At 40.2% G+C, this 230,686-nt stretch carries 219 protein-coding genes, 4 tRNA genes and 2 rRNA genes (2 of these 225 running past the window's edge); 129 read left to right on the top strand and 96 right to left on the bottom strand.

Features of this window, described 5'->3' with window-relative positions; translation table 11 throughout:
• The 3 genes in view from AC6JAD_RS01300 to AC6JAD_RS01290 are tightly spaced (at most 3 nt apart) and all read right to left on the bottom strand, a layout consistent with a single transcriptional unit that may run on beyond the window.
• A protein-coding gene (locus tag AC6JAD_RS01300) for an MlaD family protein (protein ID WP_461304228.1) crosses the window boundary here: on the bottom strand, nucleotides 1-334 show its start. Its footprint begins 650 nt before the window's first position; the window shows 334 of its 984 coding nt (coding positions 1-334); the start codon lies at nucleotides 332-334; the stop codon falls past the left edge of the window.
• Between the two features lie 3 nt (nucleotides 335-337).
• Entirely contained in the window at nucleotides 338-1,090 is a 753-nt protein-coding gene (locus AC6JAD_RS01295; protein ID WP_461304227.1) for an ABC transporter ATP-binding protein, read from the bottom strand.
• Between the two features lies 1 nt (nucleotide 1,091).
• The gene (locus tag AC6JAD_RS01290) at nucleotides 1,092-1,874 is read right to left on the bottom strand and encodes an MlaE family ABC transporter permease (RefSeq protein ID WP_461304226.1); all 783 of its coding nucleotides are present in this window, start codon (nucleotides 1,872-1,874) and stop codon (nucleotides 1,092-1,094) included.
• A 172-nt stretch (nucleotides 1,875-2,046) separates the two neighbouring features.
• Between AC6JAD_RS01290 and AC6JAD_RS01285 the strand changes: the two genes are divergently transcribed.
• Complete coding sequence (locus AC6JAD_RS01285; protein WP_461304225.1) at nucleotides 2,047-2,709, top strand: SGNH/GDSL hydrolase family protein; 663 nt, start codon at nucleotides 2,047-2,049, stop codon at nucleotides 2,707-2,709.
• Here AC6JAD_RS01285 and AC6JAD_RS01280 read toward each other — a convergent pair.
• From AC6JAD_RS01280 to AC6JAD_RS01235, 10 genes are read right to left on the bottom strand one after another with little or no spacing between them, the layout of a single operon-like run.
• Entirely contained in the window at nucleotides 2,699-3,382 is a 684-nt protein-coding gene (locus AC6JAD_RS01280; protein WP_461304224.1) for an SDR family NAD(P)-dependent oxidoreductase, read from the bottom strand. The genes AC6JAD_RS01285 and AC6JAD_RS01280 overlap by 11 nt on opposite strands.
• A 5-nt stretch (nucleotides 3,383-3,387) precedes the next feature.
• A complete protein-coding gene (locus tag AC6JAD_RS01275; protein ID WP_461304223.1) occupies nucleotides 3,388-3,663 on the bottom strand; it encodes a TIGR03643 family protein in 276 nt (91 codons plus the stop codon).
• A 5-nt stretch (nucleotides 3,664-3,668) separates the two neighbouring features.
• A complete protein-coding gene (locus AC6JAD_RS01270; protein WP_461304222.1) occupies nucleotides 3,669-4,079 on the bottom strand; it encodes a hypothetical protein in 411 nt (136 codons plus the stop codon).
• A complete protein-coding gene (locus AC6JAD_RS01265; RefSeq protein WP_461304221.1) occupies nucleotides 4,076-5,566 on the bottom strand; it encodes a cryptochrome/deoxyribodipyrimidine photo-lyase family protein in 1,491 nt (496 codons plus the stop codon). Before AC6JAD_RS01265 ends, AC6JAD_RS01270 begins: the two co-directional genes overlap by 4 nt.
• Entirely contained in the window at nucleotides 5,559-7,046 is a 1,488-nt protein-coding gene (locus tag AC6JAD_RS01260; RefSeq protein ID WP_461304220.1) for a cryptochrome/photolyase family protein, read from the bottom strand. The genes AC6JAD_RS01265 and AC6JAD_RS01260 overlap by 8 nt, the downstream gene beginning before the upstream one ends.
• A 2-nt stretch (nucleotides 7,047-7,048) precedes the next feature.
• Complete coding sequence (locus AC6JAD_RS01255; protein WP_461304219.1) at nucleotides 7,049-8,359, bottom strand: DASH family cryptochrome; 1,311 nt, start codon at nucleotides 8,357-8,359, stop codon at nucleotides 7,049-7,051.
• Nucleotides 8,329-8,469, bottom strand: a complete 141-nt coding sequence (locus tag AC6JAD_RS01250) for a DUF2256 domain-containing protein (protein WP_461304218.1) — start codon at nucleotides 8,467-8,469, stop codon at nucleotides 8,329-8,331. Before AC6JAD_RS01250 ends, AC6JAD_RS01255 begins: the two co-directional genes overlap by 31 nt.
• Before the next feature lie 2 nt (nucleotides 8,470-8,471).
• The gene (locus tag AC6JAD_RS01245; RefSeq protein ID WP_461304217.1) at nucleotides 8,472-9,893 is read right to left on the bottom strand and encodes an SDR family oxidoreductase; all 1,422 of its coding nucleotides are present in this window, start codon (nucleotides 9,891-9,893) and stop codon (nucleotides 8,472-8,474) included.
• Between the two features lie 13 nt (nucleotides 9,894-9,906).
• Nucleotides 9,907-11,226, bottom strand: coding sequence for an ABC1 kinase family protein (locus AC6JAD_RS01240; RefSeq protein WP_461304216.1), 1,320 nt, complete (start codon nucleotides 11,224-11,226; stop codon nucleotides 9,907-9,909).
• Complete coding sequence (locus tag AC6JAD_RS01235) at nucleotides 11,223-11,882, bottom strand: TetR/AcrR family transcriptional regulator (RefSeq protein WP_461304215.1); 660 nt, start codon at nucleotides 11,880-11,882, stop codon at nucleotides 11,223-11,225. The genes AC6JAD_RS01240 and AC6JAD_RS01235 overlap by 4 nt, the downstream gene beginning before the upstream one ends.
• 302 nt (nucleotides 11,883-12,184) lie before the next feature.
• On the opposite strand from AC6JAD_RS01235, the gene AC6JAD_RS01230 reads away from it, so the two are divergent.
• On the top strand, nucleotides 12,185-12,697 hold the full coding sequence (locus AC6JAD_RS01230; RefSeq protein WP_461304345.1) for an adenine phosphoribosyltransferase: 513 nt from the start codon (nucleotides 12,185-12,187) through the stop codon (nucleotides 12,695-12,697).
• On the opposite strand, the gene AC6JAD_RS01225 is transcribed toward AC6JAD_RS01230, so the two are convergent.
• The 5 genes from AC6JAD_RS01225 to AC6JAD_RS01205 form a co-directional block, all read right to left on the bottom strand.
• Nucleotides 12,694-12,846: an SsrA-binding protein gene (locus AC6JAD_RS01225; protein ID WP_461304214.1), complete on the bottom strand. Its 153-nt coding sequence runs from the start codon at nucleotides 12,844-12,846 to the stop codon at nucleotides 12,694-12,696. The two genes, AC6JAD_RS01230 and AC6JAD_RS01225, sit on opposite strands and share 4 nt — an antisense overlap.
• A gap of 61 nt (nucleotides 12,847-12,907) precedes the next feature.
• Nucleotides 12,908-15,007: a M56 family metallopeptidase gene (locus tag AC6JAD_RS01220; RefSeq protein WP_461304213.1), complete on the bottom strand. Its 2,100-nt coding sequence runs from the start codon at nucleotides 15,005-15,007 to the stop codon at nucleotides 12,908-12,910.
• 1 nt (nucleotide 15,008) lies between these two features.
• Nucleotides 15,009-15,365, bottom strand: a complete 357-nt coding sequence (locus AC6JAD_RS01215) for a BlaI/MecI/CopY family transcriptional regulator (RefSeq protein ID WP_461304212.1) — start codon at nucleotides 15,363-15,365, stop codon at nucleotides 15,009-15,011.
• A gap of 10 nt (nucleotides 15,366-15,375) precedes the next feature.
• Complete coding sequence (locus AC6JAD_RS01210; protein WP_461304211.1) at nucleotides 15,376-16,371, bottom strand: hypothetical protein; 996 nt, start codon at nucleotides 16,369-16,371, stop codon at nucleotides 15,376-15,378.
• 1 nt (nucleotide 16,372) lies between these two features.
• Entirely contained in the window at nucleotides 16,373-17,815 is a 1,443-nt protein-coding gene (locus AC6JAD_RS01205) for a serine hydrolase domain-containing protein (protein WP_461304210.1), read from the bottom strand.
• Between the two features lie 183 nt (nucleotides 17,816-17,998).
• On the opposite strand from AC6JAD_RS01205, the gene AC6JAD_RS01200 reads away from it, so the two are divergent.
• The 17 genes from AC6JAD_RS01200 (at nucleotide 17,999) to AC6JAD_RS01120 (ending at nucleotide 36,290) form a co-directional block, all read left to right on the top strand.
• Nucleotides 17,999-18,976, top strand: coding sequence for a calcium/sodium antiporter (locus AC6JAD_RS01200; RefSeq protein WP_461304209.1), 978 nt, complete (start codon nucleotides 17,999-18,001; stop codon nucleotides 18,974-18,976).
• A gap of 200 nt (nucleotides 18,977-19,176) precedes the next feature.
• Entirely contained in the window at nucleotides 19,177-21,363 is a 2,187-nt protein-coding gene (locus AC6JAD_RS01195) for a glutamine synthetase III family protein (protein WP_497865876.1), read from the top strand.
• A gap of 578 nt (nucleotides 21,364-21,941) precedes the next feature.
• A complete protein-coding gene (locus tag AC6JAD_RS01190) occupies nucleotides 21,942-22,922 on the top strand; it encodes a hypothetical protein (protein WP_461304207.1) in 981 nt (326 codons plus the stop codon).
• Between the two features lie 43 nt (nucleotides 22,923-22,965).
• Nucleotides 22,966-24,021 (top strand): hypothetical protein, encoded by a 1,056-nt coding sequence (locus AC6JAD_RS01185; RefSeq protein ID WP_461304206.1) that lies wholly within the window; start codon nucleotides 22,966-22,968, stop codon nucleotides 24,019-24,021.
• A gap of 55 nt (nucleotides 24,022-24,076) precedes the next feature.
• Complete coding sequence (locus AC6JAD_RS01180; RefSeq protein ID WP_461304205.1) at nucleotides 24,077-25,129, top strand: hypothetical protein; 1,053 nt, start codon at nucleotides 24,077-24,079, stop codon at nucleotides 25,127-25,129.
• Between the two features lie 104 nt (nucleotides 25,130-25,233).
• On the top strand, nucleotides 25,234-25,737 hold the full coding sequence (locus AC6JAD_RS01175) for a hypothetical protein (protein ID WP_461304204.1): 504 nt from the start codon (nucleotides 25,234-25,236) through the stop codon (nucleotides 25,735-25,737).
• A 6-nt stretch (nucleotides 25,738-25,743) separates the two neighbouring features.
• Nucleotides 25,744-26,520 (top strand): CsgE family curli-type amyloid fiber assembly protein, encoded by a 777-nt coding sequence (locus AC6JAD_RS01170; RefSeq protein WP_461304203.1) that lies wholly within the window; start codon nucleotides 25,744-25,746, stop codon nucleotides 26,518-26,520.
• Nucleotides 26,521-26,530: 10 nt separating this feature from the next.
• Nucleotides 26,531-26,923, top strand: a complete 393-nt coding sequence (locus AC6JAD_RS01165) for a curli production assembly/transport component CsgF (protein WP_461304202.1) — start codon at nucleotides 26,531-26,533, stop codon at nucleotides 26,921-26,923.
• A 17-nt stretch (nucleotides 26,924-26,940) separates the two neighbouring features.
• On the top strand, nucleotides 26,941-28,365 hold the full coding sequence (locus tag AC6JAD_RS01160; RefSeq protein ID WP_461304201.1) for a CsgG/HfaB family protein: 1,425 nt from the start codon (nucleotides 26,941-26,943) through the stop codon (nucleotides 28,363-28,365).
• A gap of 2 nt (nucleotides 28,366-28,367) precedes the next feature.
• Complete coding sequence (locus AC6JAD_RS01155; RefSeq protein WP_461304200.1) at nucleotides 28,368-29,888, top strand: carboxypeptidase regulatory-like domain-containing protein; 1,521 nt, start codon at nucleotides 28,368-28,370, stop codon at nucleotides 29,886-29,888.
• Nucleotides 29,889-29,971: 83 nt separating this feature from the next.
• Entirely contained in the window at nucleotides 29,972-31,153 is a 1,182-nt protein-coding gene (locus AC6JAD_RS01150) for an AIR synthase related protein (RefSeq protein ID WP_461304199.1), read from the top strand.
• A gap of 47 nt (nucleotides 31,154-31,200) precedes the next feature.
• Nucleotides 31,201-31,902, top strand: coding sequence for a hypothetical protein (locus AC6JAD_RS01145; protein WP_461304198.1), 702 nt, complete (start codon nucleotides 31,201-31,203; stop codon nucleotides 31,900-31,902).
• Nucleotides 31,903-32,017: 115 nt separating this feature from the next.
• Complete coding sequence (locus tag AC6JAD_RS01140; RefSeq protein ID WP_461304197.1) at nucleotides 32,018-32,743, top strand: hypothetical protein; 726 nt, start codon at nucleotides 32,018-32,020, stop codon at nucleotides 32,741-32,743.
• Nucleotides 32,744-32,904: 161 nt separating this feature from the next.
• A complete protein-coding gene (locus AC6JAD_RS01135; RefSeq protein WP_461304196.1) occupies nucleotides 32,905-33,501 on the top strand; it encodes a hypothetical protein in 597 nt (198 codons plus the stop codon).
• Nucleotides 33,502-33,601: 100 nt separating this feature from the next.
• Nucleotides 33,602-34,678 carry a peptide chain release factor 1 gene (gene prfA, locus AC6JAD_RS01130; RefSeq protein WP_461304195.1) on the top strand — a complete coding sequence of 359 codons (1,077 nt, stop codon included), beginning with the start codon at nucleotides 33,602-33,604 and terminating at the stop codon, nucleotides 34,676-34,678.
• Between the two features lie 33 nt (nucleotides 34,679-34,711).
• Entirely contained in the window at nucleotides 34,712-35,530 is an 819-nt protein-coding gene (gene pyrF, locus AC6JAD_RS01125) for an orotidine-5'-phosphate decarboxylase (protein WP_461304194.1), read from the top strand.
• A complete protein-coding gene (locus AC6JAD_RS01120) occupies nucleotides 35,520-36,290 on the top strand; it encodes an ABC transporter substrate-binding protein (RefSeq protein ID WP_461304193.1) in 771 nt (256 codons plus the stop codon). The genes pyrF and AC6JAD_RS01120 overlap by 11 nt, the downstream gene beginning before the upstream one ends.
• Here AC6JAD_RS01120 and AC6JAD_RS01115 read toward each other — a convergent pair.
• The 5 genes from AC6JAD_RS01115 to AC6JAD_RS01095 form a co-directional block, all read right to left on the bottom strand.
• The gene (locus AC6JAD_RS01115; RefSeq protein WP_461304192.1) at nucleotides 36,287-36,994 is read right to left on the bottom strand and encodes a DUF4197 domain-containing protein; all 708 of its coding nucleotides are present in this window, start codon (nucleotides 36,992-36,994) and stop codon (nucleotides 36,287-36,289) included. The two genes, AC6JAD_RS01120 and AC6JAD_RS01115, sit on opposite strands and share 4 nt — an antisense overlap.
• 152 nt (nucleotides 36,995-37,146) lie before the next feature.
• On the bottom strand, nucleotides 37,147-37,707 hold the full coding sequence (locus AC6JAD_RS01110) for a type 1 periplasmic binding fold superfamily protein (RefSeq protein ID WP_461304191.1): 561 nt from the start codon (nucleotides 37,705-37,707) through the stop codon (nucleotides 37,147-37,149).
• A gap of 16 nt (nucleotides 37,708-37,723) precedes the next feature.
• Entirely contained in the window at nucleotides 37,724-40,123 is a 2,400-nt protein-coding gene (locus AC6JAD_RS01105; RefSeq protein WP_461304190.1) for a TonB-dependent receptor, read from the bottom strand.
• 102 nt (nucleotides 40,124-40,225) lie between these two features.
• Entirely contained in the window at nucleotides 40,226-40,558 is a 333-nt protein-coding gene (locus AC6JAD_RS01100; RefSeq protein ID WP_461304189.1) for a hypothetical protein, read from the bottom strand.
• A gap of 131 nt (nucleotides 40,559-40,689) precedes the next feature.
• On the bottom strand, nucleotides 40,690-41,736 hold the full coding sequence (locus AC6JAD_RS01095; RefSeq protein ID WP_461304188.1) for a cadherin repeat domain-containing protein: 1,047 nt from the start codon (nucleotides 41,734-41,736) through the stop codon (nucleotides 40,690-40,692).
• Between the two features lie 115 nt (nucleotides 41,737-41,851).
• On the opposite strand from AC6JAD_RS01095, the gene AC6JAD_RS01090 reads away from it, so the two are divergent.
• Both AC6JAD_RS01090 and AC6JAD_RS01085 read left to right on the top strand, forming a co-directional pair.
• Nucleotides 41,852-45,277, top strand: coding sequence for a methylmalonyl-CoA mutase family protein (locus AC6JAD_RS01090; RefSeq protein WP_461304187.1), 3,426 nt, complete (start codon nucleotides 41,852-41,854; stop codon nucleotides 45,275-45,277).
• A gap of 66 nt (nucleotides 45,278-45,343) precedes the next feature.
• Entirely contained in the window at nucleotides 45,344-46,729 is a 1,386-nt protein-coding gene (locus AC6JAD_RS01085) for a hypothetical protein (RefSeq protein WP_461304186.1), read from the top strand.
• Nucleotides 46,730-46,731: 2 nt separating this feature from the next.
• Here the strand turns inward: AC6JAD_RS01085 and AC6JAD_RS01080 are convergent, their stop codons facing one another.
• Entirely contained in the window at nucleotides 46,732-47,127 is a 396-nt protein-coding gene (locus tag AC6JAD_RS01080; RefSeq protein ID WP_461304185.1) for a hypothetical protein, read from the bottom strand.
• Nucleotides 47,128-47,257: 130 nt separating this feature from the next.
• Here AC6JAD_RS01080 and AC6JAD_RS01075 point away from each other — a divergent pair, with 130 nt between their 5' ends.
• Entirely contained in the window at nucleotides 47,258-47,698 is a 441-nt protein-coding gene (locus tag AC6JAD_RS01075) for an Lrp/AsnC family transcriptional regulator (protein ID WP_461304184.1), read from the top strand.
• On the opposite strand, the gene AC6JAD_RS01070 is transcribed toward AC6JAD_RS01075, so the two are convergent.
• Entirely contained in the window at nucleotides 47,695-48,444 is a 750-nt protein-coding gene (locus tag AC6JAD_RS01070) for a DJ-1/PfpI family protein (RefSeq protein WP_461304183.1), read from the bottom strand. The two genes, AC6JAD_RS01075 and AC6JAD_RS01070, sit on opposite strands and share 4 nt — an antisense overlap.
• A 3-nt stretch (nucleotides 48,445-48,447) precedes the next feature.
• Complete coding sequence (locus AC6JAD_RS01065) at nucleotides 48,448-49,656, bottom strand: MDR family MFS transporter (protein ID WP_461304182.1); 1,209 nt, start codon at nucleotides 49,654-49,656, stop codon at nucleotides 48,448-48,450.
• Nucleotides 49,657-49,882: 226 nt separating this feature from the next.
• Here AC6JAD_RS01065 and AC6JAD_RS01060 point away from each other — a divergent pair, with 226 nt between their 5' ends.
• Entirely contained in the window at nucleotides 49,883-50,494 is a 612-nt protein-coding gene (locus tag AC6JAD_RS01060) for a DUF1684 domain-containing protein (protein WP_461304181.1), read from the top strand.
• On the opposite strand, the gene crcB is transcribed toward AC6JAD_RS01060, so the two are convergent.
• Complete coding sequence (crcB, locus tag AC6JAD_RS01055) at nucleotides 50,491-50,862, bottom strand: fluoride efflux transporter CrcB (protein ID WP_461304180.1); 372 nt, start codon at nucleotides 50,860-50,862, stop codon at nucleotides 50,491-50,493. The genes AC6JAD_RS01060 and crcB overlap by 4 nt on opposite strands.
• Nucleotides 50,863-50,870: 8 nt before the next feature.
• Complete coding sequence (locus tag AC6JAD_RS01050) at nucleotides 50,871-51,935, bottom strand: SRPBCC family protein (RefSeq protein WP_461304179.1); 1,065 nt, start codon at nucleotides 51,933-51,935, stop codon at nucleotides 50,871-50,873.
• A gap of 118 nt (nucleotides 51,936-52,053) precedes the next feature.
• On the opposite strand from AC6JAD_RS01050, the gene AC6JAD_RS01045 reads away from it, so the two are divergent.
• The gene (locus AC6JAD_RS01045) at nucleotides 52,054-54,096 is read left to right on the top strand and encodes a dipeptidyl-peptidase 3 family protein (protein ID WP_461304178.1); all 2,043 of its coding nucleotides are present in this window, start codon (nucleotides 52,054-52,056) and stop codon (nucleotides 54,094-54,096) included.
• Between the two features lie 59 nt (nucleotides 54,097-54,155).
• Here the strand turns inward: AC6JAD_RS01045 and AC6JAD_RS01040 are convergent, their stop codons facing one another.
• From AC6JAD_RS01040 to AC6JAD_RS01005, 8 genes are all read right to left on the bottom strand, one after another.
• A complete protein-coding gene (locus AC6JAD_RS01040) occupies nucleotides 54,156-54,926 on the bottom strand; it encodes a hypothetical protein (RefSeq protein ID WP_461304177.1) in 771 nt (256 codons plus the stop codon).
• Nucleotides 54,927-54,987: 61 nt separating this feature from the next.
• Nucleotides 54,988-55,374, bottom strand: coding sequence for a helix-turn-helix transcriptional regulator (locus tag AC6JAD_RS01035; protein WP_461304176.1), 387 nt, complete (start codon nucleotides 55,372-55,374; stop codon nucleotides 54,988-54,990).
• A 60-nt stretch (nucleotides 55,375-55,434) separates the two neighbouring features.
• Nucleotides 55,435-56,061 (bottom strand): response regulator, encoded by a 627-nt coding sequence (locus AC6JAD_RS01030; protein WP_461304175.1) that lies wholly within the window; start codon nucleotides 56,059-56,061, stop codon nucleotides 55,435-55,437.
• Nucleotides 56,058-57,818 (bottom strand): sensor histidine kinase, encoded by a 1,761-nt coding sequence (locus AC6JAD_RS01025; RefSeq protein ID WP_461304174.1) that lies wholly within the window; start codon nucleotides 57,816-57,818, stop codon nucleotides 56,058-56,060. Before AC6JAD_RS01025 ends, AC6JAD_RS01030 begins: the two co-directional genes overlap by 4 nt.
• A gap of 29 nt (nucleotides 57,819-57,847) precedes the next feature.
• Nucleotides 57,848-58,318 carry a hypothetical protein gene (locus AC6JAD_RS01020; protein WP_461304173.1) on the bottom strand — a complete coding sequence of 157 codons (471 nt, stop codon included), beginning with the start codon at nucleotides 58,316-58,318 and terminating at the stop codon, nucleotides 57,848-57,850.
• 18 nt (nucleotides 58,319-58,336) lie between these two features.
• A complete protein-coding gene (locus AC6JAD_RS01015) occupies nucleotides 58,337-59,455 on the bottom strand; it encodes a hypothetical protein (protein WP_461304172.1) in 1,119 nt (372 codons plus the stop codon).
• Nucleotides 59,456-59,665: 210 nt separating this feature from the next.
• Nucleotides 59,666-59,956: a hypothetical protein gene (locus AC6JAD_RS01010; RefSeq protein WP_461304171.1), complete on the bottom strand. Its 291-nt coding sequence runs from the start codon at nucleotides 59,954-59,956 to the stop codon at nucleotides 59,666-59,668.
• Nucleotides 59,957-60,137: 181 nt separating this feature from the next.
• Nucleotides 60,138-60,326: a hypothetical protein gene (locus tag AC6JAD_RS01005; RefSeq protein WP_461304170.1), complete on the bottom strand. Its 189-nt coding sequence runs from the start codon at nucleotides 60,324-60,326 to the stop codon at nucleotides 60,138-60,140.
• A 137-nt stretch (nucleotides 60,327-60,463) separates the two neighbouring features.
• On the opposite strand from AC6JAD_RS01005, the gene AC6JAD_RS01000 reads away from it, so the two are divergent.
• Nucleotides 60,464-60,850: a pyrophosphohydrolase domain-containing protein gene (locus tag AC6JAD_RS01000; protein WP_461304169.1), complete on the top strand. Its 387-nt coding sequence runs from the start codon at nucleotides 60,464-60,466 to the stop codon at nucleotides 60,848-60,850.
• On the opposite strand, the gene AC6JAD_RS00995 is transcribed toward AC6JAD_RS01000, so the two are convergent.
• Entirely contained in the window at nucleotides 60,847-61,917 is a 1,071-nt protein-coding gene (locus tag AC6JAD_RS00995; RefSeq protein WP_461304168.1) for a branched-chain amino acid aminotransferase, read from the bottom strand. The two genes, AC6JAD_RS01000 and AC6JAD_RS00995, sit on opposite strands and share 4 nt — an antisense overlap.
• Nucleotides 61,918-62,021: 104 nt before the next feature.
• Here AC6JAD_RS00995 and AC6JAD_RS00990 point away from each other — a divergent pair, with 104 nt between their 5' ends.
• From AC6JAD_RS00990 to AC6JAD_RS00945, 10 genes are all read left to right on the top strand, one after another.
• Nucleotides 62,022-62,546: a DUF4920 domain-containing protein gene (locus tag AC6JAD_RS00990; RefSeq protein ID WP_461304167.1), complete on the top strand. Its 525-nt coding sequence runs from the start codon at nucleotides 62,022-62,024 to the stop codon at nucleotides 62,544-62,546.
• Between the two features lie 4 nt (nucleotides 62,547-62,550).
• Nucleotides 62,551-63,219: a tRNA (5-methylaminomethyl-2-thiouridine)(34)-methyltransferase MnmC2 gene (mnmC2, locus tag AC6JAD_RS00985; protein ID WP_461304166.1), complete on the top strand. Its 669-nt coding sequence runs from the start codon at nucleotides 62,551-62,553 to the stop codon at nucleotides 63,217-63,219.
• Nucleotides 63,220-63,385: 166 nt separating this feature from the next.
• Nucleotides 63,386-64,291, top strand: coding sequence for a TIGR01777 family oxidoreductase (locus AC6JAD_RS00980; protein WP_461304165.1), 906 nt, complete (start codon nucleotides 63,386-63,388; stop codon nucleotides 64,289-64,291).
• Between the two features lie 77 nt (nucleotides 64,292-64,368).
• Nucleotides 64,369-64,962 (top strand): nucleotide exchange factor GrpE, encoded by a 594-nt coding sequence (locus tag AC6JAD_RS00975; RefSeq protein WP_461304164.1) that lies wholly within the window; start codon nucleotides 64,369-64,371, stop codon nucleotides 64,960-64,962.
• Between the two features lies 1 nt (nucleotide 64,963).
• Entirely contained in the window at nucleotides 64,964-66,082 is a 1,119-nt protein-coding gene (dnaJ, locus tag AC6JAD_RS00970) for a molecular chaperone DnaJ (protein WP_461304163.1), read from the top strand.
• Between the two features lie 274 nt (nucleotides 66,083-66,356).
• On the top strand, nucleotides 66,357-67,280 hold the full coding sequence (locus AC6JAD_RS00965) for an ABC transporter ATP-binding protein (RefSeq protein ID WP_461304162.1): 924 nt from the start codon (nucleotides 66,357-66,359) through the stop codon (nucleotides 67,278-67,280).
• 10 nt (nucleotides 67,281-67,290) lie between these two features.
• Complete coding sequence (locus AC6JAD_RS00960; protein WP_461304161.1) at nucleotides 67,291-68,595, top strand: ABC transporter permease; 1,305 nt, start codon at nucleotides 67,291-67,293, stop codon at nucleotides 68,593-68,595.
• Between the two features lie 3 nt (nucleotides 68,596-68,598).
• On the top strand, nucleotides 68,599-69,507 hold the full coding sequence (locus AC6JAD_RS00955; protein WP_461304160.1) for a mechanosensitive ion channel family protein: 909 nt from the start codon (nucleotides 68,599-68,601) through the stop codon (nucleotides 69,505-69,507).
• Between the two features lie 163 nt (nucleotides 69,508-69,670).
• Entirely contained in the window at nucleotides 69,671-70,534 is an 864-nt protein-coding gene (locus AC6JAD_RS00950) for a DUF6268 family outer membrane beta-barrel protein (protein WP_461304159.1), read from the top strand.
• Nucleotides 70,535-70,536: 2 nt separating this feature from the next.
• Nucleotides 70,537-71,700, top strand: a complete 1,164-nt coding sequence (locus tag AC6JAD_RS00945; RefSeq protein WP_461304158.1) for a sigma-54-dependent transcriptional regulator — start codon at nucleotides 70,537-70,539, stop codon at nucleotides 71,698-71,700.
• A gap of 33 nt (nucleotides 71,701-71,733) precedes the next feature.
• Here AC6JAD_RS00945 and AC6JAD_RS00940 read toward each other — a convergent pair whose 3' ends face one another.
• On the bottom strand, nucleotides 71,734-72,507 hold the full coding sequence (locus tag AC6JAD_RS00940; protein WP_461304157.1) for a hypothetical protein: 774 nt from the start codon (nucleotides 72,505-72,507) through the stop codon (nucleotides 71,734-71,736).
• A 208-nt stretch (nucleotides 72,508-72,715) separates the two neighbouring features.
• Here AC6JAD_RS00940 and AC6JAD_RS00935 point away from each other — a divergent pair, with 208 nt between their 5' ends.
• From AC6JAD_RS00935 to AC6JAD_RS00905, 7 genes are all read left to right on the top strand, one after another.
• Entirely contained in the window at nucleotides 72,716-73,594 is an 879-nt protein-coding gene (locus AC6JAD_RS00935; RefSeq protein ID WP_461304156.1) for a PPK2 family polyphosphate kinase, read from the top strand.
• Between the two features lie 4 nt (nucleotides 73,595-73,598).
• Nucleotides 73,599-75,017: a M20/M25/M40 family metallo-hydrolase gene (locus AC6JAD_RS00930; RefSeq protein ID WP_461304155.1), complete on the top strand. Its 1,419-nt coding sequence runs from the start codon at nucleotides 73,599-73,601 to the stop codon at nucleotides 75,015-75,017.
• 186 nt (nucleotides 75,018-75,203) lie between these two features.
• Nucleotides 75,204-76,679 (top strand): helix-turn-helix domain-containing protein, encoded by a 1,476-nt coding sequence (locus AC6JAD_RS00925; protein WP_461304154.1) that lies wholly within the window; start codon nucleotides 75,204-75,206, stop codon nucleotides 76,677-76,679.
• Between the two features lie 335 nt (nucleotides 76,680-77,014).
• Nucleotides 77,015-78,388, top strand: a complete 1,374-nt coding sequence (locus AC6JAD_RS00920) for an MATE family efflux transporter (protein ID WP_461304153.1) — start codon at nucleotides 77,015-77,017, stop codon at nucleotides 78,386-78,388.
• A 154-nt stretch (nucleotides 78,389-78,542) separates the two neighbouring features.
• Entirely contained in the window at nucleotides 78,543-79,745 is a 1,203-nt protein-coding gene (locus AC6JAD_RS00915; RefSeq protein ID WP_461304152.1) for a Periplasmic ligand-binding sensor domain-containing protein, read from the top strand.
• Nucleotides 79,746-79,868: 123 nt separating this feature from the next.
• Complete coding sequence (locus AC6JAD_RS00910; protein ID WP_461304151.1) at nucleotides 79,869-80,099, top strand: DUF8828 family protein; 231 nt, start codon at nucleotides 79,869-79,871, stop codon at nucleotides 80,097-80,099.
• A 151-nt stretch (nucleotides 80,100-80,250) separates the two neighbouring features.
• Complete coding sequence (locus tag AC6JAD_RS00905; RefSeq protein WP_461304150.1) at nucleotides 80,251-80,670, top strand: phosphatase PAP2 family protein; 420 nt, start codon at nucleotides 80,251-80,253, stop codon at nucleotides 80,668-80,670.
• Between the two features lie 8 nt (nucleotides 80,671-80,678).
• Here AC6JAD_RS00905 and AC6JAD_RS00900 read toward each other — a convergent pair whose 3' ends face one another.
• From AC6JAD_RS00900 to AC6JAD_RS00890, 3 genes are all read right to left on the bottom strand, one after another.
• A complete protein-coding gene (locus AC6JAD_RS00900; RefSeq protein WP_461304149.1) occupies nucleotides 80,679-82,217 on the bottom strand; it encodes an ArnT family glycosyltransferase in 1,539 nt (512 codons plus the stop codon).
• A 73-nt stretch (nucleotides 82,218-82,290) separates the two neighbouring features.
• Nucleotides 82,291-82,929 carry a lipid-A-disaccharide synthase N-terminal domain-containing protein gene (locus AC6JAD_RS00895; RefSeq protein WP_461304148.1) on the bottom strand — a complete coding sequence of 213 codons (639 nt, stop codon included), beginning with the start codon at nucleotides 82,927-82,929 and terminating at the stop codon, nucleotides 82,291-82,293.
• Entirely contained in the window at nucleotides 82,926-83,636 is a 711-nt protein-coding gene (locus AC6JAD_RS00890) for a glycosyltransferase family 2 protein (protein WP_461304147.1), read from the bottom strand. The genes AC6JAD_RS00895 and AC6JAD_RS00890 overlap by 4 nt, the downstream gene beginning before the upstream one ends.
• A 97-nt stretch (nucleotides 83,637-83,733) precedes the next feature.
• Between AC6JAD_RS00890 and AC6JAD_RS00885 the strand changes: the two genes are divergently transcribed.
• Together AC6JAD_RS00885 and AC6JAD_RS00880 are read left to right on the top strand one after the other, a co-directional pair.
• A complete protein-coding gene (locus tag AC6JAD_RS00885) occupies nucleotides 83,734-84,678 on the top strand; it encodes an NAD-dependent epimerase/dehydratase family protein (RefSeq protein WP_461304146.1) in 945 nt (314 codons plus the stop codon).
• Between the two features lie 10 nt (nucleotides 84,679-84,688).
• The gene (locus AC6JAD_RS00880; RefSeq protein ID WP_461304145.1) at nucleotides 84,689-85,312 is read left to right on the top strand and encodes a tetratricopeptide repeat protein; all 624 of its coding nucleotides are present in this window, start codon (nucleotides 84,689-84,691) and stop codon (nucleotides 85,310-85,312) included.
• Here the strand turns inward: AC6JAD_RS00880 and meaB are convergent.
• Together meaB and AC6JAD_RS00870 are read right to left on the bottom strand one after the other, a co-directional pair.
• Nucleotides 85,309-86,373, bottom strand: a complete 1,065-nt coding sequence (meaB, locus tag AC6JAD_RS00875) for a methylmalonyl Co-A mutase-associated GTPase MeaB (RefSeq protein ID WP_461304144.1) — start codon at nucleotides 86,371-86,373, stop codon at nucleotides 85,309-85,311. The two genes, AC6JAD_RS00880 and meaB, sit on opposite strands and share 4 nt — an antisense overlap.
• Nucleotides 86,374-86,405: 32 nt before the next feature.
• Nucleotides 86,406-86,981: a DUF2911 domain-containing protein gene (locus tag AC6JAD_RS00870; protein ID WP_461304143.1), complete on the bottom strand. Its 576-nt coding sequence runs from the start codon at nucleotides 86,979-86,981 to the stop codon at nucleotides 86,406-86,408.
• A gap of 111 nt (nucleotides 86,982-87,092) precedes the next feature.
• Between AC6JAD_RS00870 and AC6JAD_RS00865 the strand changes: the two genes are divergently transcribed.
• Genes AC6JAD_RS00865 through AC6JAD_RS00855 form a run of 3 tightly spaced genes read left to right on the top strand, consistent with a single transcriptional unit; the run spans nucleotide 87,093 to nucleotide 89,818 of the window.
• A complete protein-coding gene (locus AC6JAD_RS00865; RefSeq protein WP_461304142.1) occupies nucleotides 87,093-87,635 on the top strand; it encodes an RNA polymerase sigma factor in 543 nt (180 codons plus the stop codon).
• Nucleotides 87,619-88,209, top strand: a complete 591-nt coding sequence (locus AC6JAD_RS00860; RefSeq protein ID WP_461304141.1) for a hypothetical protein — start codon at nucleotides 87,619-87,621, stop codon at nucleotides 88,207-88,209. Before AC6JAD_RS00865 ends, AC6JAD_RS00860 begins: the two co-directional genes overlap by 17 nt.
• Nucleotides 88,193-89,818 carry a YggN family protein gene (locus AC6JAD_RS00855; protein ID WP_461304140.1) on the top strand — a complete coding sequence of 542 codons (1,626 nt, stop codon included), beginning with the start codon at nucleotides 88,193-88,195 and terminating at the stop codon, nucleotides 89,816-89,818. The genes AC6JAD_RS00860 and AC6JAD_RS00855 overlap by 17 nt, the downstream gene beginning before the upstream one ends.
• A gap of 193 nt (nucleotides 89,819-90,011) precedes the next feature.
• On the opposite strand, the gene AC6JAD_RS00850 is transcribed toward AC6JAD_RS00855, so the two are convergent.
• Complete coding sequence (locus AC6JAD_RS00850) at nucleotides 90,012-90,365, bottom strand: DUF6249 domain-containing protein (RefSeq protein WP_461304139.1); 354 nt, start codon at nucleotides 90,363-90,365, stop codon at nucleotides 90,012-90,014.
• A gap of 135 nt (nucleotides 90,366-90,500) precedes the next feature.
• Here AC6JAD_RS00850 and AC6JAD_RS00845 point away from each other — a divergent pair, with 135 nt between their 5' ends.
• The 3 genes from AC6JAD_RS00845 to AC6JAD_RS00835 all read left to right on the top strand — a co-directional run bounded on the left by AC6JAD_RS00845 (nucleotide 90,501) and on the right by AC6JAD_RS00835 (nucleotide 93,465).
• Nucleotides 90,501-91,067: an RNA polymerase sigma factor gene (locus tag AC6JAD_RS00845; protein WP_461304138.1), complete on the top strand. Its 567-nt coding sequence runs from the start codon at nucleotides 90,501-90,503 to the stop codon at nucleotides 91,065-91,067.
• 4 nt (nucleotides 91,068-91,071) lie between these two features.
• Nucleotides 91,072-91,461, top strand: a complete 390-nt coding sequence (locus AC6JAD_RS00840; protein ID WP_461304137.1) for a hypothetical protein — start codon at nucleotides 91,072-91,074, stop codon at nucleotides 91,459-91,461.
• A gap of 207 nt (nucleotides 91,462-91,668) precedes the next feature.
• Nucleotides 91,669-93,465: a leucine-rich repeat domain-containing protein gene (locus tag AC6JAD_RS00835; protein WP_461304136.1), complete on the top strand. Its 1,797-nt coding sequence runs from the start codon at nucleotides 91,669-91,671 to the stop codon at nucleotides 93,463-93,465.
• A 57-nt stretch (nucleotides 93,466-93,522) separates the two neighbouring features.
• On the opposite strand, the gene secA is transcribed toward AC6JAD_RS00835, so the two are convergent.
• The 7 genes from secA to AC6JAD_RS00800 form a co-directional block, all read right to left on the bottom strand.
• Nucleotides 93,523-96,882: a preprotein translocase subunit SecA gene (secA, locus tag AC6JAD_RS00830; RefSeq protein WP_461304135.1), complete on the bottom strand. Its 3,360-nt coding sequence runs from the start codon at nucleotides 96,880-96,882 to the stop codon at nucleotides 93,523-93,525.
• Nucleotides 96,883-97,082: 200 nt separating this feature from the next.
• On the bottom strand, nucleotides 97,083-97,304 hold the full coding sequence (locus AC6JAD_RS00825) for a DUF2795 domain-containing protein (RefSeq protein ID WP_008272287.1): 222 nt from the start codon (nucleotides 97,302-97,304) through the stop codon (nucleotides 97,083-97,085).
• Between the two features lie 144 nt (nucleotides 97,305-97,448).
• A complete protein-coding gene (locus AC6JAD_RS00820; protein WP_461304134.1) occupies nucleotides 97,449-98,021 on the bottom strand; it encodes a cob(I)yrinic acid a,c-diamide adenosyltransferase in 573 nt (190 codons plus the stop codon).
• Between the two features lie 122 nt (nucleotides 98,022-98,143).
• Nucleotides 98,144-99,805, bottom strand: coding sequence for a SusD/RagB family nutrient-binding outer membrane lipoprotein (locus AC6JAD_RS00815; protein WP_461304133.1), 1,662 nt, complete (start codon nucleotides 99,803-99,805; stop codon nucleotides 98,144-98,146).
• A gap of 633 nt (nucleotides 99,806-100,438) precedes the next feature.
• On the bottom strand, nucleotides 100,439-101,125 hold the full coding sequence (locus AC6JAD_RS00810) for an ABC transporter ATP-binding protein (protein WP_461304132.1): 687 nt from the start codon (nucleotides 101,123-101,125) through the stop codon (nucleotides 100,439-100,441).
• 53 nt (nucleotides 101,126-101,178) lie between these two features.
• Nucleotides 101,179-101,949 (bottom strand): O-methyltransferase, encoded by a 771-nt coding sequence (locus AC6JAD_RS00805; RefSeq protein ID WP_461304131.1) that lies wholly within the window; start codon nucleotides 101,947-101,949, stop codon nucleotides 101,179-101,181.
• Between the two features lie 7 nt (nucleotides 101,950-101,956).
• Nucleotides 101,957-103,816, bottom strand: a complete 1,860-nt coding sequence (locus AC6JAD_RS00800; protein WP_461304130.1) for an ABC-F family ATP-binding cassette domain-containing protein — start codon at nucleotides 103,814-103,816, stop codon at nucleotides 101,957-101,959.
• 107 nt (nucleotides 103,817-103,923) lie between these two features.
• Between AC6JAD_RS00800 and AC6JAD_RS00795 the strand changes: the two genes are divergently transcribed.
• The 14 genes from AC6JAD_RS00795 to AC6JAD_RS00730 are packed head-to-tail and all read left to right on the top strand — an operon-like array spanning nucleotide 103,924 to nucleotide 118,578.
• Nucleotides 103,924-104,718, top strand: a complete 795-nt coding sequence (locus tag AC6JAD_RS00795; RefSeq protein ID WP_461304129.1) for a polysaccharide biosynthesis/export family protein — start codon at nucleotides 103,924-103,926, stop codon at nucleotides 104,716-104,718.
• 10 nt (nucleotides 104,719-104,728) lie between these two features.
• Nucleotides 104,729-107,191 carry a polysaccharide biosynthesis tyrosine autokinase gene (locus tag AC6JAD_RS00790; protein ID WP_461304128.1) on the top strand — a complete coding sequence of 821 codons (2,463 nt, stop codon included), beginning with the start codon at nucleotides 104,729-104,731 and terminating at the stop codon, nucleotides 107,189-107,191.
• A gap of 35 nt (nucleotides 107,192-107,226) precedes the next feature.
• Nucleotides 107,227-107,820, top strand: coding sequence for a sugar transferase (locus tag AC6JAD_RS00785; protein WP_461304127.1), 594 nt, complete (start codon nucleotides 107,227-107,229; stop codon nucleotides 107,818-107,820).
• A 1-nt stretch (nucleotide 107,821) separates the two neighbouring features.
• Nucleotides 107,822-109,108 carry a nucleotide sugar dehydrogenase gene (locus AC6JAD_RS00780; protein ID WP_461304126.1) on the top strand — a complete coding sequence of 429 codons (1,287 nt, stop codon included), beginning with the start codon at nucleotides 107,822-107,824 and terminating at the stop codon, nucleotides 109,106-109,108.
• Nucleotides 109,108-110,088, top strand: a complete 981-nt coding sequence (locus AC6JAD_RS00775) for an SDR family oxidoreductase (RefSeq protein ID WP_461304125.1) — start codon at nucleotides 109,108-109,110, stop codon at nucleotides 110,086-110,088. The genes AC6JAD_RS00780 and AC6JAD_RS00775 overlap by 1 nt, the downstream gene beginning before the upstream one ends.
• The gene (locus tag AC6JAD_RS00770) at nucleotides 110,088-110,957 is read left to right on the top strand and encodes an ABC transporter permease (protein ID WP_461304124.1); all 870 of its coding nucleotides are present in this window, start codon (nucleotides 110,088-110,090) and stop codon (nucleotides 110,955-110,957) included. The genes AC6JAD_RS00775 and AC6JAD_RS00770 overlap by 1 nt, the downstream gene beginning before the upstream one ends.
• Entirely contained in the window at nucleotides 110,957-112,231 is a 1,275-nt protein-coding gene (locus AC6JAD_RS00765) for an ABC transporter ATP-binding protein (protein WP_461304123.1), read from the top strand. The genes AC6JAD_RS00770 and AC6JAD_RS00765 overlap by 1 nt, the downstream gene beginning before the upstream one ends.
• Nucleotides 112,232-112,240: 9 nt before the next feature.
• The gene (locus tag AC6JAD_RS00760; protein WP_461304122.1) at nucleotides 112,241-112,933 is read left to right on the top strand and encodes a sulfotransferase family 2 domain-containing protein; all 693 of its coding nucleotides are present in this window, start codon (nucleotides 112,241-112,243) and stop codon (nucleotides 112,931-112,933) included.
• The gene (locus AC6JAD_RS00755; protein WP_461304121.1) at nucleotides 112,930-113,691 is read left to right on the top strand and encodes a sulfotransferase domain-containing protein; all 762 of its coding nucleotides are present in this window, start codon (nucleotides 112,930-112,932) and stop codon (nucleotides 113,689-113,691) included. Before AC6JAD_RS00760 ends, AC6JAD_RS00755 begins: the two co-directional genes overlap by 4 nt.
• The gene (locus AC6JAD_RS00750; protein WP_461304120.1) at nucleotides 113,684-114,361 is read left to right on the top strand and encodes an alpha/beta fold hydrolase; all 678 of its coding nucleotides are present in this window, start codon (nucleotides 113,684-113,686) and stop codon (nucleotides 114,359-114,361) included. The genes AC6JAD_RS00755 and AC6JAD_RS00750 overlap by 8 nt, the downstream gene beginning before the upstream one ends.
• A 35-nt stretch (nucleotides 114,362-114,396) precedes the next feature.
• Nucleotides 114,397-115,641, top strand: a complete 1,245-nt coding sequence (locus AC6JAD_RS00745; RefSeq protein ID WP_461304119.1) for a glycosyltransferase — start codon at nucleotides 114,397-114,399, stop codon at nucleotides 115,639-115,641.
• A gap of 7 nt (nucleotides 115,642-115,648) precedes the next feature.
• Nucleotides 115,649-116,650 carry a glycosyltransferase family 2 protein gene (locus AC6JAD_RS00740; RefSeq protein ID WP_461304118.1) on the top strand — a complete coding sequence of 334 codons (1,002 nt, stop codon included), beginning with the start codon at nucleotides 115,649-115,651 and terminating at the stop codon, nucleotides 116,648-116,650.
• 2 nt (nucleotides 116,651-116,652) lie between these two features.
• Entirely contained in the window at nucleotides 116,653-117,879 is a 1,227-nt protein-coding gene (locus AC6JAD_RS00735; RefSeq protein WP_461304117.1) for a glycosyltransferase family 4 protein, read from the top strand.
• Nucleotides 117,880-117,885: 6 nt separating this feature from the next.
• Nucleotides 117,886-118,578 carry a glycosyltransferase gene (locus AC6JAD_RS00730; RefSeq protein ID WP_461304116.1) on the top strand — a complete coding sequence of 231 codons (693 nt, stop codon included), beginning with the start codon at nucleotides 117,886-117,888 and terminating at the stop codon, nucleotides 118,576-118,578.
• Nucleotide 118,579: 1 nt separating this feature from the next.
• On the opposite strand, the gene AC6JAD_RS00725 is transcribed toward AC6JAD_RS00730, so the two are convergent.
• Both AC6JAD_RS00725 and AC6JAD_RS00720 read right to left on the bottom strand, forming a co-directional pair.
• On the bottom strand, nucleotides 118,580-119,428 hold the full coding sequence (locus AC6JAD_RS00725) for a sulfotransferase family protein (protein ID WP_461304115.1): 849 nt from the start codon (nucleotides 119,426-119,428) through the stop codon (nucleotides 118,580-118,582).
• Between the two features lie 68 nt (nucleotides 119,429-119,496).
• Nucleotides 119,497-120,168 (bottom strand): sulfotransferase family 2 domain-containing protein, encoded by a 672-nt coding sequence (locus AC6JAD_RS00720; RefSeq protein ID WP_461304114.1) that lies wholly within the window; start codon nucleotides 120,166-120,168, stop codon nucleotides 119,497-119,499.
• A 121-nt stretch (nucleotides 120,169-120,289) separates the two neighbouring features.
• Between AC6JAD_RS00720 and AC6JAD_RS00715 the strand changes: the two genes are divergently transcribed.
• The 24 genes from AC6JAD_RS00715 to AC6JAD_RS00600 are packed head-to-tail and all read left to right on the top strand — an operon-like array spanning nucleotide 120,290 to nucleotide 145,069.
• Nucleotides 120,290-121,213 (top strand): glycosyltransferase family 2 protein, encoded by a 924-nt coding sequence (locus AC6JAD_RS00715; protein ID WP_461304113.1) that lies wholly within the window; start codon nucleotides 120,290-120,292, stop codon nucleotides 121,211-121,213.
• A 4-nt stretch (nucleotides 121,214-121,217) separates the two neighbouring features.
• A complete protein-coding gene (locus tag AC6JAD_RS00710; RefSeq protein WP_461304112.1) occupies nucleotides 121,218-121,970 on the top strand; it encodes a glycosyltransferase family 32 protein in 753 nt (250 codons plus the stop codon).
• Entirely contained in the window at nucleotides 121,967-123,220 is a 1,254-nt protein-coding gene (locus AC6JAD_RS00705) for a glycosyltransferase (RefSeq protein WP_461304111.1), read from the top strand. The genes AC6JAD_RS00710 and AC6JAD_RS00705 overlap by 4 nt, the downstream gene beginning before the upstream one ends.
• 14 nt (nucleotides 123,221-123,234) lie before the next feature.
• On the top strand, nucleotides 123,235-124,215 hold the full coding sequence (locus AC6JAD_RS00700) for an NAD-dependent epimerase/dehydratase family protein (RefSeq protein WP_461304110.1): 981 nt from the start codon (nucleotides 123,235-123,237) through the stop codon (nucleotides 124,213-124,215).
• Nucleotides 124,216-124,239: 24 nt separating this feature from the next.
• Nucleotides 124,240-125,013: a glycosyltransferase family 2 protein gene (locus AC6JAD_RS00695; protein ID WP_461304109.1), complete on the top strand. Its 774-nt coding sequence runs from the start codon at nucleotides 124,240-124,242 to the stop codon at nucleotides 125,011-125,013.
• Nucleotides 125,014-125,022: 9 nt separating this feature from the next.
• The gene (locus AC6JAD_RS00690) at nucleotides 125,023-125,889 is read left to right on the top strand and encodes a glycosyltransferase family 2 protein (RefSeq protein ID WP_461304108.1); all 867 of its coding nucleotides are present in this window, start codon (nucleotides 125,023-125,025) and stop codon (nucleotides 125,887-125,889) included.
• A 9-nt stretch (nucleotides 125,890-125,898) separates the two neighbouring features.
• Nucleotides 125,899-126,912 (top strand): glycosyltransferase family A protein, encoded by a 1,014-nt coding sequence (locus AC6JAD_RS00685; protein ID WP_461304107.1) that lies wholly within the window; start codon nucleotides 125,899-125,901, stop codon nucleotides 126,910-126,912.
• Between the two features lie 41 nt (nucleotides 126,913-126,953).
• Nucleotides 126,954-127,586: a CatB-related O-acetyltransferase gene (locus AC6JAD_RS00680; RefSeq protein WP_461304106.1), complete on the top strand. Its 633-nt coding sequence runs from the start codon at nucleotides 126,954-126,956 to the stop codon at nucleotides 127,584-127,586.
• 31 nt (nucleotides 127,587-127,617) lie between these two features.
• Nucleotides 127,618-128,508, top strand: a complete 891-nt coding sequence (locus AC6JAD_RS00675) for a sulfotransferase (RefSeq protein WP_461304105.1) — start codon at nucleotides 127,618-127,620, stop codon at nucleotides 128,506-128,508.
• Between the two features lie 53 nt (nucleotides 128,509-128,561).
• A complete protein-coding gene (locus AC6JAD_RS00670; RefSeq protein WP_461304344.1) occupies nucleotides 128,562-129,560 on the top strand; it encodes an N-acetylneuraminate synthase family protein in 999 nt (332 codons plus the stop codon).
• Entirely contained in the window at nucleotides 129,557-130,717 is a 1,161-nt protein-coding gene (gene neuC / locus AC6JAD_RS00665) for a UDP-N-acetylglucosamine 2-epimerase (RefSeq protein ID WP_461304104.1), read from the top strand. Before AC6JAD_RS00670 ends, neuC begins: the two co-directional genes overlap by 4 nt.
• Nucleotides 130,717-131,403: an acylneuraminate cytidylyltransferase family protein gene (locus AC6JAD_RS00660; RefSeq protein ID WP_461304103.1), complete on the top strand. Its 687-nt coding sequence runs from the start codon at nucleotides 130,717-130,719 to the stop codon at nucleotides 131,401-131,403. The genes neuC and AC6JAD_RS00660 overlap by 1 nt, the downstream gene beginning before the upstream one ends.
• A gap of 3 nt (nucleotides 131,404-131,406) precedes the next feature.
• Nucleotides 131,407-132,333, top strand: coding sequence for a glycosyltransferase family 2 protein (locus AC6JAD_RS00655; RefSeq protein WP_461304102.1), 927 nt, complete (start codon nucleotides 131,407-131,409; stop codon nucleotides 132,331-132,333).
• On the top strand, nucleotides 132,330-133,199 hold the full coding sequence (locus AC6JAD_RS00650) for a methionyl-tRNA formyltransferase (RefSeq protein ID WP_461304101.1): 870 nt from the start codon (nucleotides 132,330-132,332) through the stop codon (nucleotides 133,197-133,199). Before AC6JAD_RS00655 ends, AC6JAD_RS00650 begins: the two co-directional genes overlap by 4 nt.
• 1 nt (nucleotide 133,200) lies before the next feature.
• A complete protein-coding gene (gene rffA, locus AC6JAD_RS00645; RefSeq protein WP_461304100.1) occupies nucleotides 133,201-134,319 on the top strand; it encodes a dTDP-4-amino-4,6-dideoxygalactose transaminase in 1,119 nt (372 codons plus the stop codon).
• The gene (locus AC6JAD_RS00640; protein WP_461304099.1) at nucleotides 134,309-135,520 is read left to right on the top strand and encodes a hypothetical protein; all 1,212 of its coding nucleotides are present in this window, start codon (nucleotides 134,309-134,311) and stop codon (nucleotides 135,518-135,520) included. Before rffA ends, AC6JAD_RS00640 begins: the two co-directional genes overlap by 11 nt.
• Nucleotides 135,517-136,890, top strand: coding sequence for a hypothetical protein (locus tag AC6JAD_RS00635; protein WP_461304098.1), 1,374 nt, complete (start codon nucleotides 135,517-135,519; stop codon nucleotides 136,888-136,890). The genes AC6JAD_RS00640 and AC6JAD_RS00635 overlap by 4 nt, the downstream gene beginning before the upstream one ends.
• Entirely contained in the window at nucleotides 136,890-138,020 is a 1,131-nt protein-coding gene (locus AC6JAD_RS00630; protein WP_461304097.1) for a glycosyltransferase family 4 protein, read from the top strand. The genes AC6JAD_RS00635 and AC6JAD_RS00630 overlap by 1 nt, the downstream gene beginning before the upstream one ends.
• Nucleotides 138,017-139,096, top strand: a complete 1,080-nt coding sequence (locus tag AC6JAD_RS00625; RefSeq protein ID WP_461304096.1) for a glycosyltransferase family 4 protein — start codon at nucleotides 138,017-138,019, stop codon at nucleotides 139,094-139,096. Before AC6JAD_RS00630 ends, AC6JAD_RS00625 begins: the two co-directional genes overlap by 4 nt.
• Before the next feature lie 40 nt (nucleotides 139,097-139,136).
• Nucleotides 139,137-140,252 (top strand): glycosyltransferase family 4 protein, encoded by a 1,116-nt coding sequence (locus AC6JAD_RS00620; protein ID WP_461304095.1) that lies wholly within the window; start codon nucleotides 139,137-139,139, stop codon nucleotides 140,250-140,252.
• On the top strand, nucleotides 140,249-141,298 hold the full coding sequence (locus tag AC6JAD_RS00615; protein WP_461304094.1) for a glycosyltransferase: 1,050 nt from the start codon (nucleotides 140,249-140,251) through the stop codon (nucleotides 141,296-141,298). Before AC6JAD_RS00620 ends, AC6JAD_RS00615 begins: the two co-directional genes overlap by 4 nt.
• A 3-nt stretch (nucleotides 141,299-141,301) precedes the next feature.
• Nucleotides 141,302-142,666 (top strand): O-antigen ligase family protein, encoded by a 1,365-nt coding sequence (locus AC6JAD_RS00610; protein WP_461304093.1) that lies wholly within the window; start codon nucleotides 141,302-141,304, stop codon nucleotides 142,664-142,666.
• Nucleotides 142,620-143,639, top strand: coding sequence for a glycosyltransferase family 4 protein (locus tag AC6JAD_RS00605; protein WP_461304092.1), 1,020 nt, complete (start codon nucleotides 142,620-142,622; stop codon nucleotides 143,637-143,639). The genes AC6JAD_RS00610 and AC6JAD_RS00605 overlap by 47 nt, the downstream gene beginning before the upstream one ends.
• A gap of 35 nt (nucleotides 143,640-143,674) precedes the next feature.
• A complete protein-coding gene (locus AC6JAD_RS00600; protein ID WP_461304091.1) occupies nucleotides 143,675-145,069 on the top strand; it encodes a sugar transferase in 1,395 nt (464 codons plus the stop codon).
• 4 nt (nucleotides 145,070-145,073) lie between these two features.
• Here AC6JAD_RS00600 and AC6JAD_RS00595 read toward each other — a convergent pair whose 3' ends face one another.
• Nucleotides 145,074-146,261 (bottom strand): lipoprotein N-acyltransferase Lnb domain-containing protein, encoded by a 1,188-nt coding sequence (locus tag AC6JAD_RS00595; protein ID WP_461304090.1) that lies wholly within the window; start codon nucleotides 146,259-146,261, stop codon nucleotides 145,074-145,076.
• A 69-nt stretch (nucleotides 146,262-146,330) separates the two neighbouring features.
• The gene (locus tag AC6JAD_RS00590; RefSeq protein WP_461304089.1) at nucleotides 146,331-147,401 is read right to left on the bottom strand and encodes a putative type IX sorting system protein PorV2; all 1,071 of its coding nucleotides are present in this window, start codon (nucleotides 147,399-147,401) and stop codon (nucleotides 146,331-146,333) included.
• Between the two features lie 131 nt (nucleotides 147,402-147,532).
• Between AC6JAD_RS00590 and AC6JAD_RS00585 the strand changes: the two genes are divergently transcribed.
• The gene (locus AC6JAD_RS00585) at nucleotides 147,533-148,276 is read left to right on the top strand and encodes a CDP-alcohol phosphatidyltransferase family protein (RefSeq protein ID WP_461304088.1); all 744 of its coding nucleotides are present in this window, start codon (nucleotides 147,533-147,535) and stop codon (nucleotides 148,274-148,276) included.
• 19 nt (nucleotides 148,277-148,295) lie between these two features.
• On the opposite strand, the gene AC6JAD_RS00580 is transcribed toward AC6JAD_RS00585, so the two are convergent.
• From AC6JAD_RS00580 to AC6JAD_RS00560, 5 genes are read right to left on the bottom strand one after another with little or no spacing between them, the layout of a single operon-like run.
• Nucleotides 148,296-149,057: a hypothetical protein gene (locus AC6JAD_RS00580; RefSeq protein WP_461304087.1), complete on the bottom strand. Its 762-nt coding sequence runs from the start codon at nucleotides 149,055-149,057 to the stop codon at nucleotides 148,296-148,298.
• A 46-nt stretch (nucleotides 149,058-149,103) separates the two neighbouring features.
• Entirely contained in the window at nucleotides 149,104-149,844 is a 741-nt protein-coding gene (lptB, locus tag AC6JAD_RS00575; protein ID WP_461304086.1) for an LPS export ABC transporter ATP-binding protein, read from the bottom strand.
• Nucleotides 149,845-149,892: 48 nt separating this feature from the next.
• Nucleotides 149,893-150,240: a carboxymuconolactone decarboxylase family protein gene (locus tag AC6JAD_RS00570; RefSeq protein ID WP_461304085.1), complete on the bottom strand. Its 348-nt coding sequence runs from the start codon at nucleotides 150,238-150,240 to the stop codon at nucleotides 149,893-149,895.
• A gap of 5 nt (nucleotides 150,241-150,245) precedes the next feature.
• Nucleotides 150,246-151,076 carry a twin-arginine translocase subunit TatC gene (tatC, locus tag AC6JAD_RS00565; RefSeq protein ID WP_461304084.1) on the bottom strand — a complete coding sequence of 277 codons (831 nt, stop codon included), beginning with the start codon at nucleotides 151,074-151,076 and terminating at the stop codon, nucleotides 150,246-150,248.
• Nucleotides 151,076-152,041: a KpsF/GutQ family sugar-phosphate isomerase gene (locus AC6JAD_RS00560; protein WP_461304083.1), complete on the bottom strand. Its 966-nt coding sequence runs from the start codon at nucleotides 152,039-152,041 to the stop codon at nucleotides 151,076-151,078. The genes tatC and AC6JAD_RS00560 overlap by 1 nt, the downstream gene beginning before the upstream one ends.
• Before the next feature lie 169 nt (nucleotides 152,042-152,210).
• Between AC6JAD_RS00560 and recQ the strand changes: the two genes are divergently transcribed.
• From recQ to AC6JAD_RS00540, 4 genes are all read left to right on the top strand, one after another.
• Entirely contained in the window at nucleotides 152,211-154,430 is a 2,220-nt protein-coding gene (recQ, locus tag AC6JAD_RS00555) for a DNA helicase RecQ (RefSeq protein WP_461304082.1), read from the top strand.
• 12 nt (nucleotides 154,431-154,442) lie between these two features.
• Nucleotides 154,443-155,516, top strand: coding sequence for a transporter substrate-binding domain-containing protein (locus AC6JAD_RS00550; RefSeq protein ID WP_461304081.1), 1,074 nt, complete (start codon nucleotides 154,443-154,445; stop codon nucleotides 155,514-155,516).
• A 144-nt stretch (nucleotides 155,517-155,660) separates the two neighbouring features.
• Nucleotides 155,661-157,280: a glutamate synthase-related protein gene (locus AC6JAD_RS00545; RefSeq protein WP_461304080.1), complete on the top strand. Its 1,620-nt coding sequence runs from the start codon at nucleotides 155,661-155,663 to the stop codon at nucleotides 157,278-157,280.
• A 2-nt stretch (nucleotides 157,281-157,282) separates the two neighbouring features.
• Nucleotides 157,283-158,026, top strand: a complete 744-nt coding sequence (locus AC6JAD_RS00540; protein ID WP_461304079.1) for a hypothetical protein — start codon at nucleotides 157,283-157,285, stop codon at nucleotides 158,024-158,026.
• Here AC6JAD_RS00540 and AC6JAD_RS00535 read toward each other — a convergent pair.
• Nucleotides 158,023-158,346 (bottom strand): hypothetical protein, encoded by a 324-nt coding sequence (locus AC6JAD_RS00535; protein WP_461304078.1) that lies wholly within the window; start codon nucleotides 158,344-158,346, stop codon nucleotides 158,023-158,025. The two genes, AC6JAD_RS00540 and AC6JAD_RS00535, sit on opposite strands and share 4 nt — an antisense overlap.
• 97 nt (nucleotides 158,347-158,443) lie before the next feature.
• On the opposite strand from AC6JAD_RS00535, the gene AC6JAD_RS00530 reads away from it, so the two are divergent.
• Both AC6JAD_RS00530 and AC6JAD_RS00525 read left to right on the top strand, forming a co-directional pair.
• Nucleotides 158,444-159,376, top strand: coding sequence for a peptidylprolyl isomerase (locus tag AC6JAD_RS00530; protein WP_461304077.1), 933 nt, complete (start codon nucleotides 158,444-158,446; stop codon nucleotides 159,374-159,376).
• Nucleotides 159,377-159,459: 83 nt separating this feature from the next.
• Nucleotides 159,460-159,996: a YfiT family bacillithiol transferase gene (locus tag AC6JAD_RS00525; RefSeq protein WP_461304076.1), complete on the top strand. Its 537-nt coding sequence runs from the start codon at nucleotides 159,460-159,462 to the stop codon at nucleotides 159,994-159,996.
• 32 nt (nucleotides 159,997-160,028) lie between these two features.
• On the opposite strand, the gene AC6JAD_RS00520 is transcribed toward AC6JAD_RS00525, so the two are convergent.
• Together AC6JAD_RS00520 and AC6JAD_RS00515 are read right to left on the bottom strand one after the other, a co-directional pair.
• Entirely contained in the window at nucleotides 160,029-161,009 is a 981-nt protein-coding gene (locus AC6JAD_RS00520; RefSeq protein WP_461304075.1) for a DUF1028 domain-containing protein, read from the bottom strand.
• Nucleotides 161,010-161,098: 89 nt separating this feature from the next.
• Nucleotides 161,099-161,656, bottom strand: a complete 558-nt coding sequence (locus tag AC6JAD_RS00515; protein ID WP_461304074.1) for a thioredoxin family protein — start codon at nucleotides 161,654-161,656, stop codon at nucleotides 161,099-161,101.
• 186 nt (nucleotides 161,657-161,842) lie between these two features.
• Here AC6JAD_RS00515 and AC6JAD_RS00510 point away from each other — a divergent pair, with 186 nt between their 5' ends.
• Nucleotides 161,843-163,069: a choice-of-anchor B family protein gene (locus AC6JAD_RS00510; RefSeq protein ID WP_461304073.1), complete on the top strand. Its 1,227-nt coding sequence runs from the start codon at nucleotides 161,843-161,845 to the stop codon at nucleotides 163,067-163,069.
• A gap of 78 nt (nucleotides 163,070-163,147) precedes the next feature.
• Here AC6JAD_RS00510 and AC6JAD_RS00505 read toward each other — a convergent pair whose 3' ends face one another.
• The 6 genes from AC6JAD_RS00505 to AC6JAD_RS00480 all read right to left on the bottom strand — a co-directional run bounded on the left by AC6JAD_RS00505 (nucleotide 163,148) and on the right by AC6JAD_RS00480 (nucleotide 172,797).
• Complete coding sequence (locus AC6JAD_RS00505; RefSeq protein ID WP_461304072.1) at nucleotides 163,148-164,764, bottom strand: SulP family inorganic anion transporter; 1,617 nt, start codon at nucleotides 164,762-164,764, stop codon at nucleotides 163,148-163,150.
• A gap of 63 nt (nucleotides 164,765-164,827) precedes the next feature.
• A complete protein-coding gene (locus tag AC6JAD_RS00500) occupies nucleotides 164,828-166,033 on the bottom strand; it encodes a succinylglutamate desuccinylase/aspartoacylase family protein (RefSeq protein WP_461304071.1) in 1,206 nt (401 codons plus the stop codon).
• A complete protein-coding gene (locus AC6JAD_RS00495) occupies nucleotides 166,017-167,894 on the bottom strand; it encodes a glutamate-cysteine ligase family protein (protein ID WP_461304070.1) in 1,878 nt (625 codons plus the stop codon). The genes AC6JAD_RS00500 and AC6JAD_RS00495 overlap by 17 nt, the downstream gene beginning before the upstream one ends.
• A gap of 106 nt (nucleotides 167,895-168,000) precedes the next feature.
• Nucleotides 168,001-170,517 carry a M14 family metallopeptidase gene (locus AC6JAD_RS00490; RefSeq protein ID WP_461304069.1) on the bottom strand — a complete coding sequence of 839 codons (2,517 nt, stop codon included), beginning with the start codon at nucleotides 170,515-170,517 and terminating at the stop codon, nucleotides 168,001-168,003.
• Between the two features lie 80 nt (nucleotides 170,518-170,597).
• Complete coding sequence (locus AC6JAD_RS00485) at nucleotides 170,598-170,966, bottom strand: PUR family DNA/RNA-binding protein (RefSeq protein ID WP_461304068.1); 369 nt, start codon at nucleotides 170,964-170,966, stop codon at nucleotides 170,598-170,600.
• Between the two features lie 79 nt (nucleotides 170,967-171,045).
• The gene (locus AC6JAD_RS00480) at nucleotides 171,046-172,797 is read right to left on the bottom strand and encodes an ABC transporter ATP-binding protein (protein ID WP_461304067.1); all 1,752 of its coding nucleotides are present in this window, start codon (nucleotides 172,795-172,797) and stop codon (nucleotides 171,046-171,048) included.
• A 135-nt stretch (nucleotides 172,798-172,932) separates the two neighbouring features.
• Between AC6JAD_RS00480 and AC6JAD_RS00475 the strand changes: the two genes are divergently transcribed.
• The 4 genes from AC6JAD_RS00475 to yajC all read left to right on the top strand — a co-directional run bounded on the left by AC6JAD_RS00475 (nucleotide 172,933) and on the right by yajC (nucleotide 175,886).
• On the top strand, nucleotides 172,933-174,030 hold the full coding sequence (locus AC6JAD_RS00475) for a Glu/Leu/Phe/Val family dehydrogenase (protein ID WP_461304066.1): 1,098 nt from the start codon (nucleotides 172,933-172,935) through the stop codon (nucleotides 174,028-174,030).
• A gap of 76 nt (nucleotides 174,031-174,106) precedes the next feature.
• A complete protein-coding gene (gene nusB, locus AC6JAD_RS00470) occupies nucleotides 174,107-175,054 on the top strand; it encodes a transcription antitermination factor NusB (RefSeq protein ID WP_461304065.1) in 948 nt (315 codons plus the stop codon).
• Between the two features lie 50 nt (nucleotides 175,055-175,104).
• Nucleotides 175,105-175,584, top strand: coding sequence for a DUF1573 domain-containing protein (locus tag AC6JAD_RS00465; RefSeq protein ID WP_461304064.1), 480 nt, complete (start codon nucleotides 175,105-175,107; stop codon nucleotides 175,582-175,584).
• 23 nt (nucleotides 175,585-175,607) lie between these two features.
• The gene (yajC, locus tag AC6JAD_RS00460; RefSeq protein ID WP_461304063.1) at nucleotides 175,608-175,886 is read left to right on the top strand and encodes a preprotein translocase subunit YajC; all 279 of its coding nucleotides are present in this window, start codon (nucleotides 175,608-175,610) and stop codon (nucleotides 175,884-175,886) included.
• Between the two features lie 71 nt (nucleotides 175,887-175,957).
• Here the strand turns inward: yajC and AC6JAD_RS00455 are convergent, their stop codons facing one another.
• Nucleotides 175,958-176,506 (bottom strand): hypothetical protein, encoded by a 549-nt coding sequence (locus AC6JAD_RS00455; protein ID WP_461304062.1) that lies wholly within the window; start codon nucleotides 176,504-176,506, stop codon nucleotides 175,958-175,960.
• 51 nt (nucleotides 176,507-176,557) lie between these two features.
• Complete coding sequence (pepT, locus tag AC6JAD_RS00450; protein WP_461304061.1) at nucleotides 176,558-177,790, bottom strand: peptidase T; 1,233 nt, start codon at nucleotides 177,788-177,790, stop codon at nucleotides 176,558-176,560.
• Between the two features lie 89 nt (nucleotides 177,791-177,879).
• On the opposite strand from pepT, the gene AC6JAD_RS00445 reads away from it, so the two are divergent.
• The gene (locus tag AC6JAD_RS00445; RefSeq protein ID WP_497865835.1) at nucleotides 177,880-178,902 is read left to right on the top strand and encodes a quinone-dependent dihydroorotate dehydrogenase; all 1,023 of its coding nucleotides are present in this window, start codon (nucleotides 177,880-177,882) and stop codon (nucleotides 178,900-178,902) included.
• Here AC6JAD_RS00445 and AC6JAD_RS00440 read toward each other — a convergent pair.
• Entirely contained in the window at nucleotides 178,882-179,793 is a 912-nt protein-coding gene (locus AC6JAD_RS00440; RefSeq protein ID WP_461304059.1) for a T9SS type A sorting domain-containing protein, read from the bottom strand. The two genes, AC6JAD_RS00445 and AC6JAD_RS00440, sit on opposite strands and share 21 nt — an antisense overlap.
• A 72-nt stretch (nucleotides 179,794-179,865) precedes the next feature.
• Here AC6JAD_RS00440 and AC6JAD_RS00435 point away from each other — a divergent pair, with 72 nt between their 5' ends.
• The 4 genes from AC6JAD_RS00435 to AC6JAD_RS00420 are packed head-to-tail and all read left to right on the top strand — an operon-like array spanning nucleotide 179,866 to nucleotide 183,419.
• A complete protein-coding gene (locus AC6JAD_RS00435; protein WP_461304058.1) occupies nucleotides 179,866-180,483 on the top strand; it encodes a LysE family translocator in 618 nt (205 codons plus the stop codon).
• Between the two features lie 54 nt (nucleotides 180,484-180,537).
• Nucleotides 180,538-181,401: a hydroxymethylglutaryl-CoA lyase gene (locus AC6JAD_RS00430; protein ID WP_461304057.1), complete on the top strand. Its 864-nt coding sequence runs from the start codon at nucleotides 180,538-180,540 to the stop codon at nucleotides 181,399-181,401.
• A 1-nt stretch (nucleotide 181,402) separates the two neighbouring features.
• Nucleotides 181,403-182,941 carry a bifunctional metallophosphatase/5'-nucleotidase gene (locus tag AC6JAD_RS00425; protein ID WP_461304056.1) on the top strand — a complete coding sequence of 513 codons (1,539 nt, stop codon included), beginning with the start codon at nucleotides 181,403-181,405 and terminating at the stop codon, nucleotides 182,939-182,941.
• A gap of 1 nt (nucleotide 182,942) precedes the next feature.
• Complete coding sequence (locus tag AC6JAD_RS00420) at nucleotides 182,943-183,419, top strand: heme-binding domain-containing protein (RefSeq protein ID WP_461304055.1); 477 nt, start codon at nucleotides 182,943-182,945, stop codon at nucleotides 183,417-183,419.
• Nucleotides 183,420-183,489: 70 nt separating this feature from the next.
• On the opposite strand, the gene AC6JAD_RS00415 is transcribed toward AC6JAD_RS00420, so the two are convergent.
• Nucleotides 183,490-185,712 (bottom strand): TonB-dependent receptor family protein, encoded by a 2,223-nt coding sequence (locus AC6JAD_RS00415; protein WP_461304054.1) that lies wholly within the window; start codon nucleotides 185,710-185,712, stop codon nucleotides 183,490-183,492.
• 246 nt (nucleotides 185,713-185,958) lie between these two features.
• Here AC6JAD_RS00415 and guaB point away from each other — a divergent pair, with 246 nt between their 5' ends.
• Both guaB and AC6JAD_RS00405 read left to right on the top strand, forming a co-directional pair.
• Nucleotides 185,959-187,431, top strand: coding sequence for an IMP dehydrogenase (gene guaB / locus AC6JAD_RS00410; protein ID WP_461304053.1), 1,473 nt, complete (start codon nucleotides 185,959-185,961; stop codon nucleotides 187,429-187,431).
• Between the two features lie 56 nt (nucleotides 187,432-187,487).
• Nucleotides 187,488-189,038, top strand: coding sequence for a T9SS type A sorting domain-containing protein (locus tag AC6JAD_RS00405; RefSeq protein WP_461304052.1), 1,551 nt, complete (start codon nucleotides 187,488-187,490; stop codon nucleotides 189,036-189,038).
• 54 nt (nucleotides 189,039-189,092) lie between these two features.
• Here the strand turns inward: AC6JAD_RS00405 and AC6JAD_RS00400 are convergent, their stop codons facing one another.
• From AC6JAD_RS00400 to AC6JAD_RS00390, 3 genes are all read right to left on the bottom strand, one after another.
• Entirely contained in the window at nucleotides 189,093-189,599 is a 507-nt protein-coding gene (locus tag AC6JAD_RS00400; RefSeq protein ID WP_461304051.1) for an OmpH/Skp family outer membrane protein, read from the bottom strand.
• A gap of 142 nt (nucleotides 189,600-189,741) precedes the next feature.
• Complete coding sequence (locus AC6JAD_RS00395; protein WP_461304050.1) at nucleotides 189,742-189,981, bottom strand: hypothetical protein; 240 nt, start codon at nucleotides 189,979-189,981, stop codon at nucleotides 189,742-189,744.
• Nucleotides 189,981-190,439, bottom strand: coding sequence for an SRPBCC family protein (locus AC6JAD_RS00390; protein ID WP_461304049.1), 459 nt, complete (start codon nucleotides 190,437-190,439; stop codon nucleotides 189,981-189,983). The genes AC6JAD_RS00395 and AC6JAD_RS00390 overlap by 1 nt, the downstream gene beginning before the upstream one ends.
• A 153-nt stretch (nucleotides 190,440-190,592) precedes the next feature.
• Between AC6JAD_RS00390 and AC6JAD_RS00385 the strand changes: the two genes are divergently transcribed.
• The 6 genes from AC6JAD_RS00385 (at nucleotide 190,593) to AC6JAD_RS00360 (ending at nucleotide 199,417) form a co-directional block, all read left to right on the top strand.
• Nucleotides 190,593-192,545, top strand: coding sequence for a peptidylprolyl isomerase (locus tag AC6JAD_RS00385; protein WP_461304048.1), 1,953 nt, complete (start codon nucleotides 190,593-190,595; stop codon nucleotides 192,543-192,545).
• Nucleotides 192,546-193,403 (top strand): peptidyl-prolyl cis-trans isomerase, encoded by an 858-nt coding sequence (locus tag AC6JAD_RS00380; protein WP_461304047.1) that lies wholly within the window; start codon nucleotides 192,546-192,548, stop codon nucleotides 193,401-193,403.
• Nucleotides 193,381-194,826 (top strand): peptidylprolyl isomerase, encoded by a 1,446-nt coding sequence (locus AC6JAD_RS00375; RefSeq protein ID WP_461304046.1) that lies wholly within the window; start codon nucleotides 193,381-193,383, stop codon nucleotides 194,824-194,826. The genes AC6JAD_RS00380 and AC6JAD_RS00375 overlap by 23 nt, the downstream gene beginning before the upstream one ends.
• Nucleotides 194,827-194,838: 12 nt before the next feature.
• Nucleotides 194,839-195,792 (top strand): AAA family ATPase, encoded by a 954-nt coding sequence (locus AC6JAD_RS00370; RefSeq protein WP_461304045.1) that lies wholly within the window; start codon nucleotides 194,839-194,841, stop codon nucleotides 195,790-195,792.
• A 42-nt stretch (nucleotides 195,793-195,834) separates the two neighbouring features.
• Nucleotides 195,835-196,983: an acyltransferase family protein gene (locus AC6JAD_RS00365; RefSeq protein ID WP_461304044.1), complete on the top strand. Its 1,149-nt coding sequence runs from the start codon at nucleotides 195,835-195,837 to the stop codon at nucleotides 196,981-196,983.
• Between the two features lie 169 nt (nucleotides 196,984-197,152).
• A complete protein-coding gene (locus AC6JAD_RS00360) occupies nucleotides 197,153-199,417 on the top strand; it encodes an aconitate hydratase (RefSeq protein WP_461304043.1) in 2,265 nt (754 codons plus the stop codon).
• 180 nt (nucleotides 199,418-199,597) lie between these two features.
• Here the strand turns inward: AC6JAD_RS00360 and AC6JAD_RS00355 are convergent, their stop codons facing one another.
• From AC6JAD_RS00355 to AC6JAD_RS00345, 3 genes are read right to left on the bottom strand one after another with little or no spacing between them, the layout of a single operon-like run.
• The gene (locus AC6JAD_RS00355; RefSeq protein WP_461304042.1) at nucleotides 199,598-200,449 is read right to left on the bottom strand and encodes a sugar phosphate nucleotidyltransferase; all 852 of its coding nucleotides are present in this window, start codon (nucleotides 200,447-200,449) and stop codon (nucleotides 199,598-199,600) included.
• Nucleotides 200,450-201,529, bottom strand: coding sequence for a mevalonate kinase family protein (locus AC6JAD_RS00350; RefSeq protein ID WP_461304041.1), 1,080 nt, complete (start codon nucleotides 201,527-201,529; stop codon nucleotides 200,450-200,452). It lies immediately after the preceding gene.
• Nucleotides 201,530-201,533: 4 nt separating this feature from the next.
• On the bottom strand, nucleotides 201,534-202,895 hold the full coding sequence (locus AC6JAD_RS00345; protein WP_461304040.1) for a Gfo/Idh/MocA family protein: 1,362 nt from the start codon (nucleotides 202,893-202,895) through the stop codon (nucleotides 201,534-201,536).
• A gap of 135 nt (nucleotides 202,896-203,030) precedes the next feature.
• On the opposite strand from AC6JAD_RS00345, the gene AC6JAD_RS00340 reads away from it, so the two are divergent.
• Nucleotides 203,031-203,699 (top strand): Crp/Fnr family transcriptional regulator, encoded by a 669-nt coding sequence (locus AC6JAD_RS00340; RefSeq protein ID WP_461304039.1) that lies wholly within the window; start codon nucleotides 203,031-203,033, stop codon nucleotides 203,697-203,699.
• Between the two features lie 12 nt (nucleotides 203,700-203,711).
• Nucleotides 203,712-204,275 carry a TlpA family protein disulfide reductase gene (locus AC6JAD_RS00335; protein WP_461304038.1) on the top strand — a complete coding sequence of 188 codons (564 nt, stop codon included), beginning with the start codon at nucleotides 203,712-203,714 and terminating at the stop codon, nucleotides 204,273-204,275.
• On the opposite strand, the gene AC6JAD_RS00330 is transcribed toward AC6JAD_RS00335, so the two are convergent.
• The 5 genes from AC6JAD_RS00330 to AC6JAD_RS00310 are packed head-to-tail and all read right to left on the bottom strand — an operon-like array spanning nucleotide 204,261 to nucleotide 208,700.
• Complete coding sequence (locus AC6JAD_RS00330; RefSeq protein ID WP_461304037.1) at nucleotides 204,261-204,962, bottom strand: lycopene cyclase domain-containing protein; 702 nt, start codon at nucleotides 204,960-204,962, stop codon at nucleotides 204,261-204,263. The genes AC6JAD_RS00335 and AC6JAD_RS00330 overlap by 15 nt on opposite strands.
• On the bottom strand, nucleotides 204,959-205,408 hold the full coding sequence (locus AC6JAD_RS00325; protein WP_461304036.1) for a sterol desaturase family protein: 450 nt from the start codon (nucleotides 205,406-205,408) through the stop codon (nucleotides 204,959-204,961). The genes AC6JAD_RS00330 and AC6JAD_RS00325 overlap by 4 nt, the downstream gene beginning before the upstream one ends.
• Before the next feature lies 1 nt (nucleotide 205,409).
• Nucleotides 205,410-206,252 (bottom strand): phytoene/squalene synthase family protein, encoded by an 843-nt coding sequence (locus AC6JAD_RS00320; protein ID WP_461304035.1) that lies wholly within the window; start codon nucleotides 206,250-206,252, stop codon nucleotides 205,410-205,412.
• Nucleotides 206,249-207,715 carry a bifunctional phytoene desaturase/3,4-desaturase gene (crtID, locus tag AC6JAD_RS00315; protein ID WP_461304034.1) on the bottom strand — a complete coding sequence of 489 codons (1,467 nt, stop codon included), beginning with the start codon at nucleotides 207,713-207,715 and terminating at the stop codon, nucleotides 206,249-206,251. Before crtID ends, AC6JAD_RS00320 begins: the two co-directional genes overlap by 4 nt.
• A gap of 55 nt (nucleotides 207,716-207,770) precedes the next feature.
• Nucleotides 207,771-208,700 carry a MerR family transcriptional regulator gene (locus AC6JAD_RS00310; protein ID WP_461304033.1) on the bottom strand — a complete coding sequence of 310 codons (930 nt, stop codon included), beginning with the start codon at nucleotides 208,698-208,700 and terminating at the stop codon, nucleotides 207,771-207,773.
• 300 nt (nucleotides 208,701-209,000) lie between these two features.
• Here AC6JAD_RS00310 and AC6JAD_RS00305 point away from each other — a divergent pair, with 300 nt between their 5' ends.
• Nucleotides 209,001-209,456, top strand: a complete 456-nt coding sequence (locus AC6JAD_RS00305; RefSeq protein WP_461304032.1) for a YybH family protein — start codon at nucleotides 209,001-209,003, stop codon at nucleotides 209,454-209,456.
• An 88-nt stretch (nucleotides 209,457-209,544) separates the two neighbouring features.
• Here AC6JAD_RS00305 and AC6JAD_RS00300 read toward each other — a convergent pair.
• Together AC6JAD_RS00300 and AC6JAD_RS00295 are read right to left on the bottom strand one after the other, a co-directional pair.
• Nucleotides 209,545-209,628, bottom strand: a tRNA-Leu gene (locus AC6JAD_RS00300).
• 52 nt (nucleotides 209,629-209,680) lie between these two features.
• Nucleotides 209,681-209,756: transfer RNA gene (locus AC6JAD_RS00295), tRNA-Lys, on the bottom strand.
• A 162-nt stretch (nucleotides 209,757-209,918) separates the two neighbouring features.
• Between AC6JAD_RS00295 and AC6JAD_RS00290 the strand changes: the two genes are divergently transcribed.
• Nucleotides 209,919-210,440, top strand: a complete 522-nt coding sequence (locus tag AC6JAD_RS00290; protein WP_461304031.1) for a shikimate kinase — start codon at nucleotides 209,919-209,921, stop codon at nucleotides 210,438-210,440.
• Here AC6JAD_RS00290 and AC6JAD_RS00285 read toward each other — a convergent pair.
• Both AC6JAD_RS00285 and AC6JAD_RS00280 read right to left on the bottom strand, forming a co-directional pair.
• Nucleotides 210,432-210,932 (bottom strand): phosphoribosyltransferase family protein, encoded by a 501-nt coding sequence (locus AC6JAD_RS00285; protein ID WP_461304343.1) that lies wholly within the window; start codon nucleotides 210,930-210,932, stop codon nucleotides 210,432-210,434. The genes AC6JAD_RS00290 and AC6JAD_RS00285 overlap by 9 nt on opposite strands.
• Before the next feature lie 39 nt (nucleotides 210,933-210,971).
• A complete protein-coding gene (locus AC6JAD_RS00280; RefSeq protein WP_461304030.1) occupies nucleotides 210,972-211,346 on the bottom strand; it encodes an RNA-binding S4 domain-containing protein in 375 nt (124 codons plus the stop codon).
• Between the two features lie 78 nt (nucleotides 211,347-211,424).
• Between AC6JAD_RS00280 and AC6JAD_RS00275 the strand changes: the two genes are divergently transcribed.
• The gene (locus AC6JAD_RS00275) at nucleotides 211,425-212,444 is read left to right on the top strand and encodes an FKBP-type peptidyl-prolyl cis-trans isomerase (protein ID WP_461304029.1); all 1,020 of its coding nucleotides are present in this window, start codon (nucleotides 211,425-211,427) and stop codon (nucleotides 212,442-212,444) included.
• Nucleotides 212,445-212,515: 71 nt separating this feature from the next.
• On the opposite strand, the gene AC6JAD_RS00270 is transcribed toward AC6JAD_RS00275, so the two are convergent.
• Both AC6JAD_RS00270 and AC6JAD_RS00265 read right to left on the bottom strand, forming a co-directional pair.
• Complete coding sequence (locus AC6JAD_RS00270) at nucleotides 212,516-213,469, bottom strand: transketolase family protein (protein WP_461304028.1); 954 nt, start codon at nucleotides 213,467-213,469, stop codon at nucleotides 212,516-212,518.
• 15 nt (nucleotides 213,470-213,484) lie between these two features.
• On the bottom strand, nucleotides 213,485-214,330 hold the full coding sequence (locus AC6JAD_RS00265) for a transketolase (protein WP_461304027.1): 846 nt from the start codon (nucleotides 214,328-214,330) through the stop codon (nucleotides 213,485-213,487).
• 218 nt (nucleotides 214,331-214,548) lie between these two features.
• Here AC6JAD_RS00265 and tgt point away from each other — a divergent pair, with 218 nt between their 5' ends.
• From tgt to AC6JAD_RS00230, 7 genes are all read left to right on the top strand, one after another.
• Complete coding sequence (gene tgt / locus AC6JAD_RS00260) at nucleotides 214,549-215,679, top strand: tRNA guanosine(34) transglycosylase Tgt (RefSeq protein ID WP_461304026.1); 1,131 nt, start codon at nucleotides 214,549-214,551, stop codon at nucleotides 215,677-215,679.
• Nucleotides 215,679-216,755, top strand: coding sequence for an LptF/LptG family permease (locus tag AC6JAD_RS00255; protein ID WP_461304025.1), 1,077 nt, complete (start codon nucleotides 215,679-215,681; stop codon nucleotides 216,753-216,755). Before tgt ends, AC6JAD_RS00255 begins: the two co-directional genes overlap by 1 nt.
• Entirely contained in the window at nucleotides 216,742-217,644 is a 903-nt protein-coding gene (locus AC6JAD_RS00250; protein WP_461304024.1) for a DMT family transporter, read from the top strand. Before AC6JAD_RS00255 ends, AC6JAD_RS00250 begins: the two co-directional genes overlap by 14 nt.
• 54 nt (nucleotides 217,645-217,698) lie before the next feature.
• Nucleotides 217,699-218,652 (top strand): acetyl-CoA carboxylase carboxyltransferase subunit alpha, encoded by a 954-nt coding sequence (locus tag AC6JAD_RS00245; RefSeq protein ID WP_461304023.1) that lies wholly within the window; start codon nucleotides 217,699-217,701, stop codon nucleotides 218,650-218,652.
• 166 nt (nucleotides 218,653-218,818) lie between these two features.
• Nucleotides 218,819-220,363, top strand: a complete 1,545-nt coding sequence (gene dnaB, locus AC6JAD_RS00240; protein WP_461304022.1) for a replicative DNA helicase — start codon at nucleotides 218,819-218,821, stop codon at nucleotides 220,361-220,363.
• Between the two features lie 95 nt (nucleotides 220,364-220,458).
• Complete coding sequence (locus AC6JAD_RS00235; RefSeq protein ID WP_461304021.1) at nucleotides 220,459-220,884, top strand: nuclear transport factor 2 family protein; 426 nt, start codon at nucleotides 220,459-220,461, stop codon at nucleotides 220,882-220,884.
• Nucleotides 220,885-220,945: 61 nt separating this feature from the next.
• Nucleotides 220,946-222,202, top strand: a complete 1,257-nt coding sequence (locus AC6JAD_RS00230) for an asparagine synthetase B (RefSeq protein WP_461304020.1) — start codon at nucleotides 220,946-220,948, stop codon at nucleotides 222,200-222,202.
• Here AC6JAD_RS00230 and AC6JAD_RS00225 read toward each other — a convergent pair.
• The 6 genes from AC6JAD_RS00225 to thrS all read right to left on the bottom strand — a co-directional run bounded on the left by AC6JAD_RS00225 (nucleotide 222,199) and on the right by thrS (nucleotide 227,152).
• On the bottom strand, nucleotides 222,199-223,350 hold the full coding sequence (locus tag AC6JAD_RS00225) for a PAS domain-containing protein (protein ID WP_461304019.1): 1,152 nt from the start codon (nucleotides 223,348-223,350) through the stop codon (nucleotides 222,199-222,201). The two genes, AC6JAD_RS00230 and AC6JAD_RS00225, sit on opposite strands and share 4 nt — an antisense overlap.
• A 5-nt stretch (nucleotides 223,351-223,355) precedes the next feature.
• Nucleotides 223,356-223,754 carry a hypothetical protein gene (locus tag AC6JAD_RS00220; RefSeq protein WP_461304018.1) on the bottom strand — a complete coding sequence of 133 codons (399 nt, stop codon included), beginning with the start codon at nucleotides 223,752-223,754 and terminating at the stop codon, nucleotides 223,356-223,358.
• A gap of 183 nt (nucleotides 223,755-223,937) precedes the next feature.
• The gene (rplT, locus tag AC6JAD_RS00215) at nucleotides 223,938-224,282 is read right to left on the bottom strand and encodes a 50S ribosomal protein L20 (RefSeq protein ID WP_461304017.1); all 345 of its coding nucleotides are present in this window, start codon (nucleotides 224,280-224,282) and stop codon (nucleotides 223,938-223,940) included.
• 99 nt (nucleotides 224,283-224,381) lie between these two features.
• Nucleotides 224,382-224,579, bottom strand: a complete 198-nt coding sequence (gene rpmI, locus AC6JAD_RS00210) for a 50S ribosomal protein L35 (RefSeq protein ID WP_105216754.1) — start codon at nucleotides 224,577-224,579, stop codon at nucleotides 224,382-224,384.
• Between the two features lie 58 nt (nucleotides 224,580-224,637).
• Nucleotides 224,638-225,153 carry a translation initiation factor IF-3 gene (infC, locus tag AC6JAD_RS00205; protein ID WP_461304342.1) on the bottom strand — a complete coding sequence of 172 codons (516 nt, stop codon included), beginning with the start codon at nucleotides 225,151-225,153 and terminating at the stop codon, nucleotides 224,638-224,640.
• 55 nt (nucleotides 225,154-225,208) lie between these two features.
• Nucleotides 225,209-227,152, bottom strand: a complete 1,944-nt coding sequence (thrS, locus tag AC6JAD_RS00200; protein WP_461304016.1) for a threonine--tRNA ligase — start codon at nucleotides 227,150-227,152, stop codon at nucleotides 225,209-225,211.
• Between the two features lie 613 nt (nucleotides 227,153-227,765).
• Here thrS and AC6JAD_RS00195 point away from each other — a divergent pair.
• From AC6JAD_RS00195 to AC6JAD_RS00180, 4 genes are all read left to right on the top strand, one after another.
• Nucleotides 227,766-229,285, top strand: a 16S ribosomal RNA gene (locus tag AC6JAD_RS00195).
• Nucleotides 229,286-229,392: 107 nt separating this feature from the next.
• Nucleotides 229,393-229,466: transfer RNA gene (locus tag AC6JAD_RS00190), tRNA-Ile, on the top strand.
• 94 nt (nucleotides 229,467-229,560) lie between these two features.
• A tRNA-Ala gene (locus AC6JAD_RS00185) sits at nucleotides 229,561-229,637 on the top strand.
• A 170-nt stretch (nucleotides 229,638-229,807) separates the two neighbouring features.
• Nucleotides 229,808-230,686: ribosomal RNA gene (locus AC6JAD_RS00180) — 23S ribosomal RNA — on the top strand; it runs 1,930 nt beyond the window's last position.
• Together the 16S and 23S rRNA genes with 2 tRNA genes alongside form the textbook arrangement of a ribosomal RNA operon.

Genomic DNA, 230,686 nt, shown 5'->3' with positions numbered 1-230,686 from the left:
TAATCATGTTACCCACCAATCCGTCAGAACCAATAGTTGCCACGGCGTTCTTCTTTATGTATTTCGTCTGTTCTTCCCTCAATAGCATTTTGACCATAATGAGGGTATCCGACTTGATTTGAATGGCGTTGACCGTTCCCATGTCAATTCCAGAATACCTTACATTATTACCCACTTGCAGCCCATTTACATTGCTGAACATGGCGTATATATCAATATTCTTAGTAAACAAGTGTTGTCGGTTCCCGATGAAATACAAGGCAGAAATTAACAACAGGGTGCCTAGCACAACAAAGACTCCTAATTTTACTATTTGCGATCTTTTTTTCTTCATGACTTACTGTTTAAAAAAGGCTTTCACCTTAGGGTCTTTTGAGGTTATGAGCTCAGCGTAGGATCCTTCTATATAATTGATGCCATCTATGAGCAATATGATTCTATTAGAGATAACCCGGGCACAATCCACATCATGTGTAATAATCAATGAGGAGGTATTGTATTTGGATTGAATGGTTCTCATGAGTTGGATTATTTCCTTTGCAGTTATAGGATCCAACCCAGTTGTGGGTTCATCGTATAAAATAATTTTAGGTTTTAAAATGAGGGCCCTTGCCAAAGCGACACGTCTCTTCATGCCCCCAGAAAGTTCTGCGGGCATAAGGTCTATTGCATGGGCTAGCCCAACATTTTCTAGGGCTTCTATAATAAGTTCTTCGGTGCTTTGAACAAACTTCAATTTCTTTTTGTGCCTTCGTAATGGAAATTCTAGATTTTCCCGTACGGTCATGGAGTCATAAAGGGCACTCCCCTGAAATAAAAAGCCTATTTCTGTTCTTAGTAGGTCAAGTTCTACCTGTCCAAGGGAGGTAATACTTTTGTTTTTAATATGAATAGAACCAGAATCCGCTTGCATGAGCCCTACCAGGCATTTGATCATAACGGATTTTCCGGACCCAGATTTACCCATTACCACCAAATTTTCACCTTCGTTCAAAACAAGGTCGAAACCCTTGAGCACATGATTGTCATTAAAGCTTTTTTTCAAGTTTTTGATTTGGAGAACGGGCGCTATGTAGTCCATATGTTCCATATTAAATCTCAAAAAAGATATCCGAAATGAATACTGCGATGAAGTCTACTACGAATAATAGCATGGAAGCATAAACGACCGCAGAATTGGAGGCTTCCCCCACGCCAAGTGTCCCTTTTTTGCAATGATACCCTTTGTAGCAACCTACCAATCCAATAACAAAACCAAAGAAAAAGGATTTTATGGTTGCTGGAACAATGTCGCTAAAAGAAAGCGCATCAAATACTTTGTTGAAGTAAAGGAGATAAGACACACCACCTTTCAAATTTTCCACAAGGGCTGAGCCCAAAAGGGCAATGGCATCGCCAAAGATAATGAGCAAGGGAATCATAAGGGTGGTGGCTGTAATTCTGGTGATGACCAAATATTTAAATGGATTGGTTCCCGAAACTTCCATGGCGTCAATTTGTTCGGTTACCTTCATGGAACCAAGTTCGGCTCCTATTCCAGAGCCTATTTTTCCGGCACAAATTAAGGCTGTAATTACGGGACCTATTTCCCGAACAATGGAAATACTAACCATGGAGGGCATCCAAGACTCGGCACCAAACTCCATAAGGGTTGGCCTGGATTGCAAAGTAAAGACCAGTCCTAGAATAAAACCTGTTACCCCCACAAGTAAGAGTGATCTATAGCCAATAATATAGCATTGATTTAAAAGTTCACGAAACTCATAAGGACGGATAAAAACTTCCCGGAAGTACCTTCCAGCAAATAGGGACATGTCCCCCAATTCGAAGAAGAAGTCCGATACTTTTTTGGAAATAGTTGCTTTTTGCCCCATGTAGTTCAATTACTTAGTCAAATGTAACGGGAAGGACCTAGATGGGAAATGACGGAAATCAGTTAGTGTAGCATCAGGGAATCTTTACAGCTTATATCATAAATCATAGCGCTCCTATCATTTTGTCCTGAAGTGTACCCCATTTTACTATTTTTCAGAAATTGATCCCAAGATGATGAACCTTTTAAAAGTTGTATGCGTGTTATTCGCTTTGGCTTCATGCAATAGCGACGAATCCCAAGATCGTTCCACTGGCAGCACTATGGGAGGGGGAACTGGTAATACCTCGCAGGTGTATGATTTCTCGGTATTGTTTATTGGAAATAGCTTAACCTATTCCAATTCCTTGCCATTATTGGTAGCAGAGGAGGCCAGGGACCTTGGTGTGAATATACAGACACGTACCGTTGCCTTGCCTAATTACGCTTTAATAGATCATTGGAATGATGGGATGATTCAGTCCTTGATAGCAACGGGGGATTATGATTTTGTAGTCATTCAACAGGGACCTTCCTCTCAATCGTATGGTCGCTCCGTACTCATAGATTATGGAGCACGGATAAAGGAACTGTGTGATACCAGCGGAGCACAACTGGCCTTTTTTATGGTGTGGCCCTCTTTAACTTATTACGATACATTTCCTGGCGTGATTCAAAATTACTCCGATGCGGCCAACCTTTCAGGATCACTATTATGTCCTGTGGGAACCCAATGGAAGGCTTACCAAGACAATTCGGGTGATTTCAGTTACTATGGCCCCGACGGTTTTCACCCCTCTCAAGAAGGCAGTCGTTTCGCTGCCTATGTCATTGCTGACACCTTATTTAGATTTTAAAGGAAACAATCCCGCAGTCCAATTCAAAGATTTGCCCCGACATAGAGCTACTCTTTTCTGAGAGTAGGAAGCTTGTCATATGAGCGACCTCTTCCGGATTCAAATACTTCTTTAAAGGATGGCGTTCGACCATTTTTTCTTTCATAGAATCGTTTCGTAGGATCTTTTCTGCCAAAGTAGTATCGGTAACAGTAGGTGCAATGGCATTGATCCGGACAGTAGGTGCTAGTTCCGCTCCCAAGGATTTCACCAATCCTTCCACACCAGATTTTGCCGTTGCGATGCTTGCATGAAATGGCATTCCCAACTTCGAAGCTACCGTGCTGAAAAGCACAATAGAAGAGTTGTTGCCACTTTTAAGTGCTTTTAAATAAAACTGAATGCACTTTACAGCACCTAACACATTAACCTGAAAATCGGAAGTGAAATCTTCGATGCTAAGTCGAGAAATGGGTTTTAAATTGATGCTTCCCGGACAGTATACGAGTCCATCTAATTTCTCTATTACGGGTAAATCGTCATTCAAAACATCCAATCCATGATGCTCTAGGTTGGGATGGGATATTTCCGGCTCGGTTCTACTTATGTTTATAATTTGATGATCATCTAGAAGCTGGTGGAGCAATGCATTGCCAATTCCTTTACTTCCGCCGACGATGAGTACTTTTTTCATAGTGTTTATTTTCTTTTTGAAATTTTATTGTGGGTAATCTGTTTTTGTCGTGAGCATTTGAAACGGCCTTTTTCGAAATCCCTTTTCTTCGTATGTTTGGTTTTTCTGCCTTGAACCCGCGCACGCCATAATCTGAAACTACTGGGTTTCATTTCCCTTCTCATCAATTTGATAACCTCTTCTTCCTTAAGTCCGAACTGAAGGGTAATGGCATCGAACGGGGTTCTATCTTCCCAGGCCATTTCAATAATTCGATCAATATTTCTTTCTGTAAGTTCCATAGGTATTACCCCTGATTGAATTCAAGTTTTAGAGTCATTAGTTTATCAATGAATCGTTTGTTTTCCTTGTAGGTTACATTGCCCTTGAAACGGATGAAATCCCCGTTAGCATGAAAGCTTATTCCATTGGTTTTGAATACTACTAATTTGTAATAAGGAATGGCCCAAGTGAAGTTTTTAAGACCCTTGGCAATGTGTATTAAAATGCCGTTAGGTCTCAGTTCAATATTTCCATAATTAATGTCGGCCACAGTATTCAAATAGGGTGTAAAGCTGGAGCTCACTTCCTCAATGATCATTCGTTTGGACCCTGTGCCGCCAATTTTTATCGATTGCCACAGGGTGTAGGCTTTTCCCATTAGCTGGTCGATGATTTCTTTGTCCTCATCATTTCTATGTGTGGTGTTAAAGATCATTCTTCGTTTTTTAGCATTCTATTCCTATCGGCAATCGTATGTTTTTTCAATATTCTTTTGCTTTCTATACGAACGTCTGGATGTTTCTTCATCTCCCAAAGGATATCGCTCGCACGCTTACGGGTATCTTTAATATCCACAATGGGAAGGGGATAATCCCTCCCGAGATGGAAATCATAAAACTGTTGTTCTAATTGGGTCATGGCGAAGGGCTCATGTACAAACTGTAAATCTAAATGGGCTAGTTCGGGCACCCATTTCTTTATGAACAAACCGTCTGGGTCATGATCCTTGGCATTTTTTATGGGGTTGTAGATCCGCAAATTATTAATACCGGTTTCCCCAGCCTGCATTTGTATTTGCGGAAAGTGAATCCCAGGTTCAAAATCAAGAAACTGCTGTGAGAGATGCCGCGTCGCATCCTGCCAGGGTTGCCAAAGAATATGGGTGAAAAATGAAACTAAAAGTGCCCGCATTCTAAAGTTGAGGTAGCCCGTTGTATTCAGGCATCTCATGCTGGCATCGACCAAAGGAAACCCAGTTTGCCCTTCCCGCCAAGCTTTTTGATATTGGACCGAAATTTGTTTCTTCAACTTGTGATATCCTTTGTTAACACTTGCCTTTTCCATGGTATGCTCCATCTCAAACTTTTGGATGAAATGAGCCTGCCAGCGCAATCTAGATAGGAATGCACCTAAATGACGTTTTTGAGAAGACTTCCGCTTTAATAATAGCCCTTGTTGAAATACCTCACGAACCGATAAATTACCCCAAGCCAAGTAGGGCGATAGACGGCTACAGCTTCGCCTTGAGGCTTCGGGTCGTGAAATATGATACATGTATTCATTGTGCCTTTCCCTAAAAAAGGAACGGGCATATTTTAAACCTTGGGTGGTGCCTCCTTTTTGAAATGGCGAATTATGGGGTGTTTCCATAGGAGGAATAGAGAAATGAGACGCTATGGCTTTTATTTCATCATTGTTTATGAGTTGATCGGCTGTTGGATTGAAATTAATTACAGGCTGAGCCATGAATTCATTCCACCGCTCAAACCATAAATGTCGATCCTTTAATCCGCGGACTACCCCGTTGTTCTTATTTTCATGCCATTCTATGCCATTATTCCTACAATATCTGGAGAACTTCTTATCTCGTTGGTAGGTCACTAATAATCCGGTTTCAATATGAGAGTATACCTGAGATACCTTGAAAAGATCTTGTAAACGATTGAAAAAACTAATAACATCACCCCTCACTACCAACACTTTTGAGTTATAGGTGCTTAAGGCAGTATTTATGTCTGCTAAGGACTCTTTAATGAAATTCCAATGACGCGCACTGTAGTGCGGATCCCTCAATAGCCAATTTTCGAAAATGTAAAGAAGCAAAACTCGATTTCCAGATTTTAGGGCATTGGCAAGGGCTTCGTTATCCTGCAATCGAAGATCTCTTTTTAGCCAGACTACAGATATCGTCTCCTTACTCATGCATATTTAGTTTTTGCAAGAAAGATTCTGCGGTTACGAAATGCTGTTCCCGTTTGGTAACATCCATCTTGTCTAAGGTTCTAATAAGCATTCCGAGTCGCGGATTGCTTTGAAAGAATTCCCGATGTTTATCCATAAAATTCCAAAAGAGCCCATCCCAAATAATCTGCCATTCCCCTTTCGGGTAATCGCTCATTTTCATGATATAATTACTACTGCTTATATATGGCTTGGTCGACATGAGTCCGCCATCAGCATAAAGGCTCATTCCATATACATTGGGAACCATCACCCAGTCATAGGCATCTATGAATAGTTCCATAAACCATTGGTATACCTCATTGGGGTCGAATTCGCACAGTACCATGAAATTTCCTAATACCATAAGGCGCTCTATATGATGAGCGTAACCAGTTCTCATTATTTTTTTAATGGTATTATCAATAGGTGTTATACCGGTATCTCCCGAGTAAAAGGATGCGGGTATTTTTCTCGAAAACCCCCAGAAGTTTCGGTTCCGTTCTTCGGTTCCCTTTACCTCATAGACGCCTCGTATAAACTCTCTCCAACCCAATATTTGCCGTACAAAGCCTTCTGTGGAATTTATGGGTATATCATGATCTTTTGCAAACTGGGTTGCTTCATTAATTACGGTCATTGGGGGTAATAAACCTACATTAATAAGTGGTGACAACAAACTGTGATTTAGTATGCTTTCTGAGGCCACTATGGCATCTTCGTAGAGGCCAAAGTTGAGAAACCGCTTTTCCAAAAATTGTTGGAGCCAAGCTTTGGCTTCTTGAAAAGTCACAGGATAGTTTATTGTAGAATCCAAGGAGCCATAGTGATTTTGAAAGTACTTCTGGACATATTCTTCGGCCTCATCACGGTAGGCATTTTTATCTGGTAATTGAACTGGGGGAGGAACCTTATCCTTAGGGTATTTTTTACGGTTTTCAATGTCGTAGCTCCATCTATCGCCTTCAGGTATTCCATTAGACATCAAGATATTGCGTGTTTTTCGTTGCTCTTTGTAAAATGAAGTTTGAAAGAACTTCTTCTTGTTGAGTTTGAAAAAAGTGGACAGCTCTTCCTTTGTGTTTATAAAAAGTGGATTTTCAAACCATCGAACATCAATCTTGTCTTCAAAAAGGCGTATTCGTTTTTCTAGCCAGTTATCTGTTGGATCGATAATATTGAGTTTTTTGGCACCCAACGAGATAAGGTGCGGAATTAAGTTCCGAATATCCGAGGTATCCTCAATGGAAGAAATATAATTAACCTTATGGCCTATCCTGTCCAAATAATCTGCATAGGCCTTCATTGTGGCCCTATGAAATAAAATCTTTTGTTTATGAAATTTATATTGCCTGAAAAACAGGGATTCCTCTACCAGAAAAACCGGTACTCCTTGTTCGACCGATGGGTGGTTTTCAAACAATTGATGAGGAAAAAGTATGGTAATAACGTTATACTTCATGCTTAGAAAAGAACTGGTTGTAACCATAATCTTTGATATGTCCCTTTAGCATCATAGCGTTCCGCTTGCAGTGCAACATTAAATACCCGATCCCTGGGGTCGTTCCCTACACCAGCCGTGTACATCCAGTTTCCGTAGTTGCTGTGTACATCATAATCTATGAGAAGGCTTTCAAAATAGGCCGCTCCAATTCGCCAATCGAGATTTAATGTTTTTGAGAAGTAGGAAGCAACATTCTGCCTGCCTCGGTTGCTCATCCACCCTGTTTCCTTTAGTTCGATCATGTTTGCATTTACAAAAGGTTCTGGTGTTGTTCCATGGATCCAATTCTCAATTTTTGTGGGATCAACATCCCAGGGATATGTTCTGCCCAGAATACCCTGTAGACAGAAAATGGATGCGCCGTGCTTTAAGGATATGTATTTGAAAAAGTCACGCCAGATGAGCTCGAAAATTAGCCAGTAGGTAGATTGATTGGCAAAGAATCCCTTTTCGAATTCCTTTACTTTCCAGTAAATGGTTCGGGCCGAAATACATCCATTGGCTAACCATGGGGAGAATTTGGAACTGTAATCCGGCCCTATTAAACCATTTCTTGTTTTTTTATACACCCCAAGACGCTTGGTCTCAAAGAAGTAGTTTTCCAACCTTTTAAGTGCTTGGTGTTCTCCTCCTTCAAAAGGAAATGCAGCATGGGGGTGCGATTCAAAGTTTTTATACCCCAATGCTTGCAATGTGGGTATTTTCGATTGAAAAGGGATTCGGTTGGTGATTGGTTTCTTTGTAATGAAAACCTCAGGTCTAATCTCAGCTTCATTTTCCAATTTTTTCCGAAAGGCGGTAAAAACCCTTGGGATTTCATTTATACCTAATGGAATATCCTCTGGATGAAATAAAAACTGGTTATAGATTTCATGAACACTAATATTTTCAGGAAGCATTTCCCGCACCCCTTGCAGTTCTTCAACTTCTTCGGATGTCCATTCTTTTTGAAGGTAAATGGCATTTACCTGATGTTTTTCACATAGTTCTGGGAGTATTGTCTCTGGTACACCCTTATCAACAACTAAGTCGATGTTTAAGGCTTCCAATTGTTGTTTCAAGCGGGCAACGGATTGTAAAATGAACCTTGCCCTGAATTTCCCGATTTTACGAAATCCAAATTGGGTTCCATTGTATAGTAAATCGGAGAAACAATATACGCCTATTACATTTTCATGTGTCTCACAAGCCTGTTGCAGGACGTCGTTGTCATGAACCCGTAGATCATTCCTGAACCAAACTAAAGCCGTACTTTTTTTTCTTTGCTGCATCGTTTACTACAATACTTTACTTGTTCCCAATCCCGCTCCCATTTTTTACGCCAAGCAAAAGGACGTTTGCATACAGGACAGGTTTTGGTAGGGAGTTGCTGTTTTTTCAATTTCAGTTTTTAGCAACCAGCGCATTGATCATCCCCTTAAAAACAAAGGCGTGGAATGGAAGTACTAGATACCAGTACAACCTTCCCCACACCCCTTTGGGACGAAAAATAGCTCGTTGATATAATCGATCTTTTGCAATTTTGAATTCTAACCAAGCCTCGCCCGGTAATTTCATTTCTGCAAAAAGTAATAGTCGTTTCTCATCTTTGTCGGCAAGTAAAACCCTCCAGAAATCCAGTGGATCGCCTGGCTCCAAATAGGACTCATGGGTTCGCCCCCTTCGCAGTCCAACGCCACCAAATAATTTATCTATATATCCACGGATTTTCCATAGTCCATTAAAACTATACCATCCATTTTTTCCTCCAATTTGCCAGATTTTATTCAAGGTGTAGGATTCATCCAATATTTTTCTGGATCGTACATCTTTGAAACAACCATAACTGGGTACTTCTATGTATTTAGAAAGTTGATCTTGGAATACACCGCTGCTAACTGCATCCTTCCAACTGGAAACGACGGCATTCTGGCCTATTTTCTGGAAAGCCAATGTCACTGCTTCCTTGTATTTCATAGGTTTTATACCGATGATATCGTTTATGTTGCTTGGGGTTCCTATTACTTCTACTTTCATGCTATCTACTAAGGCAGAAGCCAATGGAAATGAGGTGGAAGTCACGAAGTATAGCCAATAGGAAGATAGTTTTGGGGTCAAAACCGGTAAGGTGAGGATATAGCGCTTTAAACCACGAACTTCCGCAAATTGTAAAAGCATTTCTTTGTAGGATAGAATTTCAGGACCCGAAATATCAAAAGATTTATCATATAACTCTTTTTTGCCAATCGCAGCAGATAAATAGGTGAGGACATCCCTAATGGCAATAGGCTGGGTTCGGGTATGCAACCATTTTGGGGTTACCATCACCGGAAGTTTTTCTACGATGTCCCTTATAATTTCAAATGAGGCACTGCCACTCCCTACAATGATACCAGCCCTAAACGTTGTGAGGGCATAGGTGGTTCCTTTTAGTATCTGCTCTACTTGAAGACGGGATCTAAGGTGTTTTGAAAGTGAATGGTCGTTTACAATTCCGCTTAAATAAATGACTTGTTGGCATTGGGTGTTTTCGATAAGGTTTTTAAAGTTCTTTGCACAGGTGCCCTCTAAGCTTTCAAAATCCTTGCGCGAAGTAGACATAGAATGAATGAGATAGTAGGCGGCATCAATTTCTTTTGGAAAGCGGACATCGCCCGGGGACAAAAAATCCACTTTTAGAAAGGTAACCGACGGGTGATTTTCTATCTCATCGGGAATCCGATTTAAGTCCCTGACGCAACATACGATCTCATGTCCTGCATCCAATAGTTTTAGCGCCAATCTTTTTGCGATATAACCTGTGGTGCCTGTGATAAGAATTCTCATGTCGCTGTTTCGTTTATGCCAATACCAACTCTTTAAAATTGTTAATTTTAGTATCCTTGGCCTTCAGATCGAACATTAGGTTATAAAGTCCGAAGAAGGTTCTGTTTATGTAAATGAAATGCTTGGAGCCTCGATTGCCATTCATTTTACGCAATTCGGTGCTCTTACTGTACTTTTCCCCTAATTCTGCGATTCGTCCGAAAAAATGTGCGTCCGAAAAATCGAAAATTTCTGTATGAAAAGGCTGTGTGAATAGACTTAACATTTCGTGAAACATGTCTGAGAAAAAGGAAATCTCTTCTGGAGAATCTTCTGGTTTCAATATCTCAAGTTCATAGAGTTTTTCTCGGAATAGTACTGGATTGGTAATACTTTCTTTTTTGGCCAATTCGAAGTAGGGTACGTAAAAATCTTCTGGGACTTCTTTCATACATCCAAAATCCAGCACAATCAGTTCTCCATCTTCAGAGATCAAGAAATTACCCGGATGTGGGTCTGCATGCACTTTCTTTAAATGATGCATTTGATACATGTAGAAATCCCAAAGTGCCTGCCCGAGTTTTTGCGAGATGTCTGCATCGGTATTGTGCGCCACAAATTCGGAAAGGTGTTCTCCTTTCATGTAGTCCATGGTAATGATGCGTTCTGAAGACAGCCCTTCATAATACGAAGGGAATTTAAGGTTTGGAATATGCCGACAGGCCTCTGCAATGGCTTTACTTTGTTCGATTTCCAATATGTAGTTGGTTTCCTCAATGAGCTTATTTTCCACTTCCTTGAAATACTTGTCCGAGTCCTTGCCCTTTATATTGAACATTTTAATGGCTATGGGTTTTACCATGGCTAAATCGGAAGCAATGCTTTGCGCCACCCCTGGATACTGAATCTTAACTGCTAAGGTTTTACCATCTTTTTCGGCTTTATGGACTTGCCCAATACTTGCGGCATTTACCGATTGGGAATTGAAGGAGTCGAAAATTTCGTTAGGATGTTTTCCAAAGTATTTCCTGAAGGTTTTAATAACGAGGGCAGGGGAGAGTGGAGGCACCGAGAATTGTGCCAACGAGAATTTTTCTACATAAGCTTGCGGCAATATACTTTTCTCCATGCTCAGCATTTGCGCGACCTTAAGTGCACTTCCCTTCAATTGTTTCAACCCGTCGTAAATATCTTCAGCATTGTTTTGGTTAAGACGCTCTTTGGCTTCTTCAGGGGAATTCACAAGCTTGTCGCCGTAGTACTTCAGGTAGTTTACACCGACCTTTGCGCCCGTTTGCACAAGTTTACCCGCTCTCTGAATTTTGGATGTAGGAATAGAATCTAGTGTTTTCATGAGGCGAAGGGAGTTTTTTCCTTGAGTAAGAACTTACCAAAGTCCAGCACACTTTTTAATGGTGTGGTATCTAAAATGTCTAAGCCTGCATTGATGGATTTTTCAATGAAAATATCTGTTTTTTCGAAGGATGGAGAGGTGTCGTCCAGCCAAAATTTTACAGTGAGCAATAGCTGTGTCCATGCCGATTCCTTGACGGATCGGGATTGAATTCTGTGTAATGTTTCCTGTTTAATGGAAGGAAGTCCGAAGTCAAGCTCGCTCACATATTCCATGTAGGATTTCCGGAGGCTGGATAGGGTTTCCATTGACTTTAATGCTTTGTTGTTTCCTTGTAATGCAAATACCACGTAACTTCTATTGGCTGTCAATAATTCGAAAAACGTAAAATGAAAGCTCAATAGTTTATTCCTTGTGTCGTAGTCTGCATACTCCTTGCTTTTCTGTAGGGTCTTCACGGTATTATCGAAAAATGCTTGGAAGATACCCTTTTCCAGAGCCTTGAAGCTTCCGAAGTGTTTGTAGAATTCTGCTTCGTCAAATCCCCCTTCTTTTGCAAAGGAAAATACCGATGTTGAGGCTGTTCCATGTTCAAGGACATGTTCCATATACATTGAGATGAGGGTTTCTGATGTGATTTTTTTCTTTTGTGCCATAACGCTGATTTCTGATGTAAAGATACAAAATGTTTAACCTTTATAAGTAAACATTAAACAAATATTAGCATTTGGAATTTGCTACCCCCAATAAGGTGGTATTGAAATTATTTCCTACCTTAGGACTATGGGAGTAGGAGCTTTAGTTTTTTGGAGTTTATTATTATGTTTCGCCATTGGCTTTTTTGCCATTGTAATGGAGCGGGATTAATCATATAACTCAGAGTATCCTTTATTAGTGGGCAATCTGTATAGCGAACTATATATTGCCGACTGTTTTTTATTGCCTAAATTGAACTATGATAGACCTAGAAGATTATATCAGGATTATACCCGATTTCCCAAAGCCCGGAGTTGTTTTTAAGGATATAACCCCATTATTGGGAAATGTGGAAGCCAGTACAGCATGTCTTGAACAGTTGGTGGCCTTAACCAATGGAAGGACCATAGATAAAGTGGTTGGGGTAGAGTCCAGGGGTTTCTTTTTTGGAATGCTATTGGCCCAACGATTGGGAGCAGGATTTGTGCCAGTGCGAAAGCCCGGTAAGCTTCCCGGGGCAACCCTTAAAGAACCCTATGAATTGGAATACGGTTGGGACGTGCTCGAAATTCATGAGGATGCCATAAGCAAGGGTGACAAGATCCTAATTCATGACGATGTATTGGCTACTGGCGGCACTGCAAAAGCAACCTGCAAGTTAGTAGAAAAACTAGGTGGGGATATCGTGCAATGTAATTTTGTAATGGAGCTGAATTTTCTGGACGGAAAAGACCGGCTAAAAAAATATGAAGTGGCCTCTGTACTTCAGTACTAATCCAACGAATTTTTAGTAACCCACAATCGATAGCCAAACAGCGCCAATTGAAGTTTACTGGCCTTGGCCAAATCTACACCGCGTTTGGTAAAACTGGGTAATACTGCTTTGTTGATTCTTGCCAAAAGTTTGAAGAAGTGTTGTTTCATATTCAAAAATACAAAATAAAAACCCCCGCATTTGCGAGGGTCCTATTTTTGAGAATTGAGTTTAGTACTCTATGATGACGTCTTCTATGGCTTTTTCGGTATCCGATCGTATAGAAGTCTGTGAACGCCCTTTACTGTCCTTTACATTGATTTTTATAGAGGTGATTTCTCCCCGGGAATTCCTCTTTACTTTTTTATAGGATAAACTCACACCCTTGGCTTTCAAATTACTCTTCATTTCTTCTAATTGGGCATCGGAGGTATTTTTTGTGATGATGACGAAATTGTCATGATCTCCATTTACATATGCATACTCCCTTTCGGCCACCCTAGCGAGACTCTCTGATTTTTCCATCATCTCCGCACGTCGTTCTTCTACTTCCCTGGATCGTTCCCTCATATGTTCCCTTAACTCAATTTCCCTTTCTTCCATTTCTTCCCTGCGCTCTTGCATTTCCTCATTTCGAACACGCATTTCGACATTGCGATCTGCTAACCTTTGCTCCCTTTCCTTCATTCGGTTCTTTAGCTGTGATTCCCTCTCTGCCAAACGCTCTAATTTACGCTCCTCAACTTCGGCTAAACGAGCTTTCATTCGTTCTTCCCTGCGCAATCTGTGAGCTTCCGAATAAAACCCGGTTTCACCATCATCGAGCATGTAGAATTCAAATTCTTCAATAGCCGTGTCATCGTCTTCTGTAATGCTGTAAGATCCATTCCTTTTGTTTCCGGAATAACTCATGTTAATAGAGGTGATCTCACCCCTGCCATTTCGAACTGTCGTATAGCTGAGGTCGATTCCATGCTCTTTTCTAAGCTCGTCTTTCATGCGTCTAAGTTCCTCATCGGTGCTGTTTTTGTGTATCCTGTATCGGAACTGGGCAACTTTAGAAGCGGTTGCTGCTGAATTGTGCGTTGGCCCATGGCTTAGATTTCCTTCTAATACAACGACACCTTGATTTCCTTTGGCACCATATATCTCTACCGCTTCCTTGGGGTAAAAGACTTGCAGTTTTCCTTCTATGGCGATTTCATTGTCCTCCGGGAATTCCTTTTTTCTTATTTCCTTACCATTAAGGATGTAAAGTGGGTTGTCGCCCAATTCGGTACTGCTTAATGGAGTCCTTTTTTCGGAAATGATTTCAGTTTCCTGATTTGTTGAGGATTCCGAAGCAAGGACAGGTTCCGTTTCCGGACTTGCCAAAACCATTGTTTCAGGCTCTTCCGAAGTAGTTTCGCGTTCCTCTAAGGTTTCCGTTTCTTGAATTTCAGGCTCTTGGTATTCTATTACTTCTTTTACCTGAAAACTCCAGAGAAATAGTGCCAATAATGGCAAAATGATGATTGCCTTTAGTGCATTTCGCTTTTTTGAATGCTGCTTGTTTAACATAACGATTCGTTTTTTGATGAATGATTGATAAAATTGAATGGTTAGCGAAGGTGCCGCCCATGCAGACGATGCCTTCACCATTGTTAGTTGGTATTGTGTTTTGGATGATACGCGATTCACGGTTTTACCATCGGCAATGAATTCTAGGTTTTCCTCCATGCTTCTTCGGTAAAACCAGGAAAAAGGATTGGCCCATTGTAATACTTGAATCAGATTTCCCAATAATATATCTAGCGAATGCCATTGGGACACATGTACTTTTTCGTGCTGTAAGATCATTTCCAATTCTTCTTGGGTGTGTAAAGAAGGATTGTAAACAATGTATCTAAAGAAAGAGAAAGGAGAAACAGTGTCTTCTACCATTACAAAACGATATTTCCCTTTCTTTTCGATAGGATAGGACCGAATGAGTTTAAATAGACTTGCGCATTGAATAATAAGTCGAGTAAGGAGTACAACAATACCCAATAGATAAATGCTAGTTAGGATCAAGGTCCAATCAATGCCTTGCTCTAAAGGTACGACAGCCGTAGTATTGGATGTCATGGGAATGATGTCACTGGGTAAGGAGGTCCTTTCAAACACGGGAGCTTCCAAATATACGGTTTGGGTAATTTCTATGAAGGGGAAGAATAGGGCTACCAGTATACCGATGAGGAAGAAATGCCTTTTCGCTTCAAAGAGAGTATCTTTTCTTAAAAGCAACACATATACCAAGTAAAACATGGATAGTATGGTTGCCGATTGCCATAAATGATTTAAAAACTCCATGTTATTTCTTTTTTTCGATGATTTCTAAAATTTCACGTAACTCGTCTGCGCTAATTTTTTCTTCCTTAGCGAAGAAGGACACCATGCTTTTGTAGCTATTGTTGAAGTAGCGCTGAGAAGCAATATTCATAAACTTCTTGGCGTAGGACTCCTTACTTACGATGGGGTAGTACTGATGGGTTTTTCCAAAGGCATTGTAAGAAACAAACCCTTTTTCTTCCAAGTTTCTAACAATGGTAGAAATGGTGTTGTAATGGTTTTCACCTTCCAGGCGTTCAATAATTTCCTTTACGAATGCTTTATCCAGTGCCCAAAGCGCTTGCATTACTTCTTCCTCTTTGTTTGTAAGTCGTTCCATGTGTCTCGTTTTATTCAAAATATGATAAGTTCATTCCATTTTGTGTATAGGTTTCCTTCCAATTGGAGTTGAAATGGTCCAGTACCACACCTTCCACCATTCCAAGGGAATATACAACGGTTCGCTTCTGGTCTGATAGCTCCCAATCTATAACCCGCTGTAATTGATTAGTAAGGAAAGTTACTCTAAGTTCATTGAATGGAACATAATCTTTAAGCTTTTTTAACTCATTGCTAGGTGAATAGTTCACCAATGCATTGAGATATTGCAATTCTGTATACCTAGCAATTCCTTCTTTCCAAAGCTGAAAGGACCAATACTTGCGATCATTTTTAGAAATGTAATTCATGAAGCGTTTCTTTTCCCTTATATATTGATCATAATGGGTGTTGCCCTGTGCTTGGTCAAGGTTTTGGTAGCAGGTCAAAAGTGCTTGTCTATATGCTTGGTAGTTTTTGTTTGCTTTTGGATCGTCATAGGGGAAAGGGAAATTTAATTGCCACATCCCAGTTTCATCACCATTGGAAAGGTTCAAGCCGTTTACTGCGTCATAATGCTGAGGGGTTTTTGCCTGAAATTGATGAAAGTTTTCATGAAGCAATGTAAGAATCCACCGGCTCGTGGATGCACTCTGCGTATTTTCTGGAATTCCAATGACCACACAATTAAGACCGTTTACGGCAGGAAAAGTGGCTTCAAAATTCAAAGGGAAGGTAGTCTCCCTATACAATATGTCAGATCCGGTGATTGGATCATGTTCCAATAATGTAAAATCATTGCTAGGGTAGGGGTGATTAAAAAGGTACTCATAGGTTTCGGTTACCAGGATAATCGCAAAAGGCACCTCGCTAATTCCTTTCCAAATCGATTCCCCGATGGAATTGCGGATTTCAATAGCTTCCCGAATCCTTATTTTATCTTCCATACGCACCTTAGGGGTCGCTAAGAGTTGCGTAGCAAATAGAATAGCGATGAGAATGGTTATGTGGGTTGCGTACTTTTTCATTTTACCTATTTTCTTCCACTTTAATACCATCTAGCTTAATGTCACCCTCGTCTGTTTCCAAAAAGGTAAGGATGAATAGCAAAGATTCTTGGGGCGTTGTTACTTCAGAAATGATTTGATCGTCTTCAACGGCAATCGATACAAGCTTTCCATTATCCATTCTCTTTTTGAATTTTTCGAAGTATTTAATGTGTGTGTCCATGGGAGCGGCATTCAAAAATTCTTCGGAGGCATTCCCCTCCAGTAGTGTTTCCCAAATTTCTGGTTTGCCATCCCGAATGGCCAAAAAGGTATCCATGACAAAATCATCTATCTGCGAGTCTTCCAATTCCTCTTTCATTTCGGAAGGTAATAGCGGATTGAAATCCTCTACCAATAGCAATCCGGCTATTTGCATAGCAACCCGTTCGGTGTGCGCCGAACTCCTATTGGACATGAGGATAATGGTTATGTCTTCAGAAAGATATCTCAGGAAGTCTGCAAAAAAGACCCCGTTACCTCCGTTATGGGTAATGAGCTGGGTGTTTCTTGGGGTGGGGAAAATGGCCCAGCCGTAGCCGTAATGTGATCTACCCTCGTCATCTTCCTTAATGTGGGGGTAGTAGTATTTTTCCTTGGCAGATGAGTCCAGTACTTCATCTGTTAATAAGATAGTATGCCATTTATAAAGATCTTCAACGGTAGATAGGATGCCTCCATTTCCTTTAAGATGAAGATAGGGAACGTTGCCATCCCAATTTTGTTCGTTGGGTTTTCCCAAGGCATGTTCGCCGTGATAACCTGTCGCAATATTCTGGGAATTCCAATCCGGTTTAGAATATCCAGTGTGTCCCATACCTGCCGGTCGAAATAATTGCGCAGAGAGATACTCCTCGTAGCTTTGACCAGAAACTTTCTCAATAATCAAGGATAAAAGGCTGTACCCTGCGTTGGAGTAGTAATATTTGGTCCCGGGTTTATGGAGCAGGTCACTTTCAAAAACCTGATTCTTAAATTCTGATTCCGAAATGGCATCGTAATCATTACCTATGCCATCTATTAGGCCCGAGGAATGTGTAAGTAACTGATGTACCGTAATGTCCTTTTTGTCATCCGGAACATTGTCAAAATAGGAAGACAGGGTATTTTTCACACTTAATTTGCCCTGCATTTCCAATTTAAGAATACCTGCGGCTGTAAACTGTTTGGTGATGGAACCCATGTCATAAACGGTTTCCGCTGTGTTTGCTATGCCTGCTTCAGAATTGTTCATTCCATATCCGTTTGAGAAGACGTCTCCTTTATAATTAACTAAGATGGAACCAGAAAAGCCCTCTAATGTTATTTCTTGCATATATGCCGATACCTTGTCCATATGGGTTGGGGAAACTTGAGAAAGTTCTTTGTTTGTTTCCTTGCAGGAGAAGGTGATTGTCGCTATCAATAGGAGTAATGGCTTGTACATATAACTAATGATTTGATTGATGATAGACAAACTTAAAACTATTTTTATAGTTATACAACTAATTTTGTAGTTAAATAACTAATAATGTAGTTTGTTATTGTGTGCTTGTTGAAAAAATATTGAAAATCTCAGGGTAGTTGCTTTATGGTATACCTATATATAATAGTATATTCGTGCCAGTTTATGAGTGTACTGTATATACTATTGGGACTTACCTTATTGGTGGTAGGAGGGGAATTTCTGGTAAGGGCATCTGTGGCCCTTTCTTTTAAATTGAATCTTTCCAGAATGGTTATTGGCCTTACTGTGGTATCCTTCGCCACATCGGCTCCGGAATTATTGGTAAGTGTTCAGGCTGCTATGGATGGATATTCATCCATTTCGCTGGGTAATGTCATTGGCAGCAATATTGCAAATATTGGTCTGGTACTTGGTATAACAGCGGTTATTACGCCTTTGGCTATCGATAAGGATTTCTACAAGTTTAATTGGCCGGTCATGATGCTGCTTTCTGTAGCGCTTTATATTTTATTGAACAACGACAAGCAGATTGATGCAATTGAGGGGTTTGGGCTACTGGTGGCACTTTTTATCTATTTATGGATACTGATCACCCGTGCAAGACGATCTAAAAATGAGGAAAGTTCTGAAGAGGTAGATGGTGCATTGGCCAAAGTGTCTGGTGTAAAGATCTTCTTGTGGCTGGTTATTGGTGGCTTGGCATTATGGGGTGGAAGCGAGTTGCTGGTGAAGGGGGCAGTAGATTTAGCAAAGACGATGGGAGTGAGTGAAGGGGTTATTGCTGTAACCATGATTGCAGTGGGAACTAGTGTGCCCGAATTGGCTGCTTCGGTAATTGCTGCACTTAAAAAGGAAAAGGCCCTTTCTTTGGGGAACCTTATTGGGTCCAATATTTTCAACATTGCCTCTGTATTGGGAATTACGGCCATTATTCAACCCATTTCCATGTTAAACGATGCTGGTGTGCTCTCCGAAGATGGTGCCAAGGTACTCTCTCATGATATCTTTTGGATGCTGGGTTTTGCCGCTGTACTTATTCCTTTAGCATTCCTCCCCAAAAGTTTCAGTATAGGTAAATATAAAGGACTGGTTATTGTCGTTGCCTATGCCATCTTTATCAGTTTGGCATTTATAAATTAATTGTTTCTTCTACAGTATCAATTTTCAATTAATTTTTCATTATTCTCAAAAAACAGGGGGTTGTCAACATAAAAATTACATTTTTTGATAACTTAACTATAAAAAAATAGGGGGTGTGTACTCAAAAATCATATTTTTGCCCCATAAAATTGATAATTCTGAAATATTTCAGGATTCAACCCTTAAAAAGTACATAGAAAATGTCCACATTAAGATTTCAAGCAATCAAGGAGAGTCAAAACAGACCTTTGGTTGAGGTAAAGGAAGCCGAAAGAAGATCGGCAATTTTTGGTCAAAATGTATTCAATGAAGCAGCAATGCGACAATACATAACCAAAGAATCCTTTAACAGTGTTATGGACGCTGTTGAAAACGGATCTAAAATTAGTAGAACGGTAGCAGATCAGATTTCTACCGGAATGAAAGAATGGGCCATAGCCAAAGGGGCTACCCATTATACGCACTGGTTTCAACCCTTAACAGGTTCTACTGCAGAAAAGCATGATGCGTTCTTTGAAACCACAAGTGGAGGTGGAGCCCTAGAAAAATTTGGAGGGGGACAGTTGGTGCAACAGGAACCGGATGCTTCCTCGTTTCCTAATGGTGGAATTCGGAATACCTTCGAGGCTCGTGGTTATACAGCTTGGGACCCGACATCTCCGGCATTCATTTATGGAACCACACTATGTATTCCTACCGTATTTGTGGCATACACAGGTGAAGCATTAGATAATAAGACACCTTTATTACGCGCATTACAAGAAGTTGACCAGGCCGCCACAGCTGTTGCGAAGTATTTCGATAAGAATGTGACCAAAGTGAATCCAACACTAGGCTGGGAACAGGAATATTTCCTTATAGATAGTGCATTGGCAAACTCGAGACCTGATATTGCATTAGCAGGAAGAACACTTTTAGGGCATTCTTCGGCCAAGGGGCAACAATTAGACGACCATTATTTTGGATCTATCCCTACACGTGTCCTTAACTATATGAGGGATTTGGAAAATGAGTGCATGCTTTTGGGTATTCCGGTGAAGACTAGGCACAATGAGGTAGCACCAAATCAGTTTGAGCTGGCGCCCATTTTTGAAGAAGCAAACCTTGCTGTTGACCACAACTCCTTATTAATGGATGTGATGAGCAAAGTAGGGGATCGTCACAGCTTTAAAGTATTGTTGCACGAAAAACCATTTGCTGGTATTAATGGTAGTGGAAAGCACAATAACTGGTCACTAGCTACCAATACCGGGGTAAACCTTTTGAGCCCAGGTAGTACCCCAATGAAGAATTTACAATTTCTTACGTTCTTCATTAATACCATAAAGGCAGTAAATGAATATGAAGAGTTACTGCGCTCGGCCATTGCCAGTGCGAGCAACGATCACCGTTTGGGGGCCAATGAAGCACCTCCGGCAATCATTTCAGTTTTTATAGGATCGCAGCTTACAGCCGTATTGGATGAGCTGGAAAAATTGAAAAACGGAAAGTTGTCACCAGAAGATAAAACGGACCTAAAGCTTAATGTGGTAGGAAAGATTCCTGAAATCCTATTGGACAATACAGATCGTAACAGAACGTCACCTTTTGCATTTACCGGAAACAAATTTGAGTTTAGGGCAGTGGGATCTACAGCCAACTGCGCAAAACCAATGACCGTTCTTAATGCGATCATGGCCAAACAACTTATTGAGTTCAAAGCTGAAGTAGATTCCTTGATCAAGGACAAGGGTATGAAAAAGGATGATGCGATCTTCAATATACTTAAGGTATATATTAAGGACTCTAAACGTATCCGTTTCGAAGGGGATGGATATGGTGAAGCCTGGGAGAAGGAAGCTGCGAAGAGAAAATTGAGCAATAACAAAACAACCCCACAGGCGTTGAAGGCTCAGGTTTCTAAAAAAACCATCGCTTTATACGAAGGACTAGGAATTATGAGCAAGGTCGAAATCGAGGCTCGCCATGAGATCGAGGTCGAAGAGTATGCTATGCGTATTCAGATTGAAGGTCGCATATTGGGTGATATTGCCAGAAACCATGTAATCCCAACCGGAATTCATTATCAGAACATCCTTATTGAAAACGTACAAGGGTTAAAGGATATTTATGGTAAGGACTTTAGGAAGTATGCCAATGAACAAATGGAACTTATCGAAGGCATAAGCGGACATATCGCTAAAATAAACAAGGGAATTACCGATATGATCAGTGAACGAAAGAAGGCCAACAAATTAGATGATGCCGAAAAACGTGCATTTGCCTATTGCGACAAAGTGAAACCCTATTTTGATGAAATAAGATACCACTGTGATAAATTGGAACTATTGGTAGATGATGAGATCTGGCCATTGACCAAATACAGGGAACTATTGTTCACACATTAATAATTGCAAACCAGTCATTGATGAAACCCCGCAAGTATTTGCGGGGTTTTTATTTTAAATACACCTGTAGGAAATTACATCGAAAGGTATCCACGTTTAATGGGCTAAATGGGGTATGATCCTTTTATATGCTTCATTTTCAAGTGAAAACAGTTGATTTGGTCAATTGTAAGAAAACTACATTAATTTTAACAAAAAATTAACATTTGGTCAATTTGATGCTTTTTATACCATTGGCCGATTTTTTAATGTTCGTTGTCTAACAACCAAATTTTCATTAACAAGTAAATTCCTACAAACCAATTTGAACCTCAAGGGTGTACGTATAAGTACGTATATAATTTACGGTTTTTTTTCACATCTTTGAAATGCAATTGAACGTTGAGAACCAAAATTACAACTAGTCATAACCCTTCAACGGATTGCATTCTCCTCGACATATATTTCCCAAATAACCTCGTGTTATTCGTAATTTTTTATGGATAACCCTACGTTCTACCGCTCAATTTAAGCGGCTTATGAAATGTGTAATCAATTGTTTAACAGTTAATTATTAACCTTATTACTAAATTTTAATTATGAAAAAACTAATGTTAAGTGTGGCTTTCATCATGTGCGCGGCAGCAATGTTCGGACAGATGAACACAAGCACTGTAACCCAAACAGGTAACGGTAACGGTTCATCTGTAAGTCAGACTGGTTATATGAACCTTTCTGATGTTGACCAAACAGGTGATGGAAATGCCTCTGAGGTTACTCAATCCGGTGTTACTAACGATTCTGATGTAGATCAGATAGGGAATGACAACGACTTTGATGTAGATCAGGTAGGTACAGACAACGAAGCCGATGTGTACCAAGAAGGTGATCGTAACTTAGGTGGTGGTCCATCTTTAATTTGGGGAACCAACCAGAATGGTGAGCGTAACTACTCTACCACTTCTTCTGTAGGAGATGACAACAATGCTGGTACGGCACAGTGGGGTAACGACAACACAGCTGCTATTGACCAGGTGGGTGATCGTAACACAGCCAATGGAGGAAACTTCGGAATTTTCCAGATTGGTAACGAAAACGATTACACTACTACACAAAGAGGAGACGACAACTTTGCGACTACTACTCAATTTGGTGACCGTAACAACGGAAACTTCCTTTGGGGAACAAGACAAGAAGGAAATGGAAACTCTGCTACAAGTGACCAAGACGGAGACGACAACGACTCTGGAACAGGTCAATTTGGAGACGGAAACACCTCTACTATTGTACAGGTAGGAGATCGTAACGACGCCAACGGTAGTTTCTACGGTAACTTCCAATTCGGAAATGGAAACACTGCTGCTATCTCTCAGTTTGGAGATGACAACGATGCCCAGAACACTCAAACTGGTGATGATAACGACGCTACAGCTACTCAGGACGGTACGTTCAACTTTAGCCGTATCACACAGGATGGAAACATGAACTTCGCAGATACTAGCCAAACAGGCGCATCTCACAGTAGTATCGTAGATCAAATAGGAAACAATAACTCATCTGTGGTAACACAGAGCAACTAGAAATAGTAATTAATTAACCTTTATTTAAATCAAAACAAGAATTATGAAAAATCTAATTTTAACTGTAGCGGCTCTTTTTTGTGTAGCTGTTGCTTTTGGACAAATGAACACGAGTACTGTTACTCAAACAGGTAGTGGCAACGGATCTTCTGTAAGCCAGACTGGGTACATGAACCTTTCTGATGTTGACCAAACTGGAGACGGAAACGCCTCTGAGGTTACTCAAAATGGAGTAATGAACGATTCTGATGTAGATCAGATTGGAGATGACAACGATTTCGACGTTGATCAAGTAGGTGCTAACAATGACGCCGATGTATACCAAGAAGGTAACCGTAACTTAGGTGGTGGACCTTCTTTAATCTGGGGTACTCGTCAGTTAGGTAACGACAACTACTCTTCTACTTCTTCTGTTGGAGACGATAACAACGCTGGTACTTCTCAAGAAGGGAACAACAACTGGTCTGTTATTGATCAAGTAGGAAACAGCAACATGGCAAACGGAGGAAACTTTGGTGTTCGTCAGATTGGAGATGATAACGACAACCTTACTCAGCAGTACGGAAACGGAAACTTCTCTAACTCTTTCCAAACAGGAACTTTAAACCACTTCATCACTACTCAAACAGGTGACGATAACACGGCTACTTCTGATCAGGATGGTAACCGTAACCAAGGTGGTGGACCAGGTCTTGTATGGGGTATCCGTCAGGATGGTAACATGAACACGGCTTCTAACGACCAGGACGGAGACGATAACGACTCTGGAACAGGACAGTACGGAGACGGAAACACTGCTTCTATTTCTCAGGATGGTAACCGTAACCTTGCAAACGGAGGTTTCTTCGGTAACTACCAAGTAGGAGACGGAAACACTGCTGACATTTCTCAAACAGGAGATGACAACGACGCTCAGAACAGACAAGAAGGTGATTTGAACCAGGCTTACACAACTCAAGATGGTGTATTCAACTTTAGCCGTACGCTACAAGTTGGTAACTCTAACTTCAGTACTGTAGGTCAGTCTGGTGCTTCTCACAACAGTGACGTTCAGCAGTACGGAAACAGTAACAGCAGTTCTGTATCTCAAAGTAACTAACCAATTTTTAATGGTCCTGCGGGCCTAAGAATCCGCAGGGCATTATTATCTAAGTATGAAAAAAGTTTTAGCATGTGCAATAGCCCTTCTAGTTGGAGTGGTATCTTATGCACAAATGAACAATAGCTCTGTGTATCAGCTAGGAAGCGGAAACGATTCCGATGTTACGCAAGTGGGCTATATGAATGACTCCGATGTGGACCAATTAGGGGACGATAACGAAAGTGACGTTCTTCAGGTTGGTGTAACCAATGGGTCTACCGTATTACAGGATGGTGATGATAACGACAGTGACACTCAGCAATTGGGTGACGGAAATACCTCTACTGTAACTCAAACAGGAAACGACAATGATGCGCATGCGCACCAAGGTTTTTCTGGACTGAGTACTGGTAACGATGGTAACACTGGAACCATTACTCAAACTGGAAACGGTAACTACGCTCATGTGGACCAGTATACTACTGGTGGAGATTCAGACAATAACATCAGTTCTGTACTTCAAATGGGCGACGACAACTTCGCTTTTACAGATCAGCAAGGTGACTTTAATGGAAGTGGCGTGTCTCAAGTTGGAAACGACAACGACTCATGGGTACTTCAAATTGGAGCTGCTAACGGATCTTTAGTAATTCAGTCCGGTGATGACAACTATTCTGATGTAGATCAGGATGGAAACAATAACACTTCTGGTGTTGCTCAATCTGGTAACGATAACGAAAGTTATGTAGACCAAGTAGGGACACTTAATAACAGTAGTGTATTGCAGAGCGGAGACAGAAACTATAGTGAGGTTAATCAAGATGGATTTGGAAACTTCAGTGATGTGAAGCAATTTGGTGATGATAACGAAAGTTATGTAGACCAAATGGGTACAAACAACATCAGTGGTGTAATCCAAACTGGAAATGACAACTATAGCAAAGTGTATCAGGATGGTTTCATTAATACAAGTACTGTATTACAAACTGGAGATGATCACACAAGCTGTGTTTGGCAAGATGGAGACTTTAACTCTAGTACCGTTACCCAGACTGGTAATGGTCATATGAGTGATGTGACGCAAATCGGAAACTCAAACAGTTCCGTTGTGACACAAAGTAACTAAGAAAAAGATAGTCGCTTTTAACTCCTAACTAAGGTGTAAGGGTAGTACGTCTACCCTTACCCTTTTTAATTATTTTGTATCTTTATAGAAAGCAATTTGCAACTATGTTGAAAAAACTGAACATATTATTAATCGTTGTGTGCATAATGGCGTGTGGAACTGTGTTGGGACAGACGTATCGCAGCGATAATTCGGAAGCACTTCTTAACAGTGTGAAGAGAGATAATGTTTCTTCAGCTGTAGTGTCCCAAGCAAGTGCGCAACAAAGTGCATCCAGTGCTATTTTTATAGAACAAATTGGGGACAATAATAAAATTTCAGCCAACGCTGATGCCAATGAGGTATCTTTCAATTTTCTTCAGAACGGAGATGCCAATAATATTTATGTAAATGTAGAAGCACAAGCCGTTAGTGAAACCGTTATCCAAAACGGGAACAGGCATAGCTTCGTAGATTTTAGTAGTGGAAGTAGTGTTCGCAGTCTACAATTGATCCAGAATGGAAATGGACAAAACCTCACACTTTACGGGAAGAATTCCATTTCTGAAGAGATGAAGGTTAACATGACCGGAGACTCCCAATCCATTATTATTAGAAACTTCAACTAGTAGATCATGGATCGTGCTACGATTCTAGTCACTTTCCTTTGTATATCCCTTTTTTCGATTGGGTGCACAGCCCAAATATATAATGCCGAAATTGAGGCTTCAATTGATATTGAATCCAATGGGGAATTTTTTGATGTTACTGGTTTTGCCGCCAACAAATCGGATGGAGATAAATCCCTTCGTTACGTGTTGAGCATATTTAAAAACGACTCCATAGGAAATAATCTTTCAAAAGACGAAAAGACAGACCGAATCGTTTTGCGATCGGGAGAGAAAAAACGCCTTCCTACCCTAAATGTAAATGCAGAATTAAAAACTCGAACTATCGCTTTACTACTTATATATGATAAGGAAGATAAAATTGTAGGAAAGGATAGGGTTATAATGAATGAATTAGGAGCCATACAAGAAGAACAACAAGTGGTTGCCAAAAACAACTCCGTGTCCGACGATAAGGTATATAGTGGCGCAGATGGGGTAGTTCTAAAAGGAATAGTGGTAGAAAATACCAAGACCAAACCCGGACAGGACTTCTACCGTTCGTATGCCCAAAAGTACCTGTTAGATCAAATAGAGGGAGAAGAAGTAGTTGTGGTAAACGAAGTTTTTGCTTTGGGAACCAGTACGAAAATACAAGTACTGGCTGGCGACATCATTATTTTTCAGTTTTTTTTGAATCCAAGAGCCGATTACCTTGATCAAATGGTAGAAGCGGCTATTAGAAGAACAAATATCTACTTTAACCAAATGAGGAAAAGTAGAAGTTTGGTTAAAAAGTATTAGTTTTATCGATATGAAAACAATCCTGACCCTTACCATAATGTTTGTATCCGTTGCTGCCTTTGGCCAACAATTGGTGTACAAGCCTGTGAACCCCGCATTTGGGGGGGATACATTCAACCATCAATGGCTTCTTAATGCTGCCAATGCGCAGAACTCTTTTACAGATCCTAGTGATGATGGTGACCGAACCGACTTACAAGAGTTTACAGATGACCTAAACCGGCAATTGCTAAACCAATTAGAGCGAAGTATTTTTTCTAGTCAATTAGGTGATGGATTGGAAGAAGGAACCTTTACTTTTGGAAGCCTGGAATTGGAAATTTTCGACTCGGGCGAAGGTCTGGTCATTAATATCCTAGATACTTCAACAGGGGAACAGACACAAATTATAGTTCCTAATTAACAACCTATACTTTCTTAATGAAGAAGCTATTCTATTTATTGGTTGCATGTCAACTTCTTACAGCTTGCGGCACCTATTTTAACCAACCCTACAAACCGGAAGACGCCCGGATAGGGGAGCGTACGCCTAGGAGCAAGATTCTCGAGGAATTACCAATGCCTCAAGAGCCGGTTGTTGTTGGGGTATACAATTTCAAGGATCAGACGGGACAATATAAAAGTGTTGAAAACGGAAGTACCTTTAGTACTGCTGTGAGCCAGGGGGCAACTACCATGCTCATTAAGGCCTTGGAAGACTCCAAGTGGTTTACTCCTATTGAGAGGGAAAACCTGAATAACTTATTGAATGAAAGAAATATCATTCGGACCACAAGGGATGAATTTAGAAAAACCACAAATCCTAATGAACCCAAATTGCCACCGCTCCTCTTTGCAGGTATTCTGTTAGAAGGTGGAATTGTTTCCTACGATTCCAATATTATTACAGGTGGAATTGGGGCAAGGTACTTCGGTGTGGGAGGTTCTACACAATACCGTCAGGATCGTATTACGATCTATTTGAGAGCCGTGTCCACGGCCAACGGGAAAATTTTGAAAACAGTGTATGTTTCAAAAACCATTCTCTCACAAGCTGTGGATGCCAGTTTGTTCCGTTATGTAAATTTCCAGCGATTGTTGGAAGCTGAAACCGGGATGACCAAAAATGAACCCGTGCAATTGGCAATGAAAGATGCCATAGAAAGAGCTGTTGAATCCCTTATCATAGAAGGAATCAATGACGAACTGTGGTCTACACAAGAAGGTCCTGAGATGAATCAACAATTGGTAGATGCCTATATGGAAGAAAAAGCCTTGGAAGAGTCTACCTTACTGTATAGCAGACGTCAGCGGGAGCGGGATTTTTATGGATCGGTTAATGCTTCTGGATTTGCTACGATTATGAACGGGGATTACGAAAAGAAACCCCTTTCCTATGGGGCATCCCTAGGATATTCCCATAAGATTACCAATCACTTAAACTTGGGAGCTAACCTTACCTATCAAAATTTTGAAAGTAGTTTCAGTTTTGATAAAGAATTCCTTACTACAGACATAAATTTAGAATATATCGTGCTTCCATACGATAACTTTACTCCATTTGTTTATGGTGGCGGTGGTGTGTTGTTCGATCCATCGAGTACACAATCTGCATTCGGAAAGGTAGATCCAGCACCAAAAATTCAAGGTGGTGTCGGCATCATTGCCCAATTAACGGATCGATGGGCTGTTCGCGGATTTTTTGAATCGGACCTCCTTTTTACAGATCTGTTGGATGGACTCGAAAGTGGTAAAAGGGATGATTATTATTACAACTTTGGTTTGGGTGTAAGTTTTTCCCTTGGGAAAAAGAAGAGTACAGCACCTATTCAAATTGAAGGAATTGGTAATTCTAATACAAATTAGAAATGAAAAAGATAATATATATACTTAGTCTAGTCGCAGGGATAAGCATCGCTTTTAATTCCTGTTCAGAGGATGGACTTGCGGAAACAGGATCTGGAATCTTAGAGGGTAAAGTGGTACAGGAAGGGTCTAATACACCTATAGCAAACGCAAAAGTTACCACCAACCCTGTAACCAATACGGTTTTTACCGACGAGAATGGAAACTTTACCATGGGTCAGGTACAAGTGGGTGACTATTCTGTCCAAGCTGAAGTCGATGAATTTATAACAGGATTCGAACCCGCCAATGTGCAGGATGGAAGAACCATTAATGTCGTTTTCGAATTGCTGGAGTCTTCGACGAATAATGCTGAACCCTTGGCGCCAGTTTTGGTATTCCCAGCAGACAACGCTACCGAAGTTGACACTCAATTGGAATTTGTTTGGAATTCATCCGATAGTGATACCGATCCTATAACGTATACGTTCGAACTGAGAAATGGTACCACCAGCGAAGTTATGTTGGTCGAGAATTTAGTCGATACGACATATGCCATGTCGGGATTGAACATTGGAACGAACTACTTCTGGCAAGTAACCGCATCAGACGATATAAATCCACCCGTTGAAAGTGCGCTTAGTAGCTTTTCTACGGTTAGTCTTATCGACAAACGCTTCTTTTTTGTGAAAAAGGACGGTAATAATAATGTAATATATTCTGGTGATGATTTGGCCGAAGAAAATGGAGATCCTGATCAAGGAGTGTTTCAATTAACGCCTTCTTCAGAAAATAGCTTTAGGCCGAGAAAGAACGTTCAAACTGGAAAGCTAGCTTTTCTTAGAACTGTTGGGTCTGAAACGCACTTGTTTACTATGAACCTGGATGGAACCGAGGTTGACCAAGTAACCAATGTGGTGCCCGTGGCAGGTTTTAGACAGGATGAAGTAGATTTCTCATGGTTGGATAATGGACAAAGGCTATTGTATCCTAACCTTAATAAATTATATGCAATCAATGTTACTGGAACGGGAAGGGACTTTATTTATCAGGCCGCTCCCGATAGGTTTATCACCGAAATTGATACCAATGAAGCTAATAATTTAATAGCAATAAAAACCAATGACGCCAGTGGGTATAACGCTAGGATAGTGATTATAGATCCAGACTTGGATGTTGAGGTTGCAGTCGTTATAGAAAATGTACTGGGTGCACTCGGCGGAATAGATTTTTCTATCGATGGAACTAAATTATTATACACAAGGGATGTTTCCGGTTTCGAAAATGCGACCTATAGACAATTGGATAGTAGAATATTTGAATATGATTTTGCAACAATGAATTCTACGGAAATTGCCACAGATAAACCCTCTGGAACGAATGATTTAGATGCAAAGTACTCACCCGATGAAGGAGCTGTGATTTTCATGAATACTTCAAACGATGGGGTTTCTCAACGAAATATCTACAAATTTGTCTTCGATGATATCATAGATCTAAGGGAACTATTGTTCACTAATTCCTTTATGCCCGATTGGGAATAATAAAATAGCAAACGCATAAAAAAACGTCCCTTATTTTCGGGACGTTTTTTCATTACGTATTTTTGCGAAACTAATTTAACGCCATGAGCCAAGAAATTTCAAAGCGCTATGCCCAAAGAGGGGTTTCGGCGGGGAAGGAAGACGTGCACAATGCTATTAAAAATGTGGACAAGGGATTGTTCCCAAAGGCATTTTGTAAAATTGTGCCAGATTACCTAACAGGTAGTAAGGACCACTGCCTTATCATGCATGCCGATGGTGCAGGAACCAAGTCTTCCTTGGCTTATATGTATTGGAAGGAAACGGGAGACCTTTCGGTTTGGAAAGGTATTGCCCAGGATGCCCTTATCATGAATATAGACGACTTACTTTGCGTGGGGGCTGTAGATGATATTTTGCTTTCCTCTACTATTGGTAGGAATAAAAACCTGATCCCAGGAGAAGTCATTTCAGCTATCATTAATGGAACGGAAGAACTCATTGCAGATCTCAAGGATTTTGGGGTCACCATTCATTCTACAGGTGGGGAAACTGCAGATGTAGGAGATTTGGTACGAACGATCATTGTAGACTCTACGGTAACAGCACGAATGAAAAGGGACGATGTTATTGATAATGCCAATATTCAGGAAGGAGATGTGATTGTGGGGCTAGCTTCATTCGGTCAGGCAACCTATGAGTCTGAATACAATGGAGGCATGGGCAGTAATGGATTAACATCTGCTAGGCATGATGTGTTTCACAAGATACTTTCGAAAAACTATCCTGAAAGCTATGATGCCGCAGTACCCGATGAGTTGGTGTATTCTGGATCCAAAAAATTAACTGATGCAATAGCCGATAGTCCTTTAGATGCAGGAAAATTGGTGCTTTCTCCAACCAGAACATACGCCCCAATAATAAAAAAGATACTTTCAGAAATCGATAAAAGTCATATTCACGGAATGGTACATTGTAGCGGGGGAGCGCAAACCAAGGTACTTCATTTCGTAGATAATGTCCACGTTATTAAGGATCATCTTTTCGAAGTACCACCTTTATTCAAACTAATTCAGGAAGAAAGTGGCACTGATTGGAAAGAGATGTACCAAGTCTTCAATATGGGACATCGCATGGAATTGTATGTGAATGATAGTAGCGCATCTGGGATTATTGAGATTGCAAAATCGTATGGGGTAGAAGCCCAAATTGTCGGTAGGGTAGAAGCTGCAAATTCCAAGAAATTAACCATTAAATCAAAATATGGTACATTTGAGTATAACTAGTTAATCCTTTTTTTTACATGCTCCCCAGTATAACGAAAGCGAATTACATGCCAGTTTTAAAAATTCTTTCCGTGATTTTTCTGGCTCTATGTATCTATGCGGAAGCCTTTTATGAAGACCCCACCTTTTATAGAATTACGCGAGTAGTTATCTGTTTTGTGTTTTTGGGACTCATGATTTTTTACGGCAAGAAGCAAGTGAACCCATTGCTCGCGCTTTTCCTTTTTTTCTACGGATTGTCGGGCTTGGCCATTATTTGGTACGAGGATCACATATTTGCAACAGTATCCATGTTCCTTAATTTTGTGGCCTACGCAATGTTCGTGAAGGCTTTATTGCCAAAGGTGAGTTTCAAAAAAATGAACTTCTATTTTGCAGGAGTATCCATAATACTCATCTTGGTTAATGTGTATATACTGTATAAATTCGTAGAACTCATTGGCGAATTTACACTTAGTGATTCGCATTATATTTTTATGCTACTCTTTGCAATGAGTTTCATAGCGACCGGTTTTCTCACCCTGCTGTACAATCACACCTATAGCACTAAAAATTCTTTTGTGTTCACAGTAGCTATTTATTGCATCATTTTTTCCGAAGTTCTTAGTGCTATGGCTTACTATTTTAATATGGGAAGCCCCGTGATCTATATTTCCCGGGCATTATTAATTGTGGGAGCAGCCTCATTGGTGCATTATGTGCTTCTTAAGAAAAATGAAAAAGAAGCCCTTGATCGGAAGCTGTTTTAACCCTTAGTAAAAATGGGTGTTTACACGTACCTTTTTTAGTAAGAAATTTCCTATTTTTCGTGCCGAACACATGGTTGTTTACCAGCAATGGTAGGACAATCATTTTACTTGGAACATGCGAGTGGGGATTACACATAAGAATTACAAGGCAATAATCACAGTCCTTGGAATTATATTCTTGATAGTTAGTATTTATATTCATACCACGGGCGATTTCTATACCTATAGAATGAGTCGGGGTATTATTATTTTCGCATTTTTAGCTTTGCTTATTTACTACAAAACCAAGGGCGTGAGTCGAGTAATGGTGGCTTTCCTCATGGTTTATGGGCTATCTAGTATATTAACAATATGGTACGAAAATAATACTTCGGCCACTTGGGCCATGTTACTCAGCTTTGTTTCCTATATCATTCTTATTGTTTCGCTCATTCCGAAAGTAAACCTAAAGAAAATGAATGCTGCGCTACTCATACTGTTTATTATTCTTATTGGAATAAACGGATTTCTATTGTTTGAATTAGTAGCTATTATAAAAGCTTTTACATTAAGTGGGTTGCACTATATCTTCATTCTTTTGGGGGCAATGAGCTTAACCTTGCTAGGGTTTTTAGCCTTGTTGTTTAATCATAACTATAGCAACAAAGCTACCTTAATGTTTACCTTCTTTGTTTTTTTGCTCATTTTTTCTGAAGTATTCCGATCCCTTGGGTATTACGATATTGCCTATGGGGATATTGCCGTTTACATTGCCAGGGCATTACTCATAGCGGCATTGTCTATGCTGCTTAACTATGCCATTTCTGATAAAAAAACGTCTGGACAATTAGGAATGAAGTAAGTGTAATGATTATCTTGGATTCATAATTTGAATACGTTTAATATCTGAAACCAGCTTATCTAACCCCAAATCGTTGGATAATCTATGTCATTATCCCAGCCATACTAATGGTGTGTAGTCTTCTATTACACCCCAATGAACAGCACTATTATTTTAGGGGTATGAGAGCAATGGTTAGCTTGGTGGCATTTGTCATAATTGCTTTTTCTGGTTTCCGGGAAAACAAAATGGTACTCTGGTATTCACTCTTTTATACCCTTTCAAGTGTTTTGACACTGTGGTATGAAAATAATGCCATCGCAACTTGGTCCATGATATTAAATGGTTCCTCTTTTCTATTTCTTATTGTCTTGGTAGTTGGGAAGCTTGAGTTTAAAAAGCCGGAAAATTTATTTCTATTTTCATGGATCGCCGTAGCACTCATAAATGCATGGCTAATGTTCATGTTCCTTGAGATACTGTATGAGTACATAAGTAGTTTGGAACTTTTTATTGCTATTTGTTTTAGCTGTGCTACTTTCTTTATTCTCTCGGTAACTACATTTCTTTATAATAATGAGCACAATACCAGAAACTCTATAGTCTTTATCTTTTTCCTTGTATTCTTAATTTTTGCGGAAATGTTCAGGGGAGTAGGGTATTACGAATTTGTAGATTCCATAAATGGACAATACTTCGCACGTTTTTTATTAATTATTTCCTTTACACTTTTACCGCGATTTACACTGTTAGAGGTAGAGGGTGAAAAAATCCTGTAATTGAGTAATTAGATAGCAATGAAATCTTTCCTTAGGCATTGCTTTCAAGGGTCATATGTTACCTGAAATTATTGTAAATTTGACCGATTACTAAGCATCTATGTTAGAAAAACTCGAAATCATAAAACAGCGCTTCGATGAAGTAAGCGATTTAATCATTCAGCCCGACATCATTACCGATCAGAAACGCTATATCCAGTTAAATAAGGAGTATAAGGACCTTAGAATCCTTATGGATAAGCGCAATGAGTACGTAACCTTATCGGATAATTTGAAAGAGGCCGAAGAGATCATTAGCGATGGTAGCGATGCTGAAATGGTTGAAATGGCCAAAATGCAATTCGATGAGGCTAAAGGGCGCATTCCAGAATTGGAAGAAGAAATTAAGTTTTTACTCATTCCCAAAGACCCGGAAGATGCCAAAAATGCCGTGATGGAAATTCGAGCGGGAACCGGTGGTGATGAGGCCAGTATTTTTGCTGGAGACCTCCATAGAATGTATACCAAGTACTGCGAGGGCAAAGGTTGGAAGGTAAGTGTAGTGGATTTTAGTGAAGGAACCAGTGGTGGCTTTAAGGAAATCCAGTTTGAGGTAGAAGGCGATGACGTCTATGGAACGTTAAAGTTCGAAGCTGGGGTACACCGTGTTCAACGTGTTCCGCAAACAGAAACCCAAGGACGGGTACATACCAGCGCAGCAACGGTAATGGTATTCCCCGAAGCCGAGGAATTTGATGTGGAGATAGACCCAAAAGATGTTAGGATCGACTATTTCTGTTCCTCTGGTCCTGGTGGGCAGTCTGTGAACACTACCTATTCTGCGGTTCGTCTAACTCACGAACCTACTGGTCTGGTGGCACAATGCCAAGATCAGAAATCACAGCATAAAAACAAGGAAAAAGCATTTAAAGTATTGCGTTCACGCCTATATGATCTCGAATTGGCAAAGAAACAAGCCGAGGATGCGGCAAAACGTGGATCTATGGTGACCAGTGGTGATAGAAGCGCAAAGATAAGAACGTACAATTACCCACAAGGAAGGGTCACCGATCATCGAATAAACCTAACATTGTACGATCTTGGAAATATAATCGATGGTGATATTCAAAAGATTATAGATGAGCTTCAATTGGTGAGCAATACAGAAAAGCTTAAAGAAGCAGGAGAAACCTTTTAAGTGCTAAACCCATAACCCAGAAGTTACAGCTTCATGACTACCGAAAAGCTCGTTTCAGAAATAAAGAAAAAGAAATCCTTTCTATGTGTAGGACTCGATGTGGATCTTGCAAAAATTCCTGAACATGTACTGGAAAATGAAGATCCTATTTTTGCTTTCAACAAAGCGATCATTGATGCCACACATGATCTTGCGGTGGCTTACAAACCGAACATTGCGTTCTATGAAGCGTACGGGTTAAAAGGATGGAAATCCCTAGAGAAAACAATTACGTACCTCAATTCGCAATACCCGGACATCTTTACGATTGCAGACGCCAAACGTGGGGACATAGGAAATACCTCAAAGATGTACGCCAAGGCATTTTTCGATGATTTGGCTTTCGATTCCATTACGGTCGCACCTTATATGGGGAAGGATAGTGTGGAACCCTTTTTAGGTTTTACGAATAAGCACACCATACTTCTGGCACTCACATCTAATGCGGGCGCCTTCGATTTTCAGACGAAGACAATTCAAGGAAAAGAACTTTATAAAGAAGTTTTGGAGACTTCAAAAAACTGGGAGAATTCAGAAAACCTTATGTACGTAGTGGGAGCTACCAAAGCGGAGTTTTTAGCGGACATTCGCAACATAGTTCCGAATTCCTTTTTACTGGTTCCAGGTGTTGGAGCCCAGGGAGGTAGTTTGACAGAAGTATGTAAGTATGGTATGAATGATAGAGTAGGGTTGCTTATCAATTCTTCTAGAGGGATCATTTACAAGTCAAACGGGACTGATTTCGCTGAAGCTGCACGGGCAAGTGCCCTAGAGCTGCAATCTCAAATGGAAGAAATCCTGAATGCAGGTTAAGGATCAACTAAATAGAGCACTTTATTTTCCTGAGACACCCAAACGAATCGTTTCATTGGTTCCTTCCCAAACTGAGTTATTGGTCGATTTAGGACTTCGAAATCGTATAGTAGGAGTTACCAAATTTTGTGTGCATCCACAAGAACTTAGGAAAGAGGCTACCGTGGTTGGAGGCACCAAGAATGTGCATTATGACCGAATAGTATCCTTGAATCCAGACATTATCATCTGTAACAAGGAAGAGAATACCCAGGAAATTGTTGAAACATGCGAAACCATCGCACCCGTTTGGGTGAGCGATATGGTACGTTTTGAGGATAGTTTAGATATGATAAGTGGTTTAGGATCCCTATTGGGGGCTACGGAAAGATCTATTCAATTGATTAACGATATAAGAAAGGCCAAGGAAGATTTTGAACTATTTATGGCACATAAGCCCTATAGAAAAGTAATGTATCTTATATGGAAACGACCTTATATGGCGGCCGGTAGCGATACTTTCATAAACACATTGCTGAAATTGAATCGATTTGAAAACGTTTCGAATGAAAAGCGCTATCCTGAAGTTTCTTTGGAAGACCTGAACCGTGCCGATCTTATTTTATTGTCTTCCGAACCATATCCATTTAAAGAAAATGATGTAACCGAGCTTCAACAAAAAACAAACGCCACCGTACAATGCGTCGATGGCGAATATTTTAGTTGGTATGGCTCGCGATTATTGGGAGCCTTTTCTTATTTCAAAACATTACATTCCTAATCCTGTAACGCAAATACTTTACGTAACAAATCTGTGGTACGTGAGGAAATTTTTGTCCTGATCTGTTTTTCTTCCACCGAAATCATAGTGTATACACCTTTCAAGGCTTCATTGGTCACATAATCGGTCAAGTCTGGGTTTACCTTATTTACAAATGGAATGGTATTGTATTTATTAATAATGTTCGTCCATATCTGATCGGCACCAACCCTTCCGAAGGAATTCTGAATTACGGGGCTAAATTTATTGTATAGTGCACTGTTGGTGCGGCCCTGCAAATAGTTCGTGGCAGCATTGTCGGGTCCCAATAAGATGTTCTTTGCATCATTAAAAGTAATCCCTTTCACGGCATTTACGAAAATTGGCGTTGCTTCCTTCACTGCATCCTCTGCTGCTCTGTTCAGTGCTTTAATCCCTTCATCGGCCAAACTACTAAGTCCAATATCGCGCAATGCTCTATCAACTTTTTGTAATTCCTCTGGCAATAGGATTTTTACCAACTCATTTTTATAAAAACCATCGGTCTGAGTAAGTTTTTGAACTTGCTTGTCTATCCCAAAATCCAATGCTTCACGTAATCCGTTTCCAATCATGGCATCAGTTATGCCACCATCTCCTTGGGGTAACGTACTAACTACATTTTGAAGTTCGTCGCATGAGGTTGTCATAAAAACAAGCGCGACAAGAAATAATTTTTTTATCATATTATTCGTCTAAGAGGATTTTTCCAAAGATAGTAAGTTAATACCAAACAGGCGCTTGTTTTAAGTATACGTCACAATGCTTTTCGATGCCATGCAAAGAAAAAACGGCCACTTCAACAGTGGCCGTTTTTCAAAGCTTCAATACTATGTTCTTAATTAATGGTTACATCAAAAGTGGCCGAAATATCCGTTTCTCCACCCGCATCCGATAATGTGCCATCATTAGGCTTGGTAGGCTCATGACGCAATGTAACTGTCATCGTTCCAGTACCGGCAGTATTTGCTGTAAGCGTAAATGACAATCCAAGGGGATTTCCATTTGCATCTTGATCAGAATACGTCGTGGTTACATCCAATCCGCCTCCAGCAACGTAGAAAATTTGGTGCTCGTCATCTTCTTCTTCGATTTCCTCGTTAATGTTTTCTGGAGGAGTTTCGGTTTCGTTCAAGAAAGATGCAGCTCCATTATAGGTAGTACCCGCAACTAATTCTCCTACTACCGTAATTACGGGAGGGTTGGGTCCATCACCATCTACATCACGGGTTTGCATAATAACTTCCGTTCCACCACCACCTTGAGGTGTTAAGGCAATCGTCATGGTGGTGATCACTTCCTCTTCGTTTACAGGGTCTGGGGTACTGTCATCATCATTGTTACATGCCATAAAAAGGGTTGCAACTAATAATAGGGTTAAATATCTATAGGTTTTCATATGTATAATTTTTGTTTTAATAATTGATTTTAAGGTTCAATAAAATATTTCTCCCAAGATCATCTGCATAAAACCTGAATCGGTTCAAATAGTTTCTGTATGATTCGTTAAGTAGGTTTTCTACGGACAACCCAAGGACAATTTGACTTTTATTTTTAATCGTAAAAGGATATTCTGCGCTAAAATTGAGCAATAAATATCCATCTGGTGGTGTACTTATATCCAGTAACTCAAAACTGTCTGTTTCGGGAATAAATACGTCAAAATTGTTATCCGGGAATTCGTTTTGCCGGAATACATAAGTGCTTCCCAAAGTCAATTTTAGGTTGTTTAGGCTCGAATTTTCATACGACAACCTATTGCTAAATTGGGTGGCGGGTATATTGATAAGGGGACGATCATTGTCACTTTCGTAGGCCTTTAGGAAAGAAAATTGACTTTCCCAATTCAGATTATCTGTAAAGGGTACAGAGGCATCCAGGTCGAAACCTAAAAAATAAGCGTCGGTTTGCCTGTATTCCCAAACTTGGAAATTACCCCGTATCGTTTGCTGGATTTCCGTGGGCTCGATTACCACAAAATCCGAAATGAAATTTGCATACGGATTAATGGCAAATTGCAACCCTTTTAGTTTCCCTTCTACCGTTACAGACAATTTGTTAGAGGTTTCCGATTGAAAACGCAAATCCCCCAATTCAATGCGGGAAGCGGAATGGTGCAATCCTTCACTGAATAATTCAGACGGATTGGGTGCCCGGGAAGCCAAAGCATAATTAAGGTATCCAGTGAACTGATCTGAGAATTCGTAGGAAGTTCCCACGGTAGCCGATAGGTTGGTGAAATCCAACTCTGGATTGGTAAGCACTTGATTCCCGAATTCTTCTACAACCAATTCTGGGAACAACTCATCGTAATTTCTGGACTCCCAAAAAGAAGTACGGTAGAATTTCAATGCGTCCATATAGGTATAATCCAATCGAAGTCCTGCTTCCAATTGCCAAGTATCATTTACCTCATAATCTGCAATGGCATAGATTCCAAGATGGTACCTTTCGTAATCCGGTATGAGCCGGCGAACGCCAGTTGCAGGATTGGCAAAGTTTTCCTGATAGTCGGCCATTATACCGGATTTAAAATTTAATCCATCGGAAAGCCTCGATTTGAAATCGATGGCAGCGGTGTGCGTTTTTAGATTAAGGTCTACAGATGCATTTTCCGCATCATCACCCCGACGAATATCAAATTCAAACCGATCATTTTGCTGATAGGTATAATGGAAGGCTATATTGGAGTGTTCCCCGAAATTCCGATCTCCTTTCAATTTAAAGACCTGATGGGTTACTTCTTGCCTGGGTACATCAATATCATAGGTAAAATCCCTAATAATTAAGGGTTCAGAGCTGTTTATGGCGATAAATTGATCCTGGGGTCCACCCAAATGAGAGGCTCTAAGAATCCCCAACGTATTTTTAAACAAGGAATAGCTTCCTTCCAAGCGATAGGAGAATCTGTTTACCCCAAAACGTGCAAAAAGGCTCTTTTCATCGATTCCTGTATTGCTCAGCACATAATTAGGGGCTTCAAAATCACCAAACCTTCTTAGGGTTCCTTGTAATTGTCCGTAGAATCCACTTTCAAAGCTTTTGGTAATCTGGGAGGAAACCACACCACCTCTTCCGTTGGAAGCGGCAGTTAGCATCGTTTTACCGTAGAGCGTATCCTTCACCACAATGCGACTGGGTTCCAGAATAATGGCGCCTCCAATAGCATCACCACTATACTGCAAGGCAGCTGCATTTTTAATAACCGCCACTTTTTCTGAAGCATTTATATCGATGTTAGGAGCATGCTCCGCCCCCCATTCCTGATCTTCCATACGGGTACCATTGTTTATTATGGTTACCCGGCTGCTGTGCAACCCATTTATGATGGGCTTTACCACGGAATTACCTGTATTGAGTGAGGATACCCCACTAATCTCATTTAAGGCATCTCCCAATGACTTCCCACTATTGCGGTCCAGGGCATCTTTGGATAGTTGCACTTCCTTCACGGAAACAAGTTTATCAAATTGCGACTTCCCTTCGACGATAACCTCATTAAGTTCTTCTAAATGATGTTCCATCTTAAAGTTTCGCTCGGTGTTGGACCTTACGACTATTTCACGGGTTATGGTGGTGCACTCTGGATGCGATATGATAATGGTATAACTACCACTGCACAAACCATTGAATTCGTAAAACCCTTCTTCATTGGCAATGGCTGTCTGACTCAACTGATTAATGTAGAGCATGGCACCTTGGTGGGGTACATTGTTATGAAGATCGACCACCTTACCGGATAGGGTAAAATCACAATCCTGAGCCTGAACCGTTACGTGCAGGGCAAATGCAATAAAAAGAATACGTAAATGCATTAATCTCTTATACTATTCACTGTTTGGAATACGTGTACTACTTGGCACAGAACAAATACTGAGGTGTGTCAACATTGTCAAGCCAAGATTTGAATGGATTATTTAAGAGATTACTGGAGGCCCTCTTAGAAACTTAAAGCCTAAATCGTATGAAGTGTAATTAAATTCAAATTGTTTTTCCGGACGCTCCGAAATGGTGATATCCGTAATGACGGTTATCTCCTGCTCTGGGGCATACAAGGTTGGCGTGATAAGGACAAAGCACAGGGAACATTCAAAATGGCCTTCGTGAATATGAGTTGTGGTTTCCTTACAGCTTAAATGCTCTTCGTCTTCACTATGGTGGTGAATGGTATTGGCAATGGTCGGAAGCAACACCAATAATGCCATTAGTGGCACTACCAGAAAATGTATTATGTTTTTGCTCCGAATCATATGAACAGTTATAGAGAACTGAACGAACCACAAATGTAAGGTATTTTGCCTTAAATACAGGTGTACAAAAATCTTAAGGAATCCTTAAAGAAACGTAGGGGTATTAAAAAGAAGTATTTGCAAAAGCTGTATTAGAAGTTACAGTTACCCTCTATTATATCCTCCGCGCTAGGGTTAAAAGGGTTGTTGAAAATAGATAACCCACCAAACTCACCTGCAACCACGAGTCCCTCCAAAGCACAGAAATCGGTTAGGCTATTGTTGGAATTGATACTTAAGTTGTGGACAATGGTGTTTAAGTTGTTGAGTCCTTCCAAAGACTCGAGAACATTATTGGCTCGTGCCTCCATCCCTCCGGGTATTAAGGTGATCTGACTTAGACCCTCGATGCTCCTTAGAGCACCGTTGTTATTTATTTTTATATGCTCCCCCAGGCTAGATATGTTGGAAACTCCATCTATTTCTACTAGCATTTGATTGGCGATTATAAAAAGATTTTCACCGACTGAGGTAACACCCCTAAATCCGTCGACATTTTGTATACTACTATTTCCGCTTACTTGAAGTCTGCCTCCCACGGTTACCACATTGTGTAGCCCTTCCAAACTTGCTAAGGCGGTGTTACTACCAATAATAATTCCTCCTTCAACACTTAATAAAGAGCTTAAGGAACTAATATCAACTATAGAATTATTGGGAGTGCCAATGGTTCCTATGAGTAGATCACCATTAATGCGTGTATAATTGTTACTGGCAAAAATGTCAACTTCTTCCTGAGTCATTAAAAGAACATCTCCATCAAAAATAGATTCTTCGAATACATCATTTAGGGTAACGGTGATGTTAGCATTTTCGAATATATCTCCATTGTGCACTTCGATAATACCTTGGAGGGTTGGATTCGTTTCAAAATCGAATAACGAATTATCCGCTACCGTCAATTCACCCGTTTCAGGATTTATGGAAAAAGCCCCTGCTTGAGTTTCGTTGGAAATTGAAAAATGGACAGAGCCTTCATTGGTTTGACCATTTATTATTCCCAGCACCTCGCCGTTAAGGGGATTTTCATCAATGGTGATATTGAAATCTGAAGTAGTCACGGTTATGGTAGTGGTATCGTCCTCACCACTACAGGCAACCAATAGAAGAATCAGAAAAGTAAGAAATGGAGTTTTCATAAAGCTAATTTTCGGCTTTAGTCGAAAATGGTGTTCGTAACTAACTTGATTGAAAAACCCTCTTTTTATTGCGAATTTCGTAAATTTGCACTTCAAAATTCAACCTATTTTATCAATGCAGCAACAAGCTCCTTATACCCCAAAAAATAAAGTACGAATCGTAACTGCGGCTTCTTTATTCGATGGGCACGACGCGGCCATCAATATTATGCGGCGTATTATTCAGGCCACTGGGGTGGAGGTAATTCACTTAGGCCATGATAGGAGTGTAGAGGAAGTAGTGAATACAGCCATTCAGGAAGATGCGAATGCCATAGCCATGACTTCATATCAAGGAGGTCATAACGAGTACTTCAAATATATGTATGACTTGCTACAGGAAAAAGGGGCCAACCACATTAAGATATTCGGTGGCGGCGGCGGGGTAATTCTTCCGTCTGAAATAAAAGAACTGATGGATTACGGGATCACCCGAATTTATTCTCCAGACGATGGTCGTGAAATGGGACTACAGGGGATGATCAATGATTTGGTGCAACAATCCGATTTTCCGATTGGTGATAACTTGAATGGAGAGGTGGACCGTCTTTCGGAAAAAATACCAGGTGCTATTGCCCGGGTCATTTCTTCGGCAGAAAATTTTCCGGACGTGGCAAAGGACACACTAGATGCCATTCATGAAAAGAATAAGACCATTTCAACTCCTGTCCTGGGTATTACTGGTACAGGAGGAGCAGGAAAATCGTCCCTTGTTGACGAATTGGTGCGTCGATTTCTGATCGATTTCCCTAAAAAAACCATCGGGCTTATTTCCGTAGACCCTTCCAAAAGAAAAACGGGAGGTGCATTGCTTGGTGATCGTATTCGAATGAATGCGATTAATTCGCCACGTGTTTATATGCGCAGTTTGGCAACGAGACAAAGTAATCTTGCCCTTTCCAAATATGTAGCCGAGGCAATCGAAGTGCTAAAAGCAGCCGAATATGACCTGATTATTCTGGAAACCTCCGGAATTGGGCAAAGCGATACTGAAATATTGGATCATAGCGATGTGTCCTTATATGTTATGACTCCGGAATTTGGAGCGGCGACACAATTGGAGAAAATTGATATGTTGGATTTTGCCGATTTGGTGGCTATCAATAAATTCGATAAAAGAGGGTCCTTGGATGCATTGCGCGATGTAAAAAAACAATACATGCGCAATCACCAATTATGGGATACTCCACAAGAGGAATTACCTGTATATGGTACGATTGCTTCCCAGTTTAATGATCCTGGGATGAATCAGTTGTACAAGGCGATCATGGACGAATTGGTAGAGAAGACAGAGGCAGATCTTGCAAGTACTTTTGAGATCACAGATGAGATGAGCGAAAAGATCTTTGTGATTCCACCAGCTAGGACCCGTTACCTTTCCGAAATTTCTGAAAACAACAGGGGTTATGATGTTCGGGTGAACGAACAAGTCGATGTTGCCCAAAAACTATACGGTATCCACAAAACTATGGAATCGGTCACTGAGACCAAACTTGGTTTGACCCAGCATGGAATGGATGAAGAAGCGATAAGCGAGGCTCAGACCGAAGAGAATCAGACATTGTTAGGATTGCTGAAGAAGGAATTCGATCGTGTAAAGATGAATCTCGATCCTTATAATTGGGAAGTAATTTTGGGCTGGGACGAAAAAGTTAATCGTTATAAGAACCCTGTGTATTCTTTCAAGGTTAGGGATAAAGAAATTAAGATAGACACGCATACAGAGTCCCTTTCCCATACCCAAATCCCTAAAGTGGCTTTGCCAAAGTACCAAGCTTGGGGTGATCTACTAAGATGGACGTTACAGGAAAATGTACCAGGGGAATTTCCCTATACCTCAGGATTGTACCCGTTTAAGAGAACGGGGGAAGATCCAACAAGAATGTTTGCAGGTGAAGGTGGGCCAGAGCGTACCAATCGTCGTTTCCATTATGTGAGTTTAGGTATGCCAGCAAAGCGACTTTCTACTGCTTTCGACAGTGTGACCCTTTACGGAAATGATCCAGGTCACCGTCCAGATATTTATGGAAAGATTGGAAATGCAGGAGTGTCTATTTGCTGTTTGGATGATGCTAAGAAATTGTATTCGGGTTTTGATCTTAGTCATGCCATGACTTCTGTGAGTATGACCATTAATGGTCCAGCTCCAATGCTGCTAGGATTCTTCATGAATGCGGCTATTGATCAGAATTGCGAAAAATACATTAAAGAACAAGGTCTGGAATCTGAAATAGAAGCCAAAATTGCAAAATTGTATAAGGGTAAGACTCGACCACAATACCAAGGGGATCTTCCTGAAGGAAATGATGGTTTGGGCCTAATGCTATTAGGTGTAACTGGGGATCAGGTATTACCTAAAGAGGTTTACGACAGGATAAAGGCAGATACTTTAACACAGGTGCGTGGTACCGTACAGGCGGATATCCTCAAGGAAGACCAAGCGCAGAATACCTGTATTTTCTCAACAGAGTTCGCACTGCGACTTATGGGCGATGTACAGGATTATTTCATTCAAAAACAAGTAAGAAACTTCTATTCGGTCTCAATTAGTGGGTACCATATTGCCGAAGCTGGAGCCAATCCTATTACCCAACTTGCATTTACATTGGCCAATGGGTTTACCTATGTCGAGTACTATTTAAGTCGGGGAATGGATATCAATAAATTTGGACCCAACCTTTCATTCTTCTTTAGCAATGGTATAGATCCAGAATATTCAGTAATAGGTCGTGTGGCGCGTAGAATATGGGCCAAGGCCCTAAAACATAAATACGGGGCAAACCCTCGGGCGCAGATGCTGAAATATCACATTCAGACCTCTGGACGTTCCTTGCATGCGCAGGAGATCGATTTCAACGATATAAGAACTACACTGCAGGCATTGTATGCCATTTACGATAATTGTAATTCGTTGCATACCAATGCATACGACGAGGCCATTACTACGCCAACCGAGGAGAGTGTACGCCGAGCTATGGCAATTCAATTAATTATTAATAAAGAATTGGGACTGGCTAAAAACGAAAATCCAATCCAAGGATCTTTTATTATTGAAGAATTGACCGACCTGGTAGAATCGGCAGTATTGGAGGAGTTTGATCGTATTACGGAACGGGGAGGTGTTTTAGGTGCAATGGAGACTATGTATCAGCGAAGTAAAATCCAGGAAGAGAGTCTGTATTACGAAACTTTGAAGCATACAGGTGAATTCCCAATCATAGGAGTTAATACCTTCTTAAGTAGCAAAGGGTCACCTACGGTTTTACCTGCGGAAGTTATTCGAGCTACCGAAGAGGAGAAGCAGTACCAGATTGAGGTGGTTGAAAACTTGAATTCACACCATGAAGAGAAAGTTTCTAATCTGCTCAAAGACCTTCAAAGAAGATCCATTAACAATGAGAATATTTTTGAAGCGTTGATGGAAGTCTGCAAGTATGCATCCTTAGGACAGATTACCTATGCTTTATTCGAAGTAGGAGGGCAGTACCGAAGAAACATGTAATGTTTTTAAGCTTTAAGACCTACTTGGTTTTAGGATTGGTGTAGTTATTGTAACTTACCCGTTGCAATGAAACCACAGTATTATTTACTTTGTGTATTCTTCTTCTTGGGACCCTATGTGCAATCCCAAACCACGACATTCGAATATGGAAAAGTAATAGATTCCGTAAATGTAAAGGGTGCCAACGAAACGTTTGCGCTTTACCTTCCCAAGAGGTACGATCCGAATGTACGAGCATCGGTCATTTATATTTTTGATCCCATGGCAAGGGGAAGGCTAGGGGTAGAATTGTTTGTCCCTTCGGCCGAAAAGTACAATTATATCTTAATTTGCTCGAACCATACTCGAAATTTTAGGGAGGATAATTTCGATATTATCAACAGGCTGTTCGATACCGTCTTTAATATGTTTCCTATAGATGAAAGACTGGTCTATACAGCTGGCTTTTCGGGTGGATCCCGATTGGCTGCCTCAGTAGCTGTGCTCACCAATCAAATTGAAGGGGTCATTGGTTGTGGAGCTGGTTTTTCACCCATTCCCGCCCAAACACCCAATCCATCAAACAATTTTTCATATGTAGGTTTTGTAGGCGCCCTCGATATGAATTATCATGAAATGTATAATGCCCAAACCTATTTGAATAAAATCAATTTGCAAAACGAACTATTCACTAATGGGGATAGGCATAGATGGCCATCTCCGGATCAACTTGTCAAAGGAATTGGGTTTTTGGAATTGCAAGCCTATAAAAAAGGAAGGAAACCTGTGGATAACAATATAGTTTCAGAGTTATATGAGTTATGGTACAAGGATGGACACGTATTGGAAAAAAATGGAAATTTGGTCAAAGCGGTGGAAGTATACTCTAAACTAAAACGGAACTTCGCCAGGTACTACAAATTGGATTCCATTGCCGAAAAAATTCAATGGTTGAGAAGTAGGAAGGAATTCAAAAAAGAAGAAAAATTAATTGCAGGTATTCAGGAGGAAGAGGATAGGGTAAAGAAGAAGTTTTTTGATCGTTTGAAAAGGGAACTCAATATGAGCCCTCCTCCAATTAAATTTAAATGGTGGGAGAAGGAGTTTCCCAAGTTCCGCGAAAAATATGCTGAGTCCGAAGAATTAGTGCTTCAGGAGTTAGGAGCACGGGTTGAAAATATGGTGTTTGCGGCTGCGGTTGAGACTGCTCAAATTGAATTGGGTGGCAGAAACATGAAGAAGGTCTTCTACTGCCATCGCTTATTGGCGACCATACAGCCCGATGCAGCATATCCTCAATTTCTGCTCGCGAAAGATTATTCCTTTATGAACAACAAGGAGAAAATGCTTGAACACCTTTATTTGGCCAAGGAAAAGGGGTGGAAAGAAAGAAAGTATATTGAAAATGATGAAGCCTTCCTTCCTTGGAAGAATGATGCAGATTTTAATGAGTTTTTAAATGGTCTACAATAATGCTACAGACTAAGCATCCAGCTGCGTTGTAGTTTTCTGAACTTCTTTAGCTCAGCTCTTAAAATAGGTAAGAAATCCCTACCATTACTATGGGTTCGTTCTAAGCGCTCGCAGTTCTTGTACAAACGATTGGTTAGGCGTGTAATAGAAGCCGCATATTTGTGCCTATCTTTGGAATGCAGATTATTCTCTGCTTTCAAAATTTCCGGAGCTAAGGAAACGGATTGTTGAACAATATCGCCCGTAAAATATATATGAGGGTTCTCATCCCCATTGTGCTGGAGCTGGTTAAGATCGTCCACATAATAGTGCGAAATCCTTCTGGATAGGGTAAAAATATCCACAGCCTTTTGATACAAAGGTGATTGATGTAGGTGATTTGGAACGTTGGGTAACATAATAATTAAAGTCTTCTTCTAGCAATTGTATCAAATTTAGTGACAAAATAGAACATTAAACTTTAAATTTTAAAGATAATTTGTTGTTTAGGTTTAAGAATGTGTTAATTTGCGTTAAATAATTTCAGAAATGAAGATTGACTCACTCAACTGGCAAATCCTGAGTTGTTTACAGGAAAATGCAAGACAATCGAATACGGAAATTGGACGTAAGGTTGGTATCAGTTCGCCTGCGGTTTCCGAGCGTATCAGGAAGATGGAGGATGCTGGTTTAATTCAGGGTTACCATGCCGATGTTTCGCCATTCGAAAGTGGTTTCCAGTTAAAGGCCATTGTTACGTTACGGGCATTCATGGGAAAATTAAAGCCTTTTTTGGAAAAGGTAAAAACCTACAATGAGGTGATCAACTGCTATAGGGTAACCGGCAATGAAAATATTGTGATGGAGGTTATTCTGAAGAACCAAAAGCATCTCGAATTGTTCATCGATCAGTTAATCAGTTACGGGGAGACCAAGACCCAAATAGTACTTTCCCAGGTTGTTTCAAAGAACCAAGTAAAATCCATTTAGTCATCCTGAATCACTAAATGAGGCACTTCATTTAAATTCCAATCAATTACCAATCCGCCCGCCAAGGATTCCGCTATTTCCTTTCCATACAAATACTCACACAAGTACAATGCTGCTTCGAAGCTTTTGGCTCCACCTGCTGAAGTGATGTATTTACCATCATGAACAAATAATACATCTTTTCTTATATCCAATTCGGGAAACATGGTACGCATGGCATCAATATCGCTTGGGAAGGTAGTTGAAACCGTTCCCTCTAATAATCCAGCCTTTGCCAATACAAATGCGCCATCGCAATGGGAGGTTACAAACTGAGCTTCTTTAGCTGCCTTTTGAACAAAAGCGATCATGGCTTCATTTTCTAGATCAGTATCCAAATGATGCTCAGCACTGGGCACGACCAAAATATCGATTTTGGGAATGCTGTCCGTTTTGTAATTGAAATCGGGAAGTATCCTCATGCCTTCAAAAGAGGTAATCGGATCGTCGGTATCTGCCACTGTGAACACATTCATGGGTTTTATGTTTTCACGGAAAATGGTATGTTGAAAAATGTCATAAGGAGCGGTCAATTCGGTATTGTAAACACCTTCCATAATGAGGAACCCAACATTATATCGGTTGGGTTCCAAGGTTGGGACTGTTTTCCCTTTCTTTTTGGGTATTTCGGAAGTAGGTCCCTTTTCAATGGAACTTTGACATGCAACTATGCATAATATGACACAAAGTGTTAGAATCTTTCTCATTTTTCAAATGTACCTATTTCGGAGTAATTTGTGTAACCATAGTGTCATGAGCCCAACGATTAGTAATGCAACGAACATGATATACCAAGTAAATTCATATCCAAAGGAATCGGCTAGGTTCATTCCGCCATTATGGCCAAATATATGGGATAGCGAAAAACTCATGCTATACAACGCCATGTATCCCCCTTTTCGTCCTTTAGGGGACATTTCCAAAGCAAGGGAGTTGGAAAATGGAGACCCTATCATTTCACCTAAGGTCATGAGAACCATCCCTATTATCAACACTCCGAACCATGAGCTCATGTTCAATACTATAAAGCTCGCAGCTAAGAAAATCATACTCCAAAAGGTAGCCATGGTTTTAGAGATGTTTATTCGCTCAAGCCATCCTACCAGCGGCATTTCGAAAATTACTATGATCGCTCCATTTAGGAAGAGTATGAGTCCAATTACTTCCTCTGATAATAGGTGCACTTCCTGATAATACAAGGGGACTACCGAAAAGTACTGAACGAACATAATACTGCTCAATATCATGATGGCGATAAGCAACATATATAATTTGTTCTGGAAAGGGGAAACCCCTTCTTTTTCCATACTTTCTTGTTCTTTTTCCTTAGCCTTTTTAGGTTTCAGCAATACAAATAGCATAATGGCAGCTGCAACGCAGGTTACACCATCAATCCAAAAAAGGGAATTATAATTAATTCTTGCTATAATGAGTCCGCCGATCATTGGTCCTATGGAAAACCCAAGGTTAATGGCCAATCGAATCAGTGCGATACTCCTCGTCATGTTTTCGGGTTTGCTATAGGCGTCGCATGCGACAAAAACTGCTGGCCTATAGGAATCTGCTACAAAAATGAGGACGAAAATACCGATGCAAAGCCCTACTAAGGAATCTAAAAATTGCAGCCCAATAAAACCAAGACCCCCAAGAAAAAGACTTATGGTGATTACTTTGTAAAAACCAATGCTATCGGTAAGTTTTCCACCTACGAAGGTTCCAAAAAATGAACCCAATCCGAAGCAGGTCATAATAATGCCAACTTCAGGTTTGGTAAATCCTTTATCGCTAACCAGGTATAAGGACAGGAATGGAATGACCATGGCCCCGGCACGGTTCACAAAGGTTACCAATGAAAGTAGCCAGATTTCCCTAGAGAGTCCCTTATAGTTGTTTATGTAGTGATTAAATAAAGTTTTCATTTGGTTAGGTATATAAAAATAAAACGTCCGGTAGGTTTACCGGACGTTTTTATATTGAATTAGTTTATAGTGTGATTGTCAATACATACATATCCGGACTTGGTGAGGATTCACCGAGGTCTTTTGGGTTTGGATATATGTATTAATTCGCATGTTTTGCTTCTTAGGGAATTCAAATGTAGTAAAATTTATGAATCGTTTATCTTTACGGTCAGAAATAATTTTTATGAGACAAATCGTACTGTTCATTTCCATTGTATTGATACTTCCCACTTTAAGGGCACAAACAGATTCGGAAATTGTAAAAGGGATAGAATCATATCAGAAGGAGGAAAATGAAAAATTCGGTAATCCAGAAACGACTATTCTGGAACCGAGGGATTTTAAGGAATTTGAAGAATTGGAGTTCTATCCAATTGACTTGAACTATAGGGTCAATGCAAAATTTGTGAGAACCCCCGATGAGAAGCCTTTTTTAATGTTTACTACCACGATGCGTCTTCCTGAATATGTAAAATATGGGGAAATTCACTTTATGATAGATGGTAAGGAACTAAAATTAAATCTATACCAAAGTACCGATCATGAAACCCAAGAAGGATATGAGAATTACTTGTTTTTACCATTTACAGACCTAACCAGCGGTGATGGTTCTTATGGCGGAGGCCGTTTTTTGGATGCATGGATTCCGGAAGGGGATACCATGATCATAGATTTCAACAAAGCGTATAATCCATATTGTGCCTATAGTGAAAATTATTCATGTCCTATTCCTCCAAAAGAAAACGATTTATTGGTACGGGTCGAAGCAGGCGTAAAGGACTTTGGAAATCATTAAAAGAAGCGGACAGCCCACATACCTATAAATACTGCGGCAAATCCTAGTATAAAGCTTCCCACGGTGTAGAGGGCAAAGTTAAGAAGGTCGCCATTTTTTAAAAACACATGGTTTTCATAGGCAAAGGTCGAAAAGGTGGTAAAACCTCCACAAAACCCAGTTGCCAATAATAATGTGGTGTTTTCAGAAAGATATTCATTTTTTGCAGCCATCCCTAATATAATTCCTATCAATAAGCTTCCAAGTATGTTTGCGGCAAATGTGCCATAAGGAATACCGGTAACAGCACTATTGAAATGTTTCCCAAGACCATAACGCAAGGTGCTACCAATTCCGCCTCCTAAAAAAACCAATAAGAGTTGTTTCATAAATGGAGCTATTGTGGGGTAATAATTTCGTGATTACTTCGCAAGTCTTTAAAAACAGGTATGTACACCTCTGTAATCCAATCGGCGGGATTAGGGAATTCTCCTGGGTCATTAGCATATACTTCGAACATTTTTTTTGCCGGATCCATTATAAGGTGGTTCTCGCTAATGTAGGCCTGGGCCTTTTCATACGTTTCAGGTAGGTTTTCGTAGTTGCCCGTTAAAATGGTCTTTACAGCAGAGGTGGGTTGCATATATCCGCACAGGACCTCGCTTCCTGCTGGGGTAATGATTCGTTCTTTCACTGGAATGGCTGCAGATAGGATGAAGTTACCCGTCATCATATCTGTTTCATGATAAATGGTAAATGGCATTCCTGCCGTAGAAATATTGTTCTGGGTCATAAAGTTCATAATCTGGCCGTACATTCCACCCATTTTATTCTTCAATTCCTCCGCTGGAGATGCTGTGGTAACATACATATAATATCCTCCACCATGCTCCGCAATACCCGTAACATCAATTGAATATTTTTTCATGTCCTCTTCTATGGAGGATGCTATACCCATTAAACCATTAACATGCATTTTCTTCATATCACCATTAAAATCGTTTCCACTAAAAGCATAATACACTTTATCCATAAAGGTATGTTCCCCTTTCATTCCCCATGTGACTTTGGTGCCGCCGTCTACTTCTTCGAAATTCCAATACACCTTGGGGTTTCGCTCACCGCCAGGGGTTATAAGGGTAAGGTCTTGCAAAATCTCCTTGTTAGGTGTAATGTTGGTTGTTGTCATGCTACCATCCATTTCTCCCGTCCATGAATAGGAAGCACCTTCGCCCGAAGTGCTTTCTCCATAAGAGAATGCCATCGAAGGATCCTCTTCCTTCCACGGACCCCAATCTTCCCATGTGGTAAGGTCATTTACTTTATTGAAAACCAATGCAGAGGGAGCACTGATAATTTTGGATTCACTTAGGTCATAACTGCCATCTTGGGTGCCAAAGTATACAGCACCTCCTATGAGGACAATTAGTATAAGGTATAATACATATTTTAAGAGTTTCATGGTCGAGTTGTTTTAGGCTTGCGCTAAGATAAATAATTTTGTCAACCCCTTCTTTTTCAATGGCCAATGTCCGCACCCATTATTTTGTTACATTTGTGGAAAATCAATAACAACTACCATGAAACATAACATTTTATTCGCTGTAGTATTGGGAAGCATGCTCATGTTCTCCTGTGCAGACGAGAAAAAAGAACCCGCCCAACCCCAAGAAGAGGTAGGAGCGAAGCAGGCATCCAACTTCGATTATATGGTGGATCAGTTTGCCGATCTTAAAATATTAAGGTATCAAATTCCCGGTTTTGAAGATCTTACCCTAAAAGAGCAAAAATTGGTCTACTATCTTACCCAAGCTGGTTTAGCGGGTCGGGATATTATGTGGGATCAGAATTACAGGCATAACCTAAAAATCCGTAAAGCTTTAGAAAACATCTATACGTCTTATGAGGGTGACAAGGCTTCTGAAGATTGGAAGAACTTCGAAGTTTACCTTAAAAGGGTATGGTTCTCTAATGGAATTCACCATCATTACAGCAATGCTAAGATTAAGCCTGATTTCAGCAAGGAGTATTTCAATCAATTGTTGAAACTAACAAACACACCTTTAACTCAAGAAGCAGTAGAGGTAATGTTCAATGATTCCGATTCTAAAAAAGTAAACCTTAGTAAGGATGCGGATATCGTTTTGGAAAGTGCAATTAATTTTTACGGACCGGACGTAACCACGGCCGATGTTGAAAATTATTATGGTGCAATTGAAGTTGATCCCAAGGAACCTATTGAAAAAGGGCTGAACACAAGATTGGTGAAGGAAAATGGCCAGTTGGTCGAAAAAGTGTACAAAAGTGGAGGTCTTTATGGTCCAGCTATCGATAAGATCATCGAGTGGTTGGAAAAAGCCCAAGGTGTTGCCGAAAGTGAGGCACAAGCGAAAGCATTGGGTCTATTGATCGAGTACTACAAAACGGGAGACCTTAACACTTGGGACGATTACTGTATCGCTTGGGTAGAATCTACCGAAGGAAACATCGACTGGATCAACGGATTTATTGAAGTGTACAATGACCCTAAAGGATATAAGGGATCGTACGAAACCATTGTGGAAATTAAGGATTTCGACATGTCAAAGAAAATGGCTGTACTTTCTAAAGAAGCGCAGTGGTTCGAGGACAATTCTCCTTTAATGCCAGAGCACAAGAAGAAAGAAGTAAAAGGGGTTTCTTATAAAACGGTTATCGTGGCCGGTGAAGCGGGTGACGCCTCTCCAAGTACTCCTATTGGGGTGAACCTTCCGAACAACAACTGGATTCGTCAGGCACATGGAAGTAAGTCTGTTTCCTTAGGGAACATTATCAACGCATACAACAATGCGGGAGGAAGTGGAAGACTTCAGGAATTTGCGCACGACGAAGAGGAAGTTCGTTTGGAGAAAAAATACGGACAGTTGGCCGATAAATTGCATACTGCGCTTCACGAAGTTGTAGGGCATGCTTCTGGACAGATAAACGAAGGAGTGGGAACTCCAAAAGAGACTTTAAAGAGTTATAAGTCGACCATCGAAGAAGGTCGTGCGGATCTATTCGGATTGTATTACCTAATGGACCCTAAGCTTCAGGAATTAGGCTTGGTAGAAAACTGGGAAGAAACAGGAACAGCAGCCTATGATGGGTATATCAGAAATGGAATGATCACGCAATTGGTTCGTTTAGAATTGGGTGATGATGTAGAGGAAGCCCATATGAGAAACAGACAGTGGGTAAGTGCATGGGTGATTGAAAAAGGAGCGGCCGATAATGTGGTTGAAAAAATCACCAAGGACGGAAAGACCTATTATAATATTAACGATTACGCCAAGCTAAGGGAATTGTTTGGAGAATTGTTGAAGGAAACCCAGAGAATTACTTCCGAAGGTGACTATGAAGCGGCAAAAGCTTTGGTAGAGGATTATGGGGTAAAAGTAGATCAGGATATTCATGCTGAGGTGCTAGACCGAAACAGTCAGTTTAAGTCGGCTCCATACAGTGGATTTGTAAACCCGGTGATTGTTCCGACTACAGACGATGCTGGAGAGATTACTGGATTCACTATAGAGCAGCCTGAGAGCTTTGAGTCGCAGATGTTGGAGTACAGTAAGAACTTCAATTACTTGCCAGAAGAGAACTAAGAAGAACTCTATAGCATACAAGAAACCTCCTTGCCGAATGGGTAAGGAGGTTTTTTAGTTTATTGATCAGAATTAATTTTAGTAAGATACCACTCTTTGAATTTTCCACTGTTTACGAATTTGTAGAGGGATAATTCTTTCATTTCATCACTTGTCTTAGGGGCTATATTATAATTTGAATAATCATTAGCATTCCTATTTGGAAACTTGTCATTCTCTTCAACTTGAAAAGACCAGGAAGGAGTTAGTCCGCCATAAGAACCATTACTTCCAAAATAAAAATTATTATCATATTCATGTTCTTGGACATTTCTAGGCGCATTAGCATTAAAATCTACCGAGTAATTTCCTGGTGTCACTAATTGAAAGGCCGTAGCTGTCAGTTGTCTATTGCCAATAGGAATTGGAGGTGTCGGCATTCCTTCAAGTGGTAGAACTCCATTAAAAAAAGGTCCGGTAATAAATAATTCTGGTGCGGTTGTGGAGGCAGCTGCATTACCACCCACTTCACATTCATTGCTCGAGAAAGTATTGAAAATATTAGTTCCCATTTCAATAATATCCCCAACGATCACCCCTTGAGTAGGGGGGATATCGCTATTGAAATATTCACCAGTACGTCTGTTAAAATATAGTTCATTCACAGCACTTAAAATTTGACCTGTTTGTGGATCGATTAATGGTACCCCATTTTGATCTAAAAGATCGACTACGGGTGGAATTAGTAAATCTGCTAAGGCAAGTACGTCACAGGCAATAGGATCGTCATCACAACAAGACAGATTAAAACTCAATAGAATTAGTAGAGAAAGTTTGGTTAAATGTTTCATTACAATGGCATTAATAGTTTTGTGCTAATGTATTGAAGAAGAATAGGTCCAAACATTCCCACTAACGGGTATTATGAAACAGATATTTACTCTCAATGGCGAACTTTAGCAATTCTCCCTGTCCCGATAGCTTCAACTTTTTGATTATTTTTTTTCGATGCGTACTTACCGTAGACTCGGTGATGTCCATGAGCTTGCCAATTTCCCGTGAGGAACAGCCCAACCCGATCCACTGGAACACTTCGTTTTCGCGTGTGCTCAAAGTGTCGATTTGGGAGGACATGATTTCTGTTTGTAGAAGGAGACGGGTTATTTTTCTAAGGAAATCTGGATGTTCGGAAATACGCTCTAAGGTCTCTATGGCAGCTATGGTATCATGAAGGTTCAGTGATTTACCTTGATTTTCTGCCTGGTCAATGAGGTGTTGTAGCTTAAGTAGGGTTTGCATACCCTAAAGTTACGTTGGCCCGAGGTTGAAGGATATACCCGTTGTAGGGAATATGGTACCCTAAAAATCATATTTTTTCTCCAGGGCATACCGCAATAACTCCCCTTTTCCGGAGAGCCCAAGTTTATGGATCATGTTTTTGCGGTGCTTTTCAACCGTAGAGACAGCTGTAAATCGGATATCGGCAATTTCACTGGTGGTTTTTCCCTGTCCTATAAGCCGAAGGATTTCCCGTTCGCTTTTGGAAAGTCCTCCCTTTTTTCTTTTGGCAGCATTGTTTTTCATGAGTTCCCCTAAATCGATAGAAGCATCGAAATAATTATCCCCCTTACTCACTGTTTCAATGGCCTTAAGAACTTCCTCCAAAGGAGAGTTTTTCAGGAGATAGCCCGAGGCACCGGCTTCAATCATTTGACTCACGGCATCCTCTTGGTCGAACATACTAAAGGCAATCACTTTTATATGTGGAAACTCCTGTTTTATAGTTTTGGTAGCTGTAATACCATCCATTTTGGGCATTTTTATGTCTGTTAAGACTACTTTGGGCTGTTTCAAACGTACTACATCCAACAAGGCTTCCCCATCGTTCGCGGTGCCTATAATGGAGATATCTTCCTCGTATTTGAGGAGTAAATTAATACCATCTACCAGCGATTGATGGTCTTCAGCTATAGCTACAGTGATCATAACGGAATATCAATTAATATGTTCGTACCTCGGCCAATAGCGGCGTCAACCTCTAGGGATCCTTCAAGATGTTCCACTCTTTTCTCAATACCATGAAGCCCCATTCCTTCTGCCTTCTTCATTTTTCGGGGATTGAATCCTCTTCCGTTGTCCTCAACAATGATATTGAGCATATCTTCGTGTTGTGTAATTGAGATATGCGCTTCGGTGGCCTCTGCGTGTTTAATAATGTTAGTGACCAACTCTTGAATGATCCTAAAAATGGCAATTTCCAGGGAGGCTTCCAGTTTTTCGTGCAACCCAAAATCCTGTACCTCTATTTGGAGGCCGGTACTGTTGGAAGCATTTTTGGCCAGTTTCTCCACGGCGGGTAATAGTCCTTTAGAGGCAATGACTCCACTATTTTTGAGATGCGCCATGGAACGGACTTCGGTATAGGCCTCTTCCAAAAGAGAACCTGTTTTTTCAAACAATTCTTCCAGTTCCTCCAATTTGTCTCGGTTTTTGGCAATATGGTCAAACTGTAATTTGGCAGCCGATAGGGTAGCGCCCACACTATCGTGAAGATCGCTCGCCAAACGTTGTCGTTCCTTTTCCTGACCTTCGATCATGGCATCGATGGCATTGAGCTCCTGATCTTTAAGAATTTTTTCCTTTTTCTGGATTTCCAGTTCCTTTTCCTGTTCGGCAATGCGTTGTTTCCTGCGGGTATTTTTGTAGACGAGAAAGGCAAAGATAGACACGGTGGCCAGCCCTCCACCAAGGCCTAAGGCTATGTTGCGGTTTTGGGTTTTTTGCTGTTCAGAGATCAAAAGTTGTTTTTCCTTTTCAGCGGTTTGGTATTTGGCCTCCGCTTCTGTTATCGCATTATTTTGAGATTCATCCTCAATAATACTATCTAACCTGAATTTCTCTTCAGCAAAATACAAGGCTTTTTCAAAGTCTCTTCTACTTTTCGCGGTTCTAAGCCCATTATTCATAAAGATTAGTTTTGCCTTATTCCCTTTTCCAGCTAATTTTACATTGTTTCTAAGCTCAGAATAAATTTCAGCTTCTTTATAACGTTCCAATTTATTCAGGACAACAATTTGGTTGCTGTAGTTGTAAGCTATATAGTCCTTATGGTCATATCGTTCAAAAACGGTCAAGATATGACGCAAGTATGTCAAGGAGGAATCTAATTGTGGTTTAGGATGGGTATATTGAAACGCTGTTGCCATATTAAACATAATTTTGGCACGAGATAATTTGTTAGGTGCTTTACCCAAATATGTAATGGATTTTCGATATTCTACTAAGGCTTGATTTCCGTTTTTAACTTTTAAAAATTTGTTCCCTAATCTTAGATGTTTTTTGGACAATAGTTCAGGGTGTTGAGTATTATTGGCAACTTTAATAAATTCATTAAGATAGAATTCCTTATCAATTTTTAATTCGTGCTGATGAGAAAGTACTTCATAAACTTGGTTGTAAGCTAATCCCAACCAATATTGTTCTTCATTTTCAAGAAAAAACTGTACCGATCGACGTGCATCTTCAAATGCTTTATCATGCTTATCTTCATAAACCATTAGTTGACTAGAATAATAATGAAAGCGCCCTCTGTCCGAACTCTTTAATTGAGTAGAATCTATACCATTTAGAATTAATTCTGCCTTTTCATACTTGGCAGTTTTTAATGCTAAATCTAACTCTTTCCACGGTTTCTTCTGAGCATAAAGAGACCCTGTGCTTAAAATTAGCACAAGGTGTATCATTAAAATGTAATAATATGAAATCAATTCATTTAGGTGCCAATGATTATATTACCGTCTTTATCAACATCAGGGACAATCACTCCTCCTACTGCAATAGGATTGCCTGAATTATACTTCGCACAATTATAAGGGCCGGAAGGATTTTCTTTCGTTCCGTATGTAACAACCACGCATCTTATATGCTTATTTAGTTCGTCGTAGTCCCTATTTTCTATTCTTACTGGAAAAGTTTCTGATGTATGTCCGTTAGAACCTACAACTTTACAAAATAATACTAAATGGTGCTTTACTCTATGATCAGGGTCATTAGAAATGGGACATAAAACGGCTCCTAGTAATTCAACGTGATTTATGCTGTCAACTGGAGTTATTTTTACATGTGTAACAGGAAACTTTAAGCTGCTCCAAATAAATTCGAAATAGTACTTGTTTCCAGCCCCATCAGCTGTAAATATATGCTGTGCTAGATTTCCTTCTCCAACGGGAATTTGTGATGCCATAATTAAATAATTTTCAAGTTATAAAAATGTTTTAAAGTTTAGGTTGCCAAAAAGGTTTGGACTTTGTAATATGTTGTCTATTTTATTGTGAAATGTGCGCCCTCTAAGATTGTTGCTTAGTATATTTTGATTAAGGAGTATGTCTATGTCAATTTTTTTGAAATCGATTTTTGCAAAAGTAAGTCCCGCTATTTTCCATTCGGCAGGCTTACCCTGATCTCCATGATATATGAATAGCGATGATCCTGAATCTCCCCCAGTAGCCATTTTACCTGTCATAATTTGATCGGTAAAAACCTGATAAGGTAATTCATTCTGATTTCCAGAATAGTTATTGTTTTTAATTCTTATTGCCGACTGAACACTTAGTATTTTCCCTCCCGTTAAAAGAGAGGACCTCCCTTGCTTTCTTACTGAATCTCCAATATTTTGGTATTCCACTGAATGAGTCCGTGGGATTTTAGATAGAAAATTATGAATTCCAGGGGAAATGTCTTTTGTAGAAACTTCACCTATTATTGCATCTATTGTTCCATCGAATGCTGCCATATCAGAGGTGCAGTTTCCAATGGGCCCTCCATTATAGGTTTGATAAATGTCATGATAATCTTTATTGGAGGGATGAACCAAAGTATATTTTTTGGCTGGGTTAGGTGGGTTTGTGTAAAAAATATTATCTGTCAGATTGTGATAGCATGTTAAGAAATATGTTTTATTGTTATCTTTTACAGTGAATAGACCACCAAGGGTTCCTGACTTATACTTTTTTCCATAATTACCAATTGAAAGCCCCCCTTTAATAGGTGAGATGATTTCTTTTCTTGGGATTCTATGAATATGATTATTTATTGATAAAAGTTCTCCTTCGCCAGTGGTGGGCATGTCTCCAGAGAAAGTTGTATTACCTCCATTGTCGGTAAAGAATGGCGAAAACTTTTCGATTTCGCTGCGAGTATTTTTTTCACTCGTTCTAAACGCCTCAAAGCTACTTCCTGGACGAGGAGGCTTGTATCCAAATTCAATATCCCATTCATTATCACTATTTAAGACAATAGCGGCGTATACATAAATGCTATTTGGCTCTTTCATGTCACGAACCAATTCATCATATTGCTTTTGTACTTTTATAGGAATCATGTAACTTAATTTATAATGTTATTTTTCGGGTTAATTGAACACATAAGAATAACTCCATTTTGCTGTAAAAGAAAACTGACTATAATTGAAGTTTATTGATACAATGTTACCGCAAATCTCAGTTTCCAAACATACCCACTAAAGGGTATATTCCAGATATTACTTTAAAAAGGGGATAAAAAAGGTGGTTAGGTTGGTTGCAGGCTCGCTTTATCCAATAGGATTGAACAAATACACAATTACAAACACCGCCAAAGCACCTCCAGCACTAATTAATGGAGCCGTGCCCGATTGCTCGGAAGTTTTCAATTGCACAAAACCGGGAAGGGCAATGCTAATAGAGGCTGCGGCCAAGGCAATAATGACTCGGATAAGCCCAGTTAAGTTGTCAAATATTTTTCCTTCACTGTCTAGATGAAAAAAACACAAGACCATAACGATCACTCCAAGGATAACCATAATTAGGTTAGGGACGATCTCTTTTGCGGGTTTAAGATTCATATCATAAAAATTGATTGGTTACAGCATAACGTACCCATCGCTGGGTATATCAATTTCTATACACAAAAGGGGAAAAAGAGCCGAAACGGCCCAATAGGGTATAGTTGGGTTAGCGAGCCATGAAATTAATTGCTTTTCGACAAAATTCCTAATCCTTTAGTAGGATTTTATGAGGAAGGTGTTAGTCCACGAAGTATAACTTGGCAGCCAATAATAGGCCCACAAAGACTAAGAAGCCGATCAATATCCAAATACTCCCTTTATATTGTTTTGTATGCAACTTTTTGTCCTTTCGGTAGCTAATCACCATAATAACCACAAAAGCAACGACAAAACAGATGGCAAATATCAATTGACCGGTAGAGAGCATAGAAAATCAATTTAAGAATACAAAAATACGGCAATTATGTGCAAATCTGGTTGAAAAGTTTCTGAAGTCCTCCGTATTTTCAGTATCCATTGTTCCTATTTTTAAAACATCAATGAAAGACCATTAAAGTACAAACTATGAAAGATAAAATCTCTTGTGTTCACGAATTTCATTCTGCCTTTGGATTGGGCATAAAGAATGCACCTACGGCCAATTTGGGCGAGTCTAAAAATAAGCTACGCTTCAATCTCATGAAAGAAGAAAATGAAGAATACCTGGAGGCAGCAAACGAAGGTGATTTGGTAGAGGTAGCGGACGCGTTAGGGGATATGCTTTATATCTTATGTGGAACCATTATTGAACATGGGATGCAGCATAAGATTGAAGAGGTATTTAATGAAATACAACGGAGTAATATGAGCAAATTGGGTGCTGATGGAAAACCCATCTATCGGGAGGATGGTAAAGTGCTGAAAGGTCCGAATTACTTCAAACCCAATATTCAGGCAATTTTAGAAAATTAGCAAACTCGGTATCTCCAGTTAAAAGGGTCCTCAGCCGCATTGTACTGAATATTCATCAACCGGTTTTTAAATTGGGTGGCAAAGGCGTCTTCCTGTTCGTTCAGTTGGTAGGTTTCACCTTTGTAATTAAAAGCGCTTACAGGACTAATGACGGCTGCAGTTCCTGCACCAAAAATTTCCTTTAGGCTACCGTTTTTTGCAGCGGCAACAATTTCGGCTACTTCCACAGGTCGTACCTCAGTGGGAATACCCATTTTTTCAGCCAAGGCAATCACACTTTTACGGGTTATTCCGTCCAAAATACGGTCATTGGTAGGAGCTGTAAGCAAGGTGTCATTCACACGAAAGAACACATTCATGGTTCCGGCTTCTTCTAGGTACTTATGCTCATTGGCATCGGTCCAAATAACTTGTTGGAATCCTTGTTCTTTAGCCAAATTGGTAGGATAGAACTGCGCTCCATAATTCCCTGCCGCCTTTGCATAACCCACTCCGCCGTCCGCGGCTCGGCTATAGTTTTCTGCAATGATCACTTTCACTTCACCCTTATAGTATGCTTGAGCGGGAGAAAGAATGATCATAAATTTATAAGCATTCGAAGGGGAAGCGGATACCCCATTTTGCGTAGCAATTACAAAGGGGCGGATATAGAGGGAGTTCCCAATACCTGGTTTCACCCAGTCTTTGTCCATTTCCAAGAGCTGATGCATGGCATCAAAGAAAAGTGATTCTGGAAATTCGGGAATTGCCATTCTATGGGCGGACTTGTTAATTCGCTTTAGGTTTTCCAACGGGCGAAACAAAAATACCGACCCTTCCTCATCTTTATAAGCTTTCATCCCTTCAAATACAGCTTGCCCATAATGAAATACCTTGGCCGAAGGATAGATTTCCAGAGGACCGTAGGGTTTTATCGTAGGGTTTTGCCACGCACCATCTACATAATCACATTCGAACATGTGATCCGTAAACTCATTCCCGAACACTAGGTTGCTAAAATCCACTTCATGGATTCGGGATGCAGTCGTTTTTTTTACTTGAATGGCGGGGATGGTAGTTAGACTCATAAAATTTACTTAATGTGCCAAAATTAGGCAAAATATATGCCATATAAAATGTAAAAAAATCATAAAATTGTGGTATATTAATAGCTATTCAAACTTTTATAAAAATGAAAAGAAACCTTCTATTCCTATTTGTGTTAACCATCGTATTGGCCTCTTGTAATTCGGCCAAGGAGAAAGAAGCTGAAACCCCAAAAAGCATGGGATTGGAGCAGGCTACCAAATACGATCTTAAAGGATATCGATTTGAAGATAATGATTTGACCTCCTCTTCAGAATTATTGGCGGCCTACAAAGAAATGAAAGTAGGTGATACCATCGAGATGAAGGTGAAGGCCAAGGTAAATAGCGTATGCCAGAAGAAGGGATGCTGGATGCGTCTTGATTTGGGTGAAGAAGAATCGTTTGTTCGATTTAAGGACTATGGCTTTTTTATGCCTAAGGATTTGGCAGGAAATGAAGTATTGGTAAATGGACTTGCGTATGTAGAGGAAACCAGTGTGGAAGACCTGAAACACTATGCAGAGGACGCAGGAAAACCGCAAGAAGAGATCGACGCCATTACCGAGCCCGAACTATCCTATAATTTCTTGTCTACAGGAGTACTTATCCCGAAGGAGGAGACAAACTAAGGGCGTGAAACGCGAATTTATGACTACGGGAGATGGATCGGTGACGATCCATTTACCCGATTGGAATGAACAATATCATTCCAAACATGGCGCCATTAATGAGGCGCTTCATGTTTTTATAGCCATGGGGCTGGAATTTGTATTGGAGCAACAATCCTTGCAAAAAGTCCAACTTATGGAGATTGGTTTCGGTACCGGTCTTAATGCCTATCTCACTTTATTGCGTTCGCGGGAAATAGAAACCACCATTCATTATGTGGGTGTCGAAGGGTATCCTGTCGAGGTATCCGAAGTGACACAACTCAATTACCCCAGTATGATTGGAGGGGATACCGAGGCCTTCCAAAAGTTGCATGCGATCCCATGGGAGCAATCTGTCAACATTTCAGAATCTTTTTCACTTCATAAACAAAAAAAGTTCTTTTCAGAAATTGAAGATAGGGAAACGTACCATCTTATTTATTTTGATGCCTTCGGGGCACGTGTGCAACCTGAGTTATGGACAGAGACTATTTTTCAAAAAATGTACGATGCCCTCTTGCCCAAAGGCGTATTGGTTACGTATGCAGCCAAGGGAAGCGTGCGACGAGCCATGCAAGCTGTTGGGTTTACCGTAGAAAGATTGCCAGGACCACCCGGAAAACGGGAAATGTTACGAGCGTGTAAGCCTTGAGTGACATTCAGCGTTGCTAGATGTTACGAGCGTGTAAGCCTTGAGTGACATTCAGCGTTGCTAGATGTTAAGGGTGCGTGAAAGTGGACTGTGGTACACTTAATTTTCAGTTAATGAATATGGTGACGCACATACCAAGCCGTATCTTTACATAAATTTAATGTTGATGAAAATTCTTATTGCAGGGGCTACGGGATTAATTGGTAGAGAACTGGTGCGACAATGCGAAGATGAAGGTATTGAGGTGCATTATCTAACAACGAGTAGGGGAAAATTGAATTCGTTGCACTACGGAGAAGGTTTTTATTGGGATCCTAGAAATGGCGAAATAGATATAGATGCTTTTCATGAAGTAACTGCCGTAGTAAATTTGGCAGGGGCTTCCGTATCAAAGAAATGGACCAAGTCTTACAAGGATGTCATACTATCCAGTCGGGTCGAAACCGCACGGCTAATCCATAAAACCCTTTCTTCTATAAATCACAAGGTTTCCCAGTATATATCTGCCAGTGGTATTAGTGTCTATCCTAGTTCTACAGAAAAGATGTATACCGAAGATGAGCCCACTATTTCTACTTCCTTTCTTGGTCATGTGGTAAAAGAATGGGAAAAGGAAGCCGATGCATTTAAAGATCTTGACATTGGGGTTGCGAAAGTACGTACTGGAATTGTGCTTTCGGAAGAGGAAGGGGCCCTCCCAAAATTGGTACAACCCATAAAAATGGGGTTTGGTGCGGCCCTCGGAAGTGGGCGCCAATGGCAATCTTGGATTCATATATCGGATATGGCCGGTATTTATCTTTTTTTACTGAAAAATAATCTCACAGGTGTTTTTAATGGGGTCTCTCCAAGCCCCAATACCCAACTAAAGGTGACACAGCTCATTGCTTCTCAATTAAATAAGTCGCTTTGGTTACCCAAGGTGCCTGCTTTCATGCTAAAATTATTATTGGGCGAAATGAGTGATCTCGTCCTTGAAAGTCAGTTGGTAAGCGCCGAAAAACTAGAAGAAGCAGGCTATCCCTTTCAATTTGTAAATCTTGAAAACGCGCTGTCAGACCTTTCGGATTAACTAAACCATTCCTGTTTTATACATTACCCTTTCTTTTTGGGGAAATTAGATGGTGACATTTTGACATTTTTGGGGAAATGGCAGTACTTTTGCTCCCTCAGTTTCAAAATAAAAAGGGAGACTCATCTATGAGCAAAAAGAATAAAGATCAGGAAACGGCACAAGAAGAAGTGGCTGTTAAAGAAGAAAAGACTTCGAAAGGAAAGTCCAAGAAAGAAAAGAAAGATCCCCTGAAGGAAGTTCAGGCAGAATTGAATCAGGAAAAAGAACGTTACTTGCGTTTGTTCGCCGAGTTCGAGAACTATAAAAAAAGAACCGGAAGGGAACGATTGGAATTGTTTAAGACAGCCAGTAGCGATGTAATGGTTTCTTTACTTCCTGTATTGGATGACTTTGACCGTGCATTAAAGGAGATTGAAAAAGCAGATGACGAGCACCTCAAGGGAATTGGCCTCATCAGCAATAAATTGAAGGAAGCCTTAAAACAGAAAGGGTTGGAAGTAATCGATACCAAAATGGGAGAAACCTTCAATGCAGATGTGCATGAAGCCATCACCCAAATCCCTGCGCCGAGTGATGATATGAAAGGAAAAATCATCGATGTAATTGAAAAGGGATATACCCTTGGAGAAAAGATAATCCGCTATCCCAAGGTAGTGATAGGACAATAATATGAAAGAAGATTTTTACGATATACTGGGTATTTCCAAGAATGCTTCTGCATCCGAAATAAAGAAGGCATACCGAAAAAAGGCAATCGAATACCATCCGGATAAGAATCCTGGCGATTCCAAGGCCGAAGAAATGTTCAAAAAAGCAGCAGAGGCCTATGAGGTATTGAGCGATCCCGATAAGAAGGCACGATACGATCAGTATGGACACCAAGCCTTCGAAGGCGGTGGCTTTGGTGGCGGCGGAATGAATATGGATGATATCTTCAGTCAGTTTGGGGATATTTTTGGAAGTGCATTCGGCGGTGGAGGATTCGGCGGATTTGGCGGATTTGGTGGCGGTGGCCAACGACGGGTGAAAGGAAGCAATCTGCGTATTCGCGTAAAACTTACCTTAGAAGAGATTGCAAACGGTGTTGAGAAGAAGATTAAAGTTAAGCGAAAGAAAGTAGCGCCGGGAACTACGTATAAAACCTGTACTACCTGTAATGGTCATGGACAGGTAACCAAAATACAAAACACCATCTTAGGCCGTATGCAGACTTCCGCCACTTGTGGAACCTGTAGAGGGGCAGGGCAGATGTTAGACAATGCGCCATCTGGAACAGATTCCAGCGGGATGCTTTCACAAGAAGAAACAGTTTCCATCAAAATACCTGCTGGTGTGGTGGATGGAATGCAATTAAAAGTGTCCGGAAAAGGTAACGAAGCACCGGGAAATGGTATCGCAGGTGATTTATTGGTGGCCATCGAGGAATTGCCTCATGCTAACCTTCAAAGGGAAGGGGATAATCTCCATTATGACTTATATGTGAGTTTTTCCGAAGCGGCCTTAGGGACTTCGAAAGAGATAGAAACGGTAACTGGAAAAGTGCGAATTAAAATTGAAGCTGGGGCTCAAAGCGGAAAGATATTGCGATTGAGAAATAAAGGAATCCCCAGTATAAATGGATATGGTTCTGGAGATTTATTGGTGCACGTAAACGTTTGGACGCCAAAGACTCTCACCAAGGAACAACGCGAGTTTTTCGAGAAAATGAAAAATGATGACCATTTCGAACCCAAACCAGAAAAAGAGGATAAATCCTTTTTTGAGAAGGTAAAAGATATGTTTTCATAATCAGGCACTTTTAATTTATTTTACCTATATTTGAAAATCGCTAGTCTTAAAAGCGATAATTTTTCTTTTTCATAGCAATTTTTTTCCCACCCTTTGAGCAATCTGAGGGTGGGTTTTGTTTTTTGTGTGAGTCCCTATTAAATCTAAGGTTTGGGGTTAATTTTAATCGGGAAGCGTAACATTTTTGCTAGGATACCTACAAACATAATTATAAGAAGGAAACTCCTTTTTTCTAAAGAAGGTTTAAATATCTTTACCCTTTACAAATTTATCTATGGACAATCTACTTGTAGCCAATCAAGTTTCAAAATCGTTTGGTGCCTACCAAGCTCTTAACAATATTTCTATTGAAGTACCCAAAGGAAGTATTTTCGGCCTTTTAGGCCCAAATGGAGCCGGTAAAACCACGTTTATCAGAATCATTAATCAAATTACCATGCCCGATACGGGATCGGTAACCCTAGATGGTGAACCACTTCAGCCCCATCATATCCAGCATATTGGATATTTACCCGAGGAACGCGGACTGTATAAGTCTATGAAAGTCGGGGAACAGGCATTGTATTTGGCGCAATTAAAAGGGCTTTCAAAAGCGGAAGCCAAGAAACGCCTAAAGCATTGGTTCGAACGTTTAGAGATCGGGGATTGGTGGAACAAGAAGATACAAGAACTGTCTAAGGGTATGGCTCAGAAAATACAATTTGTGGTAACGGTACTTCATGAGCCTAAACTGCTTATTTTCGATGAACCCTTTAGTGGCTTCGATCCTATCAATGCTAATCTCATTAAAGATGAGATATTGAAACTTCGTGACGACGGGGCGACCGTAATTTTTTCAACACACCGTATGGAGTCTGTGGAAGAAATGTGCGATCATATTGCTTTAATTCATGAATCTAACAAAATACTGGATGGGAAGCTCATTGACATTAAACGGGAGTTTAAATCGAACACCTATGAAGTTGGCTTAGTGACCGATGCAAAAGATATTGTGTCCAGTGAATTGAAGGCAAATTTCGAAGTGATGCCTGCCAATTTTAAAACCATAAACGACGAACTTCAATACACGATCAAGGTCCCTAATGATAATGCCAATGACTTATTGGGCTATTTGACCCAAAAAGGACGCGTAACCCATTTTGTAGAGGTTATCCCCTCAGCGAACGACATTTTTATCCAAGCCGTACAGAACCACTAAAAAGCCCTCCATGAATCATCTTTCCCTCATAATAAAAAGAGAATACCTCACCAAAGTCAAGAACAAAGCGTTCATTATCATGACGTTTTTAAGTCCACTGATTATGGTTGCCCTTATCAGCTTGGTAGCTTATTTGTCGCAGTTAAACAATGATAAGGTGCGCACCATTTCGGTATTGGATGAAAGCGGATTATTTATCAATCAGTTTGAGAATGACGATGACTTGAAATTTGAGACATTGGCAACGGTTTCCTTGGATGAGGCCAAGAAAAATGCCCAAGAAAGTGAAGTATATGGTTTATTGCATATCCCTAACACCAAGGACATAGATTCCTTGGCCAAATCCATAACATTTTTCTCAGAGTCTTCCCCATCATTAGGGGTTTTAATGGATATTGAAAGGGCAGTACGCAAGAAAGCGAATACCTTGAAATTAGAAGCCAACAATATTGATGCAGCTCAGATAGATGCCCTTAGGGTAAATGTAGAAACACAATTAGAGACTTTTGATGGGCAGGAAACTTCCGAATTGGGATCGTTGCTAAAACTCATATTTGGAGGGATTTCTGGTTACTTGCTTTTTATGTTTATCATCATTTATGGCAATATGATCATGAGGAGCGTGATCGAGGAGAAAACCAGCCGAATTATCGAGGTCATTATTAGCTCGGTAAAGCCGATAAAATTGTTGTTGGGAAAAATAATAGGAACTTCATTGGCTGGGGTTACCCAGTTCGCGGTTTGGGTAATCTTGCTTAGCGTTCTTAGTTTTGTAGTAACACTCATATTTGGAATCGATCCAGCAGCAATGCAAGCCGATCAGATGCAAACAGTGGTCGAAGCCGGTGGATCTGATGCCAAAATCTATGAAGCAATTAGCGAGTTTCGAAAGCTACCCATCCTCAATTTGGTCATTATGTTCCTGTTGTTTTTTATTGGGGGATATTTGTTGTATGCTTCCTTGTATGCGGCTATAGGAGCTGCTGTAGATAGCGAGACCGACACCCAGCAATTTATGCTTCCTATTTTGTTGCCGCTCATACTTGCGGTATATGTGGGTGCATTTACAGTAATTGAAGATCCACATGGCACTGTATCCCAAGTGTTCTCATACATCCCACTTACCTCACCTGTAGTGATGCTTATGCGAATTCCATTTGGCGTTCCACTTTGGCAACAGATTCTTTCTGTAGTCATATTATTTGCTACCTTTATGGGTACCGTTTGGTTTGCCTCCAAGATTTATAGGGTTGGTATTTTAATGTACGGGAAAAAGGCAAGCTACAAAGAGATTATTAAGTGGCTTAAATACTAATTTGTGCAGGACGAAAACATCACCGACAAACTCTCGGATGTCGTAAAAGAGGATATTTGGGGAAATATTAAGGAAGTACTCAATTATGGTTTTCACTTCGGTAAAGAGGAGAATCAAATTCATATTACAATTGGTCTGCTCCTTCTTGTTGCCGTAGCCTACTTTGTTACACGATTCGTTTTAAAATGGATACGCAGGTTGTTCACCCGTAAGATGGATGAAACTGATAAACTGAAATTTTTCAGTTTTTTCAAATTCGTTCAATATGTGGTCTATATAATTGTGTTCTTTGCCATACTAAGCTTTGCTGGGGTAAACGTTACCCCTGTGCTTGCGGCATCGGCGGCCTTGTTGGTAGGTGTGGGGCTAGCCCTTCAGGAGATATTTCAGGATATTATAGGTGGCATATTAATCATGATAGATAAATCGCTTTTGGTGGGCGATATCATTGAGGTAGAAGGTCGTGTAGGACGTGTGTTCGATATAAAGCTTCGCACCACCCGTGCACTCACCAGGGATGATAAAGTAATTGTGATCCCCAATCACAAGTTTATTAGCGATTCTATTTTAAACTTTACCCAAAACCATAAGACGACCCGTGAATTCGTTGCTGTGGGTGTAGCTTATGGCAGTGATACAAAAAAAGTGAAAGAATTGCTGTTGCAAAGTGTGGCAGAGGATAGCCGAATATTAAAGGTGCCAAAGCCTTTTGTCTCTTTCGAAAACTTTGGAGATTCTTCCTTGGATTTCAGGATCAATTTCTTTGTGTCGGATAGCTTTATAGATCCGTATATAAAAAGTGATATTCGATTTAAGATCGATGCACTTTTCAGGGAGAACGATGTAACCATTCCGTTTCCACAGAGGGATATTCATATTATGTCCGGCAATATTTCAGCTACCGAAAAATAAAGTAATTCACATGCACACAATTTTATGCGCCTAAAGGAGTTTTAGTTTGTTCAACTACAAATTAATTGTACATTGCCGTCCTGCACCAGCGTTTTAAAATGATCTGCTTTTGATTTTTCCGAATTCTGTATTGAAAAGAATTTTTGCAATTCTTTGCCTTGTTATGATTTGTGCTTGTTCAGAAGCGTTTGGGCAAAACACAGATTTAGCTAGGGTTGAATACACCTATATACCCCAAGGGAAGTCCGAAAATTCGGTAAGTCGCTTCAGAACCTTTGTAAATGTGCCTTTCCGTTTAAATTGGGAAGGTAGTTACCTTATTGCTGGTTTTGAGTACCGAAATTTGGACTTAGATTTTGAAGATGCGGTACCATTCGAAACCACTCAATTGGATAGGTTTCAATTATTCAGGACTTCAGTATCCTATACCTTCAAAATGAAGAACAATTGGCGTTTTGCTGCCAAAGTGGGCGCCGAGCTCAACTCTAATTTTGAAACCGATAAAATAACCAATAGGGATATTAATTTCACCGGAGCGGCCTATTTGATTAGGGATCGATCCGGGGATTCCATAGCAAAGCCCGATCGCCTCATAATAGGTCTTAATTATGCTACCACCGCAGGAAGGCCTTTTCCGATTCCCGTTATAAACTACTATAAGAAGTTTAAGCCTAATTGGTCGTACTCCGTGGGAACGCCCAAAACAAATATCAAGTACTTTGCGGGAAAGAAACATGCCCTACAGGGATTCATTACCTTGGACGGATTCTTTTCAAACATTCAGAATAATTTGGTGATTCCCAAAACCGATGGATCTTCCGTTACAGGAGAAAATATTTCCATGACCTTGGTTTTTGGTGGATTGGGCTATGAATATTATTTCACGAAACACCTATTGTTCTATGCGTATGGAGGGTATACTGTGTTCAATGAAATACGTGTAAGGGATGGAAAAAGAAACAATTTGTACACGATAAATGATGCAAATACTTACTATCTTAGATCAGGAATAAAACTTAAAATTTAACTATGCCAAGAATACTTATTATAGAAGATGAAGCCGCCATTAGAAGGGTGCTTGTTAAGATTTTATCTGAAGAGAGCGATACCTATGAAGTATCTGAAGCTGAGGATGGTCTTGCAGGAATTGAAATCATTAAGAAAGAAGATTTCGATCTAATCCTTTGCGATATAAAAATGCCGAAAATGGATGGTGTGGAAGTATTGGAAGCAGTTAAGAAAATAAAACCCGAGGTTCCTGTCGTTATGATTTCCGGACATGGGGATCTGGACACAGCGGTAAATACAATGCGCTTGGGGGCGTTTGATTATATCTCGAAACCACCAGATTTAAACCGTTTACTGAATACGGTAAGAAATGCCCTGGATAGAAAGGAATTGGTTGTGGAAAATACCCGCCTAAAGAAAAAAGTGGGTAAGAAGTATGAAATGATTGGGGATTCCGATGCCATTACCCATATAAAGGAAATGATCGAAAAAGTGGCTCCGACCGAAGCAAGGGTTCTTATTACTGGACCCAATGGTACAGGAAAGGAGCTGGTAGCCCATTGGTTACATCAAAAGAGCGATCGATCTAAAGGACCCATGATCGAAGTAAATTGCGCTGCTATTCCCAGTGAACTTATAGAAAGTGAATTGTTTGGTCATGTAAAAGGCGCTTTTACCAGTGCCAACAAGGATAGGGCCGGTAAGTTTGAAGCAGCGAATGGTGGAACCATATTTTTAGATGAGGTAGGCGATATGAGCCTTTCCGCACAAGCTAAGGTGTTGAGGGCCCTTCAGGAAAACCGTGTACAGCGAGTGGGTAGCGACAAGGATATTAAGGTAGATGTTCGTGTGGTTGCTGCTACCAATAAGGACCTTAAAAAGGAAATAGAAGAGGGTAATTTTAGGGAAGACCTATACCATAGACTGGCAGTTATTCTGGTAAAGGTACCCGCCCTAAATGATCGCCGTGAAGACATTCCCTTATTAATAAAGTACTTCTGCAAGAAAATTGCGGATGAACACGGTACTGCCCAAAAGGATTTTTCAGACAAAGCCATAAAGCTATTGCAAGAATACGATTGGACAGGTAATATCCGTGAGTTGAGAAATGTGGTAGAGCGTCTCATCATTTTGGGTAACAGTGAAGTGACCGAAAGTGATGTGAAACTTTTTGCTACCAAATAGAACCAGGTTTATTCAAGAATACAATACGTTGAGTTATTCGCATTTCTCCATCGTATTCAATAACATCTGAACCATTTCTTCGGTTTTTTGTGCGTAAAAGAGCCGAGTAGCCTGAATCGTTTCTGTTTCTAGGATTTCTTCAGATCTATAAAAAGAACTTAATTTAGAATAATCCTCGGTAGGGCAATTCAGGGATTGTGTCACTTTTATAAGGGCCGACTTCAATTCGCTCAAGCTTGCTTCCGCCTCACTTTTTATGGTTAATTGTTGGGCCAATTTCTCCTTTTTTTCATTTTCAAGGCGCTGTTGCAATTCCTTTTGCTTCTTTATTTGTTCTTCGATTTTCTTCTGTTCCTCCATAAGACGCTTTTGCTGTGCAAGTAGCTGCTCTTCTTGGCTTAGTAGTGTTTCTTCTTCCTCGTTAATCGTAGACAATAATCCGTTCTCTCCACATTCATCCAATAAATTAAGGACGAGTTGAGAACTAACCTTTGCTTTACTTGCGTGATATCGGCTTCTTTCAAAAGTTTCCTTTTCCAATGCTTTCTCCAAATGTTCGAGTGCAATGTAAGATTCGTTTTCGGCTTCATTGCAACCACAATTTTTGAGCATGGCTTGCGAATTTTCCAAAGAGATTCTAGCCCTATCCGCATATTGTTTAATGTGGTCCAGGTTATTGGCTTCCATGGATTTTTTAACATGTTGGTAGCTTAAGGTTACTCCTTGATAGGCAACCTCACAATCATTAGTGTCTTTTGAAATAAACAACGAAAATATAGCTACAATTAGGGTAGTTGTAGTATTCATAGGCATTTTGGGGTTAAGTAGGTTATAACAATTTTACAACAAAAAATTGAAAAAGCCGAAATTTGTGAATAACTATATTGTTAAAAATCCGGAAAAAATAGTGGTGGCCCTCCGTTGTTTTTAACTTCAATTTATGCCGCTTAAGTGATGGGCGGCAATGATGGTTCAGATAATGTTTTCTATATTTAGCCTTCTTGAAAAATTACATATGCAAGCAATAAAAATATCTGACTACAAAGTGACTGCACCATTCCATACCAAGGGAAGCACTACCTATGTAGATTATGAAGCGTCCAAAAAGGAATTGGAAACGGCTTTGGAAGAAACCAGGGAGGAACTGGGCGAATTACAGGATACCTTGTATGCCCACGGTAAATATTCTGTTTTGGTCTGCCTTCAGGGCATGGATACTGCCGGAAAGGACAGTTTGGTTAGGGAAGTATTCAAGGACTTTAATGCACGGGGTGTGGTAGTCCATAGTTTCAAGGTGCCAACAGAACTGGAGCTTAAGCACGATTATTTGTGGCGACATTATATTGCATTGCCAGCTCGTGGAAAATTTGGGGTTTTCAATCGGACCCACTATGAAAATGTGTTGGTTACCCGAGTACACCCTGAATATATTTTAGGTGAAAATTTACCTGACGTGCATACGCTTTCAGACATAAATGATGAGTTTTGGAACAAGCGCTTTGAGCAGATCAATAATTTCGAAAAAACAATTGCCCAAAATGGAACACTCATATTCAAGTTTTTTCTGAACGTTTCAAAAGAGGAACAAAAGAATCGTCTAATTCGAAGATTGGAGAAAGCCAAAAAGCATTGGAAGTTTTCCCCTGGGGATATTGAAGAACGGAAATTGTGGGATTCCTATATGGATTGTTATGATGATCTTCTTAATAGGACATCGAAACCGCATGCCCCTTGGTACGCTATTCCTGCGGATAATAAACCAGCGGCACGTTTATTGGTTGCTACTATTTTGCTAGAAGAACTAAAACGGTACTCAGATATAAAAAATCCTGAGCTTGATCCTAAGATTAAAGCACGCCTAGAAGAATTTAAAAAACAATTGGAAAAAGAATAAAAGTATGCATAAGAGACTCCTTTTTTTAGGGTTACTATGTGTGGCATTCACATTAGACGGATACGCACAAAAGGTAAATGAACAAGACTCGTTAACCATTAGGAATATCTACGATATGGCTCTTCTTAATGGGAAAAGTTATGATTGGTTAGATCATCTATCAAATGAAATTGGCGGCAGGCTTTCGGGTTCTTTGGAAGCCGAGAAAGCTGTGCAGTATACAAAGGATGAATTGGAGAAATTAGGTTTGGACAAGGTATGGTTGCAGCCGGTGATGGTACCCAAATGGACGAGGGGATTTCCGGAGCACGCCTATATAGAAACGGCACCTGGGCTTAGTAAACAAGTAAATATTTGTGCCTTGGGAGGATCGGTAGCGACTTCCGCTTTGGGGCTTAAAGCAGAGGTGATTGAAGTGCAGGGAATTGATGATTTGAAGAATTATGGAAAGGAGCGAATAGAAGGGAAAATAGTTTTTTATAATAGGCCCATGCAGGCTAACTTAATCAGTACATTTCAATCCTACGGTGGCTGTGTAGATCAAAGATATGCGGGGGCAATGGAAGCCGCCAAATATGGTGCTGTAGGGGTCGTGGTAAGATCCATGAACCTACGTCAGGATGACTATCCGCATACGGGTTCTATGAGCTATGGCGATACCCCGGTTAATAAGCGTATCCCAGCATGTGCCATTAGTACCAACGATGCCGACTACTTGAGCAGGGCTTTGGGTTTAAAAGCGGATCTTCAATTTTATTTTAAACAGAATTGTAGGGTATACCCAGATGTGCAATCCTATAATGTAATCGGTGAAATTAAAGGGAGTGTCTATCCAGATAAATATATGATAGTTGGAGGGCATTTGGACTCCTGGGATCTAGGGGATGGATCTCATGATGACGGTGCTGGTTGTGTACAATCTATGGAGGTGCTTCGATTATTCAAGAAGATAAATTATAAACCCCGCCATACCATTCGGGTGGTGCTGTTTATGAATGAGGAAAATGGTTTGCGTGGTGGAAGAAAGTATGCAGAGGAAGCAAAGCTGAAACAGGAAGAGCATCTTTTCGCATTAGAAAGCGATGCGGGTGGTTTTACACCTAGGGGCTTCTCTTTCGATACCGATGAAGCTAATTTTGCACAGGTAAAAAGTTGGGAGCCGTTATTTAAACCGTACTTGATTCATTATTTTGAATTGGGTGGAAGTGGAGCCGATATTGGACCACTAAAAGACAGTAACATTGTATTATCAGGGCTACGTCCAGATTCACAGCGATATTTTGATCACCATCATGCAGCCAATGATACTTTTGATGCCGTAAACCGAAGGGAATTGGAACTTGGAGGGGCAACCATGGCTAGTTTGGTGTATTTGTTTGATAAATACGGAACAAAGTCGCCTATACAATCGGTTAAAAATTAAAGAATTAAGACTACCTCTCTATTATTTTAAATAAAGTTCCTGTAACCGTTGATTTCATTGGATTTTGTTAAAATTTGAGTAAACTTTTGTCGGCATACAATGGTAAACTATTATCGGGAATTACCTGCGGACTTTTATTTACTAAAACAATTCGTATATTTAGGTAAGCGAATTTACCACTAACCTATGTTATCATTTTCTTACATAAAAAGGTATGTTGCGGTCATAGTTTTACTATTAAGTTTAGTATCCGATGATCGTTTACTGGCTATGGAATTGAATTTGGAGGATGATGTTGCCTTAGAAATGGTCCAAGAGAAGGTAACCCCGTTTGTATTTCACCAAGAAATCGATCAGCGTTATTTTAGTAAAGATTCGCTTCAAGCATTCCGAGAAAAAGCCATTTATGCAGCAAAAAATAATGATGTTGAAAATGCACATCATTATGCCAAAATGTATGTAAAGTATTCCGGTGATACTTCCTTTTTGGAGTATAGTTATTTCAAACCATTTGAAACTACAAAGGAGTTTTCAGAGTTGCGCGGCTCTTATGCTATGGACTTGAATAGGACAAGTTTTTTCTACTTATTTGCGTCCATCATTGGGTTCTTTATCGGTATAGTTCTATTGCTAAAAAAGAATCAGGATCGGTGGTCATCCGTCTTGATAAGCCTTTTCATGCTTATTAATTCGGTATTTCTCTTCCATAACTTTTTGTATGAGACGAACCTGGTATTCAGTACCCCGCACATGCTGTATGTGTCCGCTTCCTATGCCTTTATTTATGGTCCGTTAATGTACCTTTATTTTAAAAGGATTACTTCTAACTATCGTTTTACTAAAAAGGACCTTTTGCATTTACTGCCTACGGTTGCTATTCTTGTGTTGCTTATGCCAATACTAATGTTATCCGGAGAGGAGAAATCAAGGATAATGTTTGGTGTGGGTATTATAGATAGGGAACCTTATCGTTTATATATTGTTTCTACTAAGTTTTTGTCATTACTTATTTATGGAGGATTGGTACTATATGGTTATCTAAAGACCAGAAAGAGAATGACAATTACGGTTCAAGCAAAGAAATGGATCCGAAACCTGGTTATTTTGACCAGTATTTATGTGGTTTCATATCTAATTCATGGTCTGAATATTACTGGATTGGTACCGCAAATGGATGTTTTCCTGAATTTACAGGTAATTTCAATGGCTCTAACGGTACTATATATAGGTTATGCCTCTTACGCTAGACCTAACTTGATTACAAGGGGATATGTCGAGCAGAAACAAAAGTATACCAAATCAGGTCTTACGCCAAGCTATTCCCTGGAGCTAAAAATTGAGTTGCTAAAATTAATGGAAGAAGAAAAAATTTATCGCCAAAACAATATGAGCCTTGCTATTATTGCAGATAGGCTTGGTACCACAAGGCATAATGCTTCACAGGTTATCAATGAGCATTTTGGTCTTAATTTCTTTGAACTAATAAATAAATATAGGATAGATGAGGCCAAGGAAATCCTGAAGAACGACAGGAACAAAAATCTTAATATTATTGACGTAGCCTATGAGGTTGGTTTCAACAACAAAGTAACCTTCAATAAATCCTTCAGAAAACAATTATCCGTTACGCCTTCGCAATACCTGAGCTCTTTACAGGTGTAAATTGAAGGTTAATTTTCTTCGGAAACGGTAAAGTAGGTGGGGATTGCCCTTCATCCTTTTAAAAATAGGTTGATTAGCTATAGAATAATTAAGCAACGAATAATTATTCTGGTAGATTAGTTCTTTTCATATAAGTTTAGTTGGTGTATGATTTGTTTGGCTAATTCATTCAGTTTGGTTGGTTTTTCGTTTTTACCAAACAAATCACCTAGCCCGTTCCGTTACTTCTTCGGAACGGGTTTCTTTTTGGTTGTGAATTACTAGCTAATAAATTGGTCAAAAACATCATGGTAGTTTCCTAAGGGCTTCATTACCTTTGTCAAAAACTAACCCCTTTGTTACAACAGTATACTAAGGAATTCTCGTATAACTTCAGATTGGCCAGCCCTGTCATCTTGGGAATGCTGGGTCATACACTTGTAGCATTTGTAGATAATATCATGGTAGGGCAATTGGGCACGGCAGAACTTGCGGCTGTGTCGCTGGGGAATAGTTTTATGTTTATCGCAATGTCATTGGGAATAGGCTTTTCTACTGCCATTACCCCATTGGTGGCCGAGGCGGATGGGGAAGGCAATGTGGTGTCTGGAAAATCCGCATTTAAACATGGTCTCTTTTTGTGTACCGTTCTTGGGATCGCACTTTTTCTATTGGTATTTTTTGCAAGGCCTTTGTTGTATTTCATGAGGCAGCCGGAAGAAGTAGTCGATTTGGCAATGCCTTATTTGACGTTGGTAGCGGCATCCTTGGTTCCCCTTATTGTTTTTCAAGCATTCAAACAGTGCAGCGATGGTTTGTCACTAACCAAGTATCCCATGTATGCTACCATTGCGGCCAATGTGGTAAACATTGTTTTGAACTATCTGTTCATTTTTGGAAAATTTGGGTTTCCACAACTGGGAATTGTAGGTGCTGCCATAGGCACATTGGCCTCTAGGCTTATTATGGTGGGTTACCTTTGGTATTTAATGTCCCAGCATTATAAAGCAAGGGAGTATGTGTTAAGAATAAAACTTTTTAGGCTAACCAAAAGAATGATCAACAAGCTGTTAAGTCTAGGGTTTCCATCAGCACTGCAAATGTTTTTTGAAGTGGCTATTTTTACAGCAGCTATTTGGCTTTCTGGAATTCTAGGTAAGAACCCACAGGCAGCCAATCAAATTGCTCTGAACCTTTCATCCATGACCTTTATGGTAGCTATGGGCTTCAGTGTAGCAGCGATGGTTAGGGTCGGCAATCAGAAAGGACTGAAAAGGTTTCGTGAGCTGAGACGCATCGCATTTTCCATTTTCTTGCTCACAACATTAAGTGCAGCAGTCTTTGCCACTATTTTCCTTTTGTTCAATAGCCAACTTCCTAAAATGTACCTAGATGAAACCGATCCGAAGAATTTGACGGATAATCTGCAGGTGCTTACTATTGCTTCCAAGTTATTATTGATTGCCGCCATATTTCAAATTAGTGACGCCATACAAGTGGTGGTATTGGGGGCATTAAGGGGTATGCAGGATGTTAAAATTCCAACACTATTTACCTTTATTGCCTATTGGGTAGTAGGATTTCCTATTTCTTACTATTTGAGTATGTATACCGAATATAAAAGTTCGGGAATTTGGATCGGACTTCTGGCTGGCCTTACCACTTCTGCTATTTTATTGTTTTTTAGGTTTCAACACCTTTCCAAAAGACTTATTACTTCCAACCAATAGTAGTACTGCTGTAATTATTGTTGGTATATGGCACGAATTCATCTTAAAAGATAAACGGTAACCCTTGCTTTATGAAGTGGGGCATAAGATGTTTTAATTTGATTCAGGATAGGGCTAATTTTAGGTTCACCAATACGCAAAAAAAAACAAGACCATGAAAAAAACAATTACATTAATAGCCGTACTCGCCCTAATTTCTGTGCACGGGCAAACATGGACAAATTACACGACTGCAGATGGATTGATAGAAGGAATCCCTTCCTCATTAATACAAGATACCAATGGTAATATCTGGACCACGGATTGGACGGTAAATACATCGCCGGGAATCGGTTATTTTGATGGTGTGGATTGGATAAGGGTTGGAACCGATGATGGGGCTCCTACGAATGCCATAGCAGATAGTTTTCAGGATTCCGATGGGAATTACTGGTTCACCACGTTCGATGAGATGGGGGTGAGCAAATTCGACGGTACGGATTGGACAAGCTATACGACTGCGGAGGGACTCGTGTCCAATACTATATGGGAAACATTTCAGGATAGTCAGGGGGATGTATGGTTCACCGGTCTAGGGATTAGCCAGTTCGATGGCACTACGTTTACCAATTATGATCTCATAAATGGAGAGGTGTTTTTTTCGGAAACCATGGTAGAGGATACCGTTGGAAACTATTGGTTTGCTAGTAGCTTGGGGCTTTTGAAGTTTGATGGGACCGATTGGGAAATTTTCACAAGCGCCGACGGCTTCTCAACAGATCGTCCGGGAGCATTGTTCTTAGATAGTAATGGCGACCTATGGGTAGCGAGTTATTTAAATGGTTCCGGAATCGACCGATTCGATGGAACCACTGTGACCAATTACACCTTTTCGGATGGAATAAACAATATTGATGTTCGATACTCCAATGCGATTGCCGAGGATAGTAACGGAATACTTTATTTCGGAACCAACTTCGGGATAGCGGTTTTTGATGGTACCGATTGGACTTCAATTGCCTTGTCGGACGGATTACCCTCGGAACAAGTACGCTCTATTATCGAGGATACCGAAGGTAATTTATGGATTACGACCTTTGCGGGTGTAAGCAAATATGATCCTACTTTGGGCATATTCGAGACGTTGAAAGAATCCTTTACGGTATATCCAAACCCTGCAAATGATGCACTGCACATAGGGTCTGGAGCTCAGATTGCTCAAGTTGAGGTATACTCAATTTTAGGGACAAAAGTGCTCGATAAAAAATATGTTGAGAATACCCCAATCGATGTCTCGAGTTTGGCAGCCGGCACCTATATAGTTAAAGTAAGCGATATAAACGATTTAGTAGGTTTCAAGAAAATCATTGTTCAATAGATAGATTGTATTTTTAAGTTTGTTATTGAAATCCCGAGCATTCCGCTCGGGATTTTGTATGAAATAAAAGCGTGTAATCATAAAAGCCAAAAAACGTAACTTGCAGCCATAAACAAGATGCACATGAAACTTCCAAAATTTATTCTCGGGGACAATACAGATTTTCCGAATGCTGTTTTTGTGATACATACCGAATTTCCGCGCTTTATCATTAACCTGGAGAATGATGAAATTGAATGGTTTGAAGAATTCGATCAACATGATCAGAAGGAATTAGAGACCGAAATGGAGAATTATGTTAATGAAGCCAGTGCATTTTATGATAGGGAAGTAGCACGATACGAAGATGCTTGAGGAATTGTTGAAATATGATTCTGAACTTTTTCTTTTTCTAAATCTTTTAGGGAATGAGTCTTGGGATGGTTTCTGGTTATTTATTACCGAAAAGTATTCTTCCATACCACTCTATTTGTTGTTACTTTATTTAATATATCGCAAGTGGGGATTGAAGACAACCCTAATCATTTTGGTAAGTATTGCATTGATGATTACTGCTACCGACCAATTGGCCAATTTGTTTAAATATGTCCTTTTTAAACGACCCAGACCTTGTCGTGTAGAAGATTTGAGGGAGGCAATGCGCTTCGTGGCTGATGGCTGTGGCCGATATGGCTATTTTTCTGCACACGCCGCCAGTTCTATGGCTGCTGCGGTGTTTTTAGGGCTTCTCTTAAAGAAGCAATGGAAGTACTGGCCATTTGTTTTGTTGTTTTGGGCTGTCGTAGTTGCCTATAGCAGGATATATATAGGCGTGCATTATCCATTAGATATTATTACAGGGATGTTCTTTGGGGGTTGCTTGGGTTGGGTGTTTTTCAAACTACAAGGATGGGCAAGAAATAAATGGATTCCCGTTCCTTCGTAGAATTAGTATTATTTTCTCGTAATTAAATATAAATCACGCCATAACCTGGGACGATGGGAGCGCTCTCCCGGTCCTTTCGGATTCATATCATACCGAGTTACTTTTTCAAATGAATGATTGGGAAACGACTGTTTAAACTCCTCTAAGTGCTCTTGTGCTACCAATAGTCCGAAGGAGTCTTCAGAAGGGATCTCAACAGTTCCATCTTGCTTCAACACTTTTATAGGTTTGCCATAGTCCCAGATAAGTTCTGGGGTAAAACCGGCATATTCGTAGACTGTATGATTGGTTTCTAGTTGCCAGGATTTCATTTGGGATAACCCCTTAAATTCTGGGTTTACGGTTAATGCCCTTGCCATGGGCATTCCAAAACACATAATAGACGCAATAAAAGCGATGGTTAGGAAAAAAACCGGGGCTATACGCTTTTTAAACAAATGTTTGAAAATGAAAATACCAATTACGAAAAGCAAAATCGAAAGCGATAGGAACCAAAACCATTTTCCATCGAGATTGTCCTTCAAAAAGAAATAACCGCCTATAGGAAAAATGACACCGATGGTAGCAATGAGTCCGAAGTTGAAATACACTGGAATGGTCTGCCGCTTGTCTTTAATTTCAGTAAAAGTTCTTATTAGGTACTCTACATAAAATGCAGTATTAATGGCCATAGGAATGAGGACGGGAAGAAGGTAGCGTGACTTCTTCTCTGGAATTATGGAAAGGAGAACCACCGATCCCATGGTCCAGAGGAAAGAGAACAAATAGGCTTTCTTGTCGAATACACGATTTCTCAAATATGGATATATTAATCCGATAAATGCAGGTAACGTCCACACGCCACTCTGTGTAAAGAAGCTCCAATAATAATAGAATGGGCGAACGTTGTAGCCTGTCCAATTACTGGTTTCTTTTTTGGTGATAGCGGCAACGGTTTCCGGATCGAAGGTATAGGTATACCAATGCCACCATCCGGACAACAACAATGAAACGATAAGAAATAGCACTAATGGCAGGATACGTTTTTTAAACCCTTTGTATTTATAAACAATACCAAAGGAAATAAGAAAAGGTAACAATAGGGCATAAAACGAAACTGGGCCTTTGCTCATAAACGAACACCCAAAAAAGACGGCTGCCCAGAGGACTCGTTGGTATTTTTTTTCTTCAGAAGTAAAGAATAGGTATAGTTGATAAATACATACCATCATAAACCCATGGGTATAAATATCCCAATTGGCATCCCGTCCAGCTGAGACGATATAAAATGAGGTTGCCATAATAAGGCCGGAAATAAATCCAAAGTATTTGTTTAGGGTAAGGCGCGTTACAAAACGGTAAGAGGTAACTATTAATAAGATTGCCATTAAGGCTGCAGGAAGTCTTAGTGCGATTATGTTTTTAAGCCCGAAGATGATCCCGAACAGGGCCGTAATCCAAGTAGGTAAAGGAGGTTTCTGATAACGCGGGTATCCATTTAGGGTTGTCAAGAGCCAATTACCATCTTGAATCATTTCCCTTGCCGTAATGAAGTTTCTTGCTTCCATTATATTAACATGGAGTACAGCTAGATTTGTTAGAAAAATAGCTGAGCAGGCCACCAAAAGCCAAATAAGGTATTTATTGCTGCTCCAATTCACGACGTTCCTTTTTACCGATAAAGATATTGCGAATATAAATGATCATCCCAGCTCCATGGCCTACAAAGAGTACAGGATCTTCCCTGAAAATGGCATAGGTTAGAATTAGGGAAGCTCCAAGCACACTTAATCGCCAGAATCCTATGGGCAATTGTGAAGTTTTGGTTTTTTCCGAATAAATCCACTGGTAGATAAACCGAAGTGTGAATAAAACCTGTCCAACAATCCCTAAAATAAGTAACCAATTCGGAATATCTGCGTTGTTGAATAATTGATAAATATCGTATTCCCCATTATTATATCCATAGGCTATAATCGCAACGGGAAATAACAATAGGAACCAACGAAACCAAAAGGGGGATTTCTGCCATTGTCCTTGTAATTGCAGGTTTCTTATATAGATGAAGTAGGTTAGGGATTGCCCCAGCATAATGGCGAAATCATCTCTTAGATAACCATAAACGAATAATAAAAATGAAGCTAGTAGGCTTAGTTTCCAGAATAGGGAAGGGGTAATGATTCTCTTGTTCTTTTCGGAGAGAATCCATTGCACCAACAAACGACCAGAAAAAAGGATTTGTGCCAAAAAGCCGATGCTATACACCATCCAATCGCTCATCCCTTATTCTTTACCCTATAATTGATGTACTTCTTTTTCATCCATAGGTAGGCAAAACAATCCATTAATGGACCCAATAGACGGTTCCAGAGCCCAAATTTGGCGGTTCCGGCAATTCTGGGAAAATGTTGTACGGGTACTTGTAGTACCTTTCCATTTTGCAGCAATATCATGGCTGGAAGAAACCTATGCAACCCTTTGAACATGGGGATCCTTTTAGCAAAGTCGGTCTTAATTACCTTTAATGGACAACCAGTGTCATCCATGCCATCATGCGTAAAGGCCCGTCGAATACCATTTGCGATTTTGGATGACATATTTTTTACGAAGGAATCTTTTCGGTTGGATCGTACACCCGTAACTAGGTCGTACTCCCCAATATGCTCCAATAATAAATTAAAATCGGAAGGAGCTGTTTGTAAGTCACTATCTATATAGCCCAATAATTCAGAGTCCACATGGTCGAAACCAGCTTTAATAGCAGCACTAAGCCCTCTATTTTCTTCAAACTGAATAAAATTAAATTCGGGATGACGTTGACAAATGCTTTCGATTAATACTTGGCTGTTATCCTTGGAGCCATCATTCACGAAGAGAATTCCTGTCTTTTTTGCGGCAATTTTAGTGTAGGCCAGCAATTCTTTTTCCACCCGCTCCAAATTGTCTTCTTCATTATAGACAGGGACAATGATGGTAAATTCGTACATGAGGGTATCCTTTTCGTTTCCTGCAAAAGTATTTCTTTTTTCAAGAATAAAACAGAAACCTAAAAAAGCCGTTATTTTGCATTGATAAATTTCGAATATGAAAGTATTGGTTACCGGTGCTGCCGGGTTTATAGGTTCCCATACATGTGAACGATTGCAAAGTCTAGGTCATTCGGTAATGGCCATAGATAATTTTTCCGATTACTATGATCGTTCCTTAAAGGAGTTGAATGCGAAAGAACTTTCAGCAAAAGAAATTAAAATTCAAAAAATAGATCTTCGAGAAGACGACCTAACGGATGTGGTTACTGAGGATTTGGATTTTATTTTTCACTTTGCAGCTCAACCGGGAATTTCGGTAAGTAGCACCTTTCCAGATTATTTCACAAATAATATTCTGGGAACACAACGTATTTTAGATGTAATCGAGGGTTTTGAAAAGAAACCATTCTTCGTGAATATCGCTACATCTTCCATTTACGGTTTGCATGCGACCATGGCCGAAGACGAAGCACCATTACCGGCCTCTTGGTATGGCGTAACCAAATTGGCGGCAGAGCAATTGGTGTTGGCATATGCCAGGAGAGGATTACTTTCATCTACTTCGTTGCGTTTGTACTCAGTTTATGGCCCAAGGGAACGCCCCGACAAATTATATACCCGACTTATTGATTGTGGCCTGAACGATAAACCCTTTCCCTTATATGAAGGAAGCGAGAAGCACCTAAGAAGCTTTACTTATGTGCAGGATATTGTAGATGGGATTGTGAGTGTGATGCACCATACGGATTCGTGCAATGGGGAAATTTTCAATTTGGGTACCGAAGAAGAGAATTCTACAGCAACGGGGATTGCAACTGTGGAGGCCATCTTAGGGAAGAAAATAACCATTGAGGCCAAACCACCAAGACCTGGTGACCAATCACGTACCAAGGCCGATATTAATAAAGCTCGGAAGGTGTTAAACTATAACCCGCAAACGGGACTTAGGGAAGGTTTAGAGGCTCAGGTAGCTTGGTTTAGGGATAACTTTACAAATTAAAATTAACGATATGCGGTTTACTTTACTTTTCGCTTTTGTTTCGTTGCTATGCATAAGTTGTGGTGACTTTGGGAAAATGGCAGAACTTGGGGAGATTTCGGAAAAATTTGAATCTGGAGATTTTTATGGCGCCAAGATAGATATGGAGGCGTACGTAGAGACAAACGATGACAATGAATATGCCTGGACCATTTTAGGGCATATTTATGAAAAACTGGATCAGGATTCATTGGCTTCAAAGTCTTATAAGAAAGCACTTCAATTAAAGCCGGAAATGGAGGAGGCCCTGACAGGAATGGGCATTGTTTCAAGGAAAAGCGGAGATTTCGAAAAAGCGACAAGCTATTACGAACGCGCCATTGAAATAAACCCAGAATACGCGCAAGCATATTCTAGCCTTGTTGCGATATACTTACAAAGTAAGGAATTTAATAAGGCCATAGAAGTAGGGGAAAAAAGCTATAGGTTAGACAAGAGTGATCCAGTCATTGCTGCCAATCTCTCCGTTGCATATCACTTTGCCGGAGACACCATAAACCGGGAAAAGTACTTTGATATTGCGCGTAAAATGAGGTATGCGAATATGGAAGCGCTTCGGGAACTTTTTGATGGTGAACTTACGCTTTTCGATTAATTCATTACCGAAAAAATTTGTTCAGCCGCCTCGAAAGGTGTGGTCTTGTTTTCACTAAGTAATTGAAGCTGCCTTTTAAGTTCTTCTTTCACTTTAGGATGACTGTAAAAATCACTTTTTAATTGAGATTCAATAGTCTGTAGCAGCCAAAATTTGTTTTGTTGGTTTCGTTTTTCCAAAAAATATCCGTTTTCCTTGGTAAGCTTGCAGTAGTCATCAATTACCTCTTTAACCGCATCAATTCCTTTGTGCTTAATAGCCGAACACGTAAGGGTTTTAGGTCTCCATAAACTGTCCTTGGTCGGATAGAGATGCAGGGCTCTGTTAAATTCCAATTTGGCTTGTTTGGCGGCTTTTTCGTTTTCACCATCTGCTTTATTAATCACAATGGTATCGGCCATTTCCATAATACCCCTTTTTATGCCTTGAAGTTCGTCACCTGCCCCTGCCAATTTTAATAGTAAAAAGAAGTCGGTCATGGAGTGAACCGCTGTCTCACTTTGTCCCACCCCTACAGTTTCAATAATGATATAATCATATCCTGCAGCCTCGCAAAGGATTACCGTTTCCCTTGTTTTTCTCGCCACACCACCCAGGGAATCCCCGCTTGCAGATGGACGAATAAAGGCATTAGGATTCTTGACGAGATCTTCCATTCGTGTTTTGTCCCCGAGGATACTTCCCCCACTAAGACTACTACTGGGATCTACAGCCAACACCGCTACTTTATGACCTGCCTTAGTCAATACAGAGCCAAACGCTTCGATAAAGGTGCTTTTGCCAACACCAGGCACGCCTGTTATTCCGATCCGAAAAGAGGCATTTGCATACGGTAGGCATGCCTCAATAATTTCCTTGGCTTCTTTCTGATGCTTTCGAGCCCTACTTTCTATACGGGTAATTGCTTGGCTTAGGGCAGTCTTATCTCCCGAGAGAATACCATCCACCAATTTTGCCACGGAAGGAATATTTTTGCGGTGGGATTTTAACTTTTCGGCAGCACTTTTGCTCAGGGATTCTGGAGGTGTTATACCTCCTTTTTCACTTAGTGCTCCCTTCATGGGTTTCTTGCCTGCCAAAATTGAGGTTGGTTTTAATTTATTGATATAGGTAATGGTACAGTCACATTATCCCAGGCTAACATCATGACTAAATCACCCGTTGGGGTTTCTAAAAGGTTAATGGCAAAGTTTTCCTGTACGGTAATACTTTGTGAAACGGTTGCCGTAGCAACCAACGCATCGTGTTCCGCTTCGCGCATGGCCTTGCCGTCCTGAAAGCGCACTCCCCAGCTATACATTTTATTGTTGAAAATAATTTGCCAGCTATCTTCATTGGGTATGGTCCATAAGCTATATTTTCCCGCAGGAAGGGTTTTTCCTTCTATGGTAAGGTCCTTATTGGTGGTAAAGGTGCTGGCTTCATTAGCTCCGGTACGCCATACTTCGCCATAGGGGACTAATTCACCGAAAATGGTACGTCCTTTTTTAGCTGGGCTACAGTAAAACACTTCAATGTTTGCCGTATCGTTTTCATAGGTTTCAACTACTTCTGGACTATGTTTTTTGGTACTGCTTTTCATGATGGGCCCCACCACAAAATAAAATAGGAGTGCAAGTACAATAAGGGCTCCGAGTATTTTAAGGGAAATCTTTACAAGTTTATTCATGACCGATGGGTTTTCAAAAGGAAAGGTAGTAAATTTAAATATTCTAAATTTTGTAACGCTGAAAATTTTCCATCGTCTTTAACCCGAACAGCAACCAAAAAACCATCAGTTTTGTCCACAACGTTATTAGTTGAGCAATGCAAAGAGCATAATCCAAAGGCACAATTGGCGCTTTATAAGCAGTATTGTGATGGGATGTTTATTGTGGCCCAGCGTTACATTAAGGACATTGCACAGGCTGAGGATGCGATGCAGGATGCTTTTATTAAGGCTTTTTCCAAATTGCATCAGTTCAAGGGGGACGTCACCTTTGGAGCTTGGCTTAAACGGATCGTGATCAATACCTGTCTCGATGCTATCAAAGCGCGAAAGATGGAATCACTTTCCATAAATGAAGAGGTTTTAACCATTACGGAGGATGAGGATTGGAGTGTTGCAGATGAGGTGACCGTAGCAGAGGTACACCGTGCCATCGAAAATCTAAAAGATCCGTATAGGTTGGTCGTACAGCTGTTTTTATTAGAGGGATACGACCATCAGGAGATTTCTGAAATCTTGGGGATTTCGGAAAGTGCCTCAAGAACAAATTTGTTCAGGGGCAAAAAACAGTTACAAGAACAATTAAAACACTTGCACTATGGCACAGGATATTAGAAAAATGATGCGGCAGGACCCGCCTGAGGGAGCTCGCCTTCCCAAGGGACATGAGACGCGCTTCGAAAGGAAAATGCAGGAGAACTTTTCAGGTAAAAAGGAGAAGAAATCGCTATTCCTTTGGATGAAGGTAGCCGCAGCCATTGTAGTGTTTCTTGGTGCAGGATATTGGTTCATGAATTCCGGGGACAACGGAGGCGAAGATCCTGGTTTAACGAAGACCAATCCTATAGAAACTCAGGTTGAAACGGGTATCACACTGGGAGATATTTCACCAGAGTTAAAAAAAGTACAGGATTTTTATCAGAACGGAATCCAATTACAACTGGCATCGCTGGGTGAGGATAACGACAATAAGGAATTAATCGACGGTTATAAAAAACGATTGGCCGAACTGGATAAGGAGTATGAGCGCCTTAACAAGGAACTCAACGAAGTTGGGCCTACAGAAGCAACCATCAACGCTCTTATCGATAATTTGAAATTACGTTTGGAATTGCTGTTCAAACTTAAAAACAAATTAAAAGAACTTAAACAATTGGAAAATGAACAGTTTAATGAAATTAGTGCGTAAGACGGTATTTGCCGTGCTCTTAATGAGCTTTGCGGTAATGACCGCGCAGACTAAGTCTGTGGAGCAGTTTAATGTTGGGAATGATGTCTTGGTGTCTGTAAACACCTCCCATACCAACATTGTTTTCGAGACTTGGAATAAAGATGTCGTAGAAGTAGAAGCTTTTATAGACGACGAAAGCCTTTCCGAAGAAGAGAAGAGAATAGTATTCGAAAAATGGAATTTGAAGGTGCTAGGCAATAGTAAAGAAGTTGTAATCACTTCTAACGAAGGAAGCCTTTGGGGCGGAATTGAATCTATGGGTAGCTTGAAAGTACTCGACCGAATGAAAAGCCTAGAGTCTTTGAAACACTTGGAAGGCCTTAAGGAAATTAAAATGAGCCCCCTATTTGATGCCTTGGGTGATATGGAATTTAATATAGCCATACCCGATGTGCCTGAATTGGAAAAAATGCCTAGATGGCCTTTTAATGGAGAACGTCCAAACTTTAAGGACGGCAATGAGTACAGTTATTATTCTGACCATAATAAAAGATCCCAGGTGTTCGATCGTGGTGAGTATAGAAAAAACAAGCAGCGATATGTGAGCAAACTCAATGATAAGTTTAATAGTAATGTTACTGTTGGAGAAGTAGATGATTGGTTGGACGAAGTAGAAGATTGGAAGAAAAACATCGAAGATGTAATGGAAGACTGGGGCGAAGAGTTTGGCAACAGTATCGAGCTGAAATTTGGTGAAGACTTCGAAAAGGACATGGAGAAATGGGGTGAGGAGTTTGGAAAAAGCATGGAAGAATGGGGCGAGGAGTTCGGAAAGGATATGGAAAAATGGGGCGAGGAGTTTGGAAAAGATATGGAGAAGTGGGCTGAGCAATTCGAAAAGGATGCCGAAAAGTGGGCCGAACAGTTTGATGGTTATGATAATCAAGTGATTACATCTCCAACTGGCGATAAAACCATTATCATTAACGGAAATAGAAATGGACTTTTCGATGAGCCTGTAAAGGCAAAGAAAACCATTATCATACGCATGCCCAAGAACACCCGTACCGATATTAACGTACGTCATGGTGAAGTGAAAATGACAGATGTTTATAACGTAAAGGCCAATTTGGATTATAGTACATTAACAGCAAATAGCATTGATGGGGGTAACACCCTCATTAATGCTTCCTATGCTCCCGTATATGTAAATAACTGGATAGATGGTATGCTTGACCTTAAATACGTGGATGATTGTAAATTGAACGAAGTGCATTCCATTAACCTTCAGGCCAATTCCAGTAATGTGAACGTGAATTCCATTGTGGACAAGGCTTTTTTATCGGGTTCTTTTGGTAATTTGTACGTGAAGGAGATCAATCCCAGCTTTAGTAATGTCGATATTGTACTTGAGAATACCGATGCCTATCTGGATTTGCCCAGCAGCTCCTTTACGTTTCAATATTCAGGTAAGAAATCTAGGTTCGAAAGCCCTGCTTCCATCGAAATAACTTCCAAGAATAAAAATACAAGCCATACCATGCTGAAAGGCTACAAAGGCTCTAACGGAAGTTCTCGCTCGGTTACGATTAATGCATCGTATAGCAACGTTCGTTTTAATAATTAATTAGAAGCACAATTCAATAGGCCTATCAGAAAAAATAGTACTCCCTAAAGTACAGCAAATACCCACTTTATTGATATCATTGATTGAATCGCTGTATTCCTTCCTATTCTTTCTCTCACTTTGTTCTTTCTGAAATAAAAAAACTGCTTCAGAAAGCCCTTCCAAAGCAGTTTAACATTTCACAATATATAGATTAAGCGTCCTTGTTTAGTTTTTTAGTGGCATAGAATCCCGTGAACAATCCCAGTCCTGCCATGAAGAAGATAACACCTGGACGGGCCACATCTTCATCCATACCGAAGCCTTGTACAAATCCTTCGGCTATTAATGTCCCCAGTCCAATACCCATAAGGAGGAATGCCAGGTTAATAACGATAACCTTCCAAATAGGAGTGATTCTTTTATTCTTTCCGTAGAAAATGGAGGCCTCCGCACCTTTTTCGATAAGGGCCAATCGCTCTTTGTTACGGGCAGAAATGTATAAATAAAATATTCCGAAGATGACCCCAAACATGATTGGGATAATAATGATTTCTGGATTTTCCATATAAATTGTTTTTTAATTGATTATTATTTGTTCGCCCTTATGACGATACTCAAAAAAGATTGGTTACACTTTCCGTTAATTTTTTTTAAGTTGAAGGATGTAACCAAATAACCAAAGTAAACGTCTTAGGATAAAATGACGGCTAACACTGACCAATACCTGATCGAGCAAATCAAGCTAGGGGATACCCGAGCATTTGCTACCTTGGTAGAACGATACAAAGAGTATGTGTTCACCATTGTCATTCGCGTGGTAAAGGTTCGTGAAGAGGCCGAAGAAGTAGCTCAGGATACTTTTATTAAGGCATATGAGTCATTGGAGAGCTTTCGAGGCGAGTCCAAGTTTTCAAGCTGGCTTTATAGTATAGCCTACAGAAAGGCGTTGGATAGGGTACGAAAGAATAAGCGACAGCAAACCACAAATTTGTTGGAGGAAATCACCGAGGGCGATGCCGGAGCTATAGACAATGCCCTGCAATTGATGGAATCGAAGGAAAGAAAGGAAAAAATAAGACAATGTATCATGCAATTGCCAGAAATAGACGCCACGTTGATTACCCTATATTATTTTGAAGACCAAAGTGTCAAGGAAATAGCAGGGGTGATCGATTTAAGCGAAGATAATATTAAAATAAGGCTCTATAGGAGTCGTAAAAAATTATTTACCTTGTTGCAAGGTTATATTCAACCCAAAATTGCATAGTAGTATGGACAAGCTATCTAGAAAGGAAGAAGAAATTATTAAGAAATGGATGGGCGAAGTGGGAGTAGAGACACCGTCCCCAGGGTTTACCGATCGTATCATGCAATCGATCGAGAAGGAAAAAACAGTTCTTAAACCGTATGTGCCTCTCATTAGTAAAAAGGGATGGCTCATAGTAGCTTTGCTATTTGTATTGAGCATGGTATTGCTTTATTTCTTTCCCATCGGAGGAGCGGGTTATTTAAATGAAATTTCCGTTGAAAGGCCGAAATTTGAAAATCTCTTCAGCAGTATAGAACTTTCTAAGACCGCTATGTATGCTATTGGGATGCTTGCATTATTCTTGGTACAATTACCATTTTTAAAATCGTTAATCAACAAGCAGTACTCATAGCGTAAAAAGATAACAACAAGAACCGGAGTTTCTTAGTTACTGTACTTGCCCTTATAGCATGTGTCACCCCTTTTTTGAAATTCAATAGTTTGCTCACAGGAAAGGGGATACTACCTAATTCATATCAAATAATTGGTAATTCACTGAATATTAGTTTAAAAAAGCTGTTTTTGTCCCTATATTTGGTAGGAAACATTATTTTCAGCTATGAAAAATCTTTACTTCACCTTCTTTGTCATGATGTGCACTTGGGCGGTTCATGGTCAGATTGTAAACATACCCGATGCTAATTTTAAGAGTGCCTTGGTCACGACCAATTGTGCAGATCTGGACGGAGATGGTTCGTTGGATGGCGATGTGGATACCAATGATGATGGCGAAATTCAACTCGCTGAAGCACTGGCCGTCATAAGGTTGAGTATAAGTGATCGAGGTATCACTTCCTTGGAAGGAATTCAAAGCTTTTCCAATATGATACGCTTGACATGTAATGAAAACCCATTGGGTACGCTCAATTTAGGGCAAAACCCCAATTTACAGGAGTTATACTGTCACGGATGCCAATTGACCAGTATAGACGTAAGTCAAAACCCGAACCTTACCTCGCTATCCTGCTCTTTAAATCAATTGACCAGTTTGGACGTCACCCAGAATCCCAATCTCGAATCATTAATCTGCAGTATCAACGAAATAGCGATTTTAGACGTTACCCAAAACCCCAACCTTCGATATTTATTTTGTTCTGAAAACCAATTAAATGGTTTAAATGTTACCCAAAACCCACTTATTGAAGATCTACGATGCCAAGAGAATTCTTTAAGCAGTTTGAACGTTACCCAACTTCCGGGTTTAAGAAACTTGGTGGTTTTTGAAAATGAATTGACACATTTAAACGTTACGCAAAACCCATTACTTTCTTGGTTGTCCTGTGGTTCAAATTTGATACCAGAATTGAATGTATCACAAAACCCTAATCTAAACGGGCTTTATTGTAGCAATAATCTGCTTACGAATATGGATATAACACAGAATGTTAATCTAACGACACTGGTTTGCAATGATAACCAATTGACCAGTTTGGATGTCACCCAGAATACTATATTGGAAAACTTATTTTTTAGCGGTAATTCGTTAACCCAAATCGATGTCGTCCAAAATGGTCTTTTGGAATACCTAGAGTTCGAAGGAAACCAAATCTCCAGTTTAGATGTAACAAATAATACCTTTTTAAAGGGCTTAAATTGTAGGGATAATCAGTTAAGCGTTTTGGATGTAACACAAAACACCATCCTCCGTAACTTAGATTGCTCTTTCAATCAACTCACGGAATTGGACGTGAGCCAAAACACAGTCCTTCTTGATTTTTACTGTGAAAACAACGCAATAACCGCATTGGACCTAACACAAAACACGGGTCTTCGTAGAATGCATTGCCAATCGAACCAGATAACCGCATTCGATTTATTTACCACTACTAGCCTTATATTTGGGGATTTGGATTGTTCTTCAAATCAAATCACCAGTTTAGATGTATCCAAATTGCCATTTCTCACGAGATTGAGTTGTTATGACAACGAACTGGTCGAATTGAACATTCAGAACGATCATAATACAGATTTCATTGAGATGCTTGCTTACGATAATCCTAACCTAAGCTGCATTCTTGTGGATAATGCCAATTATGCCGACGCTCAGACTTGCGACAACCAGACCTCTGGGTGGTGTAAGGATGAAACAACGTCTTACAATCATGTTACTTGCTCTTTGGGTACGGAGGAATTCTTGGCTTCACAACTAAACTTAGCCCCAAATCCAGCTGGAAACAGCTTGAGGATTACTTCCGAAATTCCTTTCGATACGATTCAGCTATATTCCTTGCAAGGTCAACTTTTAAAAGAAACCACGCGCTCGGAAATAGATGTTTCCAGTTTGCTTCCGGGTATGTATTTTGCTTCCATATCTTATGATAAGCAGGTAATCACAAAGAAATTTTTGAAATATTAAATGAACAAAAAAAGGCACCTAACTAGTTGAGGTGCCTTTTTTCTATTTGTTCTTCTCTTAGTCTTCCACCAAGACCCATTCTCCTTTGTCAATAAGTGGAATGGCTTGTTTATACTTTAGGGTCTTGTTTTCGCCACTCATTACATGTTTAATGGTCACTCGATCGTTTCGTCCTATTTTGGGACGATCACGTGTGATCGTTTCTGTAATCTGTGGTCGTTGTTGTTGTGTGTTTCCAGCAGCATGGTTTTGTGCGGAGCGTTCATCCAAATTAGGGATTTCGTCTTTCTGCTCATTCAGCTTTTGCTTGGAACGAACTTCACGGGCTTCCTGAATTTGCTGCTGATTCTCTTGTGGTAATTCTCCTTTGAACAGGAAGGAAATCACATCCTTGTTCACCTTTTCGATCATTGCTTTAAAGAGTTCGAATGCCTCAAATTTATAGATCAATAATGGATCCTTTTGCTCATGAACCGCTAGCTGCACGGATTGCTTAAGCTCATCCATTTTACGTAAATGGGTTTTCCAAGCATCGTCAATAATGGCAAGCGTGATGTTTTTCTCAAAGTCCTGAACCAGTTGTTTTCCTTCGCTTTCATAAGCTGCCTGCAGATCGGTAGCCACATTTAGTGTTTTAACACCATCGGTAAAGGGAACCAATATTCTTTTGAATTTATCCCCTTGGGTTTCGAACACATTTTTAATTACAGGAAATGCCATCGCCGCATTACGCTCCATTTTATCTTGGTAATGCTCATAGGCTGCTTTATATATTTTACCCGCTACTTCCTGAACGGTTTCGTTTTTGAATGCACTTTCCGTTACCGGCGAACTCATCGAGAAATAACGAATCAATTCGAATTCGAAGTTTTTGAAATCGTCTGCCCCTTTATTAGTCTCGGTAATTACTTCGGCGGTATCATAGATCATGTTCGCAATGTCTACACGTAAACGCTCACCAAACAAGGCATGGAAACGTCTTTTGTATACCACTTCCCTCTGGGAGTTCATAACATCATCATATTCTAATAATCGCTTACGAATACCGAAGTTGTTTTCTTCTACTTTTTTCTGGGCGCGTTCTATGGATTTGGAAATCATGGAGTGCTGGATAACCTCTCCTTCCTTCAATCCCATGCGGTCCATCATTTTGGCAATTCGTTCACTACCGAACAAACGCATTAAATTATCTTCTAGCGACACATAAAATTGGGAACTACCAGGGTCCCCTTGACGACCACTACGCCCTCGTAACTGTCTGTCTACTCGACGTGAATCGTGACGTTCCGTACCAATTATCGCCAATCCTCCGGCTTCCTTTACTTGGTCCGAAAGTTTAATATCCGTTCCACGACCTGCCATGTTCGTTGCTATGGTCACTACTCCTGCATCACCCGCTTCGGCAACAATATCTGCTTCTTTTTTGTGCAGTTTTGCATTCAGTACGTTATGAGGAATGTTACGTATACTCAACGTGCGGCTCAATAGCTCACTAATCTCTACCGAAGTGGTACCAATTAATACCGGTCTTCCTGCTTTGGATAGTTCGGATACTTCTTCAATAACCGCATTGTATTTTTCCCTTTTGGTCTTGTAAATTTTGTCATCACGGTCATGCCTTGCGATTGGACGATTTGTAGGAATTTCTACCACATCCAATTCATAGATTTCCCAAAGCTCTCCAGCCTCAGTAACTGCCGTACCGGTCATACCTGAGAGTTTTCGGTACATCCTAAAGTAATTCTGAAGGGTGATAGTGGCAAAAGTTTGTGTCATTGCCTCAATCTTCACATTTTCCTTAGCTTCTATGGCCTGGTGTAATCCGTCACTATAGCGACGTCCATCCATGATACGTCCCGTTTGTTCGTCTACGATCATCACCTTGTTATCCATGACAACATACTGATCATCCTTTTCAAAAAGAGTATATGCTTTCAGTAATTGGTTCATGGTGTGAATACGTTCACTCTTTATCCCAAAATCACGGAATAGTTCTTCCTTAAGTTCTGCTTCTTCTTCTGGGGTAAGACCTTGGTCTTCGATTTTGGCAATTTCGGTACCCATATCTGGCATCACGAAGAAATCGGGATCATCTGCACCAGAGAGGTAGTTTACACCTTTGTCGGTTAATTCTATCTGATTGGTTTTCTCTTCAATTACAAAGTACAATTCGGCATCTACCTTTGGCATTTCCCGATTGTTGTCCTGCATATAAAAGTTTTCGGTTTTCTGAAGGATCTGTTTTACCCCTTCTTCCGATAAAAACTTAATAAGTGCTTTATTTTTTGGAAGACCTCTAAAAACACGTAACAATTGGAAACCACCTTCTTTGGTATCGCCTTCCTTTATAAGATTTTTCGCTTCAGAAAGCACCCCTGTTAGGTACTTTCGTTGTACAGCTACGATATCGGCAATCTTGGGCTTTAACTCGTTAAATTCATGACGATCCCCCTGTGGCACGGGACCAGAAATAATAAGTGGCGTACGGGCGTCATCGATCAAGACACTATCTACCTCATCCACGATGGCGTAATGATGTGGGCGCTGAACCAAATCCTTAGTGGCATTGGCCATATTATCCCTTAGATAATCGAAACCAAATTCGTTATTGGTACCGTAGGTAATATCTGCATTATAGGCATTACGACGATCTTCACTGTTTGGGCGGTGATTGTCTATACAATCTATGGTCATGCCATGAAATTGGAAAATAGGAGCCATCCATGCACTATCCCTACGTGCTAGGTAGTCGTTTACGGTCACTACATGAACTCCATTACCAGCCAAGGCATTAAGGTAAACAGGAAGGGTTGCTACCAACGTTTTTCCTTCTCCAGTTTGCATCTCGGCCACTTTTCCTTGATGAAGGGCAACCCCACCAATAAGCTGTACATCATAATGTACCATATCCCAGGTAACTTCTTTTCCAGCAGCATCCCATGAATTGCTCCAGATGGCTTTGTCACCATCTAGGGTCACATAATCAAATTCTCCAGACAGTTCACGATCGAAGGGAGAAGCATTTACGGTAATGCTTTCATTGTCCTTAAAACGCTGCGCTGTTTCTTTAATCACAGCAAACGCTTCTGGAAGTATCTCATCCAACGTTTTCTTTTCAACTTCATACCGATCGTCCTTTAATCGGTCAATTTGATTGTAGATGTCTTCTTTTTTGTCGATGTCCTCTTCACTTTCTGCTTGTAGCATGAGGGAATCGATTTCTGCTTGGACCTCTTTTTGGTCCTCTTTTATCTTGTTGCGGAAGTAATCGCTTTTGGCCCTTAGTTCATCAATGGATAAACTGGACATTTCACTTTCGTGCTTCTTTACTTTGTCTACATAGGGTTGTATTTCCCCAATATCCTTCTTCGATTTATCCCCTACAAATACTTTTAATACATTGTCTAAAAGTCCCATTTCTTACTATAATATTTTGGTTTGAAGCGTTCTTGGTAACGCTGGGCACTATGCCACACAAAAAAACTGTAAAAATTCAAGATAGACAAGGCTTTTACGGTTTTTAATATGTTGTTATTATATAAAAAAAAGTCCCAATTACTTGAGACTTTTTCGTTGTTTTATGTTGGGATCATTGCAGTAAGAGGATCCTAAATTGTTTAATACTCATCTTCGTTCCACAGATAATCTTCGTCTGTGGGATAATCTGGCCAGATTTCTTCAATAGAATCGTAGGAATCACCTTCGTCTTCAATTGCTTGAAGGTTTTCAACTACCTCTAGAGGGGCTCCGGTTCTAATAGCGTAATCTATTAGTTCATCTTTTGTGGCCGGCCAGGGCGCATCACTTAAATAGGATGCTAATTCTAATGTCCAGTACATAACAGAATCAAGGTTTAATTTTTTGCAAAAATAATTTTTTAACTGAAAAAGTCAAGAAAAAACATAATTATTTCCACTTAATTTTAAAGAACGTTTGCAACACTTTGTTTATCAGTGTCTTGCATTTGAGAAATTATTAGGAGATTATAACTTCTTCGGCTCCCATTTTATCTCATTTGCTTGCAAGTCATGTGACAATTTCCGTGCCAGCACAAATAGGTAGTCAGAAAGTCGGTTTAGGTACTTCAAAACAAAAGGATCTGTGGGTTCTTCGTTATGAAGTAATGTGGCCAATCGCTCTGCACGGCGGCACACACAACGGGCAATGTGACAATATGACACCGTTGTATGCCCTCCTGGCAATACGAAGTGAGTCATTGGGGGCAGATCGTCATTCATAGTATCCATTTCGGTTTCAAGGAGGACAATATCTTCTTCGTCAATTTTCGGTATATTCAATCGTTCCTTTCCGCTTTTTAGAATAGCTTTCTCGGGATCGGTGGCAAGAATGGCACCCAGGGTAAACAACCTGTCTTGGATATGGACCAATATTTCCTTGGAACGTGGATCGATTTTCTGATCACGGATCAATCCAATATGAGAATTGAGCTCATCTACCGTACCATAGCTTTCAATACGGATGTGATACTTAGGGACACGAGTTCCGCCAAATAATGCGGTAGTCCCTTTATCTCCTGTTTTGGTGTATATTTTCATGTAGGCAAAGGTACGCAACACAATTAAATTGCTATAATGTATATGCAAAAGCAAGTCCCATTCCGAAAGTGTATAACCCTAATGAAACGGGACTTTTTACTAAACAAATAATTGCGATCTAATTAATTTGCTGGAGGAAATGAAGGTGATGGCGGATTATTGTCCCAGAACACCTGTAAGCTCACATTGGGTTTCTGTGTGATATTACTGTTTACGTTGGCTTCAATCGCAGGATACAGGAATGATCTAATGAATGTCCCTGGATTCGCTTCAACATTAAATTGCAAGGCATGTGTTGGATTTACACCGCGATACGGAAAGCCCGTTCTTCTGTAGAAATTGTATCCTAAATGCCCATTTCCGTAATTTGTTATCATGGTTTGGTTACCCAGAATCTCCCATTTTCCATTTGTGTCTACCGAAGAGAATTCACCAACAACATTAGCAATGAAATTATTGATTGTTGCCGCATCTGGAATCAGTTCGGTATTGGCGTCTGGATCCAAGCTAGCGAACCCAACTACTTTTTGTGTTGATTTCTGCAATGCGGAACGCAATGCATTCCCTGCCGCTCCCGCATTATTTTGTGATAAGGAAGCTTCGGCACGCATTAAATCTACGTAGGAAGAAAGCATTATCGGCATAATACCAGCACCGCCTCCTCCGATTCCCAAGGAAACAGATTCAAATTCATCACCGTCAAAACGCCCTCCAAAAGGATAAATCCCCCCAGCGGTTTTTTGAAGTCCGTCCTGTGGTAGACCTTCCGCATTGCCGTGATCACGTCCCCAGTATCCTTCACTTACGGAACAAAACACCATGCCCGCTGTGAAATGAGGAGGCACTTGTGTCACCGAGCAAGGAAGCCTTCCTTGATCTGGCGGACATCCAGCACCGGGAGTGCAATCTACTTGACGGTAAAAATAGAATCGACGTCTGGGATCATCATTTTCTAGCATGGTATGCATTAACCAATTAGAGCGGTAACGGCTTACACCATTTCCAGTGTAATCGGCACTGTAGCCAGGATGTCGTGTATCTGGATTGCTTTCATTAACACCGTATTGAAATGCAAAATCATCTGCTTCGGTAGAAATATAGCTGCTAGGATTGTTTGCTATTGCATTGAACTTAATTATGATGCTTTCATCTAAAAGGCGTCTTGCCAAATAGGTTTGCATTTTAATGGTGTTGGCCAATTTTATCCACTTATCAAAATCGTTGTTGTAATAAAAATCATTTTCAAGACTGTTGCCCTCAGCACGGAGGTGTTCCTTTGCCTCATCCAACAATAAAATCGCTCCTCCATATACTACACCACCAGGATCTGCAACGGGGGAGGTGTGCTGTACAATGTTGGTTATTTGAGAAAAGGGAACATCCCCAAAATGATCGACTAGGGTTATTAACGCGTATGCCTTGAGAATCTTCATAACTCCCAAGTGTTTGTTTTCTTCAGCTTCCAAAGCGATACTTTCGGCTGCTGCGATATCCGAAAACATATTTTGGTAGGCCAAAGTCCATTCCCCATCCAAACTGGCAGGTTGAAAAACGTTGTTGTAACTCCTACCAAACATATATTCAACACGCGTAGCCTGAGCTGCGTTTCGCCCCATTTGTCTCATAAAACTTGCAAAGTCCAGTTGAATTCGGTTTGTGTAACGGTTTAGATCAGCTTTTTCAAGGGTAATGTTGTTGGGGTCATCCAGAAGCTCTAAATCTGAATTTTCGCAGGAAGTGAAGGTGATGAATGCTAAGATGGCAATCAAGATCGGTTTTTTCATGGTGTTATCTTTTTTAAGGTTAGCAAGCCAATGTTTTGTGCGCATAGAAGAGTCTTTCAAAACAAAGCATTGACCACATTATTTTTTACGTGATAACAAATTGATCTGAAATAGTTTTGATTTGGTGAATTCCGACAGGATTTAACCGGGGCAATAGTCTTGCTTTATGAAAAATGAGAGTACTTGAACAGAAGCAATAAAGGGATTATTGATCTTTTTTTTCCTTTTTCCTTTCGTAATAATTTTCCCGAAAACTTCTTCTTCTTCGATCCCTATTTTTCTGGCTGTTCTTTTTGTTCCAAAAATAGAGTATCCCAACCAAGACCATAAGCCCGAGCACTACAAAAAAAGGATTAGAGAGTAGCTTATCTACCATACTGCTAAGATAGTTGCGAGAAATTCAAAATCCAAATGATTCCGTTTAGGCTGAAGTTAAGATCTACTGACAAGTGCTTATTAAAAGTGACTTAATAGATTAATCTAAATGCTCTTCCTTGTTTCGTTCTTCTTTTCTTTTACGATAACTTGAGCTAAACCTGCCACGGTTACCCAGCCTACTGCTATTGCGATGTCTACTGCGTGCCTGTTGCATACCTAACAACAAAAAGGCAAGAATAGCAATCCAAAGCATACCTATTTAATTTTAACATCACTTTCAACCATACCATCCATAAGGCGAATAACCCGGTGCGCATGGGCAGCGATATCCTCTTCGTGGGTTACCAGGATGACGGTATTTCCAGAAGCATGAATTTCATCGAATAGCTTCATGATTTCAACAGAGGTTTTCGAATCCAAATTCCCCGTAGGTTCATCAGCTAGGATTATGGAAGGCTTGTTCACCAATGCCCTGCCTACGGCTACCCTTTGTCGTTGACCACCGGAAAGCTGATTTGGTTTATGATCCATACGATCTGCCAAACCCACATCGGTTAGCACTTCCTCTGCGCGGGCAGTGCGCACGCTTTTGGATGCACCTGCATAAATCATCGGTAAGGCTACGTTATCTAATGCTGTGGTTCTGGGAAGCAGGTTAAAGGTTTGAAATACAAAGCCGATTTCCTTATTTCTAATTTCTGCTAATTCGTCATCACTCATAACGCTAACATCCTGTCCGTTCAATTCATAGGAACCAGAAGTAGGCGTGTCCAAACAACCAAGTAGGTTCATTAAGGTAGATTTTCCAGAACCCGATGGCCCCATAAGGGCGACATATTCCCCTCTTTCAATATCCAAATCAATTCCTTTTAGCACCTTTACAACTTCTTGTCCCAAAGGGAAATCGCGCTTTATGTTTCGGATTTTAATGACAAGGCTCATACCTTTTCTATGGTTTGGGTGAACTTCAGTAAGACGTAAATATAAGATAGTTGTTACAAACGTAGGGTAAAATGTTGTTTGGGTTGTTCCGTTCTAAAAAACACCATTCCCCATTGAAATGTATCTATGCTCACGGTTACCTTTTCGTGCCCTTTTATTTCGTTCCATGCTTCTGTCATTTCGGGACTCCAATAGATGTCGTCGAAAATTAAAATGGAATCCTTGTGCACTCGCTCCAAGAGTTTATAAAAGTAGGACAAGGTATGCTCCTTGTCATGATTACCATCAATGTACACCAGATCGAAAATCGACTTGTTATGTTGGAAGAAAGCATCGAAAGTTTCATTGTGCATCACGATGTTTTCCATTCCATGATTTCTGAAATGCTCCACCGCCACGTTAGCTGTATTTGGGCAGCCCTCTATAGTCTGTATATGTACGTTGTAATTTCCATATCCCAAAGCATAGGTTCCCAATCCTACCGAAGTGCCTAATTCGAGCACTTCCTTAATCTGAAAATAATTCACCAACCGATGAAGTAGACGTTGCCTTTTAAAGGAAACACCCGCATTTTTAGCAATCTTTGAAACGGCTCTGGTAGTTCCCTTAAAAACCCTGGAGCCAGCTCCAAAATCCTGGACTTCTATTTGCCGGTCATCCTTTAGTAGTGCAGTTCTATGCTTTTTGATCTTGGCATAGGCTGGATAGTTTGCGCTGTCATTAAAGCATTTTGTGACCAATTGAAACACAAAAGGGGAGTGCACCCCATGTTTATTGGTGGAATGGAGTAGGTAATTTAAATATGACCTAAGAAGGTGCCACATAGCTGCATTATTCCATTTTTGCCGATAGTTCAAACCAACGTTCCGTTTTTTCGTCGATTTGGTCAATCATCCCTTGAAGTTTGATGGACTGCTTGTTAATTTCTTCTGCATCCCAATCCTGGCTCGCAAACAGGTTTTGAAGTTCTTCCCTTTGCTTTTCCAATTTCGCAATATCCTTTTCTAATCTATTGTATTCTTTTTGTTCGTTGTAGCTTAGCTTGGTTTGACTTTGGTCCTGTTTCCAATCTTTCTTTGGTTTCGAATTTGAAACCTCTTTTTCCTTTGGAGTACTGTCTTCGTAAATTCTGAAATCACTGTAGTTTCCCGGAAAGTCTTCTATAGTCCCTTCCCCTCGAAAAACAAAAAGATGATCCACGATTTTATCCATAAAATAGCGATCGTGCGATACTACAATGAGACAACCGGGGAAATCCAATAAGAAATTCTCCAAGACATTCAAGGTGACGATATCTAGGTCATTGGTTGGCTCATCCAATATTAGGAAATTGGGGTTTTTTATAAGAACAGTACACAAATAAAGGCGCTTTCGTTCTCCACCACTGAGTTTTTCAACAAAATCATATTGTTTTTTACGATCGAAAAGGAATCGTTCCAATAATTGTTGCGCGGATATTTGCTTTCCCTTTTTTAGGGGAATATAGTCCCCGAATTCCCTCACGACATCAATAACTTTCTGCCCGTCTTTTAAAGTGATTCCTTGCTGTGTATAGTAACCGAATTTTACTGTCTCACCAATGACAACCTTGCCAGAATCGGGTTGCAAATCACCAGTGATGATATTAAGGAAGGTTGATTTTCCGGTTCCATTCTTGCCAATGATGCCAATTCGTTCACCACGAAGGAAGTTATAGTCGAACTTATTGAAAATCACTTTTTGGTCAAAAGATTTAGATATGGAATGCAATTCGACCACTTTTGTTCCCAATCGTTCCATGTTTAGTTCCAGTTGGATCTCATGGTCTTTGCGTCTTTGGTGGGCCTTGGATTTTATTTCATGAAAATCATCAATTCTGGATTTGCTTTTGGTCGTTCGGGCTTTGGGTTGCCTGCGCATCCAATCCAATTCCTTTTTATAGAGCTGTTTTGCCTTTGTGGTCTCTGTTTCAAAGTTTTCAATCCGAGCGTTTCGCTTGTCAAGGTAATAACTGTAGTTTCCTTTGTAACTGTATAAATTCCCTTCATCCAATTCCACAATTTCATTGCAAACCCGTTCAAGGAAATAACGATCATGGGTTACCATGAATAGGGTGATGTTTTCTTTTTCAAAAAAACTTTCCAGCCATTCTATCATCTCAAGATCAAGGTGGTTGGTAGGTTCATCCATGATGAGTAAGTCGGGTTGGGCAAGAAGGGCATTGGCAAGCGCCAAACGCTTTTTTTGACCCCCGCTTAGATTGGCGACTTTTTGGGAGAGGTCTTCGAGCTTTAGCTTAAACAAGATCTGTTTGTAGGTAGTCTCGAAATCCCAAGCCTGAGAAGCATCCATGGCATCAAAGGCTTTTTGGTATTGTTCTGAGTCTTCCGGGTTTTTAAGGGCTTTTTCGTAATTCGCTATTACTGTTAGAATAGGTTTCTCTGAAGAAAAAATGGTCTCTTCAATACTTAAATTGGGGTTTAAATTGGGTTCTTGGGAAATAAAGGAAACATTCAGGTTTTTTCGATACACGACATTACCTTCATCCGGGGCTTCTTTACCCGATAAAATATCCAACAATGAAGTTTTACCCGTTCCGTTTTTGGCTACAAAACCAATCTTCTGTCCTTCATTTATTCCGAAAGAAATATTTCTGAAAAGGACACGTTCTCCATATGATTTTGCAATTTGCTCTACGGACAGGTAATTCATTTTTCGGCTTTGCTGCAAATTAAAGGCATTTTGGAGAGGAAAAATAAAATATATTTCATTATTACTCAGGTTACGCTATATTTGTCGATTAACAACCCAATCTTGTGATGAAGTTCCAGTACATAGTTTATTTCCTATTGGTGGTGGTTTGTCTTTCTTCTTGTGTTCCCTTAAAGCGTATTACTTATCTTCAGGAAAATGAGCAGGAGAAGGATAGTCTTTTACCCGTAAGAAAGGCGCAAGAACCCTATCGTTTACAGATTAATGATCTTATAAGTGTTCGTGTAAAAGCCTTGGATGACGAACTGGCCAGTATTTTTAATCCTATAGGGGAATCTAACCCAAATTCTTCAAGTGAAGAGAGTTTGTATTATGAAGGTTTTAAGGTAGATACCCGAGGAAATATTCGTGTGCCCCTTTTAGGGGAAATCCCCGTGATTGGTTTAACATTGGATGAGGTTAGAAACTCCATCGAACAGCGTTTATTGAAAGATTATTTCAAGAAAGAGGCCAATTTATTCGTAACAGTCAAGCTAGTCGGGATTCGATACACTATAAATGGTGAAATACGAAGGCCTGGATCTAATATTATTTACCGGGATCAGGCTACCATAATGGAGGCTTTGGGAAATAGTGGGGATGTGCCTGTTACTGGCGATAAAACGGATGTGATTATCATTAGGCAATACCCTTTGGGGCAAAAAGTACATCATATAGATTTAACTACTATTGATGCGATGAATTCCCCGTATTATTATATTCAGCCGAACGACCAAATTATAATTAACCCATTGCCTCAAAAGACTTTGGGTACGGGAACCACTGGATTGCAATCATTTACGACTATTTTGAGTGTGTTAACAGCATTAACAACCACCATACTATTGTTCATTAGGTTATAGCTAGACGAGCGTGGAAGACTTTGAGATTAAAGAAGCAGAAACAACATTCGACTTTAAGGGGTTCCTCATAAAGCTGTTAAGTTATTGGCCTTTGTTTTTAATATCACTTGCCATTGCACTTGGGATAGCCTATTACATAAACGTTAGAAAACTTCCTGTGTATTCCATCGGGAATGTAATTTCCATTAAGGACGATCAGAATCCTTTCTTTACTACCAATACAAGCTTAACTTTTAATTGGGGAGGAACTACGGATAAGGTGAACACAGCACTTATTTCGTTAAAATCCAGGACGCATAATGAGAAAGTAGTAGAGCGTCTCCAGTATTACTTAACCTATTGGATGGATGGTGAATATAAGAAGATTGACGCCTATAAACGAGTTCCATTTTATATTAAAGTAGATACGGCACAGCCACAGGTATTGAATAACCTTTTTGTTATAAAATTTAAGGATACGACTACGTTTAGCCTAGAAGTATCATTTGAGCAAGAAGGTAAAAAGAGGATGCAGATCTATAATGCTGAAAAGCAGTTTAAAAGACGATTTGTACCAGCGCAACAGTTTAAACAGGAATTCAGAATAGGAGAAGAGATTAAGCTGCCCTTTTTTAGCGGAACAGTGATCCGTAATCCAGAAATGCCGATGGCTATGGATTACCCTTATTATTTTAATTTCTTGAGCTTTGACGTTGCTGTAGCTAGAAACTCGAGGGTTTTTGTAATTCCTGAATCGAATGGATCTTCCATCCTTAAAATGCGCAAATCGGGAACCAATAAGGCTAAATTAGTAGACTATTTAAACATGTCGGTTCGCACCCTTAGTGACGATATGTTAGCACGAAAGAATTTATTTGCCACTAAGACCATCCGATTTATTGATAGTAGTCTCAGCGCAAAGTCCAAAGAGCTTTTGGATGTTGAAAATGAATTGAATGATTATAAGGATCGCAATGCTATTTTCAATTTAGATGATGAGGGTAAAGAGATAAATTCGAAGCTCAATGGCTTGGATGTTAGTAAGGAAGCAGTAAACAGGGAGCTCAATTACTACGATGTGCTCGAGAATTACCTAATTACCCGGAATGATTATAAGGAAGTGCCAGCCCCATCGGTTGCCGGAATTCGGGAAAGTAGTATAAGTTCTGGTGTAGCTCAAATTGTAAGTAAGGCTCAGGAAAGAAGCACCCTCGAATACTCATACAAGGAAGGGGCCCCGATTTTTGATGATATCGATCGGCAAATTGACGCCATTAAAAGGGTTCTCCTAGAAAATATCAGAAGCAGTAAAGGTCTTAAGAATCAGGAGCTTGTTAGAATCAATCGTGAGATTGCCAAATACGAGGCTGAAATTCGAAGACTTCCAAAAGAGCAACAAGAACTAATAAAGATTGAGCGACGTTACCAATTAAGCCAGAATACTTATAACCTTTTCCTGTCTAAAAGGAGTGAGGCCAATTTGGTGAAGGCCGCTAACGTTAGTGATGTGCTCATTATTGACTCTGCGAAGGACACTGGTGGAGGAAGGGTAGGCCCGAATACACAGTTGAATTATATATTAGCGGCGGTATTTGGATTTTTTGTTCCCTTCTTATTTGTTTTTGTTAGGGTGTTTTTTGATACGAAAATCCATACGGTTAAGGACATTGAAAAGCTCTCAAAGATCCCTATTTTAGGGATTATTGGAAAAAGTAGGTTGGAGAACAATTTGGCGGTAATTAGTAAGCCAAAGTCTGCAATAGCGGAAGCTTTTAGGGCGTTGCGTTCCAGTTTACAGTTTATCTATAAGAAGCAAGGTATTGAAGGCGCCAAGACCGTACTTGTAACTTCGTCCATTAGTGGCGAGGGAAAAACATTCTGCTCCATTAATATAGCCTCGGTATTTGCCCTTAGTGAAAAGAAAACGGTCCTTGTTGGATTGGATTTAAGAAAACCTAAGATTTTTGGTGATTTCAATATCAATAATGATGTTGGGGTCGTGAATTACCTTATAGGAAATGCTGGAATCGATGAGATCATTCAAAGTACCAATGTTCCTTCCCTAGATGTAATTACGGCTGGTCCTATACCGCCAAATCCATCTGAGCTATTAATGGGTGATCAAATGGAAGAATTGATAAACAGTCTTAAGGAGAATTATGATTATATCGTCTTAGATTCACCTCCGTTGGGCTTGGTATCCGATTCCTTGGAGTTATTGAAATTTGCAGACGCTACCATTTATATGGTACGCCAAAATTATACGAAACGGGGTATGTTCGGTCTTATTAACGAGAAATATAAGAATAAGGAAATCTCCAATATTAGTTTCGTACTTAACTTCTTTGAAGGTCGTGCGAAGTATGGCTATGGGTACGGTTATGGCTATGGTTACGGATACGGCTATGGTTATGGTTATGGACATGGCTATCATGAGGAAGATAAGCAGCCCACAAGATGGCAACGCTTTTTAAGGATATTCCGCAAGAAATAGGGAAGAATTCAATTAAGAATAAATAGCATGTTTATATGCTCACTTCAAGGCAAAAAACCACAAAGCGAATTTTTGATTTATCTATTTCTATCATTGTACTTCCGTTTGTGATATTTCCATTAATTTTGCTGCTCCTTATTGCATGGTTATCCACTGGACAAAATGGTCTTTTTGTTCAGGAACGAATAGGATATAATGGAGTCCCATTTAAACTATTCAAAATAAGGTCGTTAAAAGGAGCGGATCATGTGAGTGTTGTTGAGATGAAAAATCACGAAACGGGATTCGGGAGATGGTTAAGGAACACGAAATTAGACGAACTGCCTCAACTATTTAATATCTTAAAAGGTGAAATGAGTTGGGTAGGGCCTAGACCAGATATACCGGGCTATGCCGATACACTAAAAGGTGACGATAGGATTATTCTCACCGTGCGGCCAGGCCTTACGGGCCCTGCGACATTAAAATATAAAAATGAAGATGCCCTTTTAATCTTGCAGGATGATCCAAATTCGTATAACGATAAAGTGATTTGGCCCGATAAGGTAAACATCAATAAAGAATACGTAAAAAACTGGAGTTTACGGAAAGACATAAAGTATATTTTGGAGTCCGTAACAAAAAAATAGAATGAAAGAACAACCCACCATAGCAATTATTGGATTAGGATATGTAGGCTTACCCCTCGCGGTGGCTTTTGCAGAGAAATATAGGATTATCGGCTTCGATATTAATTCGGAACGTGTATCCGAGTTAAAACAAGGTCAGGATCATACGTTAGAAATAGCTACCCCACAATTGGAGCAGGTATTGAAGATGGAAAATGATAAAGGACTCTTGGTAACTGAAGACGCCAAAGACTTAGAAGATGCATCAGTATTTATTATTACCGTTCCAACTCCTACGAATAAGCATAACCAACCGGTATTAATACCCTTGGAGAAGGCGAGTGCCACGGTCGGTAAGGTGCTGAAAAAAGAGGATATCGTTGTATATGAATCTACGGTATATCCAGGGGTTACAGAAGATGTATGCGTCCCCATTCTGGAAAAGGTTTCTGGATTGAAATTCAACAAAGATTTTTATGCGGGCTACTCACCAGAAAGAATTAACCCAGGAGATAAGGAACATACGGTTACCAAAATTCTAAAAGTAACCTCAGGCTCCACTCCTGAAGTGGCACAGTATGTAGATAAATTATATGCTTCGGTTATTACTGCGGGAACACATTTGGCACCTTCCATAAAAGTGGCTGAAGCGGCCAAAGTAATTGAGAATTCACAACGCGATATCAATATTGCCTTTGTAAATGAGTTGTCCAAGATTTTCAGGTTGCTTGATATAGACACCCAGGATGTGTTGGCTGCTGCTGGTACCAAATGGAACTTTTTGAAATTTACGCCAGGATTGGTAGGAGGTCATTGTATAGGGGTAGATCCCTATTACCTTGCCCAAAAGGCGATGGAAGAAGGATATAATCCAGAGATCATATTGGCCGGAAGACGAATGAATGATGGCATGGGCAATTATGTGGCGCATGAGGTGGTGAAATTAATGATCCAGAAAGACTGCAAGGTTAAAAATGGAAAAGTTTTGATGTTGGGAATTACCTTCAAGGAGAATTGTCCCGATATCCGAAATAGCAAGGTTATAGATGTAATTTCCGAATTGGAGAAGTACAATTTGCAAGTAGATATTTACGACCCTTGGGCGAATGCCGAGGAAGTGAATCATGAATTTGGCAAATCCCTTATTTCAAATATCGATGACCTACATCAGGATTATGATGCTATCGTTTTGGCCGTTTCCCATTCGGAATTTGGTAATTTGGATTTGAATAAATATAAAAACAATACATCGGTAATATTCGATGTGAAATCATTTTTGGATAAAAGTATCATAGACGGAAGACTTTAATGTATACAACCCCTTATCATAGTGAAGACCTTTCGAGGTATTCTTTCTTAGTTACAGGAGGAGCCGGTTTCATAGGTTCCAATATCGTACAATACCTATTGGTCAATGGAGCAAAGAAAGTACGTGTGTTAGATAATCTTGCTACTGGGTTTGCTTCTAACCTGCAAGAGTTCGAAGGGCATCCATCTTTCGAATTTATGGAAGGGGATATCAGGAATTTGGCAGTTTGTAAAAAGGCAATGGAAGGTATCGACTTCGTGTCGCATCAAGCGGCTTTGGGATCGGTTCCGAGGTCTATTAACGATCCGGTAACTTCGAATGAAGTGAATGTTTCCGGATTCCTGAATATGTTGGTGGCACAAAATGAAAGCGATACGGTTAAACGCATGGTTTATGCGGCTTCCAGTTCAACGTATGGCGATAGCAAGGCTTTGCCTAAGGTTGAGGGAAATATTGGAAAACCCCTAAGTCCGTATGCCGTGACCAAATTGGTAAACGAATTGTATGCCGATGTGTTTTATAAGACCTATGACACGCCTACGATAGGCCTCAGATATTTCAATGTGTTTGGCCCTAAACAAAGTCCGAAAGGTGCCTACGCGGCAGTAATTCCATTGTTTATGCAAGCAGCAAAGGATGGAGAGGCGCCAACCATTAATGGCGATGGAGAACAAACACGGGATTTCACTTTTGTTGAAAATGCCGTTCAAGCAAATATAAAAGCATTCTTTGCATCGGAAGAAGCCAACAATGAAGTTTTCAACATTGCTTTTGGGGAGCGTATTAGTTTAAATACGCTTTGGAGCGATTTAAAGAATATTTCAGGTAAAAATATTCATGCCAATTATGGCCCACCTAGAAGAGGCGATGTTAAGGATTCATTAGCCGACATTTCGAAAGCGAGAAGATTAATGGGGTATGAACCATTATTTTCGGTAAGTGAGGGTCTTAAGATTACATGGAACGTATTTAATAAATAATGGGTACCAAGAATGAATCATGGTTGTTCGAAATCTCTTCCAAAAGGAAATGGATAGATCTTAACTTCAAGGAAATTTGGCGTTATCGGGATCTATTGGTTCTTTTTGTGAAACGGGATATTATAACTGTCTATAAGCAGACAGTGCTGGGCCCATTGTGGTTTTTTATTCAACCACTTTTTACTTCTGTAATCTTCACCTTAATTTTCAATAAAGTAGCCTCAATTAATACAGGGGTTATACCTGCATTTTTGTTCAATTTGGCAGGAATTACGGCATGGAATTATTTCAAGATTTGTCTTAATGGTACTGCTGCTACATTTAAAGCCAATAAAGGGATTTTTGGAAAAGTGTATTTCCCACGCTTTATCGTTCCCCTCTCAAAAGTGATATCCAATTTGGTGAAATTCGCTATACAAATGCTAATTCTTATAGGGTTCTACATATTCTATGTTTATACCAAGGAAGATATGGTCACTCCGGATTGGCATGTGCTTTTAATTCCAGTATATGTTATAATCATGGCTATTTATGGTTTGGGTCTTGGAATGATATTTTCAACAATGACCACCAAATACAGGGATGTATCCATCTTGCTTGGGTTTGCTATGCAATTATTGATGTATCTTTCTGCAGTTCCATACCCCATAGAAGCGTTGAAAAAAAATGTGCCTGAGTTTGCTTGGGTGGTAGATTATAATCCGTTAGCGCATATAGTAGAAGGATTTAGGTATGCACTATTCGGTACTGATTTACTTCAGTTTAATTGGAATGTATTAGGAGGTATTGCTGTCCTCGGGATTCTATTGTTTTTAATAGGTTTGGTGATGTTCAATCGGACGGAAAAAACATTTATTGACACGGTATAATGAGTAAAGTGATTCTTAAAGCCGAAAATATTAGCAAACAATACCGTTTGGGTCTTGTTGGCTTGGGGACGGTTCGTCATGATCTCAATCGTTTTTGGCATCGTATTAGGGGAAAGGAAGATCCTTATTTGTCTTTGGGTGCTGTAAATGATAGAAGCGAGAAGGCCACCCACGAATATGTATGGGCATTACGCGATATCAATTTTGAAGTAAAGCAAGGGGAAATCCTTGGAATCATTGGTAAGAATGGTGCTGGAAAATCTACCCTATTGAAATTATTGTCCCGGGTTACCACTCCAACTACCGGTGTCATTAAGAGTCGGGGAAGGATTGCCTCATTACTTGAAGTTGGAACAGGTTTTCACCCAGAACTTACGGGAAGGGAAAACATTTACCTAAACGGAGCTATTTTGGGTATGACAAGGGCCGAAATTAATGCCAAGATCGACGAGATCATAGACTTTTCGGGCTGCGAAATGTATATAGATACCCCAACCAAGCGCTATAGCAGTGGTATGACCGTGCGATTGGGATTTGCAGTTGCAGCACATTTGGAACCGGATATTCTAGTGGTTGACGAAGTATTAGCTGTTGGGGATGCCGAGTTTCAGAAAAAGGCCATTGGGAAGATGCAGGATATTTCTACAGGAGAAGGAAGGACCGTTCTTTTTGTGAGTCACAATATGGGAAGCGTGCAAAGTCTTTGTACAAGAGGAATATTGCTGGAAAATGGCTCCATTGCCTTTGAAGGCAATATAGAAGATGTGGTAAGTACATATCTTTCGAAAGGAAAAAAACAGGCGGGTCAAAACATAGCGGAACGAACCGATAGGGTTGGAGGTGATATATTTCGTTTTACCGACTGCAAAATATATGACGAAAAAGAAGTTGAAGTAAAAGACCTGTTATCTGGTAATGAATATGTTATAAAAGTTAGCTTTAGGAGTGAAGAAGAATTGAAGGGGCTTAGGTTCCGGGTTCAAATTAGCGATAATGATGGAGTCGTTCGCTTTATGTGCAACAATGCCTTTTCTTCTCAGCTATTAAATGTTTCTTCTGGCAACGACCAATACTTGCATTGTCATATTCCAAGGCTGCCATTACCCAATGGACTATTTAGTATTAGATTAACTTGTGCCACGACTCATGAATTTATTGATGATATTGAAATGGCTATGGAATTCGATGTGGTAGGAGGTGATTTTTTTGGAACGGGGAAACAGCAATATTCGAAAAATGGAGTTTTGGTAGATCATACCATAACCCTGAAATAACGGCACTTTATGATTATTAACCATACCCATAAGTTCATCTTTGTTAAAACCCAAAAGACGGCGGGAACTTCTTTGGAAATTGCCTTGAGCGAATATTGTGGAGAACAGGATATCATAACTCCAATTTCTATGGAGGATGAAAAACACAGGATGGAATTAGGTTTTCCAGGCCCCAGAAATTATAAAATGAAAAGAAAACTGGATTCCAGCTCATTTTTTGGTAAAAAATTTGAGGAGGTCGAATTCTATAACCACATGTCGTGTTTGGAAATAAAGGAAATGATTGGGGCCGAGGTATATGATTCCTATTACAAGTTCTGCTTCGAAAGGAATCCGTATGATAAGCTCATTTCACTTTATTTTCATCAAGGAGGAAACGAAGTGTATGACTCTATAGAAGATTTCATTTTGAAGGGTGGGTTGAAAATTATTAAAGGTTTCGACCAGTATACAATTGATAAAGTAATCGCAGTAGATCATATCTTTAAGTTTGAAGAATTAGGGGAAGCCTTACATACCTTGACCGAAAAATTAGACCTTCCCAAGAAATTGAGCATGCCACCAAAGAAAACAAAATCCAGATTTCGCAAGGACAAGCGGCATCATTCCGAAGTGTTAAGCCAAAAGGAAAAAGAATTGGTAGATGTTGTTTGGGCCAGGGAAAAACAATTAATGAACTATTCTTTTCTTAAGATATCTTGAGTAAGGTAGGCAACATATTTCATATTCTCTTTGGGAAGAAAAAGGAACCAACCACTACTGTGGATGATTCGGGAAAGGGTTTGTTAAAGGTGTATTCACACCCCAGATCAGGAACACATTTTTTGGAAGCCTTTATTGGAAGGAATTTTTATCCCGGTATGGATTTATTGATCAAACCCGTGATTTGGGGGCATTGGTCTGATAGAAGACAAAAATTGGAAGGGAATCCCTATGGTAAGTTATTTGGGAGTCATTATTTTCCAGATCAAATCGAAGAGAAAGGATTAATGATCTATATCGTGAGGGACCCAAGGGCGGTTGCATGGTCTATTTGGAAAACACCGAATTTTGTTCACGGAGAACACAGGCCGGATTCTTTTAGCGAATTCCTAAGAACTCCTTTGGACTGGAGGGGAAGTCCCGCACGAAAAAGGAATACCGGAAAAAATAGTATTGAGCACTGGTTGGAACATGTGATGGCATGGGAAGATTTTGCCCATGGTAATGCCAATATTATTATTGTTAGATATGAGGACCTTGTCGATGCACCCGTGAGTCAGTATGAAAAAATTCGAAAAACCTTTTTCAAAGAGCTTCAGCTTGACGAAACTTCCATAGATGCCGTAAGTGACCCTGTGGGCCTACTGCCGAATAAGGCACGTAAAGATGCCTGGAAAAGCAACTTTACCCCAGAGGACATAGATTATATAAACAGTTTGGTTCCGCAAAAATATCAAGAAAGATACTTCAATGAATAATGAAGCACTGGATAGCGATTCTGTCATTGTTGAAAAAAATGGAAGTCATTTCCTACTGATTTCATTTGGTGGGGTGAAAAAAGGGTATGGTATGCCCATTTTTGAATTTAAGAGAACCCTAGAAAGTATTCCATGCGACAAGATTTTTGTTAGAGACCATCATCAATGCTGGTATCAGAAAGGATCCGATGAACAAATAAACTCTAGGGAAAAGTTATTGCGTAGACTTAATCAGCTTATCAAAGAGGGTGATTATAAGAGAATTGTGTTTTTGGGAAATTCTATGGGTGGGTATGCAGCCATCTACTTTGGAGTATTACTTAAAGTAGATAGGATTTTGGCCTTCTCGCCCCAAACTTTTATAGATTCTTTTAGAAGATTGCGCTACAGAGACAGGAGATGGCAGAAACAACTATCTGCAGTGTCTAGGTGGAACCCTTTTTCGGCTGCCTTAAATCTTACATCCCACTTAAAAAAGCACAATGAATTTTCTGGTCGAGTCAATATCTTCTTCGGGGCATCCGATAAATTGGATACATTGCATGCTGAACGTTTGAATCGATTTTCAAATGTGAAATTAATTCCCGTTGAGGATCAAGATCATTCCGTAGTTCGATATTTGCGGGATAATGGCGACCTTAAAAAATACCTTGAAGAAGGATTTGAGTAAGTTTTTGGTTTAATAAATGCAATTGTCTTTTTAACTTGAGTTCAAAAAAACTAAATATCGCTTTTGTCGTCGGATGGTTTCCGATGGTTTCCGAAACGTTTATCGTAAACCAGATAACCTCTTTATTGGACTCAGGTCACGCAGTGACCATTTTTTCATATTACCCCGGCGATGATGAGACCTTGCATCCCAAGGTTGTAGAATATGATTTGCTCTCCAGAACGCATGTGTTTAAAGCAAAACCTGAGTCGATATTAAAAAGGCTAATTTTCTTTTTGGGTTTTACGTTTAAAAACCTGTTCAGAATCAACGCTAAAACCTATTTTCGATCATTAAACATTTTTAAGTTTCGAAGAAAGGCACTTAATTTATCTATCTTCTATGAAGCCAAGTGGTTCGTAAATAGAAAGGACTTCGACATTGTGCACGTGCATTTTGGAGTAAACGCCAAAAGGATCGCCTATTTAAAGTATCTCGGATTTTTAAAGCAAACCCGTTTGGTCACCACATTTCATGGATATGGCCTGATCCCAAATCAAGTATCGCGTTATCAGCTGATTTACCGTCATATTTTCAATTTCAGTGATGTTATTACGGTGAATACGGATTATCTGAAACAAGTGTTGGTGAAAATGGAAGTAGAAGGCGAAAAAATACATATACTTCCTGTGGGGTTAGATACCGATTACTTTAAGTCCGATGGACAAATAAAGGACGGTAAAACCATCATTTTTTGCGGAAGACTAATACCACTTAAAGCACCAGATACCGCTATTGAAATTGTTAATCGTTTGGTTAAAAATGGCTTTTCAGAAATTCGCTTGGTCCTTATTGGAGATGGTGAAATGAAAGACCAATTGAAAGATCAAGTGAAAACTTACAATTTGGAGGGCCATGTTGTACTAATGGGCTCGCAACCACAAAACATTATTTTATCTGAAATGGATAAGGCATCGGTTTTCATATTACCCGGAATTAAGGATCCCAACAATGGAAGGGCAGAAGCACAGGGTTTGGTAATACAAGAAGCTCAAAGTATGAAACTACCGGTTGTGGTTTCTAATGTAGGAGGTATGAAATATGGTTTACTACAAGATAAAACTGGATTCGTCGTTGAGGAAGGCGATATAGAGGCTTATGTTGATAAAATCACACTTTTATTGAACAACGACAACCTCAGAAATACGATGGGAAGGGAAGGGCGCAGATTCGTTCAGAAAAATTACGATAATATGGTATTGGGCGATAAACTAATAGATATTTATCGAAATTGCCATTAACTATTCTATGGAGGAATCAAAAGTCACAATCATTATTCCCACCTTTAATCGCTCGCAAACGATTGGAAGAACCTTACAATCTATTGTAAACCAAAGCTATGAAAATTGGGAGTGCTTAGTGATCGATGATGGAAGCACCGATGACACCAAAGCCATTGTTGGAGGCTGGCTGGATAAGAACGATAGAATAAAATGGCTGGTGCGTCCTCAAGATCGACCAAAAGGAGCGAATGCCTGTAGAAACCTAGGTATTGAGAAAAGTACGGGCAATTATGTGATGTTTTTGGATAGCGATGATACCATTGCACCTACTTGTTTCGAAAATAGATTAAGGTATTTGGAAGAAAACAAAACGATGGACGGGCTTATCTTTTCTACCCAGGAAAAGAGTAATGAGGGCACGAATGTGATTGTAAATAAGGATCCATCAATACCTTCCAACAAAGCCTATTTAGAGATGTTCCTCTCCTATGACATACCTTGGCAAATTACGAGTCCCATTTGGAGAAAGGAGGTGTTTCATGCTGGAAACAAATTCGATGAACGCCTCTTGCGATTCCAAGATGTCGATTTCCATACAAGCTTATTACTTTCAGGATGTAATGTTAAACGTATTTTTGAGGTAGATTTCTTTTATCATACAGATGATGCGCAAACTAAATTTCATGATGAGGGTTTCATTGAGGGAGCGCTGAAAGCTATCCGATACTATCTAAAAAAGTATGACGGTGCGCATATTACCGGAATACTTACTGCTCATGAGCGTAGACCATTTTTAAGAAAAATGTTTCTAAAGACTTTGAAACGGTTCGTACATAATAGAAGACGACCCCAACTATATAAAGGGTTCGTACGATTGGCTTGGAAAACCAAATTATTCAGTAGGAAAGAGTGTTTTTACCTTTCCTTGTTAAGAAGAGTAGATCGATATCAATTACAGGATACCCCTGGTTTTGGATTCTATCGATTGAATAAGTTTTTGCTTTCCCGTATCTTTCCTTCCAATTGAGCATGGAACAAAAAATCAACGTTTTAGTTTGGGTGCATGACTTTCCGGCCATTTCGGAAACATTTATCAGAAACCATATTGTAGGACTTCTAAACAAAGGGTGTCGAGTACATGTTTATGCAAAGCACAAACGGCCTAAACAAATGAAGGCTCTTAAAGGTTTTGAGACTTATGACCTTTACGGGAAATGTATTTCCAATAATGATCTTTTGCATAAAAGCTGGATGATAAGGTTCCTCAATGTCGTTGCGATCCTATTTTCAATGATAGGTACGAAAGACTTTGGGAGATATATAAAAACCCTTAACTTTTTTAAATTTGGAAGAGCTTCTTTACAGTTCCAAAACTTTTACCTACTCAGATTCATTCAGAATAACAAAATTGATATCGTACATGCTCATTATGGATTTATTGGTAATGAAGCGGTCTTCCTCAAGGAAATAGGACTTCCCATTGCATTTATCACAACCTTTCATGGTGTAGATATACGAGAGGGACTGAAACCAGAGAATAAAGGAATTTACAATAAACTGTTCAGGCATGTAGATGGTATCATCTCTATTTCCAATTATAATACTCGAGCCTTAAAGGAAATGGGAGCAGTTGATAGTAAATTGGTTTCGCTTCCCAATGGCATAGATACAGCGTATTTCTCCCCGTCTATGGAAGTAAATGAAGAAGGGATTCATATCCTAAGCGTAGGACGCCTCATGAAAGTGAAAGGATACGATGTGGCCATTTCGGCTTTTAAAATGGTTTGCGAACAATACCATGAACAAGCCCTCACCCTGCATTTGGTTGGGGATGGTCCTTTACAGGCCTCATTAGTAGAGTTGACAAAACAATTGCAAATAGAAGACAGGGTTGTTTTTCATGGCTGGCAACCGAGTAAGGTCATTAAGGAACTGTATCAAAAAGCGGATCTGTATCTATTGTCCAGTCGTGGGGAAGCCTTACCCACTGTATTGTTGGAAGCCCAAAGTTGTGGCTTGCCCGTTGTGGCAACAGATGTAGGATCTGTTAGGGACATGATCCCTAAAGAAAACTGTATAGTGATTCCTGAGAATACCGAGGCACTGGCAAATGGAATACTTCAAATGCTTTCCCAAAGGGAGAATTGGGAAAAAATAGGAAGTGATAATAGGAATCATGTGCTCACCCACTATGATGAAGACGTGATTATGGAAAAACTGCTTACTTTGTATAAGGAATACACCAACAAACCCTAGCACACTATGTGGAATCATTTGTGGAGCTCCTCCCAAGACAAAAATCCAGTAATCAATATATTGACCAGGACATCCAATCGTCCGAAAGGATTTCGTGTGTGCCGTGAATCGATAGAGAATCAAACATATAAAAACGTACGTCATATAGTATCCTATGACAATGATAAAGATTTAGACTACTTAAAGGATTATACTGGGGTAGATGTGGTAAAAGTTACCCCCATTTCCAAAGCCCCGCAAAATGCAGGTAAAAGGGCAAATTTTAAGTTCGCCCCCTACAATCTATATTGTAATACATTATTGAATGAAGTAGACAGCGGTTGGGTTTTATTTTTAGATGACGATGATCGTTTTATAGATTCCAGTGCCTTGGAAGACATCGTCGGCCATATTCGGAATGCATCGAGAAATACCATTATCCTTTGGCAAATGCGATATCCTGATGGCAAGGTACTCCCACCTCAGGACCATATGGCCCGGGAAATGATAAAATTAAGTCATATTGGTGCCCCTTGCTTTACCTTTCACAGCAAACATAAAGACAAAGCCAAATGGGACTGTTGGAAGGCAGGCGATTTTTTCTTTCTAAAGCAGCTTTTTAAACAGATCAAAAAGAAGGTATGGATTACCAAACCTTATATTCAATTGAACAATTCGGGAAATTTTGGGAAACGTGAGGATATTGAAATTTCGGATTAGATTACTGATTCCAAATGGATAGATCCTTACCGATCAGGGCTGCCAGTTTTTCATTATGAGGTTTAAAATAATCTACTAGTTTCTCCCTCTGGCTTTGACTGAGTTTTTGGTAGCCCGGCTTCTTATTCGAGAAATTCATATAGTTTAGAAAACGATTCATCTTAAAACTTTTGGTCAAACCCCATTTCTTGGCCAAATAGAGCGAATAGGGGAATCGCGGCAAGATGGTTTTGTTTCTTGGTTCCTCGTCAAAGTCAAAGTCTTGGGGTGATACTTCCAAAAATTGAAAAACCTCGTTCAATACATGATCCGGGCCATAGGGCTGTATGAGGTCTTCAAATAGCACAAATAGCATCTGTTCTTTCGGGAAGAAGTCAAGAAAATTTTGAACTTGTTCGTGGTATGTGCTTCGTTTTAAATAATGAAGGTATGGATCCCTTTTGTTTCTTTTTTCTTTTTGTAGCGCCTTTTCGAAGGAGTAAACTTCCTCACCATACCTCAGGTTGTGCATATAATTGGAATAGGATCGGTCTATTGGGTTCCTAAATACCCAAATTAGTTTTACATCGGGAAAGGATTCGGATATCCTTCTTGGAGTATAAGGGTTATGTGCGTATTCTGGGGTTTTTTCCCCAATAATTTTAGCACCCTCTTTCCATCCTTTGGTGAGTTCCTCCTGATACCATTCCAGTCCTTTTTGGAAATTTTGCTTCCGACTGAAAAATTGAAGTTCCTTATAAGCCAAATGCACCCTTTTATGGTTGGTAAGGTGCTGTTTAAGACTGGTAGTACCAGATTTCATGGTTCCTACAATAATAAAGTCTGGCGTATGGATGTCTGTTTTTTTCAACGAATTAGTTTGTTCACGAGATTGCTCGGTAGTCCTTTATCAGATTACAGGAAAGGAAATTACAATTATTATTGGCCATATTCGAATTTAAAATAAGCGATCTCTTCTTTGTAAAGTTCACTAACCAAATCGATGGTCTTTTCATCGTAGAACTCCGTATAATGACTGTTATTGCTTATGAGCAGTTTAGGAAGCTGGCTATCTTCCAAACCGATACGTTCACATACGCTACTGAAATCTTCCTGAAGGTTTCCGAACCTGCCAATAAAGTCCATTTCAACCTTACCTTGTCGATTCTTGAGAAAGTGCAATTGATTAAAGTTCTCTGGGTTAATTTTTTCCTTCAGAAAGGAATACAATGTGTAATTGGGATCCGTAATGCCATATCGTTCCCTATGTAATTCATCCCTCATAACGTTGGCATACCAAGAATACAGGCGTCCCCAAGTATTACGGACAAAAGAGAATTTGTAGTACGAATCGAATTCCTTTTTGGTTAGCATAGGTGAAATGAATAGGGAGAGATTCTTTTGTGCCAATTGAGACTTCCCCTTTTTTATAGAATACAAAAACTTCTTAAAGTAAAAACCCCGATCTGTAAGTTCCTCAATATCTGCAAGGGATCTATGATCCTGTACATCACGCTTCAAAGTATCGAAATGTCCCAATTTCTTTTCAATACTGGTACCTCCTGTTTTGTGAATGTGAATAAAAATGAAGTTGTGTTCCCTCGATATCATGTTCGGACAAAGGTACTATTTCTTCATTTCTGAAAACAACATAATTTAGGTCGGTATGGTCTTTAAATTTTAAAGCTATCTTTAGGCAAGTTTTAGAAATGCCCAATAAATAGCGATCAAAGTGCCACTAGTTTCCGTAATTATTCCTAATTATAATCACGCCCCTTTCCTTGAAAAAAGGATAGAAAGTGTATTGGGACAGACGTTTAGGGACTTTGAACTTCTATTGCTGGACGATACTTCTACAGATGATAGTGCAGCCATCCTAGCTACTTACGAAGGACATGAAAAGGTAGCAGCAGTTGTGGTGAATGAATCTAACTCCGGAAGTCCTTTCGGTATGTGGAAACAAGGTTTGAAAATGGCAAAAGGTTCCCTCATTTGGATTGCCGAAAGTGATGATTGGGCAGAACCCCATTTTTTAGAACGTTTGGTACCCAAAATGAACAATCCCGATGTGGTGTTGGCACATTGTAAGAGCTATAATGTCACTGCAGAAAAGAAATACCTTAACCCTTGGTGGAATGCATTTGGAATGGAGTTTTGGAAAAATGATTACAGCAAAGAAGGAACAGAACTTTTACATTTTTATGGGAAATATCGCTGCCCCGTAATGAATGTGAGCTCAGCTTTGATTAGGAAGGAATCTATTGAACTTTCCTGGTTTCCAGTCCGATTCCGGTATTGTGGTGATTGGTGGTTTTGGATGCGTCTTTTTCTGAAAGGACAGGTCGCATTTTGCGCAGAACCCCTGAATTATATTCGTGTTCATAAAGAATCTGCTATACGGAACCAGAAAAAATCCTCCCTTCCAAGGTTGCGTGAAAATGTGGAGGTAATAAAGGAAATTCACATTGCTATGGGTGAAAGATTAGCCTATTCCGAGCATTATGATTGGCTCATAGATCACTGGGTAGGGGAAATGTTTAGGGAAGGAAAGTACTTTAATCCTGCCTATCACAAAACAAGACTTCCTAAAACCTTTAGAAGTCCGTTTTACAAGGCCTATCGAAAGCAGTTGAAAATAAAACTCTCCAAAGGATAGCAGCATGATCCCAAAGAAAATCCATTATTGCTGGTTTGGCAAGGGGAAAAAGCCCGAAGTGTTTCAGCGTTGTCTAGAATCTTGGAGAAAGTTCTGCCCCGAATACGAAATCATAGAATGGAACGAAACCAATTACTTCGATACGAAGCATCCATTTTATAAAAATGCACTACGTAAAAAGCGCTATGCCTTTGTGTCCGACTTCGTCCGTACCTCGGTATTATTGAAAGAAGGTGGTATTTATATGGATACGGATATGCTACTCGTAAAAGACATAGATCCACTCATTAAAAATCGTTTTATTATTGGTGAAGAGGTGAAAGGAAGGGTCAATTTTGCTTTTTTTGCAGCCGAAAAGGAAAGCAGGTTGGTAAAAAAAATGAAGGAATATTACGATACGCATCCATTTAACCAATTTTCGCTTCCCGTTATAACCCATACCTTTACACCCATGCTTACATCAAGTCCATTAGAACCGGGAGAATTAATCTTATCTAAGGACTATTTTTATGCGTTGCCTTACGAAAATAGGGATCAACCCATAGAAACATTCTTAAGTGAGAACAGTTATGGCGTGCATTTATGGGATCACTCTTGGAAGCCTGAAAGCACAGAAACCATAGGACAGCTAATTAAAAACTTAAAAATTGTTTTTGGCGATTATTTCTTCTACCGATATCCAAAATGGTATTTCAGAAGGTATGCCAAGGAATTTTCACGCAAGTTATACCATAAGCTAATTGGTAAAGGGAAATGAAGGTAGTTCTGGTAACCACATCAAGTAAGGGAGGCGCAGGTATTGCGGCATTACGCCTGTACAATGCCTTGAAAAATGCTGGTGTTTCCAGCGCTTTTTTATCTCGTGACCTTACCATTGATTTTAAGGGAAGCGAAAAAAAGGATCCTTTTTTTGAATATAAAAAGGCCTCCTTATTCTCTAGGGCGTTCAGGAAATTTGGATTGGGTTTTTCCTCAGGCGGACAAGATCGAATGAGACGCGAAGTTTCAGAATTGGCCGATACCAATTCTTTCGAAATCTACTCACTACCATTTAGTCCGTACGAATTACAAAATCATCCGTTAATAAAGCAAGCCGATATAATTCATTTACATTGGGTGAGCGGATTGATCAATTTCGAAACATTCTTTCATGACATCAAAAAACCCATCGCATGGACATTGCATGATATGAACCCATTTTTGGGATTGTTTCATTATCAAGGAGATACGGATCGGAATTTTCAAATACTTCAGGAAGTTGAAGAAAAAGTAAGGGAAATAAAAAGGGCCGGTATTCAACATGTTATCAATGGGGCACTAATTACCCCGTCCCAATGGCTTTTGGACGAATCGAACGTAAATGATGTGTTCCAAAAATTCCAAATCAAGGAAAACATTGCAAACGCCATAGATTTGGAGACATTCCAGATTCGTGATAAAAAGGAAGCAAGATCATCCCTGTCTCTAGACACCACTTCCTTAGTGTTATTGTTTAGTGCTGGTAACCTAGAAATCTATAGAAAGGGGGCGGATCTGTTAATGGCCGCTTTAGAACTTTTAGACATTCCCCTGACCTTGCTCACCTTGGGGCAGGGAGATTTAAGTATTCAGAATCCAAGTGTAACCGTAATACCACTCGGTTTTGTGAAGTCTGAAGAAGAAATGGCAGTATGTTATTCGGCATCCGATGCTTTTGTGTTACCCAGTCGGGAGGATAATTTACCGAATACCATGTTGGAGTCATTTGCATGCGGGATTCCAGTATTGAGTTATGCCAGAGGAGGAATGAAGGAATATATTAGAGAAGGTTTGAACGGATTTTTGGCACCAGAATGCACTCCGGCATCCCTTGCTGAATCGATAGAAAAATTTTACCACCAACGAAATTCGTTCGATTCAAAAAAAATAAGGAAATTTGCCGAGGAACACTTTCACCCTGAGAAACAGGCGGAAAAATATCAAAAAGTGTACCTTAGGCTTGTAAAAGCCACAACCCCAAACCAATAATTAAGAAAGGAACCATGAAAAAAGCAGTTGTATTAGGCGCAGGCGGATTTATTGGAGGTCATCTTGTAAAAAAGTTAAAAGCCCAAGGGTACTATGTTCGTGGAGTTGACATTAAGGAGCATGGTTATGCCCAATTGCCCAGTGACGAATTTGTGCTGGGGGACTTAAGGGACCCACAAGTAGTGGCCCAAGTAATCGATGATGACATTGATGAATTATATCAATTAGCGGCCGATATGGGAGGTGCTGGATATATATTTACAGGAGATAATGATGCCAATGTAATGCATAATTCGGCATTGATTAATCTGAATGTGGCACATGAGGCTACAAAAAAAGGAGTGAAAAAGGTATTCTATTCTTCCTCTGCCTGTATGTATCCTGAATACAATCAAATGGATCCTGACAATCCTAAATGCTCTGAGGATTCAGCATATCCCGCAAATCCCGATAGTGAATATGGTTGGGAAAAGCTATTTTCGGAGCGCTTGTTCCTTTCATTCTATAGGAATTATGGCTTAAATGTTCGAGTGGCCCGATTCCACAATATTTTTGGACCCGAAGGTGCTTGGAACAATGGTAAAGAAAAGGCACCGGCAGCATTATGCAGAAAAGTAGCGGAGACGGAAGACGGTGGAAGTATTGAAGTATGGGGCGATGGACTTCAAACGCGCTCTTTTTTATACATAGATGAATGTTTGGAAGCAGTGGAACGCCTTATGGATTCAGAATTTATGGGACCCGTTAACATTGGTTCCGAGGAGATGATATCCATCAATGATTTTGCAAAAATGATCATCGGTATTTCTGGTAAGAATATCGGTATTCATAATATTGAAGGTCCCGAAGGGGTCCGTGGAAGAAATTCGGACAATGATCTAATTTTAGAAAAACTGGGATGGAAACCTACCCAACCCCTGAAGGAAGGAATTGAAAAAACATTCGCTTGGATTCAGGATAAGGTTACCCAAAAAGAGGTTGACGTTTCTGTGTAATCTATGAGTGCTAAACTCATGCTCATGAAACCATTTCTATCTATAATCACCATAAACTATAACGATCTTAAGGGGTTGAAGAATACCGTTTCCTCTGTAAAGGCGCAATCTTTCAAGGACTTTGAATTTATAATTATTGATGGAGGTTCTAATGACGGAGGAAAGGAATACATAGAGTCTGAAGCCCAACATTTTGCCTATTGGGTAAGTGAACCCGATAAAGGAATATTCAATGCACAGAACAAGGGAATTGAAAGGGCCCGTGGTGAATATCTAATGTTTCTAAACAGTGGGGATATCCTTTGTCATGAAAATGCATTGAAAGAGTTTATTGAAGACCCCAGTTTTGATGGGGATATTATTTATGGGGACTATAAGTATGAGAAGGGCGAAAAGATTTTTGCCGATACCTTGACTCCTTACTATTTTATGAAAACTTCTTTACCACACCAAAGCACCCTGTTTCATCATCGGGTATTTGACCGTATGGGAAAATATGACGAATCTTATGCCATGTCTGCAGACAGGGCTTTATACCTGAAGTGTTTGTTGAGTGAAGAATTCAAGTTTTTGCACATAACCTATCCGCTGGTGCTGTTCGATCTCGGTGGTGTAAGTAACTCCCCGGAATTTCATACTAAAAAGCAGGCCGAGGACGAACGAATGCATCGAGAATATTTCGGACTCTATTATGAAGATATGAAGGCACTTTTGGAAGCTAATAAAGAGATAGCACGATTGCAGAAAGAAACTCCAAAGGGATTGCTGAAACGAGTAAAGAATAAACTATCCAAGTAACGCGGCTAGATGGAAACAAAACCATTGGTAAGTGTTATCATTCCTACTTTTAATAGGGAATCTTATCTATTACAGGCTATCGAGAGTGTAGTAGAACAAACCCATCCTCGAATCGAGATATTGGTGATAGATGATGGCTCGAAAACACCTTATGCCAAAGGTATATGCGACCGTTTCAAAAATTGCAGTTATTATTTTAAACCGAATGGAGGTATTTCTTCCGCAAGGAATTATGGGATCGAAAAGGCTCAAGGGGATTTTATTGCTTTTTTAGATGATGACGATTTCTGGGCACCCCATAAGATTGAAGTGCAATTAAGGGCCTTTCAGAAAAACCCAAAGGTGATGTTGGTGCATTGCGCCTGTTCCGTTGTTGATGAAGATGGTAAGGAAACGGGGCAAAATATTGGTCCATCCCCGGGTAAAGAGCATTTAAGGACTGGCCATGTATTTTGGAATGCCCTAGGGGTTTGGCTTATAAAATCGCCAACACCACTCATAAAAAAAGAAGCATTAACCAAAGACTTACGATTCGATGAGTCTATGAAGGCTGGGGAAGACCAGGATTTTTATCAGCGGTTTTTTTATAGGCATTCTATTCAGTATGTAAAGGAAACTTTGGCCTATTATAGAATTTACGATAGCACCCAAAGGCTTTCTCAACAACAGGAACTGTACCGGGGAATAGCGCTTAAAATGTATAACAATTTAAAGGCTATGGGAATTGCCAACCCTTGGGAACGATATAAGGTTTCGAGGCGATTGCTTCAATATGCTGTTTTTACCTGGGAACAGAGTCATCCCGAAAAGTCTATGAAAATCCCTAAGTTTAATGCGTACTTTAGGCCACATTATTGTCTCAGGACTTATTTTTAAACCCTTAACATGCGAGTAGGTAGAAATCCAGAAAAGGATAAAGAAATTCAAGAGGATGCGTATCATCGTATCATCATTCCAGTCTTCGTGCCAAATTTGGAAGGGTATTTCGAAAAGGGTTTGGATTTTACAAAGTTATGTATCGATTCTTGTCATGCTACCAGACATTCCAAAAGTCATTTAACGGTGGTGAATAATGGCAGCTGCGAGGAAGTTACCCAGTACTTGCAAAAATGTTATGAGACAGGGGTAATTGATCAATTAATACATCACAAAGCCAATGTTGGCAAAATAGATGCGGTGATACCCGTCGCAAAATCCAGCCAAGAACCACTCGTTACCATAAGCGATGGAGACGTATTATTTGTTGAAGGTTGGATACAGGCCGTGGAGGATACCTATAGGAACTTCCCAGAAGCAGGAATGGTATCACCCGTGCCGCATGGAACAATGTTTGCAAATCATACTGTAAATACCATTTACGATGCATTCTTTAGGAGGGAATTGAAGTTTCAGAGTGTGTGCAATCCTGAAGACATGCTCAAATTTGCAAAGAGCATTGGTAGGGAAGATAGCATGTATAAGAACGAATTGCGCTTGCGATACCAAATGACAACTCAAAGAAAGGACTTTTCTGCAGTGGTAGGATGTGGTCATTTTGTTTCGACACTTCGCCGTGAAGTTTTTCAGAAATCTCCTGATAGTTTCAGTAAAATGGCCTATTCAAGTAAAGCCGATAAGGATTATATAGACATCCCCAATGACCTGTCAGGATTTTGGCGATTAGCGACAATCGGGAATCATGCTTATCATATGGGGAATCAGCCAGAATCCTGGATGTACGAACTTGCCGCCAATCTAAAAAAGAATGAAGGGCGCACAGTAGATATTCCGAATGCCAAACGAGGATCATTGTCATTTGGTTTCAAATCTTTTGTGGTACGTAGGCTGTTGATGAATAAATGGATACGCCCCACTTTTTACAAATGGCTAAAGCTTCCAGAAGGACATAAATACTATTAATTGGAAAAGGCCTATTTTTAGGTACGCTTTTAACCAACCCTATGCGCGGATTTATTAGAAAAGTACTTTACTATTTTTTGAATGCTCCCGAAACCACGGACAAGGTGAGTTTAACTGGTTTCTCGAGAGGAGTTCAGAATGTAATTTTTGAAGGGGCCAACAAAGTGCCCGATAGGTGTAACTTTTCAGGAAAAATAAAATTGGGATATGCTACCACTTTGGGGTACAATAACTTTTTGCATGGGAATATAGAAATTGGCAAATACTGTCAATTGGGAGCCGATGTGGCGATTCACACGACCAATCACCCCATTCATTATATGTCGACCTATATCAATAAAAACTTATTCGATGGAGAACTCTCAAAGTTGAAGGAGGTTAAAAAGGTGACCATAGGTCATGATGTTTGGATTGGTCACAATGCCATTATAGTGGGAGAAGTTAGCATAGGTAATGGTGCAATTGTAGCCAGTGGAAGTGTGGTAACCAAAGATGTGGCGCCCTACACCATTGTGGGAGGTGTACCGGCCAAAGAACTCAAAAAGCGATTTTCGGATACCGTCATACAAGAAATTGAATCGTTGCAATGGTGGAACCTATCCGAAACAGAGTTGGAAAAGATTAAGCCTTTGTTTTTTAAGGATCTTAATAATGCCAATAGTTTGCATGAATAATCCCTAAACTCTATTGGGTCTCCCAAAAACTATGAAAAAAAAGCCCATATTGGTAACAGGTGCCCATAGATCCGGATCGACTTGGGTGGGTAAGATATTGAGTGCTTCCCCTAAAATGCGCTATGTGCATGAACCTTTTAATCCACAGCGTCAATACCCTGTACCTCCCATAAAGACATGGTTTTTGCATCTTGGTAAATTCACCAGGGAAAAAGAACAAGCGGATATCCGAAAGTACCTGAAAGCATTTTTGGATACTTCTATTGGATCTATTAGGGCAACCATGGCGCCTTCTAAAAGAAGATTGAGCCTACTACGTGAGTTGCGCTCAAGATGGCTGCGGCGTACCGTTTTCAAGGACCCAATTGCACTTCTTTCTGCAGAATGGATGTACGATAACATGAATTGCGATGTAGTAATTGTGGTTCGACACCCTGCAGCTTTTGTAGCTAGCTTAAAAGTAAAGGATTGGCAATTCAATTTCCATAATTTCTTGAGGCAGGAACAACTTATGAACGGGTACTTGAAGGAATATGCAAATGAGATTAAGGCATACTCAGAAAACAATGAAGATATAATAAAACAAGGGGTATTATTATGGAATTGCCTATACAGCACGGTCAAGGCTTATCAGTCAAAATATGGTAATTCATGGTATTTTGTAACACATGAGGCACTCTCAGAACAACCAATTGAGGAATTTAAAAGTATGTATGGATTTTTGGAAATCCCTTGGTCGCAGGAAGTAGCGAACGAAATTGGAAAAACGACCCAAGGGCTGCATAGCGATGGAAATCATTTAAGGGATTCCAAAAAGAACATTCATACCTGGAAAGAGCGCCTTTCGACGGACGAGGTTCAAAAGATAAAAGATGGGACCCGGGAAGTCTGGGAGCATTTTTATTCCGAATCCGATTGGTAGGGCATTTTCAAAAATAGTACCTTTGAGAACCTAATCAACTCTAACTTTCTTTGATTACAACTATTGCAGAAATAGGACAAGCCCACGATGGTAGTTTAGGAATGCTTCATGCTTATATCGATGCTGTTGCAAAAACAGGGGTTTCCGCTATAAAATTCCAAACCCATATTGCTGAGGCAGAAAGTAGCATTCATGAACCCTTTCGCGTTGCATTTTCGAAGCAGGACAAAACCCGTTTCGAGTATTGGAAGCGCATGGAATTTACCCAAGAGCAATGGATAGGTATTGGTGAGCATTGCAAGGAAGTAGGACTCACATTTATAAGTAGCCCCTTTAGTAATACGGCGGTCGATGTATTGGAGAAAGCAGGTGTTGAAGTGTACAAAATTGGAAGTGGGGAAGTAACAAACTTTTTATTGCTTGAAAAGGTGGCAGCCACTGGAAAGCCTATTATTATTTCGAGTGGAATGAGTTCATATAATGAATTGGATGCCGCGGTAGCTTTTCTTAAGGAACATGGTGCCGATTTCTCAATTCTTCAATGTACTACAAGTTACCCAACACAACCTGAACAATTTGGATTGAACGTGATTGGCGAAATGAAGGAGCGATATGATGTACCCATTGGATTCTCGGACCATTCTGGCAAAGTAGCTACCGGAATAGCGGCAGTTGCGCTAGGCGCGGAAATATTGGAGTTCCATGTAGTATTTCATAAAGGCATGTTTGGTCCCGATGTAAGCTCATCCTTAACTCTAGAGGAAACCAAGGAATTAGTGGATGGGGCAAATGCCATCGCCAAATCTTTAGATCATACCATAGATAAAACCGATACCAGCGCTTTTAGTGAAGTAAAACAAATATTCGAAAAGTCCTTGGCTATAAATAAGTCCTTGCCACAAGGTCATGTGCTGACGTTTAATGATCTTGAAGCCAAGAAACCAAGAGGATATGGGATAGATGCTGCCCGTTTTCGGGAAATTATTGGTAAAAAATTAATTCGTGGTCTCGCTCAATGGGACTTTTTGAACGAAGCAGATATAGAAGAATGAGCCAATCTAGAAAAATATGTGCCGTAATCACTGCAAGGCCCTCATATAGTAGGGTAAAAACGGTGTTGCAAAGTATAAAGGAACATCCAAATCTTGAATTACAGTTGGTTGTTGCTGGTTCCGCATTATTGGATCGTTATGGAAATGCGGTCAATTTTATTGAAAAAGATGGATTTACCATTAACGAGAAGGTGTTTATGGTGTTAGAGGGTGAGAATAAAACGGCGATGGCCAAAACCACTGGGTTGGGTGTTATGGAATTAGCCAATGTCTTCTACAACTTGCAACCAGACGCAGTGTTAACTATTGCAGATCGATTCGAAACCATAGCGACTTCAATAGCTGCCGCCTATCAAAACATTCCGCTTATTCATCTTCAAGGTGGAGAGGTTACGGGTAATATTGATGAAAAAGTGCGACATGCCAATACCAAATTGGCAGATATTCATTTTGTAACTTCCGATGACGCAAAAAATAGGGTGATTAAAATGGGAGAAGATGAGAGCTACGTGTTTAATACGGGATGCCCATCTATAGATTTGGCTGCTGAGGTTCAAAAGAACCCAAAGTTAGATTTCGACCCTTTTCAGAAGTATGGCGGAGTAGGAGCTTCTTTTCCCTTAGAGGAAGGATATATGGTAGTGATGCAGCATCCTGTTACAACAGAGTACAATGAAGCCAAAGCAGATGTTACCAAGACCTTGGAAGTGATCGACGAAATAGGTGTTCCTACTTTTTGGTTTTGGCCAAATGTAGACGCAGGTGCCGATGGTACTTCGAATGGAATCCGGGCCTACAGGGAAAAACACAACCCTAAGAATATTCGTTTCTTTAAAAATATGGAACCCAATGATTTTCTTCGTTTGCTTGTAAACGGGAAATGCTTAATTGGGAATAGTAGTGTTGGTATTCGGGAATGTTCCTTTTTGGGGGTGCCGGTGGTTAATATAGGTACACGCCAAAATAGACGTTTAAGGGGTAAAAATGTCATAGACGTGAGTTATGATAAAGATGAAATTTACAATGCTATCGCTACACAATTAAAAGATCCTCGTAATACCAATAGTACCATTTATGGAGAAGGGGATAGTGGGAAAAAGATTGCTGATATTCTTTCAGAAATAGAACTTAGGTTTCATAAAACGATTAGTTACTAATGAGGATCCTCGGGCTTATACCTGCTAGGGCAGGGAGTAAAGGAATTCCCCATAAAAACAAGAAATTATTGGGGGACAAACCCCTACTTCAATATACTATAGAGGCCGCTTTGGATTCAAAATTATTGTCCTCAGTGGTTTTTTCTTCCGAAGATGATAGCCTTATGAATATGGCCAAAAGCCTTGGGGCAGCAGTACCTTTTAGACGGCCGGAAGAACTAGCCTCGGACACTGCAGGCTCATTAGGGGTAGTACAGCATGCACTGAGTGCATTGGATGAAGAGTATGATGCTGTCTGTTTACTACAGGTTACTACACCCTTTAGAACGTCTGAAGATATTGATAATGCGATTGAAAAGTTCCTAGCTTTGAATAGTGATAGTCTGATATCGGTACAGGAAGTACCCCATCAATACAATCCGCATTGGGTCTTTGAAGAAGAAGCTGGAACCTTACGAATTGCCACTGGTGAGGATAAGATCATAAAGAGACGTCAGGAGCTCCCAAAGGCCTATATTAGGGATGGAGCAATTTATATTACCAAAACCAAAGTCTTGTTGAAAGACCATTCTTTTTTTGGTGAACGCATGGGTTATATTGAGTTGGACCCTTTAAAGCATGTGAACATAGATACGTTAGAAGATTGGAAAATGGCAGAAGAACTTCATAAAAAACTCTATTTTTAATCCATGTCCCATTCAGAGAAAATATCGATAGTCGTTCCCGTGTATTATGGGGAACATACGATTGCTGAGTTGGTCGAGCGATGCCGTAATACCATAAAAAAATTAGGGCTTCAATGGGAATTTGTACTGGTCAATGATGCAAGTCCAGATCAATCATGGGAGGTCATTCAAAGCCTGAACAAGGAAGATTCGGCTGTTCGTGGGGTTAACTTTAGTCGAAATTTTGGGCAGCATTATGCAATTTCTGCAGGACTAACCTATACTACAGGCGACTGGATTGTCGTCATGGATTGCGACTTGCAGGATGTTCCAGAAGAAATTGAAAAGTTATACGCGAAGGCACTTGATGGTTTCGATATTGTGCTAGCCCAGCGCAAGATTAGAAAGGACGGTTTTTTCAAACGTTTCTTCTCTAGAAGATTTTATGGCCTGCTGAGTTATCTTTCCGGAGCAAAGTATGATGCACAAGTAGCTAACTTTGGTATATATCGTAAAAAGGTAATCGAAACGATCATTGCATTACCGGAAAAGAACAGATTTTTTCCTTCAATGATAAAATGGGTCGGATTTCATCATACGTCGATCGAAGTACGTCATTCCGAAAGGGCAGAGGGAAAGTCCAGTTATAATTTTAAAAGATTATTTAACCTTTCATTGGATATAATTCTTTCTTATTCGGACAAACCTTTGCGCCTAACAATTAAATTAGGATTAATCATCACCTTTTTGGCATTGGTGTTTTCAGCCATTATGGCGTATAAATGGTACGTTGGCGATATCGAAGTATTAGGTTATACTTCGTTGATTCTATCCATTTGGTTACTATCTGGAATTATTATTTTCGTATTGGGAGTGGTTGGATTGTACATTGGTAAGATTTTCGAAAACGTAAAGGACCGTCCCACCTATATTGTTAAAGAAGTGCTATGAGGGTAACCATGTATATCTTAGGTGAAAAGGGATATAAGTCCCTGATGGCCATTCCTGAAGGATTTAGAAAACAAATAGATACTATAGTCATTGGTACGGATAGCAGTGTTCAGGATGACTATTCATCTAAAAGTACAAGGTATTGTGAGGAACATTCTTTGAATCATTCCCAGAATCGGGAAACAACAACCACAGCAGACTATATCATTGCAATTGGTTGGAGATGGCTCATAGAAGCGAATCCTTCACAGACCCTAATCGTAATGCACGATTCTATTTTACCGCGTTATAGAGGATTTAACCCATTGGTAACAGCACTTATTAATGGTGATAGTGAAATAGGGGTTACGGCCTTATTGGGCACAGAGAACTATGACGAAGGGGATATTGTTGCTATTGAAAAGTTGAAAATTAGATATCCTATAACCATATCTGAGGCTATTTCCAAGCTTAGTGAGAAATATGGAATCCTTGTTCAAAAAGTGATTGGTTATATTTCAAAGGGCGAAGTCCCTCGCACACCCCAAGATCATACCCTTGCTACTTATTCGGTATGGCGGGACAAATACGATTATTTTATTGATTGGAATTGGAACGCAGAAAAAATAGAGCGGATGGTAAATGCCGTGGGGCATCCCTACTCAGGAGCTCAGATAAGGGTGAATGATCAAATTTATAAATTGGTGAAAGCTCAAGCAGTTCCTGATGTGAATGTCGAAAATAGAACACCGGGAAAAGTACTTTTCAAGAAACAAGATAAACTTGTAGTACTATGCGGCACAGGATTGCTCCGTTTGGATGAAGTCCATAATACAGAAAATGAAAAGGTGACTTTTCAAAACAAATTTAGAATCCGATTTACCTAATATGTATATCCCTTTCAATAAACCTTATATTTCTGGTAATGAGTTGACCTACATTGAAGATGCAGTGGCTCGGGGTAAAATTTCGGGGAACGGATACTATACACAGAAATGCCAGTCATTTTTCGAGGATACATTTCAGTTTAAAAAAGTACTGCTCACTACGAGTTGTACGGATGCCTTAGAAATGGCTGCCTTGCTTTTGGATATAAAAGAAGGGGATGAGGTTATAGTTCCGTCATATACATTTGTATCTACAGCTAATGCCTTTGTACTACGTGGAGCAAAGATTGTATTTGCCGATTCCAGAAAAGACCACCCAGGTATTGATGAAAGTGCCTTGGAATCGTTAGTAACCCCGAGAACCAAAGCCATAGTAGTAGTGCATTATGCAGGTGTAGCCTGCGATATGGATATTATTATGGGCGTAGCCAATGAGTATGGCCTATTTGTGGTAGAAGATGCTGCCCAAGCGGTACAGGGCTATTACAAAGGAAAACCATTGGGTGGCATAGGGCATTTGGCAGCCTTTTCGTTTCATGAAACCAAGAATATACAATGTGGAGAAGGTGGTATGCTGGTAATAAACGACTCCCAATTTGCCGATCGGGCAGAGATTATATGGGAAAAAGGAACGAATCGTAGCGCTTTTTTTAGGGGGGAGATAGATAAATATGGTTGGGTAGATGTAGGTTCTTCTTTTTTACCAAGCGAGCTGAATGCTGCCTATTTATATGCCCAGTTAGAGGAAATGGAGGCTATTCAAAGTAAAAGGATGGATCTTTGCCAGACCTACAAAAACGCCCTTTCCGATTGGGCAATGGCACAAGGGATTGGTCTTCCGGTAATTCCAGAATTCGCTACCCAAAATGGGCATATGTTTTACTTGCTATGTAAGGACATAGGGCAGCGTTCATCTATAATTGCACATCTTAAAGAGAGGGACATATTATCTGTTTTTCACTATTTGAGTCTTCATAAAAGCCCATACTTTTCGGATAAACACGATGGTAGGGAATTACCGAAAAGCGACCATTATACCGACACTCTCTTGCGATTGCCACTCTATTATGAACTAAACCCCAAAGATGTAATTTCTGCACTTCTTGCGTATGATGGCTAGAGCAATTTCTTATGTGTTTAGAATAACGATAGTGCTATACACATTTCTATCGGGATTTTATTTTTTGGGAAAACCCGGAGGAGGTGGGGACGAAGCATTATTTATTGCGGATCTTACATTAATTAAATCAGAAGGTTGGTGGGTAGCTATAGAAAAAGGGATTTCCATTCCTTATATGCTTCTAGCATACCCTTTAACATTCTTTCTGGATCTACATGTGGCATTAAGGATGGTTAACCTTATTCTATTCGGTGCCTTACTGTATTATTTTTACAAACGACTGCGAATAAGGAAATGGGATTTCTATGGTTTGCTGTTGTTTTTTTTCAGCACTGTGGGATACTTTATGGCCGGCACCAATGATACCTTTTTTGTAGTTGCCTTGGTTATTTTTATAGTAGAAACCTACAGGTTACTGGCATATGAAAACAAAAAGTCCTTGGCTTGGTGTGGAGTGGGTTTAGTATTGGCATTTCTTACCCGTAAATTGATATTTGTGTATCTACCGGTTATACTGCTCGCACTATTCTTTCTCTGGAAATTCAGGAAAGTGAATTTGAAGACACTCATGATTCCGGCATTACTACTTATACTTGGCTTGGGGTTGAATTTTCCCTCGCTCAACTCAGGAAATGGTATTTCCTACGATCAAAAATTGCCTCCAGAAGGAGTTAGTGCTACTTGGCCACAACGGCAGTATCTGGCACAATTGTGGGTTAATGAAGGGAAATTATCCAATTACAATCACCCGAATTGGAAGCAGACCGACGCATATTTGGAGAAAAATGGGGCAGAATCATTACCCAAAGGTGTTTTGGACGGTATGTTATATGATCCAGAACTGACCCTAAAGGAATTTTTTAAGGACCTCGTGTTTAGCATAACCTATGGGGTACGCCAGTTAGGACTAATTTTACCAACACTTTTAATAATGGCCTTATTGGGGTTGTATCGCATTAGAAGACTTTCTTGGAATAGCTTTGTTCCATGGTCTTTGCTCATAATGATCGGCATATTTTCTTTACTGATTATTTCTTTTGTGGAACTCAGGTGGCTTGCACCGGTATTTATAGCATCTATTTTCTATTTTTACACACTTTCAGAACAACGAAAACTTTCAAACGTATTAGTACTTGCCAATTACGCTTTTGTAACACTATTAAGTTGGTATGGAATGTATGGATTGTTCGGTAAATTATGAGCCAAACCCACAAGCATATACTTGTTTTTACTCCCGACGGAACTGGGATAAAGAATTATTTGTATTCCAAGGTTTTTCGGGATTCAGATGCGGATATTAGCCTGTTTCATAATTTCGATGATGATACATTAGCTCAGATCTCTACCAATATTGAAGTAAGGGAAACGTATGAAATTCCACATTACAAGGAATCCTTCAAGGAGAAATTTCTCCGCGAATTAATACATGCAGTACGTATAAGGGAAAACGCCACAAGGGAAAACAATCCAACGATTTTCGCCTTTCGGAAGAAAAAACACAAAGGTTGGAAATTGAAGGTGTTTTTCACCCTCGTGAATCTTCAGACCAAATTCCTAAAAGGTTCAGCGGCTATAGAAAAATTGGAAAAAAAGTATGAAATAGCACTAACCAAAAACCCTTTCTATTTTAAAATTAAGGACCTTCTTAAGGAAATTAAGCCCGATACAGTTTTTTGTACCCACCAGCGTGCACTCAAGGCACCTTCTGTATTTAAAGCTGCCCGGGATATGGGAATTAAAACGGTGACTGTAATTTACTCCTGGGACAACATCCCCAAGGCAAGGTTGGCATTGCGATCAGATACATATTTGTTATGGTCTGAGTACATGAAAAATGAAATGGTTCGATTTTACCCTGATATCCCACAGCAAAGCTTAAGGGTAACAGGGACACCGCAGTTTGAGTTTTATACGGACCCTGCCAACATAATTCCTAAGGAAGCTTTTTATGAGCAATACGGGCTGGATCCTTTCAAAAAAATCATTTGTTTTTCAGGTGATGATGTCAAAACCTCACCGTACGACCCCTATTACTTGAGGGATCTTGCCAATGGAATTAAGGAGGCCGGAATGGATGATTTTTGTCAAATAGTTTTTAGACGTTGCCCCGTAGATATATCGGGCAGGTATGATTGGGTGTTAAAGGAATACCCTAATTTAATTATTGATATGCCGCCACTTTGGAATTTCAACAGTGCGATTTGGACGGCTATTTATCCACAATACCAAGATGTAAAGCTTTTAGTAAGTTTGGCTTATTATGGGGATGTGGTGGTGAATGTTGGTTCCACGATGGCTTTCGATTTTGGCATGTTTAAAAAGCCATGCATTTATATTAATTATGATCACAAACCTGACCCCAATTGGTCGGTTGAAACTATCTATAAGTACCAGCATTTCAGAAGCATGCCCTCTGAAAAAGCAGTATATTGGTGGGACGAAAGAACCGCTATCGATAAATTGGTAAAATTGGCATTGGATAGGCCATCAACGGCTATAGACAATTGGTTTAAAATTGTGGTAAATCATGGGGATAGCGCCTCGCAACATGTAAAAAAAGCACTTCTATAATGCACATCCTTTTCTTATCGGGAGAATATCCCTTATGGACATCAGGAGGGGTCGGAACGTTCATCCAAACCTTGGGACGAGCCCTTGTGCAAAATGGACATAGGGTTACTGTTGTTGGACAAGGAAAGGAAAGGGAAGAAGTCTACTTGGAAGATGACGGTGTCCAGATCTATCGCCTTCCCAAAAACACTTCCCGATTGCCTAATTTTTTGTTCAATGCAAATCAAGTAAACAAAAAATTAAAAGCCATTCATGAGGAATATCCCATTTCTATTATTGAATCGGCAGAAGGAGGACTCGCATTTATCTCGAAAAATCATCCAGCAAAAAAAGTTATTCGCTTGCACGGAGGTCATCATTTCTTCGCAGAGGCCGAACGGCGCGGTATTAATTGGAGAAAAGGCAAATTGGAGAAACTATCTTTTAAAAAAGCGGATGGTTTCATAGCTATCTCCAACTATGTCAAGGAACATACCCAAAAGTACCTTTCGTATCGTAATAAACCTGTTACGATCATTAATTTGCCCGTGGCCGTTCCCGACCTTCGGGATGTCGCCATAAAGGATAATCATATCTTATTTGCGGGTACCATATGCGCAAAAAAAGGAGTGAAGGAACTAATAGAGGCCTTTCAAATAGTAAAGAATAAGTATCGGGATAAACAATTGGATTTATATGGAAGGGAGTGGTTTTATCCCGATGGTAGTACTTTCGAGGCTGAGTTACGTGAACAATACCCAGCGAGCTATTTTGAACGAGTACATTTTTGCGGGGCTATTCCTAGAAATGAATTGAACAAGAAGTATGCGGAAGCTTCATTTTGTGTATTTCCATCCCATATGGAAACCCAAGGCTTAGTGTCAATCGAGGCCATGGCTATGGAAAAAGCAGTGATTTTTTCTCAGTATGGTCCGGGCCCAGAAACGATTTCTCATGGAGAAAACGGATTGCTCTGCGATGTATACAATGCGAAAGATATTGCCGAAAAGATGATATGGTGTATAGAGCATCCCTCTGAAGCCAAAGAACTTGGGAGAAAGGGACGTGAGACTGTATCCGAAAAATATGATCCTGAAAAAATTCTTGATGCCAACCTGAAGTTTTATGCTTCACTTACAAAGGATCGATGAAAAGCAGAGCCAGTTCAACTATCTTTTTAGCCTTTTCAATTGGTGACTCTTCCATTTCCAATATGTTTTCCCAATTGGCAATTAAATTATCCTCGAAATATCACGTTGTTATATTTTCAGATAGAAAGGTTCCTTTCAAGCATGAATCAGACCATATAGAAACGGTCCATTGGCCTTCGCCTCGACCTACGAGAGCTAAGGATTTTTTGTTTCTTCGTAAAAAAATTAAAAAGTATCGTCCCGTTTTAATGTTATCCACATTTGGGGCCAACAATATCTTCCTTGTTATGGGTAGTCTTATGGGAGTTCCCAATCGAATAGCCTCCCATCAAAGTGTATCGAGACATTTTAAATCCAAGAGGCTTAAAGAGCTACGGAAGAAATGGGTGTATGGAAAAGCCACCCAGATAATTACCAATTCCAATGCAACAAAGGAAGATGTAATCGATTTATTTGAACAATCGGAAAAGAAAATTAAAGTCATTCATTTTGCCGTTGAAAACCCAGGAATTGAGAATAAAAGGGATCCTAATTTAATGGCATATGCAGGTAGGCTTTCTGAAAACAAAGGGATTTCAATTTTGCTTAAAGCAATCACCCTTGTCGTAGAAAAGAATCCCGAAATTAAGCTTGAATTAATGGGAGGTCCATCAGAGAAAGTTACCTATTACGAAGATTTAGCTCGAGAATTGGGTATTCATGGCAATGTGACTTTTTTCGGTTCCCAGCCCAAGAATATGGTCCTTGGATTATTTTCTAAAGCACAGGTAGTGGTAGTTCCTTCTTTGTCCGAAGGTTTTGGATTGGTTGTCATCGAAGCCTTTTCGGTGAAGACACCCGTTATTGGATCAGATACTGGAGGGATCGCGGAAATTGTAAGGGATAACAAGGACGGTTTTCTGGTACCACCAGGAAACGAGATGGCTTTGGCGAATCAGATTCTTGAGTTTTTCAAAATGGAAAAAGGACAAGAGATTTATGGAAGAAACGCTTATGAACAGTTTGTTGACAAATTTGAATTGAACAAAGTTGTGGAAAAAATGGCTGCGTATCTATCCGATTTAATACAAGCCTAAAGTTGATTTAAACACTATTTTATAGCTACCTTTCGAAGCAATGAAGTTTGTTATAATTACACATGTGCCACATTTTGCATTTGGGGATACCTATCAAGGGTATAGTGCCTATATCCGGGAAATGAATATTTGGGCGAAATATGTGGATGAACTTCTTATTGTTGCCCCATTAAGCAAAGAGGAAATCACTTCCATTCACTTACCTTACCATCATAAGAATATTAGGCTGTATCAAATCCCAGCAATGTCATTTACATCGCCGTTTAATGCGTTGAAAACCATTTGGAACCTCCCTAGGATATCTTGGCAGATTTTCAGGGCAATGAAAAGAGGAACCCATTTGCATTTACGGTGTCCAGGAACTATTGGATTGGTTGGATGTTTAGTTCAAATACTGTTCCCTAATAAGAAGAAAACGGCTAAGTATGCGGGTAATTGGGACCCTAAAGCCAAACAGCCTTTTAGTTATAAACTCCAAAAGCGTTTACTTTCAAATACAGTACTGACTAGAAATATGAAGGTATTGGTCTATGGAAAATGGCCAAATCAGACTAGGAACATATTGCCATTTTTTACGGCCACCTACGGTAATTCGAAAGTTGCAGGAATAGTTCGAAGGGAATTTAATACTCCTTACAAATTTATGTTCGTTGGAACCCTTTCACCTGGAAAACAGCCTAATTATGCTATTCGGTTAATGGCATCGTTGCGCGAAAAAGGTGTTTCCTGCACTATGGATTTTTATGGTGAGGGTACGGAGCGGGATTCGATGGAGTTGAATATAAAAGAGCTGCAATTGGAAGAGGTGGTGGTACTGCATGGGAATCAGACTTCGGAAGTCGTGGAAAACGCCTATAAAAACGCTCATTTCTTAATGCTACCATCATTATCGGAAGGATGGCCAAAGGTTTTGGCAGAGGCGATGTTTTGGGGATGCATACCAGTGGCAACAAGGGTTTCTTGTGTTCCATGGATGTTGGGAAATGGTGAACGGGGAATATTGTTAGGGGATGATTATACTAAAAATGTAGATCAATTATTGGATATATTGAATTCACGCGATCAATTGAATAAAATGGCAATGGTAGGGCAAGAATGGTCCCATTCTTATACATTGGATCGATTTGAAGGTGAAATAAAAGAGCTATTGAAATGAGAGTGCTTCAACTTATTGACTCATTGGATGCTGGAGGTGCCGAGCGTGTCGCCGTTAATTTGGCAAATGCACTTTCCCATCAAATAGATAAATCCTTTTTGGTAACCACACGAAAGGAAGGCATGTTGAAGAAGGAACTATTTAGCGAAGTGGGATACCTTTTTTTGAGAAGAAAACGCACGATTGATCCCAGTGCAGTTATGCGGTTGCGTTCTTTTGTGAAGAGAAACCGGATAACAGCAATCCATGCACATAGCACCTCTTTTTTTCTGGCCACACAGGTAAAAATGATATATCCCAAAGTACGTTTGGTATGGCATACGCATTATGGAAATAGAGTGATTACCAGTCAAGAACAGAATAAGGCACTTCTTTTTTGTTCACGATACTTTAATAGCATTGTCACTGTTAATGAGGAATTGAAACAGTGGTGCCTAGATACTTTGAAAACTAAAAGTGTCATTTATATACCCAATTTTGTTCCCTCCGAACGTGTTTTGAGATTGGAAATGGAGGCAAGGGAAAAAAGGATTGTGTGTGTTGCAAATTTAAAGGAGCCCAAAAATCATTTAAACCTATTGAGGGCGTTTAAGAAAGTACATGCCCAATTTCCAGAATGGGAATTGTGTTTGGTGGGAAGGGATTTTAACGATGCGTATTCCAAAGCCGTTACTTTATTTTGTGAGGATCATCAAATGGGGGATGTGGTGCAAAGAATGGGACAGCGTGATGATGTGGAACATATTTTATCGAAGGCATTAATTGGTGTGCTCTCATCGGATAATGAAGGCTTACCCATGTCCCTTTTGGAATATGGAGCAGCCGGATTGGCTGTTGTAACAACCAATGTAGGACAGTGTGCAGCGGTAGTAAATGGAAATGGAAAAATAGTTCCACCCAATGATTCCGATACGTTGGCTAAAGCACTTATTGTGTATATTTCGGACGAAGAATTAAGAAAGCAAAAGGGCGACGGTTTTCGCCGTCATATTTCAGAAAATTATACAACTGGAGCAATAATCCCTAGATTGATGGAATTGTATTAAACTATGGCAGTAAAGCGAATAAAAAAGATAACATATATTCAGTTATTGCTGCTGCATGCACTTTTTGCATTTATTGTCTATTTATTTGGTTTCGCGGCAAAGTTTCTACTTGTGGCCATGGTACTGTACTTTGTAATCAGAATTTTTTCGACTAATAATCGGAATGACGAAGTACTCATTGCAGCGGCATACATGACGGGCATTGAGGTCTTTGCTAGGATGACAGGTGGGGCCATATCTTATGAGTTCGCCAAATATTCTGTAACGGGCTTTCTGGTAATTGGGATGTTCTATCGGGGGTTCAATCGGAGTTCCTGGCCCTACGTAATCTATCTAACTTTTTTGGTTCCCGGCATTTTGTTTTCGGCCATTAATTTAGATTATGAAACCAATATTGTAAAAGCTCTGGCGGGGAATTTAACGGGGCCTATTTGTGTTGGGATATCCGCTTTGTATTGCTACAATAGAAAAATTTCGACCGCCCGGTTTCAACATATTTTGTTGGCGGTTTTGTTTCCAGTGGTGACCACAGCTGTTTATCTTTATCTATATACGCCTTCCATACAAGATGTGGTCACAGGAACACAATCCAATTTTGAGACTTCTGGAGGATTCGGACCGAATCAGGTAGCCACCATTCTCGGGTTGGGCATGTTCATACTATTTACGCGATTATTGCAGTTCAGAAGCTTGCTGCTTAATATTATCGATATTAGCCTACTCGCTTTAATTAGTTATAGGGCTATAGTCACATTTTCAAGGGGTGGAGTTATAACCGCGGCCCTTTGTGCAGTTGCATTTTTGGGAATTTATTATTGGTATTCCCGGACCAGTACAAGGGTCATACTAATCCCAAAAATTGGTATCGTTGTGGTGGCAATGTTGTTGGCCTGGGGATATTCATCCCTATCCACTGGTGGACTTATTGACAAAAGATACGCCAATCAGGATGCCGCTGGAAGGGAGAAACAGGATATTACTACCGGTAGGATAGATCTTCTTAATTCGGAATTGGAGGCATTTTATTCTTATCCATTAACTGGGATCGGTGTTGGAAAAATAAAGGAGTATCGCTTGGAAACCACTGGGCGGCAATCTGCGACACATAATGAAGTAAGCCGAATATTATCGGAACATGGAATGTTTGGGCTTTTCGCATTGGTTATCCTCTTGCTAAAGCCTGTTTTAATGCGATTTAAGGATAGATCTAATCTATTCTTGTATTCCTTTGTTATATTCTGGTTCCTTACTATTAACCATTCGTCTATGCGTTTAGTGGCCCCAGCCTTTATTTATGGCTTGGCATTGTTAACGATTATAAGTGAAAAAAAGAAAACTTCTATACATAGGAAACAACTTACGGGGTAAGAACACCAATGTTACTACCATTGAAACCCTGTCCTCACACTTACAAGATATAGGTTATGATGTGGTGACTTCATCTGCCAAAAAAAATAAATTCCTTAGATTGATCGATATGCTGTCGTCGGTTATTAGGTATGGAAACAAAGTGTCCTATGTGCTTATTGATACGTATAGTACCCAGAACTTCTATTATGCGGTGGCAGTAGCCAATCTTTGCCGACTTTTTAAAACGCAGTATATACCGATTTTACATGGGGGAAATCTTCCTTCAAGATTACGAAATAGCAAAGCCGCCTCTTATAAACTCTTTACTGGAGCGTTTACCAATGTGGCACCTTCGAAATATTTACAGCATGAATTTGAAATAGAAGGATATCGGAACATTACTTTTATACCCAACACCATTGAGCTCTCAGCCTATCCTTTTAAGGAAAGGATAATCATTAGACCGAAATTATTTTGGGTACGCTCATTTGCTGAAATCTATAACCCAATGTTAGCGCTTAAGTTGGTAAAGCATCTCAGTGTGAAGGTTCCGGAAATTGAATTATGCATGGTAGGGCCCGATAAGGATGGTAGCCTGCAAATGTGTAAACAATATGCAAAGGAGCATGGGTTACGGGTTAACTTTCCAGGTAAATTGACAAAGCAGGAATGGAGGGACCTATCTCAGGGTTACGATGTATTTATAAACACTACGAATTTCGACAATACACCAGTTAGTGTAATAGAAGCCATGGCATTAGGATTACCTGTTATTTCAACCAATGTAGGCGGAATGCCATACCTTGTTGAAAATGAAGTGGACGGAAAATTGGTTCCTCCCAATGATGTGGAGCACATGGCCGAAGCCATTGTCGAATTGTTGAATAATCCGCAAAAAGCCCTAAGTCTGGCCCAAAATGCAAGGGGGAAGGTAGGGAGTTTTGATTGGGAAAAAGTGAAACTAGATTGGGGAGAACTTTTAAAGGAGTAAATAAATAGCTACTTTTAACCACCAAACCAACCTTGATGTCCCAAAAATCAAGCATACATTTTGATATTTCGGAACGCAAAGTACTATTGCGTATATTCGATATTGCATGCGTTCTTGGGGCATTGTACTTGGTAGGAATCCTATTCGATTTCGACTATTTTCTGATCAATTCCCGGCACTGGGTTTGGTCTATCGTATTGGCTCTATACCTAACTATTTTCGCTACGATTTTCGAACTGTATAACCTTCAAAAGGCAAGTAAATTCGAAATTGTCATACAAAATATCATTCTCACGGCCTCCGTAACAGTACTGTTTTACTTACTTACGCCATTCTTTACTCCCGAACTTCCTGAAAATCGTTTACAGATTGTTTATTTCTACATATCAATCAACCTTTCCTTGTTTATTTGGAGGTATGCATATATTGTACTTATCTCTGCACCTAGATTTTTTAAGCGCGTTCTTTTGGTCACTGGAGGGGATAATGTAAATGATGTGATTTCGACCCTTCAGAAAAGTGATCCCAATTATAAAGTATTGGGTTTCATTAATACGGATAACTCAGAATATGAGCCAAATGAAACGATTGAGCTGGAGGAATTTAAACTAACCAATGTCTCGGAAACCGTACAAGAGCATCAAATATCTGAAATTGTGGTGGCTACATCCCAAGATAAAGGGATCACCTTGCATTTGTACAATCAGCTTATCGATCTCCTTGAAAATGGTGTACCCATTCGCGAATATACTCAGGTGTATGAGGAAATCACACATCGGGTTCCTGTACAGCATGTAGAGAAGGATTTTTATCGTTATTTCCCATTTAGCCGGAGTAATCAAAATAAACTATACCTCTTTTTTCATAGAATTTTAGACCTGTTGTTCTCCGTATTAGGGCTGATTTTCGGACTACTCATAAGTCCTTTCATTATTATTGGAAATCTCTTCGGAAATAGAGGCCCCTTGTTCTATACGCAAATACGTGTTGGACGCAATGGTAAACATTTCAAGATTTATAAATTGAGAAGTATGGTAACCGATGCCGAAAAACATGGCGCACAGTTTGCCCAGAAACAGGACGTACGGGTCACTAAATTTGGAAAGTTCTTGAGAAAGACCCGATTTGACGAAATCCCGCAATTTATAAATGTAATAAAAGGGGATATGAGTGTAATAGGGCCACGTCCGGAACGCCCAGTGTTTGTGAAGGAATTATCTGAAAGAATTCCTTTTTATGAAATTCGGCATATCGTAAAGCCTGGGGTAACGGGTTGGGCACAGGTAAATGCAGATTATGGTGCTTCCGAAGCAGATGCACTCGAAAAATTGCAATACGATTTATACTACATTAAGAAGCGAAGTCTTTTCCTGGACATTAGCATTGTAATTAAGACCCTGAGCACCATCATATTTTACAGAGGGCAATAGAGAGCTATTCCATCCTTTTAAGAAAGGACGCCACATAGAGATAACGAACCCCCAATGCAATAAACAAAGGAATAAATCCAATGGCAAAGCGCTGTACTCCTGTTATGGAATGTAGGGTGAGCAATAATAGCATGAGAATGAGTAATACCATATATCGGTACAACCATTTTTTAGGTTTCTTTTTGCCTATGGCAAAAGCAAACAGGAGGGAAGGTGGGAAGGCCCATAACAAATTGTAGTTATTGGCTGTTGAAGAATGATCTGTGGCAAACCAAAGCAATAATAGGATGACTCCAACAAGTCCAGTAATGGCAAAAAGTAAGGAATCCAAAATCCTACTTCTTTTCGAATTACGATAATCCCGATAAGTAAACCAAAGTATTATAAACCCAAGCAATCCAAAGACAAATAATGGACTCATAAAGAAATTACTTTTATCTTCTTCAGGATTGTTCTGAAAGATAATTTGGCTTTCCTTAATGAACGGGATCGTAGATCCATTAGACGCTAGCGTTGCATGCTCATTGGCCAAATAGACATAGTTAGGCAAGAATTGATGTTCCCATGGAGTTGCTGTTCTATCGGTAACCGCTCCAATAGCCACATCCATACCTAGGCTTCCCCAGCTATTGGCGGGTACATTTTGTTGAATAAGCTCCCTGAAGGTATAGTTTTCTTTCAAATAAGAGTCATCATACCTCAATTTATCCTTTAAAATATTGCTTAACGCATCACGTGGTCTTGTAGCACAGTTGTCGAAGAGAAAGTCATATAAATATGCTCGATTTTCCACCTTGGCGTTATTTTCAAGGAAAGAATAGAATTCCTTATTTTCGTCAGGTGTAAGATCGAGTACTTGTTCCTTTACCCAGCGATTTTGTCTTTTGTACGATTCCAAAAAGCGGTCAAAGCGTCTTACATCAAGAATATACAGGAGTTTACCTTGGGCGAACTTTGTATAGAAATTTGGGGTATTAAAATCGTAGACCCCATAATTAAAGGCGATATCAAAAATGCTGTCTTTAACCCGTATAGCAGTATGCCCAAACTTGTCGTAAAGGTTCTTGCCTGGCCCAATGGTAATAATGCTTATTTCAGAATTTTCCGAGAGTTCTGGAAGCTGGCAAGTTACATGGGAAGGCCAGAAAAGGGTCAGCAATAAAATGAAAGGGAAGAGTCGTTTCAAGGACATATGAAATTGGTGTTGTTAAATTTCAGAATTAAAACCAACACTTACAACTTTTTAAAAGTAAAATAAATCCTATCGGAAAAGGGACCAATCTAGCGTGAGTGAGAACACGTTTGAGTACAAAGCAGCGCTTTGATCACCTATATCGGTGAGTGCGTAATCTACTTTAATTCCCTTGTATTTAAACCCAACCCCAATATTTGGCTGAAAACCAATAGAGTCGCTGCCATCAAGTTGGGTGATGTTTTGAAAATTCCCGACTCCTGCTCGCACGTAGACCAAATCAATATAACCTGCTTCCAATCCCAAGGCAGGCGTTATACTCGTAAAAGAGGTAGAGATGATATCGTTGGTTTCTGCAAACCGGAAGTTGAGGTCGGCTTCCGCCATTAATGAAAAATCAGAATGAAGGTCAAATTGCTTTGCCATTCCAAATTGAACTTTAGGAATCGTTATTTCAGTTGTTTCCGGTAATTCTTGATTTTGTCCAGCTACCGCCCCTTGAATATCAGCAAATTTGTCTTCGTCTATGGTCCATGCATTGAAAGTGGTCGTTATGTCGCGTAGCATGAGACCAAACATCCAATTTTTCTTGGATTCAAATTGAATGGAAGCATCTAAGCCAAATCCCCATGAAGAAGCAAAATCACCAATAATCCTTCTAATAACTTTGGCGTTTACCCCTAGTTTAAGGCCGTCTAACGGAAGGTGTCGAGCATAGGAAAAAGTGACCCCATAATCTGCTGTTGAAAACAGGCTAATTCGATTAAAATCAATATTCCCTTGATCATCAATTAACTGAGTCGTATTAAGGATATCGTCTACTCCAAAACGAATGATGGATAAGCCCACGGCACTTTTATCATCCAAGGGCATAGCGAAAGCTGCATAATCGTAATTGGCAATATTGGCAAAATAAGAGGCATGCATGAGGGACAGTTGCTTGTCTTCCAGTTTTAAGAGTCCAGCAGGGTTCCAGTATCCAGAATTTACATCCCCTGTAGAGGCTACCACAGCATTGGCCATACCAAATGAGGCGGCGTCTACCCCAATGTTCATAAATTCATTGGAATACTTCCGCGTAGTTTGAGCCATCAGGGCACAAGACAGCAATAAAAAAACGATAAAAGTTGTTTTTTTCAAGCAATTAATTTTCAACAAATATCTCACAATTTTACACAATAGTAAACTATAATTTTAAATACATATTGTGCGTCTGAATATGTAGACGGAAATACTTTCCTATTTTTACAAAAACCAACTAAAAAATTTTCATGTTGAAACAAATCCCTAATATTATCACCTCCTTGAATCTGTTATCTGGCTGCGTAGCTGTTTTGTTTGCACTTTCAGGGGATTTGGTAAGTGCTGCCTTTTTTGCGATTGCAGGTATTTTTTTCGATTTCTTCGACGGGTTGGCAGCTAGGTTGCTTAAAGCCGAAAGTGACATAGGATTACAACTGGATTCATTGGCCGATATGATTACGAGTGGTTTGGTGCCAGGAGTGGTAATGTTGCAGTTGCTTAGCTTGGCATTAAACGGAGACTATTTTGTCATTACTGAAATGTTTGCCCAAGACTCATGGAACCATTCCGGATTGTATCTTCCTCTGATCGGACTTCTTATTACGGTTGGAGCGGCATACCGTCTGGCCAAGTTTAATGTAGATACCAGACAAACAACAGGATTTATTGGGTTGCCAACACCAGCGAACACTTTACTTATTTTAAGTTTACCACTCATACTTCATTTTCAATCCTCGGAAGCACTTAAAGACATCGTTTTAAACAAATGGGTATTGATAGGTCTAACCCTAGTAAGCTGCATTTTAATGAATGCGGAAATCCGGCTTTTCGGGTTGAAATTCAAGAAATGGGATTTCAAATCGAATGCCGTGCGGTATGTTTTTCTTTTGATTTCCTTGGGATTGCTCATCGCACTAAAGTTTATTGCGATTCCGGCGATTATTCTAATGTACCTACTGCTTTCAATAGTCAGTAAAGAGAGGGTGGCTTAATCCAAACCAGATACTTTGATTACAGGAGGGAGTATCCGAAAAATTTTACAACTTGAGGATCTAAAAATCGATTGATAATGGAAATATCCTCCTCCGTCAATTTCTCACGCCATTGCTCATTCAAGTAATAGTCCTTGTAGTAATCAAAGGACTTATTGGATTCCTTGGTAGATGTATTGTGGTTTTCGAAGTTCGTTTTACCCGGAAGTTCCCAAAGCAGTTGCAAGTCTTTTAATACCTTTTCAGGGTCTTCGATAATAGTTTCATAAGTAAGGTTGAACGTTTGTTCGGGAAGCTGTTTTTTCAGATCTAGATAAGACTTGTTTTTGGCATTCCACAGCATTATCGGATTTTCATAGCTCCTTGCCACATGGTTATCCCTGCCTTGAACTACCCAGGGATTTTTTAGAAATTCCGTAAATGTTACTTCGCGATCACCTTTGTAATGATAAGGACGCTTATATAGCGAGAGCAAAAAGGAATAAGGATTCTTTGTAATGGTAACAAAACCAATAGAGTCGATGTCCTTTTCCCTCAATAGTTTGGAAGTTAACACCGTACTGTGTTTCCATCCCAAATTAGATTTCCATACAGTCCCGAAATATAAATTTTGAAATACATTAGATCCCGTGGGAAGGGTAAAGGAACCAATTTTCATTTTTGGGGTGTTCCCAGAAACCATTAAAACATCTATATTCTTGGCCACTAATTTTGTGAAGTAATTAGTACCTGTATTACGTTCGCCGTAGATTTTTAGCTTTTTGATGGTCCTTTTTTCCAACTGTTCCAATTACGAAGTTGCGAACAACGAAGATATGGAAGTGGTATTAAAACTCGAGTTTTTTCTTGCGCAATTCGAAGTTCTGACCCAAATAGACTTTTCGTACCATTTCGTCATTGGCCAATTCTTCGGGTTCTCCATGTTTTAGGATGCTCCCTTCAAACATTAGATACGTTCTGTCTGTTATAGCTAGTGTTTCCTGAACGTTATGGTCTGTGATAAGAATACCAATGTTTTTGTTCTTTAATTGGGCTACAATACGCTGAATATCTTCCACTGCCACAGGATCTACGCCTGCGAATGGTTCATCTAAGAGAATGAAATTAGGGTCTGTAGCTAAGGCCCTGGCTATTTCAGTACGTCTTCTTTCCCCACCACTTAAAAGATCGCCACGGTTCTTTCGGATATGCCCCAATCCAAATTCCTCTATGAGCGATTCCATTTTCATTTCCTGCTCTTTTTTGGAAAGATCGGTAAGCTGTAACACACTTAAGATATTGTCTTCAATACTAAGCTTTCGGAAAACCGAGGCCTCCTGTGCCAAATATCCTATCCCATTTTGTGCACGCTTATACATGGGAAAAGATGTAATTTCTGTGTTATCTAGAAATATCTGTCCGCCATTGGGTTTTATCAACCCAACAATCATATAAAAGGAAGTGGTTTTGCCCGCTCCATTGGGTCCTAAAAGCCCCACAATTTCACCTCGGTTTACCTCTACGGAAATACCTTTAACCACCTTCCGGCCTTTATAGGATTTAATAAGATTATCGGCTTTTAATTTCATATTATGACAATACTACGACAAATGACGGATTCTTTTCTTAAGAATACGCTAAACTTGGTTTTCCAAGGCATCCCAATATTCGTACGCCCTTCTTAGGTGAGGGATTACGATAGTACCACCTACCAATAGGGAAATGCTCATTCCTTCTACCACTTCTTCCTTGGTAAGTCCTAATTTATGACATTCTTCTAAGTGATAACGGACACAATCATCGCATCGTAGGACCAAGGAATTGCCCAAACCGAGCAACTCTTTTGTTCTCTTGCTAAGGGCTCCTTCCGTAAAGGCGTTGGTGTCCAGATTAAAAATTCGCTTTAGGACTTTGTTGTTGTCCTCGAGCAATTTTTCGTTCATTTTGGAACGATAGGCGTTAAATTCTTCAACAATATTTCCCATGAAATTTAGGCTTTAGAGGCAAGCTTTTTATTCTGTCTTTTTATCACGGCTTTGGAGATAAAGATGCTTATTTCATATAAAATAACGACAGGAATCGATACAATTACCTGACTGGCAATATCGGGAGGTGTTATTATAGCCGAAACAATGAGCACGATTACCAAAGCAAACTTTCGGTATTTTCTTAAAAACTCTGGGGTAACCAAACCTATTTTGGTAAGGATAAAGATAATGATAGGTAATTCGAAAATTAGTCCACTAGAAAGGGCACAAGCCCTAACAAGACCAATGTAGCTGCCTAAATCGAACTCATTGAGAACCTGATCGGCAACTTGATAATTTCCTAAGAAGTTTATAGATAGGGGTGTTACGATAAAGTATCCAAAAAGGACTCCAATAAAAAATAGTAGGGAAGCAATAAAAATAAACCCTCTGGCCGATTTGCGTTCGTTGGCGTGAAGTCCTGGACTCACAAATTTCCAAAACTCATAGAGTACAAATGGAAATGCAACAATAAATCCAGCAGTAATGGACGTCCAAATATGTGCAGAAAATTGACCGGCCATCGTTCTACTTTGCACTGCGAAGGGAAGTTCTGAAAAACAAAAGCTGTCCAAGCCGATCATTTGGGCCGATTTACAAAGCAATTTGTAGGTTGGGAATGCAGCATCTTTTGGCCAAAAAATGATTCCGTCAAAAATCAGGCTCTTGAATACAAAAGCCAGCGAAGCGAAGACCACCACAGCACCAGTAGAACGAATTAAATGCCATCTTAATTCCTCTAGGTGATCGAGAAAGGACATTTCCTTTTCTTGATTTACGTTTTTGGGTGTCATTAAATGATTCCTTCTTTACTTAAATTATGAATATGAACTACACCGGCATATTTTCCATCCTTCTCTGCTAAAATTTGTGTAATACCGTGCTTGTCCATAAGTTCCATCGCTTCTATAGCCATGGCATCGTTATCTACTTTTTTGGGATCTTTGGACATAATATCCTTAGCTGTAAGCCCAGCAATATTATCCACTTTGGTAAGCATTCTCCGCAAATCCCCATCGGTAATAATACCCACTATTTCATCATTCTCTACCACAGCCGTGACACCCAATAACTTTTCAGAAATCTCAACAATCACTCTTTTTATTCCCATGTCTGGAGTTACCTGAGGCTTTTCATTTAATGAAGTGAGATCACTTACCCTTAGGTATAATTTTTTACCTAATGAACCTCCTGGGTGGAACTTGGCGAAATCCCTGCTTGAGAATCCCCTCAACTCTAATAACGACATTGCTAGGGCATCGCCCATTACCAATTGTGCCGTAGTACTAGTAGTAGGTGCTAGATTATTGGGACAGGCTTCTTTTTCAACATACGCATGTAGGACATAGTCACTCTGTTGTCCCAAAAAGGAATCTTTGTGCGAAGTGATACCAATAAGCTTATTGCCACTTCCTTTAATAAGGGGCACCAATACCTTAATCTCGGGTGTGTTACCACTTTTGGAAATACAGATAACAGTATCGTTTTCCTGAATAATTCCCAAGTCCCCATGAATGGCATCTGCAGCATGCATGAAAATAGCTGGCGTACCGGTAGAGTTAAGTGTGGCTACTATTTTGGTAGCAATGTTCGCACTTTTCCCAATTCCAGTGACAATGACTCTTCCTTTTGATTGAAAGATATATTGTGTGGCCTCTGCGAATTCAGAAGAAACCAACTTCGAAAGATTCAAAATGGCGTTTCCTTCTGTTTCTATAGTCTGCTTTGCAACAGAGATTATTTTATCCTCGTAGTTCAAAATGTTACCCTTTCTTTTATTTTGTCGCTGTACAACTTTTTTATTATATTTAATTACGCAAAGCATAAAGATGCTTGCCCCCAAACACAACAGTTAGATACAACTTGACTAAATAGGTTGCAAAATTACAATTGTTCTACAGTTCACACAATTTTAATTTTGTTCCAGAATGATTGAAATAAATGAGTACAGCGTGAACGAATCAGACTTATACGCATCCCTTAAAAAGTACTTTGGGTTTACGCAATTTAAAGGCCTTCAAGAAGATGTCATTACAAGCCTGCTGGCGGATAAAAACACCTTTGTTATTATGCCCACCGGTGGAGGGAAGTCCCTCTGCTATCAATTACCTGCTTTAATGAAAGAAGGTACTGCTATTGTAGTATCTCCCTTAATAGCGTTAATGAAGAATCAAGTGGACGCACTTCGTTCACTTTCTTCCGAAGAAGGCATAGCGCACGTTCTTAATTCCTCCCTCAATAAAACCGAGGTAAAAAAAGTTAAGAGCGATATAGTTTCCGGCATAACAAAGCTTTTGTATGTAGCGCCAGAATCCCTTACTAAAGAAGAAAATGTCGATTTCCTTAATTCGGTTACGATATCATTTGTTGCAATAGATGAGGCGCACTGTATTAGCGAATGGGGACATGACTTTAGACCGGAGTACAGGAATCTCAGGAAAATTATTCAACGAATTGGGGACAATATTCCGATTATTGGCCTTACTGCCACTGCTACTCCCAAAGTTCAGGAAGATATCCTTAAAAACCTAGGCATTCAGGATGCCGATACTTTTAAAGCTTCATTTAATAGGCCCAATCTCTATTATGAGATTAGACCAAAAACGAAAAATGTGGATTCCGATATTACACGTTTTGTAAAACAGAATGAAGGGAAAAGTGGAATAATTTATTGTTTAAGTCGTAAACGGGTTGAAGAATTGGCCCAGACGCTTCAGGTTAATGGTATTAATGCCGTTCCTTATCACGCTGGTTTAGATGCCAAAACTCGTGTAAAACATCAAGATATGTTCCTAATGGAAGATGCAGATGTTGTGGTAGCAACTATTGCATTTGGTATGGGAATCGATAAACCGGATGTTCGCTTCGTTGTTCATAATGATATACCCAAGAGTATAGAAAGCTATTATCAGGAAACGGGACGTGCCGGACGGGATGGTGGAGAAGGTCATTGTTTGGCGTTTTACAGTTACAAGGATATTGAAAAGCTTGAAAAATTCATGAGCGGTAAGCCTGTGGCAGAACAGGAAATCGGGCATGCCTTATTGCAAGAAGTGGTGGCGTTTGCCGAAACCTCCATTTCCCGCCGCAAGTTCATTCTGCATTATTTTGGGGAAGAGTTCGACAATGAGACAGGAGAAGGTGGCGATATGGACGATAATATGCGTCATCCCAAAAAGAAACATGAAGCCAAAGATGAAGCTATTAAGTTGCTTCAGGTTATTAAGGATACCAATCAGCAATACAAATCCAAGGAAGTGGTAAATGTCTTGGTTGGGAATGTAAACGCCCTTATAAAATCCCATAGGACAGATACCCAATCTTTTTTTGGAATTGGCAGTAATCAAGATCCCTCGTATTGGATGGCCTTGCTAAGGCAATTGTTGGTAGCTGGCTTCTTGAAGAAAGATATTGAAACCTATGGCGTTATTAAACTAACGGAGGCAGGATTGGATTTTTTGAATGCACCTTCTTCGTTCATGATGACCGAAGATCACAGCTTTAAGGAAGCCAATGATGATACCATTGTGGTAAATCAGAAAGGGAATGGGAATGCGGCAGATCAGAACTTGTTTTCTTTATTAAAAGCTGAAAGAAAGAAGGTTGCCGATAAATTAAGCCTTCCTCCTTTTGTCATATTTCAGGATCCATCCCTGGAAGATATGTCGTTAAAATATCCCATCACACTAGAAGAGCTGTCTAACGTACACGGTGTAGGTGAAGGGAAGGCCAAAAAGTACGGGGCGTCCTTTGTAACGCTTATACAGGAATACGTTGAGGATAACGATATTACACGACCCGATGATTTCGTGGTGAAGTCAACAGGTACCAACAGTGCATTAAAATTATATATCATTCAGAGTGTAGACCGTAAATTACCACTAAAGGATATCGCTGATGCCAAAGGCCTGGAAATGCCGGATTTCATTAAGGAAATGGAAGCTATAGTTTATAGTGGTACCAAACTGAATATCGATTATTGGATTGATGAGGTACTGGATGAAGACCAGCAGGATGAGATACACGATTATTTTCTTGAAGCTGAAACCGATCGAATCGATGAGGCTATGGAAGAGTTCGATGGTGATTACGACGATGAGGAATTGCGTCTCTATCGTATAAAATTCATAAGTCAAGTGGCCAATTAATAAATGAGCTGCATGAGATACTTATTCTCCGTCCTTACCTTGGTGCTATTTAATCATCAGGTATTTTCGCAAACTATTTCGGATACACTAAAGGTAGCTTATACTTCAGCTCCGCCCTTTATTATTTCTCAGGAAAGTAATCTCGAAGGGGTTAATATATGGCTATGGGAAAGGGTTGCCAATGACTTGGGAATACCTTATGAATTGGTCCCGATGGATTTTTCCAAAATGCTTACCGCAGTTGAAAACGGCGAGGTCGATGTATGTATTAATCCACTTACTATAACCAGTGAGAGAAGTAAGGTTATGGAATTTGGCTGTTCGTTTTTCGCTAGTAATTCTACTATTGCGGTGGCCAAAAAGACTTCCCTGAGAAAATTTCTGGATTTTATGGGCGCTTTTTTCAATGTAAATTTTTTGAGGGGGCTTTTTATATTGCTGTTTATCATTTTTCTTTTTGGTACGCTTGCATGGCTATTTGAGCGTAAGAAGAACCCAGAACATTTTAGATATGGCCCACGTGGTATTTGGGATGGTATCTGGTGGTCTGCGGTAACCTTAACCACGGTTGGTTATGGGGATAAGGCTCCCAGATCGAAACGGGGTAAGGCCACAGCATTGGTATTAATGTTCGGGGGCTTATTGTTTATTTCGGGTTTAACTGCAAGTATAGCCTCAAGTCTTACCGTGAATCAGCTAAGCAATAATCCTGATGGTTTTCATGAATTTAAGGATGTAAAAGTGGGGACTATACACAATTCCGGGGCCGAAGATTTTTTAAGGGAAAACTTTTTTAAGGAAGTACAGACCTACAATGGATTAGTACTTGGGTTAAATGCTCTTAAAAAGGGAGAAATAAAGGCCTTTATCTACGATGAACCCATCATGAAATATAGGATTCATACGGATTCTAAATTTGATAAAATAGAACTACTTCCCATAAAATTCGATGTTCAGTTTTATGCCTTTGCTTTTTCTAATGACAATTCTGAAGCCGAAAAGATCATTTCTCAAAAAATTCTTGAAATCATGGAAACTGCCGAATGGGAAATCGTTCTGAATGAGTTTGGGCTTTCCGAAATTTAACTAAAATCCATCCCGTTCTTTAGTTTGCCAACCTCTTAACTCAAGGACAGGGTCTATATTGATCGTGGTCTGTAAATAATCATTAACTTCAACGTCAAAGTTAATACTACCGCTTTCTTAAGTAAATAACTAAACCAATTAATCATGCCTAAAGACCTTGTAGAAATTGCCAAGATTAGTCAACTCAACGACAAAGAACCTACCCATGCATTAGTTAGTAATACCGATTTAGTAATTATTAGGTATGGCACTGAAGTATCCGTGCTGTACGGGCGTTGCCTTCACCGTGGAGCTTTATTGTCCGATGGTCACATTGAAGGGGAAAACCTTATTTGTGGAGTGCATTATTGGGATTATCGCTATGATACAGGGGTGAGCGAATACAATAATGAAGAAGCCCTTCAAAAGTTTCAGGAATATATTGAAGGCGATTCCCTAAAAGTTGATAGAAACGAGATCGTTAACTTCGAAAGGGAGCATCCCCAACCATTCAATAGGGACGAATATTTAGGGGCCTATGCAGATACGCATCCAGAAGATACAGAACCCTATACGGGATATATTAAGGAGCTTGCCAAAAATGGGCTTTCCAAGATTGGTCATCATGGTTTTTCGGCCTCCATGGGAGTGGATAGGAATACTTTGCCTAAATGGAGTGATATTCAGTTTTTACCTGCTCAATTGTCAAGAAGACCTTTGTTAGATCATGAAGCGGTGGCCACGAAAGTAGTCATAGGGCCTCGCGCCAAAAAGCCTCTATCGTTGGACATTCCGCTATTTGTAAGTGATATGAGCTTTGGAGCTTTATCCAGGGAAGCCAAAATTGCATTGTCCAAGGGTGCGGAAATGGCGGGTACAGGCATATGCTCGGGCGAAGGTGGAATGTTACCACAGGAACATGAGAACAATACCCGTTACTTTTATGAGTTGGCATCGGCTCAATTTGGTTTTTCTTGGGATAAGTTGGATCATGTACAGGCATTTCATTTTAAGGGAGGTCAGGGAGCAAAAACTGGAACAGGCGGGCATCTACCTGGTAATAAAGTGAGCAAGGAAATTGCAGAGGTAAGAGGTTTAAATGAAGGGGAAAGCGCAATATCTCCAGCCACATTTCCCGAATTTCATGGTGTTGAAGATTTTAAAAAGTTTGCCACTCAGGTTCGCGAACGCACGGGCGGCATCCCAATTGGTTTTAAAATTGCCGCCAGTCATATCGAGGAAGACATCCAATTTGCACTCGATGTGGGTGTAGACTATATCATTTTAGATGGCCGTGGAGGCGGGACGGGTTCGGCCCCTACCATTCTTCGGGATAATATAAACGTGCCTACTATTCCTGCTTTGGCTAGGGCTCGGAAATACTTGGATGAGGTTGGAGCCAAGGATATCACTTTAGTCATCACAGGTGGGCTGCGAATTGCAGAAGACTTTGCAAAAGCGATGATGTTGGGAGCCGATGCTATTGCCGTTTCCAACTCAGCATTGCAAGCTATTGGTTGTTTGGGCATGCGGGCATGCGGTACGAATAACTGTCCAGTAGGTATTGCCACACAGAAAGAATCTTTACGAAGTCGACTCATTATAGAATCTTCGGCGAAACAACTGTTTAATTATTTCGATGCAACGAATCATTTAATTCAGGTGATTGCACGGGCATGTGGTTATGATGATATTTCCAAATTCAACAAAAGCGACCTTTCTACTTTCAATCAGGACATGTACAAACTTACTGGCATTAAGTACGCTGGAATAATTACTTCTTAACCATGGAACAAATCATGCATAGGGCAGCACAATATTTGGCAACTGCTGCGATCAGCTTTCTTGAAAAGAAAGAGGATGATAGCCACACCAACCTGGGTTGGAATGAAGCAATTTCAAGAATGGAAACGAGACCCCTAACGGGTAACGGTGATCAGTTATCCCTAAATTATAAGTCCTTTGCTTTAGAATGGATTCGAAATGAAGAAGTTTTAAATAAACTTTCCCTGCAGGGTAAGACTCACGGAGACATTGTTGCATGGATTTCAGATGTTAGCAAGAATGTTGGGATGGATAAGGCATATAGTCATTCGCTTCATTACGATCTACCTTATGAAAAATTGAACGATGGTTTTATTTATAATCTTTACCATTCTGAAAAGATAAACGAGCTTATTGAAAATAGAAATAAAGTACATGGGGCACTGTCGGAAGTTTTGAGAATGAACAACCTTACTTCCGAAATACGCATTTGGCCGCATCATTTCGACTCTGGAGCATTTGCTATGGTTAATGATACATTGGGAATCGGACTGGGAATGGCCATGCCGGATACCATGATCGATGATTTTTACTTATATGTAAGTGGCTATCATGGTCACGATTTTGTGGACACTTCCGCTTTCGCACCACTTAAAATTGGAAAAGTCTATTCAGATGGATGGAAGGGTATAGCCCTTCCAGTGAAAGGCTTGAATAGGGATGACATGACTTCTTTTTTTAATGAAGCCATAGCTAGATACACTTAGGACTTACCAATATCATCAATTAGGTCTTCATCCACTTTGGTTTCTTTCTTCCAGATTCTTTTCAAGATTTGATATAAACCAATACAGGTTAAAATCCCAAAGGGCATTGCCATAAATCCTAGTGCCAGGTCGCTGTAGTCATCTATGGACATTGAACCCCATAATTCGATGTATATTCCTAGTAGAATTCCGAAAATAAAAGCGCCTGCATAATAGGATACTACCCCCAAAACAGCAAACCCCCATTTGCTTCTATTGTGTTTCTCAGCAAGGGTATAGAAGTTTTTTCCAATAAAATAAATGAGTACAAGTCCTAACATAGTTTTGTTTTAATTAGCGATTGCAATTTAACTTTTATTTTCATTTCCACCTTCGTGCTCAAAACCGTACCTTTGCGCCTCACTAAAATGAAACAAAATGCAAGACGGTATTTACGCTAAAATCACTACCGAAAAAGGAGAAATCCTTATTAAACTTACACACGATAAAACTCCAGGAACAGTGGGTAATTTCGTGGGGCTTGCCGAGGGCAATCTGGAAAACGAAGCAAAGCCACAAGGAACGCCATACTATGATGGATTGAAATTCCATAGGGTTATTCCAGATTTTATGGTACAAGGAGGAGATCCAAACGGAACTGGGGCCGGTGGTCCGGGATATAATTTTGACGATGAATTTCATCCAGAATTAAAACATGACCGTGCAGGTGTGCTTTCCATGGCTAATGCAGGACCAGGAACAAATGGAAGTCAGTTTTTTATCACGCACGTACCAACAGACTGGTTGGATAACAAGCATACCGTATTTGGTCACGTGGTCGAAGGGCAGGATGTGGTAGACAGTGTGGCTCAAGGAGATACTATGCAGAAAGTTGAAATCGTAAGGGTTGGAGATGAAGCTGAGAATTGGAATGCAGTGGAAACTTTTCGTCAATTCAATGGTGCCAAAGCGGAGCGTGAAGCAGCTGCTAAAAGAGCGCAGGAAGAGTTGCTGACTTCAATTTCTGAAGGTTTTGAGAAGACTGAAAGCGGTTTGCGCTACCAAATCATCAATAAGGGATCTGGGGCACAAGCAGAAAAAGGAAAGACCGTGGCAGTTCATTACAAAGGGATGTTTCCGGATGGAAGCGAATTCGATAATTCCTTTAAGCGAGGAAACCCGATAGAATTTCCAGTGGGAATGGGCAATGTGATTCCAGGATGGGACGAAGGTATCCAATTATTACAGGTGGGTGACAAAGCTCGTTTTGTGATCCCTTCCCATTTAGGTTATGGAAACCGAGGGGCAGGAGGGGTAATTCCTCCAGATGCAACCCTCGTTTTCGATGTAGAGCTAATGGATGTTAAATAGTTTATAAACTGTTTATATCAATATATCAAAAACGTCCTCCAATCGAGGACGTTTTTTATTTTTACAAAAATCTTTCAATCCTTATGAATTTAGAAAAGTTACGTTACCCCATTGGCCGTTTTGCCCTTCCCGAAAACATATCAGACACCTTGCTAAACGAGGCTATTACCATTCTGGAAATTTTCCCTGAGAACCTCAAGGAAATGTTGCAGGGTATTAGCGAGGAAATGTTGGATACGCCTTATCGCGAAGGTGGGTGGACCATAAGACAATTAATACACCATATAGCAGACAGTCATCACAACAGCTATACCCGTTTTAAATGGACCTTAACAGAGGATAATCCTACTATAAAGGCATATGATGAGAAAGGATGGGCTGCTTTTGGAGATTATATGACTTTACCTGTCGTTTGGTCTATCGAACACTTGGAAAATATGCACCATAAATTGGTTCATTTACTTCGAATGTTGACTGAAGAACAGTGGAATCGAACCCTTGTTCATCCCGAATCTGGAGCTACAATGAATTTGAAAGAATTGGCTCTAATGTATTCTTGGCACAGCATGCATCATTATTCGCACATAAAAAATGCATTGTCCAAAGAAAAAGTGGGATAAACCCACTTTTAAAATGACGTAAGGCAAAGTCGTTATTGCACGATCAGTTTTTCAGTGGTAAGTATCTTGCCATTTTCATATAGCGAAATGAAGTACATCCCGCTTGGGTAGTTGAGTACATCCAGATAGATGTGATTTTTGGGTGAATCTACAGTTCTTTCAGAAACAATCTTTCCCGTGATATCTACAATACGATATTGTGAGATCATGGCACTTTGGGTGCGTATGGTGACTTGTTCTTTCGCTGGATTTGGTACAATGAAAATATTTTTATTCTCAAATTCACTAGCCCCTAAGGTAGCATCGTAGGCATCCTGCAATGCATCGATTGGTTCAAATACCGTAGAAGTTACCCATACATTTAAGTCCAAGGATAAGTTACCATAACTGCTATCAGTATCGGTAGGATCTGCCACGCGCAGAAAAGCCGACAATGAACTCACGCCATCATCCAAGCATCTTTCATCGGCACCAGGTCTCTTTGCGCCTTGTAAGGCAGCCATAAGTTTGTCAGCAAGCGTTCCGTTGGTATTTACAAAAGCCGTTTCCATATCGCTTACCACATCTTGGGAGATGAGTATGTTTCCAGCTATGGCATAATTGGGGCCCGTAATATGAATAAATTCCTCAAAGCAATTTTCGCCCGTATATGCAGCGCTTCTTGGATCACCGCTATTAAGATCTACTATGTTGTATTGTCGCGTGGTGGGATTTCCACTTACGTCATTGGCTACAAGCCAGTCTATTATTTCTTGGGGAGAATCTCCCGCCTCCATGCGTATTCTTGCATTGGCCTGATTGGTGGGGCTCCAAAAGGATTGAGTGTGAATGGCTCCCACGCCCAAGACAATATCACTAATGGCTAAGGCACCATCTTCAAAGCCTAGGCAAGTGGCTCCAGCACTGCCAATTTCACCCGTATCAGGATCTACGGCAACAATTGAAAATGTATGCTGTGCTGTGGCAAAATGTGTTGAAATTAGTACGAGTACTATTATATAGAAGTTCTTCATAGTGCTATATTTTTGTTTTATAAAAATATGAATTACCGATGAAGGCAACTTATAGAATGAGTATTTGATGAGATAAATTAAGATAAAAGCTATTGCTTCCATTTTATGTTACAGCCAATACTTGGTTTCTGATCTTTTCTTTGAGGGCTATTGTTAAGGATATTATCCAAGGCCTCCCGGAGATCACGGCCATTTACTGGAATACTATTACCTGGTCTTGAATTGTCAAGTTGTCCGCGATAGACCAATCTGTGCTGTGCATCGAATAGAAAGAAATCTGGTGTACAAGCAGCATCATAAGCTTTTGCAACCTCCTGCGTTTCATCATATAAATAAGGAAACGGATAGTTATTGGTCCGTGCTACTTCCCACATTTTATCGGGAGCGTCTTGTGGATAGTTTTCAATATCGTTGCTGCTTATGGCAACAAATCCAAATCCGGTTACACGATAATCGTTTGCTAGCCTAACTATTTCCTCATTCACATGAATTACAAATGGGCAATGGTTGCAAATAAACATGACAACAGTACCTTTCTTTCCTGCTATATCATGAAAGGTCATGGGGTCATTACTTACAGTGTCCGTCAGATTAAAATCGGGTGCTTTGGTTCCTAAAGGAAGCATATTAGATTCTGTTCTAGCCATTATAATTCAGGAATTTAAAGAGTATCTATACGAAGGTACAATATAGGTCGCAAATGGTGTCTTTTGGTTACATCTTTTAGAATTGAGACGCCCGTAATTTCTCATAATTTTCTCGATTAACATTTTTGCACACCTTAAATGGTTATATTTGATACAATTAGACAAAAATCCTTTAAATACTAACAAATGAAAAAGATTACTTTCCTTTTATTATTAGCGCCTTTTTTCTGTTTTGCACAGATTGAATTGAAGGGTGTGCTAACCTCTGGAAACTCGGGCACAGATGTGTGGGAATATATTGATGATTCCACAGGTAATGTGTACGCCGTTGTTGGAGGAAATGGTATGTCCGTTGTGGATGTAACCGATCCAACCAACCCCACTCAAATAGCTCACTTAACCAGCGTTCCTGGTTTCGATGTGAAAGTTTGGCAGAATTATGCCTATTGCGGTACTTCTGGTGGAGGAACTGGAAACGTGGTAGATCTTACCGATCCAGCAAATCCAGCAATTGTAGGGACTTTTCCTTCTCCACACAATATACATATTGATGAAAGGGGATACATGTACAATTCTTCCCCTGGTGTAAGGATTTATGATTTGAATCCAGATCCTACAAACCCAACTTTTTTAACCCAAGTTGGAAGTGAAGGACACGATGTAACCGTAAGGGGCAATGTAATGATAGACTGTCATGGTTTTGCGGGTACATTCATATACGATGTAACCGATCCGGCAAGCCCGACACTAATTACAGCGATCAATGACGCAGATATTACGTATCACCATCAAGGGGATATTTCTACCGATGGAAACTACGTCTACATATGTGACGAATTGGGGAACCACCCACAGGCGGATATTTCGGTGTGGGATATTTCAGATATTGGTAACCCAACGCGTGTAAGCGATGTGGCAGATCCTTCGGCTACACCTCACAATTTATATGTGATTGATGATTTTGCATATACGTCATATTACACAGCTGGATTTAAAGTATTCGATATTTCAGATCCATCAGTATTAAATCTAGTAGACGATTATGATACCAGTTCTGCTTCAGGAGAAGGCTTTGCAGGGGCATTTGGTGTGTATCCATCTCCGGAAACAGGAAATATTTACATTAACGACGGAAGTGGTGTGTATGTATTTGGTTTTTCCGCTCTTGGAGTAGACGAATTGAAAAACAGTCCAATCTCTATATATCCTAACCCTGCTCAAGGTGCTGTGAACCTAGCGAGCCAGACGGACCCAATCGAAAATGTGAAGGTGTTCTCAATGATGGGTAAAAAGGTAATGGATATAGACGTTACTGCAGGGCAAGACTATCGTTTAGATATTGCAGCATTAAACACTGGAGTGTATTTTGTTCAGGTAAATGACAGAAAAGCACAGAAACTAATGGTGAAGTAATTTCCCAAATTAGCATACAAGAAAAGCCCTTCAATACGAAGGGCTTTTTTGTTATTCCTAATCAAAGTGCAAATTTTATTACACCTCACTATCCATCATATCCGTAACGACATAATACCTAGGATCATCTACATTATCTTGGATGAAATTGTCAAACTCGGGATTCCATTTTACCAAAAGGGTTTTGCAATCGGGACTTAAATGAGTAAGGGTAACTTTCTTTCCGGCTGCAATATATTTATTGGTGATGTTGCGAAGCGCCTCTACTCCAGAATGGTCACTCACTTTTGATTCGATAAAATCGATTTCAACTGTATCAGGATCATTCTTAACATCGAACTTACTATTGAATGTTTGCGTGGATCCAAAGAACAGGGGACCCCATATTTCATATACTTTGGTGCCGTCTTCCTTGATTCGTTTACGAGCTCGGATTCTTGTAGCATTATTCCAGGCAAAGGTCAGCGCACTCATAATTACCCCAGCTATAACAGCTACGGCAAGGTCTTTCCATACAGTGATAGCCGAAACCGCAATGAGTACGATTGCATCGCTTATGGGAATTTTAAATAGAATCCTGAAGCTACTCCAGGCAAAAGTTCCGATAACTACCATAAACATAACCCCAACCAATGCCGCTATTGGGATTTGTTCTATGAGCGGTGCTCCAAAGAGAACAAAACAAAGCAATGCTACGGCTGCAACTGTACCGGATAAACGACCTCGACCGCCAGAATTCACATTAATGATGGATTGACCGATCATAGCACATCCTCCCATTCCACCAAATAGACCATTAAGGATATTAGCGCCTCCTTGGGCCACACATTCCCGGTTTCCACTTCCCCTGGTTTCCGTCATTTCGTCTATAAGGTTAAGTGTCATTAGGGATTCGATAAGACCTATGGCTGCCAATATTCCAGCATAGGATACTATTTCAAACTCATACCCTTTTAAGGTGTGGAACAAGGCAAATAATTGATCTTGGAACGTTGGTAGCCCGCCTTGTAAGCCTTCCCCACCACCATCACGAATAAAGGATCCAACCGTGCTAACGTCTATTTTTCCAAAAATGGCAATCGCAGCCACGACTATGATAGCAGTTAATGCTGCGGGTATTTTTTTTGTCAATTTAGGCAACCCAAACATGATTCCCATGGTAAGAGCTACCAATCCTAACATCATCAAGAGATTTGTGCCCTGCATCCATTGCATTTCATCACCCACTTTTTCCTTAAAGAGTCCCAGTTGCGATAGGAATATGACAATTGCCAATCCATTTACAAACCCCATCATTACAGGGTGCGGAATGAGTCGAACAAACTTACCCAAGCGAAGGACACCGGCTAAAATTTGTATTCCCCCTACCAGTAGTAATGTAATGAATAACCACTGCAACCCTAGGTTTTCAATGGGTTGGACCAAATCTAGTCCTACTTCGTTACCTTTCTTTATTAAATTGACCATAACAACCGCCATGGCACCTGTAGCACCACTAATCATTCCTGGTCTACCACCAAAAAGGGCAGTGATAATTCCCATCATGAAAGCACCGTAGAGACCTACAAGGGGATCTACACCAGCAACGAATGCAAAGGCAACAGCTTCTGGTACCAAAGCCAAGGCAACTGTAAGTCCCGAAAGAATATCATTTTTTGGGTTTTGAGTAAAATTCTTGATGGTTTTCTGTAACATAACACCCTCTTTTTTAAGGGCGCAAAGGTAGCTTTTTCAATGAGATTAGGGAGTATCCCTATACTATTTCTTGAACCAGGCCGTATCCTGATACTCTTTGGTACGGGATGCCACCTCACGGTTTTTCATGATAAGGTGGTTTTTGTCCATTCTTTTACTTCTATAACCCAATAGATGGAAGAAGTCTTTGGTAAAAAACCGGGCCCATTTCAGATTTACGGTTAGGGAGTCCCTTTTATCGGATTTCCATTGAACACCTGGTAATAATGTTAAGTAGGTATCCAAGCCTATTCTACGTAAGAAGGCTGAAAGCTTAAGGAAAAACTTAGGGATCGCCCTTATGATGAAGAAACCATCTGTTCCCTGATTTTGATAGAGGGGCATAAATATATTTCCTGAGGACGGGGCATTTACTTTTTCACCTGCGTAAGTAGCCAGTTCTTGGTGCTTTTTTATTTTTTGAAAATTAGCATAGCCAGGGTTCATTCTAAATTTCTTTTCTGGCCGAATGGCAAAGTGTTCAAAAATCTCATAGAAAGAAGATGACATGGTATTTTTTTGTGATAATCTAGCGAAATAGTGATCAAATGCAATGTCTTCTCTTGAAATGGAATTGGTAAACACAAGGCTTAAATAGGTAAATGCGATATGGTTTTCGATGGCCGATTCATCTTCATGCTGACCACCCTCGAATCCAAAAGCCACATAACCAAGTTCATTCACATAACTCAGTAGTGGACCTTCAAGATATTCTTCTATGCCCAGGATAATGGGTACGGGATATTGAGACGTGAACTTTCTATTGAGCAAATTATCATTTACGGTTATGAAAGGAGGTGTTTCGCTGGACGTCGTATGCAAATCGAAAAAGTAGTAGGGTCCGGGTTCAGACTCTAAAATGGTCTTAAAACTTCGATACAATTCTATTTGCTCCTCTCTATCAGGATTTATGGGGTCGTTACCGGAATGAACAAACTCTTTCACCTGATCAAAAGACCATAAACGGTTCAAATCCTCTTTTTGGAACCGTCGCCCATTTTTTAATGCGTTAAGATTTCCTGCAATGGCGTAGATACTGCCCCGCACTTGTGTTTTTTTAGATTTTAGCTCGGTTATTAAATAATTTAGTGCAAATACACCAGCGGGTTCATTTCCATGAATACCGCCTAAAACGACAACCGTAGGACCTGGTTGAGTCCCTTTAATTTTACCAATGATACGGTGTATTTCTATAGATTGATCTAGCGTTTTGCTATATAGTTTCACCATTATCAAATTGAATTACATCCTTAATCGTGATGATACCCACTAATTCTTTATCCTTAGTAACTGGTAGGCACCCAAATTCATTGTCTTTCATAATACGAATGGCTTCAGAAATAGTTGTTTGCGGAATTACGGTGACCACATTTTTTTCCATGATTTCATCCACTGTTTTCAAGGAATCCTCTTCCGCTGCATCTTCATGTTTCTCAATATGTGTCCAAGTGAGTAAACCGGATATTTCGTCTGAATCATTTTTTACGGGTACATGATGCACATTTTTCCACTGCATTATACGAACGGCTAAATTCGCCAAATCATTCTCCTGAACTGTAAATAGTTGTGTAGACATAATATGCCCTACCAAATGTGCGGATTTTGATAGATCGTTGTTTGCATTCAACGATGGCCAGTCATTCACGTGTTTGCCACTTTGTTGATTTTGATACATTCCCTTGGTCAAGACCCGAAGCGCATCGTCTTTTTTCATATGCTCCTTAAGGAAACGATAATTGGAGGTAGTCCATTGTGAGCCTGAGATCCCTTTGGCCCGGATTTCGATTATTCCAAGGTATTTTTCTATATCGGACTCCGCAATATTCATTTTTTTCAATCCCTTTTCGGCGATGGGAAGAAGTTCTGCGAGGACTAAATCCTTGACCGAAATAGATGTTCCCATCCACTTCAATACGGAAAGTTTTCCTGTTCTGGCGGCTTTGATAAAATTGGATTTAGCATCTTTAAAATCCATGACTGAGGGCATATCGTCGAATTTTTTTGGACGCCCCATCATGAGCCCTACCCAAAATGCAAAGGTGGCCATCTCATCCAGGGAAGTAGGCCCGGACGCGATATACCTGTTTTCTATGCGTATGTGTGGCTTACCCCCGCCTACGCCATAACATGGGCGGTTCCATTTATAAATAGTTCCGTTGTGAAGATTAAGGGCAGGTAATTTCGGAATGATGTCATTCTCTAAAGCCACCATTGAGTCTTGCTCAATTTCCTTAGAAAGTATGACTTTGTACTGTGCTATGTCATTTTTGAATATCTCAGCAATGGAACCATATTCCCAATCGGTACCGAAGGAAACTCGTGCTTGTTGATTTTTGAGCGCATAGGAGGAATGTCGTGTGTCTATACTTTGTTGAAACAGCGCGATCCTGGTTTCATCCCATAGTTCCCTACCTAAAAGAATAGGGGAGTTCGCACTTACACCCAAAATAGGACCGGATATCGCCTGCGCCCAGTTGAAGCTTGAAATAAAATCATTGGGTGGTATCTGAAGGTGCATCTGAAAACTAGTATTACAGGCTTCAAATAGGACAGAATCATGGTTTATGGTAAGATCGTCCACTCCTTTGATATGTAGCCTGAAATCACCTCTCCTAAGCTCTTTGAGCATGTCATTGAGGGCCCAATAGCGTGGCTGGGGCGTCATGTAATGAAACTCCAACTCGTTTTTACTTATGGTGGGTAGAATCCCAGTGAGTAATACATATGCGTCATGTTTCTCGGCGGCTTGACTTGCTTTGGCAAGTAAGGAATTCAATTGCTTTTCTACTTCAGAAAAACATTCCCCTTTCAATTCTACAGGATCTAGATTTATTTCGAGATTGAATAACGCAAGTTCTGTTGTAAAGTGAGGATCATTTACTGTCGCTAGAATTTCTTCTGCTTTGTTTGAAGGCCTCCAATGTTTCGTGACCAAGCAAAATTCCTGTTCCGATCCTATCCGATAAATATCATCTTCGATTAACCCTTTGTCAAGCATTAGCTCCAAGGCGTTAATATCGCTAAGAAGATGCTTTATGAACTTGGCACGGCCGGCATAATGTAGTCCAGTCTTCACCTTTTGTTCTCCCATGATCTTTAGCTATAAAAATTATGGGAAGAAAGGTATTGCTAATGCTAAACCCAAAATATGACAAAAAGCATATTTTGATAAGAAGATCGACTAATGTGGATGCATTTTACATTTCGTCACCAAAAAATATCGCGTTCATCAATAGTTTATTGGTGCCATACCAAAACGCACGGAAATTGGTGTTATCGGTAAAATAAATCACTTTCCCACCGCCCTTACGACCCACTTTAAATGCGGAGGTGCTTGCCAATTCCTCAAGGTTGGCCCCAGAGATATAACCACTAAGTAACGGCGATGAAGTATATTTTATGGGATTGTTGAAACTTTGGTCATCGGCTTCCAAAAAGATGGTGCTATTCCTAAAAACAGGAAGACGGTTGTTTTTGTAGCCAAAAGCTACAGGGTGCGATCGATCCAGTTCAGTTTCAAAAATCGCCCCTCCAATCACCTTGGCTCCAAAATAATTGCTTCGATTTTCAAAGGAAATACTTCTTGCAGTGTCCTGTACACTTTTAAACTTCATTTTTAATAATTCGTTGCTATTAAACCACCGACCGGCATTTTTGTACCCGATTAAGGTTCCACCGCTTTGCACCCATTCCTTTAGTTTCTCCGCATCTTCTTTATCCAGTGCGCTACCCCAACTATTCGGTAAAATGATATCGGTATATCTACTTAAATCGGTACGCCCAAAATTTCTTGTATCTAATTTGGTAATGTGCATATTATAACGGGTATCGAATAGATGCCAAATTTCGCCAGCATCATACGGACTAATTCCTTCTCCAACAACCATGGCCACTTTGGGTTGCTCCAAGGCCCGAAATTGGCTGCTTCCCAAATCAATTCCTTCGGTTAATCCTGTATTTACTGGGGTAATGGTAACACCCGTTTCATTGGAAACTTCGTTCAGGAAAGTTCCTAGTTCAGAGGCATTCATTACCTGATTCTGAACTGGTATAAGAATGGTCCCATAATCGTAGGAGGTACCATTCAAAGAGAATTTTTTCATGCCTACTTTGGCACGAAGCTTCTTACCCAATATTGAATTTAATGCCTTCGGGCTATAATATTCATGCCATTCCATGAGATACCCATACTGAGATGTTCCTACTGCTGGAGTTGTTGGAGGAGTAAAATTCGACACTTCATTTCCTGCTCTCGAAATAGCGACTTCTTCATAGTCCAAATTGAAGGCTAAGGGAAATGTCCATGCGCTTACATCATAGAAGAGACTGTCTTGGAATGTTGTTCTTTTTTCGAACATCGCATTGATAAGACGATGTTGTTTCTGATTTTTTGGAACCACATACGCATACCCTTTTTTGTATTTTTTTCCATTCGATGTAAAATCACTTTTTACCTCATGAAACTTGATTTTATGCCTATTCAGGATTTCCGCAAGGTGATACGTTTTTGCCGCGTCTTTTTCATCGCCAAAAACAATGGCACCACCTTTAGCAGCTTCTTTTCTGGCATTCGTATAGAAAGTCCTTTGGTAATTAAGTAAGTCCTCCCTCATGTTAACAGCAGCCTCGAGGGTAGACAGGGCAGCTGTAAATTGATTTCGGATAGTAAAGGGAAATGTAAGTATGCCATTGTCACTTTCTTGTGCATGCCCACGCGAAGAGGCCTGTTCGAACAGGATTCCGATAGCTCCATTAATATCGGGAAATGTAGACCCTTTTCCGTAGTAGAAATCATCGAAACTTTCTTGGGTGTAGTAAAAACTTCCCAGTTTGTTAAAAGCATTTGCATGAAATTGAGCGACCATTCCAGTTAGGTCTTGATTGCGTTGCGGCGTTAAAGGGTGAGTTCTGGATGGAATTCCCGGTTGGAAGAAAAATGTGGCATTGGTTCCCATTTCATGATGATCGGTAAGGATGTTGGGATACCATTGGTGAAAACTTTTAATACGCGCTCTACTCTCAGGCAATTGAACGGGAAGCCAGTCACGGTTCATATCGAACCAATAATGGTTGGTTCGACCACCAGGCCAAACTTCGTCATATTCCCGATCATTGGGATCTGGGTTTATGTTCTTGCTTTTATGGACGTTCGCCCAATAGGCGAACCGTTGCAACCCATCTGGATTGAAAGAAGGGTCGAAAAGAATAACCGTATTGTTAAGGAGCTCGTCTATTTTTGGTCCTTGGGCAGCTGCTAAATAATAGGCAACCGCTAAGGCTGCATTAGAACCACTGGGTTCATTTCCGTGAATGGAAAAGCCCTGATATACGACAGCGGGCATACTAGAAGTATTTTGCGCTGCAGCATTCGATTCTGTGAGACTTACGTGTTCCTGACGAATACGATCTAAATTGGACAGGTTGGACGGAGAGGTAATGGTTAGTAATAATAAGGGCCTTCCCTCGAATGTAGTTCCACGATTTTCAATTATGATGCGATCGCTGGCATCGGCCAATGCAATCATGTACTGCGATAACTTGTCATGAGTTACGTGCCAATCTCCCACTTCATGTCCAATAACCGATTTAGGGGTAGGTATGTTTGAATTGTAGGATACATCTTGTGGTAAATAATAATTTAGGTCAACTTGATAGTCCTGTGCAAAAATTACTGTAGTGGCAAGTAGTACGAATAGGTTGGCTAGTTTTCTCATAAAAGGGTGTAAAGTTTTAAATATAAAAAAACCGCTTCAATATTTTGAAGCGGTTTCCATATTTTAAGAGTCTTTTACCATTAAATATCGTCAAAGTCGATATCGGTAAAGCTCGAGGTTTCTGAAGTCTCTTCTGCTGCTACTGGCTCTTCCGTCTGCTCTTCTCTCTTGTAATCGCTCTGATGACGCTCACTGATTACTTCTTCACCTTTGGCATCAATGATGTACTGAATCATTTCATTAAGGTTGTCGCTGAAGTCTGCAAAGTCCTCCTTGTACAAATAGATTTTATGCTTTTTGTAGTGAAAGGAACCGTCATCATTGGTGAACTTTTTACTTTCGGTAATAGTTAGGTAATAATCACCGGCCTTCGTTTCGCGTACATCAAAAAAATAGGTACGCCTACCTGCTCTCATTACTTTTGAATATATTTCTTCTTTCTCCATCATTTGACTGTCTCTAAATGGTTAATTTTTTCTAAACGTAGAGCCAAAAATCTAAAAAAAAACCTAATCGGCAAAGGAAAGACTACATTTCTTTTTCTTGAAGTTGCTTGTTGTATAACTCTTTGTAGTAGCCTTCTACGTTTATAAGCTCAGCATGAGAGCCTTGTTGAATGATCTCTCCTTCCTCCAGTACAATTATATTATCCGCGTTTTTAGCAGAGGAAACCCTATGGCTCACAATAATTGTAGTGCTATGCTGTGATACCTTTTCAAGGTTTTGAAGGATTTCTTCTTCAGTTTCAGTGTCCACAGCACTCAGGCAATCATCGAGCAGTAGGATTTTGGGTTGCTTAATGATGGCCCTGGCTATAGAAACCCGTTGTTTTTGTCCACCACTTAAGGTAATTCCGCGCTCTCCTAAAATAGTTTCGTAGCCATCTGCAAAGTTGATAATATTGGAATGCACTGCCGCATTTTTCGCTGCTTCTACGACCATTTCATCGGTGGCTTCCGCATGTCCGAATTTGATATTGTTGCCAATGGTATCACTAAACAGGAAGGCATCCTGCGGAACATACCCAATGCTATTCCTGAGATCATCTAGGTAAATTTTATCAGCGGATTGTCCGTCTAAGGTATAGGAGCCATCCTCTACATCGTAAAGACGGGCAATAAGTTCCAGGATTGTGGATTTTCCGGATCCAGTATTTCCGATGATGGCAAGTGTTTCGCCAGGTTTTACATTAAGGGATACTCCTTTGAGTGCCTTTATTCCCGTATCAGGGTAAGTGAAGCTTACATTTTTGAATGCAATGGTGCCTTCAACTTCAAAGCGTTCCTTGGCTGTATTAATAATTTCCGGCGTAACCTTAAGAAACTCATTGATTCGTTTCTGTGAAGCTTCAGCTTGTTGTACCATAGAAGAAACCCAACCTACAATAGCTACTGGCCACGTAAGCATGTTCACATAAATGAGGAACTCCACGATCGTCCCAAATTCAATTTTCCCTTCAATAAATTGGTTTCCACCCACATAAACTACCAAAAGATTACTAGCACCTATCAATAGAATCATTAAAGGGAAAAACAAGGCCTGTACCTTGGTAAGGTCTATGTTTTTGTCCTTACTTGCATTGGCCAATTCCTCGAAATCTATTTGGGTTCTTCCTTCAATTCCGTATGCTTTTATCACAGAGATACCACTAAAACTTTCTTGTGTAAAAGTGGTGAGTTTGGCTAAGTACTGCTGTACAATGGTACTTCGTTTGTGGATAGCGATACTAAGTTTGTAAATACTGACCGATAACAGTGGGAGGGGAGCTACGGCATACAGGGTTAGCATGGGAGCAGTATACACCATATAGCTTATGGCTACAATAAAAAGGGTGACCGTTGTGGTACTGTACATAAGGGCAGGGCCTGCATACATGCGCACTTTGCCAACGTCTTCACTAATCCGACTCATGAGGTCACCGGTTCGATTGTTTTTGTAGAAACTAAGGGATAATTTCTGATACTGCTCAAAAACAACATTCTTAAGATCGAATTCTATATATCTGGATACCACAATAATGGTCTGTCGCATAAGAAATGTAAAGAAACCAGATAGTAGAGCAGCTCCTACGATGATAAGGATATTTTCCAATAACATGCTGTTCAAAACCTCTTGGGTAATCTCTCCGTTAAATTTCATCCTAACGGCATCCATGGAATCCCCGATCTTGGCAGGAACCACAATTCTGAAGATAGTAGCAATGGCCGTAATGATTAATCCTAAAAGCAATCGCCATTTGTACTTTAAGAAAAATTGATTCAGAAAACGGAGTTCTTTCATAAAAGGTCAACTACAGAAAAAAGATAGACTAAAACTTATTAACAAATTCCTAATTTTAAGATAATTTTTTGCGAAATCTTCAATTAACCCCTAATTTTGCACATCCTTTTTAAAGGATCAATAAAAAATCAATGTATGGTGACTGAGGTAATTAAAGCAAAAGAACTTCAAAAATTAGACCCTGTTTTTGGGCAGTTATCTTTTGATAACCACGAGCAAATTGTTTTTTGCAACGACAAAGATACTGGTTTAAAAGCAATAATAGGAATTCACAATACCGTTTTGGGACCTGCCTTGGGAGGAACCAGAATGTGGCAATATAACTCCGAGTGGGATGCCCTAAACGATGTTCTGCGCTTATCCCGCGGAATGACATTTAAGAGCGCTATTACAGGATTAAATCTAGGTGGTGGTAAGGCAGTGATTATTGGTGACGCCAAAACTCAAAAAACCCCAGAACTTATGCTACGTTTTGGTGAGTTTGTACATTCATTGGGAGGACGATACATTACAGCAGAGGATGTAGGAATGGCAACAAGCGATATGGATTTGGTAAGAACGGTGACTCCTTACGTAACAGGAATCTCTGAGGAGAAAGGAGGCGCTGGAAATCCTTCCCCAATTACGGCCTATGGAGTGTTTATGGGAATGAAAGCTGCTGCTAAGTACAAATTTGGAAACGATAACCTAGAGGATAAGGTGGTTTATGTACAAGGTATAGGAAACGTAGGGGAGGCATTGGTAGAACATTTAAGCAATGAAGGAGCTAAGGTTTTCATCACCGATATAAATAGGGAGCGTTTGGAGCAAGTACGCGACAAATATCATGTATCCATTTATGAAGGGAATAATATCTATGCTGAGGAAATGGATATTTATGCACCATGTGCTTTGGGTGCTACGGTAAACAATGATACCATCAATTTGTTAAAGGCAAAGGTAATTGCCGGTGCTGCTAACAACCAATTAGCCGATGAACAAATACACGGAACACAATTACGGGAGAAAGGCATTGTGTATGCCCCGGATTTCTTGATTAATGCTGGCGGAATTATCAATGTGTATGCCGAATTGGAAAATTACGGTAAGCAGGAAATCATGCGGAAGACCGAGAATATTTATAATACCACACTGGAAATACTATCTAGCGCAGAGACCAATAACATTACCACCCATGAGGCGGCTTTCCATATTGCACAATCTCGTATCGACGCTCGAAAAAATGAGCTTTAGTTATAGATAGAATACGTATCTTTGCAGCGCATTTCCAATTGGGGATGCGCTTTATTTTTAATTCAAGTTCTTTTCAATGATGCTGACCAGAAGACATATAAGAGTAAAAGTTTTACAATCGTTATATGCGTTTTACCAATCGGAAGACCAAGATCTCGATAAGCAGAAAAAATTCCTGGCCTACAGTATCTCCCAGATGCAAGATCTAAACGCGCTTATGCTACAACTTATGGTAGCAATTAAGGATCATGCCGACCAATATTTACAAAAATCCAGAAATAAACATTTAGCGACATCCGATGAAAGGAACCCTAGCCTTGCTTTCGTTGAGAACAAAGTCATTGCCTTGATCGAAAAACATGAAGGCCTGTCGGAATACGTGAAAAACCGAAAACTCAATAATTGGGAAAACGATGATGAGTATGTAGCAATTCTTTTCAATGCTTTGCGAGAACAGGAGTGGTATTCTGAATATTTGAAGGAACCAATTATGGGTTTTAAAACGGACCAGTCCTTTGTGAGTAAGCTCTACAAGGAAGTATTGGCGCCGAACGACAAGCTTTACGAATACTTGGAAGATAACCGCTTAACTTGGTTAGATGATTTTCCATTGGTTAATACTTCAATCGTGAAAATGCTCGATAAGGTTTCCGAAAAGAAACCAAACATGGTGTTTTCCAAGGAGCTTTTCAAGAATGAAGAGGATCGTGAATTTAGCTTTTTATTGCTTCAAAAAGTGATCCTGAACGATGATAAACTGTCCGAGTGGATCGATGGTAAAACACCGAATTGGGATAAGGAGCGTATCGCCGAAATCGACATGATAATTTTGAAAATGGGAATTGCCGAATTCCTTTATTTTCCAAGTATTCCAGTGAAAGTTACCATAAACGAATACCTAGAGGTTGCAAAGGAGTATTCGACCCCAAAAAGTAGTTTGTTCATTAATGGTATTCTCGACAAATTAGTGAAAGAATTAACCAAAAATGACAAATTGAATAAAATGGGGCGGGGTCTTCGCTAGAAATAAAAAATTAGTTATTTTAGCGATTCTTATAACTTAAATAAAAAATAATGAAAAAATCAATTTTATTACTAGCGACGATAGCGATGGTTGCTTTTACTTCTTGTAAAGATAAAGCAGCGGATAAAGTAAGTGAAGAAAACGTTGCTGCAGCAGCAGAGCGTGATGCAGATGCAGGAAAAGTTCCAGTAATGACTTTTGCTGAAACTGAGTTTGACTTTGGAACGATAGAGCAAGGAACACCTCAAGAGCACAGATTTAAGTTTACAAATACAGGTGAAGCAGATTTGGTAATTGTTGATGCCAAAAGTAGTTGTGGATGTACTGTTCCTGAATACCCAAAAACTCCAATTGCCCCAGGTGCGGAAGGAGAGATGTTGGTAAAGTTCAACGGTAGCGGTAAGAATCAGGTGAGTAAGACAGTTACTATTACAGCTAATACTGCCAACGGAAAAGAGACTATTAAGATTAAGGCCTTCGTAAACCCTAAAGAAGGGGCAGCACAAGGTTCTCCAATCCAAACACAATAATAATAGTACCTAAATCTTTTTAGATGGATCAGTCATTATTAGGCCCATTACTTTTATTCACGGTCTTCATTATTTTCTTTATGGTATTGCCTCAAAGAAAGAGAATGAAGCAAGAAAAGAAATTCTTCAGTGAATTAAAAAAAGGAATGAAAGTGGTTATGGGAAGTGGGCTGCATGGAAAGGTGTTGGAGTTGAACGATGATGGAACCTGCGTTATTGAAACAGGTGCAGGGAAAATGAAGTTCGATAAAACCGCCATTTCAGTAGAGAAAACCATTAAATTGACTGCGCCTGCGAAGTAAGTAAGTACAGTTATATGAAATAAAAAACCTTCAGTTTTGGCTGAAGGTTTTTTTATGCAATATGTTTTTTTTTAGAATCTATACCCTACCGAGGCACCTCCCCTGAAGAATCCTTCCGGCCCTACATCATCTCCTCCAAAATAGCGACCTCCACCAACGGATAACTCGACTACAAATCCATTTCGGCTAACCCATTTTTGCCCAATGGCAAAGCCAATTCCAAATTTGGTCCAATCCTCTTCTACATTAACATCTTCATCAAATAGGTATTGTAGGTCCGAACCACCTCCTGCCTGGAGCACTCCTTCCGCAAAAAACCCTCTTGCACCATAATCTTGCTTATTGAAAAAATACTGTCTGTAGTAAGGTGTGATTGCCCAGGACTGGTAGTCATCTGCATCATCTTCCAAACCAATAAAGGCCGAAATACCTGCGCCTGAGTATTTGCTTATAATGTATTCGTAACTAATGTCGACAGCAGGAACAATTAGGCCTTCCAATGCATCCAATCGGAATTCATGTTTTGGATCGGAAGACGAACGGGTATCATTGTCCGATTCTTGTCCCATGGAAACTGCTGTAAAGCCCATAAACAATAGGGCGAGGAATGTCTTTTTCATAAATATTGGTTTTAATTTTTAATGGAATCCTTAGCTACAAGAACCGTTCCATTATTGCTTTGCTATAAGGGTAGCTATGTTGACTATAACTTCAATGGCTTTTTGCATACTTTCAACAGGAACGTATTCATATCGACCATGGAAATTATGTCCTCCGGCAAAGATATTAGGGCAAGGAAGCCCCATAAAGCTTAATTGAGATCCGTCGGTCCCACCACGAATGGGCTTTATAATAGGAGTGATCCCGGCCTGTTTCATGGCCTCTTCGGCTAGATCGACAATGTGCATTACCGGCTCTACCTTTTCCCTCATATTAAAGTATTGATCTTTAATTTCTATACTTACTCGATCCCCAGGGTATTTTTTGTTGAGCGCTTCAGCAATTTGGTTCATCTCTGTTTTTCGAACTTCAAACTTCTCCCTATCATGATCACGGATAATATATTGCAACTCGGTACTATCTACTTCGCCCGCAACACTATATAGATGGTAGAAACCTTCCCTGTCTTCAGTCTGTTCGGGTGTTTCGGCTCTTGGTAATGCATTAATGAAATCTGTAGCGATATACATACTGTTTACCATTTTACCCTTGGCATATCCAGGATGCACGATTTTACCCTTGATTTTTACAACGGCACCGGCAGCATTGAAATTTTCGTATTCCAATTCACCTATTTGACTGCCATCCATGGTATAAGCCCAATCTGCACCAAATTTTTCGACATCGAACTTATGGGCACCTCGACCAATTTCTTCATCGGGGGTAAAGCCAACCCTGATTTTACCATGTTTAATCTCAGGATGCTGTATGAGATATTCCATAGCCGAAACAATTTCAGCTATACCAGCCTTGTCATCGGCACCCAATAATGTAGTACCGTCCGTGGTAATCAATGTGTTTCCTTTATATAACAACAAGTCTTCAAATTCTGAAGGGGACAACTTGAGATTGGTACCTTTCAAAGAAATATCACCACCATCGTAATTTTCTATGATCTGTGGTTTAACATTGGCCCCTGTAAAGTCGGGTGTGGTGTCAAAATGTGAGATGAAGCCAATCACGGGAACATCCTTATCTATGTTACTGGGCAACGAAGCCATAATGTAAGCATTCTCATCGATCGTAACCTCTTCCATGCCTATGGCTTTGAGTTCTTCTGCCAGTGCATTGGCCAAATCCCATTGCTTTTCACTGCTTGGAGTAGTATCGCTATTGGGGTCACTTTCGGTATCTACGGTCACATATCCTATAAATCTATCGATGAGGCGTTGCTTGTCAATCATGGTGTAAAATTTTGTTCTACAAAATAAAGGAATAGGCCTTAAAAATTCTGCTGTTTTAGTACTATTTTTGCAGCAGATTTTCAACAACTATGTACAAAGCTATTCTTAGACCGCTTCTATTTTGTTTCGATCCCGAGAAAGTTCATCATTTTACGTTCAAAATGATCCGTTTTTGCCATCAAATTGGAATGGGAGGCATGTTTCGAAGTATGTATACATCGAAGGATCCCAGATTAGAGCGCAAATTATTTGGTCTTACTTTCCCAAATCCAGTGGGATTGGCCGCAGGATTCGATAAGGATGCTAAACTGTACAGGGAACTTTCCAATTTTGGTTTCGGATTTATCGAAATAGGTACGGTAACCCCGAAGCCTCAGGACGGGAATCCGAAAAAACGATTGTTCAGATTAAAAAGTGATAGCGCCATTATTAATAGAATGGGATTTAATAATGGGGGTGTCGAAGAAGCAGTAGAGCGCCTCAGGTTGAATAAGAATGTCTTGGTTGGTGGAAACATAGGTAAGAATAAGGTAACCCCTAATGCAGATGCTGTAAATGACTATGTAATTTGTTTTGAAGCGCTTTTTGACCATGTAGATTACTTTGTGGTTAATGTGAGCTCACCCAATACACCAAACCTACGTGAATTACAAGACAAGAAGCCGCTCACGGATCTTCTGAACACCCTTCAGCCAAAAAACGCTGCCAAGTCCAATAGAAAACCTATCCTGTTAAAAATCGCACCAGATCTTACCGATGCGCAATTAGTGGATATAATTGAAATCGTAAGCGATACTCAAATAGATGGTGTTATAGCAACCAATACGACCATATCCCGCGAAGGGCTCACTTCTGAAAACAAAAAGGAAATGGGTGGATTAAGCGGTAAACCCTTAACCCACAGATCTACAGAGGTCATTAGATTTTTATCGGAAAAAAGTAACAAGGCCTTCCCCATTATTGGAGTGGGAGGAATTCATACGGTAGAGGATGCTTTGGAAAAAATTGAAGCCGGCGCAAGTTTGATTCAACTATACACCGGCTTCATCTATGAAGGCCCTACTCTGATCAAGGCCATCAATAGAAGACTTTTACAACTTGATAAGTCGTGATACCGATTCCCGTCTCGAATCGCTTATGGTTCTCACCAAATAGGCACCACTTGGCAATCCGCTGATATCGATTTCAATGGAATTGGTATGGATATTTTCTCTTTTCAATACTTGAGACCCTAACACATTAAATACTTCAATACTCTGTAAGGATGTACTATTGGATACCGTAAAACGGTCCTGTGCAGGATTGGGGTAAAGCGTTGCTTCGTTTTCCGAAACATCGTTCGTTCCCAGAACCGATTCTAATGTTATGGTTAAAGTTCCAATGATTTCTGACGAAAATGGAGACACTCCCTGTAAGCTTGCTATAGGTTCCTGGGGATTGGTGTCCATATTGCTTGAGGTATAATCTACACCTCCATCGGTACCAGCATCGTAAGGGTATAAGTCGATAATAATTTCATCTTTCCAGTTTCCACCTGTATCCAAAAGCTCTACACTGTTTACAGCGATCATCCAATCGGGACTCGGAGCAATCATTGAAAGAAGGGTCAGCATTGGGTATTCGTCGGTAGTAACAATAGAATTGATGGTTATTTGCCCACCTGCAGTAGATAGGGACGGGCCATCAATAATTTGATTGGCAGACCCAATGGCGATAGCGGAATTCACTTCAGCAAAAAAAGCGGAATTGCTTCCCAATTCTGCTATATCTTCAACTCCTGGGGTGGCTTGTCCTCCCATTTCAAGAAAAACAACGCCATCACTATGGGTTGCCCCCACTAATTTGGACCAATGCGCATTGGTGGGTAGACTACCGCTGGAATGCGGATGCGCAGCTTGTGACCAATTACTGTCGAAACGGACCGAATAGGTAGCTTCAGATTGCCCATAGGAAGCCCAAGATATAAGACTAGCTAAAGCGATAAGGAGTATTTTCTTTTTCATAATTGTTGGTTTATAAGGTTTATGTCGTTTCCTTGGGTATTGACTTACAATAAAAACATATATTTTTACTAAATGTTTGACAGCCTTTACCTGTTCGTGTTAGCCACGTTGGCTTTGGCGATATCACCGGGTCCCGATAATATATACGTACTAACGCAATCTTTGGTTCATGGAACCAAAAGTGGAATTGCAACCACTGCCGGTCTTATTAGTGGTTGCATTGTGCATACGGCCCTCTTAGCCTTTGGGGTTTCGGCAATCATTACCAAGTCTGAGTCTATTTTTTATGGAATTAAAGTGGCGGGTGCCATCTACCTTTTTTACTTGGCGTATAAGGTGTTTACAAGCCCTTCTGCAGTTTCTATTTCTACTGAATCCACCCCGAAGAAGAATTCTTGGCAACTTTTTAAGACCGGAGTCGTCATGAATTTGCTCAACCCTAAGGTGATGATTTTTTTCTTGGCTTTTTTCCCTGGTTTTCTATGGAATCCAGATGCGGACACCGTGTCCCAATTTTTTATTCTGGGAATTGTGTTTATGATTACTTCCTTTATTGCCTTTAGCGCAGTTGCATTTTTAGCAGGTGCTATATCCTCCGGTCTCATGAAGAATGACAAGGCAGGCATGGTTTTAAAATGGTTGCAGATTGTTGTCTTTCTGGGAATTGCCATTTACATATTGTTGCCTTAAATTTCTTGGGTTTTGGACCACTTATCCTAAAGGGTATATTGTATATTTGATACGATGCAAAAAGTGAAAATTATAGAATGCCCCAGGGATGCCATGCAAGGGATTAAAGATTGGATTCCTACCGAAGCTAAGGTACAGTATATCCAATCCCTGTTGCGTTGTGGTTTCGATACCATTGATTTTGGGAGTTTTGTGTCGCCAAAGGCTATTCCTCAGATGGTAGATACCAAGGAGGTATTGGCTGCTTTGGATCTGAGTCAGACAGAAAGTAAGCTACTGGCAATTGTCGCAAATGTTAGGGGCGCCCAAGATGCCGTAAAGCATCCTGAAATACAATATTTAGGATATCCTTTTTCCATCTCCGAAAACTTTCAAATGCGAAATACCCATAAGACGATCGACCAATCAATAGAGGTTTTAAGGGAAATTTTATTATTGGCCAAGGCGAACAATAAAGAAGTGGTAACCTATTTATCTATGGGCTTTGGTAATCCGTATGGTGATCCATGGAATGTCGATATTGTTGGCGATTGGGCCGAGCGTTTATCGCAAATGGGCGTAAAGATACTTTCGTTGAGTGATACGGTGGGCACTTCGACTCCGGAGGTGATTGAGTATTTGTATGCGAATCTCATTCCAAAATATCCAGAGATAGAATTTGGGGCTCATTTACATACCACTCCAACTACATGGCATGAAAAAGTAGATGCTGCATATAAAAGTGGTTGTAGACGATTTGATGGTGCAATACAAGGCTTTGGGGGTTGTCCCATGGCCAAAGATGAATTAACGGGTAATATGCCAACCGAAAAAATGTTGAGTTATTTTACGGCTGCCAAGGTGGATTCCAATATCAATACCATGTCATTTGAAAGTGCTCATAATGAAGCCACAAAAATATTCAGTAAATATCATTAGTATGAAAAGGATCCATTATCTCTGGTTGTTATCTTTTTTAGTCTCGTTTTCATGTAAAACAGTGGATCGGGTTATTGAAAAGCCAGAAGATGATGGTAAGATTCAATTCAAATTTGTGCAACTGAACGATGTCTATGAAATTGCCCCGCTTAGCGGTGGCAAGTATGGGGGTATGGCTCGGGTAGCACATGTAGTGGATTCAATTAGAAAGGTAGAGCCCAATACTTATATGTTTTTGGCAGGGGATTTTTTGAATCCTTCGTTATTGGGAACCTTGAAATTGAACGAAGAGCGTATTAGCGGCCGGCAAATGATAGAAGTGATGAATGCAATGAATTTTGAATTGGTCACCTTTGGCAACCATGAGTTCGACCTAGACAAAGGGGAGTTGCAGAAAAGAATGAATGAATCTAATTTTTATTGGACGAGCGCCAATGTATTTCAGCAATTGGAAGATGGCCCCAGATCCTTTCATTTTATAAGGGAGGGAGACACGATAGCTGTTCCCGAAACCTATTCCCTCAATATTTCCGATAGCGATGGCACTTCCATAGATGTGGGTATGTTTGGGGTTACCTTAGACTCCAACCCACAGGATTTTGTGCATTATGCCGATCGTAGCTTGGAAGCGGAAAGTGCCATGAGCAAACTTAAATTTCAGCAAAGTGATATTATCGTGGGGCTAACCCATTTAACTGTAGATGAGGATGTAGCACTGGCGAATAAGTTTCCCAGTATTTCGCTTATTATGGGAGGGCATGAACATAATAACATGTTGGTACCCTCAAGAAATGGCAAGGTTGCTAAGGCCGATGCGAATGCAAAGACCATTTATATTCATACGTTTAATTACAGCGCAAAGGATAATTCCCTAGATATCGATTCTCAATTATTCCCTATAGATGAGACTATTGCATCTAATCCCGAAGTTCAGGCTATTGTTGATAAATGGAATGCCATTTTGGATGAAAAAGTGAAGGAAGTGGTGGACAATCCTACAGAAGTGATCTTTTATGCAGAACCACCCTTGGATGGAACAGATAGTGCAAGTAGGGGCGTGCAGACCAACCTTGGCGGATATATTGCCAACGCGATGGCACTTAGTTTTGAGGAACCCACAAAGGGAGCCCTTGTTAATGGAGGTTCCATAAGGGTAGACGATATGATGGCTGGGGATATCACCAGTTTGGATGTATTCCGTGTATTGCCATTTGGAGGAGAGGTGATTAAGGTAGATATTAAAGGCGATTTGTTGAAGGAAGTATTGGACTACGGAAAATCCAAGGGAGGAACAGGAGCTTACTTGCAGCGTTACGGCTTTCAGCAAAACCAAAAAGGAGAATGGTTATTAGCCCAAAATTCTATAGAAAACGAAGAAGTGTATACCATAGCTTTTAGTGATTTTTTATTGAAAGGATATGATATTCCCTTTCTTACCCCAAAAAATGAGGGGGTTATTAAAGTACATAAAACTAAAAAGGCGGAAGCAGCTTCCGATATCAGAAAAGCAGTCATTGATTTTTTAAAAACCCAAAAGTAGTATGAAACGAATTATCAAATGGATCTTACGCATTGCCTTATTGGCATTAATTGTAATACAATTTATTCGGCCTGAAAAGAACAATGCAGGTTATGAAACCTTAAGTGCCTTCGAGACGGAGACCAAACCATCGGTAGAAGTCGCTGGTATTTTGAAAGCAAATTGTTACGATTGCCATAGCAACCAAACCCAATATCCTTGGTATGCCGAAGTAGCACCCATTTCGTATTGGCTAGACGATCATGTTCGACATGGTAAGGGTGACTTTAATATGTCGGAGTGGAACAGCTATTCCGTCAAGAAAAAAGATCACAAACTAGAAGAATTAATTGAAGAAGTAGAGGAGGGGCATATGCCGCTGGATTCGTACACTTGGATTCATGGAACCCTTTCGGAGGAAGATAAGAAGGCGCTGTTACTATGGGCCGAGCTGGCGCGAATGCAATACAAGAAAGAGTTAGAGGTCACCGCGAACTAGATTTCAACAAAAAAACGCCCCATTTAATGGGGCGTTTTTTTATTGATAAGCTAAATATGAATCCGTAATTCTAGTAAGTTAATTGTATTCCTGCATATGCACCGAATGGATGTCCCGGGCGCAATCCAGCAGGTACTCTACTCACTGCGTAAGTCTCATCAAACATATTTATAACATTCCCTGTAATACTGAAATACTTGTTTATGCGGTATTTGGCAGATACGTCTACAATAAAACTATTTGGAACTTCTTCGCTTAATGGAATTGCACCTCGACCAGCACTTGTTCTAAAGGCTCCATTTAATCTACCATTTAGGTTGGCTTCAAATTTTTCGGTTTGAAAGGAAGCGGACACATTAAATTGATGTTTGGCAATATATGGAAGTTCATCCCCTGCAATAACTTCTCCCCAAAGGTCGTCCTCACTTCCAAAACTGTTCAGGAATTCTGTGTCTGTTAGTGTGTAACCAAAAGAAAGTGGGATGGTTATTTTTTCGTTGTCTTTAAGTAAACTATAATTTAGTAACAACTCGATCCCTTGTACGCGAACTTCTCCTGCATTAAACTGCTCCAAGGTACCGGTTCCACCAGATGAGTTGGTATCTGCCCCCAATAGGTTGCTATAATCATTGTAGAAACCTACTACCTCACCAGATAGTCCAAGAACATCAAAACGCGTTCCCAGTTCATAATTAACACTCTCCTCTGGTTCTTCCTCCGGTTTGTTCCCCGGAGGAGCAAATCCTTTATGCACTCCACCAAATACAGAGAACCTATTGTCGAATCTATAGGCAAATCCAGCTCCTGGAATAAAAATATTCAGTTGGTTCTCGCGTTCGCTCAAATTCACTCCTGTTCTATTCACATCTTCACCTCCGAAGTCACTTCGGGATAGTGTGATGCTCTCAAAGCGAACCCCTGGAGTAAATGTCCAGTCGTTCCATTTAAGACGATAGGTAGTAAAGGCTGCAAAAGCACGGGCATCGCTTATTCTGTTGGCTTGTGTGCCGGGAGTGCCGGGATTGGTGAGTTCCATTACGCCATCCGTGATGCCATACCCATCTTCCCATTGAAACCTGTCCTCTTCATCAAAATGATAGCGCAAGCCCACCTCAATGTCATGGAAAGTGTTGCTGCCATTCCAGTGATAATCTAATTTTGTTTGTACTCCCCTCGAGGTGTATTCCCTATTGTTGTTTCTTAAGATAAGACTTCCATCTTCCGAGTTGATTTCTCCCGTTAGGATGGCAAATTGCTCGGCATACGTTTCGGGATCGCCTACCACATTGGCGATGGACTGCGTTTCATCCCCTAGTTGTACTTTTTCCAGTTTGTACCAGTTCCTTTTGAAATTGTTCATGTACCCAGTGGTCGTTAATCGAATATCTTTTGAAAACTGCAAGGTATGGTTTAGCTGAAGTTGAAGGTGTTCCGCATTCATCACATCATTTTGGGAACCAGCATACCTCCTAAATGGATCATCGGCAAAATCACTATCCGTTAAACCTAGATATGTTTCGTCACTTACCTCATCCGAAAACTGAAACTTCAACTCCAGTTGCTGTTTTACTTTTTTGTCTGGGTTCGTGTTGAAGGAAACTTTTGCAAGCAATTCGTCGATATCGAAGCCGCTATCCCCACGAACATCCACATTTTTAAATCCATTGGAATTGAACTTCAGGTATTCCACCCCATAGCCAAAATATTTATGTCGATTTCCTGCTTGTACGTGATAACGACCACTATTGAAACTTCCGAAACTAGCATCTAGTTTTGCCTTGAACTCATTCGGAATTTGGTAAGACACCATGTTAATGGCTCCACCGGTTGTGAAAGGGCCATATTGTACCTGACTACTTCCTTTAAGTATTTCTACGGCCTCCATTCGAGCCACGGAAGGAAAGTAATACGCGGCAGGAGCACTATATGGGGCAGGGGCTATAAGCACACCGTCTTCCATCAAGGAAATTTTGGCACTTCGCTCGGGAGAGGTTCCACGAAGACTTATATTAGGTCGTAGTCCGAAACCATCCTCTTCATAAATACTAACCCCAGGAACTGTTTTTAGAAGTCTGTTCACATCGGTATAGTTGAACTTTTCCAGCTCAAGGGAAGACACATAGTAAGAAGACCCTGTTCTATTTTTGGAGGCGAATTTGCTTCCAAATATTTCTTGGGCCGATATGATTACTTCGTCAAGTTTATTAATGCTGTCATTGGTAGTTGTTGGGGTTTGAGCGATTAGGTTTGAAGCTAATCCCAGTACGATAAGTGTGGTGGTTAATAAACGCATATATTGGCTTTATTTAGACTGAATAAAAATAATTAACTAAAATCGAGTGCAAATTTAGAACAGGAATTTTACTTTTCAAAGCTTATTTAGAATAAATAAAAATAATTAACATACGGTTTCCTTTTTCTTAATATGTCAATCTGTAGGTGTTTTGAAAAAAGCACGTGTAAGCCAACTTATTTTAGTATATTTGCACGCAATTAAATAGTAACCACTTCCGTCACTTCGGAATAAAATTTAATTGCAATGACTGCACACCAAAACAAAATTCTAGGAGAAGGTCTTACGTATGATGATGTACTGTTAGTACCTGCCTATTCTGAAGTATTACCTAGGGAAGTTTCCATTAAAACACAGTTTACCAGAAACATTTCATTAAATGTTCCTATCGTATCCGCCGCTATGGATACCGTTACCGAAAGCGCCATGGCAATAGCCATTGCTAGGGAAGGCGGTATTGGCGTATTACATAAGAATATGACCATAGAACAACAAGCGATGGAAGTCCGTAAGGTAAAAAGGGCCGAAAGTGGAATGATACTGGATCCTGTTACGCTTAAAAAAGATGCTACCGTTGCCGATGCCCAAAATACCATGCGGGAGTACAAAATTGGAGGAATTCCTATCGTAGATGATCACAATAAGTTGATAGGAATAGTAACGAACCGTGATTTGCGTTTCGAAAAAAACTATGACCGGGAGCTTAGGGAGGTAATGACCTCGGGCAATTTGGTGACGACGGTAAAAGGAACTTCATTGAAGGAAGCGGAAGCTATACTTCAGGAAAACAAAATTGAAAAGTTGCCAGTTGTTGAAGAAGACGGAACCCTATTGGGACTTATCACATTCAGGGATATCACTAAGCTTACCCAGAAACCCATTGCCAATAAAGATCAATACGGTAGACTTCGTGTGGCTGCCGCACTTGGCGTAACTGCAGATGCTGTAGATAGGGCTGCTGCGTTGGTCAAAGCACAGGTGGATGCAGTAATTATAGATACAGCACACGGGCATACCCAAGGAGTGGTTACGGTTTTAAAAGAAGTAAAAAGTAAGTTTCCGGAGTTGGATGTTGTGGTTGGAAATATCGCCACTGCAGAAGCTGCCAAATATTTGGTGGAAGCTGGTGCCGATGCTGTTAAAGTGGGGATTGGACCTGGTTCCATTTGCACCACCCGAGTAGTAGCTGGTGTGGGATTCCCGCAGTTTTCGGCGGTATTGGAAGTGGCGGCAGCCATTAAGGGTACGGGTGTTCCCGTAATAGCAGATGGAGGTATCCGATATACGGGGGATATCCCCAAAGCCATTGCAGCAGGAGCGGATAGTGTTATGCTAGGATCCCTTTTGGCAGGAACCAAAGAATCTCCGGGTGAAACCATAATATACGAAGGGAGAAAGTTTAAAAGCTATAGGGGTATGGGCTCAGTAGAAGCCATGAAAAAAGGGTCCAAGGATCGCTATTTTCAAGATGTTGAAGACGATATCAAAAAATTAGTGCCAGAAGGTATTGTGGGAAGGGTTCCTTATAAAGGGGAATTAAATGAAAGTATGACCCAATTCATTGGCGGCCTACGTGCCGGAATGGGATACTGTGGCAGTAAGGATATTGCAACCTTAAAAGATACGGGACGTTTTGTGAAAATTACAGCCTCCGGTATTCACGAAAGCCATCCACATGATGTAACTATTACTAAGGAAGCTCCTAATTATTCAAGATAGGCGATCGTTTTTAGTTGCATTGTAATGTAAATTCGTTTTATCTTGAGAAAAAAAAGATGGAACGAATTTTTACTTTTCTATTATTTGGTCTTTCATTATCACTTTTTGCACAAGATCCAGGAACGCTCGATATTACATATGGGGATAATGGAGGGGCCTTTTTTGGACAGGTCTCGATTCCGCATTGGGGCGGTTATTTGACGGTTCAGAATGACGATACGATTCTTTTGGCTGGAAGTTCAGGCAATCTCGCTGGAGTAGGAAGATTCAATTCGAATGGATCTTTAGACACTACTTTTGGAACGGAAGGGGAAGTGTTTTTAGACTTTACAGGCAATGATTCGGAGTCAAAAGCAATTGGAGTCCAGAGTAATGGAAAAATAATTGTTGCAGGAATTTCTTATTTGGGAGCTACACCAAGATTTGCAACAATGCGGCTGAATGTGGATGGAAGTCCAGACGCAACTTTCGGTGATAACGGTTTGCTTATTGAAACGTTCTTGGGTTTTTCCAGCAGGCTTGCAGATGTTACGATATTGCCAAATGATGACATTCTCGCAATTGGGCAAACAGGATTGGCTTCTGGAGTAGGGGCAATTGCAATGATTAAATACAAGGAAGACGGTACTCCAGATCTCAGTTTTGGAGATAATGGATATGTGCTTACCAATGTGAGTGGATTGCAGGCAGGGAAGGGGATGTTTGTTGAGGTAAATGGTAACATTTTAGTAGTGGGAGAGACCAGGACAGATTTGGATGGCTTAAGAAACGTAATTGTTACCCGCTATCTCGAGAATGGAACCCTTGATAACTCTTTTGGAGATGAAGGAGTTGTTATTACCAGTGTTCATGAATCCTCGAATATAGATGAGTATCCAACTGCGGTCAGTGTGAGGGAAAATGGAAAAATAATGGTTGCTGGATTTTCATCAGACGGCTCTGGTTCGATGCCTTTTGCTATCCAATATGATGGATCGGGAAATCTTGATCCAAGTTTTGGAGTAAATGGAATAGCTGTTTTCAATGGTCAAGATACGCACGACCGTATTTATGACTTCATCATACAGCCTGATAATAAGGTGATTATGTGCGGGGTAAGATATGTTCAGAATGAACATAAACCTGTGTTAATTAGGTTTGATGAATCTGGCGATCTAGACCCATCCTTTGGAGAAGATGGAATAGCTTTAATTGATATGTATGATAGTTTTGGTAAGTCCTTATGGTATCAAAGTACAGGTAAGTTAATTTTGGGTGGATCAACTATATTTCCGGACAATTCCTCCGCATTGACTACTTTTCGAGTGCACTCTGGCTTTGATCTAGGAATTTTGGATTTTGGAACGGGAAGTTCTTTCTCAATTATCCCAAACCCTGTCAATGAGAACACCGCCTTAACCTATTCCCTGATTAATGAAGAGGTGCTCAGTATTTCCTTGTACGATTCCTCTGGAAAGAAAATTAAAGACATGGGAAGCCGTCTAGCGCGAAAAAAAGGCGCGAATACGGAATTTTTGAATTTTACTGGGATACAAAAAGGTAATTATATCCTTAACATTTCGAATTCTACGGGTTCAATGATAGGAATTAAAATACAGAAGAAATAGAAATAAAAAAGCGCCCAATGAGGCGCTTTTTTTATTGTATAAATAGTTTTCTTCTTATTCTCCTTCTTTCACTTCAATGCCCATTTCTTTCAAAACGGCAATGGTAAGATCGTATCTATTGTCCACATACACCACATCGTTGTTTCGTAATAATACTTGAGTATACCCTTCGGCCTGGGCAATTTTCTCCAGAGCCTCACCCAATTTGGTATAAAGGGGTTGCATATATTCCTCTCTCTTCAGAATGATAAGCTGGTTTCCATTTTGTTGGAACTTTGTAATATCAGTCTCCATTCCTATAAGGGAGTCTTGTCTTGCTTTGCGCTGATTGATTGTTAGAAGAGCCTCATCCTCTTTATACTTTGCCATACCAGCTTGGAAAGCATCCATCTTTTTTTGAAGGTCAGCCTCCAATCCCTTTCCATACTCTTCTACTTGCTTCTGGACATCCGCTATTTCCGGCATTTTGCTCAGTACAAAGTCAACATCGATAGTACCAACCTTGGTTTGGGCAAATCCGCTAACACAAACGAACAAAAAAATAATTCTCACTAACTTCATAAGTCATAGTTGTTTAAATTCGCCGCAATGATACTATAAAAATTGCGTTTATTGAAATCTTTTATCAAGATGTTAACTAGGTGATTTTCCCTATTGGCAATTATTTTGAACCTCGAAAGGCAATCTTCAACAGGCCTCGGTTCTATATCCCAGTAAAAAGTTGGCCGCGATGTGGTTTGAGGCGCTCCCTTAGATCGTTCATATGCTTTTTTTCTACGACAAGGTAGGCTCGCGAAAAGAAATCGCTTACTTTTTCAGAATCACAAAGAGTGTTTTGAAGTTGTTCGGAATCAACAAATTCTTTTAAGTGAACTACATGATGCTCTGCAGTGGGATGGGCATTCGGGCCACGAAATTCCCAAATTAGTTTAACCCGCTCCATTAGGATTCTTCCGCTACCGAAGTACCGTTCTCAGCAAAGTTTTTGAAATCGTTCAAATACTTTAGCGATTGTTTTTTAAAGGCACCGGGCATTAAAAAACCCATTAATTTCATTCCAAAACCTGCGAACTGAAATTCACTTTCACTTACCCATTTTGTTTTACCATCGGCGATTTCGTGAAAATAATTTTGTTGAATGTTATGAACCCCTTTGGTGTCATAATTTGCATGGAACTCTGCTGGGAAATTGTTTTTAACGATCGTTTCTGTCAATACCATGTTCCTTTTACCCATTTTGTATTCCAGTTCCATTTTGGCACCCTCTTTGCCGGGTGTACCATCTAGAACTTTAAAATTTATTAAACCACGCTGCCAGTGTTTCATGTTTTCTGGGTTATCCAGTTTGTGTATAACCTCTTCCCTTGGGAGATCAATGATGATTTCGGTGGTATATTTCATAACAAAAATGATTATTTGGTTTCAAAATACAATGTACACAAATTTTACGATGAAAAGAATACCATTTATGGGTTTGATAACGTTCTGTTAACGTACTTGTACAACCCTAGCTTTTTTATATTTTTGCGTGGCTTCATTAAAAAATCGCTTGAAATGAATAAACTACTATTACTTTTAGTCGGCCTGTTGGTATCTGTGTCTACTATGACAGCACAAAAGAAGAAAGATGTGCTCATGACAATCAATGAAAATCCGATTACTGCCCAGGAATTTAAAAGGGTATATACCAAAAATCTGGATTTGGTTCAGGATGAGAAACAAAAGACTGTAGAGGGTTATTTGGATCTTTTCGTGGATTACAAACTAAAAGTGGCAGAGGCATTTGAGCAGAAGCTTCACAAGAAGCCCAGCTACAAAAAGGACTTTGCCAAATATGAAGAACAACTTTCCAGAAATTATATTTACGAAGATCAGGTAACCGAAGACCTTATTAGGGAAGCGTATGAGCGAGGAAAAGAAGAAATCAATGCCTCTCATATCCTAATCCTTTGTAATTTCGATGCCACTCCGCAAGACACTTTGGTGGCCTACAACAAAATTAAGGCCATAAGGGCAGAAGCACTCTTAGGAGAGAATTTCAATAAGTTGGCGGTGTTAAAATCTGAAGAGCCAGGCATTCAAAAGTCTAAAGGAAATTTGGGTTACTTTACCGCATTTACGATGGTTTATCCATTCGAAACAGAAGCCTATAAAACCAAGGTGGGGGAAGTTTCAAATATTGTAAGAACACAGTATGGGTACCATATCCTAAAAATAAATGATCGAAGAAAACGTGAGCCCAATGTAGAAGTATCGCATATCATGATATCTAGCCGAAATGATTCCTTGAACAAAGCCAAAGGACGCATTCAGGATATATATTCACTCATTCAGCAAGGTCAATCTTTCGAAGATTTAGCAAAACAATATTCCGATGATAAATCCTCTGGACTCAAAGGAGGAAAAATGAGACCTTTCGGGAAAGGGGATCTTAAAGCTCCGACTTTTGAGGATGCTGCCTATGCTTTAGAGAATGAGGGCGATATTTCAGAACCAATTCAAACCGATTTCGGATGGCACATCCTAAAGTTGAATAAGAAAGGTACCGAACTCACTTATGAAGAAGCCAAACCGGAAATTGAGGTAAAGGTTAAAAATGGGGATAGAGCAAAATTGGTGACCAATGCAGTGAAGAATATTTTAAAGGAGAAGTTGAATTTCACAATGGTAGGAGATATCTCGGTTTTTGAAGATTTTGTTGGGGACGATGTACTACAGCGTACATGGCAGTTTGAGCCTCTTCCCGAAGAGGATAACAAAGTACTTTTTACATTGGGAGATAAAAGTGTCTTGTACAATGAATTTGGGGAGTATGTGGCAGAACGTCAGAAGAAAGCACGGCCCTACACACAGAAATCTACACTTTTGGCGGCTTTTTTCGATGAGTTTGAAACGAAGTACATCAAGGATGTTTTCCGGAAAAACCTTGAGGCAACCAATGAGGATTATGCGTCCATTATTAACGAATACCGTGATGGTCTGCTCATATTCGAAGTAATGTCCAACAATGTTTGGGAAAAGGCAAAGAAGGATACTATAGGGCAAAAGGAGTATTACAATAAGAACGCTGCCAACTATCAATGGAAAGATCGGGTCGATGTTGAAATCTATACCACACACAAGGAAGATCTGGCTGCTAGGGTTCAAAAACTAATAGAAGCCGGTAAAAGTAGTGCTGAGATCAAAGAGGACTTAAAGGAAGAAGGTAAGGCTACGGTAATTGTTACGGAAGGGAAGTTCGAAATGGGGAATTCTAAATTACCCAAGGATTTCGTATCAAAGAAAGGGATCTCCCAAGTGTATAAGCAAAATGGGTCATTCACCATCGTAAACGTAAAAGACACCGTACCTGCGGGACCAAAAACTTTCGAAGAAGTTAAGGGTAAAGTTATTAGTGATTATCAGACCGATGTGGAATTGAAATGGATGGAGTCACTACGTTCTAAATACAAGGTCGAAATAAACAAGAAATCCTTGAAGAAGCTTAAAAAGGAATTGGATTCGTAAATGCATAGACACCCACTCATCTATTTGGTATGTTTTTTTTTAGTGACCGCCTGCGACTATTTTAAGCAAGAGGATCCAAGAACGCCTATTGCCAGGGTGAATGACTCTTATTTGTACGAAGAAGATATAGCTGGGTTGATTTCTGAAAGTACTACGACAGAAGATAGTGTCATTTTGGTCTCCAATTACATAAATAGATGGGCTACACAGCAGCTGTTAATGGATCAGGCAAAGATCAATTTAACCGATAACGAACATGCTGAATATGATCGACTCATTGAACAGTATAAAACCGATCTTTTCACCGAAGCCTATAAAAGCAACATAGTCTCCAGTCAATTAGACAGCGTAATCTCGAACCAGGAAAGAGAGTCGTATTATGAGGCGAATAAGGATAACTTTCGGTTGAATGACGAGTTAGTCCAATTGCGATACATTCATGTGTCCGAAAATTTCGGAGACCTTTCCGATGTTACCGAAAAATTTAAACGCTTTGAAGAAGAGGATAAAACATCCTTGGACGAGCTGAGCATTCAGTTTAAAGCCTTTAACTTCAATGACTCCACATGGGTTAAGAAAGAGGCGGTGTTCAAGGAATTGCCGGTTGTGATAGAATCGGAAAGTCAAGTGTTAAAAAAATCAAATTTTAAGCAGTTACAAGACTCATTAGGAGTATATTTGGTGCAAATAGAAGATGTACTATATCGCAACGACATTGCACCATTGGCTTTCGTTGCACCTACTATAGATCAAATCATCTTGAATAAAAGAAAACTGGAACTCATAAAGAATTTAGAAAAGGATATTACAAAAGATGCAATTAAGGATAAAAAATTTGAGATCTACACAGATTACTAGTCTTTTCATACTATTTGTGCTTGCAACAACAGGGCTTAAGGCACAGGAAGTTGTCATAGATAGTACAAATGTTATTCAGGACGCTACTCCAGTGGCAGTAGCCAAGGATACTGTGAAACCTTTCAAAAGGTTTAAAGCGGAAGGTGTTTCTGCTGTGGTTGGAGAATATGTGGTATTGGATAGCGATATTGATAAAAGTTACCTAGAGCTTAGGGAGCAAGGAATTTCTATAGAAGACGTTACCCGTTGCCAATTATTGGGCAAACTAATGGAAGATAAACTGTATGCGCACCATGCAAAGCAAGATAGTTTGTTTATTAGCGATATTGAAATTACCCAGCGCATAGAGCAGCAATTAAATTATATTATAGGTGAGTTTGGAGGTGATGAGGAAAAAGTAGCTGCTTATTATAAAAAAGAGAGTATAGAAGAGCTAAGAAGAGAACTCTTTGCTACGAATAAAACATTAATGCTTGCCGCAGAAATGCAGCGTACCGTTGTCGAGGATGTCGAGGTTACCCCAGAGGAAGTTCGTCAATTCTTTTTCTCTATTCCAGGGGATGAACGACCCATTTTCAGTGCCGAAGTTGAAGTCGCTCAAATTGTTGTTGAGCCAGAAATCACCGAAGAGGCCAAACAGGAGGTAATAGACAAATTGAATGTATACAGACGTGATGTTGTTGAAAATGGTATGAGTTTTTCTACAAGGGCGGTATTGTATTCCAAGGACCCAGGATCTGCTTCCAAAGGAGGTCTTATCAAAGGAATAAAAAAGAGCGACCCTTTCGCAAAAGAATTTAAAGATGTGGCTTTTTCCCTTTTAAAAGGGGAAGTTAGTGAACCATTCGAAACGGAATTTGGTTATCATATCCTAATGGTCGATGATGTGCGTGGACAAGAAGTAGATGTGCGCCATATCTTATTATTTCCAGAAGTATCCCAGGAATCTATAGATGCAGCAGAAGAGGAAATCGAAAACATTCGAACAAAGATAGTAGCGGGTGAATTGGATTTTGCCTTGGCCGCACGTCAGTTTTCGGATGAAAAGGAAACCCGAAACAACGGAGGGCAATTGGTAAATCCCCTTACCTTCGATACCCGTTTCGATCTAACTAAAATGGACCCCACGTTGAGTGCCCAGGTGTATAATTTAACCGAGGGCGAAGTTTCTAAAGTATTTACCGATAGGGACAGAACGGGTAAAAGTTCGTTTAAAATTCTTACCGTTACTAAGAAATACGAAGAACACCCATCAGATTTTAGTAGGGATTACGAAAAAATAAAGGATCTTGCCTTAAAGGAAAAACAGATTCGTGTCATAGAAAAGTGGCAGGATAAAAAAATCGTAGATACTTACGTAAACGTTAATAACGATTATACCGCTTGCGAGTTTAAGAGCAATTGGTTAAAGAATAGTAACTAAGCCACCAAACTTATGTCAGATGTAGCCGCCGTGGAGCAATTAGTCTCCAAGTACAATGCCTTGCGTTCAGAAATCAAGAAAGTTATTGTAGGACAGGATGAAGTGGTAGAACAGGTATTGCTCTCTATCTTTTCTGGAGGACATGCCCTTCTTATTGGAGTACCTGGTTTGGCGAAAACATTATTGGTGAATACGGTTGCCCAAGCCTTGGGATTAAAATTCAAGAGAATACAATTTACACCCGATTTAATGCCAAGTGATATCTTGGGATCTGAGATATTGGATCATAATCGTGAGTTTAAATTTATTAAAGGGCCCATTTTTGCCAATATCATCCTAGCAGATGAGATTAACAGAACACCTCCCAAAACACAGGCGGCGCTTCTTGAAGCAATGCAGGAAAGGGCAGTTACGGTTGCAGGACATCATTACAAATTAGATTTGCCCTATTTTGTATTGGCGACTCAGAACCCAATTGAACAGGAAGGGACCTACCCATTGCCTGAAGCGCAGTTGGACCGATTCATGTTCGCGATTAATTTAGATTACCCTTCTTTTTCTGAAGAGGTAGAGGTAGTAAAAACGACTACTACGGGTGAGGTTGCTACGGTAAACGCACTATTTACTTCCGAAGAGATTATACGGTTTCAGAAACTCATTCGTAAAATTCCTGTGGCAGACAATGTGATCGAGTATGCGGTTACTTTGGTTGGTAAGACAAGGCCTAAGAGCCAAGCCGCTACCGATACCGTAAAGAACTATATAGATTGGGGAGCTGGACCGAGGGCTTCACAAAACTTGATCTTAGGGGCTAAGGCCCATGCTGCCCTGCATGGCAAGTTCTCGCCCGACATCGAGGACGTGCAAAAAGTGGCTATAGGTATTCTACGCCACCGTCTTATTAAGAACTACAAAGCGGAAGCCGAAGGACTTTCCATTGAGGAGATCATTACCAGTTTGTACTAACATCTTTTTAGTACCTTCGTTTCTATTCACGAAACAGCGAAGGTGAAAATAAACTACGCCAACCGAATTTTTGGGCTTGATATTATGCGTACAGCAGCCATATTGTTTGTTGTGTGTTCGCATACCTTATGGGTGTTCCCAGATGCGCAGGGAGCTGCCGTGAGTATTTTGAGACTCTGCGGGGTGATGGGAGTGGAGATATTCTTTGTGCTTAGTGGTTTCCTTATCGGGCGTATCCTTTTTCGAATTTTTACCAATGAAAGTTTTAAACTAGGCGATTTAAAGTACTTCCTAATTCGGAGATGGTTTCGTACACTTCCCAACTATTATGTAGTGCTGCTCATCAACATTGGGCTTTGGATCTATTTTGGGAGAGAACTTCCGGATACCCTACCCCTATATTTTGGGTTCCTTCAGAACTTTAGCTTTGGCATGAATATATTCTTTACCGAATCCTGGAGTTTACCCATAGAAGAATTCGCCTATATTTTAGGCCCATTGCTCTTTTACTTGGTGCTATTGCCTAAATGGAAGGTGTCAAAAGAAAAACTTTTTCTGTACGTAACACTCGCCATTCTCCTTTTCTTCTTCGTTACCAAATTCACGTATAATCTAATGACTGGAGCAGCTTCCTTGGAATACTGGAACATCAATCTGAAGGCAGTCCTGCTCTATAGGATCGATGCCATTTATTACGGTGTCTTGGCGGCGTTTATTGCCATGACGCGACCCGAAGGGTGGAAGAAGTTTACCTCGTTGGCTTTTCTTGGCGGAATTGTACTTTTTGTAGCCGTTCATATGCTGATTGCTGCAAAAAATATGGACCCCTTCACTCATCCTTTTTTTATTAATGTACTGTACCTGCCACTTTGTTCTATCAGTATTGCCTTGGCATTACCCGTTCTTTCCAGACTGAAAAGAGCACCTCAATTTCTTTTGAAGCCAATCACTTTTATAAGTATGGTGTCCTATTCCATGTATCTACTTCATTATTCTATAATTTTATTTCTTCTAAACCATTATGTGGATACCGATGGGCTTTCATCTATAATGCAATGGTCTTTTGCCATCGGTTATGTGCTTTTTACGATACTTTTATCCTATCTACTGTATCGCTTTTATGAAAAACCCATGATGGATATCCGCGACCGGGACTATTTCCGAAATAAGTTCGGCCAGAATAAATTGTGAAGTTGATAATTATTTGCAACTAAAATTGAAAAATAGTCAATTTTGTATACTATAAAATCAATTTTATTGAAATATATTTATAAAACAGCCTAATTCGTTAGATTATTTTTAAATATTTTTGATTTTTTGTACTTTTGCGCTACTTCAAAAAAACCAAAAACAGACGAATATGGCTTTCGATATTGACATGATTAAAAAGGTATACGCCCAAATGCCAGAACGTGTAAACAAAGCACGTGAAATTGTAGGGCGTCCCTTAACCCTTTCGGAGAAAATATTGTACAATCACCTATGGGACGGAATGCCTACCCAATCCTTTAATAGAGGAAAGGATTATGTAGATTTCGCTCCAGACCGAGTGGCCTGTCAGGATGCAACAGCTCAAATGGCATTGTTGCAATTTATGCAAGCAGGAAAGCAAAAGGTAGCAGTGCCAACTACGGTACATTGCGATCACTTGATTCAAGCTAAGGAAGGTGCCGAAAAAGATTTAAAAAGAGCCAATGACACCAGTAGTGAGGTGTTCGATTTCCTTGCTTCTGTATCCAATAAATACGGAATTGGCTTCTGGGAACCAGGAGCTGGGATCATTCACCAGGTAGTACTCGAAAACTATGCTTTTCCAGGTGGGATGATGATAGGTACTGATTCACATACTGTTAATGCAGGTGGATTAGGAATGGTTGCCATTGGAGTTGGAGGTGCCGATGCCGTGGATGTAATGGCTGGAATGGCCTGGGAACTTAAGTTTCCAAAATTAATAGGAGTAAGGCTTACGGGTAAATTAAGTGGATGGACAGCGCCAAAGGATGTGATTTTAAAAGTAGCCGAAATCCTTACCGTAAAAGGAGGTACTGGAGCCATTGTAGAATACTTCGGACCTGGAGCTCTTTCCATGTCCTGTACGGGAAAAGGAACCATCTGTAATATGGGAGCCGAAATTGGAGCAACAACCTCTACCTTTGGTTACGATGAATCTATGGAGCGTTACCTACGTGCTACCGATCGTGAAGATGTGGCCGATGCTGCCAACACAGTGAAAGAGCACCTAACGGCAGATCCTGAAGTGTACGCCAATCCAGAACAATACTTCGATCAAGTAATAGATATTGACCTTTCTACTTTAATGCCTCATTTAAATGGGCCTTTTACCCCCGATTTGGCTACCGAAGTAGGAACAATGTATGATAAAGCAGTAGCCAATGAATGGCCGCTTACGGTAGAATGGGGACTTATAGGTTCTTGTACTAACTCTTCCTATGAAGATTTATCAAGAGCATCATCCATTGCTCAACAAGCCTTGGACAAAGGATTAAAAACCAAAGCAGAATTTGGAATCAATCCAGGATCCGAGCAAGTAAGATATACAGCAGAACGAGATGGAATTTTACAGGTATTCGAAAAATTGGATGCCAAAATTTTCACCAACGCTTGTGGACCCTGTATAGGACAATGGGCACGTTATAAGGATCCTAAGAATGCACCTAAAAACAGCATTGTACATTCGTTCAATAGGAATTTTGCGAAACGTGCCGATGGGAACCCAAATACCCACGCTTTTGTAGCCTCTCCCGAATTAACAGCAGCAATCGCAATCGCAGGTCGATTGGATTTCAACCCGCTTACGGATGCATTAATCAATGAAAACGGTGATGAGGTAATGTTAGATGAACCAACGGGATGGGAATTACCACCAAAAGGATTTGAAGTAGAGGAAAATGGTTATATAGAACCTGTAGAAGATGGTAGCGGAGTGGAAGTGACAGTAAACCCAAATAGTGAAAGATTAGAACTTCTAACCCCTTTCGAACCTATTGGTAACAAAATAGAAGGAGCCAAATTATTGATTAAAGCCCACGGTAAATGTACTACCGATCATATCTCTATGGCGGGGCCATGGTTACGTTTTAGAGGACATTTGGATAATATATCCAACAATTGTTTAATTGGAGCCGTGAATGCTTACAACATGAAAACTAACTTTGTTAAGAATCAGTTGAATGGTGATTACGGAGGAGTGCCAGACACGCAGCGTGAATACAAAGCTGCTGGAATTCCGACGATCGTAGTTGGGGATCACAATTATGGTGAAGGATCTTCACGTGAGCATGCCGCTATGGAACCACGCCATTTAGGAGTGGTAGCTGTATTGGTTAAATCCTTTGCACGTATCCATGAGACTAACCTTAAGAAACAAGGAATGTTGGGTCTTACGTTTGCCAATGAAAATGATTACGATCTTATTCAGGAAGATGATACATTCAATTTCTTGGACTTGGATCAATTTGCACCGGGTAAACCTTTAACCATCGAAATTGTACATGCAGACGGTAGCAAAGACACTATCCTTGCAAATCATACCTATAACGATTCGCAAATCGAATGGTATGACGAAGGAAGCGCATTGAATTTAATTAAAAAGCAAAATGCGTAATTAGATTGTTGATTTCGATACCATTTTCTATCGAGCATCATTCAATCACCCTTTAGGTATATAAGAATATATTGTACCGATCCCTGAGTGTTCTGGGAAGCAGAAAGTATTACGGAACGGTGCAGAAATATTGGAATTACCCCGGAAAATTGAAAAAACTCCTGCCAAAAGCGGGAGTTTTTATTTGTTGTTTCTTAAATACTCCTTGAACGTTCTTATATCCTCTTTCGAAGTTAGATCCGGCACATGCTCTTTGGCAGGAATTCCCAAGAAATTCCCAGGGTGTTCCTTGCAATAATTAAGAATGGCGGTAGGTAGTTCCTTTTCATTTCTGACGGGATGGGGCCTGCACTGAAAAAGAAAAGGTGTCATCGAGGGACCGTGAAACTTGAAAATGTTCATACTCACACGTAATTTTCCTTGGGCATCCCGATAATAAACCTGGTCTTCTTCCGAAGGCTTTTCAATGATATCCACCACATGATTGTCGGCATCGAGTTTTACAAGTGCAAAGCGCATGATGCGTTCTAATGGAAACTCCAGTCCGTCTCGATCATAAGCTATAAATGCATTTTTACATTCCGTTTTTCTCAGTGCCTTTAAGGCTTGGGTCGAATATAAATTGTCACAATTGCAGACCGTGAATTCTTCCCTTTGTAAATGGGGAAATTGTTCGAGGGCTTGGCTTACTGCATCCGCTGTACCGAAGGGTTTTTGCCTGTTTTCAGGAATGTATTGTATGGCATATCGCAAGTTCAGGGATCCAAATGGGTTGGAGTCCTCGTCTCCGTAATATCCCTTGAATGCTTCGTGCGACTCACCCACAACAAGGTATACGTTTTTATATCCCGCCTTTTCTGCATTGTGCAGTAAAAAATCCAATATAGGACGTTTATGGTCCCCATAAACCATCAAAGCCTTGCTACGTGTATTGGCCGCCTCTATTTCTGCGGGAGATAGCCCATCGATTACATTAGAACTTTTCATTCGTGAGGAGGCGCCGCCGGCTAATATGATTAGATTACCGTCCATTTATTCGATAAATGTGCCTTTACTCACTTGTACTTCATAAGCGTCTCTCGCGCCTGCTTTTAGAATACCCTCTATAATAGCTTCTTTGTTTGCCTCAGTAGCGAGAGCACAAATACAACCACCGCCTCCAGACCCAACGATCTTTGCGCCAAGGGCACCTTCATGTAACGCATTATTAATCATAGCATCAATTTTCGGAACTGTGATCTTAAGGATGTCACGAAGTACCTTATGGTGTTCATTGATTAAAGTACCGATTTTCTGAATATTCAATGTGTCATTTTTAAACTCCCGTAGGGCTTCTTGCGTGATCGAATGGTTTTTAATGGCTGCATAGAAATAAGGCTGTAGCTTTTCATCAACATGTTTTGAGTACGCTTCTATCTCTTGAACCGTGGTAGTGGCTAGGTTGAAGTTTGGCACTTGGTCAGCTACCTGTGAAATTGCATCCTGGGCCTTAGAACGCAAAGAACCCAATAGTCCAATGGTTTCCTTCGGAATACCAGATTCCCCAATAATTAAGGTCTGTAAATGATTACCTATGGTTTCAAAAGAAAATTCGGCACCAGTTTCAATATGAACTATGTTCCCAAGACCAATAGTGTATTGATCCATTTTACCACCGGGGGAATTGTGTTCTATCACCTCGGCTTCATATGCGATTTGGGCAATAAGTTCTTGTGTCACGGGTTGATTGCAACCAAAGGCATGTACTAAGAAATGAGTCCAAGCAACAACCACTGCCGATGAGCTTGAAATCCCTGCGTTTATGGCAATACTACTTTTGATTGTTAGATTATATCCAGTAGTTGGGACACATCCATATCTTTTTACTACTCTAAGTACAGCCCCTAGGTGATCTTCCTGTTCCAGTATTGGGAAACGATCATGAATGGAAATAACACGTCTCTTACCAATGTCTGGCATATGAATTTCGAAGTTTTCCGTATTGTTAATTACTGCTTCTAGCCGAACATATTTGTCTATAGCGCAGGCAATTACTGGTAGCCCCAAATAGTCTTGGTGGTCTCCAAAAAGGCAGATCCGCCCCGGAGCGATTGCTGTAAACTGTGGTTTCAAATCGTTAGTAGGAATCTTTTATCCAATTGTACGGTTTTCTTTTTACCCAGTTACCTCTCGTAAAGTCTGGAAAATCCTGCACTTCACTACCATTGGCAATGGAAACTTCAGAGAGCGGTGTAATGGCACTCCAAGCGGCCGCATCGTAGGCATCCATAGGTGGTGCAATATTTTGCTTGGCCGACTCTACAAAGGCCTGCAATACGAAGAAGTCCATTCCGCCATGGCCGGAGCCTGCAGCATAATCACCATATTTCTGCCATAGTGGATGATCGTATTGTTTTAACCAGGACGTAGCTTCGTCCCAGCGATGTGATTTTTCTGCCTTGCCTTCTATATAAATTCTATTGCCATCTACCTCCCAAATACCTTCACTTCCCTGAACACGAAATCCAAGAGAGTAAGGACGGGGCGAATTACAATCGTGGGTAACAATAATGGTTTCTTCATTAGAGGTTTCAATCATCGATGTAATGATGTCTCCTTGCTTAAATTTCAACTTGGCATTAGGATGGTCTTCACCTCCATGCTTTACAATATAATTATGTATACCCACCCCTTTGCTCGACATTGAGGAAATGGAAACAAAACGATTGCCTCTATTTATATCGCACATGGTGGCAATGGGCCCCACACCATGGGTTGGATATACATCAGCATCACGCAAAAGGGAGTGCTGGGTTCTCCAGGCGGATTCCGAAATACCCTTTTCCCCGAATTCCACACCTTTACCATAAGGTGTTTTACCATCGTTAAGTTTTACGAATCGCAGATCGTGCTGATAGCCACAACGGAAATGCAACAATTCACCGAATACATTTTGTTTTACCATATTGAGCACAGCCATAATATCCCTTCTGTAGCACACATTTTCCAGGATCATGAGATGGGTTCCTGTTTCCTCATGGGTATTAACCAAGTCCCAGCATTCTTCCATGGTATTGGCAGCAGAAACTTCCAGACCAGCATACTTTCCAGCAAGCATGGCATCTTTGGCCATTCGGGTATGCCATAGCCATGGGGTGGATATAATAACGGCATCGACCTCATTTAATGCCAATAGGTTGCGATAATCGTATTCATCTTTGGCAAAAACTTTTGGCTTTTTGTACCCCGCCTTGGCAATAAGATCTAAGGCAATGGTATTTCTGCGTTCATCGATATCACAAATGGCAGTGACATTAATATCGCTTCGCAATAATAGATTGGATAAATGGTTTGTTCCCCTGAGCCCAACACCGATTAAGCCCACATTCAATTTGTCGCTGGCAGCTGGTGAACTGGCCCCTAACGTAAGATGTGGTGCGATGGATATCCCCGTGCCCACTAGAGCGGTTTGTCGTATAAAGTTTCGTCTTGTACTCATGGTTATAATGATTGGATTTTTAAAAGTAGTACATTTTGGTAACTTCAATGAAGTCGTTTTTTCGATAATTGATATATTTTTTGTGTAAGCCATAATGTGTTTTCCCGACACATTGTGTAACTAACAAATCGCGCAATGGACACCTTTTGGTTTTTTGAAGACGTTAATCTTTTCAATATGCTTTGCCCGCATAAGTTCAAAGCATTTAAAGCATCTCATGAATTCAATGAATACAGAAAACAGGATTATATTTATTTTGAGGAAGACCAGTCCAATAAGGTATACCTCATTGAGAAAGGAAAGGTGAAGTTGGGGTACTATACCGAAGGTGGGGAAGAAGTTATAAAGGCCATTCTAACCAAAGGGGAACTATTCGGTGAGAAGGCGATTCTGGGGGAGGTTAAGCGAGATGAGTTTGCCATGGCACTGGATAATAGTACTTCCATTTGCCCTGTAGGTGTTGATACCATGCATGATCTAATGCGTGATAACAGAACGTTTAGTTTCAGAATCTATAAACTAATTGGTTTTCGGATTAAAAAGCTGGAGCGACGACTGGAGTTGGTGTTGTTTAAAGACGCAGAGACACGGGTAGAGGAATTTTTGAAGGAATTGGCAGAGGATTATGGTTATTGTTGCCCGAATACGGGGGATACGGTAATTAAACATCCATACACACAGAAGGATATAGCAAGACTTATTGGCACAACAAGACCTACCTTTAATAATATCATGAACCGTTTTAAAGAGGCAAATAAGATTGATTTTTCCAGAAATGAAATCCGCTTGAAGTTTTCTGCCTAAATTGGCCCTAGTATGAAATCATTCCTGAAGAAAAACTGGGGAAACCTGCTCCTGCTAATCATTATTGTAATTTTATTTATTCCACAAACGGGTATGCCCATAAAAGTACTTCTTAATCGATATTTGGCCTTCAGTCCTTCCGAAATTCCTTTAGAAAAGCAGGAAGTCATAAGCGATTATCATTGGCCGTTGGAAAACCTCAATGGCAACGAACTGAATTTAACGGTTTCAACAGGAAAGGTTATCCTTATTAACTCCTGGGCTACTTGGTGCCCTCCCTGTGTGGCAGAATTACCTTCCCTTCAAAACCTGTACGATGCCTATGGGGATCGGGTCGATTTTTATTTTATTTCGTCCGAAAACCCAGCTACGCTTAGGCGGTTTATGGATACAAAGGGATATGATCTACCCGTGTATGTTTCTGGACTTCAAACCCCTGATGCATTGATATCTAATTCGATCCCAACCACCTATGTCATCTCCAAAAGTGGAAAAATAGTGATGCATAAAACGGGAGCTGCCCGTTGGGACAGTGACAATGTAACCGAGCTATTGGAGGAATTACTCCTTGAGTAATGCTGTGCGTTTCTTTTCCGAAATCTCCATAACGATGTATACCGTAAGGAGCATTCCCAGATTATAAATAATGTCCTCTATGGGAATGGTCACCATTCTTATACCCAGGTTCTCCGTATTGTTATACCAGACGACTTGATCTTCTATTCCTGTGCCAGTGAGCACACCATTCACAATAAAAAAGGGAATGAGAATAACCAGGTACGTGGCAAGAAAGCTATTAAGGGAGGACCGTCTATAATTATAAACCCAACCGAGCAGAAGAAGGGCATAGGAAAAATTCACAAACGTATACCATCTGTTATAATTGTACCACAGTGTGACTATGAGAATGGAAACCAAACTCACATACACAATATTTACAGTTTTCTGGGAAAAAGAAAACTTGGGTGACAACTCGAGTAAGGCATAATGGGTAAAGAGGCAGGCATATGGAATACAAATAAAGAAAAGCCATTCTTCCAATGGCAACCCGAATAATTCGATTCCTGTAATATAATTGTTATTAAATCCCCAAAACCCCTGATGCGTAAATACAATGTCCCACGGAATAAAAACTGCCATCATCACTATAATGCCAAGAACCAGTGACCTCCATTTTTTATGGAATTTTAACCGCGGATGGAAACTAAATAGAAATGGGATCACGAAAGATCCCAAATTTAACCAGAGGTATAGGTATTTCATTTTTTGAAATACTTTAAAGGAGGAAAGAGCATTCCGAAACACTCCGCTTCCTTCTTATGCAAATTTTTATGGTGCATTTTATGCGCTCTTCTTATGCCTTTCGCATACCAATTATTTGCATTCCTGAACATTTTGAATCGCTGGTGTATAAAGATGTCGTGCACCATAAAATAGGTAACTCCATAAGCGAAAATACCCAAGCCAATAGGAAGACCGGCCCAAAACCCATAATACTGCCAGGCAATAAAGCAACCAATGCTAACCGCAGCATAAAATATGAAAAAGGCATCGTTACGCTCCCACCAACTTCCGTGATCCTTATGATGGTGGTCTTTGTGCAAACTCCATAAAAAACCATGCATAACATACTTATGGGTAAACCACGCCATAAATTCCATGATGCAAAATGTAGTTAGGAAAATGAGGATCCAAAAAAGAACAGTCATATTAGCGAACAAGGTTTAATTGATATTTTACATAGCTTCGGGTCAAAAGTCCGAATTTTTCGTAATTGGGCACTCGGATTCTCGTGTTTTTTATTTCCAGTGCTGGGGTTTTTTTCAGTTTCTTCAAGAGGCGTCTGTAATAGCGATATGCCATGAACACGCCAAATTTAGCTTCAGTGGGCAAAAGGAGAATGCCTTCATAGCCCTTCCTGAAATCTTCTTCTATATCATCTATAATTTGCTGTTTGGATGCTTCGTCCAATGCTTCTAAATTGGTATTTGGGAAATAGGTGCGACTTAATCCCTCAAAATCTGCTTTTAGGTCCCTGAGAAAGTTCACCTTCTGAAAAGCAGATCCCAAACTCATGGCAGATTCCTTCAATTCCTCGTACTTTGCCTGGTCTCCTTTCACAAAAACCTTCAGACACATGAGTCCTACTACATCGGCAGAACCATAAATGTACTGTTTGTACTCTTCTTCTGTTTGATATACGCTTTTTGAAAGATCCAAGCGCATGCTGTGCATGAAAGCATCAATCAACTCCTTGTCAATTCCAAATTCCTTAACCGAATGCTGAAAGGAATTCAAAATCGGATTTAAACTGATACCCTCTTCAAGTGCATATTCAAGGTTTTCCTCAAACCTTTGAAATAATGTGGCCTTGTCATAGTCATGAAAGGTATCCACTATTTCATCCGCAAATCGAACAAAACCATAAATATTGTAAATATGGGAACGTATAGAGGGCGCCAACATCTTCGTTGCAAGCGAAAATGAGGTGCTATAGGCATTGGTTACCTGTTTGCTACAGCTATATGATACGTTGTCGAAAATTTGCTTCATGACACTACTTCTTTTTGAATTAAACTTGAAACCAGTTTTCCTGAAATAAGCGAAGGGGGAACTCCTGGGCCAGGAACGGATAATTGACCAGTGAAGAACAATCCTTTCACTTTCTTGCTCTTTAATTTCGGTCTTAAAAAGGCTGTTTGCAAAAGGGTATTGGCCAAACCATAGGCATTTCCCTTGTAACTATTGTATGCCTCTATAAAGTCATTAATACAAAAAGACTCTTTAAAGATAACGTATTTTTTGACTTCTTGTTGGGTTAATTTCTCGAAACGATCCATGATAATATCGAAATATTGGGACCGTAATTCGGGGGTATCTTCCAATCCCGGAGCTAAAGGAATTAGGAAAATTCCAGCTTCTTTGCCTTTAGGAGCGGCGTCTTCATCTGTTTTCGACGGGAAGCTCGCATAAAAAAGTGGATCCTTAGGCCATTTTGGATGATCATAGATATCTTTTGCATGTGCATCGAATGGCACGTCAAAAAAGAGCGTATGGTGCTCTACATTCTTCAGTTGCTTTTCGAATCCCACATAAAAAAGGAGGGAAGAAGGGGCGAAGGTTTTTTTGTCCCAGTAGCTTTCCGAGTATTGCCTGAATTTTTTGTCTAACAAGCTCTCGGTATGATGATAATCTGCACCACTCAATATAATATCCGCGGTTATTTCTTCAGAATTGACGACCAGCCCTGTAGCTCTATCCCCTTCTACAAGTATTTTTTCGACAGTCTGATCCACCTTAATGGTAACTCCTAGACTTAGGGCCAATTCTTCCATACCTTGAATTACACTATACATCCCGTTTTTAGGGTGAAAGGTTCCCAAGCCGAAATCGGCATAATTCATAAAACTATAAAAGGCAGGAGTGTCAGAGGGTTTTGCACCTAAAAATAGTACCGGAAATTCAAGTATGGAAACCAAACGCGGGTTATCGAATTCCTTTCGTACTTCCTTACTAATAGTACTAAAGAACTGTCCCAGCTTTTTGATCGTTGCCGGAGTTACGAGCTCCAATGGAGATATACCTGGGCGATAAACCAAATCTTTTATGGCGATATCATAATTATCCTTGGCCTCCTTAATGAACTGTTTCAGTTTTTTGGAACTTCCAGGCTCTTCTTTTTCAAAAGCTAGGCAGATTTTGTCTAGGGTGTCCCCTATGGTTATGAAGTCCTTTTCTCCAAAATATACTGAATAGGCTGGATTCAGCTTTATTAAATCGTAGTATTGGGATGGATCCTTACCAAAATCACCGAAAAAACGCTCAAAAACATCTGGCATCCAGTACCATGTTGGGCCAATATCGAATGTAAAGCCCTCCTTTTTAAGTTGGCGGGCCCTTCCGCCAACCGTAGGGTTTTTTTCATAGACGGTCACTTCATGTCCAGCTTGGGCGAGATAGGCCGAGGCGGCTAAAGAAGAAAAACCGGATCCGATTATGGCTATTTTCTTTTTCATTTTTGTTTAACGAATATAGTCAATATTTAAACAAAATAAGATTAGGGAAAAAAAATTATGTCGCATTTAGCTTTTGAAGACGTAAACGTAATTCTTCCAAATTTTCGACGATCTTGACATTTTCCGGTAATTTGCTGTGAACCACTCCCATTGTCTTATATCCCATAATCCATAACGGCATGGGTTTATCCGCTCCTAATGTTTTTTGGAAGCGTGCTACGTAATCATACACACTTTCCTTATCTGGTTTTACTGTGAAATAGGAGAGAAAAGTGATTTCCTCGTAATGTTTCAGAATATGTTTCAATCCATCCACAGGAATATTCGTTCCTAGGTATACCGAGGCGAAACCTGCAGCCACAATTTCATAATTGGCGAACAGTAAACCTATCTCATGTATTTCTTCATAAGGAAGGAAAAGGGCAAAATAAGGAACTTTCTTGTCCTTATTTTCCTCCTGCAATTTGGTGATATTTATGATGATCTTTTGCTTGATCAATTCTGAGATAAACCGTTCGTGAGAAGGATCTATGGTACCCGTTTGCCACAAAATCCCTATTTCATTCAAGAGCGGTAAGAATACCTGATAAAAAATTTCGCGAAAACTTTTGGTCTTGGCTAATTTCGTATAGGTCTGTGTAAAAAGGGAATGATCAAAATCGAACATGGCCGTTTTAAAGGCCTGTTGTGCAAAATCTTCCTGATTCTTTTTGGAAAGGCTATTTATGAGCTTGGCTATTTCATCCTGCTTAAAACCAGCAATTTTGGAAATCTTGTATCCTTCATTGTACAAAAGGGTTACATTGAGTAACTTCTTAAGGTTAATGAGGTCGTATTTCCTAATATTAGTGTCGGTCCTGGCGGGTTCCAGAAGGTTGTAGCGCTTCTCCCAAATACGAATTGTGTGTGCCTTAACACCACTCAGATTTTCTAAATCCTTAATACTGAATTGAGTTTTTATTAACATAGCTGTATTCGCGCTCACAGTTCAAAGGTACTAAAAACGAAGCTCGATTTCTTAAATTGTTTAATATTTTAACAAAAATTATAAACATTTTCAATTAAGCCTTTGGCTATTTTCAAAATTCGTTAGGCCATAGTTATTGATTTTTCTACTAATGTTTCTTTTTAGAGACCCATCTATCGTGAGCTTACTTTATGTTTCATTAGATTGTTCATAGGTATATCTGCCTTGTGTCACTATTGTTACCCATGTCCCATGCATTTTTTGACTACTTTTAAGAAAAATCTGGTTTTCATTAAACCAAGAAGTAAAATAACCGTTATGAAATTTAGACTTGTTTTTGCACTATTCCTATGTATGACCTTTACCAATCTTTACGCTCAGAATCTTATTGGGGATGAAGATGAAATGAACGTTATTTTGAAAAATATACAGGTGTTTTCCGAATTGGTAATGAACAGTGATTTTGAAGGAATTGGAAATACATATACGGAAGATGCGAAAATCTTTCCAACCAATAAGGCAATTATAGAAGGGCGGGAGGCCATAACCGATTATTGGAAACTACCGGAAGGAACGGTAATAAGTTATCATAAAATCATTCCAGAGGAAATAAAAATTATAGGCGATGAGGCTTATGATTTTGGCTATTACGAAGGTGCCACACAAAAAGATGGCAAAGAATCGAGGTGGCAGGGAAAGTATGTGATTGTTTGGAAAAAAGTTGGTGACGACTGGAAGATCTATCTTGATATTTGGAATAGGGTGGTTAATTGATCGGTTTATAGATTAAACACCACCCTTTCATTAGGGCTTATTGGGTTGACAAAAAAAAGACCGCTCCTTTTGGAGCAGTCTTTCGTCGTACCGAGAATGGGAATCGAACCCACACGCCCTAATGGACACATGGCCCTCAACCATGCCTGTCTACCAGTTCCAGCACCTCGGTGTAGTATATGAACAAAAAAAGCCGAGCAAAACGCATCGACTTTTTTGATCTTTGGTGACCTGGCTGGGGCTCGAACCCAGGACCCTCTCCTTAAAAGGGAGATGCTCTACCAACTGAGCTACCAGGTCATAAAAATGAAAACGTTTTTCTTCGTTTTCGTGCTAAACATTTTTTGCGTTAGCGGGTGCAAATATAAGATCATTCTATTTATTATTCAAAGCAAAAAGGATTAATTTTTATAAATATTTGTTCATCCTTTTCAACCGACGATAATTGCGATATTTGTAGTCATGAAAATTATACTTATTGGCTATATGGGAAGTGGGAAATCGGCTATCGGCAAACTACTTTCCAAAGCATTGAACTATACATTCGTCGATTTGGATGCAGAAATTGAATCTTCTGAAGGGACCACAATTGCAGGGATCTTTGAAAAGAAAGGCGAAATCTATTTCCGGAAGAAAGAAGCGGAAGTATTGAAAGGTCTTATGGGTACCAATTCAAATGCTGTAATCGCAACGGGAGGAGGGACCCCATGCTATGGTACTGTGATGGATGATTTATTAAGGAATACACAGTCCATTACCGTGTATTTAAAGTGCTCCGTAGATACCTTAACGGAGCGTCTTTTTCCCGAAAGGGAACACAGGCCCATGATTTCTCATTTGAACACTACCGAATTGCTCAATGATTTTATTCGCAAGCACCTTTTCGAGCGCTCCTTTTATTATAGTAGGGCCGAGGAAAAAATTACGTGCGACGAATTGAATGAGCAGGAAGTGGTAGAAAAAATAATATTCACCTTATTCTAGGACGGCGGTACAACTATTGCGGTCAAATTGAACGGCTACATTTTCATTTAAGGAAGTGGAGAGGGATATCCCCTTAAAATCAGCTTTTACGGGATATTTTTTATGATTTCTATCTACTAATACTGCCGTTTTGAACTGTCTCAGGGGTACGTCTAAGAAATGCTTTACCCCATAGATGAGGGTAGTACCAGAATGAAGCACGTCGTCTACCAAAACAAGTGACTTGTTTTCAATTTCTTCAATGGACATGGATGTGGTTACAGGATTGGTAGGCATTTTTTTGTCCACATAAACCTCGCACAAAGAGACTTTTAACGGTGATATTTTTTCAACCTCCGTTTTCAACCGTTTGGCCAACAAATACCCATTTTTCATGATGCCCGCCAACACTACCTCAGATTCATTTACATTGGTTTCATACACTTGATAGGCCATTCTACGAATCTTATGTGAAACTTGTTGATTTGTCAATATGGTTGTTCCTTCGGGCATACCTTGCTTTTTTTTCAAAGATACAAATTTGAAGAGGTTCTATTCGTCGGTGTCTTCTGTAAAGTCTTCCAAATCCCGTCGATCCTTTTTGGTGGGTCGTCCTGTTCCTTTTTTGCGATAATAATCCTTGGCAAATTTCAGTAAATCGGTGTTTTCAAATGCTTCTTTAGGAGTGGTGTCGGTACGATATAGTCCCACCAATTTGGCACCTACACGGCTTGGGGGGATTTCATTAACTTCCAGGGAATAGTTTATTTGGTTTTTTCGCACCGTGATTTGATCTGCTGGGTATACCTCTCGTGAGGGCTTTACTATGGCGTCATTTATGCGTACGGCTCCCTTCTTACAAGCAATAGCAGCTTGGTTCCGGGTTTTGTAGTAGCGTGTACACCATAGATATTTGTCAATCCTCATACCATCGGGCTTAAAAGTGCGTTAAATAGAGGACAAAAATAACGGAAAATTGTATCTTGCGCCATTAAAAAATTGAAGATGAAGAGAGCAAAATTACTTGCCATATTTACAATAACCCTCCTAAGTTTTATTTCGTGCCGAAATGATGACGGGAATATTGAGTTCGTACCAGCCCGTGATAGAGGCGAAGAAGTTGCCGCTTCTACCGCAATTATTGAGGACTACCTGCAAACCCATTTCTATAATTATGAAGAGTTTGAAAACCCTCCGGCCGATTTCGATAGAAAAATTCGTTTCGATACCATTGCAGGGGACAATTCAAATAAGATATCATTATTCGATCATCCGAACTTGCGATCTAAAATGGTTGCCGATCGTGTAGATGAAGGGGTGGAGTATAAACTGTACTACCTAAATGTAGAACAAGGAGGTGGTGAAACAAGTCCAGAATTCCCTGATGTTACCGTTGTGACTTACGAAGGAATTTGGATAAATGAGGAAAACTCAGGTACAGCCTATACGAATTTATTCGATAGTTCTGTGGTGCCTGTTACCTTCGACCTCACAGGGGTTGTTAATGGTTTTCAGGATGCTATGATTGAGTTTAATGTAGCCGAAAGCATTACCACCAATTCCGATGGTTCCGTTAATGTGGAAAATCCTGGCATCGGTGCTGTTTTCATGCCTTCGGGCTTAGGGTATTATGTGAGCACCCCAGTAGGATCTGGTATTCCAGTATATGCGCAGCTTATATTTACTTTCCATTTGTACCAGTCGAGACAAGGAGATCAGGACAATGATGGGATTCCATCCATTTTCGAAGACTTAAATGGTAACGAATTGGAGGAAGATGACGATACAGATAGTGATGGACTTCCGAATTATTTCGATGGTGACGATGACAATGATGGTCGCCCTACATCTGGTGAGATTGTAGCGAGACAATATGTGAATGAGGAAAATCCAACATTGCTGCCAAACGAATTTGAAATCAATAGAAGTATCGATGAAGATACGGGTGATCTAATCGTTAACACTGTTGAATATATAGATGCCAACAACAATGGGGTTTGGGATCATTTAGATGATAGTATATAATAATCCCGATCGGGATAGGAAATAAAAAAAGCAGCTCAAAATGAGCTGCTTTTTCTGTATGTAGGGATAGCTTATTTTCTCCCAATTGCTTTCAAAGATGCCTTTACAATAGCGTCTGCATTCAATCCATATTTTTCCATTAATTGATCTGGTGTTCCAGATTCCCCAAACGTATCTTGTGTGGCAACGAACTCCTGCGGTGCAGGATGATTTTCTGCCAGAACACGGGAAACACTTTCTCCTAGACCTCCTAGAAAATTATGCTCTTCGGCAGTAACCACACAACCCGTTTTACTTACACTGGAAATAATGGCTTCTTTATCAAGTGGCTTAATGGTGTGTATATTAACAACATCAGCAGAAATTCCCTGCTCATGAAGTGTTTCAGCAGCCTGTAGCGCTTCCCAAACCAAATGCCCCGTTGCAACAATGGTGACATCGTTTCCTTCTTGCAAGTGGACGGCTTTACCAATTTCGAAGGTTTGATTTTCGGGTGTGAAATTTGCCACTTTTGGACGTCCAAAACGCAGGTATACTGGGCCATGATGCTCAGCAATTGCTAAGGTAGCGGCTTTAGTTTGGTTAAAATCGCAAGTATTAATAACGGTCATACCTGGAAGCATTTTCATAAGTCCAATGTCTTCAAGTATCTGGTGTGTTGCTCCGTCTTCCCCAAGCGTTACACCGGCATGGGAAGCACAGATTTTCACATTTTTATGACTATACGCAATGCTTTGTCGTATCTGGTCGTATACACGACCTGTGGAGAAATTGGCGAACGTTCCCGTGAAAGGAACTTTGCCTCCTATGGTCATTCCTGCAGCTAAGCCCATCATATTGGCTTCTGCAATTCCCACTTGGAAAAAGCGTTCGGGATGATTTGCTTTAAACTCATCCATTTTAAGGGAACCGGTTAGGTCTGCGCATAATGCTACTACGTCGGGATTTGTTTTTCCCAATTCAGTAAGACCAGCTCCAAAACCAGAACGGGTATCTTTTTTGCCAGTATCTATGTATTTTTTCATAATTCAGCTTAAATTTTAATAATCCCCAAGGGTTTCTTGGTTTTGAGCAAGACCTATTTCCAATTGCTCATCGTTAGGAGCTTTACCGTGCCAGGCATGGGTATGCATCATAAAATCAACTCCATTGCCCATAACAGTGTGCATTAGGACACAGACAGGTTTTCCATTTCCTGTTTTTGCTTTGGCGTCATTCAATCCATTGATAACCGCCTCTAGATCATTACCTTTTTCTACTTCCAATACGTCCCAGCCAAAAGCCTCAAATTTCGCTTTCAAATTACCTAAAGGTAGAACGGCATCTAAAGAACCATCAATCTGTTGGCCATTATAATCGACAGTAACCACAACATTGTCTACCTTATTGGCAGCAGCATACATAATGGCCTCCCAATTTTGTCCTTCCTGTAATTCTCCATCACCACATAGGGCATACACCACATGAGGGTCATTATTCAGTTTTTTGGTCTGCGCCGCTCCAACAGCAACAGAAATTCCTTGTCCCAAAGATCCTGATGCTACACGTATACCTGGTAACCCTTCATGAGTTGTAGGGTGTCCTTGTAAACGAGAGTTAATTAAACGGAAAGTATTTAACTCTTCTACAGGAAAATATCCCGAACGAGCCAAAACACTATAAAAAACGGGAGAAATGTGCCCGTTGGATAGGAAAAAGAGATCTTCATCCTTTCCATCCATATCAAATCCATCCTTACGGTCCATAATCACTTGGAAAAGGGCCACAAAAAATTCGGTGCAACCTAGAGAACCGCCAGGATGTCCTGAGTTCACTTTGTGCACCTGTCTTAAAATATCCCTACGAACTTGTACAACAAGGTCGTTTAGGTAATTCATATCTGGCATACATGTATAGTTTATATGCAGCCAAAAGTACTATTTTCCTCAAGGGGTGCAAAGAAGAAAATGCAGCATTTATTAACGATTTTTGGATTTTAGTTAACATAGGTATTTCGGCAGGGAATGACCTAAATTTTGGTTCCGAAAAATGTAAAGTCTAACATTTATTTACCATTCTTACCTAGAAATCCCACTATCTTTGCCTGCCATAAAGAAGTTCGTGAATGAAATTTGAATTATTTGGAAAAGATCCTGCTTCTAAAGCACGTGCGGGAACCATTACCCTGGATCATGGGCCAGTAGAAACGCCTATTTTTATGCCTGTAGGGACTGTGGGTACAGTAAAAGGCGTGCATCAGAAAGAGCTTACCGATGAGATAAATCCGGATATCATTCTGGGAAATACCTATCATTTGTATTTACGTCCTCAGACCGATATCATTGAAAAAGCTGGGGGACTTCATAAGTTCATGAATTGGGATCGCAATATCCTCACAGATAGTGGAGGGTACCAAGTATATTCACTTTCGGCAAATAGGAAGATTAAGGAGGAAGGAGTGAAATTCAAATCCCATATCGACGGAAGTTATCACGTGTTTACCCCCGAAAATGTAATGGAAATCCAACGCAAGATTGGGGCAGATATCATTATGGCTTTCGACGAATGTACACCCTATCCTTGCGATTATGAATACGCCAAGCGATCCATGCATATGACCCATAGATGGTTAGATAGGTGTATGAAACATTTGGAAAAGACTCCGCTTACCTATAATTACAACCAAACGTTTTTTCCTATCGTGCAAGGAAGCACTTACAAAGATCTTAGAAGGCAATCTGCAGAATATATTGCAAGTGTTGGTGCACACGGTAACGCCATTGGCGGCCTTTCTGTTGGGGAACCGGCAGAAGAAATGTATGCGATGACAGAGGTAGTTACTGAGATTCTTCCCGAGGATAAACCAAGATACCTAATGGGTGTGGGTACACCCATAAACCTGCTTGAGAATATTGCTTTGGGAATTGATATGTTCGATTGTGTAATGCCTACCCGAAATGGTAGAAATGGAATGTTATTTACGGCACATGGAACTATTAATATCAAAAACAAAAAGTGGGAGGATGACTTCTCTCCCATAGATGAAATGGATATTACCTGGGTAGATACCGCTTACAGTAAAGCATATGTAAGACACCTTTTTACAGTGAATGAAATGTTGGGAAGACAGATTTGTACCATTCATAATTTGGGCTTTTACCTATGGTTGGTTCGCGAAGCCAGAAAGCATATCTTAGCGGGTGATTTTGCTGCCTGGAAAAATAAAATGGTAGTTCAAATGGACAAAAGGCTGTAATGCTAAGTATACTGGATAAGTACATACTCAAGAAATATTTAGGGACTTTTCTGCTCCTACTACTGTTATTTATCCCAATTGGTATTACGGTAAACTTGGCTGAGAAAATTGATAAGATGCTAGCCAATGAAGTCCCCATTACAGAAATCCTTTTGTATTATGTAGACTTTACGGTGTACTTTGCGAATTTGCTATTTCCGCTCTTTTTATTTTTATCGGTTATTTGGTTTACCTCCAAATTGGCGAATAATACAGAGGTCATAGCATTTTTGAGTAGTGGGGTTTCCTATTATCGTTTTTTGAGACCCTATATGATTGGAGCAACGATTGTATGTGTAGGGGCCTTTATTTTGGGCAATTTTTTGGCACCAAAGGCAAGTAAAGGGTATAATGAATTTACATACAAGCATCTTAAGCGTGGTAAGAAGGACAGGGATTTGGGGAATGTGTATCGGCAAATAAATGATAAGGAATATATCTATGTCAATAAATTCAACTTGAAGGATCGATCGGGAAATCATTTTACCATAGAACACTTCGAGGGCAATAAGATGACATTTAAGATCATGGCCAATCGTATAAAATTCAATGAAGACTCTACCTACACCCTTCTTAATTACTCCAAAAGGATAGTAGGAGAAGGCAGGGATTCTATCATTACCTTGGCAAGAAAGGATACCATTTTCGATTTCGACATGGAGGATCTTACCCCCGTGGAATATATTGCTGAAACTCTTAATTTCAATGAGTTGAACCGCTTTATAAGTAGGGAGAAAGAAAAAGGCTCCCAGTATATTAATCGATACGAGGTGGTGAGGTACAAACGCTGGAGTTTGCCGGTATCTGCCTATATTCTTACTATTATTGCCGTGGCGGTTTCATCTATGAAGCGTAGGGGAGGTATGGGGGTAAACTTGGCCATTGGAATAGGTATTGGGATGATATTTATCTTCTTCGACAAGATATTTGGGACCATGGCGGAACAAAGCAGTTTTTCACCATTCGTAGCTACTTGGTTCCCCAACTTTATTTTTGGTATTTTGGCCATTTACTTATTGCGCAATGCGAAACGCTAGACTCCTCAATTATCTCCATTTACATTTTATCGTTTTTATTTGGGGTTTTACAGCGGTGCTGGGTGCACTTATTACCCTAGAAGCCATTCCTCTGGTTTGGTATAGAATGTCACTTGCTACAGTGCTGGTTTTAATCTTTGTATTGATAACCAGAAAAAGAGTAAAGTTTTTACCACGAACCATTTTTGGGTTTTTTATTGCTGGACTAATTATAGCGGTTCACTGGCTTACTTTTTTTGGAGCCATCAAAGTATCCAACGTGTCAATAACATTATCGGTCATGTCTACGGGAGCGTTTTTTGCAGCCTTACTCGAACCGTTGTTTTATCGTCGCAAAATAATTTGGTATGAAGTACTATTTGGATTAATGGCGATCATTGGACTATATATCATTTTTAGGGCCGAAGCCGGTTATACCTATGGGATGGTTTTAGCATTGATATCTGCATTTTTGGGAGCTCTGTTCTCCGTTATAAATGGCAAGTTTGTAGAACGGTACAGTGCATCGTCTATATCCCTCTATGAACTATTTTTTGGTGTGCTGTGTATTTCTATATATCTTCTGGCAACTGGTGGATTTACCCCTAGTTTCTTTAAAATATCCCCAACAGATTGGTTTTATCTGTTTATTCTGGCGTCTGCATGTACTGCCTACGCTTTTATCGCCTCCTTGCACGTTATGAAGTGGTTGAGTCCGTATACGGTCATGCTGACCATCAATTTAGAACCAGTGTATGGAATCTTACTGGCATTGGTAGTGCTAAAGGATAGTGAATACATGAATCCGCAATTCTATTATGGGGCCCTTATCATTTTAGTGACAGTGATAGCAAATGGGATCATTAAGACCAAAAAGCAAAGAAAAAAGGACACTATATCATCAACCTAAAAACAAAGTTTTATCTTTGTGCACTAACCAGAAAAAGACGCATATTCGATACTTATGGAATATCTTGAATTTGAGTTACCGATAAAAGAGCTGCAGGAGCAATACGAAAAGGCATGTAAGATTGGCGAGGAAAGCGATATTGATGTGAGCAACACCTGCAAGCAGATTGAAAAGAAATTAGCAGAAACCAAAAAGGAAATATATAAGAATTTGACACCTTGGCAACGTGTACAGTTGTCACGTCACCCCAACCGTCCCTACACCTTGGATTATATCAATGCCATTTGTGGGGATTCTTTTTTAGAATTGCACGGAGACCGTAATTTTAAGGATGATAAAGCGATGATTGGGGGCTTGGGCAAAATTGGGGATCAGAGTTATATGTTCATTGGTCAGCAAAAAGGATACAATACCAAAACCCGTCAATACCGAAACTTTGGGATGGCTAACCCTGAGGGGTATAGAAAAGCACTTCGTTTGATGAAGTCGGCCGAGAAGTTTGGTATTCCTGTTGTGGCACTGGTTGACACCCCAGGCGCATATCCTGGATTAGAAGCTGAAGAAAGAGGCCAGGGTGAGGCAATTGCTCGTAATATACTTGAGATGACACGTTTAAAAGTGCCTATCATTGTGGTCATTATTGGAGAAGGTGCCAGTGGTGGTGCATTGGGTATTGGAGTAGGGGATCGTGTCCTAATGCTAGAAAATACATGGTACTCGGTTATTTCGCCGGAAAGCTGTTCTTCTATACTATGGCGAAGCTGGGAGTACAAAGAACAAGCAGCAGAAGCTTTGAAGCTTACTGCTACCGATATGAAGAAATTAAAGTTGATCGACCTTATTGTTAAAGAACCCCTTGGAGGAGCACATACCAATCGAGAAGAAACGTTTATGACGGTTGCTAAGGCGATTTCAAAAACCCACGGTGACTTAAAAGACTTATCACCAAAAGAATTGGTCGAAAACCGTATGGAAAAATATTCTGAAATGGGAGTCTACAAAGGCTAGTTTCAGCAATAGCAGCCCATTACAAAATCCGAGGTGATGACTTCGGATTTTTTTAGCTCTTATCAACAATAAATTAAAGTTTTCAACAGTTCATTTGTTAAAGAACGGTGAACAGACATCCTTTGAAAAATGGCTGTCCTCTTAACAATTTTTTTACATTCGTTCCATGGAAAAAATTAAACCTCACACTTCATTTACACCTAGAACTTCCCAGGTGATTTCGCTGGAAAAAGGCAAAATACCACCGCAAGCAGTTGATTTAGAGGAAGTTGTGTTAGGAGCAATGATGATCGATAAGAAAGGAGTCGATGAGGTTATAGATATTCTACATCCGGATGCCTTCTACAAAGAAGCCCATAAGCACATATTTGAAGCCATATTCAACCTTTTCGAAAACAGTGAACCCGTCGACTTATTAACGGTTTCGGCTCGTCTCAAAAAGGAAAAGAAATTAGAATTGGTTGGAGGGGAGTTTTACCTCATTCAATTAACCCAGAAAGTCTCATCCTCGGCACACATTGAGTTTCATGCTCGTATCATTCTTCAAAAATTCATCCAGAGAAGTCTCATTAAGGTTTCGAGTGAAATAATTGAAGACTCTTACGATGAAGGAACCGATGTATTTGACCTTTTGGACAATGCCGAAGCCAAATTGTATGAGATTACACAGGGAAATATAAAGCGCTCTTCCGAAACAGCCCAAAACTTGGTAATTCAGGCCAAGAAAAAGATTGAAGAAATCGCCAACAGGGAAGGACTCTCCGGGATACCATCGGGTTTTACACAAGTAGACAAGCTGACTTCGGGATGGCAGCCCAGTGATTTAATTATTGTGGCGGCTCGACCTGGTATGGGTAAAACGGCACTAACGTTGTCTATGGCTCGCAATATGGCCGTAGAATACAATACACCCGTTGCTTTTTTCTCCTTGGAGATGTCTTCGGTACAATTGATTACAAGGCTTATTTCCTCGGAAACCGGACTTTCTTCCGAGAAATTAAGAACAGGAAGTTTGGAAAAACACGAATGGGAACAATTAAACGTGAAGGTAAAAGGGCTTGAAAAAGCACCTTTGTACATAGATGATACGCCGTCCCTTTCTATTTTCGATCTTAGGGCCAAGGCACGTAGATTGGCTTCACAATACGGTATTAAAATGATCATGATCGATTATTTGCAATTAATGACAGCCGGGGGAAGCCAAAAAGGAGGGAATAGGGAGCAGGAAATCTCGACTATTTCCCGTAACCTAAAAGCATTGGCCAAAGAGCTTAATGTGCCGGTAATAGCACTTTCCCAATTATCCCGTGCCGTTGAAACCCGTGGTGGAAGTAAGCGTCCCTTGCTTTCCGACCTTAGGGAATCTGGTGCGATAGAGCAGGATGCCGATATCGTTTCCTTTATCTATCGTCCGGAATATTATAAAATCGATGAATGGGATGATGAAGAACGAACTCCCACTGCCGGGCAAGCTGAGTTTATCGTAGCTAAGCACCGTAATGGTGGACTGGATGAAATACGTTTGAAATTCGTTGGCCATCTTGGACGATTCGAGAATTTGGAGACCTTTGATTTTCCAACAGAAATCCATTCAAGAATGAACGACGCAGCCAATGATGATACGTTTAGACCCGACAACCTTCCTTCACCAGACGAAGCTTTTGGTAGCGCCATGAATGATGAAGATCCCGATGATGGGATCCCTTTCTAATGAATTAGGCCAGATTTAGCAATTCCTTTAGATTTTTCTGTTCAGTTTGTTCCTATATTGTTGGTTTAAGTTCAATCAATCAATACACAGAAAAAATGAAACAGTTTGTTCTAACTTTTGCAATTATCCTATGTGCTTTTTCCACCGCGATAGCGCAGGATGCCGAGATTGATTCGGTAAAAAAAACCTTGAATTATTATCTGGATGGTGGTACCAACAATGATTTTGAAACCCTAAAAAAAGCGTTCCATGAAACTGCGACCATGAAGTATATCAGGGATGGATCCTATACGGAGGTAAATGCGGTAGAATTCTTTAAAAAAGTCATGAAACCTGGGCCCAAACAAAATAGGGAAACCAAAATTCTATCTGTCGATGTCTCTGGACATGCAGCACACGCCAAATTAGAAATACGCTACGAAAACTTCTCGTTCATAGATTATATGAACTTGCTTAAGGTGGATGGCGAATGGAAAGTAGTGAGCAAAATATTTTATAGAAAACCCCACTCAGAAATTTAACGCTTATGGCTCGACTTTTGTAGTTATATTAGCCGCTCAGCCAAGCTGAAATATTATACGTATGCGATTAGTTATCATTATTTTTCTTTTCCTAATATCCTCACAGGGGTTTGCATCTTATATCTTAATTCCGATGGATGCAGAGAGTCAGGCAGAACATCTAAAGGCCTATGGAATCACTTACTGGACATTGGAAAGGCAAGTAAAGGCAAAGTGGTTGTTGAATTATAGGGGAGGCTCGTTTCTACTTCCGGATGCGGAGGAAATTCGAAAGGAATGTAGGATTCGAGGGGTTTCTTTTGAAGTTATTAGTGATTCGGAAGCGAATAGCATATTAGAGGAAATAAGCAGTCCGTCCAGAAATATGGAAGCTGTTGTTTTAGAGAAAGCTCCTAAGATTGCGGTGTATTCACCCAAAGGAAATCAACCGTGGGATGACGCTGTTACTATGGTACTTACCTACGCCGAAATACCTTATGAAGTGGTATATGATGAAGAAGTTTTAGGCGATCAATTATTGCTTTATGATTGGTTGCACTTGCATCACGAAGATTTTACGGGTCAATATGGGAAGTTCTACAGGGCGTATCGTGCAGCACCTTGGTATATTGAAAATAAAAAAAACTCGGAAGCATTGGCAACCAAGTTGGGGTATAGTAAGGTATCCGAAGCTAAAAGGGATGTGGCACTAAAGATCCGGGATTATGTTATTGGTGGCGGTTTTATGTTCGCTATGTGCAGTGCTACGGATAGTTTCGATATAGCCTTGGCGGCAGAAGGAGTAGATATCTGCGAACCCATGTTCGATGGAGATTCCAGCGAACCGGGATACCAGAGTAAAATTGACTATAATAAGACATTTGCTTTCAAGGATTTCATTTTAGAGAGAAGTCCAATGGTCTATGAATTTTCGTCTATAGACATGACCATGAAAAGGCAAATAATTAAGGAAACGGACTATTTTAGTTTAATGGACTATAGCGCCAAATGGGATCCGATTCCATGTATGTTGGTCCAAAATCATACGTCTTTGGTGAAGGGGTTTATGGGACAAACCACTTCATTTAAGAGAGATGAGATAAAGTCGAATGTGCTTATCATGGGAGAATTAAAGACAAATGGAGAAGCCAGATATATTCATGGAATACGAGGAAAGGGGTTTTTTACTTTCTATGGAGGGCATGACCCAGAAGATTATCAGCATAGGGTAGGGGACGCCAAAACAGAATTGGCATTGCATCCCAATTCTCCAGGCTATCGCCTTATTCTAAACAATGTATTGTTCCCTGCAGCCAAGAAGAAGAAACAAAAGACCTAATCCAGTTTCTCGGCGATACAATAAAAAAGTACATTTTCATCCACAAAAATGGGACTTATCTTGAGTTGAAAATACTTTGTAACTCCATCTATTCCGATATTAAAGGTGAAGGACTGCGATGTTAAGTCCTTCATTTCTTTTAGTGTTTTTCCGCCAATCGTTTTTTTCAAGGAAATGGTAAACACCTTTGGAAGCATTTTAAATAGATTGTCCCCTTCCCCGAATAACTTCTCAGCTTTTATATTCCATCTAATAATTTCACCACCCTGATCAATAATCATGGTCGCATTCAATGAGTTGTGCAGTACAGCAGAACACATGCGTTCACTGTTTTCCAATTTCTTCTCAACGTACTTGCGCTCCAATAGTTCCTTATTCAATTTTAGGTTGACCTCTTCCAGCTTCTTCAGTTGGGTTTTCAACAATTCACTCATTTGCGCCTTGCTGGGCATTTGGGCATTCTCCATTTTCATCAGGTCTTCGGGAACCAAATACACGATTGTTGTAAAGGCTTCCAATAAATAATAATTGTTGAAATGCTTGGTATAGGCTTGGTTAAAGATACTTAGCATAACTTGGTCACCCAGGCTTTCAGAAAGTTTTGCTTGAAGGGAGTTGGCGTATGCTAGGATTTCATTTAAAATTTGATGAATCTCCATTTCGGTACTGTACTTATCTATAAGAAACGGCTGATCCAATAATTTCTCGGCTTCACTCAGATAAGTATCCTTAAAATTACCAAGAAGTTTCTTGGCAGCGGCCAGGGCTTCTTTCAAAAATAATCGCGACAATGCTACTTTCTGTATTTCGTAAGGCAGGAACACGGCATATAGTTCATGGTATTCCGAGATGCCGGCGTATTCCATGAGGAACACCTCCCGGAATTCCTGTTTGCTTTTGTTAGCATATTCCTTTTGATTCAAGAGAAAATCTTCAATGTCCAAATACAACCTAGGAAATTCCTTAATTTTTTGGGAGGTGTCGCTCTTGTTGAAAAGCTTGAGCTTTGCTGATAATGAATCATTGAGCTTGTAAGATTGGAGCTGATGTGTCAAATCTTTAAAAACGGACTTTAAAATATATGCCTGTTCATCTGGATTGATGACCTTGGGTTTCTTGCGGCGAAGGAAACGTTTTAGATTTACCATGCCATTTATATTTTACTGGCTTTGTAAATTTTGTAAAAGCCAAAGGCAGAAAGCCCCCAAGTAAGTATAAGGGCAATAAACCAGGCATAGCTTCCTATAGTAGCACCCAGTATGGTTTTGAAAAAGTTATAGCCAAAAAGATGGTCAATTTGCATATGAATATGTCCGATGGCCATAACAAGGAAACCCCATGCGAGTAGCCTCATACCAGCACCAAATTTTCCTCCTTTTAAATTTCGGGCTGTAAAAAAGCTAAAGAAAATGGCAATGAGTAGAAATGGGAGTTCAAGCAATCCAAATAGTTCAGCTTCCGATGTCCCAAGGCTGCTATGCTCCTGTGCCCAAAGATTTAGAGGTAATAAGGAAATGGTTAGCACAAGGACTAAGAGGGTATTGGGTTTCATAAGGTAGGTTTGTTGTTTGTAAATGTCAATAGCCAAGACACTGTTTCACTTTGGCTAGCAATACAATATAACAATTATATACATACGATATGTCTGACGGGGTATAGGAAGGATCGTACAAAAAAAGCCTGCTACAAGAGCAGGCTTTTAAGCGAAATAATGGTTTATGATAGGCTTACGCCCTTACTTTACTTTATTGATTATAGCCTCAAAAGCTTCTGGGTGGTTCATCGCTAAATCGGCAAGCACCTTACGGTTCAATTCGATATCGTTAGCTTTTAGTTTACCCATAAACTGAGAATAAGACATTCCATGCTGACGGGCTCCCGCATTGATACGGGTAATCCATAAGCTTCTGAAATTTCTCTTTTTGTTTCGACGGTCCCTGTAAGAATATTGCATCGCTTTATCTACAGCGTTTTTAGCAACAGTCCATACGTTTTTACGTCTTCCAAAGTAACCTTTGGCTTGCTTAAGAACCTTTTTTCTTCTGGCTCTCTTCGCAACTGAATTTACTGATCTTGGCATAATTTTACATTTTTTGTAGCAGGCGGTCGATTGCTCAACACTTTGTCATATAATGGCCGTACTCCAGGGTTTTTAAAATAGTTTAACCGGTTAGGCAGTTTACTTCAAACGAAGCATTTGCTTAACATTGTCCTCGTCACTCTTGTGTACCGTAGTATCATGAGTCAAGGCAAGCTTACGTTTCTTAGACTTCTTTGTTAAGATGTGACTCTTAAACGCATGCTTTCTTTTGATTTTACCAGTTCCTGTAAGCTTAAAACGCTTTTTGGCACTGGATTTTGTTTTTTGTTTAGGCATTGTGTTCCTATTTTACTTATTTCGCTTTCTTTTTATAACAAACTTCTACTGAAGTAGTTTATTTCTTTTTAGGTGCTATGAACATAGTCATTCGCTTTCCTTCCAATTTTGGCATCTGCTCTACTTTTCCATAATCCTCGAGATCCTGAGCAAGACGCAATAAAAGGATTTCTCCTTGATCCTTATAAATGATGGAACGTCCTTTAAAGAATACATATGCCTTTAGTTTGGCACCATCCTTCAAAAACTTTTCTCCATGTTTCTTTTTAAACTCATAGTCGTGATCATCCGTATTGGGACCAAATCTAATTTCTTTGATCACAACCTTGGTTGCTTTGGCTTTCAGTGCCTTCTCTCTTTTCTTTTGTTCATAGACAAATTTTTTATAGTCCATGATCTTACAAACCGGGGGAGTTGCATTTGGAGAGATTTCTACTAGATCCTCTTCCAAATCCCGGGCAATTTCCAATGCTTTTTTCAAAGGGTACACACCCACTTCTACGTTGTCACCAACGAGACGAACTTCCTGTGCACGTATTTTTTCATTAATGAGGTGTTTGTCCTCTTTAATAATTCGGGCTGGCCCTCTACTTCTTTTTCTTCGTATTGCTATGGCTTAAAAAGTTTAGTTAAACGTTAAATTCTTTTATTGTTTCCTTTATTTGTTTTTCTACGATTCCCGTAAATTCCTCAATCGTCATGGTTCCTATATCTCCTTCAGAATGCTTTCTTACAGAGATCGTGCCATCATTTTCTTCTTGCTCCCCTACAATGATCATATAAGGAATTTTGTTCATTTCCGCTTCCCTGATTTTCTTACCAATCGTTTCGTTGCGGTTATCTACAAGGGCGCGAATTTCGTTATTTTCCAGCAAATTTAAAACTTTTTGAGCGTATTTCTCATATTTTTCGCTCAAGCTTAAAATGCTAACTTGTTCTGGCATAAGCCATAATGGAAAATTACCTCCTGTGTGCTCTAACAAAATAGCCACAAAACGCTCCATACTTCCAAAAGGAGCCCTGTGAATCATTACCGGTCTGTGAAGTTCATTGTCACTTCCCTTATAGGTAAGATCGAAACGTTCAGGTAGGTTATAATCTACTTGTATGGTCCCTAATTGCCAACTTCTGCCCAAAGCATCTTTCACCATAAAGTCTAACTTAGGACCATAAAATGCCGCTTCTCCTTCTTCAATAACATAATCCAACCCCTTATCCTTCGCAGCATTCAGGATGGCTTGTTCTGCTTTTTCCCAAACATCCAAATCCCCAATATATTTATCAGGATTTTTAGGATCCCGAATAGACACCTGAGTAGAGAAGTTTTCAAACCCAAGGGAACCGAATACGTAAAGAACAAGGTCAATCACATTTTTAAACTCCTCGTCCAACTGATCTGGAGTACAAAATAGGTGTGCATCATCTTGGGTAAAGCCCCTAACCCGAGTGAGACCATGAAGCTCTCCGCTCTGCTCGTATCTATACACAGTGCCAAATTCGGCGAATCGTTTGGGGAGATCTTTATAGGACCACGGACTACTTTTATAAATTTCACAGTGATGGGGGCAGTTCATGGGTTTAAGCAAAAACTCCTCATCCTCTTTTGGGGTTTTTATCGGCTGAAAACTATCCTCACCATATTTGGCGTAATGTCCAGAGGTGACGTACAATTCCTTTTGTCCGATATGAGGGGAAACGACCATCTCGTACCCGGCTTTTTTCTGGGCAGCTTTTAGAAAGTTTTCCAGGCGCTCGCGTAAGGCGGCTCCCTTAGGCAGCCATAAGGGCAATCCTTGGCCTACTTTTTCCGAAAAGGTAAATAATCCTAGTTCTTTTCCAAGCTTTCTGTGGTCTCGTTTTTTGGCCTCTTCCAATAAGGCTAAATGTTCTGTAAGTTCTTTTTGCTTTGGAAATGTAATTCCGTATACCCTAGTAAGCTGTTTTTGGTTTTCATCCCCTAGATAGTATGCCCCTGCAACACTAAGTATTTTAGCTGCTTTAACAATGCCCGTATTAGGGATATGCCCGCCACGGCATAGGTCGGTGAAGGAGTCATGGTCGCAAAAGGTGATGGTCCCATCTTCAAGGCCTGTTACCAATTCTACCTTATATTCATTCTTCCCTTCATAAAAAGCTAATGCCTCGGCCTTAGTGGCAGAACGCATTTTAAAGTCGTGCTTGCCCCTGGCAATTTCCAGCATTTTATTTTCAATGTTCTTGAAATCTTTTTCAGAAATCATTTCATCGCCCAAGTCTACATCGTAATAAAACCCTCTGTCGATTGCTGGACCAACCCAAAGCTTGACACCAGGATAGAGTTCTTCCAGTGCTTGTGCCAGAATATGGGCAGACGAATGCCAGAATGCCTTCTTTCCTTCATCATCCCTCCATGTGTAAAGTATCAGGCTTCCGTCTATAAGTAATGGGGTGGTGGTCTCTACCGTGGTTCCGTTGAAGGAAGCCGAAATTACATTTCTGGCAAGTCCTTCGCTAATACTTTTGGCAACATCCATAGGAGTTGCCCCTTTGTCGTATTGTTTTACGCTTCCGTCCGGTAGGGTGATCGCAATCATAGGTTTCAAATATTAAGGGGCAAAGATAGTACTAGTTTATTCTTTTTACAATATTGAATAGCTCCTTTGTGAAGGTGTTTTTTACTGAAACCAAAGGATTTTTCCTGAATTTACCTTGGGTCTTGGGGACGATTTGGGAAAATTGAATAGGGTGTATATAATATATAGGTAAAACAAACTGTTTTGGGGTGCTGTTCTGCTAAACAATGAATTATCAAACGGTTATATTTCTGGGTAAAAAAAACTTTGAAAAAAGTGTGCTTTAGGTTTGCATAAATCGAAAACCAAACTATCTTTGCACCCGCTTTGAAAGAGATATATGTCTCGATTGAAGAAGTGCAAAAACAACGTTCTGAAATTAATTTGAAATTTTTTTTAAAAAGTATTGCAGGTTAAAAAAACTGTTGTACATTTGCACCCGCAAAACGGATGAGGGATTGTTTGTTTTGTGTATTTAGAAGAGAATAAAGTTCATTGATATATTGAAATTGACAGCGCGTAGGACCGCGGTTTTTTTGAGACTGTGGTTCGACGAGAATAAACTAAACTAAGAATAGATACCTGAGATTTTTTTGAGGGCTTTTTGTTGTGCTTGAATTTTATTTAAGATTTAACGATGAAGAGTTTGATCCTGGCTCAGGATGAACGCTAGCGGCAGGCCTAACACATGCAAGTCGAGGGGTAACATTGGTGCTTGCACCAGATGACGACCGGCGCACGGGTGCGTAACGCGTATGCAATCTGCCTTGTACTGGGGGATAGCCTTTGGAAACGAAGATTAACACCCCATGGCATCATTTGACGGCATCGTCTTTTGATTAAAGGTCACGGTACAAGATGAGCATGCGTCCTATTAGCTTGTTGGTGTGGTAACGGCACACCAAGGCTACGATAGGTAGGGGCCCTGAGAGGGGGATCCCCCACACTGGTACTGAGACACGGACCAGACTCCTACGGGAGGCAGCAGTGAGGAATATTGGACAATGGGGGCAACCCTGATCCAGCCATGCCGCGTGCAGGAAGACTGCCCTATGGGTTGTAAACTGCTTTTGTACGGGAAGAAACACCCCCACGTGTGGGGGCTTGACGGTACCGTAAGAATAAGGATCGGCTAACTCCGTGCCAGCAGCCGCGGTAATACGGAGGATCCGAGCGTTATCCGGAATCATTGGGTTTAAAGGGTCCGTAGGCGGGCGATTAAGTCAGGGGTGAAAGTTTGCGGCTCAACCGTAAAATTGCCTTTGATACTGGTCGTCTTGAATCATTGTGAAGTGGTTAGAATGAGTAGTGTAGCGGTGAAATGCATAGATATTACTCAGAATACCGATTGCGAAGGCAGATCACTAACAATGCATTGACGCTGAGGGACGAAAGCGTGGGGAGCGAACAGGATTAGATACCCTGGTAGTCCACGCCGTAAACGATGGATACTAGCTGTCCGGCCTTCGGGCTGGGTGGCCAAGCGAAAGTGATAAGTATCCCACCTGGGGAGTACGTTCGCAAGAATGAAACTCAAAGGAATTGACGGGGGCCCGCACAAGCGGTGGAGCATGTGGTTTAATTCGATGATACGCGAGGAACCTTACCAGGGCTTAAATGCATTCGGACAGGGGTGGAAACACCCTTTTCTTCGGACTGTTTGCAAGGTGCTGCATGGTTGTCGTCAGCTCGTGCCGTGAGGTGTCAGGTTAAGTCCTATAACGAGCGCAACCCCTGTCGTTAGTTGCCAGCATGTAAAGATGGGAACTCTAACGAGACTGCCGGTGCAAACCGCGAGGAAGGTGGGGATGACGTCAAATCATCACGGCCCTTACGTCCTGGGCTACACACGTGCTACAATGGCCGGTACAGAGGGCAGCCACACCGCAAGGTGGAGCGAATCCTTAAAACCGGTCTCAGTTCGGATCGGGGTCTGCAACTCGACCCCGTGAAGCTGGAATCGCTAGTAATCGGATATCAGCCATGATCCGGTGAATACGTTCCCGGGCCTTGTACACACCGCCCGTCAAGCCATGGAAGCCGGGGGTACCTGAAGTCGGTCACCGCAAGGAGCTGCCTAGGGTAAAACTGGTAACTGGGGCTAAGTCGTAACAAGGTAGCCGTACCGGAAGGTGCGGCTGGAACACCTCCTTTCTAGAGATTCCCCCTATGGGGGATGAGAGGTACGACGAGAAGAATCCTTTAATGGGATCCTGTATCTTTCTTGGTTTAGCTGTCGATTTTGATTTATATATGCATGCAGTCTCATAGCTCAGCTGGTTAGAGCGCTACACTGATAATGTAGAGGTCGGCAGTTCGAGTCTGCCTGAGACTACGATACGTTCATATTGATATATTGAAAGGAAATTCTAGAAGTTGAGTAGTAGTTGTTATGGCTACTGGCTACTATGTACTAACTGCTAGTATATGGGGAATTAGCTCAGCTGGCTAGAGCGCCTGCCTTGCACGCAGGAGGTCATCGGTTCGACTCCGATATTCTCCACCAAGGGCAAAAAGGGATTTTTGCGGTTTAGCTGCCGTCCGTTGTGGCGGCCACCGTATGTTCCGGGCCCGGACAGTTCATTGACATATTGGGAAAAGAGATACGAGCGCAGTGCTTTATGCACTGTGCGCAATAATAAATTGAATCAAAACTCATTGAAAGAGCAAAAAGTACAATAAGCAAACTAAGGGCGTATGGGGGATGCCTAGGCTCTCAGAGGCGATGAAGGACGTGATAAGCTGCGATAAGCCACGGGGATCGGCACATACGAACTGATCCGTGGATTTCCGAATGGGGCAACCCACCATGCTGAAGGCATGGTACCCGAAAGGGGGCGAACCCGGGGAACTGAAACATCTAAGTACCCGGAGGAAGAGAAAACAATAGTGATTTCGTCAGTAGCGGCGAGCGAACGCGAATTAGCCCAAACCGGTTGTGTTACGGCACGGCCGGGGTTGTAGGACCGCAATATTCCATGCTTTACGAACTGGAACCCTTTGGAAAGAGGGGCCGTAGACGGTGATAGCCCGGTACAGGCAAGGACAGTTATGGATAGCGGTATCCTGAGTAGTGCGGGGCACGTGAAACCCTGTATGAATCCGGCGGGACCATCCGCCAAGGCTAAATACTCCTGAGAGACCGATAGTGAACCAGTACCGTGAGGGAAAGGTGAAAAGAACCCCGAACAGGGGAGTGAAATAGAACCTGAAACCATACGCTTACAAGCGGTCGGAGCCACTTTGTGGTGACGGCGTGCCTTTTGCATAATGAGCCTACGAGTTACTGTTGTTAGCGAGGTTAAGCACTTCAGGTGCGGATCCGTAGCGAAAGCGAGTCTGAACAGGGCGCTTTAGTTAGCAGTAGTAGACGCGAAACCGTGTGATCTACCCATGGGCAGGGTGAAGCTGTGGTAACACTCAGTGGAGGCCCGAACCCGTTGACGTTGAAAAGTCTTGGGATGACCTGTGGGTAGGGGTGAAAGGCCAATCAAACTCGGAAATAGCTCGTACTCCCCGAAATGCATTTAGGTGCAGCGTAATGATAGTTTTATA

The organism is Aureisphaera sp., from assembly GCF_059726885.1.
The sequence above is the reverse complement of the archived record's forward strand: the minus strand, read 5'-3'. Positions and strand labels throughout refer to the sequence as shown.

What these genes read in the sequence shown, in the direction of transcription:
- AC6JAD_RS00630 (WP_461304097.1), top strand. Translation starts at nt 136,890, where the DNA reads ATGCACATCCTTTTCTTATCGGGAGAATATCCCTTATGGACATCAGGA.
- AC6JAD_RS01090 (WP_461304187.1), top strand. Translation starts at nt 41,852, where the DNA reads ATGCAGCAACAAGCTCCTTATACCCCAAAAAATAAAGTACGAATCGTA.
- AC6JAD_RS00935 (WP_461304156.1), top strand. Translation starts at nt 72,716, where the DNA reads ATGCAAGCAATAAAAATATCTGACTACAAAGTGACTGCACCATTCCAT.
- AC6JAD_RS01285 (WP_461304225.1), top strand. Translation starts at nt 2,047, where the DNA reads ATGATGAACCTTTTAAAAGTTGTATGCGTGTTATTCGCTTTGGCTTCA.
- AC6JAD_RS00415 (WP_461304054.1), bottom strand. Translation starts at nt 185,712, where the DNA reads ATGCGTTTATTAACCACCACACTTATCGTACTGGGATTAGCTTCAAAC.
- AC6JAD_RS01080 (WP_461304185.1), bottom strand. Translation starts at nt 47,127, where the DNA reads ATGTTACCCAACGTTCCAAATCACCTACATCAATCACCTTTGTATCAA.
- AC6JAD_RS01140 (WP_461304197.1), top strand. Translation starts at nt 32,018, where the DNA reads ATGCGAGTGGGGATTACACATAAGAATTACAAGGCAATAATCACAGTC.
- AC6JAD_RS00810 (WP_461304132.1), bottom strand. Translation starts at nt 101,125, where the DNA reads ATGAGCCTTGTCATTAAAATCCGAAACATAAAGCGCGATTTCCCTTTG.
- AC6JAD_RS01120 (WP_461304193.1), top strand. Translation starts at nt 35,520, where the DNA reads ATGCAGGTTAAGGATCAACTAAATAGAGCACTTTATTTTCCTGAGACA.
- AC6JAD_RS00280 (WP_461304030.1), bottom strand. Translation starts at nt 211,346, where the DNA reads ATGAGGATTGACAAATATCTATGGTGTACACGCTACTACAAAACCCGG.
- AC6JAD_RS00910 (WP_461304151.1), top strand. Translation starts at nt 79,869, where the DNA reads ATGAAACTTCCAAAATTTATTCTCGGGGACAATACAGATTTTCCGAAT.
- AC6JAD_RS01270 (WP_461304222.1), bottom strand. Translation starts at nt 4,079, where the DNA reads ATGATCTTTAACACCACACATAGAAATGATGAGGACAAAGAAATCATC.
- AC6JAD_RS01275 (WP_461304223.1), bottom strand. Translation starts at nt 3,663, where the DNA reads ATGGAACTTACAGAAAGAAATATTGATCGAATTATTGAAATGGCCTGG.
- AC6JAD_RS00475 (WP_461304066.1), top strand. Translation starts at nt 172,933, where the DNA reads ATGGTGACTGAGGTAATTAAAGCAAAAGAACTTCAAAAATTAGACCCT.
- AC6JAD_RS01035 (WP_461304176.1), bottom strand. Translation starts at nt 55,374, where the DNA reads ATGCAAACCCTACTTAAGCTACAACACCTCATTGACCAGGCAGAAAAT.
- AC6JAD_RS01170 (WP_461304203.1), top strand. Translation starts at nt 25,744, where the DNA reads ATGGATCGTGCTACGATTCTAGTCACTTTCCTTTGTATATCCCTTTTT.
- AC6JAD_RS00635 (WP_461304098.1), top strand. Translation starts at nt 135,517, where the DNA reads ATGAGCCAAACCCACAAGCATATACTTGTTTTTACTCCCGACGGAACT.
- AC6JAD_RS00370 (WP_461304045.1), top strand. Translation starts at nt 194,839, where the DNA reads ATGTCAGATGTAGCCGCCGTGGAGCAATTAGTCTCCAAGTACAATGCC.
- AC6JAD_RS00325 (WP_461304036.1), bottom strand. Translation starts at nt 205,408, where the DNA reads ATGACTGTTCTTTTTTGGATCCTCATTTTCCTAACTACATTTTGCATC.
- AC6JAD_RS00585 (WP_461304088.1), top strand. Translation starts at nt 147,533, where the DNA reads ATGTTGAAACAAATCCCTAATATTATCACCTCCTTGAATCTGTTATCT.
- AC6JAD_RS00915 (WP_461304152.1), top strand. Translation starts at nt 78,543, where the DNA reads ATGAAAAAAACAATTACATTAATAGCCGTACTCGCCCTAATTTCTGTG.
- AC6JAD_RS00980 (WP_461304165.1), top strand. Translation starts at nt 63,386, where the DNA reads ATGAAAATTCTTATTGCAGGGGCTACGGGATTAATTGGTAGAGAACTG.
- AC6JAD_RS01205 (WP_461304210.1), bottom strand. Translation starts at nt 17,815, where the DNA reads ATGTACAAGCCATTACTCCTATTGATAGCGACAATCACCTTCTCCTGC.
- AC6JAD_RS00775 (WP_461304125.1), top strand. Translation starts at nt 109,108, where the DNA reads ATGTATACAACCCCTTATCATAGTGAAGACCTTTCGAGGTATTCTTTC.
- AC6JAD_RS00385 (WP_461304048.1), top strand. Translation starts at nt 190,593, where the DNA reads ATGAATAAACTACTATTACTTTTAGTCGGCCTGTTGGTATCTGTGTCT.
- AC6JAD_RS00480 (WP_461304067.1), bottom strand. Translation starts at nt 172,797, where the DNA reads ATGAAAGAACTCCGTTTTCTGAATCAATTTTTCTTAAAGTACAAATGG.
- AC6JAD_RS00255 (WP_461304025.1), top strand. Translation starts at nt 215,679, where the DNA reads ATGCTAAGTATACTGGATAAGTACATACTCAAGAAATATTTAGGGACT.
- AC6JAD_RS00735 (WP_461304117.1), top strand. Translation starts at nt 116,653, where the DNA reads ATGGAACAAAAAATCAACGTTTTAGTTTGGGTGCATGACTTTCCGGCC.
- AC6JAD_RS00895 (WP_461304148.1), bottom strand. Translation starts at nt 82,929, where the DNA reads ATGAGCGATTGGATGGTGTATAGCATCGGCTTTTTGGCACAAATCCTT.
- AC6JAD_RS00700 (WP_461304110.1), top strand. Translation starts at nt 123,235, where the DNA reads ATGAAAAAAGCAGTTGTATTAGGCGCAGGCGGATTTATTGGAGGTCAT.
- AC6JAD_RS00390 (WP_461304049.1), bottom strand. Translation starts at nt 190,439, where the DNA reads ATGAAATATACCACCGAAATCATCATTGATCTCCCAAGGGAAGAGGTT.
- AC6JAD_RS00500 (WP_461304071.1), bottom strand. Translation starts at nt 166,033, where the DNA reads ATGGTGAAACTATATAGCAAAACGCTAGATCAATCTATAGAAATACAC.
- AC6JAD_RS01060 (WP_461304181.1), top strand. Translation starts at nt 49,883, where the DNA reads ATGAGACAAATCGTACTGTTCATTTCCATTGTATTGATACTTCCCACT.
- AC6JAD_RS00225 (WP_461304019.1), bottom strand. Translation starts at nt 223,350, where the DNA reads ATGGTAAATCTAAAACGTTTCCTTCGCCGCAAGAAACCCAAGGTCATC.
- lptB (WP_461304086.1), bottom strand. Translation starts at nt 149,844, where the DNA reads ATGAAATTAAAAGCCGATAATCTTATTAAATCCTATAAAGGCCGGAAG.
- AC6JAD_RS01070 (WP_461304183.1), bottom strand. Translation starts at nt 48,444, where the DNA reads ATGAGAAAGATTCTAACACTTTGTGTCATATTATGCATAGTTGCATGT.
- AC6JAD_RS00760 (WP_461304122.1), top strand. Translation starts at nt 112,241, where the DNA reads ATGATTATTAACCATACCCATAAGTTCATCTTTGTTAAAACCCAAAAG.
- guaB (WP_461304053.1), top strand. Translation starts at nt 185,959, where the DNA reads ATGACTGCACACCAAAACAAAATTCTAGGAGAAGGTCTTACGTATGAT.
- AC6JAD_RS00510 (WP_461304073.1), top strand. Translation starts at nt 161,843, where the DNA reads ATGAAAAAGATTACTTTCCTTTTATTATTAGCGCCTTTTTTCTGTTTT.
- AC6JAD_RS00600 (WP_461304091.1), top strand. Translation starts at nt 143,675, where the DNA reads ATGTCCCAAAAATCAAGCATACATTTTGATATTTCGGAACGCAAAGTA.
- AC6JAD_RS01160 (WP_461304201.1), top strand. Translation starts at nt 26,941, where the DNA reads ATGAAGAAGCTATTCTATTTATTGGTTGCATGTCAACTTCTTACAGCT.
- AC6JAD_RS00380 (WP_461304047.1), top strand. Translation starts at nt 192,546, where the DNA reads ATGCATAGACACCCACTCATCTATTTGGTATGTTTTTTTTTAGTGACC.
- AC6JAD_RS00570 (WP_461304085.1), bottom strand. Translation starts at nt 150,240, where the DNA reads ATGGGAAATATTGTTGAAGAATTTAACGCCTATCGTTCCAAAATGAAC.
- AC6JAD_RS01235 (WP_461304215.1), bottom strand. Translation starts at nt 11,882, where the DNA reads ATGGCACAAAAGAAAAAAATCACATCAGAAACCCTCATCTCAATGTAT.
- AC6JAD_RS00690 (WP_461304108.1), top strand. Translation starts at nt 125,023, where the DNA reads ATGGAAACAAAACCATTGGTAAGTGTTATCATTCCTACTTTTAATAGG.
- prfA (WP_461304195.1), top strand. Translation starts at nt 33,602, where the DNA reads ATGTTAGAAAAACTCGAAATCATAAAACAGCGCTTCGATGAAGTAAGC.
- AC6JAD_RS01175 (WP_461304204.1), top strand. Translation starts at nt 25,234, where the DNA reads ATGTTGAAAAAACTGAACATATTATTAATCGTTGTGTGCATAATGGCG.
- AC6JAD_RS00290 (WP_461304031.1), top strand. Translation starts at nt 209,919, where the DNA reads ATGAAAATTATACTTATTGGCTATATGGGAAGTGGGAAATCGGCTATC.
- rplT (WP_461304017.1), bottom strand. Translation starts at nt 224,282, where the DNA reads ATGCCAAGATCAGTAAATTCAGTTGCGAAGAGAGCCAGAAGAAAAAAG.
- AC6JAD_RS00610 (WP_461304093.1), top strand. Translation starts at nt 141,302, where the DNA reads ATGGCAGTAAAGCGAATAAAAAAGATAACATATATTCAGTTATTGCTG.
- AC6JAD_RS00535 (WP_461304078.1), bottom strand. Translation starts at nt 158,346, where the DNA reads ATGTTAGGACTTGTACTCATTTATTTTATTGGAAAAAACTTCTATACC.
- AC6JAD_RS00235 (WP_461304021.1), top strand. Translation starts at nt 220,459, where the DNA reads ATGAAACAGTTTGTTCTAACTTTTGCAATTATCCTATGTGCTTTTTCC.
- AC6JAD_RS00750 (WP_461304120.1), top strand. Translation starts at nt 113,684, where the DNA reads ATGAATAATGAAGCACTGGATAGCGATTCTGTCATTGTTGAAAAAAAT.
- AC6JAD_RS00525 (WP_461304076.1), top strand. Translation starts at nt 159,460, where the DNA reads ATGAATTTAGAAAAGTTACGTTACCCCATTGGCCGTTTTGCCCTTCCC.
- AC6JAD_RS01065 (WP_461304182.1), bottom strand. Translation starts at nt 49,656, where the DNA reads ATGAAAACTTTATTTAATCACTACATAAACAACTATAAGGGACTCTCT.
- AC6JAD_RS00965 (WP_461304162.1), top strand. Translation starts at nt 66,357, where the DNA reads ATGGACAATCTACTTGTAGCCAATCAAGTTTCAAAATCGTTTGGTGCC.
- AC6JAD_RS00335 (WP_461304038.1), top strand. Translation starts at nt 203,712, where the DNA reads ATGAAATCATTCCTGAAGAAAAACTGGGGAAACCTGCTCCTGCTAATC.
- pepT (WP_461304061.1), bottom strand. Translation starts at nt 177,790, where the DNA reads ATGATTGACAAGCAACGCCTCATCGATAGATTTATAGGATATGTGACC.
- AC6JAD_RS00695 (WP_461304109.1), top strand. Translation starts at nt 124,240, where the DNA reads ATGAAACCATTTCTATCTATAATCACCATAAACTATAACGATCTTAAG.
- AC6JAD_RS00845 (WP_461304138.1), top strand. Translation starts at nt 90,501, where the DNA reads ATGACGGCTAACACTGACCAATACCTGATCGAGCAAATCAAGCTAGGG.
- AC6JAD_RS00230 (WP_461304020.1), top strand. Translation starts at nt 220,946, where the DNA reads ATGCGATTAGTTATCATTATTTTTCTTTTCCTAATATCCTCACAGGGG.
- AC6JAD_RS01000 (WP_461304169.1), top strand. Translation starts at nt 60,464, where the DNA reads ATGAAAGATAAAATCTCTTGTGTTCACGAATTTCATTCTGCCTTTGGA.
- AC6JAD_RS00930 (WP_461304155.1), top strand. Translation starts at nt 73,599, where the DNA reads ATGCATAAGAGACTCCTTTTTTTAGGGTTACTATGTGTGGCATTCACA.
- AC6JAD_RS01150 (WP_461304199.1), top strand. Translation starts at nt 29,972, where the DNA reads ATGAGCCAAGAAATTTCAAAGCGCTATGCCCAAAGAGGGGTTTCGGCG.
- AC6JAD_RS01135 (WP_461304196.1), top strand. Translation starts at nt 32,905, where the DNA reads ATGAGAGCAATGGTTAGCTTGGTGGCATTTGTCATAATTGCTTTTTCT.
- AC6JAD_RS01145 (WP_461304198.1), top strand. Translation starts at nt 31,201, where the DNA reads ATGCCAGTTTTAAAAATTCTTTCCGTGATTTTTCTGGCTCTATGTATC.
- AC6JAD_RS01255 (WP_461304219.1), bottom strand. Translation starts at nt 8,359, where the DNA reads ATGCAGCAAAGAAAAAAAAGTACGGCTTTAGTTTGGTTCAGGAATGAT.
- AC6JAD_RS01030 (WP_461304175.1), bottom strand. Translation starts at nt 56,061, where the DNA reads ATGATCACTGTAGCTATAGCTGAAGACCATCAATCGCTGGTAGATGGT.
- AC6JAD_RS00430 (WP_461304057.1), top strand. Translation starts at nt 180,538, where the DNA reads ATGCAAAAAGTGAAAATTATAGAATGCCCCAGGGATGCCATGCAAGGG.
- AC6JAD_RS01180 (WP_461304205.1), top strand. Translation starts at nt 24,077, where the DNA reads ATGAAAAAAGTTTTAGCATGTGCAATAGCCCTTCTAGTTGGAGTGGTA.
- AC6JAD_RS00975 (WP_461304164.1), top strand. Translation starts at nt 64,369, where the DNA reads ATGGCAGTACTTTTGCTCCCTCAGTTTCAAAATAAAAAGGGAGACTCA.
- AC6JAD_RS01225 (WP_461304214.1), bottom strand. Translation starts at nt 12,846, where the DNA reads ATGAAACAACACTTCTTCAAACTTTTGGCAAGAATCAACAAAGCAGTA.
- AC6JAD_RS01280 (WP_461304224.1), bottom strand. Translation starts at nt 3,382, where the DNA reads ATGAAAAAAGTACTCATCGTCGGCGGAAGTAAAGGAATTGGCAATGCA.
- AC6JAD_RS00740 (WP_461304118.1), top strand. Translation starts at nt 115,649, where the DNA reads ATGGAGGAATCAAAAGTCACAATCATTATTCCCACCTTTAATCGCTCG.
- AC6JAD_RS01200 (WP_461304209.1), top strand. Translation starts at nt 17,999, where the DNA reads ATGAGTGTACTGTATATACTATTGGGACTTACCTTATTGGTGGTAGGA.
- AC6JAD_RS00960 (WP_461304161.1), top strand. Translation starts at nt 67,291, where the DNA reads ATGAATCATCTTTCCCTCATAATAAAAAGAGAATACCTCACCAAAGTC.
- AC6JAD_RS01105 (WP_461304190.1), bottom strand. Translation starts at nt 40,123, where the DNA reads ATGCATTTACGTATTCTTTTTATTGCATTTGCCCTGCACGTAACGGTT.
- AC6JAD_RS00650 (WP_461304101.1), top strand. Translation starts at nt 132,330, where the DNA reads ATGAGGGTAACCATGTATATCTTAGGTGAAAAGGGATATAAGTCCCTG.
- AC6JAD_RS00780 (WP_461304126.1), top strand. Translation starts at nt 107,822, where the DNA reads ATGAAAGAACAACCCACCATAGCAATTATTGGATTAGGATATGTAGGC.
- AC6JAD_RS01075 (WP_461304184.1), top strand. Translation starts at nt 47,258, where the DNA reads ATGAAGATTGACTCACTCAACTGGCAAATCCTGAGTTGTTTACAGGAA.
- AC6JAD_RS01015 (WP_461304172.1), bottom strand. Translation starts at nt 59,455, where the DNA reads ATGATTCCTATAAAAGTACAAAAGCAATATGATGAATTGGTTCGTGAC.
- AC6JAD_RS00660 (WP_461304103.1), top strand. Translation starts at nt 130,717, where the DNA reads ATGAGGATCCTCGGGCTTATACCTGCTAGGGCAGGGAGTAAAGGAATT.
- meaB (WP_461304144.1), bottom strand. Translation starts at nt 86,373, where the DNA reads ATGAAGGGAGCACTAAGTGAAAAAGGAGGTATAACACCTCCAGAATCC.
- dnaB (WP_461304022.1), top strand. Translation starts at nt 218,819, where the DNA reads ATGGAAAAAATTAAACCTCACACTTCATTTACACCTAGAACTTCCCAG.
- AC6JAD_RS00655 (WP_461304102.1), top strand. Translation starts at nt 131,407, where the DNA reads ATGTCCCATTCAGAGAAAATATCGATAGTCGTTCCCGTGTATTATGGG.
- AC6JAD_RS01290 (WP_461304226.1), bottom strand. Translation starts at nt 1,874, where the DNA reads ATGGGGCAAAAAGCAACTATTTCCAAAAAAGTATCGGACTTCTTCTTC.
- AC6JAD_RS00490 (WP_461304069.1), bottom strand. Translation starts at nt 170,517, where the DNA reads ATGAGAAAACTAGCCAACCTATTCGTACTACTTGCCACTACAGTAATT.
- AC6JAD_RS00840 (WP_461304137.1), top strand. Translation starts at nt 91,072, where the DNA reads ATGGACAAGCTATCTAGAAAGGAAGAAGAAATTATTAAGAAATGGATG.
- AC6JAD_RS00595 (WP_461304090.1), bottom strand. Translation starts at nt 146,261, where the DNA reads ATGTCCTTGAAACGACTCTTCCCTTTCATTTTATTGCTGACCCTTTTC.
- AC6JAD_RS01245 (WP_461304217.1), bottom strand. Translation starts at nt 9,893, where the DNA reads ATGAGAATTCTTATCACAGGCACCACAGGTTATATCGCAAAAAGATTG.
- AC6JAD_RS00990 (WP_461304167.1), top strand. Translation starts at nt 62,022, where the DNA reads ATGAAAAGAAACCTTCTATTCCTATTTGTGTTAACCATCGTATTGGCC.
- AC6JAD_RS00345 (WP_461304040.1), bottom strand. Translation starts at nt 202,895, where the DNA reads ATGAGTACAAGACGAAACTTTATACGACAAACCGCTCTAGTGGGCACG.
- AC6JAD_RS01085 (WP_461304186.1), top strand. Translation starts at nt 45,344, where the DNA reads ATGAAACCACAGTATTATTTACTTTGTGTATTCTTCTTCTTGGGACCC.
- AC6JAD_RS00505 (WP_461304072.1), bottom strand. Translation starts at nt 164,764, where the DNA reads ATGTTACAGAAAACCATCAAGAATTTTACTCAAAACCCAAAAAATGAT.
- AC6JAD_RS01005 (WP_461304170.1), bottom strand. Translation starts at nt 60,326, where the DNA reads ATGCTCTCTACCGGTCAATTGATATTTGCCATCTGTTTTGTCGTTGCT.
- AC6JAD_RS00530 (WP_461304077.1), top strand. Translation starts at nt 158,444, where the DNA reads ATGCAAGACGGTATTTACGCTAAAATCACTACCGAAAAAGGAGAAATC.
- AC6JAD_RS00950 (WP_461304159.1), top strand. Translation starts at nt 69,671, where the DNA reads ATGATTTGTGCTTGTTCAGAAGCGTTTGGGCAAAACACAGATTTAGCT.
- AC6JAD_RS00620 (WP_461304095.1), top strand. Translation starts at nt 139,137, where the DNA reads ATGAAGTTTGTTATAATTACACATGTGCCACATTTTGCATTTGGGGAT.
- AC6JAD_RS00515 (WP_461304074.1), bottom strand. Translation starts at nt 161,656, where the DNA reads ATGGCTAGAACAGAATCTAATATGCTTCCTTTAGGAACCAAAGCACCC.
- AC6JAD_RS01265 (WP_461304221.1), bottom strand. Translation starts at nt 5,566, where the DNA reads ATGAGTAAGGAGACGATATCTGTAGTCTGGCTAAAAAGAGATCTTCGA.
- AC6JAD_RS00545 (WP_461304080.1), top strand. Translation starts at nt 155,661, where the DNA reads ATGCCTAAAGACCTTGTAGAAATTGCCAAGATTAGTCAACTCAACGAC.
- AC6JAD_RS01220 (WP_461304213.1), bottom strand. Translation starts at nt 15,007, where the DNA reads ATGGAGTTTTTAAATCATTTATGGCAATCGGCAACCATACTATCCATG.
- AC6JAD_RS00925 (WP_461304154.1), top strand. Translation starts at nt 75,204, where the DNA reads ATGTTATCATTTTCTTACATAAAAAGGTATGTTGCGGTCATAGTTTTA.
- AC6JAD_RS00880 (WP_461304145.1), top strand. Translation starts at nt 84,689, where the DNA reads ATGCGGTTTACTTTACTTTTCGCTTTTGTTTCGTTGCTATGCATAAGT.
- AC6JAD_RS00250 (WP_461304024.1), top strand. Translation starts at nt 216,742, where the DNA reads ATGCGAAACGCTAGACTCCTCAATTATCTCCATTTACATTTTATCGTT.
- AC6JAD_RS01110 (WP_461304191.1), bottom strand. Translation starts at nt 37,707, where the DNA reads ATGAAAACCTATAGATATTTAACCCTATTATTAGTTGCAACCCTTTTT.
- AC6JAD_RS00680 (WP_461304106.1), top strand. Translation starts at nt 126,954, where the DNA reads ATGCGCGGATTTATTAGAAAAGTACTTTACTATTTTTTGAATGCTCCC.
- AC6JAD_RS00395 (WP_461304050.1), bottom strand. Translation starts at nt 189,981, where the DNA reads ATGGAGCGGGTTAAACTAATTTGGGAATTTCGTGGCCCGAATGCCCAT.
- AC6JAD_RS00855 (WP_461304140.1), top strand. Translation starts at nt 88,193, where the DNA reads ATGAAATTAGTGCGTAAGACGGTATTTGCCGTGCTCTTAATGAGCTTT.
- AC6JAD_RS00850 (WP_461304139.1), bottom strand. Translation starts at nt 90,365, where the DNA reads ATGGAAAATCCAGAAATCATTATTATCCCAATCATGTTTGGGGTCATC.
- AC6JAD_RS00330 (WP_461304037.1), bottom strand. Translation starts at nt 204,962, where the DNA reads ATGAAATACCTATACCTCTGGTTAAATTTGGGATCTTTCGTGATCCCA.
- AC6JAD_RS00995 (WP_461304168.1), bottom strand. Translation starts at nt 61,917, where the DNA reads ATGAGTCTAACTACCATCCCCGCCATTCAAGTAAAAAAAACGACTGCA.
- tatC (WP_461304084.1), bottom strand. Translation starts at nt 151,076, where the DNA reads ATGACACCCAAAAACGTAAATCAAGAAAAGGAAATGTCCTTTCTCGAT.
- AC6JAD_RS00435 (WP_461304058.1), top strand. Translation starts at nt 179,866, where the DNA reads ATGTTTGACAGCCTTTACCTGTTCGTGTTAGCCACGTTGGCTTTGGCG.
- yajC (WP_461304063.1), top strand. Translation starts at nt 175,608, where the DNA reads ATGGATCAGTCATTATTAGGCCCATTACTTTTATTCACGGTCTTCATT.
- AC6JAD_RS00615 (WP_461304094.1), top strand. Translation starts at nt 140,249, where the DNA reads ATGAGAGTGCTTCAACTTATTGACTCATTGGATGCTGGAGGTGCCGAG.
- AC6JAD_RS00885 (WP_461304146.1), top strand. Translation starts at nt 83,734, where the DNA reads ATGAAAGTATTGGTTACCGGTGCTGCCGGGTTTATAGGTTCCCATACA.
- AC6JAD_RS00625 (WP_461304096.1), top strand. Translation starts at nt 138,017, where the DNA reads ATGAAAAGCAGAGCCAGTTCAACTATCTTTTTAGCCTTTTCAATTGGT.
- AC6JAD_RS01260 (WP_461304220.1), bottom strand. Translation starts at nt 7,046, where the DNA reads ATGAAGTATAACGTTATTACCATACTTTTTCCTCATCAATTGTTTGAA.
- AC6JAD_RS00770 (WP_461304124.1), top strand. Translation starts at nt 110,088, where the DNA reads ATGGGTACCAAGAATGAATCATGGTTGTTCGAAATCTCTTCCAAAAGG.
- dnaJ (WP_461304163.1), top strand. Translation starts at nt 64,964, where the DNA reads ATGAAAGAAGATTTTTACGATATACTGGGTATTTCCAAGAATGCTTCT.
- AC6JAD_RS00520 (WP_461304075.1), bottom strand. Translation starts at nt 161,009, where the DNA reads ATGAAGAACTTCTATATAATAGTACTCGTACTAATTTCAACACATTTT.
- AC6JAD_RS00705 (WP_461304111.1), top strand. Translation starts at nt 121,967, where the DNA reads ATGAAGGTAGTTCTGGTAACCACATCAAGTAAGGGAGGCGCAGGTATT.
- thrS (WP_461304016.1), bottom strand. Translation starts at nt 227,152, where the DNA reads ATGATTGCGATCACCCTACCGGACGGAAGCGTAAAACAATACGACAAA.
- AC6JAD_RS00270 (WP_461304028.1), bottom strand. Translation starts at nt 213,469, where the DNA reads ATGAAAAAATACATAGATACTGGCAAAAAAGATACCCGTTCTGGTTTT.
- AC6JAD_RS00550 (WP_461304081.1), top strand. Translation starts at nt 154,443, where the DNA reads ATGAGATACTTATTCTCCGTCCTTACCTTGGTGCTATTTAATCATCAG.
- AC6JAD_RS00890 (WP_461304147.1), bottom strand. Translation starts at nt 83,636, where the DNA reads ATGTACGAATTTACCATCATTGTCCCTGTCTATAATGAAGAAGACAAT.
- AC6JAD_RS00400 (WP_461304051.1), bottom strand. Translation starts at nt 189,599, where the DNA reads ATGAAGTTAGTGAGAATTATTTTTTTGTTCGTTTGTGTTAGCGGATTT.
- AC6JAD_RS00940 (WP_461304157.1), bottom strand. Translation starts at nt 72,507, where the DNA reads ATGAATACTACAACTACCCTAATTGTAGCTATATTTTCGTTGTTTATT.
- AC6JAD_RS01190 (WP_461304207.1), top strand. Translation starts at nt 21,942, where the DNA reads ATGAAAAAACTAATGTTAAGTGTGGCTTTCATCATGTGCGCGGCAGCA.
- AC6JAD_RS00835 (WP_461304136.1), top strand. Translation starts at nt 91,669, where the DNA reads ATGAAAAATCTTTACTTCACCTTCTTTGTCATGATGTGCACTTGGGCG.
- AC6JAD_RS01155 (WP_461304200.1), top strand. Translation starts at nt 28,368, where the DNA reads ATGAAAAAGATAATATATATACTTAGTCTAGTCGCAGGGATAAGCATC.
- AC6JAD_RS00440 (WP_461304059.1), bottom strand. Translation starts at nt 179,793, where the DNA reads ATGAAAAAGAAAATACTCCTTATCGCTTTAGCTAGTCTTATATCTTGG.
- AC6JAD_RS00285 (WP_461304343.1), bottom strand. Translation starts at nt 210,932, where the DNA reads ATGCCCGAAGGAACAACCATATTGACAAATCAACAAGTTTCACATAAG.
- AC6JAD_RS00275 (WP_461304029.1), top strand. Translation starts at nt 211,425, where the DNA reads ATGAAGAGAGCAAAATTACTTGCCATATTTACAATAACCCTCCTAAGT.
- AC6JAD_RS00765 (WP_461304123.1), top strand. Translation starts at nt 110,957, where the DNA reads ATGAGTAAAGTGATTCTTAAAGCCGAAAATATTAGCAAACAATACCGT.
- AC6JAD_RS00730 (WP_461304116.1), top strand. Translation starts at nt 117,886, where the DNA reads ATGTGGAATCATTTGTGGAGCTCCTCCCAAGACAAAAATCCAGTAATC.
- AC6JAD_RS00425 (WP_461304056.1), top strand. Translation starts at nt 181,403, where the DNA reads ATGAAAAGGATCCATTATCTCTGGTTGTTATCTTTTTTAGTCTCGTTT.
- AC6JAD_RS00825 (WP_008272287.1), bottom strand. Translation starts at nt 97,304, where the DNA reads ATGTACTGGACATTAGAATTAGCATCCTATTTAAGTGATGCGCCCTGG.
- AC6JAD_RS00485 (WP_461304068.1), bottom strand. Translation starts at nt 170,966, where the DNA reads ATGATGGAGAAAGAAGAAATATATTCAAAAGTAATGAGAGCAGGTAGG.
- AC6JAD_RS00455 (WP_461304062.1), bottom strand. Translation starts at nt 176,506, where the DNA reads ATGAAAAAGACATTCCTCGCCCTATTGTTTATGGGCTTTACAGCAGTT.
- AC6JAD_RS00320 (WP_461304035.1), bottom strand. Translation starts at nt 206,252, where the DNA reads ATGAAGCAAATTTTCGACAACGTATCATATAGCTGTAGCAAACAGGTA.
- AC6JAD_RS00795 (WP_461304129.1), top strand. Translation starts at nt 103,924, where the DNA reads ATGAAGTTCCAGTACATAGTTTATTTCCTATTGGTGGTGGTTTGTCTT.
- AC6JAD_RS01215 (WP_461304212.1), bottom strand. Translation starts at nt 15,365, where the DNA reads ATGGAACGACTTACAAACAAAGAGGAAGAAGTAATGCAAGCGCTTTGG.
- rpmI (WP_105216754.1), bottom strand. Translation starts at nt 224,579, where the DNA reads ATGCCTAAACAAAAAACAAAATCCAGTGCCAAAAAGCGTTTTAAGCTT.
- AC6JAD_RS00495 (WP_461304070.1), bottom strand. Translation starts at nt 167,894, where the DNA reads ATGGGAGAACAAAAGGTGAAGACTGGACTACATTATGCCGGCCGTGCC.
- AC6JAD_RS01010 (WP_461304171.1), bottom strand. Translation starts at nt 59,956, where the DNA reads ATGAATCTTAAACCCGCAAAAGAGATCGTCCCTAACCTAATTATGGTT.
- AC6JAD_RS00720 (WP_461304114.1), bottom strand. Translation starts at nt 120,168, where the DNA reads ATGATATCGAGGGAACACAACTTCATTTTTATTCACATTCACAAAACA.
- AC6JAD_RS00355 (WP_461304042.1), bottom strand. Translation starts at nt 200,449, where the DNA reads ATGGACGGTAATCTAATCATATTAGCCGGCGGCGCCTCCTCACGAATG.
- AC6JAD_RS01050 (WP_461304179.1), bottom strand. Translation starts at nt 51,935, where the DNA reads ATGAAACTCTTAAAATATGTATTATACCTTATACTAATTGTCCTCATA.
- AC6JAD_RS01195 (WP_497865876.1), top strand. Translation starts at nt 19,177, where the DNA reads ATGTCCACATTAAGATTTCAAGCAATCAAGGAGAGTCAAAACAGACCT.
- AC6JAD_RS01020 (WP_461304173.1), bottom strand. Translation starts at nt 58,318, where the DNA reads ATGGCATCACAAATTCCCGTTGGAGAAGGAAATCTAGCACAGCATATA.
- AC6JAD_RS00685 (WP_461304107.1), top strand. Translation starts at nt 125,899, where the DNA reads ATGCGAGTAGGTAGAAATCCAGAAAAGGATAAAGAAATTCAAGAGGAT.
- nusB (WP_461304065.1), top strand. Translation starts at nt 174,107, where the DNA reads ATGATGCTGACCAGAAGACATATAAGAGTAAAAGTTTTACAATCGTTA.
- AC6JAD_RS00640 (WP_461304099.1), top strand. Translation starts at nt 134,309, where the DNA reads ATGATGGCTAGAGCAATTTCTTATGTGTTTAGAATAACGATAGTGCTA.
- AC6JAD_RS00805 (WP_461304131.1), bottom strand. Translation starts at nt 101,949, where the DNA reads ATGTGGCACCTTCTTAGGTCATATTTAAATTACCTACTCCATTCCACC.
- AC6JAD_RS00860 (WP_461304141.1), top strand. Translation starts at nt 87,619, where the DNA reads ATGGCACAGGATATTAGAAAAATGATGCGGCAGGACCCGCCTGAGGGA.
- pyrF (WP_461304194.1), top strand. Translation starts at nt 34,712, where the DNA reads ATGACTACCGAAAAGCTCGTTTCAGAAATAAAGAAAAAGAAATCCTTT.
- AC6JAD_RS00945 (WP_461304158.1), top strand. Translation starts at nt 70,537, where the DNA reads ATGCCAAGAATACTTATTATAGAAGATGAAGCCGCCATTAGAAGGGTG.
- AC6JAD_RS01040 (WP_461304177.1), bottom strand. Translation starts at nt 54,926, where the DNA reads ATGAAACATTTAACCAAACTTTCTCTACTAATTCTATTGAGTTTTAAT.
- AC6JAD_RS00820 (WP_461304134.1), bottom strand. Translation starts at nt 98,021, where the DNA reads ATGAAAATATACACCAAAACAGGAGATAAAGGGACTACCGCATTATTT.
- AC6JAD_RS00815 (WP_461304133.1), bottom strand. Translation starts at nt 99,805, where the DNA reads ATGAAAAAACCGATCTTGATTGCCATCTTAGCATTCATCACCTTCACT.
- tgt (WP_461304026.1), top strand. Translation starts at nt 214,549, where the DNA reads ATGAAATTTGAATTATTTGGAAAAGATCCTGCTTCTAAAGCACGTGCG.
- AC6JAD_RS00220 (WP_461304018.1), bottom strand. Translation starts at nt 223,754, where the DNA reads ATGAAACCCAATACCCTCTTAGTCCTTGTGCTAACCATTTCCTTATTA.
- AC6JAD_RS01295 (WP_461304227.1), bottom strand. Translation starts at nt 1,090, where the DNA reads ATGGAACATATGGACTACATAGCGCCCGTTCTCCAAATCAAAAACTTG.
- AC6JAD_RS00540 (WP_461304079.1), top strand. Translation starts at nt 157,283, where the DNA reads ATGGAACAAATCATGCATAGGGCAGCACAATATTTGGCAACTGCTGCG.
- AC6JAD_RS01240 (WP_461304216.1), bottom strand. Translation starts at nt 11,226, where the DNA reads ATGAAAACACTAGATTCTATTCCTACATCCAAAATTCAGAGAGCGGGT.
- AC6JAD_RS01025 (WP_461304174.1), bottom strand. Translation starts at nt 57,818, where the DNA reads ATGATACACCTTGTGCTAATTTTAAGCACAGGGTCTCTTTATGCTCAG.
- AC6JAD_RS01165 (WP_461304202.1), top strand. Translation starts at nt 26,531, where the DNA reads ATGAAAACAATCCTGACCCTTACCATAATGTTTGTATCCGTTGCTGCC.
- AC6JAD_RS01210 (WP_461304211.1), bottom strand. Translation starts at nt 16,371, where the DNA reads ATGAAAAAGTACGCAACCCACATAACCATTCTCATCGCTATTCTATTT.
- crcB (WP_461304180.1), bottom strand. Translation starts at nt 50,862, where the DNA reads ATGAAACAACTCTTATTGGTTTTTTTAGGAGGCGGAATTGGTAGCACC.
- recQ (WP_461304082.1), top strand. Translation starts at nt 152,211, where the DNA reads ATGATTGAAATAAATGAGTACAGCGTGAACGAATCAGACTTATACGCA.
- neuC (WP_461304104.1), top strand. Translation starts at nt 129,557, where the DNA reads ATGAGCCAATCTAGAAAAATATGTGCCGTAATCACTGCAAGGCCCTCA.
- AC6JAD_RS00420 (WP_461304055.1), top strand. Translation starts at nt 182,943, where the DNA reads ATGAAACGAATTATCAAATGGATCTTACGCATTGCCTTATTGGCATTA.
- AC6JAD_RS00445 (WP_497865835.1), top strand. Translation starts at nt 177,880, where the DNA reads ATGTACAAAGCTATTCTTAGACCGCTTCTATTTTGTTTCGATCCCGAG.
- AC6JAD_RS00800 (WP_461304130.1), bottom strand. Translation starts at nt 103,816, where the DNA reads ATGAATTACCTGTCCGTAGAGCAAATTGCAAAATCATATGGAGAACGT.
- AC6JAD_RS00785 (WP_461304127.1), top strand. Translation starts at nt 107,227, where the DNA reads ATGCTCACTTCAAGGCAAAAAACCACAAAGCGAATTTTTGATTTATCT.
- AC6JAD_RS00465 (WP_461304064.1), top strand. Translation starts at nt 175,105, where the DNA reads ATGAAAAAATCAATTTTATTACTAGCGACGATAGCGATGGTTGCTTTT.
- AC6JAD_RS01095 (WP_461304188.1), bottom strand. Translation starts at nt 41,736, where the DNA reads ATGAAAACTCCATTTCTTACTTTTCTGATTCTTCTATTGGTTGCCTGT.
- AC6JAD_RS00305 (WP_461304032.1), top strand. Translation starts at nt 209,001, where the DNA reads ATGAAATTTAGACTTGTTTTTGCACTATTCCTATGTATGACCTTTACC.
- AC6JAD_RS01045 (WP_461304178.1), top strand. Translation starts at nt 52,054, where the DNA reads ATGAAACATAACATTTTATTCGCTGTAGTATTGGGAAGCATGCTCATG.
- AC6JAD_RS01100 (WP_461304189.1), bottom strand. Translation starts at nt 40,558, where the DNA reads ATGATTCGGAGCAAAAACATAATACATTTTCTGGTAGTGCCACTAATG.
- AC6JAD_RS00265 (WP_461304027.1), bottom strand. Translation starts at nt 214,330, where the DNA reads ATGCCAGATATGAATTACCTAAACGACCTTGTTGTACAAGTTCGTAGG.
- AC6JAD_RS00900 (WP_461304149.1), bottom strand. Translation starts at nt 82,217, where the DNA reads ATGGAAGCAAGAAACTTCATTACGGCAAGGGAAATGATTCAAGATGGT.
- AC6JAD_RS00675 (WP_461304105.1), top strand. Translation starts at nt 127,618, where the DNA reads ATGAAAAAAAAGCCCATATTGGTAACAGGTGCCCATAGATCCGGATCG.
- AC6JAD_RS01115 (WP_461304192.1), bottom strand. Translation starts at nt 36,994, where the DNA reads ATGATAAAAAAATTATTTCTTGTCGCGCTTGTTTTTATGACAACCTCA.
- AC6JAD_RS00245 (WP_461304023.1), top strand. Translation starts at nt 217,699, where the DNA reads ATGGAATATCTTGAATTTGAGTTACCGATAAAAGAGCTGCAGGAGCAA.
- crtID (WP_461304034.1), bottom strand. Translation starts at nt 207,715, where the DNA reads ATGAAAAAGAAAATAGCCATAATCGGATCCGGTTTTTCTTCTTTAGCC.
- AC6JAD_RS00360 (WP_461304043.1), top strand. Translation starts at nt 197,153, where the DNA reads ATGGCTTTCGATATTGACATGATTAAAAAGGTATACGCCCAAATGCCA.
- AC6JAD_RS00340 (WP_461304039.1), top strand. Translation starts at nt 203,031, where the DNA reads ATGGACACCTTTTGGTTTTTTGAAGACGTTAATCTTTTCAATATGCTT.
- AC6JAD_RS00870 (WP_461304143.1), bottom strand. Translation starts at nt 86,981, where the DNA reads ATGAATAAACTTGTAAAGATTTCCCTTAAAATACTCGGAGCCCTTATT.
- rffA (WP_461304100.1), top strand. Translation starts at nt 133,201, where the DNA reads ATGTATATCCCTTTCAATAAACCTTATATTTCTGGTAATGAGTTGACC.
- secA (WP_461304135.1), bottom strand. Translation starts at nt 96,882, where the DNA reads ATGGGACTTTTAGACAATGTATTAAAAGTATTTGTAGGGGATAAATCG.
- AC6JAD_RS01185 (WP_461304206.1), top strand. Translation starts at nt 22,966, where the DNA reads ATGAAAAATCTAATTTTAACTGTAGCGGCTCTTTTTTGTGTAGCTGTT.
- AC6JAD_RS00405 (WP_461304052.1), top strand. Translation starts at nt 187,488, where the DNA reads ATGGAACGAATTTTTACTTTTCTATTATTTGGTCTTTCATTATCACTT.
- AC6JAD_RS00710 (WP_461304112.1), top strand. Translation starts at nt 121,218, where the DNA reads ATGATCCCAAAGAAAATCCATTATTGCTGGTTTGGCAAGGGGAAAAAG.